Origin of the sequence: Pseudomonas allokribbensis (assembly GCF_014863605.1) — a bacterium.
Lineage (GTDB): Bacteria > Pseudomonadota > Gammaproteobacteria > Pseudomonadales > Pseudomonadaceae > Aquipseudomonas > Aquipseudomonas allokribbensis.
Window position 1 is genome coordinate 3,256,746 of record NZ_CP062252.1, and the last position, 230,686, is coordinate 3,487,431.

194 protein-coding genes, 1 tRNA gene and 5 pseudogenes (2 of these 200 only partly in view) are annotated in these 230,686 nt (G+C 58.3%); 89 read left to right on the forward strand and 111 right to left on the reverse strand.

The window, feature by feature from the left end; genetic code table 11:
- On the reverse strand, positions 1-244 hold the 5' end (the start) of the coding sequence (locus tag IF199_RS14805) for a MalY/PatB family protein (protein ID WP_192560883.1). 911 nt of this gene lie to the left of the window's left edge; the window shows 244 of its 1,155 coding nt (coding positions 1-244); its start codon is at positions 242-244; its stop codon lies off the left edge, out of view.
- A gap of 218 nt (positions 245-462) precedes the next feature.
- Here IF199_RS14805 and fdnG point away from each other — a divergent pair, with 218 nt between their 5' ends.
- From fdnG to IF199_RS14840, 7 genes are all read left to right on the forward strand, one after another.
- Entirely contained in the window at positions 463-3,528 is a 3,066-nt protein-coding gene (gene fdnG / locus IF199_RS14810) for a formate dehydrogenase-N subunit alpha (RefSeq protein WP_192560884.1), read from the forward strand.
- On the forward strand, positions 3,529-4,464 hold the full coding sequence (gene fdxH, locus IF199_RS14815; RefSeq protein WP_096820413.1) for a formate dehydrogenase subunit beta: 936 nt from the start codon (positions 3,529-3,531) through the stop codon (positions 4,462-4,464).
- On the forward strand, positions 4,461-5,114 hold the full coding sequence (locus tag IF199_RS14820; RefSeq protein ID WP_192560885.1) for a formate dehydrogenase subunit gamma: 654 nt from the start codon (positions 4,461-4,463) through the stop codon (positions 5,112-5,114). Before fdxH ends, IF199_RS14820 begins: the two co-directional genes overlap by 4 nt.
- A gap of 3 nt (positions 5,115-5,117) precedes the next feature.
- Positions 5,118-6,044 (forward strand): formate dehydrogenase accessory protein FdhE, encoded by a 927-nt coding sequence (gene fdhE / locus IF199_RS14825; protein ID WP_192560886.1) that lies wholly within the window; start codon positions 5,118-5,120, stop codon positions 6,042-6,044.
- A 48-nt stretch (positions 6,045-6,092) separates the two neighbouring features.
- Entirely contained in the window at positions 6,093-7,499 is a 1,407-nt protein-coding gene (selA, locus tag IF199_RS14830) for an L-seryl-tRNA(Sec) selenium transferase (RefSeq protein WP_192560887.1), read from the forward strand.
- The gene (selB, locus tag IF199_RS14835) at positions 7,496-9,415 is read left to right on the forward strand and encodes a selenocysteine-specific translation elongation factor (protein ID WP_192560953.1); all 1,920 of its coding nucleotides are present in this window, start codon (positions 7,496-7,498) and stop codon (positions 9,413-9,415) included. Before selA ends, selB begins: the two co-directional genes overlap by 4 nt.
- Before the next feature lie 6 nt (positions 9,416-9,421).
- Positions 9,422-9,517: transfer RNA gene (locus IF199_RS14840), tRNA-Sec, on the forward strand.
- Positions 9,518-9,528: 11 nt separating this feature from the next.
- On the opposite strand, the gene IF199_RS14845 is transcribed toward IF199_RS14840, so the two are convergent.
- Entirely contained in the window at positions 9,529-10,824 is a 1,296-nt protein-coding gene (locus tag IF199_RS14845; RefSeq protein ID WP_192560888.1) for an OprD family porin, read from the reverse strand.
- Between the two features lie 163 nt (positions 10,825-10,987).
- On the opposite strand from IF199_RS14845, the gene IF199_RS14850 reads away from it, so the two are divergent.
- Entirely contained in the window at positions 10,988-12,598 is a 1,611-nt protein-coding gene (locus IF199_RS14850) for a mechanosensitive ion channel family protein (protein WP_102619863.1), read from the forward strand.
- A 5-nt stretch (positions 12,599-12,603) separates the two neighbouring features.
- Here the strand turns inward: IF199_RS14850 and IF199_RS14855 are convergent, their stop codons facing one another.
- Positions 12,604-13,938 (reverse strand): ATP-binding protein, encoded by a 1,335-nt coding sequence (locus IF199_RS14855; protein WP_096820420.1) that lies wholly within the window; start codon positions 13,936-13,938, stop codon positions 12,604-12,606.
- Positions 13,935-14,660 (reverse strand): response regulator, encoded by a 726-nt coding sequence (locus IF199_RS14860; protein WP_102619865.1) that lies wholly within the window; start codon positions 14,658-14,660, stop codon positions 13,935-13,937. Before IF199_RS14860 ends, IF199_RS14855 begins: the two co-directional genes overlap by 4 nt.
- 146 nt (positions 14,661-14,806) lie before the next feature.
- Here IF199_RS14860 and IF199_RS14865 point away from each other — a divergent pair, with 146 nt between their 5' ends.
- Both IF199_RS14865 and IF199_RS14870 read left to right on the forward strand, forming a co-directional pair.
- Positions 14,807-15,133, forward strand: coding sequence for a hypothetical protein (locus IF199_RS14865; RefSeq protein ID WP_096820422.1), 327 nt, complete (start codon positions 14,807-14,809; stop codon positions 15,131-15,133).
- Positions 15,133-15,813, forward strand: coding sequence for a DUF3313 domain-containing protein (locus tag IF199_RS14870; protein WP_192560889.1), 681 nt, complete (start codon positions 15,133-15,135; stop codon positions 15,811-15,813). The genes IF199_RS14865 and IF199_RS14870 overlap by 1 nt, the downstream gene beginning before the upstream one ends.
- Positions 15,814-15,824: 11 nt before the next feature.
- Here the strand turns inward: IF199_RS14870 and IF199_RS14875 are convergent, their stop codons facing one another.
- From IF199_RS14875 to IF199_RS14885, 3 genes are all read right to left on the reverse strand, one after another.
- Positions 15,825-17,111 (reverse strand): carbohydrate porin, encoded by a 1,287-nt coding sequence (locus tag IF199_RS14875; protein WP_192560890.1) that lies wholly within the window; start codon positions 17,109-17,111, stop codon positions 15,825-15,827.
- A gap of 84 nt (positions 17,112-17,195) precedes the next feature.
- Positions 17,196-19,601 (reverse strand): glucose/quinate/shikimate family membrane-bound PQQ-dependent dehydrogenase, encoded by a 2,406-nt coding sequence (locus tag IF199_RS14880; protein WP_192560891.1) that lies wholly within the window; start codon positions 19,599-19,601, stop codon positions 17,196-17,198.
- Positions 19,602-19,872: 271 nt separating this feature from the next.
- Positions 19,873-21,006: an aminotransferase class V-fold PLP-dependent enzyme gene (locus IF199_RS14885; RefSeq protein ID WP_192560892.1), complete on the reverse strand. Its 1,134-nt coding sequence runs from the start codon at positions 21,004-21,006 to the stop codon at positions 19,873-19,875.
- Positions 21,007-21,154: 148 nt separating this feature from the next.
- Between IF199_RS14885 and IF199_RS14890 the strand changes: the two genes are divergently transcribed.
- Positions 21,155-21,766 carry a dTMP kinase gene (locus IF199_RS14890; RefSeq protein WP_192560893.1) on the forward strand — a complete coding sequence of 204 codons (612 nt, stop codon included), beginning with the start codon at positions 21,155-21,157 and terminating at the stop codon, positions 21,764-21,766.
- Here IF199_RS14890 and IF199_RS14895 read toward each other — a convergent pair.
- The gene (locus tag IF199_RS14895) at positions 21,759-22,340 is read right to left on the reverse strand and encodes a TetR/AcrR family transcriptional regulator (protein ID WP_192560894.1); all 582 of its coding nucleotides are present in this window, start codon (positions 22,338-22,340) and stop codon (positions 21,759-21,761) included. The two genes, IF199_RS14890 and IF199_RS14895, sit on opposite strands and share 8 nt — an antisense overlap.
- A 118-nt stretch (positions 22,341-22,458) precedes the next feature.
- Between IF199_RS14895 and IF199_RS14900 the strand changes: the two genes are divergently transcribed.
- Genes IF199_RS14900 through IF199_RS14910 form a run of 3 tightly spaced genes read left to right on the forward strand, consistent with a single transcriptional unit; the run spans position 22,459 to position 28,183 of the window.
- Positions 22,459-23,616: a MexC family multidrug efflux RND transporter periplasmic adaptor subunit gene (locus tag IF199_RS14900; RefSeq protein WP_192560895.1), complete on the forward strand. Its 1,158-nt coding sequence runs from the start codon at positions 22,459-22,461 to the stop codon at positions 23,614-23,616.
- Positions 23,617-23,643: 27 nt separating this feature from the next.
- Positions 23,644-26,775, forward strand: a complete 3,132-nt coding sequence (locus IF199_RS14905; RefSeq protein ID WP_192560896.1) for an efflux RND transporter permease subunit — start codon at positions 23,644-23,646, stop codon at positions 26,773-26,775.
- Positions 26,776-26,779: 4 nt separating this feature from the next.
- Positions 26,780-28,183, forward strand: coding sequence for an efflux transporter outer membrane subunit (locus tag IF199_RS14910; protein WP_192557896.1), 1,404 nt, complete (start codon positions 26,780-26,782; stop codon positions 28,181-28,183).
- An 84-nt stretch (positions 28,184-28,267) separates the two neighbouring features.
- Here IF199_RS14910 and IF199_RS14915 read toward each other — a convergent pair whose 3' ends face one another.
- Positions 28,268-28,834 (reverse strand): TetR/AcrR family transcriptional regulator, encoded by a 567-nt coding sequence (locus tag IF199_RS14915; RefSeq protein ID WP_096820432.1) that lies wholly within the window; start codon positions 28,832-28,834, stop codon positions 28,268-28,270.
- Positions 28,835-29,370: 536 nt separating this feature from the next.
- Between IF199_RS14915 and ectB the strand changes: the two genes are divergently transcribed.
- From ectB to IF199_RS14950, 7 genes are all read left to right on the forward strand, one after another.
- On the forward strand, positions 29,371-30,624 hold the full coding sequence (gene ectB, locus IF199_RS14920) for a diaminobutyrate--2-oxoglutarate transaminase (protein WP_208491910.1): 1,254 nt from the start codon (positions 29,371-29,373) through the stop codon (positions 30,622-30,624).
- On the forward strand, positions 30,621-31,088 hold the full coding sequence (locus tag IF199_RS14925; RefSeq protein ID WP_192557898.1) for a GNAT family N-acetyltransferase: 468 nt from the start codon (positions 30,621-30,623) through the stop codon (positions 31,086-31,088). The genes ectB and IF199_RS14925 overlap by 4 nt, the downstream gene beginning before the upstream one ends.
- A gap of 10 nt (positions 31,089-31,098) precedes the next feature.
- Positions 31,099-32,403 carry a SidA/IucD/PvdA family monooxygenase gene (locus tag IF199_RS14930; RefSeq protein WP_096820435.1) on the forward strand — a complete coding sequence of 435 codons (1,305 nt, stop codon included), beginning with the start codon at positions 31,099-31,101 and terminating at the stop codon, positions 32,401-32,403.
- Positions 32,403-33,077 (forward strand): LysE family translocator, encoded by a 675-nt coding sequence (locus tag IF199_RS14935; protein ID WP_244142385.1) that lies wholly within the window; start codon positions 32,403-32,405, stop codon positions 33,075-33,077. Before IF199_RS14930 ends, IF199_RS14935 begins: the two co-directional genes overlap by 1 nt.
- A gap of 9 nt (positions 33,078-33,086) precedes the next feature.
- A complete protein-coding gene (locus IF199_RS14940) occupies positions 33,087-33,389 on the forward strand; it encodes a hypothetical protein (protein ID WP_102619877.1) in 303 nt (100 codons plus the stop codon).
- A gap of 274 nt (positions 33,390-33,663) precedes the next feature.
- Positions 33,664-35,157, forward strand: coding sequence for a tyrosinase family protein (locus tag IF199_RS14945; protein ID WP_192557899.1), 1,494 nt, complete (start codon positions 33,664-33,666; stop codon positions 35,155-35,157).
- 2 nt (positions 35,158-35,159) lie between these two features.
- On the forward strand, positions 35,160-35,966 hold the full coding sequence (locus IF199_RS14950; RefSeq protein WP_192557900.1) for a copper chaperone: 807 nt from the start codon (positions 35,160-35,162) through the stop codon (positions 35,964-35,966).
- On the opposite strand, the gene IF199_RS30385 is transcribed toward IF199_RS14950, so the two are convergent.
- On the reverse strand, positions 35,917-36,396 hold the full coding sequence (locus IF199_RS30385; protein ID WP_244142386.1) for a hypothetical protein: 480 nt from the start codon (positions 36,394-36,396) through the stop codon (positions 35,917-35,919). The genes IF199_RS14950 and IF199_RS30385 overlap by 50 nt on opposite strands.
- A 1,262-nt stretch (positions 36,397-37,658) precedes the next feature.
- On the opposite strand from IF199_RS30385, the pseudogene IF199_RS14960 reads away from it, so the two are divergent.
- Both IF199_RS14960 and IF199_RS14965 read left to right on the forward strand, forming a co-directional pair.
- A pseudogene (locus IF199_RS14960) lies at positions 37,659-37,949 on the forward strand (site-specific integrase); the annotation flags it as partial.
- Positions 37,950-38,180: 231 nt separating this feature from the next.
- Positions 38,181-38,363, forward strand: coding sequence for a carbon storage regulator (locus IF199_RS14965; RefSeq protein WP_192557901.1), 183 nt, complete (start codon positions 38,181-38,183; stop codon positions 38,361-38,363).
- 193 nt (positions 38,364-38,556) lie between these two features.
- Here IF199_RS14965 and IF199_RS30595 read toward each other — a convergent pair whose 3' ends face one another.
- The 9 genes from IF199_RS30595 to IF199_RS15010 form a co-directional block, all read right to left on the reverse strand.
- Positions 38,557-39,051: a DUF3757 domain-containing protein gene (locus IF199_RS30595; RefSeq protein WP_425220321.1), complete on the reverse strand. Its 495-nt coding sequence runs from the start codon at positions 39,049-39,051 to the stop codon at positions 38,557-38,559.
- Between the two features lie 260 nt (positions 39,052-39,311).
- Entirely contained in the window at positions 39,312-39,956 is a 645-nt protein-coding gene (locus IF199_RS14975) for a hypothetical protein (RefSeq protein WP_208491895.1), read from the reverse strand.
- A gap of 38 nt (positions 39,957-39,994) precedes the next feature.
- Entirely contained in the window at positions 39,995-40,540 is a 546-nt protein-coding gene (locus IF199_RS14980) for a hypothetical protein (RefSeq protein WP_192557904.1), read from the reverse strand.
- A gap of 13 nt (positions 40,541-40,553) precedes the next feature.
- Positions 40,554-41,579, reverse strand: a complete 1,026-nt coding sequence (locus IF199_RS14985; RefSeq protein WP_192557905.1) for a hypothetical protein — start codon at positions 41,577-41,579, stop codon at positions 40,554-40,556.
- Positions 41,580-41,686: 107 nt separating this feature from the next.
- A complete protein-coding gene (locus tag IF199_RS14990) occupies positions 41,687-42,169 on the reverse strand; it encodes a hypothetical protein (RefSeq protein ID WP_192557906.1) in 483 nt (160 codons plus the stop codon).
- Complete coding sequence (locus tag IF199_RS14995) at positions 42,169-42,837, reverse strand: pilus assembly protein (protein WP_192557907.1); 669 nt, start codon at positions 42,835-42,837, stop codon at positions 42,169-42,171. The genes IF199_RS14990 and IF199_RS14995 overlap by 1 nt, the downstream gene beginning before the upstream one ends.
- Positions 42,838-42,862: 25 nt before the next feature.
- Complete coding sequence (locus IF199_RS15000) at positions 42,863-45,124, reverse strand: TcfC E-set like domain-containing protein (protein WP_192557908.1); 2,262 nt, start codon at positions 45,122-45,124, stop codon at positions 42,863-42,865.
- Between the two features lie 82 nt (positions 45,125-45,206).
- Entirely contained in the window at positions 45,207-45,740 is a 534-nt protein-coding gene (locus tag IF199_RS15005) for a CS1 type fimbrial major subunit (RefSeq protein ID WP_192557909.1), read from the reverse strand.
- 518 nt (positions 45,741-46,258) lie between these two features.
- The gene (locus tag IF199_RS15010; RefSeq protein ID WP_192557910.1) at positions 46,259-49,558 is read right to left on the reverse strand and encodes a hybrid sensor histidine kinase/response regulator; all 3,300 of its coding nucleotides are present in this window, start codon (positions 49,556-49,558) and stop codon (positions 46,259-46,261) included.
- A 280-nt stretch (positions 49,559-49,838) separates the two neighbouring features.
- Between IF199_RS15010 and IF199_RS15015 the strand changes: the two genes are divergently transcribed.
- Together IF199_RS15015 and IF199_RS15020 are read left to right on the forward strand one after the other, a co-directional pair.
- The gene (locus tag IF199_RS15015; RefSeq protein ID WP_192557911.1) at positions 49,839-51,047 is read left to right on the forward strand and encodes an EAL domain-containing response regulator; all 1,209 of its coding nucleotides are present in this window, start codon (positions 49,839-49,841) and stop codon (positions 51,045-51,047) included.
- Positions 51,048-51,265: 218 nt separating this feature from the next.
- On the forward strand, positions 51,266-54,931 hold the full coding sequence (locus tag IF199_RS15020; RefSeq protein WP_192557912.1) for a transporter substrate-binding domain-containing protein: 3,666 nt from the start codon (positions 51,266-51,268) through the stop codon (positions 54,929-54,931).
- Here IF199_RS15020 and IF199_RS15025 read toward each other — a convergent pair.
- The 5 genes from IF199_RS15025 to IF199_RS15045 form a co-directional block, all read right to left on the reverse strand.
- On the reverse strand, positions 54,915-55,343 hold the full coding sequence (locus IF199_RS15025) for a hypothetical protein (protein ID WP_192557913.1): 429 nt from the start codon (positions 55,341-55,343) through the stop codon (positions 54,915-54,917). The genes IF199_RS15020 and IF199_RS15025 overlap by 17 nt on opposite strands.
- A gap of 157 nt (positions 55,344-55,500) precedes the next feature.
- Positions 55,501-56,130, reverse strand: coding sequence for a response regulator transcription factor (locus tag IF199_RS15030; RefSeq protein ID WP_192557914.1), 630 nt, complete (start codon positions 56,128-56,130; stop codon positions 55,501-55,503).
- 341 nt (positions 56,131-56,471) lie between these two features.
- The gene (locus IF199_RS15035; RefSeq protein ID WP_192557915.1) at positions 56,472-58,319 is read right to left on the reverse strand and encodes a GldG family protein; all 1,848 of its coding nucleotides are present in this window, start codon (positions 58,317-58,319) and stop codon (positions 56,472-56,474) included.
- Between the two features lie 10 nt (positions 58,320-58,329).
- Positions 58,330-59,064 carry an ABC transporter permease subunit gene (locus tag IF199_RS15040; RefSeq protein WP_192557916.1) on the reverse strand — a complete coding sequence of 245 codons (735 nt, stop codon included), beginning with the start codon at positions 59,062-59,064 and terminating at the stop codon, positions 58,330-58,332.
- On the reverse strand, positions 59,061-59,984 hold the full coding sequence (locus IF199_RS15045; RefSeq protein ID WP_192557917.1) for an ABC transporter ATP-binding protein: 924 nt from the start codon (positions 59,982-59,984) through the stop codon (positions 59,061-59,063). The genes IF199_RS15040 and IF199_RS15045 overlap by 4 nt, the downstream gene beginning before the upstream one ends.
- A 311-nt stretch (positions 59,985-60,295) precedes the next feature.
- Between IF199_RS15045 and IF199_RS15050 the strand changes: the two genes are divergently transcribed.
- Positions 60,296-61,207 (forward strand): hypothetical protein, encoded by a 912-nt coding sequence (locus IF199_RS15050; RefSeq protein WP_192557918.1) that lies wholly within the window; start codon positions 60,296-60,298, stop codon positions 61,205-61,207.
- A 209-nt stretch (positions 61,208-61,416) separates the two neighbouring features.
- Here the strand turns inward: IF199_RS15050 and IF199_RS15055 are convergent, their stop codons facing one another.
- Complete coding sequence (locus IF199_RS15055) at positions 61,417-62,430, reverse strand: DNA-binding protein (RefSeq protein ID WP_192557919.1); 1,014 nt, start codon at positions 62,428-62,430, stop codon at positions 61,417-61,419.
- Between the two features lie 36 nt (positions 62,431-62,466).
- Here IF199_RS15055 and IF199_RS15060 point away from each other — a divergent pair.
- The 3 genes and pseudogenes from IF199_RS15060 to IF199_RS15070 form a co-directional block, all read left to right on the forward strand.
- Positions 62,467-62,887: pseudogene (locus IF199_RS15060) on the forward strand (chromate resistance protein ChrB domain-containing protein); the annotation flags it as partial.
- Entirely contained in the window at positions 62,880-64,238 is a 1,359-nt protein-coding gene (gene chrA / locus IF199_RS15065; protein WP_192560954.1) for a chromate efflux transporter, read from the forward strand. The pseudogene IF199_RS15060 and the gene chrA, both read left to right, overlap by 8 nt.
- Before the next feature lie 327 nt (positions 64,239-64,565).
- Complete coding sequence (locus IF199_RS15070; protein WP_192557920.1) at positions 64,566-65,780, forward strand: aldose 1-epimerase family protein; 1,215 nt, start codon at positions 64,566-64,568, stop codon at positions 65,778-65,780.
- Between the two features lie 137 nt (positions 65,781-65,917).
- Here the strand turns inward: IF199_RS15070 and IF199_RS15075 are convergent.
- The 3 genes and pseudogenes from IF199_RS15075 to IF199_RS15085 form a co-directional block, all read right to left on the reverse strand.
- A pseudogene (locus IF199_RS15075) lies at positions 65,918-66,368 on the reverse strand (EamA family transporter); the annotation flags it as partial.
- Positions 66,369-66,438: 70 nt separating this feature from the next.
- Positions 66,439-69,534, reverse strand: a complete 3,096-nt coding sequence (locus IF199_RS15080) for an efflux RND transporter permease subunit (RefSeq protein WP_192557921.1) — start codon at positions 69,532-69,534, stop codon at positions 66,439-66,441.
- Positions 69,531-70,652: an efflux RND transporter periplasmic adaptor subunit gene (locus IF199_RS15085; RefSeq protein WP_192557922.1), complete on the reverse strand. Its 1,122-nt coding sequence runs from the start codon at positions 70,650-70,652 to the stop codon at positions 69,531-69,533. The genes IF199_RS15080 and IF199_RS15085 overlap by 4 nt, the downstream gene beginning before the upstream one ends.
- Positions 70,653-70,862: 210 nt before the next feature.
- Between IF199_RS15085 and IF199_RS15090 the strand changes: the two genes are divergently transcribed.
- Complete coding sequence (locus IF199_RS15090; RefSeq protein ID WP_192557923.1) at positions 70,863-72,323, forward strand: efflux transporter outer membrane subunit; 1,461 nt, start codon at positions 70,863-70,865, stop codon at positions 72,321-72,323.
- A gap of 88 nt (positions 72,324-72,411) precedes the next feature.
- Here the strand turns inward: IF199_RS15090 and IF199_RS15095 are convergent, their stop codons facing one another.
- From IF199_RS15095 to IF199_RS15105, 3 genes are all read right to left on the reverse strand, one after another.
- Positions 72,412-73,683: an OmpP1/FadL family transporter gene (locus tag IF199_RS15095; protein ID WP_192557924.1), complete on the reverse strand. Its 1,272-nt coding sequence runs from the start codon at positions 73,681-73,683 to the stop codon at positions 72,412-72,414.
- A 198-nt stretch (positions 73,684-73,881) separates the two neighbouring features.
- The gene (locus IF199_RS15100) at positions 73,882-74,502 is read right to left on the reverse strand and encodes a TetR/AcrR family transcriptional regulator (RefSeq protein ID WP_192557925.1); all 621 of its coding nucleotides are present in this window, start codon (positions 74,500-74,502) and stop codon (positions 73,882-73,884) included.
- A gap of 126 nt (positions 74,503-74,628) precedes the next feature.
- Positions 74,629-75,225: a TetR/AcrR family transcriptional regulator gene (locus tag IF199_RS15105; protein WP_192557926.1), complete on the reverse strand. Its 597-nt coding sequence runs from the start codon at positions 75,223-75,225 to the stop codon at positions 74,629-74,631.
- Positions 75,226-75,374: 149 nt separating this feature from the next.
- Between IF199_RS15105 and IF199_RS15110 the strand changes: the two genes are divergently transcribed.
- From IF199_RS15110 to IF199_RS15125, 4 genes are all read left to right on the forward strand, one after another.
- Entirely contained in the window at positions 75,375-76,454 is a 1,080-nt protein-coding gene (locus tag IF199_RS15110) for an alkene reductase (RefSeq protein ID WP_192557927.1), read from the forward strand.
- A 60-nt stretch (positions 76,455-76,514) separates the two neighbouring features.
- On the forward strand, positions 76,515-77,303 hold the full coding sequence (locus tag IF199_RS15115; RefSeq protein WP_192557928.1) for an SDR family NAD(P)-dependent oxidoreductase: 789 nt from the start codon (positions 76,515-76,517) through the stop codon (positions 77,301-77,303).
- 82 nt (positions 77,304-77,385) lie between these two features.
- Positions 77,386-78,255: an alpha/beta fold hydrolase gene (locus IF199_RS15120; RefSeq protein ID WP_096820463.1), complete on the forward strand. Its 870-nt coding sequence runs from the start codon at positions 77,386-77,388 to the stop codon at positions 78,253-78,255.
- 68 nt (positions 78,256-78,323) lie between these two features.
- Positions 78,324-79,322, forward strand: coding sequence for an NADP-dependent oxidoreductase (locus IF199_RS15125; RefSeq protein ID WP_192557929.1), 999 nt, complete (start codon positions 78,324-78,326; stop codon positions 79,320-79,322).
- Positions 79,323-79,521: 199 nt separating this feature from the next.
- On the opposite strand, the gene IF199_RS15130 is transcribed toward IF199_RS15125, so the two are convergent.
- Positions 79,522-80,730 carry an MFS transporter gene (locus IF199_RS15130; protein WP_192557930.1) on the reverse strand — a complete coding sequence of 403 codons (1,209 nt, stop codon included), beginning with the start codon at positions 80,728-80,730 and terminating at the stop codon, positions 79,522-79,524.
- Between the two features lie 230 nt (positions 80,731-80,960).
- Here IF199_RS15130 and IF199_RS15135 point away from each other — a divergent pair, with 230 nt between their 5' ends.
- The 5 genes from IF199_RS15135 to IF199_RS15155 all read left to right on the forward strand — a co-directional run bounded on the left by IF199_RS15135 (position 80,961) and on the right by IF199_RS15155 (position 87,079).
- Positions 80,961-81,893 carry an AraC family transcriptional regulator gene (locus IF199_RS15135; RefSeq protein ID WP_192557931.1) on the forward strand — a complete coding sequence of 311 codons (933 nt, stop codon included), beginning with the start codon at positions 80,961-80,963 and terminating at the stop codon, positions 81,891-81,893.
- Positions 81,894-81,970: 77 nt separating this feature from the next.
- Positions 81,971-82,426 carry a (2Fe-2S)-binding protein gene (locus IF199_RS15140; RefSeq protein ID WP_192557932.1) on the forward strand — a complete coding sequence of 152 codons (456 nt, stop codon included), beginning with the start codon at positions 81,971-81,973 and terminating at the stop codon, positions 82,424-82,426.
- A complete protein-coding gene (locus tag IF199_RS15145; RefSeq protein WP_192557933.1) occupies positions 82,426-84,675 on the forward strand; it encodes a xanthine dehydrogenase family protein molybdopterin-binding subunit in 2,250 nt (749 codons plus the stop codon). Before IF199_RS15140 ends, IF199_RS15145 begins: the two co-directional genes overlap by 1 nt.
- A 17-nt stretch (positions 84,676-84,692) precedes the next feature.
- Positions 84,693-86,045 carry a c-type cytochrome gene (locus tag IF199_RS15150; protein ID WP_192557934.1) on the forward strand — a complete coding sequence of 451 codons (1,353 nt, stop codon included), beginning with the start codon at positions 84,693-84,695 and terminating at the stop codon, positions 86,043-86,045.
- Between the two features lie 11 nt (positions 86,046-86,056).
- A complete protein-coding gene (locus IF199_RS15155) occupies positions 86,057-87,079 on the forward strand; it encodes an XdhC family protein (protein WP_192557935.1) in 1,023 nt (340 codons plus the stop codon).
- Between the two features lie 766 nt (positions 87,080-87,845).
- On the opposite strand, the gene IF199_RS15160 is transcribed toward IF199_RS15155, so the two are convergent.
- The 7 genes from IF199_RS15160 to IF199_RS15190 form a co-directional block, all read right to left on the reverse strand.
- Positions 87,846-88,967, reverse strand: a complete 1,122-nt coding sequence (locus IF199_RS15160) for a hypothetical protein (protein WP_192557936.1) — start codon at positions 88,965-88,967, stop codon at positions 87,846-87,848.
- A 941-nt stretch (positions 88,968-89,908) separates the two neighbouring features.
- Complete coding sequence (locus IF199_RS15165) at positions 89,909-91,357, reverse strand: catalase (protein WP_192557937.1); 1,449 nt, start codon at positions 91,355-91,357, stop codon at positions 89,909-89,911.
- Positions 91,358-91,553: 196 nt separating this feature from the next.
- Complete coding sequence (locus tag IF199_RS15170; RefSeq protein WP_192560955.1) at positions 91,554-93,206, reverse strand: acyl-CoA synthetase; 1,653 nt, start codon at positions 93,204-93,206, stop codon at positions 91,554-91,556.
- A 153-nt stretch (positions 93,207-93,359) separates the two neighbouring features.
- Positions 93,360-94,127 (reverse strand): SDR family NAD(P)-dependent oxidoreductase, encoded by a 768-nt coding sequence (locus tag IF199_RS15175; RefSeq protein WP_192557938.1) that lies wholly within the window; start codon positions 94,125-94,127, stop codon positions 93,360-93,362.
- Positions 94,124-95,299, reverse strand: a complete 1,176-nt coding sequence (locus tag IF199_RS15180; protein WP_192557939.1) for an acyl-CoA dehydrogenase family protein — start codon at positions 95,297-95,299, stop codon at positions 94,124-94,126. The genes IF199_RS15175 and IF199_RS15180 overlap by 4 nt, the downstream gene beginning before the upstream one ends.
- Positions 95,300-95,353: 54 nt before the next feature.
- Positions 95,354-95,710: a DUF6285 domain-containing protein gene (locus tag IF199_RS15185; protein WP_192557940.1), complete on the reverse strand. Its 357-nt coding sequence runs from the start codon at positions 95,708-95,710 to the stop codon at positions 95,354-95,356.
- A complete protein-coding gene (locus IF199_RS15190; protein ID WP_192557941.1) occupies positions 95,707-96,765 on the reverse strand; it encodes a phosphotransferase family protein in 1,059 nt (352 codons plus the stop codon). Before IF199_RS15190 ends, IF199_RS15185 begins: the two co-directional genes overlap by 4 nt.
- 200 nt (positions 96,766-96,965) lie before the next feature.
- Between IF199_RS15190 and prpR the strand changes: the two genes are divergently transcribed.
- Positions 96,966-98,924 carry a propionate catabolism operon regulatory protein PrpR gene (gene prpR / locus IF199_RS15195; RefSeq protein WP_192557942.1) on the forward strand — a complete coding sequence of 653 codons (1,959 nt, stop codon included), beginning with the start codon at positions 96,966-96,968 and terminating at the stop codon, positions 98,922-98,924.
- 69 nt (positions 98,925-98,993) lie between these two features.
- On the opposite strand, the gene IF199_RS15200 is transcribed toward prpR, so the two are convergent.
- Positions 98,994-99,425, reverse strand: a complete 432-nt coding sequence (locus IF199_RS15200) for a MerR family transcriptional regulator (protein WP_192557943.1) — start codon at positions 99,423-99,425, stop codon at positions 98,994-98,996.
- A 298-nt stretch (positions 99,426-99,723) separates the two neighbouring features.
- Here IF199_RS15200 and IF199_RS15205 point away from each other — a divergent pair, with 298 nt between their 5' ends.
- Entirely contained in the window at positions 99,724-100,656 is a 933-nt protein-coding gene (locus tag IF199_RS15205) for an NAD-dependent epimerase/dehydratase family protein (protein WP_192557944.1), read from the forward strand.
- 786 nt (positions 100,657-101,442) lie between these two features.
- Positions 101,443-102,273 (forward strand): alpha/beta fold hydrolase, encoded by an 831-nt coding sequence (locus IF199_RS15210; RefSeq protein WP_192560956.1) that lies wholly within the window; start codon positions 101,443-101,445, stop codon positions 102,271-102,273.
- 125 nt (positions 102,274-102,398) lie between these two features.
- Here IF199_RS15210 and IF199_RS15215 read toward each other — a convergent pair whose 3' ends face one another.
- Positions 102,399-103,328: a LysR family transcriptional regulator gene (locus IF199_RS15215; protein ID WP_192557945.1), complete on the reverse strand. Its 930-nt coding sequence runs from the start codon at positions 103,326-103,328 to the stop codon at positions 102,399-102,401.
- Between the two features lie 79 nt (positions 103,329-103,407).
- On the opposite strand from IF199_RS15215, the gene IF199_RS15220 reads away from it, so the two are divergent.
- Genes IF199_RS15220 through IF199_RS15230 form a run of 3 tightly spaced genes read left to right on the forward strand, consistent with a single transcriptional unit; the run spans position 103,408 to position 106,534 of the window.
- Positions 103,408-104,646: an acyl-CoA dehydrogenase family protein gene (locus IF199_RS15220; protein WP_192557946.1), complete on the forward strand. Its 1,239-nt coding sequence runs from the start codon at positions 103,408-103,410 to the stop codon at positions 104,644-104,646.
- A gap of 43 nt (positions 104,647-104,689) precedes the next feature.
- Positions 104,690-105,754, forward strand: coding sequence for a phosphotransferase family protein (locus IF199_RS15225; RefSeq protein WP_192557947.1), 1,065 nt, complete (start codon positions 104,690-104,692; stop codon positions 105,752-105,754).
- A gap of 27 nt (positions 105,755-105,781) precedes the next feature.
- A complete protein-coding gene (locus tag IF199_RS15230; protein WP_244142387.1) occupies positions 105,782-106,534 on the forward strand; it encodes an SDR family oxidoreductase in 753 nt (250 codons plus the stop codon).
- Between the two features lie 258 nt (positions 106,535-106,792).
- Here the strand turns inward: IF199_RS15230 and IF199_RS15235 are convergent, their stop codons facing one another.
- The 3 genes from IF199_RS15235 to IF199_RS15245 form a co-directional block, all read right to left on the reverse strand.
- Positions 106,793-108,229, reverse strand: a complete 1,437-nt coding sequence (locus IF199_RS15235) for a coniferyl aldehyde dehydrogenase (protein WP_192557949.1) — start codon at positions 108,227-108,229, stop codon at positions 106,793-106,795.
- Positions 108,226-109,482, reverse strand: a complete 1,257-nt coding sequence (locus tag IF199_RS15240) for an NADH:flavin oxidoreductase/NADH oxidase family protein (RefSeq protein WP_192557950.1) — start codon at positions 109,480-109,482, stop codon at positions 108,226-108,228. The genes IF199_RS15235 and IF199_RS15240 overlap by 4 nt, the downstream gene beginning before the upstream one ends.
- Positions 109,483-109,556: 74 nt before the next feature.
- Positions 109,557-110,636, reverse strand: a complete 1,080-nt coding sequence (locus IF199_RS15245; protein ID WP_192557951.1) for a saccharopine dehydrogenase family protein — start codon at positions 110,634-110,636, stop codon at positions 109,557-109,559.
- A 195-nt stretch (positions 110,637-110,831) separates the two neighbouring features.
- On the opposite strand from IF199_RS15245, the gene IF199_RS15250 reads away from it, so the two are divergent.
- Both IF199_RS15250 and IF199_RS15255 read left to right on the forward strand, forming a co-directional pair.
- On the forward strand, positions 110,832-111,638 hold the full coding sequence (locus IF199_RS15250; RefSeq protein WP_192557952.1) for a type 1 glutamine amidotransferase domain-containing protein: 807 nt from the start codon (positions 110,832-110,834) through the stop codon (positions 111,636-111,638).
- Positions 111,639-111,753: 115 nt separating this feature from the next.
- Positions 111,754-112,680 carry an acetoacetate decarboxylase (ADC) gene (locus IF199_RS15255; RefSeq protein ID WP_166217627.1) on the forward strand — a complete coding sequence of 309 codons (927 nt, stop codon included), beginning with the start codon at positions 111,754-111,756 and terminating at the stop codon, positions 112,678-112,680.
- A 15-nt stretch (positions 112,681-112,695) separates the two neighbouring features.
- Here the strand turns inward: IF199_RS15255 and IF199_RS15260 are convergent, their stop codons facing one another.
- A complete protein-coding gene (locus tag IF199_RS15260) occupies positions 112,696-113,175 on the reverse strand; it encodes a MerR family transcriptional regulator (protein ID WP_192557953.1) in 480 nt (159 codons plus the stop codon).
- A 62-nt stretch (positions 113,176-113,237) separates the two neighbouring features.
- Between IF199_RS15260 and IF199_RS30390 the strand changes: the two are divergent.
- Positions 113,238-113,626, forward strand: a pseudogene (locus IF199_RS30390) (alpha/beta fold hydrolase); the annotation flags it as partial.
- Positions 113,627-113,814: 188 nt separating this feature from the next.
- Here IF199_RS30390 and IF199_RS15265 read toward each other — a convergent pair.
- Positions 113,815-114,804 (reverse strand): GlxA family transcriptional regulator, encoded by a 990-nt coding sequence (locus tag IF199_RS15265; RefSeq protein ID WP_192557954.1) that lies wholly within the window; start codon positions 114,802-114,804, stop codon positions 113,815-113,817.
- 478 nt (positions 114,805-115,282) lie between these two features.
- On the opposite strand from IF199_RS15265, the gene IF199_RS15270 reads away from it, so the two are divergent.
- Both IF199_RS15270 and IF199_RS15275 read left to right on the forward strand, forming a co-directional pair.
- Positions 115,283-116,113, forward strand: a complete 831-nt coding sequence (locus tag IF199_RS15270; RefSeq protein WP_192557955.1) for an alpha/beta fold hydrolase — start codon at positions 115,283-115,285, stop codon at positions 116,111-116,113.
- Between the two features lie 284 nt (positions 116,114-116,397).
- The gene (locus IF199_RS15275) at positions 116,398-116,895 is read left to right on the forward strand and encodes an HIT family protein (RefSeq protein ID WP_192557956.1); all 498 of its coding nucleotides are present in this window, start codon (positions 116,398-116,400) and stop codon (positions 116,893-116,895) included.
- Positions 116,896-117,010: 115 nt separating this feature from the next.
- Here the strand turns inward: IF199_RS15275 and IF199_RS15280 are convergent, their stop codons facing one another.
- Positions 117,011-117,412: a GFA family protein gene (locus IF199_RS15280; protein ID WP_192557957.1), complete on the reverse strand. Its 402-nt coding sequence runs from the start codon at positions 117,410-117,412 to the stop codon at positions 117,011-117,013.
- A 131-nt stretch (positions 117,413-117,543) separates the two neighbouring features.
- On the opposite strand from IF199_RS15280, the gene IF199_RS15285 reads away from it, so the two are divergent.
- A complete protein-coding gene (locus tag IF199_RS15285) occupies positions 117,544-118,164 on the forward strand; it encodes a tyrosine-type recombinase/integrase (protein WP_192557958.1) in 621 nt (206 codons plus the stop codon).
- Positions 118,165-118,601: 437 nt separating this feature from the next.
- Here the strand turns inward: IF199_RS15285 and IF199_RS15290 are convergent, their stop codons facing one another.
- Both IF199_RS15290 and IF199_RS15295 read right to left on the reverse strand, forming a co-directional pair.
- Complete coding sequence (locus IF199_RS15290) at positions 118,602-119,789, reverse strand: S8/S53 family peptidase (RefSeq protein WP_192557959.1); 1,188 nt, start codon at positions 119,787-119,789, stop codon at positions 118,602-118,604.
- Complete coding sequence (locus IF199_RS15295; protein WP_192557960.1) at positions 119,782-120,252, reverse strand: CU044_2847 family protein; 471 nt, start codon at positions 120,250-120,252, stop codon at positions 119,782-119,784. Before IF199_RS15295 ends, IF199_RS15290 begins: the two co-directional genes overlap by 8 nt.
- A 433-nt stretch (positions 120,253-120,685) precedes the next feature.
- Here IF199_RS15295 and IF199_RS15300 point away from each other — a divergent pair, with 433 nt between their 5' ends.
- Positions 120,686-120,904, forward strand: coding sequence for a hypothetical protein (locus IF199_RS15300; protein WP_192557961.1), 219 nt, complete (start codon positions 120,686-120,688; stop codon positions 120,902-120,904).
- A gap of 167 nt (positions 120,905-121,071) precedes the next feature.
- On the opposite strand, the gene IF199_RS15305 is transcribed toward IF199_RS15300, so the two are convergent.
- From IF199_RS15305 to IF199_RS15325, 4 genes are all read right to left on the reverse strand, one after another.
- Entirely contained in the window at positions 121,072-121,494 is a 423-nt protein-coding gene (locus IF199_RS15305) for a type II toxin-antitoxin system HicB family antitoxin (protein ID WP_192557962.1), read from the reverse strand.
- Between the two features lie 474 nt (positions 121,495-121,968).
- On the reverse strand, positions 121,969-122,442 hold the full coding sequence (locus IF199_RS15315; RefSeq protein ID WP_244142388.1) for a hypothetical protein: 474 nt from the start codon (positions 122,440-122,442) through the stop codon (positions 121,969-121,971).
- 377 nt (positions 122,443-122,819) lie between these two features.
- Positions 122,820-123,053 carry a hypothetical protein gene (locus IF199_RS15320; protein WP_192557963.1) on the reverse strand — a complete coding sequence of 78 codons (234 nt, stop codon included), beginning with the start codon at positions 123,051-123,053 and terminating at the stop codon, positions 122,820-122,822.
- A gap of 6 nt (positions 123,054-123,059) precedes the next feature.
- Positions 123,060-123,773 (reverse strand): winged helix-turn-helix domain-containing protein, encoded by a 714-nt coding sequence (locus IF199_RS15325; protein ID WP_192557964.1) that lies wholly within the window; start codon positions 123,771-123,773, stop codon positions 123,060-123,062.
- Between the two features lie 220 nt (positions 123,774-123,993).
- On the opposite strand from IF199_RS15325, the gene IF199_RS15330 reads away from it, so the two are divergent.
- From IF199_RS15330 to IF199_RS15350, 5 genes are all read left to right on the forward strand, one after another.
- Complete coding sequence (locus tag IF199_RS15330; protein ID WP_192557965.1) at positions 123,994-124,827, forward strand: phytanoyl-CoA dioxygenase family protein; 834 nt, start codon at positions 123,994-123,996, stop codon at positions 124,825-124,827.
- 13 nt (positions 124,828-124,840) lie between these two features.
- Complete coding sequence (locus IF199_RS15335) at positions 124,841-125,257, forward strand: RidA family protein (RefSeq protein ID WP_192557966.1); 417 nt, start codon at positions 124,841-124,843, stop codon at positions 125,255-125,257.
- 90 nt (positions 125,258-125,347) lie between these two features.
- Positions 125,348-126,010: a TetR/AcrR family transcriptional regulator gene (locus tag IF199_RS15340; protein WP_011334150.1), complete on the forward strand. Its 663-nt coding sequence runs from the start codon at positions 125,348-125,350 to the stop codon at positions 126,008-126,010.
- A 181-nt stretch (positions 126,011-126,191) separates the two neighbouring features.
- Positions 126,192-127,676: a flavin monoamine oxidase family protein gene (locus IF199_RS15345; RefSeq protein WP_192557967.1), complete on the forward strand. Its 1,485-nt coding sequence runs from the start codon at positions 126,192-126,194 to the stop codon at positions 127,674-127,676.
- Positions 127,676-128,332 (forward strand): c-type cytochrome, encoded by a 657-nt coding sequence (locus tag IF199_RS15350; protein WP_192557968.1) that lies wholly within the window; start codon positions 127,676-127,678, stop codon positions 128,330-128,332. The genes IF199_RS15345 and IF199_RS15350 overlap by 1 nt, the downstream gene beginning before the upstream one ends.
- A gap of 90 nt (positions 128,333-128,422) precedes the next feature.
- Here IF199_RS15350 and IF199_RS15355 read toward each other — a convergent pair whose 3' ends face one another.
- The 12 genes from IF199_RS15355 to IF199_RS15410 all read right to left on the reverse strand — a co-directional run bounded on the left by IF199_RS15355 (position 128,423) and on the right by IF199_RS15410 (position 144,832).
- Positions 128,423-129,085, reverse strand: coding sequence for a hypothetical protein (locus tag IF199_RS15355; protein ID WP_103385267.1), 663 nt, complete (start codon positions 129,083-129,085; stop codon positions 128,423-128,425).
- Between the two features lie 39 nt (positions 129,086-129,124).
- The gene (locus IF199_RS15360) at positions 129,125-129,781 is read right to left on the reverse strand and encodes a c-type cytochrome (protein WP_192557969.1); all 657 of its coding nucleotides are present in this window, start codon (positions 129,779-129,781) and stop codon (positions 129,125-129,127) included.
- A gap of 9 nt (positions 129,782-129,790) precedes the next feature.
- Positions 129,791-131,263: a flavin monoamine oxidase family protein gene (locus IF199_RS15365; RefSeq protein WP_192557970.1), complete on the reverse strand. Its 1,473-nt coding sequence runs from the start codon at positions 131,261-131,263 to the stop codon at positions 129,791-129,793.
- Between the two features lie 191 nt (positions 131,264-131,454).
- A complete protein-coding gene (locus IF199_RS15370) occupies positions 131,455-132,822 on the reverse strand; it encodes an NAD(P)/FAD-dependent oxidoreductase (RefSeq protein ID WP_192557971.1) in 1,368 nt (455 codons plus the stop codon).
- An 11-nt stretch (positions 132,823-132,833) separates the two neighbouring features.
- A complete protein-coding gene (locus IF199_RS15375; protein ID WP_192557972.1) occupies positions 132,834-134,072 on the reverse strand; it encodes a thiolase family protein in 1,239 nt (412 codons plus the stop codon).
- Between the two features lie 13 nt (positions 134,073-134,085).
- The gene (locus IF199_RS15380) at positions 134,086-135,645 is read right to left on the reverse strand and encodes an AMP-binding protein (protein WP_192557973.1); all 1,560 of its coding nucleotides are present in this window, start codon (positions 135,643-135,645) and stop codon (positions 134,086-134,088) included.
- A 10-nt stretch (positions 135,646-135,655) separates the two neighbouring features.
- Positions 135,656-136,789, reverse strand: a complete 1,134-nt coding sequence (locus IF199_RS15385) for a saccharopine dehydrogenase family protein (protein ID WP_192557974.1) — start codon at positions 136,787-136,789, stop codon at positions 135,656-135,658.
- A 56-nt stretch (positions 136,790-136,845) separates the two neighbouring features.
- Positions 136,846-138,129 carry an acyl-CoA dehydrogenase family protein gene (locus IF199_RS15390; protein ID WP_192557975.1) on the reverse strand — a complete coding sequence of 428 codons (1,284 nt, stop codon included), beginning with the start codon at positions 138,127-138,129 and terminating at the stop codon, positions 136,846-136,848.
- A gap of 244 nt (positions 138,130-138,373) precedes the next feature.
- On the reverse strand, positions 138,374-139,318 hold the full coding sequence (locus IF199_RS15395) for a WD40/YVTN/BNR-like repeat-containing protein (RefSeq protein ID WP_192557976.1): 945 nt from the start codon (positions 139,316-139,318) through the stop codon (positions 138,374-138,376).
- Positions 139,319-139,328: 10 nt separating this feature from the next.
- Entirely contained in the window at positions 139,329-141,713 is a 2,385-nt protein-coding gene (locus IF199_RS15400; protein WP_244142482.1) for an efflux RND transporter permease subunit, read from the reverse strand.
- A 26-nt stretch (positions 141,714-141,739) separates the two neighbouring features.
- Positions 141,740-143,386, reverse strand: a complete 1,647-nt coding sequence (locus tag IF199_RS15405; RefSeq protein WP_341807528.1) for a DUF1302 domain-containing protein — start codon at positions 143,384-143,386, stop codon at positions 141,740-141,742.
- Between the two features lie 21 nt (positions 143,387-143,407).
- Positions 143,408-144,832 carry a DUF1329 domain-containing protein gene (locus IF199_RS15410; RefSeq protein WP_192557979.1) on the reverse strand — a complete coding sequence of 475 codons (1,425 nt, stop codon included), beginning with the start codon at positions 144,830-144,832 and terminating at the stop codon, positions 143,408-143,410.
- A 403-nt stretch (positions 144,833-145,235) separates the two neighbouring features.
- On the opposite strand from IF199_RS15410, the gene IF199_RS15415 reads away from it, so the two are divergent.
- Positions 145,236-145,817, forward strand: coding sequence for a TetR/AcrR family transcriptional regulator (locus tag IF199_RS15415; protein WP_011334165.1), 582 nt, complete (start codon positions 145,236-145,238; stop codon positions 145,815-145,817).
- Positions 145,818-145,822: 5 nt separating this feature from the next.
- On the opposite strand, the gene IF199_RS15420 is transcribed toward IF199_RS15415, so the two are convergent.
- Both IF199_RS15420 and IF199_RS15425 read right to left on the reverse strand, forming a co-directional pair.
- The gene (locus IF199_RS15420; RefSeq protein WP_192557980.1) at positions 145,823-146,605 is read right to left on the reverse strand and encodes an SDR family NAD(P)-dependent oxidoreductase; all 783 of its coding nucleotides are present in this window, start codon (positions 146,603-146,605) and stop codon (positions 145,823-145,825) included.
- A 130-nt stretch (positions 146,606-146,735) separates the two neighbouring features.
- On the reverse strand, positions 146,736-148,847 hold the full coding sequence (locus tag IF199_RS15425; protein WP_192557981.1) for a 3-hydroxyacyl-CoA dehydrogenase NAD-binding domain-containing protein: 2,112 nt from the start codon (positions 148,845-148,847) through the stop codon (positions 146,736-146,738).
- Between the two features lie 531 nt (positions 148,848-149,378).
- Here IF199_RS15425 and IF199_RS15430 point away from each other — a divergent pair.
- Positions 149,379-149,942, forward strand: a complete 564-nt coding sequence (locus tag IF199_RS15430; RefSeq protein WP_011334168.1) for a TetR/AcrR family transcriptional regulator — start codon at positions 149,379-149,381, stop codon at positions 149,940-149,942.
- 95 nt (positions 149,943-150,037) lie between these two features.
- Here the strand turns inward: IF199_RS15430 and IF199_RS15435 are convergent, their stop codons facing one another.
- Genes IF199_RS15435 through IF199_RS15445 form a run of 3 tightly spaced genes read right to left on the reverse strand, consistent with a single transcriptional unit; the run spans position 150,038 to position 155,767 of the window.
- A complete protein-coding gene (locus IF199_RS15435; protein WP_192557982.1) occupies positions 150,038-151,447 on the reverse strand; it encodes an efflux transporter outer membrane subunit in 1,410 nt (469 codons plus the stop codon).
- A 3-nt stretch (positions 151,448-151,450) separates the two neighbouring features.
- The gene (locus IF199_RS15440; RefSeq protein WP_192557983.1) at positions 151,451-154,582 is read right to left on the reverse strand and encodes an efflux RND transporter permease subunit; all 3,132 of its coding nucleotides are present in this window, start codon (positions 154,580-154,582) and stop codon (positions 151,451-151,453) included.
- Positions 154,583-154,609: 27 nt separating this feature from the next.
- Entirely contained in the window at positions 154,610-155,767 is a 1,158-nt protein-coding gene (locus IF199_RS15445) for a MexC family multidrug efflux RND transporter periplasmic adaptor subunit (protein ID WP_192557984.1), read from the reverse strand.
- Between the two features lie 119 nt (positions 155,768-155,886).
- Here IF199_RS15445 and IF199_RS15450 point away from each other — a divergent pair, with 119 nt between their 5' ends.
- From IF199_RS15450 to IF199_RS15465, 4 genes are all read left to right on the forward strand, one after another.
- Positions 155,887-156,498, forward strand: a complete 612-nt coding sequence (locus tag IF199_RS15450; RefSeq protein WP_192557985.1) for a TetR/AcrR family transcriptional regulator — start codon at positions 155,887-155,889, stop codon at positions 156,496-156,498.
- Positions 156,499-156,721: 223 nt separating this feature from the next.
- Positions 156,722-157,801 carry an AraC-like transcriptional regulator QhpR gene (gene qhpR, locus IF199_RS15455; RefSeq protein ID WP_244142389.1) on the forward strand — a complete coding sequence of 360 codons (1,080 nt, stop codon included), beginning with the start codon at positions 156,722-156,724 and terminating at the stop codon, positions 157,799-157,801.
- A 5-nt stretch (positions 157,802-157,806) separates the two neighbouring features.
- Positions 157,807-158,859, forward strand: coding sequence for an AraC family transcriptional regulator (locus IF199_RS15460; RefSeq protein WP_192557986.1), 1,053 nt, complete (start codon positions 157,807-157,809; stop codon positions 158,857-158,859).
- 675 nt (positions 158,860-159,534) lie between these two features.
- The gene (locus tag IF199_RS15465) at positions 159,535-159,912 is read left to right on the forward strand and encodes a Ypar14, super integron cassette (protein WP_192557987.1); all 378 of its coding nucleotides are present in this window, start codon (positions 159,535-159,537) and stop codon (positions 159,910-159,912) included.
- Positions 159,913-160,013: 101 nt separating this feature from the next.
- Here IF199_RS15465 and IF199_RS15470 read toward each other — a convergent pair whose 3' ends face one another.
- A complete protein-coding gene (locus IF199_RS15470) occupies positions 160,014-160,889 on the reverse strand; it encodes a DNA-binding protein (protein ID WP_192557988.1) in 876 nt (291 codons plus the stop codon).
- Positions 160,890-160,967: 78 nt separating this feature from the next.
- On the opposite strand from IF199_RS15470, the gene IF199_RS15475 reads away from it, so the two are divergent.
- Positions 160,968-162,074, forward strand: a complete 1,107-nt coding sequence (locus tag IF199_RS15475; protein WP_192557989.1) for a tyrosine-type recombinase/integrase — start codon at positions 160,968-160,970, stop codon at positions 162,072-162,074.
- Positions 162,075-162,205: 131 nt separating this feature from the next.
- Here IF199_RS15475 and IF199_RS15480 read toward each other — a convergent pair whose 3' ends face one another.
- Positions 162,206-162,493, reverse strand: a complete 288-nt coding sequence (locus IF199_RS15480; RefSeq protein ID WP_192557990.1) for a helix-turn-helix domain-containing protein — start codon at positions 162,491-162,493, stop codon at positions 162,206-162,208.
- 240 nt (positions 162,494-162,733) lie between these two features.
- Between IF199_RS15480 and IF199_RS15485 the strand changes: the two genes are divergently transcribed.
- Positions 162,734-163,021 (forward strand): hypothetical protein, encoded by a 288-nt coding sequence (locus IF199_RS15485; RefSeq protein ID WP_192557991.1) that lies wholly within the window; start codon positions 162,734-162,736, stop codon positions 163,019-163,021.
- Positions 163,022-164,303: 1,282 nt separating this feature from the next.
- Here IF199_RS15485 and IF199_RS30395 read toward each other — a convergent pair.
- The 12 genes and pseudogenes from IF199_RS30395 to panB form a co-directional block, all read right to left on the reverse strand.
- On the reverse strand, positions 164,304-164,897 hold the full coding sequence (locus IF199_RS30395) for a hypothetical protein (protein ID WP_244142390.1): 594 nt from the start codon (positions 164,895-164,897) through the stop codon (positions 164,304-164,306).
- Between the two features lie 150 nt (positions 164,898-165,047).
- A pseudogene (locus tag IF199_RS30600) lies at positions 165,048-165,437 on the reverse strand (TniQ family protein); the annotation flags it as partial.
- A gap of 31 nt (positions 165,438-165,468) precedes the next feature.
- Entirely contained in the window at positions 165,469-166,323 is an 855-nt protein-coding gene (locus IF199_RS15495; RefSeq protein ID WP_192557993.1) for a TniB family NTP-binding protein, read from the reverse strand.
- Position 166,324: 1 nt separating this feature from the next.
- Positions 166,325-168,157, reverse strand: a complete 1,833-nt coding sequence (locus tag IF199_RS15500; protein WP_192557994.1) for a Mu transposase C-terminal domain-containing protein — start codon at positions 168,155-168,157, stop codon at positions 166,325-166,327.
- 235 nt (positions 168,158-168,392) lie between these two features.
- A complete protein-coding gene (locus IF199_RS15505) occupies positions 168,393-168,908 on the reverse strand; it encodes a cupin domain-containing protein (RefSeq protein ID WP_192557995.1) in 516 nt (171 codons plus the stop codon).
- Between the two features lie 131 nt (positions 168,909-169,039).
- A complete protein-coding gene (locus IF199_RS15510; protein WP_192557996.1) occupies positions 169,040-170,650 on the reverse strand; it encodes a gamma-glutamyltransferase family protein in 1,611 nt (536 codons plus the stop codon).
- Positions 170,651-170,675: 25 nt separating this feature from the next.
- Positions 170,676-171,767, reverse strand: a complete 1,092-nt coding sequence (locus IF199_RS15515; RefSeq protein WP_192557997.1) for a polyamine ABC transporter substrate-binding protein — start codon at positions 171,765-171,767, stop codon at positions 170,676-170,678.
- 20 nt (positions 171,768-171,787) lie between these two features.
- Positions 171,788-172,567, reverse strand: a complete 780-nt coding sequence (locus IF199_RS15520) for an amino acid ABC transporter ATP-binding protein (protein ID WP_192557998.1) — start codon at positions 172,565-172,567, stop codon at positions 171,788-171,790.
- Between the two features lie 2 nt (positions 172,568-172,569).
- Entirely contained in the window at positions 172,570-173,346 is a 777-nt protein-coding gene (locus IF199_RS15525) for an amino acid ABC transporter permease (protein ID WP_192557999.1), read from the reverse strand.
- Between the two features lie 11 nt (positions 173,347-173,357).
- A complete protein-coding gene (locus IF199_RS15530; protein WP_192558000.1) occupies positions 173,358-174,164 on the reverse strand; it encodes an ABC transporter substrate-binding protein in 807 nt (268 codons plus the stop codon).
- 79 nt (positions 174,165-174,243) lie between these two features.
- Positions 174,244-174,912 (reverse strand): GntR family transcriptional regulator, encoded by a 669-nt coding sequence (locus tag IF199_RS15535; protein WP_096821385.1) that lies wholly within the window; start codon positions 174,910-174,912, stop codon positions 174,244-174,246.
- Between the two features lie 302 nt (positions 174,913-175,214).
- Entirely contained in the window at positions 175,215-176,039 is an 825-nt protein-coding gene (gene panB, locus IF199_RS15540) for a 3-methyl-2-oxobutanoate hydroxymethyltransferase (RefSeq protein ID WP_192558001.1), read from the reverse strand.
- Positions 176,040-176,253: 214 nt separating this feature from the next.
- Here panB and IF199_RS15545 point away from each other — a divergent pair, with 214 nt between their 5' ends.
- Positions 176,254-177,147 carry a LysR family transcriptional regulator gene (locus tag IF199_RS15545; protein ID WP_192558002.1) on the forward strand — a complete coding sequence of 298 codons (894 nt, stop codon included), beginning with the start codon at positions 176,254-176,256 and terminating at the stop codon, positions 177,145-177,147.
- A 9-nt stretch (positions 177,148-177,156) separates the two neighbouring features.
- On the opposite strand, the gene IF199_RS15550 is transcribed toward IF199_RS15545, so the two are convergent.
- From IF199_RS15550 to IF199_RS15605, 12 genes are all read right to left on the reverse strand, one after another.
- Entirely contained in the window at positions 177,157-178,032 is an 876-nt protein-coding gene (locus tag IF199_RS15550) for an SDR family oxidoreductase (RefSeq protein WP_192558003.1), read from the reverse strand.
- Between the two features lie 25 nt (positions 178,033-178,057).
- Positions 178,058-179,206, reverse strand: coding sequence for an acetyl-CoA C-acetyltransferase (locus IF199_RS15555; protein WP_096821392.1), 1,149 nt, complete (start codon positions 179,204-179,206; stop codon positions 178,058-178,060).
- A gap of 24 nt (positions 179,207-179,230) precedes the next feature.
- Entirely contained in the window at positions 179,231-180,286 is a 1,056-nt protein-coding gene (locus IF199_RS15560; RefSeq protein WP_192558004.1) for an acyl-CoA dehydrogenase family protein, read from the reverse strand.
- Between the two features lie 10 nt (positions 180,287-180,296).
- The gene (locus tag IF199_RS15565) at positions 180,297-181,463 is read right to left on the reverse strand and encodes an acyl-CoA dehydrogenase family protein (RefSeq protein WP_192558005.1); all 1,167 of its coding nucleotides are present in this window, start codon (positions 181,461-181,463) and stop codon (positions 180,297-180,299) included.
- A 10-nt stretch (positions 181,464-181,473) separates the two neighbouring features.
- Positions 181,474-182,229, reverse strand: coding sequence for an enoyl-CoA hydratase family protein (locus IF199_RS15570; RefSeq protein ID WP_096821395.1), 756 nt, complete (start codon positions 182,227-182,229; stop codon positions 181,474-181,476).
- Positions 182,230-182,240: 11 nt separating this feature from the next.
- Positions 182,241-183,308, reverse strand: a complete 1,068-nt coding sequence (locus tag IF199_RS15575; protein WP_192558006.1) for an NAD(P)H-dependent flavin oxidoreductase — start codon at positions 183,306-183,308, stop codon at positions 182,241-182,243.
- A 2-nt stretch (positions 183,309-183,310) separates the two neighbouring features.
- Positions 183,311-184,183 carry an enoyl-CoA hydratase gene (locus IF199_RS15580; RefSeq protein ID WP_192558007.1) on the reverse strand — a complete coding sequence of 291 codons (873 nt, stop codon included), beginning with the start codon at positions 184,181-184,183 and terminating at the stop codon, positions 183,311-183,313.
- Positions 184,184-184,207: 24 nt separating this feature from the next.
- On the reverse strand, positions 184,208-185,002 hold the full coding sequence (locus tag IF199_RS15585; protein ID WP_192558008.1) for a CoA-transferase subunit beta: 795 nt from the start codon (positions 185,000-185,002) through the stop codon (positions 184,208-184,210).
- A gap of 12 nt (positions 185,003-185,014) precedes the next feature.
- Positions 185,015-185,896, reverse strand: a complete 882-nt coding sequence (locus tag IF199_RS15590; RefSeq protein WP_192558009.1) for a CoA transferase subunit A — start codon at positions 185,894-185,896, stop codon at positions 185,015-185,017.
- Between the two features lie 11 nt (positions 185,897-185,907).
- Complete coding sequence (locus tag IF199_RS15595; protein ID WP_192558010.1) at positions 185,908-186,804, reverse strand: VOC family protein; 897 nt, start codon at positions 186,802-186,804, stop codon at positions 185,908-185,910.
- 346 nt (positions 186,805-187,150) lie between these two features.
- Complete coding sequence (locus IF199_RS15600) at positions 187,151-188,281, reverse strand: LLM class flavin-dependent oxidoreductase (RefSeq protein ID WP_192558011.1); 1,131 nt, start codon at positions 188,279-188,281, stop codon at positions 187,151-187,153.
- Positions 188,282-188,405: 124 nt separating this feature from the next.
- Positions 188,406-189,590 (reverse strand): acyl-CoA dehydrogenase family protein, encoded by a 1,185-nt coding sequence (locus tag IF199_RS15605; RefSeq protein WP_192558012.1) that lies wholly within the window; start codon positions 189,588-189,590, stop codon positions 188,406-188,408.
- Between the two features lie 257 nt (positions 189,591-189,847).
- Between IF199_RS15605 and IF199_RS15610 the strand changes: the two genes are divergently transcribed.
- The 6 genes from IF199_RS15610 to IF199_RS15635 all read left to right on the forward strand — a co-directional run bounded on the left by IF199_RS15610 (position 189,848) and on the right by IF199_RS15635 (position 196,382).
- Positions 189,848-190,363: a flavin reductase family protein gene (locus IF199_RS15610; protein WP_192558013.1), complete on the forward strand. Its 516-nt coding sequence runs from the start codon at positions 189,848-189,850 to the stop codon at positions 190,361-190,363.
- 9 nt (positions 190,364-190,372) lie between these two features.
- Entirely contained in the window at positions 190,373-192,052 is a 1,680-nt protein-coding gene (locus IF199_RS15615) for an FAD-binding protein (protein ID WP_192558014.1), read from the forward strand.
- Complete coding sequence (locus IF199_RS15620) at positions 192,040-192,795, forward strand: glucose 1-dehydrogenase (protein ID WP_085709911.1); 756 nt, start codon at positions 192,040-192,042, stop codon at positions 192,793-192,795. Before IF199_RS15615 ends, IF199_RS15620 begins: the two co-directional genes overlap by 13 nt.
- A 13-nt stretch (positions 192,796-192,808) precedes the next feature.
- Positions 192,809-193,894, forward strand: coding sequence for a ferredoxin--NADP reductase (locus tag IF199_RS15625; protein ID WP_192558015.1), 1,086 nt, complete (start codon positions 192,809-192,811; stop codon positions 193,892-193,894).
- Positions 193,895-193,994: 100 nt separating this feature from the next.
- Complete coding sequence (locus tag IF199_RS15630; protein WP_096821405.1) at positions 193,995-194,741, forward strand: SDR family NAD(P)-dependent oxidoreductase; 747 nt, start codon at positions 193,995-193,997, stop codon at positions 194,739-194,741.
- Between the two features lie 69 nt (positions 194,742-194,810).
- A complete protein-coding gene (locus IF199_RS15635; protein WP_192558016.1) occupies positions 194,811-196,382 on the forward strand; it encodes a FadD3 family acyl-CoA ligase in 1,572 nt (523 codons plus the stop codon).
- A gap of 39 nt (positions 196,383-196,421) precedes the next feature.
- On the opposite strand, the gene IF199_RS15640 is transcribed toward IF199_RS15635, so the two are convergent.
- Both IF199_RS15640 and IF199_RS15645 read right to left on the reverse strand, forming a co-directional pair.
- A complete protein-coding gene (locus tag IF199_RS15640; RefSeq protein ID WP_192558017.1) occupies positions 196,422-197,291 on the reverse strand; it encodes an SDR family NAD(P)-dependent oxidoreductase in 870 nt (289 codons plus the stop codon).
- On the reverse strand, positions 197,288-199,033 hold the full coding sequence (locus IF199_RS15645; RefSeq protein ID WP_192558018.1) for an FAD-dependent oxidoreductase: 1,746 nt from the start codon (positions 199,031-199,033) through the stop codon (positions 197,288-197,290). Before IF199_RS15645 ends, IF199_RS15640 begins: the two co-directional genes overlap by 4 nt.
- A 261-nt stretch (positions 199,034-199,294) precedes the next feature.
- Here IF199_RS15645 and IF199_RS15650 point away from each other — a divergent pair, with 261 nt between their 5' ends.
- From IF199_RS15650 to surE, 3 genes are all read left to right on the forward strand, one after another.
- Positions 199,295-200,872 carry a DUF1302 domain-containing protein gene (locus IF199_RS15650; RefSeq protein ID WP_192558019.1) on the forward strand — a complete coding sequence of 526 codons (1,578 nt, stop codon included), beginning with the start codon at positions 199,295-199,297 and terminating at the stop codon, positions 200,870-200,872.
- A 23-nt stretch (positions 200,873-200,895) separates the two neighbouring features.
- A complete protein-coding gene (locus IF199_RS15655) occupies positions 200,896-202,275 on the forward strand; it encodes a DUF1329 domain-containing protein (protein WP_192558020.1) in 1,380 nt (459 codons plus the stop codon).
- Between the two features lie 76 nt (positions 202,276-202,351).
- On the forward strand, positions 202,352-203,302 hold the full coding sequence (surE, locus tag IF199_RS15660) for a 5'/3'-nucleotidase SurE (RefSeq protein WP_192558021.1): 951 nt from the start codon (positions 202,352-202,354) through the stop codon (positions 203,300-203,302).
- A 47-nt stretch (positions 203,303-203,349) separates the two neighbouring features.
- Here the strand turns inward: surE and IF199_RS15665 are convergent, their stop codons facing one another.
- The 3 genes from IF199_RS15665 to IF199_RS15675 are packed head-to-tail and all read right to left on the reverse strand — an operon-like array spanning position 203,350 to position 206,211.
- Positions 203,350-204,462: a 3,4-dihydroxy-2-butanone-4-phosphate synthase gene (locus IF199_RS15665; RefSeq protein ID WP_192558022.1), complete on the reverse strand. Its 1,113-nt coding sequence runs from the start codon at positions 204,460-204,462 to the stop codon at positions 203,350-203,352.
- Positions 204,459-205,385, reverse strand: coding sequence for an alpha/beta hydrolase (locus IF199_RS15670; protein ID WP_192558023.1), 927 nt, complete (start codon positions 205,383-205,385; stop codon positions 204,459-204,461). Before IF199_RS15670 ends, IF199_RS15665 begins: the two co-directional genes overlap by 4 nt.
- Positions 205,372-206,211 carry an SDR family NAD(P)-dependent oxidoreductase gene (locus IF199_RS15675; RefSeq protein ID WP_192558024.1) on the reverse strand — a complete coding sequence of 280 codons (840 nt, stop codon included), beginning with the start codon at positions 206,209-206,211 and terminating at the stop codon, positions 205,372-205,374. Before IF199_RS15675 ends, IF199_RS15670 begins: the two co-directional genes overlap by 14 nt.
- 143 nt (positions 206,212-206,354) lie before the next feature.
- Here IF199_RS15675 and IF199_RS15680 point away from each other — a divergent pair, with 143 nt between their 5' ends.
- The 3 genes from IF199_RS15680 (at position 206,355) to IF199_RS15690 (ending at position 208,958) form a co-directional block, all read left to right on the forward strand.
- Positions 206,355-207,398 carry a 3-ketosteroid-9-alpha-monooxygenase, oxygenase component gene (locus IF199_RS15680; RefSeq protein ID WP_192558025.1) on the forward strand — a complete coding sequence of 348 codons (1,044 nt, stop codon included), beginning with the start codon at positions 206,355-206,357 and terminating at the stop codon, positions 207,396-207,398.
- A gap of 132 nt (positions 207,399-207,530) precedes the next feature.
- On the forward strand, positions 207,531-208,661 hold the full coding sequence (locus tag IF199_RS15685; protein WP_192558026.1) for a helix-turn-helix transcriptional regulator: 1,131 nt from the start codon (positions 207,531-207,533) through the stop codon (positions 208,659-208,661).
- A 129-nt stretch (positions 208,662-208,790) separates the two neighbouring features.
- Positions 208,791-208,958, forward strand: a complete 168-nt coding sequence (locus tag IF199_RS15690; protein ID WP_176504869.1) for a hypothetical protein — start codon at positions 208,791-208,793, stop codon at positions 208,956-208,958.
- 65 nt (positions 208,959-209,023) lie between these two features.
- Here the strand turns inward: IF199_RS15690 and dmpG are convergent, their stop codons facing one another.
- From dmpG to IF199_RS15710, 4 genes are read right to left on the reverse strand one after another with little or no spacing between them, the layout of a single operon-like run.
- Positions 209,024-210,058, reverse strand: a complete 1,035-nt coding sequence (gene dmpG, locus IF199_RS15695) for a 4-hydroxy-2-oxovalerate aldolase (RefSeq protein WP_192558027.1) — start codon at positions 210,056-210,058, stop codon at positions 209,024-209,026.
- 13 nt (positions 210,059-210,071) lie between these two features.
- Complete coding sequence (locus IF199_RS15700; protein WP_114883154.1) at positions 210,072-210,980, reverse strand: acetaldehyde dehydrogenase (acetylating); 909 nt, start codon at positions 210,978-210,980, stop codon at positions 210,072-210,074.
- Positions 210,981-210,998: 18 nt separating this feature from the next.
- The gene (locus IF199_RS15705) at positions 210,999-211,790 is read right to left on the reverse strand and encodes a fumarylacetoacetate hydrolase family protein (RefSeq protein WP_192558028.1); all 792 of its coding nucleotides are present in this window, start codon (positions 211,788-211,790) and stop codon (positions 210,999-211,001) included.
- Entirely contained in the window at positions 211,787-212,629 is an 843-nt protein-coding gene (locus tag IF199_RS15710) for an alpha/beta fold hydrolase (protein WP_192558029.1), read from the reverse strand. Before IF199_RS15710 ends, IF199_RS15705 begins: the two co-directional genes overlap by 4 nt.
- A 162-nt stretch (positions 212,630-212,791) precedes the next feature.
- Here IF199_RS15710 and IF199_RS15715 point away from each other — a divergent pair, with 162 nt between their 5' ends.
- Positions 212,792-213,565, forward strand: a complete 774-nt coding sequence (locus tag IF199_RS15715) for an SDR family oxidoreductase (protein WP_192558030.1) — start codon at positions 212,792-212,794, stop codon at positions 213,563-213,565.
- Positions 213,566-213,589: 24 nt separating this feature from the next.
- Positions 213,590-214,045, forward strand: a complete 456-nt coding sequence (locus IF199_RS15720) for an SRPBCC family protein (RefSeq protein ID WP_192558031.1) — start codon at positions 213,590-213,592, stop codon at positions 214,043-214,045.
- A 42-nt stretch (positions 214,046-214,087) separates the two neighbouring features.
- Here IF199_RS15720 and IF199_RS15725 read toward each other — a convergent pair whose 3' ends face one another.
- From IF199_RS15725 to IF199_RS15750, 6 genes are read right to left on the reverse strand one after another with little or no spacing between them, the layout of a single operon-like run.
- Positions 214,088-214,471 carry a steroid Delta-isomerase gene (locus IF199_RS15725; protein WP_192558032.1) on the reverse strand — a complete coding sequence of 128 codons (384 nt, stop codon included), beginning with the start codon at positions 214,469-214,471 and terminating at the stop codon, positions 214,088-214,090.
- Positions 214,472-215,674: an acetyl-CoA C-acyltransferase gene (locus tag IF199_RS15730; RefSeq protein WP_192558033.1), complete on the reverse strand. Its 1,203-nt coding sequence runs from the start codon at positions 215,672-215,674 to the stop codon at positions 214,472-214,474.
- Entirely contained in the window at positions 215,671-216,159 is a 489-nt protein-coding gene (locus IF199_RS15735; RefSeq protein ID WP_192558034.1) for a MaoC family dehydratase, read from the reverse strand. The genes IF199_RS15730 and IF199_RS15735 overlap by 4 nt, the downstream gene beginning before the upstream one ends.
- 1 nt (position 216,160) lies before the next feature.
- On the reverse strand, positions 216,161-216,943 hold the full coding sequence (locus tag IF199_RS15740; protein ID WP_192558035.1) for an SDR family oxidoreductase: 783 nt from the start codon (positions 216,941-216,943) through the stop codon (positions 216,161-216,163).
- 13 nt (positions 216,944-216,956) lie between these two features.
- Complete coding sequence (locus IF199_RS15745) at positions 216,957-218,150, reverse strand: acyl-CoA dehydrogenase family protein (RefSeq protein WP_192558036.1); 1,194 nt, start codon at positions 218,148-218,150, stop codon at positions 216,957-216,959.
- Positions 218,147-219,319, reverse strand: a complete 1,173-nt coding sequence (locus tag IF199_RS15750; protein ID WP_192558037.1) for an acyl-CoA dehydrogenase family protein — start codon at positions 219,317-219,319, stop codon at positions 218,147-218,149. The genes IF199_RS15745 and IF199_RS15750 overlap by 4 nt, the downstream gene beginning before the upstream one ends.
- Positions 219,320-219,955: 636 nt before the next feature.
- Between IF199_RS15750 and IF199_RS15755 the strand changes: the two genes are divergently transcribed.
- From IF199_RS15755 to IF199_RS15795, 9 genes are all read left to right on the forward strand, one after another.
- A complete protein-coding gene (locus IF199_RS15755; RefSeq protein ID WP_192558038.1) occupies positions 219,956-221,830 on the forward strand; it encodes a 3-dehydroquinate synthase in 1,875 nt (624 codons plus the stop codon).
- Positions 221,827-222,717 (forward strand): UbiA family prenyltransferase, encoded by an 891-nt coding sequence (locus tag IF199_RS15760; protein ID WP_192558039.1) that lies wholly within the window; start codon positions 221,827-221,829, stop codon positions 222,715-222,717. Before IF199_RS15755 ends, IF199_RS15760 begins: the two co-directional genes overlap by 4 nt.
- The gene (locus tag IF199_RS15765; RefSeq protein ID WP_192558040.1) at positions 222,714-223,469 is read left to right on the forward strand and encodes an EboA domain-containing protein; all 756 of its coding nucleotides are present in this window, start codon (positions 222,714-222,716) and stop codon (positions 223,467-223,469) included. The genes IF199_RS15760 and IF199_RS15765 overlap by 4 nt, the downstream gene beginning before the upstream one ends.
- A 36-nt stretch (positions 223,470-223,505) precedes the next feature.
- The gene (locus IF199_RS15770; RefSeq protein WP_096821431.1) at positions 223,506-224,390 is read left to right on the forward strand and encodes a TatD family hydrolase; all 885 of its coding nucleotides are present in this window, start codon (positions 223,506-223,508) and stop codon (positions 224,388-224,390) included.
- Positions 224,387-225,619, forward strand: a complete 1,233-nt coding sequence (eboE, locus tag IF199_RS15775; protein WP_192558041.1) for a metabolite traffic protein EboE — start codon at positions 224,387-224,389, stop codon at positions 225,617-225,619. Before IF199_RS15770 ends, eboE begins: the two co-directional genes overlap by 4 nt.
- Positions 225,609-227,054, forward strand: a complete 1,446-nt coding sequence (locus IF199_RS15780) for an alkaline phosphatase family protein (protein WP_192558042.1) — start codon at positions 225,609-225,611, stop codon at positions 227,052-227,054. Before eboE ends, IF199_RS15780 begins: the two co-directional genes overlap by 11 nt.
- A complete protein-coding gene (locus IF199_RS15785; protein ID WP_192558043.1) occupies positions 227,033-228,175 on the forward strand; it encodes a hypothetical protein in 1,143 nt (380 codons plus the stop codon). Before IF199_RS15780 ends, IF199_RS15785 begins: the two co-directional genes overlap by 22 nt.
- Positions 228,176-228,185: 10 nt before the next feature.
- Positions 228,186-230,555, forward strand: coding sequence for a hypothetical protein (locus tag IF199_RS15790; protein ID WP_192558044.1), 2,370 nt, complete (start codon positions 228,186-228,188; stop codon positions 230,553-230,555).
- 76 nt (positions 230,556-230,631) lie between these two features.
- Positions 230,632-230,686 carry the 5' portion of a hypothetical protein gene (locus IF199_RS15795; RefSeq protein WP_096821436.1) on the forward strand. It continues 866 nt past the right edge of the window, so the window shows 55 of its 921 coding nt (coding positions 1-55); its start codon is at positions 230,632-230,634; the stop codon falls past the right edge of the window.

Consider the following 230,686-nt stretch of genomic DNA (forward strand, 5'->3'; position numbering starts at 1 on the left):
GTTTCACGCGCCAGGCGAATTTGTCCCACAGGTCGGCGACGATGGCTTCGCGCAGGTTGTCCTGGGCCACGCTGTAACCCACCAACGGGTGCAGCAGACGCTGTTGCAGCGCCTCGATGACTACCGGGGGGGCCGCGAAATCCATGTCAGCGACCCACATCGGCAACACGTCGGCCGCATAGCGGCTCCATTTGGTGCTGCCGGTGTTGTGGCGGTCGAATACCTGATCAAAATCGAAAGTCATGCGCGGTCTCTGAAGGCGGAGATGGGTCGTGCCCGGGATGATAAACCTCCATCCCCTGTAGGCGCGAACTTGTGACCGATGAATGGCCGACGGTCGGTTTTCACACTGGGCAAGCGCACGTTGTCTAGAGTGAAAGGATCGGCATTTGTCTGCCGCAACCGTGTTTGTCCAGAAAAACCCGGCTCAAGTACCGGGTTCCACCTGATCAGGAGTGCACGATGGATCTCAGCCGTCGTCAGTTCTTCAAGGTCGCCGGTATCGGCCTTGCAGGCTCTAGCCTGGGCGCGTTGGGCATGGCCCCGACGCTGGCCTTCGCCGAGCAGGTGCGCCACTTCAAGCTTGCCCACACCCATGAAACCCGCAACACCTGCCCGTATTGCTCGGTCGGTTGCGGCTTGATCATGTACAGCCAGGGCGATACGGCGAAGAACGTTGCGCAAAACATCATCCATATCGAGGGCGACGCCGACCACCCGGTCAACCGCGGCACGCTGTGCCCGAAAGGCGCGGGTCTTCTGGACTTCATTCACAGCCCCGGCCGCTTGCAGTACCCGCAGGTGCGCAAGCCCGGCAGCAGCGAATGGACCCGGATCACCTGGGACGAAGCGCTCGACCGCGTCGCCGACCTGATGAAGGCCGACCGCGACGCCAATTTCGTCGAGAAGAACGCCCAGGGGCAAACGGTGAACCGCTGGCTGACCACCGGGTTCCTCGCGGCCTCGGCGGCGTCCAACGAAGCGGGCTACATCACCCACAAGGTGGTTCGCAGTCTCGGCATGCTGGGGTTCGATAACCAGGCGCGTGTCTGACACGGCCCGACGGTGGCAAGTCTTGCCCCGACGTACGGCCGTGGAGCCATGACCAACACCTGGACCGATATCGCCAACGCGAATCTGATCCTGGTGATGGGCGGCAACTCCGCTGAAGCGCATCCGTGCGGCTTCAAATGGGTGACCGAAGCCAAGGCGCACAACGCCGCGCGGCTGATTGTGGTCGACCCCAGGTTTACCCGAACCGCCTCCGTGGCCGATTACTACGCGCCGATTCGCACCGGCAGCGACATCGCGTTCATGGGCGGGCTGATCAATTACCTGCTGACCGAGGACAAAATCCAGCACGAATACGTGCGCAATTACACCGACGTGTCGTTCATCGTCAAAGCCGGGTTCGGTTTCGAGGACGGACTGTTCACCGGTTACGACGCAGCCAAACGCACCTACACCGACAAATCCTCCTGGGGCTACGAACTGGGCGAGGACGGCTTTGCCAAAGTCGACCCGACCCTGCAGGACCCGCGTTGCGTCTATCAGTTGATGAAGCAGCATTACAGCCGCTACAACATCGACCTGGCGAGCCAGATCTGCGGCATGCCGGTCGATGCGATGCAGAAAATCTGGGAGGAAATCGCCACTTGCTCGACGCCGGGCAAGACCATGACCATTCTCTACGCGCTGGGCTGGACCCAGCACTCGATCGGCTCGCAGATCATCCGCAGTGCGGCGATGGTGCAACTGTTGCTGGGCAACGTCGGCATGCCGGGTGGCGGGGTCAACGCCTTGCGCGGGCACTCGAACATTCAGGGTCTGACGGACCTCGGGTTGCTTTCCAACTCGTTGCCGGGTTACCTGACGCTGCCGACCGACGCCGAACAGGACTACACCGCCTACATCAAAAAACGCACGCAATTGCCGTTGCGGCCGGGGCAGTTGTCCTACTGGCAGAACTACAGCAAGTTCCACGTCAGCCTGATGAAAGCCTGGTACGGCGCCAATGCCACGGCCGAAAACCAGTGGGCCTACGACTACCTGCCGAAACTCGACATTCCCAACTACGACATCCTCAAGGTGTTCGACCTGATGGGGCAGGGCAAGGTCAACGGCTACATGTGCCAGGGCTTCAACCCGATTGCCGCACTGCCGGACAAGAACCGGGTGATGGCGGCGCTGGCCAAACTGAAATGGTTGGTGGTGATGGATCCGCTGGCCACCGAAACCTCGCAATTCTGGGAAAACGTCGGGCCGTACAACGATGTGAAGAGCGCCGATATCCAGACCGAAGTCATTCGCCTGCCGACCACCTGCTTTGCCGAAGAGGACGGCTCGCTGGTCAACAGCAGCCGCTGGTTGCAATGGCACTGGAAAGGCGCCGACGGCCCGGGCGAGGCGCGTACCGACGTGCGGATCATGACAGAGCTGTTCATGCGCCTGCGTCAGCGTTATCAGACCGAGGGCGGGGCCTATCCCGATCCGATCCTCAAACTGTCCTGGCCGTACAAGATTCCGGAAGAACCGTCGCCGGAAGAAATCGCCAAGGAGGTCAACGGCTACGCCACCACCGATTTCACCGACGCCACGGGCGCGGTGATCAAGGGCAACTCGCAACTGGCGGCGTTCGCCCAGCTCAAGGATGACGGCAGCACGGCGTCCGGTTGCTGGATCTTCTGCGGCAGCTGGACCGAGGCCGGTAACCAGATGGCCCGGCGCGACAATTCCGACCCTTACGGCATGCATCAGCACCAGGGCTGGGCGTGGGCCTGGCCGGCGAACCGGCGGATTCTCTACAACCGCGCCTCGGCGGATGTCTCGGGCAAACCGTGGGATCCGAAAAAACGTCTCGTGTGGTGGAACGGCAAGGCCTGGGGCGGCACCGACGTGCCGGACTACAAGGCCGACGTGCCGCCGGAAGCCGGGATGAACCCGTTCATCATGAACCCCGAAGGCGTGGCGCGGTTCTTCGCCGTCGACAAGATGAACGAAGGGCCATTCCCCGAGCACTACGAGCCGTTCGAAACGCCGATCGGCATCAACCCGCTGCACCCCGAAAACAAGAAAGCCACCAGCAACCCGGCGGCGCGGATCTTCGATTCGGTGTGGGACAGCCTCGGCGTGGCCAAGGATTACCCGTACGCCGCCACCAGTTATCGACTGACCGAGCATTTCCACTTCTGGAGCAAACACTGTCGGCTCAATGCGATCGCCCAACCGGAGCAGTTCGTGGAAATCGGCGAAGTGCTGGCGAAAGAGAAGGGCATCGCTGCCGGTGATCGGGTGCGGGTCAGCTGCAAGCGCGGGTTCATCGAAGCGGTGGCAGTGGTGACCAAAAGGATTCGGCCGTTGCAGGTCAACGGCCAGGTCGTGCATCAGATCGGCATTCCGCTGCACTGGGGTTTCACCGGCCTGACGCGTCACGGTTACCTGACCAACACCCTGGTGCCGTTCCTCGGCGATGGCAATACCCAGACCCCGGAATCCAAGTCATTCCTGGTCAACGTGGAGAAACTATAAATGGCCAGCCAAGACATCATTGCCCGCTCGGCCACCACGACCCCGGCACCCTCGGTGCGCAATCAGGAGGAAGTCGCCAAGCTGATCGACACCACCAAATGCATCGGCTGCAAGGCCTGTCAGGTCGCGTGCTCGGAATGGAACGAGCTGCGCGACGAGGTCGGCCACAACCACGGCACCTACGACAACCCGCAGGATCTGAGCGCCGAATCGTGGACGCTGATGCGTTTTACCGAGCACGAAACCGACGCTGGCAACCTCGAATGGCTGATCCGCAAGGACGGCTGCATGCACTGCGCCGAGCCTGGTTGTCTGGCGGCATGCCCGAGCCCGGGGGCGATCATCAAGCACGCCAACGGCATCGTCGACTTCGATCAGGATCACTGCATCGGTTGCGGTTATTGCATCACCGGTTGCCCGTTCAACATTCCGCGTATTTCTCAGAAAGATCACAAGGCCTACAAATGCACGCTGTGTTCGGACCGCGTGGCCGTTGGGCTGGAGCCGGCCTGCGTGAAAACCTGCCCGACCGGGGCGATTGTCTTCGGCTCCAAAGAGGACATGAAGACCCACGCCGCCGAACGCATCGTCGACCTCAAGAGCCGTGGTTTCGACAATGCGGGCCTGTATGACCCGGCAGGCGTCGGCGGCACGCATGTCATGTACGTGCTTCATCATGCCGACACGCCGAAGATCTACGCCGGGCTGCCGGAGAATCCGGCGATCAGTCCTTTGGTAGGGTTGTGGAAAGGCATCAGCAAACCCCTGGGCCTGCTGGCCATGGGTGCGGCGGTGCTGGCCGGGTTCTTCCATTACGTGCGGATCGGCCCGAACCGCACCGAAGAGGATGATCACCCGGAACCGCCCGACACCTCGGTACACGTGGTCGACCCGGCGGTGCACACCTTCGATCCACGCGGGGAGGACCGGCCATGAGCAACAAGACGATCCTGCGCTACACCGCCAACCAGCGCACCAACCACTGGCTGGTGGCGATTCTGTTCTTCATGGCCGGGCTTTCGGGGCTGGCGCTGTTTCATCCGTCGATGTTCTGGTTGACCAACCTGTTCGGCGGCGGGCCGTGGACGCGGGTTCTGCACCCGTTCATGGGTGTGCTGATGTTCGTGCTGTTCCTTGGCCTGGTGTTTCGCTTCTGGCGTTCGAACTTCTTCATCGACAACGACTGGAAGTGGCTGCGGCGCATCGACCGGGTGCTGATCAATGACGAAGAGACTGTGCCGCCGGTGGGCAAATACAACGCCGGGCAGAAGATGCTGTTCTGGACTTTACTGCTGTGCATGCTCGGGCTGTTGTTCACGGGGCTGGTGATCTGGCGCGCGTACTTCAGTCATTACTTCGGCATCACCACGATTCGCTGGGCGATGTTGCTGCATGCACTGGCGGGGTTTGTGCTGATCCTGAGCATCATCGTGCACATCTATGCCGGCATCTGGATCAAAGGCTCGGTGGACGCGATGCTGCATGGTTGGGTCAGTCGCGCCTGGGCCAAGAAACATCACGCACTCTGGTATCGCGACGTGGTTTCCAAGGAAACACCGGAGCGACCGGTCACCAAAAAGGGCTGACATTTGCCAACCATTCTTGAACCCGGGGAAATCGAAGCGGCGGCCAGTGCGCCGCCGTTTCTGTATTTGCCGCCGCACAATCTTTTCCTGCTGCGCGCCGAACGTCTGGAACGCTTGGCGGACGGCCATCCGCTGGCCGACTACCTGCGCCTGATCGCCGGATTGTGTCGCGTGCAGCAGCAGATCCTCGACGATCCGCCCTCGACCGGGCCGATCGATGAGCAACGGATCGAAGTCTGCCGGCAACACGGCATGCCGCCGTTCGCCGCCGACACCTTGATCCGCGAGGACGCGTGGCAGGCGTACCTCGACGCCTTGCTGCAACGCTACAACGCGCCGGAGCAAACCGCCGTGACCGAAGCGCTGACGACACTGCGGGTTGCCAGCGCCGGTCAGTTGCGGGCCTGGGCCGTGGCGCTGGTCAGCGGTCAGTATTCGCTGGTGCCGGCGGCGCTGGTGCCATTTCTCGGCGCGGCGTTGCAAACGGCCTGGAGCCATTGGCTGCTGAGTGCGCCGAATCTGCAACTGGCGCCTGGCAACAGCCTCAGCCAATGCCCGGCCTGTGGTTCGCCGGCCATGGCCGGGGTGATCCGCCATCGCGGCAAACACAATGGCTTGCGCTATCTGGTGTGTTCGCTGTGCGCCTGTGAATGGCATGTAGTGCGGGTCAAATGCGTGTATTGCGAACAGAGCAAAGGGCTTGAGTACCTGAGCCTTGAGGATGATCGTCACGCTGCCAATCAGGCGCCGTTGCGGGCGGAGGTCTGCCCGAGTTGCAACAGCTACCTGAAATTGCTGTACCTGGAAAACGATGCGGACGCTGAAGCGCTGTCGGCGGATTTGAGCAGTCTGTTGCTGGACATGCGTCTGGCCCAGGACGGTTATCAGCGATTGGCGCCGAATCTGTTGCTGGCGCCCGGAGACGAATGAACCGAGCGTCTACACTCTGGCGCAACGGCTTTTTATCCGGAGCGCCTGATGCCTGCCAGTGTTGCCCAGCGTTTGCCATCCATCGACAGTCTGTTGCGTCATATCGCCTTGCAGCCATTGGCCGAACGCCACGGGCGTGAGGCGCTGCTGGCGGCTTTACGCCGGTTGCTGGACGATTTGCGCGAAACGGTGGTGGCGGGGCAGTTGTCCGCCGTTGAAATCAGCCCCGAAGCGCTGGCCGGCAGGGTCGCTGAACGCCTGTCGATACAGCAGCGCAGTCAGGTGCGGCGGGTGTTCAACCTGACCGGTACGGTTTTGCACACCAACCTTGGCCGCGCGCTGCTGCCGGAAGAAGCCATCGAAGCCGTGCAACTGGCGGCGCGTTATCCGTTGAACCTGGAGTTCGACCTGACCAGCGGCAAGCGTGGCGACCGCGACGATCTGATCGAAGGCCTGATCCGCGAATTGACCGGCGCTGAAGCCGTCACCGTGGTCAACAACAATGCTGCGGCGGTGCTGCTGACGCTCAATAGCCTCGGCGCACGCAAGGAAGGCATCATCTCTCGCGGTGAGCTGATCGAAATCGGCGGCGCCTTTCGTATCCCCGACATCATGGCCCGCGCCGGTGTGCGCCTGCATGAGGTCGGCACCACCAATCGCACCCACGCCCGGGATTACGAAGCGGCGATCAGCCCGCGCAGCGGCTTGATCATGCGCGTGCATGCGAGCAACTACAGCATCGAGGGTTTTACCGCCCGCGTCCCCACATCCGAACTGGCCGAACTGGCCCATCGTCATGGCTTGCCACTGCTTGAAGACCTCGGCAGCGGTAGTCTGCTGGACTTGACCCGCTGGGGGTTGCCGGCGGAACCGACGGTGCGTCAGGCGCTGCTCGATGGCGCGGATATCGTCACCTTCAGTGGCGACAAACTGCTCGGCGGGCCGCAGGCGGGCGTGATTGTCGGGCGCAAGGAACTGATCGCGAAAATCAAGAAGAACCCGCTGAAACGCGCCTTGCGGGTCGACAAGATGACACTGGCGGCGCTGGAAGCGGTGCTCGGGCTCTATCGTGATCCGGATCGCCTGGCTGAGCGTTTGCCGACCTTGCGCCTGCTGACCCGCCCGCAAGATGAAATCCTGGCTCAGGCCGAACGCCTGCAACCGGTATTGACCGGCATTCTCGGTGAAGGCTGGACCGTCACTGCCGTGGCGGCGCTGGGCATGATCGGCAGCGGCAGCCAACCGGTGGCGCGTTTGCCGAGTGCCGCGTTGTGTGTGCGGCCGCAGGTTTCGAAACGCCTGCGTGGGCGCTCTCTGTTGAATCTGCAGACCGCGTTGCGCGAGTTGCCGATACCGGTGCTGGGTCGGATCGACGATGACGCGCTGTGGCTGGATCTGCGGCAACTCGACGACGAGCCGGCGTGGCTGGCGCAGCTCGGGCCGTTGCAGACATGATCGTCGGCACCGCCGGGCACATCGACCACGGCAAGACCTCGCTGCTTCAGGCGCTGACCGGTCAATCCGGCGACCGCCGCCCGCAGGAGCGCGAGCGGGGCATGACCATCGACCTGGGTTATCTCTACGCCGAGCTGGCGCCCGGAGCGGGGCTGACCGGGTTCATCGATGTGCCGGGGCACGAGAAATTCACTCACAACATGCTCGCCGGCGCCCAAGGCATTGATCTGGTGTTGCTGGTGGTGGCGGCGGATGACGGCGTGATGCCGCAGACCCGCGAGCATCTGGCGATTGTCGAGTTGCTGGGGATTCCCCGGGCGCTGGTGGCGATCACCAAGGTTGATCGGGTCGAGGCGGGCAGGGTGGTGGAGGTTCGCCAACAAATCGAAGCCCTGTTGGCGCCCGGTCCGTTTGCCGGGGCGCCGATGCTGGCGGTTTCAAGTGTGACGGAAGAGGGTGTCGATGCCCTGCGGCAGGCTTTGTTGCAGGTGCAAAGTGAAGTGTTGAAACGTAGTCGCGAGGGTGGATTTCGTCTGGCCATCGACCGGGCATTCAGCGTGGCCGGTGCCGGGATTGTCGTGACGGGCACGGCGCTGTCGGGAATGGTTGCCGTGGGCGACAAACTGATCCTCGGGCCGCAGGGCAAAACGGTACGGGTGAGGGGGCTGCATGCCCAGAATCAACCCGCAGAACTGGCGTTTGCCGGCCAACGTGTGGCCCTGAACATCAGCGGTGATCGCCTGGAGCTCGGGCACATCCATCGCGGGCAATGGCTGCTCGCCGAAGCACTGTTCGCACCGACTCAACGCCTGGATATCGACTTCCAGTTGCTGCCCGATGAGACGCGCACCTTCGAACACTTCCAGCCCGTGCACCTGCACCTCGGCACGCAAGACGTGATTGCCCGTGTGGCGCTCTTGGAAGGCCCACGACTGCTTCCGGGCGAGCGCATGTTTGCGCAATTGCTGACCAATACCCCGGTGCATGGCGTGAAAGGCGATCGACTGATCCTGCGCGACCCGAGTGCCCAGCGCACGCTTGGCGGCGGTCAGTTGCTCGACCCGTTCGCCCCGGCCCGGCAACGGCGCAGCCCCGGGCGTCTGGCGCAATTGCGGGCGCTGGCGATCAGCAGTGATCTTGAACAAGCGTTGCCGACGTTGCTGGAATACAGCGAAAGCGGCATTGATCCGCAGCGTCTGGAGCGTCAGTTCAACCGTCCGCGTGAAGGCTGGGCGCTGCCGGACAACGTCCGCCTGATCGAAACCCGTCAGGGGCAGAGGCTGTTCAATGCCCAGCGCTGGGGCATTCTGAAGTTCACGCTACTGGAGCAACTGGCGCGTTTCCATGAACTGGAACCCGACCAGATGGGCCCCGACCGTGATCGTTTGCGGCGCTTCAGCGGACTGAACATCGAACATTCGACCTTCATCAGCCTGCTGGAGGAACTGCGCAGCGCCGGCTCGCTTACCGCCAGCGGCCCGTGGTTGCACTTGCCGGATCATCAGGTGCGCCTGAATGCCGACGACGAAACCCTGTGGCAGGCCTTGCAGCCGTTGTTCGAACAGGCCGGCTTCGACCCGCCATGGATACGCGACGTGGCCAAAGCCGTGGGCCAGGACGACGCCACCGTCCGGCTGTTGCTGCGCAAACTGGCGCGGCTGGGCGTGATGCATCAGGTGGTGCGGGACCTGTTCTTCACCGACATCACCCTGCGGCAAATGGCGGCCGTGCTGTTGCGCCTGGGCGAAGAAAATCCGCCGATTCAAGTCACGGCGTTCCGCGATGCGCTAGGCTTGGGACGCAAACGCAGTATCCAGATCCTCGAATACTTCGACCGCCTCGGCCTGACCCGGCGTCTCGGCGAGGGCCGGCAGATCCGCTTCGACAATGCGCTGGCCAACCCCGGCGCCGACTGAGTTCAAGGAAGGCAATCGCGCCCGGTGGCGCGGCCGGGCTTCAAACCCGGTTGGGGACGGCATCCGTTCCCGGGCAGGTTCGACTCCGGCTGCCTTCCGCCACTTTTCTGTCTTCAGAACCCCAACGGGTACTGAATCACCACGTAGATCCGGTCAATATCATCCCCCGCCTGAGCGCTGTTGGCCCGGTGCGAGACGTGGGACAGCTGCACGGAAAGATCCTTGGCAGCGCCGGACTGGACGATGTAGCGCAGGTCGATGTCACGCTCCCAGTGCTTGCCGCCGTCGCCTTGTTGCGGCTGGAACTGTCCGCTGTCTGCGTCGAACGGGTTGTAGGCGCCGCCCTTGGGCGCGTGAGTGCCGTCGATGTGGCTGCCGGAGACGTAGCGGGTCATGAAGTTCAGGCCGGGAATGCCGAATGCACCGAGATCGAGGTCGTAGCGGGCTTGCCATGAGCGCTCGTGGGCGCCGTTGAAGTCGGCGTATTTGATCGAGTTGGCCAGGTAGATCGAGTCCCCACCGACGAAATCGAATGGTGTGTCACCGTTGATGCGTTGCCAGCCGAGCATCACCGCGTGGGCGCCAAAGGTGTATTTGCCCGAGAGGCTGAACGCGGTGTTGTCGATTTCGCCGGCCAGGGCCTGCCCGGTATCGCGGGTGTGGTAGACGTTGGCGTCGATCAATACGCCGGACTGTTTGAAATGCAGGTTGGCGTAGTACTGGTGCCAGGTTTCGCTGAGGTCAGACGCGTACAGAGCGCCGCCTACCGGGCTTTCACTGAACAGGTCTGCGCCGATGAAGCTGATCCCGCCGGCCTTCGTATTGGCGCCATAACCCTGGAAATCGCCTTGGCCCGATGAACTGTCCTGATTCTTGAACGCCGTGAAATGCCCGGCCACCAGATTCACATTGTCGATTTCGCGGCTGTTGAGTAGAAAACCGGTGGCGTATTCCGGTTGCAGACGTTTGTCCGAGGTGTCGAACACGGGCGTCTCTACCGTCATTTCGCCGAAGGCGAGGGTGGTTTTCGAGGCTTTCAACTTGAGGGCGCCGCCAGCGCTGGAGTAGTCGCTCTCGCTACGACCGTCGCTGTCCACGGGTAACAGCCCGGTGCCGGAATGTCCTCGGCCGCCATCCAGTTTCAGCCCATAAAAGGCATGGGCATCGAGACCGAACCCGATCGTTCCGTCGGTGAAACCGGATGCGAAAGTGCCGATAAACCCCTGAGCCCATTCCTGTTTGTAGTTCTTCCCGGTGGGAGAGGGCGAACGGTAGTCGTTGCTCAGGAAGAAGTTGCGGCTGAGCACTTCACCTTTGGCGTCATCCAGAAAACCACTGGCGCAGGCTGAGTTGGCCAGACCGCCAAACAGCAGGGCCAGCGTGATACGCGATGGCGGAAAACCTTTCATGTGTCAGTGACCGGCGTTGATGAAATGTCGCCGGATAATCGTGCGGTCTGCTTCCGGAAGATTGAGCGGGTGTGCTGAGTTGCCTATCTGACAACCCTTGATCGCTGAACTACGCTGCGTTCTGTATTCCCGCACTCATAACTGTGGCGTAAGGAACTGACACATGCGGAGCCGGTTGCCTGCGTTGTTGATGGTTGTTTTCAGCGTGTTCTGCTCGACACTTCTGTGGGCTGAAGACAGCGCAAAACCTGCCGACGAGCCCGTCGAGTTGAAGGTAGCCAACCGCAGCATCATGGTGTTTCGCGCCACGCTGCTCGGGGAGGCGCCGGCATCTCGGGTCAAACGGGCCAAAGCGGTCATCGCCGAAGCCCTGGATGAGTCGGATGACCGTACCGTCACTGTTGACCCGATGCAGGACAACTACCTGGTGCTGCTGGGCAACAAACGGGCCTTTATCGTCTCGCCCAAGGATGTCGACAGCCTCGACTATCCCTCCGTGCAGATGGCGGCGCAGGGTGCGGCGGAAAAGTTGCGTCAGGTCGTAGCGGAAACGCAGGAAGCCAGGAGCCTGCATCGGATGCTACGTGCGCTCGGCGCTGCGGCGCTCGCCACCGGCATTTATTTCGTGCTGCTGTGGGGCATTGCCTGGTTGCAGCGTCGATGGCTGAAGAGATTGCCCGAGCTGATGCGTCGGCATACCCAGGCGCTGAAGGTCGGACGAATTCCGGTAGTGGATGCCAATTACCTGTATCCACTGGTCATTCGCGTGTTCTGGCTGCTGCGCTGGTTCGTCATTCTGCTGTTGACGTATGAATGGCTGGGTTTTGTCCTGTCGCGGTTTCCGTACACCCGCCCTTGGGGTGAGAGCCTCAACAACTACCTGATCGAGGTTGCCAGCTATCTCTTGCAGGCCATCGTGGGCGCCATCCCCGGGCTGGGCGTGGCGCTGGCGATTTTCTTCATTGCCCGAGGCGCCACGGCGTTCAGCCGTCGGGTGCTGCGGCGCATGGCAACCCCGGGAACGTTCAACTGGCTGAACGAGGAAACCCTGCAACCCACCCAGCGCCTGACGTCTCTGGCGATCTGGCTGTTTGCGCTGGCGATGGCCTATCCGTATTTGCCCGGTGCCGGCACTGACGCCTTCAAGGGGTTGTCGGTGCTGATCGGCCTGATGATTTCGCTGGGTGCCACCAGTGTGGTCGGGCAGGCGGCGGCCGGGCTGATCCTGACGTACACCCGAACCTTGCGCCCAGGTGAATTCGTGAAAATCGGTGAACATGAAGGCACGGTGACGGAGCTCGGCATGTTCACCACCAGCATCCGCACCGGGTTGGGAGAGGTGCTGACGCTGCCCAATTCGATGATCACCGGCACGGTCACCAAGAACTACTCACGCACGGTGCAAGGCCCCGGCTATGTGGTCGACACGGTGGTGACCATCGGCTACGACACACCGTGGCGCCAGGTGGAAGCGATGTTGCTGGAGGCGGCCCGACGAACGCCCGGCGTGCTGGAGATTCCGCCAGCGCAAGTGTTCCAGACTGCGTTGTCCGATTTCTATCCCGAGTACCGTCTGGTGGCGCAGGCCATTCCCAGTCAGCCTCGGCCCCGTGCCGTGTTGCTGAGCATGCTGCACGCCAATATTCAGGATGTGTTCAACGAATACGGCGTGCAGATCATGTCTCCGCACTATCTGGGTGACCCCGAAGAAGAAAAACGCGTGCCGAAGGAAAAATGGTTTCCGGCCCCGGCACAAGCGCCAACGGATACGTGACAGCCTCAATCGACAACAGGCAATTCAACCCTCGCCACCAGTCCCGAGCCTCGGCGATTGCTCAAGGTCAGTTCTCCGCCCTGTTCACGAACAATCGCCCGGGCCGCCGAGAGGCCGAGCCCGACACCGCCGGTTTCACGGTTGCGCGAGGTTTCGAGGCGAAAGAATGGATCGAACACCCGTTGCAGCGACTCTTCGGGAATGCCCGGCCCTTCATCGCAGACTTCGATGCAGATCGAGCGAGCATTGCGACTCAGTGCTATACGGGGACGTTCGCCGTATTTAACGGCGTTTTCCAACAGGTTGACGATCACCCGTTTGATGCCCAGTGGCCGACCGTCATAGACCAAGTGGGCCGGGCCACTGAAGTCGATTTGCAGGTTCTGGTCGCGGTAATCGTCAAGGACGGTTTGCAGCAGCTCCGACAGATCGAACGCAGTAGGTTGTTCCAGCTGTGTGCCTTCGCGGAAAAACGCCAGGGCGGCGTTGATCATCGATTGCATTTCTTCAATGTCGCGAATCAGTTTCTGCTGATGATCGAGGTCTTCCATGAACTCGCTGCGCAGACGCATCCGGGTCAACGGTGCGCGCAAGTCATGGGAGATGGAGGCGAGCATGTGGGTGCGTTCGCCAATGAAATGCTGGATCTGCGCCTGCATGGTGTTGAAGGCGATGATGGCCTGGCGGATTTCGTGGGGCCCTTCGATCTCGATGGGCGGTGCGTTCAAATCACCGCCAAAACGCCTTGCGGCGCCGGCAAAACGTTGCAGCGGATTGGCCAGTTGGCGGGTGGCAATCCAGGCCACCAGCAACGTCGCGACGAGTCCCAGAGCAATGATCACCGCGATCCGGGCATCCAGGCTCAGTCCCCAGCTTCGTTCCGGTGGCGTGAATGTCAGCCAGCTGCCATCGGCCAAAGGTACGAGGGCGACGTAATGCGCCTGCGCACTGCCTGGCGGCCAGTCGTCGGGGTTGAATACTTCGATTTCCCGGTCATCACCGAGCAATTGTCGCAGCGCAGGAACCTTGCCGGTCTCGACCGGTTCGCCGTCCCCGGGCAGATTGAACTGGCTGCGTTGCGCATTCCATAACACTTCGAGCGTCGAACTGCTGGCCGCGCTCGCCAGTTGCGGGCGCAATTGGGCGGGTGCCGCCTCGATCACGCGGGTGCTCGCGGCAATCCGCTCCAGCAATCCGGTTCGTTCGATGGGAGGACGAGCCCAGATACCCGCGACCTGAACAAACAGCGCATTGAGAATCAGCGAGGCGATCATCGCCGCAACGATGGTCAGGGCAATCCGGCGACTGAGGGTGTCGCGCCGCAAGAGTCGGCCGATCATGAACGGCTGACCTTGGCCGTGAACATATAGCCGCCATTGCGCACAGTGCGGATCAGGTCCGGGCGTTTGCTGTCCGGTTCGATCTTGCGCCGCAGTCGGCTGACCTGCACATCGATGCTGCGGTCAAAGGCTTCGTGTCCCTGGCCATGGGTCAGGTCGATCAGTTGCTCGCGGGTCAGGATGCGCTGGGGATGCTCGAGAAAGACCAGCAGCAGATCAAACTCACCGCCGGACATCGGGATCATCACCCCCTCGGGTGAGCGCAGTTCACGGCAGGTGATGTCCAGGTGCCAACCGGCGAAGGTCATGACCGGTCGCGCCGGTTCGCTGGTGCGCTGGCCTTGTTCGCCGGCGCGCCGTTGCAATGCGCGCACCCGGGCCAGCAACTCCTGGGGCGCGAAGGGCTTGGTCAGGTAATCGTCGGCACCCAGCTCCAGGCCGACGATCCGGTCGCTCAGTTCGGCCATGGCCGTGAGCATGATGATCGGGATCCCCATCTGCGCGCGGATTTTCTGGCACAGGCTCAAGCCACCTTCACCCGGCAGCATCAGGTCAAGAATGATCGTGTCCGGCCGCGCCTGTTCGATGGCGGCCCACATGGCCTGGCCATCGGGTGCCACGTCGACGTCGTAGGCGTGCTGAACGAAGAACTTCTTCAGCAGGGACAGAATTTCCACGTCGTCATCGACGATCAGCAGTCTGCTCACGTTTGCAGGATCCATGAATCAAAAGAGGGCATCTAAAACCATTTCGAAGGCGGGGTCATATATTTCAATCGAGCAACATTCCTTCGGTGCGGACATCAGCCAGACATCCTCGGGCAAAAAACCTCGGGCACTCTGCCGGCATTCCATCCAAGGGGGCTCATATGAAGGATATGAAAAGCGCTTATTCCACTCAGGGGCATGGCGCGGTGCGTCCACTGATCCTGACCCAGCGCACCAATACCGGCGCTCTCAATGCGCCGATCTTTTTCCAGGAAACCTGTCTGGGGATCGCCCAGGACCAGAGCCAGCTCGTCATGCGCCGCTACTTCGAGCGCTTCAGCCCGGCCGACAGCCATTGGGTGGAATACATCCACTCCATTCCCACCGCCGAATTCATTCACTGGATCATGACCCACGGCCAGTTGCGCATCGAGTGTTCTGAAAATACCCCGTTCAGCCAGATTCAGGCCGCAGGGGAAACGCATTGATGAGAAACCATCACTCACTGGCGCTGTTGCTCGCAGCCAGCCTGAGCCTCTCGGCCTGCAGCAATAAAAAGGTCGCGCCTGACATGTATTCCGGGTTTCTGAACGACTACAGCACGCTGAAGGAGCAGCAGACACCCTCGGGGCAGACGATATTGAGTTGGGTCAGCCCGGCGTTGGCGAGTGGTCGCTACACACGGGTCTATCTGGCGCCAAGCCAGTTTTATCCGAAGGTTGAGCCGACTGGCCGGATTCCGCAAAGCACCCTGTCGGGTGTGACCGGCTACTACGACGCGGCCCTGAGGCAAGAACTGGGAAAAGTGCTGCCATTGGCTTCGAAGCCCGGCCCGAATACGTTGGTTGTGAGGCCAGCTATCACGCAGGTCGCCACCAGTACCCAAGGCCTGCGGTTTTATGAATGGCTGCCCGTCACCCTGGTCGCGGCCGGCGTCAGTACGGCTGCCGGCATTCGTGATCAGGACAGTGAAATCGCCACTGAAGTGTCCCTCGAGGATGGTTCGACCGGCGAGGTCGTGGCGAAGGTCGTTCGCAAGGGCACAGGCGTTCCACTGGAAAACGACAAGCAGGTGATGACGGCCGATAACGTCAAGGGTGTGCTCGATGGTTGGGCCACGGACTTGAGTCAGTCTTATGTCGTGGCCCGCAAAGCATCATTACGCTGACAGCGCTGAGGTCAGAGACTTGCTTTCACCTGCAGTCCGAACACCAGTGCATTGTCGATGTCCTGCCCGGAAAACGCGCCCGGCTCGATGATGTACTGCACGTTCGGTCGCAGGGTCAGCCATGGGGTGGCCTGGTAGCCGTAACCGAGTTCGATCAGTTGCTCGGCGCTGTCCAGGTTGGACAGCGGCGTGCCGTTGGCCAGCGCGGCGTCTTGTTGCACGTCGCGGCTGCGCGGGTTCTGCACGGCGCGACCGTAACCCAGGGCGACAGTGTCACGCGGGCGGCCTTCGAACGGCTTGTACAGAACCACACCAGTGCCGTACCACTTGCTGAACGGTGAGGCTGCTTCACTGGCGGCCGAGTATTGACCGAAGGCGTGGAGGCTGCGGCCCTCGGACGATTGCGAACTCCACACCGCCTGATCGATCAGCAGGTAATGACCGCCGCGACCGGACACTTCCTTGTCGCTGCCGATGCGTTTCACGTCGGAGCTGTCGTAGTAGTAGCCGAGTTTGTATTCACCAGGCAGGGTGCCTGCGTGTTTGTAGACCAGTTCGACAGGTACCACAGTACCGGTGGTGTGTTTCGGCCCCAGGTGCCAGGCGCGGCTGGAGTTGCCGTTGCTTTCGGGGTCGACGTTGAACGCGGCGACGCGCAGTTGCCATTCCGGCGACAGGTCGTATTTGACCCGCACACCGAGGTGGGCGTTGGGGTAGTTGGTCCAGCCGCTGCCACCGGACATGTTCAGCGGGTGCCCGCAGAAACCGGCGTTCATGAAGTTGCAGAGGATGCCGCTGTCGAGGCCGCCGAGGTCGTTGCCCATGGCCATGTAGCCGAGTTTGACGTTCAGTGCCGGGGTGAACAGCGTGCGCTCGTAACTCAGTTCGGTCAGACGCGTGTAGAGGCCGCCGTAGTTTTCCTGGATGGGCAGACGGTTGCCGACCAGATCCTCCGAGGCGCTGTTGCCGCGACGGTCGTTGATGGTCAACTGGACCTTGCCCGCGTTGTCCACACCATAGATTTTGCTCAGGTCGAACTGTGCGCCGAGCTTGATGTTCTGCGAGTAACGGGCGGAACGGTGCAGGCCGCCGTCGGCGTTGTAGGCGGTTTCGCCAGTGTAATCACCGGTGAACTTGATGCCGTCTTCGTCGAGCTGGTGGCGCAGACCGCCCCAGTCGCCGGTCAGGGTATTGCGGGTGAACACGTTTGAATCGGTGTCGGCGAAGGCGGGCAGGGCGGTGCTGCAGGCAAGAGCGAGCAGTACGCCAGTGTGGGAAAAGCGAACAACGAATGACATTGCTGAAATCCAGAGCCAAGGACATGAAACGACGCGACACCCGAAGGTGTCGCGCACAAGTGAAGTGAAGGAGGGCACAGCGGTTTACGGCAGGGCGTAAGCCATTACGTAGTCACCGCGATCGGTCGATTGACGAGCGCCACCAGCGGTGATGACCACGTATTGCTTGCCGGTTTTCGGCGACACATACGTCATCGGGCCGCCCTGACTGCCGACCGGCAGACGTGCTTTCCAGATTTCTTCACCGTTGCCGCTGTTGAAGGCGCGCAGGTAGAAATCCTGGGTGCCAGCGATGAAGATCAGGCCACCTTGAGTCGACAGGGTGCCGCCCAGGGTTGGCAGACCGATCTTGATCGGCATATGCATGCGGATGCCCAGGGGACCGGTGTCTTCAACGGTGCCGACCGGAACCTGCCAGGCGACTTTTTGGGTCTTCATGTCGATCGCAGTCAGCGTGCCGAACGGCGGCGCCTGGCACGGAATACCAGCCACCGACAGGAAGCGGTTCTTGTTCACCGCGTAAGGCGTGCCTTTCAGTGGAACGGCGCCCATGCCGGTGTTCAGCGCTTCGCCACCGGAGGTTGCCTTGCCTGTGTTCTGCGAAGGGATCATCTGAATCCACAGACCCAGACGCATGTCGTTGACGAAGATGAAACCGTGCACCGGGTCAGTGGAAATGCTGCCCCAGTTCATGCCGCCCAGCGAACCCGGGAAGCTCAGGGACTTGTCAGTGCCCGGCGCGGTGTACAGACCGTCGTAACGCATCGACTTGAAGTCGATCCGGCACAGCAACTGGTCGTATGGCGTGGCGCCCCACATGTCCGATTCGGTCAGGTGCTGGGCACCGATCTGCGGCATGCCCACCGATTTTGGCTGGGTTGGCGAGTAAGGTTCGTTCGGAATGTTCGAAGCCTTGACTGGTACTTCTTTTACTTCGGTCAGTGGTTTGCCGGTGGCGCGATCCAGCACGTAGATCTGCCCGGCCTTGGTGCCGATCACCAGCGCCGGCACGGTTTTGCCGTCCTTGGTGAAGTCGATCAGGCTTGGTTGCATCGGCAGGTCGAAGTCCCACAGATCGTTGTGCACGGTCTGGTAGACCCACTTTTCTTCGCCGCTGTTGGCGTCCAGCGCCAGGATCGATGCGCCGTAGGTGTGGTCGAGTTTGCTGCGTTCCACGCCGTAGATGTCGGTGGAAGAGCTGCCCATCGGCAGGAAGACAGTGTTGGTTGCCGGGTCATAGGACATTGGCGCCCAGCTGTTCGGCGTGCTGCGAACATAGGTTTTGCCATCGGCCGGCGCCTTTTTATCCTGCGGGTTACCCGGGTCGAACGCCCAGCGCATGGCGCCGGTGATCACATCGAAACCACGGATCACGCCGCCTGGCATGTCGGTCTGCACATTGTCGGCCACGCGACCGCCAACGACGACGGTGGTGCCGGCCATCAGTGGCGCGGAGGAGAGTTGATAGTAGCTGTCCGGAACATCACCCAGACCGGCCTTCAGATCAACCTGGCCGTTGTTGCCGAAACCCTGGCAGAACTCGCCGGTGTCGGCATCGACAGCGATCAGACGTGCGTCGATGGTGTTGGTCAGCAGACGGCGTGTGCAGTTGGCGGCGGGAGCGGCCGGGGTATCGGTCACAGGCGAGCTGGCTGGTTTGGCGACAGCGGCGCTCGCATCGAAATACGCCATGCCACGGCAGCGCTGCCAGACTTTCGACTGGGCGTTGATGGCGTTTTTCCAGAGTTCCTTACCGGTGTCGGCATCCAGTGCGATCAGGCTGTTGTGCGGGGTGCAGATGAACACCTTGTTGCCGATCTGCAGCGGGGTGAGCTGGTCTTCAGCGCCATTGCCGTCACTCTCGGCGATGTCGCCGGTGTGGTAGGTCCAGGCGACTTTCAACTTGTCGACGTTGGTGCGGTTGATCTGGTCCAGCGCAGCGAAGCGGCTACCACCTTCGGTATTACCGTAGTGCGCCCAGTCTTTCTGCGCCTTTTCCGGTTCGACCGGAGTGAGGCCCGGGCCGGTGCCGGTAGGGGCGACCGTCGGGTGCGCCACGAACATGTTGCCGGCCGCTACGGCCAGGCCGACCGCCAGAACAGCGGCAACGCCGTACGCGCCACGTCCCGGAACGCCACCATTGGCGCGTTTGAGCATCGGGTAGACCAGCGCGACCGCCAGGCCCACGGCGCTGAACATGAACAGACGAGAGAACACCGGCCAGAACACCAGGCCTGCGTCGCTCACGGCCCAGATTGCCGTTCCCAGCAGAAACGCGGCGAAAAGCCACGCACCGGCAGGCTTGCGACGTGCGATCAGCAGGCCGGAAATGGCCATGACCAAACCACCCACCAGGAAGTACCAGGAGCCTCCCAGGCTGACCAATTTCACACCGCCAGCGGCCAGTGCCAGGCCGAGCAGGGCGATGATCACGCCCAACCCCACCAGAATGAATGTTGATATGCCCGAGAGGCGTTGACTCTGCTTCACGTTGAATGTCCCGTTGAAATGAGACGTGCAGTATATAGATAGGTAACTACCTAGTTAAATCACTAATTCAGAATGAAGAGTGATTTGGCGCTCAATGGCGTTTCGGAAAGACGCCGGGCGCGTCCACGCGGATCTTCAGTGGTTATTGGAACGCCAGGAAAGTCGGATTTTTGCCAGCGGATATGGAATTTTTGACAGGTTGATCACGGCTTGGTGGTTCCCGCCGAACAGAATCGGCGGGAACAGTATTTGCTGCGGGCGAGATAAGGGCTTAGCTAACCATCACCTCATCCAGTGCCTGCTCGAGGGTGCTGACCGTCCGCTCGATGTTGTGCAGTTTTTCGAGTCCGAACAGACCGATACGGAAGGTCTGGAAGTCGGCCGGTTCGTCGCATTGCAACGGCACCCCGGCGGCGATCTGCAGGCCGTGGTTGGCAAATTTCTTACCGTTTTTGATATCGGGATCATCGGTGTAGCTCACCACGACGCCTGGGGCCTGAAAGCCGACTGCGGCCACGCTTTTGAAGCCTTTGCCGGTCAACATTGCGCGCACCCGATCGCCCAGAACCTGCTGGTCGTCGCGGACCCTTTCGAAACCGTAGGCTTGCGTCTCTTTCATTACGTCGTTGAACCGCGCGAGAGAATCGCTGGGCATGGTCGCGTGGTAGGCATGTCCGCCCTGTTCGTAGGCCTGCATAATTTGCAGCCACTTTTTCAGGTCGCAGGCGAAGCTGCTGCTTTGCGTTTGCTCGATGCGCTCGAGGGCCAAAGAACTGAACATCACCAGAGCGCAGCAAGGGGAGGCGCTCCAGCCTTTTTGCGGTGCGCTGATCAGCAGGTCGACGGCGCATTTGTGCATATCAACCCAAAGCGTGCCGGAAGCGATGCAGTCCAGGACGAACAGGCCACCCACTGCATGCACGGCGTCGCCGACGGCCCGCAGGTACTCGTCGGGCAGGATAATCCCTGATGAAGTTTCAACGTGGGGGGCGAAGACAATCTGCGGCTTCTGCGCCGCAATGGCTGCCAGCACTTCGTCCAGAGGGGGCGGGGCGTAGGCCGCCTGGCGACCCGTTTCGACCGGTCGGGCTTTCAGTACCGTAGTGGCCGCCGGGATGTTGCCCGTCTCAAGGATCTGGCTCCAGCGATAACTGAACCAGCCGTTGCGTATCACCAGACATTGCTGGCCGGTGGCGAACTGTCGCGCCACCGCTTCCATGCCGAATGTGCCGCTGCCCGGAACCACCGCAACCGCCTCGGCGTTGTAGACCTGTTTCAGGGTCTGGGAAATGTTCCTCATCACTGCTTGAAAGGACTGTGACATGTGGTTGAGCGAGCGGTCGGTGTAGACCACCGAGTACTCGACAAGCCCTTCAGGATCGATTCCGGGGTATAGCTGTGACATGGGGTGACTCCTTAAGTGATTCCCTGGCAGTCAAAAGGTCTGGCGAACATCATCGGGAAGCAAGTTTAGGCAAAGGGCAGGGATGAGCTGATTGAATTGCAGAAATGAGGATAGAGTGGTCATCAATGCCTCAATCGTTGTGTGAAAAATGAATCGTCCGCTGTTTATTTCTCTGGATGGGCCAAAAGGAACCGGCAAAACCACATTACTGGAAGCCGTTACGGCAGTACTGAGGGCCGACAACAAGAAAGTCATCCGACTTTGCGAGAGAAAAAGCGATCCCTACCGGGGTGCCACCATGGCCCTCGTTAACGAACTTGCCAGAAATCATTCCTGGGATCTGGAGTGGGCTGTGTGTCAGCGCTTTGCGGATAGCCGTAGCTGGATCTCCCGGCACGTGCTGACTGAACAGCCGGTGGGCAGCATTATCTTGATCGATCGCTGGTATCCGTCTGACGCCGCGTTTCGCCAAACCGTCCCGTTTGCAGAGATTCTCCAGTTGAACATCGAACGAAACGTGCAGGTGCCTGACCTGCATGTCGGCGTCGTCACCGCGCCGGATATTTCATGGGCCAGGGCAAAGGCACGATCCAGAGGACTGGGCGGAACTGTGATCCAGAAGCACGCTGAGCATGTCGCGTGTACAGAGACGTTCGAGCAAGCGGCTGCCGATCATGGCTGGGCTTTGTGCCGTAATGAAGGAACGATCGAAGACGCTACGATGCAGGTGGTTTCCGAGATTTATAAATTGATTAGCTGATCAAGAAAGGCGCAGGTAGACGAGCAGCCAACACCCCATTCAGAAACATCCGCTCAAGCGTCCGCGCCGAATCCGCATGAGCCGCGCGCCCGCGCAGTTCGGCATCCACCAGCCCGTAAACCAGCGATATGAACAGCTCGGTAAAGATCGCTGCGGTGATATCGATGCGAAACAACCCTGCCTGCTGGCCTCGCAAAAAGAACCCGTCCAGCGCCTCCAGATAAAACAGCCAGCGTCTGCCCCCCTGTTCCAGGTCGAGGAAGTCGGGGCGATATTGCGCCATCAGAAAGGCCAGCAACTCGCGGTGGGCGAGGTGTTCACGAATCAATCGGCGCAGCGCCTCCAGCGGTTCCAGGTGCCGCAGGCCGGCGTTGTCGATGATCAGCTTTAACGTGCCCTCGGCGTGCTCCTCCAGTTTGGCGGTCAGGTTTTCCCGTGTTCCGCAGTAGCGGTGCAGGGTGGCCTTGCTCACGCCAGCCAGTTGCGCCAGTTCCTTCATCGTCGCCCGCGGCCGGTTGGCCACGGCCAGGGTCAGCGACTTGAGCATCTGCTCATCATGGGAAATCGAGTTCATCAGAGGCCTTGAGCGGTGTTCATATAAGATTCACAAAATACTCACATGAGACATTATTGACTCATTAAGATTTGAAACGCAGCATTCGCGCCAAATTCGATCAAGCCTTGGGTGAGTTATGGGCAATTTGCGTGCGGTAGGGATGGCGGGATCGCTGGCAGTCGCCATTGCGTTGGCCGGGTGTGGACCGGCGAGTGAACAAGCCGCGGTGGTGGAAGTGGCGCGCCCGGTAGAAGTGGTGGCCGTGAAGACCGAGCCTTTGGCGCTGACGTCGGAGCTGCCGGGCAGGGTGGAGCCGATGCGCGTTGCGGAAGTGCGCGCTCGGGTGCCGGGCATCGTGATGCAGAAGCGTTTTGAAGAGGGCGCTGATGTCAAAGCCGGGGATCTGTTGTTCCAGATCGATCCGGCACCGCTCAAAGCAGCGCTGTCCCGGGCCGAAGGTGAGCTGGCTCGCGCTCAGTCTGTTGCGCTTGAGGCGCAGGCGCGGGTCAAGCGCTATGAACCGTTGGTGAAGATCGAGGCGGTCAGCCAACAGGATTTTGACAGCGCCATGGCTGACCTGCGCAGCGCTCAGGCAGCCACCCGTTCGGCCCAGGCCGATCTGCAAAGCGCCCGGTTGAACCTCGGTTATGCCTCGGTGACTGCGCCGATTTCCGGTCGTGTCGGCCGTGCACTGGTCACGGAAGGGGCCTTGGTCGGGCAGGGGGACGCGACGTTGATGGCGCGGATTCAGCAACTGGATCCGGTGTATGTCGACTTTACTCAGTCGGCCGCCGATGCACTGCGTCTGCGCGAGTCGCTCAAGGACGGAAAACTCTCCGCCGACGACAACAAGGCACTGTCGATTCGCGTCGATGGCACCCAATACGAGCGTCAGGGTGCGCTGATGTTTACCGATGTCGCCGTGGATCGCGGCACGGGGCAGGTGTCGTTGCGCGGCAAGTTCGCCAATACCGACGGCGTGCTGTTGCCGGGCATGTATGTCCGTGTGCGTACGCCACAGGGCACTGACAGCCAGGCCATTCTCGTACCGCAACGCTCTGTGCAACGGGGCAGCGATGGTTCTGCTCAGGTGATGGTAGTCGGCGCAGACGAGCGGGTCGAAGCGCGCAGTGTGGTCACCGGTGCCATGCAGGGATCGCGCTGGCAGATCAGTGAAGGCTTGAAGGCCGGCGATCAAGTGATCGTTGGTGGCCTTGCCGGTCTGCAACCGGGGGCCAAGGTCGTACCGGGTCAGTCTCAGGCCGTGGCTCAGTCGTCTGAGTCGAAACAGTAAGGGCGCCGTCGCCGCGAGGATTTCCTGATGTCCAAGTTTTTCATCAAACGCCCGAACTTTGCCTGGGTGGTGGCGTTGTTCATCTCTCTGGCCGGCCTGCTGGTCATTCCGATGCTGCCGGTGGCGCAGTATCCCGACGTTGCGCCGCCGCAGATCAAGGTGACGGCGACCTATCCCGGCGCCTCGGCGAAAGTGCTGGTGGACTCGGTCACCAGCGTGATTGAAGAGTCGCTCAACGGTGCCAAGAACCTGCTGTATTTCGAGTCGACCAACAACTCCAACGGCATCGCCGAAATTGCGGTGACGTTCCAGCCAGGTACTGACCCGCAGCTTGCCCAGGTCGACGTGCAGAACCGCCTGAAAAAGGCTGAGTCGCGCATGCCGCAAGCGGTACTCACCCAAGGCCTGGAGGTGGAGCAGGCCAGTGCCGGTTTCCTGCTGATCTATGCGCTCAACTATAAGGAAGGTTCCCAGCACACCGAGACGACTGCGCTGGGCGACTACGCCGCGCGCAACATCAACAACGAACTACGTCGGGTGCCAGGCGTCGGCAAGCTGCAATTCTTCTCCTCTGAAGCCGCGATGCGCATCTGGCTCGACCCGCAGAAACTGGTGGGTTATGGGCTGTCCATCGACGACGTGAGCACCGCGATTCGCGGGCAAAACGTGCAGGTGCCGGCCGGCAGTTTCGGCAGCACGCCAACCAGCAGCCAACAGGAACTGACCGCCACGCTGGCAGTGAAAGGCACTCTGGACAATCCGCAAGAATTCGCACGCATCGTTCTGCGCGCCAACGAGGACGGCTCGACGGTCAAACTGGGCGACGTCGCCCGAGTGGAGATCGGTCAGGAGAGTTACAACTTCAACTCGCGTCTGAACGGCAAACCCGCCGTGGCAGCGGCGATCCAGTTGTCGCCCGGCGCCAACGCAATCCAGACCGCAACGGCCGTAAAAGAACGCCTGGCCGAACTGTCGACGTACTTCCCGGACGACGTGGAATATTCCGTTCCCTACGACACGTCGCGTTTCGTAGATGTCGCCATCGAGAAGGTGATTCACACCCTGATCGAGGCGATGGTGCTGGTATTCCTGGTGATGTTCCTGTTCCTGCAGAACATCCGCTACACCTTGATTCCGTCGATTGTGGTGCCGGTGTGTCTGCTCGGCACACTGGTGATGATGTACCTGCTGGGCTTCTCGGTGAACATGATGACCATGTTCGGCATGGTGCTTGCCATCGGCATTCTGGTGGACGACGCCATCGTGGTGGTGGAGAACGTCGAGCGGATCATGGCGGAAGAAGGGTTGTCGCCGGTCGACGCCACGATCAAGGCCATGGGGCAGGTATCGGGTGCGATCATCGGTATCACCCTGGTGCTGTCGGCGGTGTTCATGCCGCTGGCGTTCATGTCCGGTTCGGTGGGGGTGATCTATCAGCAATTCTCGGTCTCGCTGGCGGTGTCGATCCTGTTCTCGGGTTTCCTCGCGCTGACGTTCACACCAGCACTGTGCGCCACTTTGCTCAAGCCGATTCCGCAAGGACACCATGAAAAGCGCGGTTTTTTTGGCGCCTTCAACCGTGGCTTTGCCCGACTCACTGAGCGTTACTCGATCCTGAACAGCGGGCTGGTCGCGCGTGCCGGTCGCATGATGTTGGTGTACGTCGGCATTATCGCGATGCTCGGCTACTTCTACCTGCGCTTGCCGGAATCGTTTGTGCCCGTGGAAGACCAGGGCTACATGATCGTCGACGTTCAGTTGCCGCCGGGCGCGACCCGGACTCGCACCGAAGCGACCGGCGAACAACTGGAACGCTATCTCGCGTCTCGTGATGCGGTGCAGTCGATGTTCCTGGTCTCGGGTTTCAGCTTCTCCGGGATGGGTGATAACGCGGCACTGGCGTTCCCGGTGTTCAAGGACTGGTCGCAGCGTGGCGAAGATCAATCGGCGATGGCCGAGGTCATGGCGCTGAACGAGCAGTTTGCCGTGACCAACGACGGCGCCGTGATGGCGGTGCCGCCGCCACCGATTGACGGTTTGGGCAACTCCGGTGGTTTTGCGCTGCGCCTGCAGGATCGTGCCGGCCTGGGTCGTGAAGCCTTGCTCGCCGCCCGTGATCAGGTGCTCGGTCAGGCCAATGGCAACCCGAAAATCCTCTACGCCATGATGGAAGGCCTGGCCGAGTCGCCGCAATTGCGGGTGGTGATCGACCGTGACAAGGCCCGCACGCTGGGCGTGAGTTTCGAGTCGATCAGCAGTGCGTTGTCCGCCGCGTTCGGTTCCGAAGTGATCAACGACTTCACCAACGCTGGCCGTCAGCAGCGTGTGGTGGTGCAGGCCGAGCAGGGCGATCGGATGACCCCGGAAAGCGTACTCAAGCTGTACGTGCACAACAGCGCGGGCGATCTGGTGCCGCTCAGCGCCTTCGTCACCACTCACTGGGAGGAAGGTCCGGTGCAAGTGGTGCGTTACAACGGTTACCCATCGATCCGCATCGTCGGTGACGCCGGACCGGGCTATAGCACCGGTGAAGCCATGGCGGAAATGGAACGAATCGCTGCGCAATTGCCGGCAGGTTTCAGCTACGAATGGACGGGGCTGTCGTATCAGGAAAAGGTCTCCAGCGGTCAGGCGACGCAATTGTTCGCGCTGGCGATCCTGGTGGTGTTCCTGTTGCTGGTGGCGCTCTACGAGAGCTGGGCGATTCCGTTGACGGTCATGCTGATCGTGCCGATCGGCGCCATCGGTGCGGTACTGGCGGTGATGGTCGCCGGCATGCCTAACGACGTGTATTTCAAGGTGGGCCTGATCACCATCATCGGTCTGGCGGCGAAGAACGCGATCCTCATCGTCGAGTTTGCCAAGGAGCTGTGGGAGAAGGGCTACAGCCTGCGAGACGCCGCCATCGAAGCCGCGCGCCTGCGTTTCCGGCCGATTGTCATGACTTCCATGGCGTTCATCCTCGGTGTGGTGCCGCTGGCATTGGCCACCGGGGCAGGGGCGGCGAGTCAGCGTGCAATCGGTACCGGTGTGATCGGCGGGATGCTCAGCGCGACGTTGCTGGGTGTGCTGTTCGTACCGATCTGTTTTGTCTGGGTGCTGTCGCGGTTGCGCAGTAAACCCGCACCTATCGAACAACCCGCTTTGGCTCAGGAGTGATTCCATGCGTATTTCAGCATTCTCTACGCTGGTGATCGCCATGCTGCTGGGCGGTTGCTCGCTGGCACCGACTTATGAGCGTCCTGTTGCGCCGGTTGCGGAGCACTGGGCGGGGGAGTCGACCAAGCAGGGCAGTCCGATTAACCAACTAGCTTGGCAGACGTTTATCGTCGATCCCGAACTGCGTCGCCTGGTGGTGATCGCGCTGGACAACAACCGCTCTTTACGCCAGACACTTCTGGATATCGAACAAGCGCGGGCGCAATACCGTATCCAGCGGGCGGACCGGGTGCCGGGCCTGAATGCCGGTGCATCCGGCAATCGTCAGCGCCTGCCGGCGGATCTGGCCAGCAATGGCCAGGCGGGGGTCGTCAGCAGCTATCAGGTCGGCGTGTCGCTGCCGGAATACGAGCTGGATCTGTTCGGCCGGGTGAAGAGCCTCACTGACTCTGCATTGCAAGAGTATCTGGCGACTGAAGAGACGGCCCGCGCCGCGCAGATCGCCCTGATTGCCGAAGTCAGTCAGGCTTATCTGATTCACGATGGCGCCCAGCGTCGCCTGGATCTGACTCAGCAAACGCTGATCAGCCGCGAGTACTCGTTCGCGCTGATCAGCCAGCGCCGATCAAACGGTACGGCGACTGCGCTGGACTATCAGGAAGCATTGGGGCTGGTGGAACAATCGCGCGCCGAACAGGAAAGCAATCTGCGGCAGAAACAGCAGGCTTTTAACGCGCTGGTGTTGTTGCTCGGCACCAAGGATGCAGCGAAAGCAATTCCTGAACGGCTGTCGACGGAGCCGATGCTGGTTCAGGACATTGCGCCTGACACCACCTCGACGTTGATCGAGCGCCGACCGGACATTCTCGCCGCCGAGCATCGATTGCAGGCGCGCAATGCCGACATCGGCGCTGCACGGGCGGCGTTCTTTCCGCGCATCAGCCTGACCGGCAGCTTCGGCACATCCAGTGCGCAAATGTCCGGTTTGTTTGACGGTGGTTCGCGGTCCTGGAGTTTTGTGCCGAACCTGTCGCTGCCGTTGTTCGATGCCGGGCGCAACAGTGCTGGCCTGAGCCTGGCCGAAGCCCGTAAGGACTCGGCGGTGGCGGCTTATGAGGGCACGATTCAGACGGCGTTTCGCGAGGTCGCCGATGCACTGGCCGCCACCGACACCTTGCGCCGGGAAGAGGCGGCCCGACGCGCGCTGGCCGACACCAGCAGCGAAACGCTGAAACTGGCCAAGGCGCGTTATGAAGGCGGCATCGACAGTCACCTGCGTTACCTCGATGCCCAGCGCACCCGCTTCGTCAACGAAACGGCATTTATCGAGGTCAGCACCCAGCGGCAGATTGCCCTGGTCGATCTGTTCCGCTCGCTGGGCGGAGGCTGGTCGCCAGAAAAGTCCTGACAACAGCTCCTTTGGGTTGGCACGTCCAGCCATTCAGCCCCGTGAACCGAGAGGTCACGGGGCTTTTTTTTGCTTGGTGGAACGTTACTGAGGACGGGCGGGATTGGCAGCGCCATGCAGGAACATCTGTTCCACGACGTTGGCTGAGTTGGCACTGGCGGCACGCCCACGGCGTTCGGCATCGACCATGGCGAAAATCATGGTCAGGAACAGCTCGGTGAAGACCGCGGCAGTGATATCGATACGGAACGCACCCAATTGCTGGCCGCGCAGAAAGAATGCATCGAGGGCATCGAGATAGAACTGCCAGCGTTTGCCTTCATCGGTGTTCGCGAAGGTGTCGGGGCGATACTGAAAGAGCAGGAAAACCAGCATTTCACGATGTGCCAGATGCTCATTGACCAAACCGCGCAGGGCTTGCACCGGATCGCCATTCAACAGGTCGGTCGAGGTGGTGATCTGGTTGAGAACCGTCTCACCATGGCTTTCCATCATCAGCACCAGATTGTCACGGGTGCCGCAAAAGCGGTGCAGCGTCGCCTTGCTTACGCCAGCGGCTTCAGCCAGCTCCTTGAGCGTCGCGCGGGGGCGATCAACGATGGCCAAAGCCAGCGCCTTGATGAGTCGTTCGTCTTGGGGAGTCAGGGACATCAGTCAATCTCGGATCGAATTTCAATGTCGGGAATTGTGCAGGAAAAGCTCTTTACTGCAACGAAAACCAAAAAAATCGAGAAATTTACTTCATCTGAGACAATTTTCACTCAACGCCCACGGCCCGCCGCGCAACGCTCTTGCCTCCCGCCAATCCCAAGCCTGAAACGGGCGACGGGCGATTCTGTCGACCAAAAACGCCTCGTCACGGTTACTGATTTGTATGTTTGGGCATTTCACAGAACCAGTAATAAGCATATGAATTTATAGTTGGTCGCTTGTTCACGAATTACTGATAGTTTAATAAGCGAAAGACGTCATTGTTCCTGCTGGCCAACAGAGCGGGTCATGTTTCAACGGATGAAAGTTGTACACGGACTTCACGGATGATAGACCTCTCAGCATTCGCTACATGGCCACTGGGAAATCGCTATGCCTGTTGGAAGTCCATTCAATTGGATTGATAAACGGTACCTGACATGACGGCTACGCTGAACTACTCACTTCCCCACCTTGCACCTGCCACGCCACAGTCCCTGGATATATTTGAGCTTAAAGAGTCTAACGTTCGTTCTTACTGTCGTGACTTCACTGCCACCTTTCACACCGCTGAAGGGTCGACCTTGACCAGTGAACAAGGTCAGGTGTTCATTGACTTTTTCAGCGGCGCGGGGGCTCTGAACTACGGGCATAACAACCCGGTTTTGAAAGCTGCGCTGCTCGACTATATCGAGAGCAATGGCATTACCCACGGCCTGGATTTCAAAACCACGGCCAAGAAGAACTTCCTGACGGCGTTCGATGAGCAGATCCTGGCCCGTCGCAACTTGCGCTACAAAGTACAGTTTCCCGGCCCTACCGGTACCAATGCGGTGGAGGCCGCCATCAAACTGGCCCGCAAGTACACCGGCCGCCAGAATATCGTGGCATTCACCAATGCGTTCCACGGCATGTCCCTGGGCAGCCTCGCCTTGACCAGTAACCCGCGTAAGCGAGCAGGGGCCGGGGTCACCTTGAACAACGTGACGTTCATGCCGTATGACCAGTATTTTGGCGACGACCTGGACACCTCGTTGTACCTGTCCAAGATGTTGCGCAGCGGTAGCGGCATCGATAAGCCAGCGGCCATCGTACTCGAGACAGTGCAGGGTGAGGGCGGTGTGAACAGCGCTTCGGCCGCCTGGGTACAAGCGGTGCAACGTATCGCCCATGACAATGACATTCTGTTGATCATCGACGATATACAGGCAGGCTGCGGCCGCACAGGGGACTTCTTCAGCTTTGAGGCCCTGGGTGTCACCCCGGATATCGTGACCTTGTCCAAATCCATCAGCGGCTATGGCTTGCCCATGTCCCTTGTTTTATTGGCGCCCCATCTGGATGTATGGGAGCCGGGGGAACACAACGGCACGTTTCGCGGCAACAACCTGGCATTTGTCACGGGCAAGGCGGTTATCGATCACTATTGGAGCGATAACCGCTTTACCCAGGAGCTCAGCGCCAAGGCAGACCTCCTGCATCAAGGGTTGCTGGCGTTATCCCGGGACTTTGCGAGCAAGGCGCCTAATCGCCTCAAAGGGCGCGGGTTCTTCCGGGGCATTGAGTTCAAGGACAAGTCCCTGGCGCAGAGAGTTGCGGCACAGGCTTACGCGGGCGGGCTGATCATTGAAACTTCAGGCATCGACAACCAGGTGCTCAAGTTCCTGCCGGCACTGACAATATCCCCCGCGCAGATCACTCAGGGTTTGCACATACTGGAGCAAGCCTTTGCCGAGGTGACCGCATCATGAGTGATCAAATCATTACTCGGCATGCGTCCCTCGACGACGCTGCGGCGATTGCGCCATTGCTGGACAAATACCGCCAGTTCTATGGTGAAGTCTCCGATCTGGTCCGCTCACTGGAGTTTATTAAACAGCGCTTTTTTCTGGGCGAAACAATTTTTGTTGTTGCTGAGGTCAATAACGAAGTCATTGGATTCACCCAACTATTCCCCAGTTTCTCAAGTGTCACACTGGAGCGCCTCTGGATACTCAATGACTTATATGTCGAATCGTCAAAGCGCAAGAAGGGAGTAGGGCTGGCGTTATTGAATGCAGCAAAAACATTTGCGCAGACAACAGGCGCCAAACAACTATTTATCGAAGGCGCAGACGATAATCCACGAGCACGAAACCTATACACTCGATTTGGCTTTATCGAAAACACCGCATATCACTATTACCATCTTCCATTAAAGCAAATCCAGGGATAGGAGCTTTTCCATGTCAAATACTGTCTTCGATATTGTGGGAATTGGCTTCGGCCCCTCCAACCTTGCGTTGGCAATCGGCCTCGAAGAGTCAGCATCAGCGCTGACTTATCGCTTCCTGGATGCCAAGCAGACGCCAGACTGGCAGGATGAAATGCTGCTCAGCGGATCGGATATCCAGAACAACCCTTTACGGGATCTGGTTACGCCACGCAATCCACGCAGCCGCTATGGTTTCGTCAATTACCTGAAAGAAACCGGTCGCCTGTTCGACTACCTCAACTTGCCGCTGACGTATCCGTTACGCCGGGAATATGCCGAGTACATCAAATGGGTAGCCAGCCATTTTCTCGGCGATGTCGAATCTTCGGCGTTCGTCCAGCAGGTTGAACCGCTTCTGTTCAAGGGAGAGCAGGTGTGGAAGGTCACCTATAACGATCAACGAGTCGTTTATGGGCGCAGCCTGGTGCTGGGCACCGGGCGTACGGCGAATATCCCGGCAGTATTCGAAGGTCTGACCGGGCCCCGTGTGTTCCACCTCAATCACTATCTGGAGCACATCAACAAGCTGCCACCGAGTGTGCAGCGTATCGGCGTGGTGGGTTCCAGCCAGAGCGCGGTGGAGATCGTCCTCGATCTGACTGCCAGGTTCCCGGACAAAGAGGTTTATTCGTTACATCGAAGCTTCAGCTTTCGACTCAAGGACACCAGCCCATTCAGTGACAAGGTGTACTTCCCGGAATTCATCGACTACTACTTTGACCTTCCGCCAGAGGCCAAATCGCGGCTGGACAAGCAATTGCGGGGCACCAATTACAGCTCTGCCGATGAAGATGTCATCAACGCGCTGTACGTACGCATCCATGAAGAAAAACTGCAGGGCAAGCAGCGCATCAAGATCCTCAATAACATCGCCATCGAGCAGGCGCACATCGATACATCGGGCCAGGTACAACTGGCACTCAGGGAGGTCAATCAGCTGACGCATTCAACCCTCGCTCTGGATGCGTTGGTGCTCGCCACGGGCTTCAAGGATATTGCGGCCAAGGAAAACGGTGAGCTGTACCCCCCGTTGCTCGCGCCTCATCATCGCCAGTTTCGCGCCGATGCCCACGGGGCCCTGGTGGTCAATCGCGATTACAGCCTGACGCCTCTGGATGACTTGCCCGCGGTGTTTCTCAATGGGTTATGCGAAAGCTCCCACGGCTTGGGCGATGCGGGCTCGTTCAGCCTGATTTCCTTGCGGGTGGAACACATTCTTTCCGCCCTGGAGAATAAATTGGCTCAGATCGAGGCCCCGGTACAAGCATTGGCTTGATGCCAACCGGCAGCAGTCTGGAAAGACTGCTGCTCAAACAAGGAGGTTTTATGTTCACAGCGGCGTTGATTTACATACTGGCGGTAATAAGCCCCGGGCCGAACTTCATCATTGTCAGTCGATTCTCTTCACTGGGCTCGGTTTCCACTGGACTTGGCGCGACCTTGGGCATCTGCACTGTAGGGGTGTTCTTCTCGACCATTTCCCTCTTGGGACTGGCAGCATTGCTGCATGAGTACCCGGCCTTTTCCAAAGTGGCCACCTTGTGTGGTTCGACGTACCTGCTCTACATCGCCTACAGCATCATCAAAAGTGTGCTGGCAAAAAATACTGGCACCACCGAAAGCGCCGCTGTTGGCGTCACCAGCTTCAGTAAGGCTTATCGGGTAGGAGTCATCACCAACATCAGCAACATGAAGACGATCGCCTTCATGATCAGCATCTACGCCGGCTTCCTGTCCTCGCCACGCACCGACATCGAAAAGGTGCTGGTGGTCGTGTTGTGCTCAACCCTCGAAGTCATCTGGTATTCCCTGGTGTCGTTGCTCTTCGGCCAGGGCCCGATAAAGGCGCTGTTTCTCAAATACACCCGGCAGATTGACATAGGCCTGGCCGTGTTTCTGGTGGCGTTCTCTCTCAATAACGCAATTCCAGTATTGATTGCCAGTCGATGAGGTCGGGTCATGGAGTGGAACGATATGCTCAAGGATGTAAGCGTGCGCTTCAAATATCGCAGTTGGTTGCTGATCGATTTGCCGTGTGATGGCTTGCCACTGAACCGTCGGATGCGAAACCTGACAAGTGATTATGTCCCGGTCACTTTGATCCTCGACTGCGACCTTGAGGACGTCTTTTCCATCGTGGATGCCTTGGGCCCCGGGATCAGCTATGCAGCCTCGTTACAAACGGCCAGGCGATATGTTCAAGCTGTTGTGGCTGAATTACCGGCGGCAGGAGCTTTTCAGGACTTCAAATGGGCGTGTTGATGTGCCACCTACAAAAAGGTCTCGGGCAATACGCGAGGAGGAGGGGGCCAACAACCAAAGGTCTGCTCTTTAGCTTTAGTGTGAACGCAGGCAAAAAGTACGAGCCTCTAAAGCTGATCTATAGTCTTGGAACGCAGTGAGCTGGAAGAACCGCGGTCCGGTAAAAACACTCGATGACAGGGAGGTCCGATCAGTGACTTTTATACGACGCAATGTCTGGAGCCTGCAACAACCGTGGGCTCCAGAACTACTGTGGTATGCCCGCGGAGTCAAAGTGCTGAAGTCGCGCCCGTTTGATGACATCACCAGTTGGAAATACCTGGCGGCGATTCATGGCATTGAAGAGGTGGTCTGGCGCCAGTTCGGGTGGTTGGCACCGGATGAGCATGAACCGGACACGTCGGAATACCTCGATCAGGATCGGAATCAGTGCCAGCACCATAATTGGTATTTCTTTCCGTGGCACCGGGGTTATCTGTCGGCTTACGAATCGATTGTGCGAGCCGCGATACACACGTTGCCGGATGCACCGGACGACTGGGCATTGCCCTATTGGAATTACAACGACACGGCGGTCGCCAATCCGCGACTGCTGCCGCAAGCCTTCGCGACGAATTCCTGGCCCGATGGTGGCGACAACCCACTGTTTGAGCCTCGGCGTTTTGGCCGTGGGGATGGCGTGGTGGTCATCCGAAAGGAGGATGTCGATCTGAAGGCAGCCTTGAGCGATCCCGATTTCGAAGGAGTTCGAAATGGCTCTCCCGGGTTCGGCGGTGTGCGTACACCGTTCCAGCACAACGCAGAGCGCCCGAATGAAGGCTTGCTTGAACAGGGGCCACATGATCCGGTGCATGGTCTTGTTGGCGGTTACCTCACCGGAACGGACCCCCGGGACTGGCATAACCTGGGCTTGATGTCCATGCCGATAACAGCCGGGCTCGATCCGATTTTCTGGCTGCATCACGCCAACATTGATCGGCTATGGGAGGTGTGGCTCAACCGAAATTCGAACTTCAGGAACCCGGTGCTCAAGTCATGGCTCGATGGGCCGAGCGGCAAGCGGCGCTTTGTGATGCCACAAGCGGATGGCAGTCGAAAGGAATTTGCCCCAAAAGATATGCTGGACACGAAGGCGCCCGGGCTCAACTATTTGTATGAGGACATTTCCGATCCGCTGAGTGGTCAGCAGCGCCTGAACCTTCGGTTGGTATTGTTGAAAACGCTCATGGACGTCCCCGGCATCACTGACGGTCTGGAGGTCGAAACCATGCCCAAAAAGCCCACGGTTGAACTGCTCGGTGCAAACAGCAAGGCGATTACCCTGGGGAGCGATCCCTCGGCCACCGTTGTGAGGACCGATAAACCCACCGTCCGCAAGCTCACCGACAGCTTCAAACTGTCCACGTTCGCGCTGCGCGCGAGCCCGGAACCTGATCGCGTATTTCTCAATCTGGAGAACATCACGGGGGAAAACGACGCGGCCATTTTCGATGTATATGTCGGTTTGGCCGAAGGCGCCGTTGCCGCTGATCACCCGGAGAACCGAGCAGGCGTTGTGTCGTTGTTCGGTATCAGCGAGTCGACCAACATTGCCAAGCCCCATGGCGGATCGGGCCTGAGCAAGGTGATCGAGATCACCGATACGATTGACCGGCTTCATCTGACAGGCGAGGCCAATCTGAATGCCTTGCCGGTATTGATCGTGCCGGTCAATGACGCGCGCGGGATATCGATCAAACGGGTCAGCATCTATCGTCAGTCGACCTGACGATGTCCGTGTCGGCACGGCTTCGAGAAGCAGGCCTTGACCCGCTTGCTTGCACGTTATGGAGTATCAGCCTCGTCGCATTCAGCGTCATTGCCCTCAGTGACAACGTCCACGCCGAACTGATGCTTCTGTGCCGTTCCAATCCCGGCCCGGTGTTCGCCGAGAGCCTGAGCTATCTGCATTTTTATTACTCAACCCTGGACCTCGCCGCGTTTGCGGCTGGCGTGACCTTGATGTTGGTGGCGATGATGACGCCCGCCTTGGCGGGGCCTGCGCTGCACCTGTGGTTTCGCTCGCTGTCGCGCCATCGCTGGCGAGCCATCGTGCTGTTCCTGCTGGGCTATTTGTGTGTGTGGCTGGCGGCCTGTGCGTTGCTTTTTGTCATCGCACTGCTGCTGGTTTCGCTCACGGATTCAGAGCTTGCGGCCGGGGTCATGGCGGTGGTTGGGTGGCTTATCTGGCAATTGAGTGTCATGCGTTCACGCTGTCTTGCGCGTTGCCATCAACAGCCCAGGCTCTCCGTTTTTGGCATGGCTGCGCTGGTCGATCCGTTGTGCTTTGGCGTAACACACGGGTTCTGGTGCGTCACGACGTGCTGGGCGCTGATGTTGATTCCGCTTTGCCTGCCTTACGCCCATTTGCCGGTCATGCTGGGCGGTGCCGTTCTGATCGCCTATGAGCGCGCAAGTGCTAACGGTCCAGCGTTTTCTCAGGTGACGGGCGCAATCCGTCGCGGTCTTGCGCCTCGTTGGAAGACCATCAGGCAGCGGCTGGCGGCTGCACCTGCAAATTCCCGTCCACATCCTTGACCAGTCCGCTGGCCAAAAACAGCGGCACCAGGCGCTTGTGCAGTTCGGGGGTGACAAACTCCTTGACGGTCGCCAGCGCCAGAGTCCCGTAAACCTCCAGTTCCGCTTTGGTATACGACAGCCAGGCCTTCTGATGTTGGCGTGGTCTTCTCGGCCGTGGCCGGTCGTGATCAGGTTCTGCGCGAAGACGCGCAATGGTATGTGAGAGATGATCGGGCAGGGCAGCAATACCGGGCTCGGGTAGTGGTGGATGCCACCGGTCGCAGGGCGATTCGGTACTCGCTTTCGATCCGCTTTCGTCGCAGGGGTTATTCCATGAGTTGGCCTCAGCAGAAAGAGCGGCCACAGCGATTGCCCATGAGCTTGAAGGCGATCTGAATGTCTCACGCTGAAGTTTCGTGAACGCATCACTTTTTTTGTCAGGAGCCACATAAGGCGGGCCTGGTAAAGTTCCTCCCAGACATATCATTTAACATAATATACATTACACGTAACAAGATGTTACGAGATCGGCCCGGTTGCACACCCGATTTCAATCTCCTGTGAGCACCATCAAAAAACCGGATTTTCCACGACTAAAAAATGGAACCCCTGAAAAACAACACTTTAGCCCCTCTTTTCACAGTGACATCGCATTTTCTATCTTTTTTCCCTTTTGACATTTCAAAACCGAATATTGGTGGGCATTTTTCGCAACGGCTCTGGCACGGGACTTATCACAGAAAACATTTGAAAGCCGGAATCAAAAACGTTTGATATTTGAAAACTGGAATTGTGAGCGGAACATTTAAAAAACGGAATGTTTGTACGCACGTTGCAATGGAAGCGTCATCGCTGTCCATGTGAAAACACACGGAGCTAATTTACAGACTGCAAAAATTCTTCTCCGAGTTCAAATTTTACTTCCAGCCCTCGCTGCGCATAAATTTCTGCCATTCGCGAGCCTGACGATGCGAACCCGCTGCAGTCATACGGTCAGGTCAGTAGCATACTGTGCGTCACAGATGCGCCTGCAAACACGGCGCTGTGCGAAATCTGCAGTGTTCAGTTTGAAACTGGTGCCCCGATTTCAAGGTTTGCCACACGTGGAACTACCGACGCCCGCTGATCATGTTGTGTTCACAGAATGCTTTGCTGTGTGAAATCTACCGCGCTCAACTTGGGCTCGGACACCTATTTCTCTAGAGCCTGCTCGATAACGAAAGCCCACGCTGAATATTACGCTTTGGGCGTAAGGACTATTGCTCTATCTAGCACCTCGATAGTCAGTTCGTCCCCCCAAGCTTAAGCCTAATGTAACAAGCAGTTCCGGTGGTAAATCGACGATGACGTCGCCAGTTCCATCTGCGGTATCTTGGCATCTGACAGTCCAATGCTTGGGCTCGCTCATAGTCGGTTGACTCCTATCCAACATTAGAGAGTTCACTATGCTCATGCGTTGTGCTGGGTGGACGGATATTTTGAAAGCACCGCTGGAGTAAGGCCTGCCAACGATTATTCATGCATAGATCACTCTGCGACTAATACCAGTCATGACATTGCGATTTATTTTGTAATTAATACATGCATTCTAAATAGCAAAAAATTATAGCTCAACTAAACATCTATTTAGTTGAGTTAACAGTCGGCCTGTTTTGACGCCCTCCTTCCAAATCCTATTTTGCAATATCCGATAACTGTCAGACCCGGATATTGTACCTCCGTGTATCTGATTTGATTGGCCGCGACAATTGGCGGCCAACCATGGGGGATTTGCGGCGGGATACAACGGGCAACTGGTGGTTCCACGTCGTCGGTAAAGGCAACAAAGCTGCCAAGATCAGCGTGAGAGACGAGTACGTCGAGCGCTATCTCGTGAGGTATCGCCATTTCCTACAGATCTCCCCCCTGCCCTCACCGCAGGAAAAAACGCCGCTGATTGCCACACACAAAGGTCGTGGTGGGCTGTCGGATCGGCATGTGGGGCTAGGAATGCCAAAGGTAGAACTCCTTGGCGATGTTCATTTCGTCGCTAGATTCAAACTCTACTATCAGGGCGACCAGGCTCCTCCCTCTCGGGGAGTTAGAAATAAAAAGTCTGCTGAACAGCAAGGCCGGGAACAAATCAGATAGATCAGAAGAAAATTGAGATCACTCCTAGATCTTTGGCGTTGAACGTATGTGGAGAATTAGCTCTCACACTCAAACCAGCTCCCCAAGCCAAGGAGAGACACCATGCTGAAGTTCACCCAGAAAGCCGGTAAAACCATACGCATTGACGACGAAATTAAAATCACGGTGCTTGAGGCTATTGGCAAACAGGTGACTCTAGGGATCGAGGCTCCGAATCACGTCAAAATCTATCGAGCGGAGCTCTATCTGCAAAATGCGGACAAGCAAGGCAATAACCCCAAGTGAGCGAAATAACCGTTACTAACGTCGGTCCTGACCGCGACAAACTTAGCTCAATGGTAATGCAGATCCGCGAAGTGATAAGGGGACCACCGCACTGAGGTGGTCCAGCAGCAAATCGACGTATTCCAGAAGGCCCAAACCCGCCAAGCTCGTGTGATCGCAGCTCTCTCATGGATGCGTAAATGTAAACGCTACATCACCTCAAGAAAAAACTGCATGCAGCTGTAATCTTATCAGTGCACTCGAGGATCGCGGGCGATGAAAAACCCCGGGATTCTCTCCATGACAATGACCGTCCAACCCACATGACCTGCTTGTAATTTTCACCTAGATCAAGTCGCATATTCAGATATCTACCACCCGATGTAGCGTAGATGCAACTGCTTAAAAAGCCACTGCTATCGACGCCTTCGTGAGTCAACACAAATAATCCCTTCTTGAAATTCGTAACGCTTTCCATCGCGCCGTCAACTAATACACCCACCCACTCAGCGCCGTCACTTTTAGCGGGTGACGTGAAAATCCCCACCCTGTTCTTGATGTCTCGTGGTGAAGGGCATGACTCTTGGCTTCCCGGCCAGGCTGGAATATCGAAATATTTACTATCAGGTGCAGCAGCATGCGCAAATACAAATAATTGTGAACACAGTAAACCCCAACGTATCAATCTAATCACCTCTACTTTCCTCATAAATGTTAGAAGCGGGTTATATATCAGCTGGAATGAACTCAGTATCCGAGATAACTCTTAAGTTGCTCGATATTTATCCTAAAATTAACGCGCCAATTCCTACGAAGATAAGCCGTCTAAAGGTGACTGCCCTGATGTATCTCTGGCATGCCTGGATACTCGTAAACCAAGGAGCCGCTGAGCCTTGCTAGCGGCTTCCACAACACATGATGCGTTGGCTCGTTCAGACTGCAAGACTGTTCATCACATCGGAAACTTACTTAGCAGGAAGACTGACCAGGAATTGAAATCGACTTTCCTTTCAACAGCTTCGGCTCCCCTGGGTAAACATTGAAGGGATCCACTGTAGAGCCATCCACCTTGACTCCCTTTACGGCGTACCGCACATTTCCGCTGGCAGTCAGGCGAGCTCCTGAGCCTTCGCAAGTTACAGCCAATTGGGATTTTTCGGCGCCCGGTAGTTGGCGGACCAGCCCGCTGAAGCTGAGGTTGATCAACACGTTGCCGGACGTCGCCCGATGCTCCGTTTCCTTCAGGCTGATGACGGGCGTAACGTCCAGACGGTAGACCTGCTCCCGCTCAACTTTTTCGAGCGGCTTCAGGGTAATGGTCTTGCTTTGTCCGGGAGCCAACGTGATACGGAAAGGAAAAGCGTAAAGAGCTGGTTTGCTCACCAGCGTAATAGGCTCCAGCTTTTCACTAGCCACCTCCACCCCGGGGTTGAGCAGGCGCGACAGGTTGATGGAGACGTACTCTGGACGCTCCCCTTTATTAATGATTCGGACAGTAGTCGGTTTATCGTGGACGACGATTTCCTTTGGTGAAATGTCGATCAGCGCAAAAGCCGGCGCAGGAATGGCCACGCAGGCCAGTAGAAGCAAAGCGGAATAAGCGGATAGGCGCATGTTCATTCCTCCTGAAAGGGTATTTGAATGGGCATCACTCAGGGCATTTTCACCACCGGTTCGAAGGTCAGCGACAGGACGCCGCTGTAGATTCCCGTGGTGTCCTTGAAGTTGCCTTCGGGAGGATAGGCCGATATCGCCAGCCCGTAGTAACCCACAGAGTCATCTCCTTCCGAGGGCGGTGCCGGATTTTTAAACTCAGTGCCCTGACCGACTAAAAGAGGCTTCAGGTCCCCACCCTCCACCCCGAGTCGGACTGTCGGCGTGCGGAACACCAGTGTCGGGTTTGCCTGGTTGCGTATCTGCAAGGGTTCGTCCAGCCGCACCTGGAACAGACCACTGCTCGATACCACCCGCAGCCGTGCGCCCACCTCGTAAGGGGTATCCCAACCGCCGAGCTGCTGCATTTCCAGCCCCTGTTCGAACCAGCCACCTTTATCGTCGGTCACAAACAGGTTGTTGGGGCGAATGACATGAGCCGTCACCTTGCTGCTGGTCTTGCCTTTGAGTATCACTGTAGCCGGCGCCAACGACGGTAATATTCCCAGTGCCAGGAACAGGTACATGAAGGTGAGTCTTTTCATTTAGCCGAGCCTCCTAAGACTTCGTAATGACAGTGAAAGTCAGCACGTCGCTGTAGTCGCCTGCTTTCACTGTCTTGCCCACTTCGGTCGTGAAGGTGGGCACAAAACAGGTACGGCCACTCGTATCCAAGGTCATTGCGTTACTGTTACCGGGTAGCTGAATACGCGTACTACCGCTGTCCAGCATCAGGCTGTAGGGCACCACCTGGGAGCTCTCCGATAGGTGCTGGAGTCTATAGCGGTTATTCACCACTCCATTGGCACTGCTGGCGCCGATGATAAATTTTTGCCCTTGCCCCACTGCTGGATTGTAGCTAAAGCAAAGCGTCTGATCCGTACGGCTCAACTGGGTATCAGATACACCTCGCTGTAAATCACCTAAATTCCAATCTGGTGCAGACACGCTGATACTGATATCGGGTGGCGGAGGCATTCCAGGTTCGACAACTACTTGGCAAGTACCATCATTAGCTCCATACCTGGATATATAGGCAACACCTTTGATTTCTGCAACATCAGGGCCATTGGTAAAGTTTCCTGCTCGGATAGCGACCGCAGGCCAATCAGAAATCAAGTCATTGCGAACAGTGGCTGTGACCGACGCAGAAAATGCGTTGCTACTGATCCAGTCTGCAGAAGAACGCCCAAAAAAAATAAAATAATCATTACCTACAAATGTATCTGTATGCCTAACCCCATTAATGCTAACGTTGGTTGCTGGCGTTGAAGTACTTCTCAGCTTACCATTCTTGTCATAGGAATAAACCAATATCCCCCTGGAGCGGAACGTTAAACCTCCCGTATGCCCATAAGAAGGCTTATAATCAATCACTGTAAATACACTACTGGTTCCATTTCCATTGTCACGATAATAACAACCTGAGTAGGAGTTGCTGAGATTGCTCAGCACTAAGTCATATGAATTTGCATTTCCTTGGCCCGGGAGCATGAAAACAACCACACCCGCCAGCAGCTTAACCCCCGAAAAAGCTCTTATTAAAAACTCAAAAAATCTAACAACCCCACAAAATAAAAACATATAACCTCACATTTCTTTCGTGTCCTTTATCTCATACCCTAAAAGCGAGACATATTTAACAAAAAAAATTAAACAGCACGTAGCAGCAGGGAGTGGGGTGGGGACATTTAGTTATGAAACTCAACCTCTGAATCACCATGGCTGACCTGATAAATCACCACACCATAACCAACGCTGACGATCAGGGGCGCGGATAGAGCCTCTGTCTCGATATGCAAACGCTCCCTTGGACGAAAAGTCACCCGCCATACCAGGGTTCGACCAGGCACCTCTATTTCTTTGAGCACCATGCGCTGTTTCTGCCCTGGTGCCAGCACCAACCGATCAGGTGTTACCAACAAACCCGGTCGCTCTACCTCCCGGATTGGCACCAGTCGTTCGGGAGTCTGCGCCGGGTTGAGCAGGAGCTCCTGTTCAACCTTCAGATACAGTGGCGTATCTCCGGTATTTTCGACATACAGAGAGTGTGCCGGCTTACCGGGCTCCAGCTTCAGTTCAGTACGCGAGAGCTTGAGTACACCCGCCGCCATGCCCTGCGTGGCGAAAAAGGCCAGCAATAGCCCCAACAAAGATCCGGTCGTGCGTTTCATCAGGGGCAATCCAGGGTCCGGGCCTGGTCCTTGTCGCGCAGGCTCAAAGTCTTTCCGGCGAAGTGCTGAGAGATACCGGGGAACAAGGCCACGGTCTCTCCGGTTTTCCCGACGTCCGACAGCACATGGCGCACGTTACCGGTGTTGGTCAAGGTGATTCCACCAGCGTTACAGCCATGGCTCCAGCCGCTGCGCTGCTTGTCCGGGGCCGGCATATGTCGGACCAACACGCCGTAGCCGATAGCCACCGACATCGGTGCGGTGATCTTGTCCTTGGGTGCATCGTTCACCTTCAGCGACCTGACCGGCACGATATACAGGCGGTACAGCTCTTCAGCCTCCGGTTCGAACAGCGACTTGAGGCCGACCTTACGGCTCTGACCCGGCCCCAGTGTCAGTCTTTCCGGGCTGGCCAGCATGCCGGGGCGTTCTAGTTGACCCAAAGCTACCTTCGTTTCCGGTGTCAAGCCCGGATTCATAACCTTCTGCAGGGATATGGAGAGATACAGCGGTGCGTCTCCCATGTTTTTCACGGTGACGTTCTGCTCATGGTTGTTGAAAACCCGTGTGGTAGCAGGCATCACCATCAGCTCGCCCTCGGCCTGTGCCGGCCCGCAGGCCAGGAGCAGCAAGCCGAGCAGCATTGGCAGGGAAGTTCGCAATTTCATGGTTCGTTCCTATTCGGATGATCGATTACAGGCAGTGGTAATAGCTGCCGGTGGCGCTTCTCAGGTCACAGCTGTAGCGGCGCCCCATTTGATCAACGGTGATCTGAGCAAGCACTGCCTTGCTGAATATCGAGAACAGACCGTTGGGATGGGCGATGTCGCCGGTTTCCAGAATCGTTCCACCAATCGGACGGCCACTGGCATCCACCAAAAAGCCGCTGTAAATCATGTTGATGTCGACCTTGGCCTCTGCTGCATACACTTGGCCAGGATGAGCGCGGACGATGTTCGCCGGCACCTCGATATTCATGTCCATGTCTTCACTGCTGCTCAGTACCCTTGCAAAGCTAACGTCGCTGTAGCTGTTGAGCGGGACCGCGTAGGTACTGTTACCCGCCACTGGATTTCCCTCGACGTTGAAGCCGTATTTGGTCCCCGGAATATCCGGTGTTTTGAGCAGCATGGCGCTGCCGCTATTACTGTAACGACCCAGAGCGATCCCGTCGGAGCTGGCAGCCAGCATGCCGCGGTAGTTCATGTCGAGGTTACTGGCGGTGTCGCTATGACCCAGATTGAGGGACGTGTCTCCTCGCGTGCCGGAGCGGCTGCCGTAGAGGTTGACGTTGTTACGCTGGTCGATACGGCTGACCGTCACCCCGCTTGTCGTGGTACCGAAACTGTCCTGGAAATCCTTGCGGTAATCGCCGCTCAATTGGGATTGCCCACGGTTGTGCGCTGCGCTGAAGCTTGCCTGAGCATTATCCAGCATCCAGCTCATGTTGAAATACACGCCGTAGTCACCCTTGGCCTGTGTATAGCCGTCTTTCTGAATACCGACCGAGAACGTCGACCACAATCCGTTGGGGCGATAGTTCCAGCGTACTTCGGCTTGTTGCGATTCTCCTCGGTTGTACTTCTGGTAGTTGTAAGCCAGGGTGGTACCTGCCACGTTCCGGCTATAGGAAACACTGCTACTAGGAGTCCCCCAATAGAAGCGGGACACGTTGTTGTTCTGGTAGCGACTCAGCATGAGGCTACCCAGCTTGTCGTCGGACATTGACAGGTTTAGGTAACCGCCAGTCGTGCGTTCGCCGCTCAACAGACCCAGCGTCGGGGTGACATCGATGCTCCCGAGTTTGCTCGGACGCGTGACGTTAACCTCGCTCGCCCAACTGCCCTGACCACCACTGACAGCCGATGCATTCAAATAGAATTGACGCATATTGCGGCTCATCGAGCCCTGGAGCAGTTGGCCTCCTCCTTCTTCCATCTCTTTACCGGCAGTCACACTCCATGCATTGCCGCTACCGGAACCGAAGTTAACGTTGTTGATTTCACGGTTCTCCTGGTTCACCAGGTTACCGTTGCGGTCGACGAGACGGACCTCGACCGGGTAATAGCCGCCGGGCAGGTCAACGAAACTGATCTCGTTGCGGCCCAGGGACGCCGGGCGCTTGAGGATCAGACGACCGTTGCGATAGAACTCATAATTGCCTTCGGACGTGGAATACAGAATAAGAGAACCCGCATTGCGGCTCGCATTCAGATGGGCCTGGCTGCCGAGGGTGACAAATTGGTCGAAACTGGGTGAAAGCAGTGTGCTGACCGAGCCTGAGGCGTAGTCGATACTGTTCTGCTTGCCCGTCCGCAAATAGGTACTCGCGAAGTTTTTCTGAAGGTAATAGGACGACACCCCCTGACTGCGACTAGTGTTATCGCGCGTTTGGGTACGGCTGGCATGCCAGTTCATGTAACCAAAACTACGCGAAGGCATACCCAGCCAGGTATTACCGGCCAGGTTCATGGCGCGGTAGCTTTCGGAAGAAGCGCGCAGGTCCACTGTCTGATTGTTGACCAGCCCCCACGTGGTGGTGGGCTCCAGATAGTCATTATTCGAGTCGCGGATAACGAGCGAGCGTCGTAACTTATCAATAGTAACGTAGTACTCCCCCAGCTTCAGATCACATCCATTGTGGCAGCGCTTGTAGTCAACTTTTGAAAATAGGTCACGGATAATATCTATATCCTGCCGGGACACTCCGTTCTCTTCATATCCGACGGCATCAAATACCAGCGTACCGTCCTCTGGAGAGTAGCTGGTAAAACCGGGCAGCGTCCTTCCATTAAAGGTAGCCATGTATTTTGCACTATTATCCATTTCGGCTGCGCTAAAGCCTTCTGGCACACCGTAAGATACTTTGACTTTCGCTTCCGCCTGAAATGAAACAGTAAGAAAAGCAACTAACCAAAGCTTATTTAGTCGAAACGGGGGCCGATAAGCGAACATGCTATTTTTCTTTCAGAGAGAAAACCTTTGAGAGGAAGCCTCGAACGAGTCGAGGCTCCACCGTACAGAGTTGATTACAAAATTACGGTTTCGCAGCCGCGACGGGCTCGAACAGCATCACCAGATCACCGCTGTAACTACCGTTGGTGCTCAGAGCGCCGACCATGGTTGGAGCATCGACGCTGATTTTCAGATCATGAACTTCGTCGTAGCCATCGCCGGTGCTGACTACCTGAGTAATCTTCTGAGCAGTATCGAAAGAGAGTGCCTTTTCACCTTGGGCGCTACCCAGGGATACCTTGGCATTGACCATCTCGTAGCTGCCATTAGACATTTTCAGTGGCTGAGCCAGAGAGGCGTTGAAATCCGCGTTCTTGGTCCAGATACGAACCGGCAAGGTCTTGGTGAATTGCTTCTGCTTGTAGTCATCCGCGTCCAGTTCCTCGGTGCCGTACCAGGTCGAGCCATCCGGCTTGGAAATGAAGATGGCATCGTTGATCTGGGCCGTCAGGGTGATCTTCTTGGAAACAGTATCGGCAGGCAATGGTGCGGCAACGACCGTACCGGCAAGTACACTACCCATTCCCAGGGCTAGAATCAGTTGGCTGATTTTCATTTATTTAACTCTATCTATCTGTGTGTTGCTGCTTCCCATAAAGAAGCAGGATGTTTTAGCGTGGGCTCTTGTTTTCCACGGAAGAGATTAAAACCCATATCTCCAGTACGAAAAATCAGCCCTATCTCATCAACACATCAGATAAATCCTACAAATAATAGGTATGAATCCTACAGCCAATTGATCTGGCCTCGTTACCCCCCTTTCATCTTTGTAGCTTTATAAATCCATGTAAGGAATGAGGCTACTTGATCTACCGTTTGTTTGAGTACTGCGGCAGTTAGCCATTTTTATTCGATAGCATCGGACCGTTTTATTGATCAGGATCAACTTTGGCCGCCGCCCCTCAACAGCATGTCAGGGGAAGCGCCCGCAGCACCATTGATCGGTCGTGACTTCCGTAATTAACTTTCGCTACACATCCCAATAGGACAAATGGCCTGTCATGCGAATGCGTGACAGGCCATTTTCGGTTGTATCCAGAAAGTCCATCTACTCGAGTCGAGTATCAGAGTGTTCTACTCCGGTCGCCGGAGGGGCTCCCCGACGTGTGCGACAGGTTGATTTGTATCCGTAAGTCGGTCCGTGATTTTTTGGAGACGCTCTATCAGATATTCCACATCAGGAGTTGATGAGACGCTCGCCCCCTCCTCTTTCAAAGCAGTTTCTATCTCGCGACTGGCTGCTACTAGGCTGGGCACTCTGGCAACAGATAATGCCCCGCGAATACGATGCAGCAGACGTATGATTTCCTCACTATCCTTACGGCCCATGGCCACGCGCATGGCATCGAGATCTTCTTCCATTGCGCTGACAAACAGAGTGCGAATGCGCTCCGGTAACAAGAGAAGGTTTTCTGCGTCGGGATGTGAACTGGCTGGACTCCTTGATTCGCCCCTGACCGTTTTTCCTTCGGTTACCTTCCTCAAACAGGTAAACAGGGCATGCAGACTGATGGGCTTCGTCAGCCAGGCATTCATTCCCGCTGCGATACAGCGATCACCCTCTTCCCGTAACGCATTGGCGGACACAGCGACAATCGGCACCGTACGGTTGTTCAGTCTCAACCGCTCGGCAAATTCGTAGCCGTCCATTACCGGCATGTTGACGTCCGTCAGCACCACATCGAACTCGGCATCTTCCAGGTATTCCAGAGCTTGCTGCCCGTTGCCGACCACTGTAACCGAACAGCCGAGCTGTTCCAGTTGCTCGGTGAGCAATGCCTGATTGACCGGATGATCTTCCGCCAGCAAGACCTTCAAGCCGAGTGTTCCCTCCGGGCGGTCCGAATCCGAAGCGATGGCCAATGTCACCGGCCAACCCAGCGCCAGCATCACGGCATGGGTCACACCCAGACGGCTATGCACATTGACCCGCCAACTGTGCTCACTCAGCAGCGGTTGAACACTGGCATCATGCCCGGCCACGATCCGGGGGCCCTGCCAATCCACCGGGGGCAGCGACTCTGGCAATAACTCCAGCAGCAATGCGGTCCGGTCCGGCGGCTCTTGTGTCTGTTCGTCCCAAGCTACGACGTTGCCCACCGACATCTCGAGCCACTGGCAAATATCGCTGGTGAACTCGGGCGCCGGAGAACGGACATGGATTTTTGCATTCCCGGCCTGGACGACCTCTGGAAGCTGGACATTGCTTTGTACTTCCTGCAGTTCCACTTCAAAACTGAAACTGCTGCCCAAACCCGGCGCACTGACCACTTCCAGAGTTCCCTGCATCATCTGGCTGAGTTGGAAACAAATGGACAAGCCCAACCCGGCACCGCTCGAAGCATGCGGTTGGTTACTGGCTTGAAAGAACGGCTCGAACAGATTGACTTGCTGCTCTTTGGAAATCCCCACGCCCGTATCGATGATCTGCCATTGAAGGCGTACGCGCCCTTCCTCGCGCCCGAGCACGTTCAAGTGAAGCGTTACCCTGCCAGTCTGGGTGAACTTGATGGCGTTGCTCAGCAGGTTGTTGATGATCTGACGAACCCGCATGCCGTCGCCCAGAACAACCCCGGGCAGATCCGTGTCAACGCAACTGTACAAGATCAGTCCCTTGCCATCGGCGATAGCCGAATAGTTGCGCAGCGCCTCCTCCACCACCTCCAGCGGCGCAAAGTGCCCAGGGTCCAGCGACATTTCTCCGGCTTCGATCTTCGAGAGATCAAGGATGTCGCTGATCAGTTGCAGCAGAATGCTGGACGAGCCCTTGATCGTTCGCAGGTAGCCTTCCTGTTGCTGACTAAGGTGCGTCAGCCCCAGCAACTCCAGAGTTCCGACGACTCCATACAACGGGGTTCTGATTTCATGGCTCATGGTGGCCAGAAAGCGGCTTTTTTCCGCGTTGGCGGCGTGTGCTTTATTTCGGGAAACCACCAGCTCGGACTCGGCCTCTTTATGGGCCGTTATATCAATGAACGCACACAGCAACGCGGGCTCACCTTGATAGGTCGTTGGTGCAAACCGCGCATGTAAACAGAGCGAACCGATCATGGCGCAAGCTTCACCATAGACCGGGCTGCCGTCCTCGAACATGTGCCAGTCACGCGTCAGCTGCACCAGATCGTCCTGCTCGCCAAGCCACTGCAAAGCCAAAGAGTTTTGCATGACCACTTGCCGGCCGCTTTCCTTGATCACGCACAGTGCCACAGGTGTTGCCTGGATGATGCCCTGGCTGAACTCATTACGACTGACCAGAGAACCGTAATACTGATCGGCAGGCTTGACGATGTTTTGCCGTTGCCAGCGCAGCAGCAACCAGCCCAATCCCACGCAGGTGATGAGCAGTAGCGCCACGTTGAGCAACTGCCATTTGGCGTCCTGGAAAAGTTGCTGATAGCCCACGTGGTACAGGGCGTGCCAGCTGTTCTCGGAACCGGAACTTCGCTTGATCAACAGCCCCTTCCAAGTGAGATAGATGCCGTCTTCATAGTCAGACTTCGAGCTGCCGGAGCCGAGCAAAACCACCCCGTCTGGAGAGATCAGATCCAGTGAATCAAAAATCGGGGTTTGCAGCAGTGGGCTGTAATCATAGACGCTGTTGAACTCGAAAAGCGTGGCAGCAACTACCCGGGGAGACGCGCCATTCATAACCCAGGAATCATCGGGCACCCTATCCGAGACGTAGGCAAGCATTTCCTGATTATGCCTTCCCAGAAACGCTTCACCCGGACGCCAATACACTCGATGGGCGTCGGGGTCCGGTGGATTGTCCTGCACGGCATGACTGACCCTTTCAACAACACGTAGAAGGCCGTTACGGGCCGTTTCGCCGCGTCCAGCCCGACGCTCGATGGCAGGGATAGCCATTCCAAGCTTACTGTTGAGGTCCAGCAAGAACATCTGTGGCGCTGAATAAGGTGAGTCGTTCCAGAATCCATTGTGAAAGTTCGACAGCATCATGCCCAATGCCAACTTCCGGGATGTGACCAAGTGATGGGCATCTTCTGATACAGAATCGGGCAGCACCAAAGAAAACGCTGGCACGCGGCGCGCTCCTCCGGCCACTTCATAAAGCGCCAGATGACTTGACTCCACTTTGGTGATGGTTGACGTCATCGCCTCCACAACCGGCGGGTAGGACGCGGAGGTCGACCGGATGACTTGCAGTAGGAAAAGCTCGTGCTCGTGGATCGCCTCGATCATTCTGAAATAATGGTAATAAACCTTTATCCGTTGTGTTTCCAGCACTTTGTAGATGGCCCAATAACTGGCACCAAAAAAGAAAATCGTCAGAAGAAATGAAGACAACAAAATAAAGTTAAAGCGCAGCGAAGACCTGGACAATTTGCGCAGATTGGAACGAATGGATTTCATGGACAGCCCAATTCAAATTATCAGTTTCACCCTGTCGACGATTAAGCAACCGGGCTCGCCACGCGGCTGTCTGCCGCCAGGCGCATGCTGTGTTTCTCCCCGTCAACCCGGCTGTCGCCATATAGCCTGAAACAAACCCAGTGTAAGCAGATTAACGGGTTTTGCGATAAATCCTAAGTATCGACAGGATAAATCCTAGAGTTCACATGGAAAGCGCTGATCGTCACCCAGGCGATTTTCCTTCAAGGTAGGTCCATCGCTTACTTCCGGTTGACCCGTTATGCAGCCCATCAGCTTTCTTGTACTCGACGCACAGCACTGTGAACGGCAGCGTATCGTCGCGCTTTTACAACCGCTCGAACCGGGGCCAGTACATCAAGCCTCGACCGGCCAGGAAGCGCTCGAAGGATTGCATCGCTGCGGCGGAGTCGATATCGCGATTTGTAATCTGCGCACGGCCGGCAGGGATGGCTTGACCTTCCTGCGCGAGGTCAGCAAAGCCCGCTTGGCCCGAGCCATTCTGATCACAGGTCAAATGGACGCCTCACTGCGCAGCGCGGCCCACTCCATGATCACTTGCCTTGGCATGCAAGTGCTCGGGAATCTGGGGCAAACCAACGATGTCGAGCAGATACAGATAGTCCTTGATGCTTATCGTGCTGGCAGCGACAAGCCCCTGACACCTGAGTTGAATGCTCCGCCTTCCATTGCGGAAATTCAACGGGCGTTCGATGACGATGAATTCGAGCCCTACTATCAACCCAAAATTACGCTGAACGGCGGCGAGCTCAAAGGCGCGGAAGTCCTTGCACGCTGGAACCATCCGCGGCTGGGAATTCTGTCACCCGCCTACTTTCTGTCGACCCTCGAAGCCCATCACCTCATTGACAAACTGTTCGCCCGGCTGCTGGAAAAAGGACTGATGCTACAAAAAACCTTGTCGCCATTCCTCCCGCCCGTTGAGTTAGCGTTCAATGTGCACGCCACGCAGCTGGGTTCCACAACCTTTGTCGATCAGGTTGAAAAAGCCTTGAGTGAACTTGGGTTACCCGCCCACGGATTACTCTTCGAGATCACCGAAACAGGTTTGGTCAATGCTACGGCCAATAGCCTGGAAAACCTGATACGCCTGCGATTGATGGGATGCGGCTTGGCAATGGACGACTTCGGCAGTGGTTATTCATCACTGCAACGACTGTGCGACCTTCCGTTCAGTCAACTCAAACTGGACGGTTCCTTTGTGCGCGAGCTTGAGTCGCGCCCTGATCACCGCGCCGTCATCAAAAGCGCGGTCAGGCTGGCCGATGCCCTGGGTCTGTCACTCGTGGTCGAAGGCGTGGAGACGTCGAAACAACAGGATCAATTGCGCCGGATGGGCTGTTCCATTGGTCAAGGTTATGGATTGGCACGACCGATGCCCGGAGCGCATTTTTACCAATATTGCCTGGACGCTGAACGCAGCATGCGTGATTACCTGTTTACGACCTGACCGCCACTCCCTCAAATCACCTGCCACGTATCTCATCTGAAGCCCTTCAGGTCAGGCTCGTTCGACTTTTAATCAGCTATTTGCAACCTGTGTGCTCGTTACCTTAAGGCCACGTTGTTTATCCATAGACGGCGTCGTGCCAACACGCTGTGAACATTCTCGTGACAGCAAGCCCTCAAGGAGGGTGACGGGCTCCTGACCTCACTCTGGTAACTCCCATGTTCAAACCCGGCTCATTGCTCCGCCCTTCCTTCGTGCTACGCGCCCTGCTCCTGTTGCTGCCCACTATTTCTGCCTGGGGCGCGACCAAGACACCTGAGCACCTCCGTTTGCTGAGCCAGCTCTCTTCAGAGCATCAGGACATACAACTTTCCGAAGAGGACTGGGCCTGGCTGAGGCACAAGCGCAAGCTGACGCTTGGGGTCGCTCTACCAAGTTTCCCGCCACTGGATATCGTGTATCGCGACGGTGATTATGAGGGCATCAGCGCTGACGTGGCTGTTTTGCTCAGCCAACAACTGGGCATCGAAATCAGCGTTCTCAATCTGACGAATCGGGCCGAGGCGCTCGAAGCGCTGCGACTCGGAAAAATCGATCTGCTCAGCGGCGCCAACAACTTTGAACTTGACGCCTACTCCGTGGTGTTGAGTCGCCCGTATGCGGAAGACTCTCCTGCCATTTTCCGTCGCCAGGGCGACAGTCGCTTGCTTCCCAAAAATCTGAGCGGAACGACGATCGCCATGGCCGAAGATTATCGGTCCCTCAAGGAGGTGCGGAACCTGTTTCCGCAAGCTCGACTGCTGCGATTCAAGTCACAGACCGAAGCCATGGCGGCGCTGGCCTTTGAGCAGGTCGACGTTTATCTGGGTGACTCGCTCTCGGCCTACTACATGATTAACCAGAGCTTTTTCAATTATGTGAAGTTCGATCGACCAGTGGATATGAACTCCAATGGTTTCAGCTTCGCCGTGAAGCAGGACAATACGCGTCTGCTGCAAATCCTGAATAACAGCATTGATGCGCTGGGCCAGGCAAAGCTCTCCCACATCATCAAACGCTGGGCTGGCGGTGGCTTTGTCCTGTCCGGTGACAAAGTGACCTTGAGTGCCCAGGAGCAGCGATGGATAGCGGAGCATCCGGTGGTCCGGATGGTCGTCAACGATGACCTGGCCCCCGCCGCCTTTTTTGACGCCAACGGCAATTTCAACGGCATTGTCGCTGATTTGTTCGACATCATTTCGTTGCGTACCGGGTTGCAGTTCGAGGTTGAGCGCACTGGCAGCTTCAACAATCTTCAACAAGCTCTGAAAGCTGGAGACGCCGACCTGGCGATGTTGATACCTACACCGGAAAGGGAAACCTTTTTGCGCTTCACCCACTCCTTTGCCAGCAGTTCATTTGCCGTGGTTACCTCCAGGGCGAACAAGACATTCAACGGACTTCAAAGCCTGCAAGGCAAGCGTCTGGCCATCGCCAAGGGCCAGGCTGTCATTGCACAGATTCGCAGCGAGCATTCCGACATCCGCCTTGTTACACCGGCAACCACGCTGGACTCGCTCGGCATGGTGGCCGAAGGCAAGGCCGATGCAGCCATGATGTCGCTCTCCTCCGCGCGCTATTACACCAGTCGACTCTACGACAATACCTTGCAGATCGCAGGAATCACGAGCGGTAACGAAGCCACCAACAACTTTGCCATGCGCCGCAGCGATACCGAATTGCAGTCGATTTTGAACAAGGTGATTCTGAGTATCCCGCCCGACGACATGAACTCGATCACCAATCGCTGGCGCGCCAATACCGCCATGAGTGGCCAGACCTGGCGAGATTATCGCCAGGTGATTGGAGAAATCATCGCGGTGGCGTTAACAGTGGTCGCGATGATTCTGCTCAAGGTTTTTTTCCTGCGTCGGGAGATCAAAAAACGTGTGGCCGCCGAACAGGCATTGAATGATCAATTGCAGTTTCTGCAAACACTCAGCGACGCCATGCCGCAACCGGTTTACGTGCGTGATCAGCAAGGTCGTATGCTTTCCTGCACGCGAAGTTATGAACAAGCCCTTGGCCTTTCCTTGAACGACATACTCGGAAAAACCGCCATGGAAATGCCCATCGACTGCTTCGAAACCGTCTCGGACTTCCATCGGAACTACCTGCTCGCCATGGAAAGCGGCGATACGATCCGGCAATGCTGCGAGATCACCCTGGGTGACAGAACTATCTGGATTGACCACTGGATCCAGCCATTCCGCGATTCGGGCGGCACCATCAAGGGCGTTATCTGCGGCTGGCTTGACACGACAGAGCAGCACTCGCTGATTGAGGAACTGCGCTCAGCAAAAGTTCAGGCCGATGATGCCAGTCGTGCCAAAACCACCTTCCTGGCCACGATGAGCCATGAAATCCGTACCCCGATGAGCGCTGTCATCGGGACCCTCGAACTGACGTTGAAGCGCGCGGACCAGGGTGTACTCGATCGTGCCGGTATCGAAACTGCCCATACGGCTGCGAACAGCCTGCTGGAGCTGATTGGCGACATTCTCGATATCGTGCGTATCGAGTCCGGTCGCCTCAGCCTTGCGCCCAAGCGCAGCAATCCTCGGCAACTGGTGGAGTCGGTGTTCCGGATTTTCGATGGACCGGCCAGGCACAAGGGCCTGGAGCTGATTCTGGACGTTGACCCTAACATCAACAGTGATGTGCTCATCGATCCACTGCGTTTCAAGCAAGTGCTGTCCAATCTGGTCAGCAACGCCATCAAGTTCACGCGCGAAGGTTTCGTAAAAATCACCGTAGGCGGCGAGTTGGTTGAACCGTTCAGCCTTGCTCTTACGTTGCAGGTCGAGGACAGCGGAATCGGTATCTCGCTGGAAGATCAACTTCGGTTGTTCCGTCCATTTGCGCAGGTGAACCAGGACCCGATGAACGCACGAGGCGGCACTGGGCTGGGGCTGGTCATCAGCCGTTCGCTGTGCGAAATGATGGGCGGCACGCTGCACATGACCAGTACGCCAGGCAGCGGCACACAGTTCGAGGTGAGTCTCACACTGACACGACTCGACGCGGCACCGCCACTTGTCCCCTCGCCCCCGTCGATCAATGTGCCAGCGCGTCATGGTCCGAGGCGGATACTGGTCGTCGATGATCATGTCATGAACCGCCAGTTGCTCCTTCAGCAACTCCTGTTCCTCGGCTATGAAGCGGTAGGTGCCGAGAACGGCGAGACCGCCCTGGCGGCATGGCGTGATCTTCGCTGCGATCTGATCATCACCGACTGCCATATGCCGGTCATGACGGGGGCACAGCTGACCATGGTGGTGCGCGAGGAAGAGCGGCTGTTGGGCCTCACTCCGACAGTGATCCTGGGTTTGACCGCCGATGCCCGGCAAGTGGACATCGAGCGTTACCTCTCGATCGGCATGGATGACTGTCTGATCAAACCGATGAGCCTGGATGAGCTGGAGGCGCACCTGTCCTCGTTCACGTTCAGCCACGTGCCAACGCAAAAACACGACGCTGCCAAACCTCAACGGCTGGCGAATACCGAAGACAATCAGCACCGTAACGGCATCGACGCCTTGAGTCGACTGGCCGGAGGTAATGCTTCACTGGTTCAGGAACTGGTGCGCGAATTGCTGAGCAATAATCGACAGGACCTGGGAACGCTTCATCTGCTATTGCAAAAACGAGACATCCAGGCACTTTGCGAATTGTCACATCGGATCAGGGGGGCCGCTAGCGTCGTAAAGGCCGAGCGGTTAATCGCCCGTTGTCGGGAAATGGAAAAGGCCTGCTCCAGCGACCTGGCGGGGCTTGGGGAAAAAGCTGCCCAGGTAGAGCAGGCCATGATTGAACTGGAGCGCAGCTTCAGCCTGATCGACTGAGGGATGGCTGGCGACCGGCACCCCACTTTTCCAGAAGGCCGTGCAAGGTCTTGCTGTCCATCGGTGGATTGGCGACATCGAGCAGCGCAATGCCCTTCTCCACTCCCCAGGCCAACAATCGACGACGGGGCGCAGGATGGATATGAGTCAACACAATGATCTGCCGGGCCAACCGTCGCTCAGCCAGACGTGGCAACACATCGCTCAGAGACTCCTCGACACCCGAATGGTCGTACAGCAGCAGATCGTAGCGATCATCTGATGGCGGACGCTGCATGAGGGTTGCCCAGATAGAGCACGGCGTTACGTTGTAGATTCCAAGGGCATTCAGCGAAGCCCAGTACTGCAACAGCAGTCCCGGGGATTGGCTATACAAGATGAATTTTGGATGGACGGTTTCGTTGATCAACATCAGGCCGAGCCATGGATAAGTGAATACCTGATGTTATCCAAATGCCGCCAGGCCGAATGTCAGCAGAATATTCGCCCCCCTAAGGATTGATCGACAAATCACGCGGAATTATCTGATCGCTTGCCGATCGGGGAAGCGCGGTCGAATCGAGCCCTGATCACGCAACGCCGTTGCGCTTGGCCAACTCGACCAGCGCCACCAGGTTGGGTGCGTTGAGTTTTCTCTGCAAACGAACTTTATAAGTGCTCACAGTCTTGTGGCTGATGATCAGGGTCTCGGCGATTTCCTGATTGCCAAGCCCTTGGGCAAGGAGCTTCAACACGGTAATTTCACGGTCGGAAAGCTGTGCAATGAGGGTACCTTCCTGGTTTGCCGCCTGGACGTTTTCCCGCAGCATGAAAATGGTGTCCTCCGGGAAATAAGAGTACCCCGACAACACCGCCTTGACCGCCCCCACCAGCTCATCCAGGTTATCGTCCTTGCAGATGAATCCGGCCGCTCCAGCCTGCAGGCAGCGCATGGCGAAATTACGCGAGTCGCCCGAAGTCAGGATCAGGACTTTCACCGCCAGACCGATGGATTTGAGGTGAGAAATCACCGCGAAACCATCCATATTGGGAATACTGAGATCGAGGATGATCAGATCGGGCAGAAGCTTGCGCACGATCTCCAATGCATCCGAGCCGTTATCTACTTCGGCCATGATCGTATGACCTTCTTTCTCCAGCATCATCTTCACCGCCAAACGGATCAGAGGATGATCATCAACGATCACTATGCTTCCCATGTGCAGTTTTCCCTAAAAAATCGATGTCTGTTGTCTGCAAATGTCGAAGGCGTAGTCCAAAATCCAGGCACCTCCAGCGCAGAGAATACTTCCCTACACTTGCGCGACCACACAAGACTATAAGGGGCCGACGAATCGTCGCCCAGAAAAATAAGCTGGGTGCGTATCGTAGCCATGTTTAATCGGCGGATAGATTAACTTCTGCACTTGATTTCTGGGGAACGGAGAAAATCTTACCCAAATAGCGACTGGGCAAAAACTGCACGTTTCGACATACCCTCTCAGATAATACGAGCCCGCTCATCAGATAAATCCTACAAACGCTAGCTCAGTCCAAAACGCTAGCGACGCAGGCTCGTCACCCGGCGAATATGCCGAATGCTCCATACCACCAGCATGCACACGGTCAGCAGAAGCGGAACCAGGGCAATATTGACGACCTTCAACAGCCTCCCCAACGCATCGATATCAACGTTTAATTGATACTGCACCTCACGCAGTTGCTGACGTATGCGCATTTTTTCCTGCATGAACTGACGGACCGTCGACTGCTGCTCAGCATCAAGCGCCTGGGTTTTGTCTGCTCTTTGCTCCTGCAACTGCGCCAACGTGCGCTCGGTCTCATCGAGGCGCATCTGAAGGGCCGACTGCTTTTTTCTGAAACTCGCTTCGGCCTTGCGTTGCATAAGCTCCACCACAACAAAGGGACGGTTGTAGCGGCCACGGGAGCGAAGGCTATTGAGGGCATCAGACCCGCTCAGGCTATCCAGTGCATTGAGCACAAAGTTTGCGTTATCCGTCCAGGGATGCCGCACGGCGCTGCCGTTGGAGTCTTGAGTTTGCAGCCACATCCGGTCACTCAACAGGTCGGTATCGGCCACTGCAATCACGTTGATCTGCTGCGCCTGCTTGAGGCCGTTTCGATGTCCTTCGATGCCATCGGCAAATGCCGACGTCGCAGGCCCTTGAATTCGCGCCGCCGTGACGTAGCGCTGACTATGAGGCGCAAGCTCCTGCATCAGCCGATCGAGGTCGACGGTCTTTTCGAAGCGATTGACCTCCAATGGCATCGCGTAATTCGAGCTGTGCATCAGCGGAGTAAATCGCGTGGTAGCACCGTCTACCGGCTCGATTATTCCGGCGGTGGTCAGGCTGATGCTTTCCAATCCAGACGTGCTCGGGTCTTCCTGACTCAGCGCTGCCTGCGGTAGTTCGAGGGTGAAAGGTCGGGGAATCGGGCGCCCTCCTTCCCCTGAACTATCGAACAGCGCATAGGAGCCGTCCGCCAGCAGCTTGCCCGGCTGCATCTGCACACCCCAGGCGTTGAACAACGGGGCTAGGTCCGACGACTTGTCCTTGCTGGGAATCCCAAAGTGCTCCTCGCCGGGATCCTGTTCGCTCAGCGGGTCGACAAAGGCCAATAGCTTGCCGCCACGCAACACGAATTGATCGATGGCGTACAGCGTCGACTGCGTCAATTTCTTCGGATGCACGAGCATCAGCACTGTGACCTCAGGCGGTATCTCCTTAGTTTCGGCCGACAGCTCCCGAAGTTCGAATTCCCGCCGAATTTCCTGGGCCAGCACCCAGGGTTCGATTTTGCGTTGCATGCTCGTATTGAAACCACCATTGATCGGCAAGGTGGAGAGGAGCCCCACCACCGGCCGCTGTGGCTGGAGCAGTGTTTGTATCAGTCGGCTGATCTCGTACTCAAGCCGCTCTTCCTGCTCTGGGGGAAAGAACGGGATCACTTGGGCGTTATTCTGTGAATCGGTCCCCACCAGACCGAAATAAACCGGCGCCACACCCTGCCTCAGAGGCACTGCCTGAAGACCGAATCCGTTCGCCCGGTCCTCTTCATCGGAAAACGGCTGTGGGTCAATGATGTGCAGACGAAGCTTGCCTCCGGCCTCACGCTCGTAGACCTTGAGTAGCTCTTCGACACGCAAGGCGTAGCCTCGCAGTGGCACCAGTTCCTTTGAGCCACTGTCCGAATAAAAAAAGTGCAGGTCTATGGGCTTCTCAAGATTGGCAAGAATCTGGCGGGTGCCCGGGCTTATCGAGTAAAGCTTGTGCTCGGTAAGATCCAGGCGAACATCCGTGAGCCACTTGCCGACCCCCACGTTGAACGCCAGAAAAAGCAAAGCAATCAGCAACAGGCCGACACCGGAATACATCACACGCTTCATGAGTTCTTCCTTATTCGGCTTTCTTCAGATTGACAGCCACGACGGTGGCCGCCAGCGAAGCCACGATCACACTGACAAAATAGAGCGGATCGCGCAGATCGATCACGCCGTTGCTGATCGCATCGAAATGGGTGAGGAAACTCAGCGAGACCAGCAGATCCAGCAGCCATTGCGGTGCCCACGGATTAAGCGCATCCAGCACCGGAGGAAAACCGCAGGCGACAAACACAAAGCACACCACCAAGGCAAGAATCAATGCGATGACCTGGCTCTTGGCCAAAGCCGACATGCAGGAACCAATCGCCAGATAAGCCCCGGCGAGTAACCAGCTACCCAGATAGGCGGTGAGAATCGCGCCGTTGTCCGGGTCCCCGAGATAATTCACGGTGATCACCATGGGCAACGTCAGGACCAGGCTGATACCGGCCACAACCCATGCCGCGAGAAACTTGCCGACAACCGCATCGAAACAGGAAACCGGCAGGGTCATCAGCAACTCTATGCTGCCGGACTTGCGCTCCTCGGCCCACAGGCGCATGGCCAACGCCGGAATCAGGATCAGGTAAAGCCAGGGATGAACGCCGAAGAAAGGCGCCAGATCCGCCTGGTTGCGTTCATAAAAACCGCCCAGGTAAAACGTGAGGACGCCGGACAGGACCAAAAATATTTCGATGAATACGTAGGCCAGCGGCGACGTAAAGTAGCTGGCCAACTCACGCTTGAAAATCACCGGCAACTGCTTCATGCCGTTTCTCCTCGAGTCAAACGCTGGAAGACCTCATCGAGACGCCCCTGCTCCAGATCCAGCCTGTTCAACCGCCATCCCCGAGCAGCCACCAGCGCATTGACCTGAGGAAAAATGACCGCACCCGGCCGGGCCAGCAGCGTGAGGCTCTGCTCTTCCTTGTTCTCTTCGACCCCGGCAACGCCTGGTAGCACTGCCAGGGCCAGTAAATCCAGTGGCTCGTCAGCCTGAAGAGTGACGGCCTGGTGATAACGAGAGCGACTTTGTAATTCGGCAGGCGGGCCATCTGCCAAGACCCGGCCATTACTGATGATCAAGGCACGCTTACACATAGCCGAGACTTCTTCGAGGATATGCGTGGAGATAATGACCGTCTTGTCCTGCCCCAGCCCCTGGATCAGCTCGCGAACCTGGTGTTTCTGGTTCGGGTCGAGCCCGTCGGTGGGTTCATCGAGAATCAACACCTTGGGGTCATGCAGGATCGCTTGAGCCAGTCCGACCCGACGAGTGAACCCCTTGGACAGTGTTTCAATGGGTTGTCCGCAAACGCCCCCCAACTCCAGCAGATTTATCGCCCGGTCTACGCGCTCGCGCCTCTCTGCTCCACGGTAACCGCGGATGCTGGCAATGAACTCGAGAAAGCTCTGGACCTGCATGTCGTCGTAACAAGGGGTGCCTTCCGGCAAATACCCCATTTGGCGTTGAGCCAAAAGCCTCTGCTTGCGAATATCGAATCCAAGAATGCTCGCTGTACCGGAGGTCGGCGCAAGGAAGCCTGTCAGCATTTTCATGGTGGTGGACTTTCCAGCACCGTTTGGCCCCAAAACGCCCAGAATTTCTCCGGGCCCGATATGAAGAGACAGATCGTCTACGGCTATATGTCCGGAGAAATGCTTGGTGAGTTTGGATATTTCGATCATAGCTTCCGAATTCAACAAAAAAAGGCCGTGATCCTTGAGTCACGAACATCAACTCATATATCGACGGCCGAAACGAATGTTAATGCCCGAGAACGCCTCGACAGCAAACTGCAATCACGCCACGAACCATTCTGAATAAGCCGCAGACAATAAACATTACGACTGACCGTTGCCGGACGGATCAGCCGTGATCAGATAATTCTGACTAAATTTACGATTTATCGGCATCAACGCCAGCAATGGCTTAAAGCCTTACAAGGTCAATTCTTCGTATTCTTGCATGCATATTATTTTAACTTCGTGGTGCCCACATGCTGGTACGAACCCTTTCCATCCAACACGATGAGCAGAACGTCTTGACCGCGGCGCTGCTATTCGGTTTTGCGATTCCGGAACTAAACCAGAACTTCCTCGCCTACAGCCTGAACGAAGACGTTGATGGCAATGCCTCCCGGGTTTATCTCGTCTCGTTGCATAAAGAGGTCGATGGTTACAGCCTGCACACCCTGACTTCTGCGGCAGACGGTCAGGAGGCGCAGAAGGTGTTCGAGCAGATTCTGCAGGAAGCCGTCACGGGAAATACTGGCGCGGCCAATGCCTCCTCCTTCTACCCCCTGGACTTGAGTGAGCAGACAGTGACCTCAACCGTGATGAAAGAGCATTGCACCCTGAACGTCGCAAAAGACTGGATCATTAAATACTTCAATTTCCAGCCATCAGCTTCCTTGGGGCCCGCCCTTGAAATAGGTGCACCCGTTTCACCTTGCGCAGATGCCACGTCATCTGACCCGGCGTCTTTCGATCAGGAGACTGAAACCCAAGTTTCAAGCGATGAGGCGTCAGTATTTCAGGACCTTGACGCCGAGCACTTTCTGACTGAAGTACAGACGGCACTTGATGAGTTTTCTGAACTGGCAGAACAATTGACGCTTCAAAAAAACCAACATCAAACTCAACAAGAAACTCTGGCCTCCAGAGAATTACAACTGCGAGAGAGAGAACTTCTTTTTAATCAGAAAAAAGAGCTATTACTGCAAGAGTTGCAGAATCATGACGAACAGAAACTACTACAAGACAAACGACAGTCCGAACTGGATCTTCGTGAAAAAGCATTGCAGCGCAAGGCGATGGAGTTATCGATTAAACTGAAAAAGCTGGAGGATGCGAAGAACAAACTCAACATGATTCTCAAGACGCTGCAACTTGGTTCTAGCAGAACCTAGATTCTCTCTATACCTAAATCGCAAGCGCTGCATAACACTTCCCCATCTCCGCGCGCGGGGTCCTGCTACTGTCAGGCATCTACGGACCTGGCCGCCCTAGGTCCGCGAGCAGGTGAGCGGGCTTCACCATCCAAATAGATCGCACGCCGCCTGGCCACGTCAAAGGAGGCGTGGACGATGTAGGCGGCGTTGGCTGCCGGCCCGCGACTTCAGCGGGTTTTGGGCGACGTCTTGACTGAACGGCGTGAGCTCTTCTCGCCGAGAGAGCTGTGGCACGCCGCCAGCTGTTCGCTCAAGACCTCCGCACGCGCCAGTGCCGCGGCAGCTTGCTCGCGGGTGCTGGCCAGCTCAGCCTCAACCCGCTGCAGGGTATGTTGGAGGTCGTCACATTGTTCGCTTGCCGCCAGGCACGCCTGGCGGGCCTGCTCCAACTGCTCACGCCAGGCCTGACCCTGTGCCTCGGCGGTGGCGCGCTGCTCGCGCACGTCAGCCAGTTCGGTCTGGCCTGAGAGTAGCGTTTGCTGCATCGCCTGAAGCCGGCTACCGGCGTCCTTGAACTGGGCTGCCAGGCCTTTGCTCTCCTCCCGAGCCCGATCGATCTCGCGGTACGCCCGGTCCTCGACGTCGCGGGTGTAGCGCTGCTGCTCCTCGCGCGCCTGCTCGGCCTGCTGGCGACTGTCCTGCAACTGCTGGCGGACTTCGATCTGTTGCGTGCGTGCGTCGTCGCGCTGTCCCAGCAGTTCTTCCCGTTGCTGGCGCAGGTCATCGATTTGCGCTAGGCGCTGGGTCAGCAGTTGTTCCAGGTCGGCCAGGCGGGTTTCCGCGCCCTGCCGTGCGGTCTGCGCTTCGGCGGTCTGCTGGCGAGCTTGGGCGACTTCTAGGCGGGCTCGGGCCTCCAGCGCGGCCAACTGTTCGCGCTCTTCCGTCAGCACCTGGCGCTGGTCAGCCAGTGACTGCTCGACCACACCCTGGGCCAGGATAGTCGCCTGCTGCCAAATGGCTATAAAGGCCTGCGCGACTTCCGCCGGCAGCCCGGGCAGCCGGGTCTCGCCGCGCAAGCGCCCGGCCAACTGTTCCCACCACTGATCGAGCAAGCCACCGACCCGCGCCGGGCTGCCGCGCCCCAGCTCCAGACGTACGCGCTCGACCGTCGGCCGTTCGCCGCGAGCCAAGACCGTATCCGCGGCGGCAAACACCTCATTTTCCGGCACCCCTACCGCCATGGCCCACCTCCGGTTAAATTAGGTCTGATAATGATAGATTACCGGGGACGTGTCTGGGCAACCCGCAAACGCCCGTGGGTTGATCGCCTGGCTTATCCGTCGTTTCATTGACCCTGACGCCCGGTTCCTCTGGCTGAACACGCCGCAGGATTGTCCGGCCGATGCCTTGGGGTTCGATTTTGATAACGCGGCTTTCAGCCATGTCGGCAACCGAGTGAGCTTTGAAGTTTTGCAAGCCAGTTTTGCACTCCAGGACTCCGGCTTGAACCGCATTGCGACGCTGGTGCACTACCTCGATGTCGGTGGCGTTCAACCTGAAGAGGCTGCTGGCGTCGAGCGCGTGCTCACGGGGCTGCGCGAAACCATCCTCCATGACGACCACCTTCTGGCTGCTGCGAGTGCCGTCTTCGACGGTTTGCTCGCCGGGTTTGTGAACGATGACCAATCCAATGAGTAAAGTTATGGCACCCACGATTGAAAACGAATTGCCGAGACCGCAAACCGTCAGTCTGCGTGAGGCGTTCTGGTTTTGGCTGAAGCTCGGCTTTATCAGCTTCGGTGGGCCAGCCGGGCAAATTTCGATCATGCACCAGGAGTTGGTAGAGCGGCGGCGCTGGATCTCCGAACGCCGCTTCCTACATGCGCTCAACTACTGCATGCTGCTGCCCGGGCCTGAAGCCCAGCAGTTGGCGACCTACATCGGCTGGCTGATGCATCGAACTTGGGGGGGCGTGATCGCGGGGGCACTGTTCGTGCTGCCTTCCTTGTTCATTCTGATCGCCCTGTCCTGGATGTATATCGCATTCGGCGAAGTGCCCGTGGTGGCCGGGCTCTTCTACGGGATCAAGCCCGCCGTGACGGCTATTGTGGTGCAAGCGGCCCATCGGATCGGATCTCGGGCGCTGAAAAATAACTGGCTGTGGGCGATAGCGGCGGCGTCATTCACTGCGATTTTCGCGTTCAACGTTCCGTTCCCCTTGATCGTGCTGGGCGCGGCATTGATCGGTTATGCCGGCGGTCGCCTGGCACCCGAGAAATTCAGGACCGGAGGCCATCGCGCCGACAAGAAATCCTTTGGCCCGGCTCTGATCGACGACGACACCCCTCCCCCGGAACACGCCCGTTTCAGCTGGATGAAACTGACAGCGCTGGCACTCATCGGCGTCGGGTTGTGGGTACTACCGATGGGCGTGTTGACCGCCGTTTTTGGCTGGGAAGGCACCTTCACCCAAATGGGCTGGTTTTTTACCAAGGCGGCGTTGCTGACCTTTGGTGGAGCCTATGCGGTATTACCCTATGTGTATCAGGGCGCGGTCGGTCACTATGGCTGGCTGACACCCACACAGATGATCGACGGCCTGGCGCTGGGGGAAACCACGCCCGGGCCGTTGATCATGGTGGTGGCCTTCGTGGGGTTTGTCGGGGCCTATGTCTCACAGGTATTCGGGGCCGATCAGGTCATCCTGGCCGGGGCTGTGGCCGCCACCGTAGTGACATGGTTCACATTCCTCCCCTCGTTCCTGTTCATCCTCGCAGGCGGCCCATTGGTGGAGTCGACCCACAATGAACTCAAGTTCACTGCGCCACTGACGGCCATTACCGCTGCCGTGGTTGGCGTGATCCTAAACCTGGCTTGCTTCTTTGGTTATCACGTCCTTTGGCCAAAAGGCTTCAGCGCCAATCTCGACTGGCCTTCGGCGCTGATCGCGATATCCGCCGCCATTGCCTTGTTTCGCTTCAAGCGGAGCGTTATCCAGGTGTTGCTGGGCTGCGCGCTCGTGGGCCTGGCGGTGCATCTGCTGCGCTAGTGCTCTTTGACAGAGGAAGCAGCGATCAGCATGTCGATGCCATGCCCGCAAAGTGTTTTCAGCTACGACTCTCTTGGTCACGCGATTGCCAAATTTGCCTGAGCCCACTTTTCGGCGGTCGTGACCTGAATCGATTGCTGCGCGTTGAGGGTACCTGTTCCAAAGAACCAGTGAAGCTTGCGGCGGATTTGCGGCATCGCATCGACTCAATATTACGGTTAAATCCAAGTCTTTCTTGGTATTACCAGTGTTGTGTCACTTATCAAGCTTGCTGAAACGTTTCATCGCGTTTATATAAATGGCACAACTTCAAGAAAGGCTGCTGCCATGAACCCTCTCAAACTCTTTGTTGCCCTCAGCGCACTGTCCGCTGCCTCCCACGCCATGGCCTGGGATTATGTTCTGCTCGATACCGACAAAGCCGCTCAGAACTGGCAGATCACCAGCCAGCAACTCGACGTGAAAACCGACAAGCCCTTCAGCGTCAGCCTGCGCACCTTGCATGGCGGTCGGCAGGAGGGCGTCAGCATTGTCGACATCGATAACGGCGCGATGAAACTCTCGGTGGTGCCGACGCGGGGAATGAACGTCTTGCAGGCCTCGGTCGGCAATGTGCGTATGGGCTGGGATTCTCCGGTCAAGGAAGTGGTCAATCCGTCCTTCATCGAACTCAATGGCCGCGGTGGTCTGGGCTGGCTGGAGGGTTTCAATGAACTGGTGACCCGCTGCGGATACGAATGGGTCGGCCACCCCGGCGTCGACAACGGCGAACTGCTGACCTTGCACGGCCGGGCCGCCAACATTCCGGCGAACAAAGTCACTCTGCACATTGATGAAACGCCACCGTACGCCATCACCCTGCGCGGTGAACTGAAAGAGCAGGCGTTCAAGAAAGTCGACTTCTCCGTCGCCACCGAACTGTTCACTGAACCCGGTAGCGTAGTGTTCGCCCTTAACGACACCCTGACCAACAACGGTGACTATCCGAAGGAATACCAGGCGCTGTACCACAGCAACTTCAGCAGCCCGTTCCTGGAGCAAGGCGCTCGTTTTGCCGCGCCGGTGAAACAGGTGTCGCCGTTCAACGACAAAGCCAAGGGCGATTTGGCTGAATGGCAAACCTACCGCGCACCGACCAAGGACTACGACGAAACGGTTTACAACGTCGTGCCATATGCCGATGCCAAGGGCGATACGTTGACCGTGTTGCACAACAAGGCCGGCAGCCTTGGCGTTTCGGTCGGCTTCAATACTCAAACACTGCCCGTGTTTTCCCTGTGGAAAAACACCGATACCCAAGGCCAGGGTTATGTCACGGGGCTAGAGCCGGGGACAAGTTTTTCCTACAACCGCCGTTATCAACGGCCACTGAACCTGGTACCCACCATCGGGCCGAAGGAGCACAAGCAGTTCCGCATCAGCTACAGCTTGTTGGTGGATAAGATGGCTGTGGATAAGGCCTTGAAGCAGGTAAGCGAGATTCAGGGTGGGCGGGAGACTGAAGTGCGGCAGACACCGTTGGTTGATCTGACCAAGGGGTGACGCTGACTAGAGCATTGTCGGCCGATATTGCAGCGCCTCGAACAATTCGTCGACTAGCTCAAGGTTCGCCAGCGCGTGACCTTGAGCAGTCGATGGGCTGCTCGCGACGATAGAGTTAATCAGGGTTCGAAAATAACTCACTCGGTCGACGTGATAGATACTTTGCTGCCCAAACGGATCAGTTCCTTGGAAAAACACAGGCCGACGATGATCAGTGCCGCTCCCGCGTAGAGGCTTTCGCGCGGTACTTCATTGAGCGCCACAAATGCCAGCAGCGCGGCAAACAGTGGTCCGGTCGGCTTCAGCGCTTGCACTTGGGATGGCTTGAGATACTCGATGGCTTTGGTGGTGCTGAATTAGTTCAGGATTGTCGGCAGCGCAGCGATCGCCAGCGGCGACAGCACTCCTATCACGAAACCATCGGCCGCTGCCGGCAACAGTAAGTACAGGCTGCCAAAGAGCAACAATTGACGGATGAAGTGCAGCCCCCCGCCCCCCCATACGCTTCATGGCAACCGAAAAGGCTCCATAGCTGGAACCGGCCAAGGAGGCGAGCGCAGCACCTTGCAGGGTAAAGCGCTGCTGCACTCCGCAGCATGCAGGGTTCACGTGAGGGGGGGCAAAGAGGCCCGACAGAGCGGGCCTCGATTTTAAGCTTTTATACCTGTGCCGGTTTGACTGTTTCAGTTTGCCCCTTATCGTCAGGACGGATCTTGAACCAGATCGAATACATCGCAGGCAGGAACACCAGCGTCATGATGGTGCCGACGAGCGTGCCGCCGATAAGGGTATAGGCCAGCGTTCCCCAGAACACCGAGTGCGTCAGGGGAATAAACGCCAGGATCGCCGCCAAGGCCGTCAACAGCACTGGTCGCGCACGTTGTACCGTGGCTTCGACGACAGCGTGAAACGGGTCCAGCCCTTCTTGCGCATTGTGATGAATCTGCCCGATCAGAATCAGCGTATTGCGCATCAGGATCCCCGACAGTGCAATCAACCCGACCAGCGCATTGATGCCAAACGGCTGATTGAAGATGAGCAGTGTCGGCACCACACCAATCAACCCTAACGGCGAGGTGAAAAACACCATGATCATCGCCGAGATCGAACGCACCTGCACAATAATGATGACCAAAGTCATGGCGATCATGATCGGCAGCAACGGCAGAATCGCCTTGCCGGCCTTGCCGGACTCTTCGATCGCACCCGCCTGCTCGATCCGGTAACCGGCAGGCAGTTTTTCGATGATCGGCTGCAGTTGCTTCAGCAGCGCACTGGAAACATCCGGCGGTTGCAAGTCTTCGGCAATGTCGCCGCGCACGGTGATGGTCGGGGTGCGATCACGTCGGCGAAGAATCGGATCCTCCATGCGCACATCGACCTCGCCTATCTGCGACAACGGGATTCGCTGTCCCGACGCACCGACTAACGTGAAGCCTGCAATTTGCTGCGGATCGAGCCGGATGTCGCCCGCTGCACGCCCCATGACCTGCACTGAACGAATATCCTCACGCACCGCCGTGATCGGCGCTCCGCTCAACAAGAACTGCAATTGCTGTGCAACCGCAGCCGATGTCAGCCCCACTGCCTGCAGACGGTCCTGATCCAGGTTGAAATGCAACGACGGCGTCAGCGGCCCCCAATCAGTGTTCACGGTTCTCATCATCGGGCTGTCCTGCATCACGCCCCGCACCTGCTCGGCGATCACGCGCAACTTCGCCGGATCGGGCCCCATCACCCGGTAGGCCACCGGAAATGGCGAATAGGGACCAAACACGATTTGCGACGCCCTGAGGCGCGCTTCCGGGGCGAGCCCTTGAGCGACTGCTTCGCGAAAACGCAATTTGAGGGTTTCCCGTGCTTCCTGACTGTCGGTCAGCACCACGATCTTGGCGAACGACGGATCGGGCAGTTCCGGCGCCATCGCCAGGAAGAAACGCGGCGCACCCTGACCGATATAGGCCGTGACGATTTTTGCCTCGTTTTGCTGTTGCAGCCAGGCCTCGACCTTGGCAGCCGTGGCACTGGTCTGCCCGATGGAGGTGCCGTAGGGCATCTGCACCTCGATCATGACCTCGGGACGGTCAGAGGTCGGGAAGAACTGTTTTTTCACCAGCCCCATGCCCGCAGCCTCCACGAAGAACAGCGCGATCACCGTGCCCGCGACCAGCCATTTGCGCGCAATGACCCGAGTCAGAACCCGACGGAAGCGGTTGTATCGCGGCGTGTTGTAGATCGCCGCGTGTCCACCCTCCACTGCCTTGATGTCCGGCAACAGTTTCACGCCCAGATAAGGGGTGAACGCCACCGCAACGACCCAGGATGCAATAAGAGCGATGCCCACGATCCAGAACATGTTGCTGGTGTACTCGCCAGCCGTGGACTGAGCGAATCCGTTAGGCAGAAAACCGATCGCCGTCACCAGGGTTCCAGACAGCATCGGCGCCGCCGTGTGACTCCAGGCATAGGCAGACGCCTTGATGCGATCGTAGCCCTCCTCCATTTTCACCACCATCATTTCAATCGCAATGATGGCGTCGTCGACCAGCAGCCCGAGTGCCAGGATCAATGACCCGAGCGTGATACGGTCGAAATTCTTGCCGGTGGCCGCCATCACCACAAACACGATCGCCAGGGTCAAAGGTACGGCGGCGGCAACCACCACACCGACACGCCAGCCCATGCTCAGAAAGCAGACGAGCATGACCACCAGCAGCGCGACAAAGAACTTGACCATGAACTCGCCGACGGCCGAGTCAATATTCACTGCCTGGTCGGTGACCTTGGAGAGGCTCATACCCAGCGGCATTTCCTCATTGATCCGGACGGTCTCGGCATCCAGCGCCTTGCCGAGATCAAGACCGTTCCAACCCTCACGCATCACCACACCAAGCAACAGCGCATCTTCGCCGTTATTGCGCACCAGAAAAGTGGCCGGATCTTCGTAACCGCGTTCGACGGTCGCCACATCAGACAGCTTGAGTGTCCGCCCCTGTACGACCACAGGGGTGTCACGAATTTTCTGCAGCTTGTCGAGCGCACCATCTAGACGCAGAAAAACCTGTGGCCCGCGGGTTTCGACTGATCCGGCCGGGGTCAGTATGTTCTGGCTGTTCAGCGCGGCGAAGATATCCTGCGGTGACAAGCCCAAGGTCGCCAACCGGTCATGGGAGAACGAAACAAATATCCGTTCGGCTTGCTCGCCGATGATGTTGACCTTCTTTACCCCCGGCACATGCAACAGGCGCTGGCGCATGGACTCCGCATCGCGGACCAGCAGGCGCTGCGGCTCGCCTTTGGCTTTCAGGGCGAACAGTGCAAAGGTCACGTCCGAATACTCGTCGTTGACCATCGGTCCGATGACGCCCGCCGGTAACTTGATAGCTTCATCGTCGAGTTTTTTACGCGCCTGATAGAACTCTTCCTGCACTTGCGAAGGGGGCGTGCTATCGAGTAACGAGACCATCGTGAAAGCGAGCCCTGGCCGCGTATAGGTTTCCGAGCGGTCGTACCATTTGAGTTCTTGCAGGCGTTTTTCCAGTGGCTCCGCGACCTGATCCTGCATTTCTTGTGCGGTCGCCCCTGGCCACGCCGTGATCACGGTCAACTGCTTGACCGTAAAAGGAGGATCTTCGGCACGCCCCAACTGGAAGAACGCCAGGATGCCGGCAACGACGATCAGAAAAATCAGAAAGACCGTAATCGCCCGCTCGCGAACGGCGATGGAGGAAATGTTGAATTTTCCTTCGCTCATGGACGACTCCCGGCAACCGTCGCTTCATTCGGCGCAGGGATTCTCACAGGCTCACCCTCGCGTAACAGATGAGCGCCCAGCGCAACGATTTGCTCGCCGACGCCGACGCCGACGCCGAGGTCGCCGGCCACACGCGCAGAATCATCGCTCAACCCCAGCACTTGAACCGGTCGCCAAGTCACGGTTGGCGGCGTGCCGACGATGACCCACACGCCAGGACCTTTACCTGCGTCGTAAAGCGCGGCGATGGGCACTTGCAATGACGCGGCAGGTGTCGAGCCCTCGGCAATTCTGAGAGTGACAGTCGAACCTATCGGCGCATTGGCCAGCGCTCCTTCCAGTACATAACGCGCCTCGAACGTACGCGTCGTGCGGTCTGCCGAGTCCGAAAGCAACCTCAGTTTCGCGCTGACAACACCCGAGGCGTCGCCATAGAGCGTGGCTTGGGCGGTGGATCCTGCCGCGGGACGCAACGTTTCGGGCAAGTGCACGATGGCCTCGCGCTGCCCTGCCCGCGCCAGTCGAACCACCGGTTGACCGGGGCTGACGACCTGTCCGGGTTCGGCGAGTGTTTCCACCACGACGCCGTCGGCATCGGCGACCAGCACCGCATAACCAGAAGCGTTGCGGGCAACGTCCGCTTGCGCTTCAGCGGCGCTGAGCTGTGCCTTGGCAGTATCTGCGGCGGCTTTGATCTGATCGTAGGCCGATGCGGAAATGGCGCCGGCGCTGACCAGGGTGCGATAGCGGGCTTCGTCATCGGCTGTCTGCCGGGCACGGGCCCGGGCGGCGCTGACCGACTCCTGCTGTGCGCGCGCCTGCAGCCCCAGGTCGATGGGGTCAAGTCGCATCAGCGGCTGACCGCGCTTGACGGTCTGGCCCGTGTCAACCAGACGTTCGAGAACCTTGCCCGATACGCGAAAACCCAGGTCGGTCTGAATGCGCGCGGTCACAACCCCCGTAAAGGATCGAGAACCGTCAGCCGCCGCTTGAACCGCGGAGGCCCGAACCAAAGGCGCCTGCATGCGGGGGTCGGTTACGGGGGAAGAGTCACCGCACGCCACCAGAGCGAGTGGCAACAGGCATGCGGCAATGGGGAACGATCGGAGCCGGCGCATAGGTTCTCTTACTAAATAGGATGATCATCATATTCTCATCCTTGTGACCGATATCGTCAACAGTCACAGCGTTGAAATATTTGAAGCTTCACGGATTCAGCTAAATACTCAAGCATTCATTGAAAACGGTACACCTTAACAATCCTCGCTAATTGACAGTTAGTGACCAAACAATATTATGGTCACCAACCAATCTACCCAGGAACTCCAATGCCTCCCCTCCGCCCGATTGCTCTTTTGCTTACCGCCGGCCTGATGGCAGGTTGTGCGGTGGGTCCTGATTACCAACGTCCGGACGCCCCGCTTTCCGACCATTACCTCGGCCAGTCCGCTGTCGAACCTCGGTCCGAATCGACACCGGACAATCTTGTCGCCTGGTGGGAAAACTTTAATGATCCGTTGCTGACCGACCTCATAAGCCAGGCGCTGCGGCAGAATCTGGACCTGGCGCAGGCGTCGGCGCGAGTCACCCAGGCAAGGACCGGCCTGGGTGCCGCAAACGCAGCACTGCTGCCCTCCGCGAACATCAATGCACAGGCTGCGCGCGCTTATCAGTCTGTCGAAACGCCACTGGGCCAGGTATTGAATTCAACACCGGGCTATGACCGTTACGGCAATGCCTACGAGGTCAACCTCGAGGCAAGCTGGGAAGTCGATATATTTGGCGGACTGCGCCGCGGACGTGAGGCGGCACTGGCTGAGTACCAGGCCTCAGCTGCGGGTTTCACCGCTACACGCCTGGCAATCGCCGCGCAAACGGCCGATATCTACATCACCCTGCGCGGATTACAGGCACGGCTGGACATTGCCAACCAGCAAGTCGACACCCGGCGGGCGTTGCTGGAGAAGGTCCGATTGCTTTACAGCAAAGGCCTGGCCGCGGAGTACCAGGTGCGCCAGGCCGAGGGTGAGTTGTCGCAAGTCCAGGCGACCGTTCCGGTACTGCAAAGCGGTCTGGAGGCGGCCATGAATGCGATGGATGTGCTGCTCGGCACGCCACCGGGCACTCACCGCACGCAACTGGCACGTGAGGGCGAAATTCCCAATGTGCCGTCGTTGACTGCACTGGGCACACCGGCAGATCTGCTGCGGCGCAGACCGGACCTGATCGTGGCTGAACGCCGTCTTGCGGCCTCCAGCGCGCGTATCGGTGAAGCGATTGCCGAGTACTACCCGAAATTTTCTCTCAGCGCCTTGCTGGGCAGCGCGACAGCCGTATCCGGCGGCAATCTTTTCACCAGCGGCGCGAGCCAGTCGAGCGGTGTCCTGGGTTTGCGCTGGCGGCTTTTCGATTTCGGACGCATCAACGCTCAGATCGATCAAGCCAAGGGACAGGAAGCTGAAGCATTGGCTGCGTATCGCCAGTCGGTACTGCGCGCCACCGAAGATGTAGAGAACGCGCTGTCCTCGCTGGTAAATCGGCAAACTCAGACCACCACCCTTACCGGCGGCGAAGAGGCGCTGACTCAAGCTCGCAAGTCCTCGTTCACTGCCTATGAAAAAGGCACGGCCAGCCTGATCGATGTCCTCCACGCCGACGAAACATTGCTGCAGGCCTCCGACGCCAGAGCGCAGGCGCGGACCGAATCTGTTCGTGCTGCGGTGGCGGTATTCAAGTCGCTCGGTGGAGGATGGCAACCCGTTGAGCCGGGGGCTGTTGCGGCGCGCTGAGCAGCACCCCAGATCGTTTTCAGACAAGATTATTGAGAGTCGGGAGGCACGCGTACTCCCGCCCCCCATGTGGCTCAAAAGAGTTCAACTAGAAACGGTAACTGACAGAAGTACCGAACCCGCTCGCACTGTTCTTGTACTTGGCACTGTACGCCCCCCGGGTTGCCGAGGTGTCGTTGATCTGTACGCTCTCCTCCCAAAGATAGGAATACGCGAGATCGATCGTGACATTGTCCACGGGCGTCCAGCCTGCACCGAAGCTAACAACCTTACGGTCGCCGGTAGGAATCCGGGGCCCGCGATTGGTATTGTTGGTCGGTGACTGATCAACCGAAAACCCGCCACGCAGCACCCATTGCTTATTCAATTGATAGGCCGCACCGATCGCGTGAGCCCAGGTGTCATGCCAGTTCTGCTCTTCGCTGATTGTCCCCAGTTGGCCGCTCAGCAACGGCGGCAAGCCGCTGTTCTCAATCGTCAGCTCCTTGAAGCGGCTCCAGCGCGTCCAGGTACTGCCCACATAAAGCGTCCAGTCGTTGTTGAATTGATGCGTCAGCGAAAAATCCACCGACTCCGGCGTGTCCACATCCAGCGAAGCGTCGTAGCTACGGCCGCTGACGCCCAGCACGCTGAAGATGCCATCCGTGACCTTGGTTTTGGCGTCCAGGTGGTAACTGACTTTGGAGTGATAGGTCAGGCCCAGACGGGTCTGATCGGTAGCCTGCACCAGCACGCCGGCGTTGAAACCCAGTGCGGTGTCATCGCCGGTGCTTTTGAGCTTGCCGTCATTACGCCCCGGGCTGAGTGGATTGGGCACCATCCCCGATATTTCTCCGCCGATACGGTTGATGGTCGGCCCGAATCCGATCGAGACTTTTTCGTTAAAGGCGTAGCTGATCGTCGGCTGGAAGCTCAGCGTGGTGACTTCACTCTTGTTGGCGTAATAACGACCGGCAAAACCACTGCCGTAGTCGGTGATCAACCCGAAAGGCACATAGAACCCGACACCGAATGCCCAATGCTCATCAATCGGTTTGACGTAATACCCCATCGGCACGGTGGTCGTGGGCACCATGTCGCCGTCTTCCTTCCCCCCAAACGTACTGTGTGTCTGGCTGATGTCCGATTTGGCGAACAGCGTCGCCGCCCCCACGCTCACCTGCTCTCGTTTAAGCCGCGCCATGCCTGCCGGGTTGCCGTAGATCGTACTGGCGTCTTCCGCCGATGAAGACCTCCCGGCAAAACCGGAGCCCATCCCGCTGATGCTTTGTTCGTTGAGTGCAAAACCACCGGCCAACACATTGGAGGACACCAGCGCGACGGCCAGGCCGACGGGATTCTTGAGCATTATTTTTTTCATTATCTGGACTCTATGGGATCACTGAAAAACAACATCGAAAACGACAGTGAAGCCATATTATCCAAGTGACCATATCAGTCAATGGTCACGAACGGCGAAATTGAATGCACTACCGGCACTCAAGTGCCGGGAATGGAAGCGTTGAGAGGGGGAGATCGCGTTGACTCAAATCAGCAGAATAATTTGATCAGCGCTGGGTCAAGGCATGAGGCTGCGCAAGATGAGGTTCGAGGTGAGCGTGGGCGCGATCTCGACGTAATCGAGGTTGTACTGCAGAAGCAATGGGTTGACGAATGGTCGCAGCGTGAGATGGATCGCTTCCACCGTCTCGTCCAGCGGCGTCTTGCGTTCAAACTCGCCAACCTCTCGCCCCTCTCGCACTATTTGCGCCAGGAAACGTTTGATCTGTGCGTCATAAGCCTGCGTGCTGGGCCAGCTTTCCGAGGCCGCGAACGCTGCAATGTCATAGAGTTTCCGGTCGTTGAAGAACAGATTCACACCGGTAGCCATCACCGTTTTGACCAAACGTCGAAAGCGCTCCGTCGGCGTCAGACCTTCTACATTGATAGCCTGCTCCACCGCCCGGACGATTTCTGCCAGGCAGTTTGCGCAGATAGCCTCACCGATCGCCTGCTTGGAATCAAAAAACTTGTAGATGTAAGCCTTGGAAAAACCGATGGCTTTCGCCAGGTCGGAAACCGTTGTTTTGCCGTAGCCGTATTGACTGAAGTGTTCATTGGCTGCCGCGACAATCTGATCACGAATGTCGTGATCGACTGGGCCACGTGGGCCGGGCGAGGATATTGATGGCTGATTCATGTGAGTAGCTTACTCACCCTGTCGAGGACTTACAAATCGTGACCAATAGAAAATATAGTCACGAATCGAACATTCGCAAACCCTGACTGATCGGATGGAAACGGGTAACCGCCGAAAGCCGTCCTTCTACAGCGTTTCCACGCTGTCGACGGGCAACACCGGTAATGAAGCAAGCATTTCAGCGCGGCATGCCTCAAGGATTTCATCCGCCAATGCGGAATCATCCGGACAGGCGCGTGACAAGACAATTGCGCCGACCGCACGCGACAGCAAGTCGATCATTTTCTTTCTCCCCTCACCCTCCGCGGCATCCGGCCCTGTCGGATATTTTTCCCCGAGGGTTTGCAGGGTGTGTTCAATGCCTTCGGCAAACGTCGCTTTCACATCGTCCGTCTGACGCGCCGCGTCGCCACACAGTGCGGCCATAGTGCAACCGCTGCCGCGTCCGTCACGATGTTCTCTATTCACATAGACGTTGATGAATCCGGGAACATCGAGCGCCTGGGCGCCGGTCAACGATTTGCCAAGACTGCAGGCCGAGGCTTCGACCATCAGGTCGGCCTTCGAACCGAAATGCTTGTAGAAGCCTCCATGGGTGAAACCGGCAGCCGCCATGAGATCTGCCACACCGACGCCGTCAAAACCGCGCTCACGGAACAGCTCTGAGGCCGTTTCAACGATGTGCTCTCGATTGGCCTGCGCCTTGGCCTTGGTCACTCTCACTTGCAGTACCTCGTGTTTACCGGGAGATCATGCGCCCAATCATACATAGATGTTGGTCATAATCAAAACCGTTGACAGTTTAGATTTCGATCATCATCCTAATTGAACGCACCACCGATCTCCATCAACGGGCACGGAAGAAACTCCAGATGACCAACCAGAACCTGTTCACCTCTTACACCCTTGGTAGCCTCGCGCTGTCGAACCGCGTCGTTCTCGCACCGCTGACACGCAACCGCGCAGGCCAGGGCTTTGTGCCCAGTGAATTCGCGGCCGCCTATTACAGCCAACGCGCCAGCGCCGGCTTGCTGATCAGCGAAGCTACACAGGTTTCTCGACAGGGTCAGGGTTATCAGGACACCCCCGGCATCTATACGCAGGCGCAGATCGATGGCTGGCGCACAGTCACCGACGCCGTTCACGCCAAGGGCGGAAAAATCTTCCTGCAACTGTGGCATGTCGGACGCGTCTCACACGTTGATCTGCAAGAAAACGGCGCCGCCCCCGTGGCCCCTTCTGCACTGCGTGCCGCTACCAAAGTGTTCGTCAACAACCGCTTTGAAGACGTCTCCGAACCCCGCGCCCTGGAAACCAGCGAACTGCCGGGGATCGTCTCCGATTTCCGCCAGGCTGCGGCTAACGCGGTCGATGCCGGGTTCGATGGCGTGGAGATTCACGGTGCAAACGGCTACTTGCTGGATCAGTTCCTCAAGGACAGCGCCAATCTGCGAACCGATGCTTACGGCGGTTCGATTGAAAATCGTGCGCGTCTGTTGCTCGAAGTGACGGCGGCTGTCGTCAATGAGATCGGCGCGGATCGCACCGGTGTGCGCCTGTCTCCCGTGTCCCCGGCCAACGGCGTCTCCAGCAGCGATCCGCAGGCGCAATTCGATTACGTCGTCGAGCAACTCGACGCCCTCCGTGTGGTTTACCTGCACGTGGTCGAAGGCGCGACCGGCGGCCCGCGCGACGTGGCCCCTTTCGATTTCGGCGCCCTGCGCCAGCGTTTCAAAAACACCTATATCGCCAACAACGGCTATGACCTCGACCTGGCGACTGCGAGTCTCGCCGAAGACCAGGCCGATCTGATCGCCTTCGGTCGCCCGTTCATTGCCAACCCGGATCTGGTGGAGCGCCTCAAACAGGGGGCGCCGCTGTCCGCGTTCAATCCCGCCACCCTGTATGGCGGCGGCGCGGCGGGCTACATCGACTACCCGACGCTGGCTTAAACGAGCGCCAGCGCAAGCTGAGCGCGTTCTGTTTCTCACCTCCTGAAAGAGAGATACCCCATGAGCACTCGCCCTACTGTTCTCATCACCGGCGCCTCCACCGGCATTGGCGCCGTGTACGCCGAACGCTTCGCCAAACGTGGCCACGATCTGGTTCTGGTCGCCCGCGACAAGGCTCGCCTGGACACACTTGCAGCGCGATTGCGCAGCGAGCACGACGTCGCCGTCGATGTCATCCCGGCAGACCTGACCCAACTCAGCGATCTCACCACCGTTGAAAGCCGCCTGCGCGACGACGCCCGCATCGGCATTCTCGTCAATAACGCCGGCGCCGCGCTGTCCGGCCACTTCGTCGACCAAAGCACCGACAGCGTTGCGCAACTGGTTGCCCTCAACACCACGGCATTGGTGCGGCTCGCCAGCGCCATCGCCCCACGCCTGGCCAAGGCCGGCGATGGTGCGATCATCAACATCGGTTCGGTGGTGGGTCTGGCGCCGGAGTTCGGCATGACGGTCTACGGTGCGACCAAGGCCTTTGTGCTGTTCCTGTCCCAGGGCCTGAGCCTGGAGCTTTCGCCTCAGGGCGTCTACGTGCAGGCCGTGTTGCCCGCCGCCACCCGCACGGAAATCTGGGATCGCTCCGGCGTCGACATCAATACGCTGAGCGAAATCATGGAAGTGGGTGACCTGGTGGATGCCGCTCTGGTCGGCTTCGATCGTCGCGAACCTGTGACCATCCCGCCGCTGCACGAAGCTGAGCGCTGGGATGACCTGCAGGGCGCACGCCAGGGCCTGCTGGGGCAAATCCGCCAGTCTGCGGTCGCCCAACGCTACCAGACGCCACAGTGATTTTTTGCTAGCGAGCATTCGCGGCAGATTCGATGCAGGCACATGGCATTGCATCGAATCCTGCCCGCTGGCCGGAGTGACTATGAGTTCAATGCAGACAAATTCCCGCTCGGGTTCGCCGACGTTATTCATCGACGCGGCGAACCAGTCGATCACGGTCAACGGCATTCCCTTCGCCTACCGCGACACTGGGCCCGCAACCGGCATGCCCCTGGTACTGTTCAACCATTGGGGCGCAGTGCTGGACAACTTCGACCCCGCGATCATCGATGGCCTGGCGCAAACCAGACGCGTCATCACCACCGACTATCGCGGCATCGGCAACTCGGGTGGAACCGCGCCACTGACGGTGGGCGAAATGGCCGACGATGCCATCCAGCTGATCAGGGCGCTGGGGCTGAAAACCGTGGATGTGCTCGGTTTCTCCCTCGGAGGTTTCGTCGCTCAGGACATTGCCCTCAAGGCGCCTGACTTGGTACGCCGGTTGATTCTGACCGGTACTGGACCGGCGGGCGGCACCGGCATCGACAAGGTCGGCACAGTGTCATGGCCATTGATCCTCAAAGGTTTGCTGACCCTGCGCGATCCCAAGTTCTACCTTTTCTTCACCTCGTCGGCCAATGGGCGACGGTCTGCCTCGCAGTATTTAAGACGCCTCAAGGCACGCAAGAAAAATCGCGACAAGGGCCCGACGCCCCGCGCTTTCCTGCGGCAATTGAAAGCCATCACGGCGTGGGGCAGACAACCGCGACAAGCGCTTGGACGCTTGCGCACGCCGACGCTGGTCGTCAACGGCGACAACGACATCATGGTGCCCAGCGTTAACTCGTTTGAACTGGCCAGGCTTATCCCCAACGCACAGTTGGTGATTTATGAGGATGCCGGGCACGGTGGGATTTTCCAGCATCACGCCGACTTTGTGACCAAGGCGCAGGCGTTTCTCGATGCTTGACCACGTCACGCAGCAACACCGCAACCCCACCGACTACCCTCCGTATAACCAGCAAGAGCCGCACAACGATGAAAGCATTTCTGATTGATGGCTATGGCAAGAACCCCGGACGCATTGGCGAAGCGCCCGCCCCTGCAGTCGGTGCCCACGACGTCTTGATCGAGGGCCATGCGAGCAGTGTCAACGTGCTGGATTCGAAGATCAGCAAAGGCGACTTCAAGCTGATTCTGCCCTATGCCTTTCCGTTGATATTGGGCAATGACCTGGCGGGGGTTGTGGTTGAAGTCGGCCCGGAGGTGACACGCTTCAAACCGGGAGACGAGGTATACGCTCGCCCGCCCGAAGCGCGGATCGGGACGTTCGCCCAATTGATCGCCGTGAACGAAAACGCGGTCGCCCTGAAACCCGCCAATACCGACATGGCACAAGCCGCATCCCTGCCCTTGGTTGCACTGACCGCCTGGCAAGTACTGGTTGAAACCGCCCGGCTGCAAAAGGGCCAGAAAGTGCTGATTCACGCGGGTTCCGGCGGCGTCGGCACAATTGCGATTCAGCTTGCCAAACACCTCGGTGCGTTTGTCGCCACAACTACCAGCACCGCCAATGTCGAATGGGTCAAGGCGCTGGGGGCCGATCTAGTCATCGACTATAAACAGCAGAACTTCGAAAATGTGCTGCGTCACTACGACGTGGTGCTGAACAGCCTTGGCGCCGACGTGCTGGAGAAATCACTCGCGGTCCTGAAACCCGGTGGTCAACTCATTTCCATCTCGGGCCCACCCACTGTGCAGTTCGCGAGGGAGCAAGGATTGTCCTGGCCATTGCAGCAAGTCATGCGACTGCTGAGCCTTGGCATTCGTCGCAAAGCGCGCAAGCAGGATGTCAGCTACGCGTTCGTGTTCATGCGGGCCAATGGCGCTCAACTGCAACAAATCACCGCGCTCGTGGAGGACGGGATCATCAAACCAGTGGTTGATCGTTCCTTCCCCTTTGAATCAACGGCTGAAGCATTGAAGTACGTTGAGCAGGGACGCGCCAAGGGCAAGGTCGTTGTTTCGCTCAAATGACCACGCCGCCTACTCATGAGTCGACCATAGAAACTGCACAGCTTTTACTGCTTGAGCGCTCATCATCCGAAGTGATTTCGCCAGAGGTGCAGGAACAGCAAGCGCCGCAACCGGATGTTGCGCGGGTTGAACCGCCCGTTATCGTTTGGCGCAGTTTGATGCTTGAGCCATAAGGCGAAACCGGTTGCAGGTGATCTCGTCAGGCTGTCGCGTTCGGCTCGACAAGATGAACTTCCGTGGCATTGCGTCCGGCCAGCCAGGCCAGCACAGATGCGGCGACCAGGACAGCGGCGCTAAGCTCGAAGATGGCTTTGTAGCCGCTCAAATCAAAGGCCAGACCGCCAATGATTGCGCCGCCGGCGATCGCTAGTTGGACGATGGCCACCAGCAAGCCGCCTCCGGCTTCCGCATCATCCGGGAGCGTCTGCGCCATCCATGTCCACCAGCCGACCGGCGCGGCCGTGGCGACCAGCCCCCAGATTCCGAGCAACACGGCGGTCAGCACCGGTGATTTGCCGAAGCTGACCAACGCCAGCGCGATCACCGCCATGATCAGTGGAATGGCGGTCAGCGTGCGGTAGAGGCCGCGACCGATAAACCGTTCGATCAGAAAGGTGCCGATAAAACCTGCCACTCCAAGCCCCAGCAGCATGAAGGACAAGGTTGAGACACTGACGCCGGTCACGCCCTCAAGAAATGGCCGCAGGTAGGTGAACAGCATGAACTGGCCCATGAAAAACACGCTGACGGCGACCATGCCCAAGGCCACTGGCAACTGTTTCATTAGTCGCAGAACGTTGCCGCTACCGGCCTGGCGCTCGGCCTTGAAGGACGGCAGGCTGATCAGCAGCCACACGGCGGCCAGCACTGCGACTGGAACCACACAGAAGAACGCGCCACGCCAGCCGATCAGCGAACCAAGAAAACTGCCCGCCGGAGCGGCGATGACCGTGGCCAGCGCGTTACCGCCATTGACGATGGCCAGCGCTCGCGAAACCTGTTCAGGCTGCACCAGACGCATTGCAGTCGCCGCCGACAATGACCAGAAACCACCAATCGCTATCCCGATCAACGCACGTCCAAACATGAATGACGGGTAGCCCGGCGCGACCGCGACGACCGTACCGGAGACGATCATCAACAAGGTCAGGCCCAGCAGCAGCTTCTTGCGTTCGACGCGAGCGGCGACCGAGGCAATCAGCAGGCTGGTGATCAAGGCAAAGGCACCGGACACGGAAATCCCCTGCCCGGCCTGGCCTTCGGTGATATGCAGGTCGGCTGCAATCGGCGTCAGCAGGCTGACCGGCATGAACTCTGAAGCGACCAGAGCGAATGCGGCCAACGACATGGCCAGCACAGCGCTCCAGCCGCCTGTTCTTTTAGAAGGATCTGTAGAAGGAAACGTCATGGAAACTACCTGTGGTGCGAAAAACCTGTGGATGTGATGCGCAGGGGGCAAGCAGCTTAAAGCTGATTCGGGCGCTGCCCCTGTAACAGATAGACACATTCTCCCGGTCAATCCGGCCCTTCCCTAGCGCATTCCTCTTGAATGCTTGCCTGATCCTCTGGCGATGCAGGGTGATGGATAGGAAACGTCTCGCGCGCGGATTAGAGTTCGGTCAACAGGAGTCACCCGACATGATCCCTACCCCTCTGCCTCAGGAATCGCCTTTGGCGTTGCACATCGACCCGCACGTGAGCACACCGGGAGACTTCGCCACGGCCATACCCGGGCTGTCGCTGTTTCGTCGCGACCAGCCGGCGCCGCCCGTGGTGTGCATGATCGAACCCAGCCTGATTCTCGTGGGTCGCGGCGAAAAGCGCTTGTGGGTCGGTGGTGAGGGCTACAGCTACGACCCTTCACGGTTTCTGGTGACGTCGCTGGACCTGCCCGCCAACTCCGAAGTGATGCTCGCCAGTCCCGAACGGCCCTGTGTCGGCCTCGTGCTGAAACTGGATGTCAGCATGCTCGCCGAGGTCATCACCAAGAGCGGCTTACCGGCGAAGCGCCAGCCATCGACGGGCACGGGCGCCGCGATTGGCAGCCTGTCGTCCGCGCTGGAGGGCGCACTTGATCGCCTGCTGGCGTTGCTCGATGAGCCCGAGGCGATTCCGGTGCTGGCGCCGCTGATTCTGCGTGAAATCCACTATCGGCTGCTGCATACCGATCAAGGCGCACGGCTGCGGCAGATCACGGCCGTCGATGGTCAGGGTTATCGCATCGCCAAGGCGATTGACTGGCTCAAGGTCAATTACACCGATGCCCTGCGCATCGACGATCTGGCCGCGCAGGTGCAGATGAGCGCGCCGACCTTTCACCATCATTTCCGCCAGCTCACCGGCATGAGTCCGCTGCAATACCAGAAATGGCTGCGGCTCAACGAAGCGCGGCGGCTGATGCTGGTCGAACGCCTCGACGTGTCGCGGGCGGCGTTTGCGGTCGGTTATGAAAGCCCTTCGCAGTTCAGCCGCGAATATGGCCGGCTGTTCGACACCGCGCCGAGTCGTGACATTGCCCTGTTGCGCGGGCAGCCATTCGAGGCAGAAGCGCTCGGCACAGTAGCGAATTGAACGAAAAACGCTGATGCGCCTCGCCGCGTGTCACCGCTCATAACAATGCACGTCAACCGATGATCAGCGGGTGAACCATGGAACTACGAATCAACCAGAAGACCTATCAGGTCGATGCCGACGCCGACACGCCCTTGCTGTGGGTGATCCGCGATGATCTTGGCATGACCGGCACCAAGTACGGCTGCGGACTGGCGCAATGCGGCGCCTGCTCGGTGCTGGTGGACGGCAACGTCGTGCGTTCGTGCGTCACGCCGGTCGCGGGTGTGGTCGGCCGCGAGGTCACGACCATTGAGGCCATCGAAAGCGATGAAGTGGGCAAACGAGTGGTCTCGACCTGGGTCGATTTGCAGGTCGCTCAGTGCGGCTATTGCCAGTCCGGGCAGGTGATGGCCGCTACCGCGCTGCTCAAGCAAAACCCCAAGCCCAGTGATACGCAAATCGAGGCGGCGATGGTCAATCTGTGCCGCTGCGGAACGTACAACGCCATTCATGCCGCCGTGCATGAGCTGGCCGGCAAGGGAGACGCGTGATGAACGTTCGCATCGAACCTTCACAGCAAGCCTCAGTACTGGATCTGCACGAACCGATCAATGTTTCGCGCAGACGTTTCCTGACCGGTACCGCCGTCGGCGCGCTGGTCCTCGGCTTCGGTCTGCCGCTCGGTGCGACGCGCGTGCAGGCTGCCGTTGCGACGACGGCCGAGCGCGGCACGCAAGTGCCGGCGTTTCTCGAAATCCGCCCGGACAACCGCGTGCGTCTGCTCTGCCCGTTTATGGAGGGCGGACAAGGCACGTTCACGGCGATGGCGCAGATTGTCGGTGAGGAACTGGATGCCGACCCGGCATCTTTCCTGGTCGAAGCCGCGCCGCCCGGCGAAGCTTATGTGGTGTTGGAAAACGGCATGCGCATCACCGGCGGTAGCATGTCGGTGCGCATGAGTTACCCGGTGATGCGCCGCCTCGGCGCCCTCGCCCGTGCCATGTTGTTGCAGGCGGGCGCGCAGCAACTGGGCGTGCCAGTAAGTGAATTGACCACCGAGCCTGGCAAAGTCGTGCACGCCAAGTCGGGCCGCTCGCTGGCCTACGGTGAACTGGCCGAGCGTGCGATGGATCTGCCGGTTCCTGATCCGGCCTCTGTGAAGCTGCGTGATCCGAGCCAGTTCCGCTGGATCGGCAAACCGGTGAAGCGCCTCGATGCCTACGACAAGTCCACGGGCAAGGCGCTGTACAGCATCGATCTGAAGGTTGACGATATGCTCCATGCCGCCGTTCAACATGCCCCGCGCCTGGGGATGACGGTCGGCAACCTGCGCAACGAAGAGCAGGTCAAGGCAATGAAAGGCGTGCATTCCGTGCATCGTCTGCCGGGTGCTGTGGCGGTGGTCGCCGAGCGCTGGTGGCACGCCAAACGTGCCGTCGAGGCGATCCAGGTTGACTGGCAAGAACCAACGGCCGACAGCAAAGTGCGGCCGATGCCCGCCGACTTTTCCAGCGATGCCTGGTTCAAGCGCCTCGCTGAGGACAAAAGCCCCGCCAAAGATGATGAACATGAAGGCGACGTGGCTGGAATTCTCAAGGCGACCAAGACCCGGATCGACGCCACTTACCACAACCAATACCTGAACCACGGCCAACTAGAGCCTCCGTCGGCATTGGCCCGATTCAATCCGGACGGTTCGCTGGAAGTCTGGCTGCCGAATCAGGCGCCGGACATGTTCCGTGCCGACATCGCCAAACGCACGGGCCTCGATCTTTCGCGCATCACCTTGCACTCACCGCTGCTTGGAGGGTTCTTCGGCCGGCATTTTCTCTACGACTCGGCCAGCCCCTACCCTCAGGCGATCACGCTGGCGAAAACGGTGGGCCGTCCGGTCAAGCTGATCTGGAGTCGCGAAGAAGAGTTCCTTCGTGACGTGCTCCGCCCGGTTGCCGCCATGAATTTCCGCGCGGCACTGGATAACGACGGCTGGCCGCTGGCAATCGAAGCGATCAGTGCCACCGAAGGTCCGACCGAAGCCCTCGCCGGCAAACAAGGTGAAAAGCTCGACCCGACTGCGCTTGAAGGCTTGTCGGGCAAGTCCTACGCGATCCCCAACAAGCGCATCGCGCAGATCTACGTCAAAGGCCCGGCAATGCTCGGTTACTGGCGTTCGGTGGGTAATTCCCTCAACGACTTCTTCTATGAATCGTTCCTTGATGAGCTGGCCGACAAGGGCGGCAAAGACCCTTTCGAGCTGCGCCTGCATTTGCTGCGTGAGAACAAACGGCTGACCACGTTGTTGCAAGCAGTGGGTGAATTGTCGGGCGGCTGGAAGCGCGGTCCGTTTACGGCCGAGGATGGCAGCCGACGTGCGCGCGGCGTGGCCATGGCTTCGCCGTTCGGTACGGAGACTGCGGTGATCGCCGAGGTGTCCATCGAAAACGGCCAGGTCAAGGTGCACGACATCTGGCAGGCGATTGACCCCGGCAGCATCGTCAATCCGGCGATTGTCGAGGCTCAGGTGAACGGCGCCGTGGCGTTGGGACTGTCGCAAACGCTGGTGGAGGAAGCCGTGTGGGTGGATGGCAAACCCCGGGCGCGCAACTACGACTTGTATCCGATCCTGCCGCCTGCGCGGATGGCACGGGTTCATGTGCGTGTGGTCGAGAGCGGGGAAAAAATGGGTGGAATCGGTGAACCGCCATTGCCTGCGGTCGCGCCCGCTGTCGCTAACGCGGTGGCAGCGCTAACCGGTCAGCGGGTGCGCAGCCTGCCCCTGAGCCGACACTCCTTCACCTGATCAGCGCCGGAGCATTCATGAATAACAGCCGATTCGCAAGAACCGCTGGCTGGCTGGCCGTGCCGTGTCTGGTCGCGGCAGGCCTGCTGGCCTGGTATGTCACCCGCGAGCCCGTCTCGCGCCTGGAAAACCACCAGATCGCCGTGGCCGACATCGACCCGGCATTGGTCGCTCGGGGCGAATACGTCGCCAGGTTGAGTGATTGCGTGGCCTGTCACAGCGTGCCGGATGGCGCGCCGTTCGCCGGTGGGCTGGAAATGGCCACACCGCTGGGCGCGATCCATGCGACCAATATCACCCCGGACACGGAAACCGGCATCGGCCACTACAGCTTGGCGGACTTCGACCGAGCCTTGCGCCACGGCGTAGCTCCCGACAGTCGCCGGTTATACCCGGCGATGCCCTACCCGTCCTATGCCAAGCTCAGTGACGATGACGTGCGTGCGCTATACGCGTTCTTCATGAAAGGCGTGGCGCCGGTCAAACAGGCGAACATCCCGAGTTCGATTCCGTTCCCGCTGAACCTGCGTTGGCCGATTGCACTGTGGAATGGCGTGTTTGTCGACACCGAACCTTACGTGACAAAACCGTCGCAGGATGAACGATGGAACCGCGGCGCTTATCTCGTGCAGGGCGTCGGGCACTGTGGCAGTTGCCACACGCCGCGCAGCCTGGCGTTCAACGAGAAGGCACTGGATGAGTCCGGCAAGCCATACCTGGCCGGCGCCCTGCTCGATGGCTGGTACGCACCGAGCCTGCGTGATGATCACAACACCGGGCTGGGCCGTTGGAGCGAGCAAGAGATCGTGCAGTTCCTCAAGACCGGTCGCAACCAGCACGCGGTGGTCTACGGCTCGATGACCGAGGCGTTCAACAACTCCACGCAGTTCATGAGCGATGACGATCTGACCGCGATTGCCCACTATCTGAAGTCGCTTCCCGGGGATCGCGAACGAGATGGCGCGCCGTGGCAGTACCAAGCGGTTTCGGCAGCGCAACGTCTGGACTCGCCCGGTGCTCATACCTACGTGACACGCTGTGCGTCTTGCCACGGTCTGGACGGCAAGGGTCAATCGCAATGGATGCCGCCGCTGGCCGGCGCGACGTCTGCACTGGCCAAGGAAAGCGCCTCGACGATCAACATCACCCTCAATGGCGCGCAACGTGTGGTGGCGGCCGGCGTGCCGGATGCCTATCGCATGCCGGCCTTCCGTGAGCAGCTGTCGGATGAGCAGATCGCCGAAGTACTGACCTTCATGCGCAGCACCTGGGGCAATCAGGGCGGTGCTGTTGATGCACAGACGGTTGGCAAACTGCGTGAGCACACCGATCCGGCCAGTAGCAGCCCGATCATTCTGCAGATGCGTTAGAGGAAAACCTGATGGAGAGCATCGACTTGCTGGTACTGCGCACAGCGCGGGACTGGCTTGCCGCCGGTGAGCGTGTGTTGCTCGCCACGGTGGCGCGCACCTGGGGTTCATCACCACGGCCAACGGGTTCGATGATGGCTTTGCGTGACGATGGTCGCGTGGTGGGCAGCGTGTCCGGTGGCTGCATCGAAGACGATTTGATCCATCGCTATACCACGGCCCATGGCGGCAGCGCTTTTAGCGACAGCGCGCCGCAAGTGGTGCGCTATGGCGTCAGCGCCAATGAGGCGCATCGCTTCGGCCTGCCCTGCGGTGGCACGCTTGAACTGATTCTGGAGTTCAACCCGGCGTGGCAGTCACTCGACTCGTTGCTAGTGCAACTGGACGCCGGGCAACTGGTCCGTCGTCGCCTGAAGTTGGAGTCCGGTAAGGTCATGCTCGAACCAACCGCGACGCCGGAACAATTCAGCTTCGATGGCACGCAGATGCTGAACACCTTGGGACCGGGCTACCGGATGCTGATGATCGGTGCCGGCGCGCTGGCTGAGTATCTGGCCACCATGGCGCTGTTCAACGGTTTCAAGGTGGCGGTGTGCGATCCGCGTCCCGAGTACATCGAGACCTGGGCGGTGGAAGGCGTGGAGCGGATTGTCGGCATGCCGGACGACGTGGTCCGCGACTTCGCGGTCGATCTACGCACCTGCATTGTCGCCTTGAGTCATGACCCCAAACTTGACGATCTGGCCCTGCTCGAAGCACTCCACAGCCCGGCGTTTTACATCGGCGCCATAGGCTCTCGACACAACAGCCAGCTGCGCCGCGAACGCCTGATCGAACATTTTGGTGAGACCGAAGCGTCGCTTGAGCGACTGCACGGACCGATCGGCCTCTACATCGGTAGCAAGACGCCTGCGGAAATCGCCGTAAGCGTGATGGCCGAGATCCTTGCAGCCAAGAATGGTGCGAGCCTGCCGAGTGGACTCAGCGTCGCCCAAGCGAAACATTCCATTGAGTCTGTGGCCTCATGTTCGTAGAGCTACGTTTGGTTGCCAATGACCGGCGCACATTCTCAGCAATCCTGGGGCGCAAAACCATAGTCGTCACTGGTAGCTTGAGCTGCTTTGTTGACCGCAATACGACGGTGTGGTCCTGACTCGCCTCAGCGGGGAAATGGTCTGCTGCGAATAGAACAGACTGAAGAACCAGCAGGAATGCTCTCCGTATCTCATAGTGCTGCTTTGCTAGATCGAGAATTTCGACAAAACCCTGGTCTCTCCAGCTACCCTGGACACATAAACGGCGCAAGGTGTCGCTGCGCCACGGCGGCAGAAGACAGTACTCCTCGTATAGAACCATTCCTTACATCTCTATGTACGTGAGGTCGTGAGGATAGTGCACCAATCGCTACTTGCAGGCCGACAACCTCCGAGTCTCGATGACGAAGCCCGCGCTACTCCGTCGCACACACACTAAGAATCAGCTGCTCTCGGTGAGTAGGTTGAGCAAGTGCGAGATACCAAGAATCCAATTGGCGAACACGGCGGGCTCTCTCAGGCAGCCCCGAAACTGAACTACGGGAAGAACTCCTATTGGCCAATAACGGTCGTTCGTGAGTGGCAGCTATCGGCCAGAAGCGGACAGTAATCCCAACAATCCCCATCTCGCTGACCTACGTTTCGCTAATTGTGTACTTCCCCACAATACCAATCTTTTACCTCGGCAGCCTGGATACGCACTCTCCGAGATGAGACTGGCCGGAGATTTATAAGGATCGACTCTAAAAAATCTTCGCGCAAAAAATCAACTAATTTGAATAACCTTTATTTCTATATCACCATCATACCCCCAAAAAAATGAAATTTCACGGGATGCTCGCTCTTTTACTTCGAGCGAACGGGCAATCTCCAAAAACTCCAGTCTGCTTGATGATATCTCAACTACAGGGTTGCGAGACTCAACAGAGATGTTTATTCGCAACTTCGAAGGTATAGAAGGCAGAGCCTTGCGGCGCGCACAGTCCCAAACATAGCTTTCCAGTGCGGCATTAAATTCTTGCGAGTGAACTGCCAGTTTGCGGTAATCGAACATGGACTCATGTCGAAATTCATTTTCTTTTTTAACAAAAAACTCAACATTTAGCTCATGAAGCCTTGTGAGGCGCGACACATCTTCCTCGAACTTCTTTTTTGTAAGATAAATGATCCTAGAGTCGTGATCGATATTGTCTATTTTGTAACTGGCCATGGACACTTGCTCTGAGATTTCGACCGCATCGACCTCTGTGCCATCGTTAAAATCAAAGGCTACAAAATCGCCTTCAGTCAAAGATATCAAGTTAAACTGCTTAATTTCACGAACATCTCCGTGGTGCTGATTCGATATTTCGTATGCCTGAGCTTTGATCAGCTGCATGGTTGCGCTATGCATGTCGCTATCATGAAGTTTCCCTTTCTCCAGCAGCGGGATTTGCTGATGTGCAAATACGTCATATTGGGGCGCTCCAAACCAACTCGATAGCCCGTTATTTGCCATGAAATCACAGAATATTCTCTGAGAACCCCAACCATCAAGAGCAAGAGCATAATTTACTGGGGGGTACTTTGAAGAGATCATGGCTGGAAATAAATTTATCTGGTTTCCATGTTTTGGAAAAGACCTGCGCAAGAATCCCCAGGCGGAAGATTTCGATTTTTTGCAGCTTATTAAAAGAACCGTCTTTACTTTGAATCTATCGACGCTCTTTGTCTTGAAAGCCACGATATCCATTTCCCGAGGCTTCTTATCATCTGAGTCGATATAGTAATAATTGGTCTTTACAATCCAACCCTCCCTTCGTAAAAGCGAAGACGCCCAGTGCTCAAGTGGGAATCCTGACTCTTTGATTTGATCTGCAAATTTATTAAGCTGTTCATTTGATAACATGCCCAATCCTTCGTGGTCAATTTCCGAGAGTTAATTGTATTCCATTAGCGTAAAAAATAAAAACACCACATGCCTCGCCGATGCAAAACGACCCGCTTACGACATAGCCACGTCGACAAGATCCTCTGCAATCCGAAAAGTGCAGATAAATATGATCTTTAGAAATCCCCATTGCTAACTTCTAGTATCATGATGTCAAAACGAGAACCCTCATAGAGCGAAGCAGTTCGATGCTGGAGGCGGTGGCGGGAGCCGCTAAAGAGGATAGTTTTACATTCCGGGCTGACAGCTCGCTTCTGGCCGGGATCGGATGGAGCCGGTCGGCACCACGCCTATGTAAAGGCCTCCTGACTCGACACAGGCCATCTGGTGCGACCTGAGGTTACGGCTATCGTTAATAAACTTAGTCGTTGGGATGGGAGGCCCGTGGACAAAAGAGCCGACGGCACCGCCTGACCTACCGAGACTCATTAAGGATGTTCTGGCGGAGCTGGGATATGACGCGGACGCCGCAGCAGTGGTCGAGCTAGTTCGCCGCCCGTGTGTCGGACTGCCGATTGAGGACGAGTTCTCAGTGGTGTGCGCCTGGCTCGGAAGTGCAAACAACCGTCCCCTTCTGGCCGAAAGCCGCCCCTCAAAAGCGGTCGCTTTTCGCCAATCTGGTCTGGCTGATAATCAGGCCCGTGCCATCATTCGACCAAATTTTATATAGCCAAATCACCTCTTAGGCAGAACCTTATCCAAGCCCGCTTTTTTTAAGATCGCTTTGGCAATTCGGTATGGTTTCTGTCTTTTACGAGAGCGCCAAGCTTTCAACCTAGACCAAACTAGATATCAGTTCCTTCTTGAGGCAAGCCTAATCGAAACCGCGTGTACACCAACAAAATCTGTGATCTTAAAAAAACCGCCCAAATAAGGGCGGTTTCGCTATTCCTTCGATTTTACTCAGGTTGCACACCCAAGGCCCTTGTTACACCTTCTCCATAAGCTGGATCAGCCCTGTAGAAATGCTGCAACTGACGTTCGATCACATCCGAACTAACACCGGCCATTGCACCGGCAATGTTGTTGATCAGCAGGGTTTTCTGCTCATCGCTCATCAAGCGAAATAGCGCACCGGCGTGGCTGTAGTAGTCGGTGTCTTCGCGGTGATCGTAGCGATCAGCTGCACCGCTCAAGGCCAGTGCGGGCTCGGCGTAGTGCGGCGCTTGTTTCGGCGACTCTACGTAGCTGTTCGGCTCGTAGTTCGGCGCCGCCCCACCGTTGCTGCCAAAAGTCATCGAACCATCACGCTGGTAGGTGTTGACCGGGCTGCGCGGGGCATTCACCGGCAGTTGTTGGTGGTTGGTGCCGACACGGTAGCGATGTGCATCGGCGTAGGCAAATACACGACCTTGCAGCATGCGATCCGGCGAAAGACCAACCCCTGGGACCATGTTGCTTGGGCCGAATGCAGCTTGCTCGACTTCAGCGAAGTAGTTCAATGGGTTGCGATTCAACTCCAGTTCACCGACCTCGATCAACGGGAACTCCTTTTGCGACCAAGTCTTGGTCACGTCGAACGGGTTGTCGTAATGCGCTGCGGCTTGAGCTTCGGTCATTATCTGAATGCATACGCGCCATTTCGGAAAATCGCCGCGCTCGATGGCCTCGAACAGATCACGCTGCGAGTAATCCGGATCGGTACCCGCCAGGCGGGCTGCCTCAGCCGGCGCAAGGTTTTTGATCCCTTGCTTGGTCTTGTAGTGCCACTTCACCCAGTGACGCTCGCCTTGAGCGTTGATCAGGCTGTACGTGTGACTACCGAAACCGTGCATGTGGCGATAGCCATCCGGAATTCCGCGATCGGAAAACAGAATAGTCACCTGATGCAGCGCCTCCGGCGAGTGCGACCAGAAGTCCCACATCATCTGCGCACTTTTCAGGTTGCTTTGCGGCAGGCGTTTCTGGGTATGGATAAAGTCCGGGAACTTCAGAGGATCACGAATGAAGAACACGGGTGTGTTGTTGCCAACGATGTCCCAGTTGCCTTCTTCGGTATAGAACTTCAGGGCAAAACCACGAGGGTCGCGCTCGGTGTCAGCCGAACCACGCTCACCGCCGACCGTGGAGAATCGCAAGAACGTAGGAGTCTGCTTGCCTACGGCAGAGAACAGCTTGGCGCTGGTGTACTGAGTGATATCGCGTGTCACGGTGAAAGTACCGTAGGCACCCGAACCCTTGGCGTGAACGCGACGCTCAGGAATGTTTTCGCGGTTGAAGTGGGCGAGCTTCTCGATCAGATGAAAGTCATCGAGCAACAACGGGCCGCGCGGCCCGGCGGAGCGGGAGTTCTGATTGTCAGCGATGGGTGCACCGCTGGCAGTCGTAAGCGTCTTGTTTTGGCTCATGCTCAATCTTCCTCTATTAGTCATCCAGTTAAGCGATTCGAACTCAACCTCTGTAAACCGCCCACTCATTACTCGTTAGCCGTTTTCAATGATTGGCCCAACAGGCAGTCCATTGGTCACGCTAACTCATGGCTAGCCGCATTCACTCTAAGATTTAACTCGGCTTTAAGGTCAAGCTCTTATTGCTGCTTCAGTGTTAGATTTTGGTGTGTGCCTCCAGCGGGCGTCTGGCCCATTCACGCAGAACGAACTTCTGAATCTTACCCGTCGCGGTTTTCGGCAGTTCCATCAGCGATACATGCCGTGGCGCCTTAAAATGGGCCAGACGCTCGCGGCACCAGAGGATCAGGTCGTCGCCGCTGGTGTTCGTCAATGCGTCCGCACGCAGAGTGACGAAGGCATGCGGAGTCTCTCCCCATTGGGAGTCAGGACGGGCCACCACCGCGGCTTCGATGACACCAGGGTACTGATAGAGCACCTCCTCGATTTCCAGGGAGCTGATGTTTTCCCCACCGGAGATGATGATGTCCTTGGAGCGGTCCTTGATCTCCACGTATCCATCCGGGTGGAGCACCGCCAGGTCGCCAGTGTGCAGCCAGCCATCGGCGAAGGCCGCGCGGGTTTCTTCGGGGTTATTCAGATAGCCTTTCATCACCGTGTTGCCGCGCACTACCAGTTCACCGAGCGAAACCCCGTCAGCAGGTACCGGCTGACCGGTGTCGATGTCCAGTACCGTGGCCTCCTCCAGCATAGGGTGGGCTACACCCTGCCGGCTCATGAACTGCGCACGAGCCTCCAGCGGTAGCTCATCGAGGCCTGGTTGCCATAGGCAGAGGGTGCTTGGGCCGTAACTTTCGGTCATGCCATAGGCATGGGTAATGCTGAACCCTCGTGCCTCCATCGCAGCGATCACCGCACTGGGTGGAGCGGCGCCACCGGTGATGACCGCCACCGGCTGCTTGGTACGTCGCTCACAGGGCTCTTCGGCATGGATGAGCATCGACAACACTACCGGCGCCGCACTCATGTGGGTGACCTCGTGTTCGGCAATGGTTGCATGGATCAGATCTGCCTGTACTTTGCGCAGACAAATGTGGGTGCCACCGGAAAGGGTCACCGCCCAGGTATGGCTCCATCCGTTGCAATGGAACATCGGCAGCGTCCACAGATACACGCTGCGCGAGCTGAGCTGAAAGACCAGTGCGCCAGCACAGGCGTTCAGGTAGGCGCCCCGGTGATGCAAAATCACACCCTTGGGATCGCCAGTGGTTCCGGAGGTGTAATTGATAGCGATCGATTGCCATTCATTTTTTGGCAAAGACAACGATCGCATTGGGTCGCCCTGATCGAGGAAGGCCTCATAGTCCAGCTCGCCAATCAGTTCTGCGTCACCGACTTGCACATCATCGATATCGATCACCAGCGGGCGCGTTTCCAACGCAGCAAGCGCCTGACGCACAATGGCACTGAACTCGCGATCGCAGATCAACACCTTGGCGGCCGAATGGCGCAAGATGAATGCAATGGTCTTGGCCTCCAGGCGAATATTGATGCTGACCAATACCGCGCCGGCACCGGGTATGCCGTAATGCGCTTCGAGTAGTTCGGGCACGTTCGGTGCGAGCACTGCCACGCGGTCGCCCGGCTGCACGCCGACGCGCTCCAGTGCACTGGCCAGGCGCCGGGCTCGCTGGTGCAGCTGCCTATAGGTGTAACGGCGCGCGCCGTGGACCACTGCATCGCGGTCCGGGTAGATGTGAGCGGCGCGTTTGAGGAAGGAAAGCGGAGACAGTGGCACGTAATTGGCCTGGTTTGGCGCCAACTCTGCCTCAAATGTCGAAGGCATCATGACTGCCACCCCGCTGCTCCATGAAGACGTGTGAAGCGAGTGGCGGGCATGGCACTGGAACGTAAGTACATACAATCCTCCTGACGGTTTTCGGTCTGTTGTTCTTATTCGCGGAGCCCTGCTCCGACTGTTCGAAACGTGCGCAACAAAGGCTTACAGGCCGCTACACAGATGCCCTCCATCAACCACTATTTCCGCTCCGCTCATTGCCTTCCCGGCATCGGAAGCAAGCAGCAACAAGGCGCCATCGAGATCCGCCGGCTGGCTGAAACGGCGCCCGGGAATTCGCGCACGGAGCTTTTCCCCAGCGTCACTACGCAGGAATGATTCATTGAGTTCGGTAATCACGTAGCCGGGAGCGAGGGCATTGACGCGAATGCCGTGACGCGCAAGCTCCAGCGCCATGGCACAGGTCAATTGGCCCAGTCCGGCCTTCGCCGCCACGTAGGGACTGACCGCACCTGCTACGCGACTGGCAAGGATTGAGGTGACGTTGATGAGGCTGCCGCTACGTCCTGCGGCCACCATCCGCCGTGCGGTTTCCTGGGCGACGATCCAGGCCCCCTTCAGATTGGTGTCAAGGATGCGGTCCCAACCTTCGTCGTCGTAGTCCAGCACATTCTGGCTGTCGCTAACCCCAGCGTTGTTGACCAGGATATCCAACGGACCGGCCTCGTCTAGGCAGCGACATACATCGTTGCGACGGGTCACATCCATTGCGAATGCCCTGGCACGGCCGCCAGCACTTTCGATTTCTTCGACCAACTCACGTAACGGCTCGATACGCCGCGCGGCGACAGCGACCTCTGCCCCAGCCGCCGCCAAGGTGAGAGCGAAATGCCGGCCAAGTCCGCTGGACGCACCAGTGACCAGAGCGCGACGACCGTCGAGCTCGAACAACCTGGCAATCGATGGTTTCATCCGTACGCTCCTACACGGCGATCGAGAATCTTTTTCGCCAAGCTCATTCGATGGACCTCGCTCGGGCCGTCGTAGATGCGAAAAGGACGGATATCACGGAAAATGCGCTCGACGACGGTTTCTCCGGTAACTCCACGGCCACCGAGAACTTGCACGCAGCGATCAACTACCCGCCACAGCGCCTCCGCACTGATTACCTTCGCCATGCTTGAATCAACGTTCGCTCGCTGCCCCTGATCGAGCACCCAGGCGCAATGCCAGACCGCCAGGCGTACTACATGCAGATCCATCAGGTTGTCAGCCAGCATGAAGCCAACCCCCTGATGCTCGCCCAGCGGCTTGCCAAAAGAGTCACGCGTACGCGCATAGTCACAAGCGATGTCATGCGCGCGCCGGGCAGCCCCCAGCCAGCGCATGCAGTGGGTCAGACGAGCCGGCGCTAAGCGCACCTGGGCGTAGCGGAAACCCTTGCCTATCTCGCCCAGCACGTCGCTGGCGGGAATTCGTAGGTTGTCGAAGCGCAGTTGCCCGTGACCACCGGTGAAACATCTGTCCAGGGAGTCCAGCTGGCGTTCGTGGGTGATACCGTCGCGTCGCATGTCGGTCAGGAACATGGTCGCCGTGCCGTCCTCCATGCGCGCCATGACGATGCCGAAGTCGGCGCCTTCGGCCCCGGTGATCAGCCACTTGCGGCCGTTGATCAGATAGTCGTCACCATCGCGCGTGGCGGTGGTGCACAGCATCGACGGATCCGAGCCGGAACCGGGCGCCGGTTCGGTCATGGCGAAGCACGAGCGGGCCCGGCCCTGGACCAACGGGCGCAACCAGCGGTCCTTCTGTGCCTCGGTGGCAACCACATCCATCAGGTGAATGTTGCCTTCATCAGGGGCGTGGATATTCAGCGCCACTGGACCCAGCGGTGAATAGCCGGCCTCTTCGAAGACGATCGCCTTGGCCACGTGACTCAAGCCCATACCGCCCATTTCAGGGCTGGCGTGGGGTGTCAGCAAGCCAGCGGCGCGAGCCCGAGCCAGCAGGTCCTGACGCAGGGCATCGCTGGGACCATGGTTATCCTGGCGCGGGTCGTTTTCGAAGGGAATCACCTGTTCGGCGATGAAGTCACGAGTTCTGGCCTGCAATGCCAGCAGGTCGTCCGGGAGAGTAAAGTTCATGGTTGTCCTTTTGCGTGTTTGTCAGTCTTGGGAAATGGCGGTGGCCAACCGAGCTCAGGGAATGGCTTTGGGATTGCTGATCGCCAGACGGGCGAGCGTCACCTGGCGAAGAGTCTCGACCAGGGTGCGACGAGCCTGCGGGGTGTCATGGCGGCCCTGGCGGATTGCCCGGGCCAGGTGACGTCGCGTGGCGGACAGCGTCGTCGTCGGCTCGTCGACCAGAGCCGTCAATCGTGCTTGCTCCTGGTCTCCTACCTCGCCCTGCAGATGGCTTTCGCGGGCGGCAATAGCCATGGCGTTAGCGATCATCAGTGCCTGATAGCGCAGCTCGCCAGGCAGTGAAGGCAGGATCTGCTCCTGCAGCGTCAGGCGGGCAATGTCGAGCAGTTGCTGGGCATTCGGTTGGGTCATGGTGCGACGGCTCCGGTCATATGCAGGATGTCGAGTTCGAGCTCCGGCAGCAGGCGCGCGGTCAGAGCAAGTTCGAGGGAAGGTTCTTCGCCGGATAGGTGACGCTGCCCTTGCTGCAGGGCGATCACCGCCCAGCGCAAGGTGGCCATGACCTGCCAGTAGTGCAGTTGGTTGCGCTCGATGCACAAGGTGGACACCTCATGGTAGCCGCGCAGGAAGTCCTCAAGCAGGCCAATGCCTCCGGCTTCCAGATCCGGGCGGATGAACCGCCAGCACCGGGCTGTAAACCAGCCCAGGTCCTCGTACGGGTCACCCCAACCGCTGAACTCCCAGTCGAGTACTGCTTCTAACCCCTGTTCACTGGCCAGGTAGTTACCGGTGCGGTAGTCGCGGTGCAGCAGGCACAGGACATGTCTGCGCGGAGCATGCAGTTCACACCAACGCAGCCCCCACTCCAAGGCCGGATAGGCCTCGTCGAGGGTGTCGAGATAGCGACGGTAGTCGTTGATTGTTGCAAGGGCGGGAGGAGCGTCAGCCACTGGCAGGAACTCCAGCGCCGCGTTCGGTGGACGCACCCGGTGCAGGCGCGCCAGGTTGGCACCCAGCTGTGCCGCCAGGATGGCTCCGCCCTGTGGACCGGCCTGGGCACTTAACAGGCGCCCGGCCGCGATGCCCGATACGTACTCCATAAGGAAGAACACTCTCCCTTGCACCCGCATATCGCGGCACAGCCAAAGCGGTCGAGGTACTTTCACCCCAGCCTGGTGAACTACCTGGAGCACGGCGAACTCCTGCTCGCGATCGAGGCTGGCCGGCAGCGCGGACAATGCATCACTGCGCAGTACCCAGCTCCGGCTACCAGCCCAAGGGCCGCCCTCGATCAGAAGGTCCAGCCGCCAGTTTTCCTGGATTGCGCCCCCGCTTAGGCGCTTGCGGGCGGTGATGAACACCCGCTCGGCGTGAGCGTGTTCACAGATGAAATCGACCAACCGTTGGTCATTGGCACTGACCACGATCGGGTCGCTGGCCACCGGTATCAAAGAGGAACTGCTCATGGGTCAATAGGCCCTGCCTTCGCTGTTGAGTTGCAAGAGGGCTAGAGCAAGGGCTGGGCCAACTGTCCATCATCCGGTTGCAAGGTCCGTCAGCCTTGGTCTACGACATTTTCCACGGTGCCCAGTGGCGCAGTCTTCATTTCACTTCTGCAATGCTTTCATTCACCATTGCAACATTTCAACTCTGAACAGAGCTCGTCATGCACTCCCCCGTCTCCCAGGTTGTGGTGCTCATCAGCCACTTGCAACGTCCCCGGCAACGCAGCCGCCTAGCCCAAGTAGTTGCTGGGCTCACGGCGGATTATCCCGACACCTCTATCGAAATTCTCGACACCTCGGTGGCCGAAGCGTTGCAGACCGCTCGCGACCTGGAGCAGCGTGGCAAGGTCGACGTGTTCGTCTGTGCCGGAGCCACCGCTGCCTACCTGCGCAAGCACCTGGCCCGGCCGGTGCTTGCGATGCGGGTCGGCGGCGGAGACCTGATGCGCGCCCTGGGCCAGGCTCGGGAGCATGGCACGCACGTGGCCTTGCTCAGTTACAGTCACATCAACCTTGAGTTGCAGGCTTCGGCCGCGCTGTTCACCGTGCAGGTGCACCAAGCCGCCTACACCTCGCTGGAAGGAGCCCGCCAGGCTGTCGAGCAGGTCGCCAGACTGGACTGTCGTAGCATCATCGGTTCGTCGACGGTGGTGGAACTGGCGGAACAGGCTGGGCTGTGTGGCGTGCTGTCACTGAGTGAAGATACAGTGCGCAAGGCTCTCGAGGAGGCACTGAGCGTCCTTGACAGTCAGCGCATTGAAATCGCCAAACGCCGTCATCTAGATGCCGTACTGCAACATATTCCTACCGGCGTAGCCGCGGTCGACAACCGGGGCATTGTGCAATCGCTGAACCCAGCGTTGGCGCAATTGCTGTCGCTACCTGTCAGCGCGGCACTAGGGCGTCCCTTACAAGCCCTCTGCCCTGAGCTGGACCTGCCACAGGCCCTGCGCGACGGCACGAGAGAGGAAAACCGGGTGATTCGCCTAGGTTCCCAGTCAGTGGTCAGCAACTTGCTGCCGATCTTGGAAAACGGTGAACGCACCGGGCTAGTACTGACTTGCCAGGACACCACGGCGGTACAACGTGCGGATCAACGCATCCGCGTCAGTAGACGCCCCGGTGCCTTTACAGCGCGTTACCAGCTCGCACATCTGAGCGGCAACAGTAAGATCAATCGCGAAATGCTGGAACTGGCTGAGCGCTTCGCCACCAGCAATTCGACCATCCTGATCACGGGCGAAAGCGGCACTGGCAAGGAGCTTCTAGCCCAAGGTATTCACAATGAAAGCCCACGCCGCCAAGGCCCCTTCGTCGCAATTAACTGTGCGGCGTTTCCAGAAGCACTCCTAGAAAGCGAACTGTTCGGCTACGAGGAAGGTGCCTTCAGCGGCTCACGCAAAGGCGGCAAACCTGGCCTGTTCGAGGCAGCGCACCGCGGCACGCTGTTCCTCGACGAAATCGGGGACATGCCCGTATCACTACAGACCCGCCTGCTGCGAGTGCTGCAGGAGCGCGAAGTACTACGTCTAGGCAGCACAGAGCCGATTGCCATAGATGTCCGAATCATTGCTGCAACTCACCGGCACCTGAGCACGGCGATAGATGAAGGCACGTTCCGCACTGACCTCTATTACCGACTGAATATCCTCCGACTGCAAACCACGCCGCTGCGAGAGCGGCCCGAGGACATACCCCTGATCTGTCAGGGTATTAGCCAGCGCCTACTGGCACAGAACCAGCCACCGAACGCGGCGCAGGTAGTGACAGCGCTGCTGCCATACCTAGTGCGTCACACCTGGCCTGGCAATGTCCGGGAGCTGGAGAACGTAATTGAGCGCGCTATGCTTTCGGTGCGGGAGCTCTTGGATGGCAACGTAGTGAATGAAGAGTACTTAACTCGCGTGCTTCCAGAGCTGAGCGCAAAGCCCCCTCTTGCAAACACCCGAAAAGCGGCACGCCCTGAAACAGATATGCACTCCGTCGGCAAAGCCGCACAGCTACTTCATTTGCAGCGAACGCTAGAAAACTGTCAGGGCAATATGGACGAAGCCGCACGCAGTTTAGGCATCAGTCGAACCACCTTATGGCGACGGTTGCGCGATACTCGTCAAGTTTGATCGCCCCAGAATCACCAACGGCGTCGCCTTTCGGGAGCGACGCCTGTTTTGTATAGGTATACATGGCGTTTATTTGGCGCATTCCTTACCCAGCACCATTCCCTCACGTAGGCGATCAAGTACTTGCTGTGTATTTTCTATGCATGGCATTCCATCAGGTTTACTTTCAATACTTTCAACCACCATGAATAATTGTTTCTTATTACATGCCAGCCGTAACTCTAAAGCCTCGATCTCTTCAATCTTTCGTTTGAGACTAAGGAGTAGCTCATCGTGGAGCCAACCAGTCGAGTTGATTGGTAATAAACTTCGAATTTCTTCTAATGAAAAGCCTGCCGTTTGTGCCGTGGTAATCATCTCAAGTACCCAAACTATTTCGTCTGCGTAGTCACGGTACCCATTTGCCTTGCGATCGACCGACCGTATAAGACCACTTGCCTCGTAAAAACGAATACGCGAAGGGGCCAAGCCCGTAATCTTCGCAAGCTCTCCAATTCTCATACAACACCTTCGAAAATATGCTGACGGTAATTTTTACTATCCTTTAGGTGGAGGCCAGCCCAAGACTAACAAGTACCGACCTCCCCACTCCTTGCCTCTCACCCCCCCTAAATTTGCTGCGTCCCTCTTAAATGACGAGGTATATGCTTGACATTAAAGTCCCCTTTAATCCTAAAGTGGATGCGCGGTCACTACTGTGACGGATATGGCTGACTCTCACTTTTAAGTAGTGCGGTTAAGGAAGCCAGCCCAAATACAACGAGTCACTGACGCTCTACAAGCGTGTCAAGGAGATCAAATGCAAACCGTTTTAGGGGCAACCGGCCAGATTGCCATCGAACTGACGCGAGAGCTGGGTCGCACATTCACTCAGGATATTCGGCTCGTCAGTCGAAACCCTCACAAAATCAATGCTTTCGACAGTCTAGTATCAGCAAATTTGCTAGATGCTAGCCAAACAGCCAAGGCGGTCGAAGGTAGTAGTATTGTTTACTTCACAGCCGGCCTTCCTCCAGACACTCAGCTATGGGAGATTCAGTTCCCTGTGATGCTGAAAAATGCGCTCGACGCAGCTCGTGCGTCCAAGGCCAAGTTCGTCTATTTCGACAACACCTATATGTACCCTCAGGATGATCGCGTCTTGACTGAAGATGCGCCGTTCGAACCAGTGGGTCGCAAAGGCCAGGTACGAGCGAAGATGGCATCAATGGTGCTGCAAGAAATGCAGCGAGGCGACATCCCAGTTGTCATTGGCCGTGCCCCTGAATTCTATGGCCCAGACAAGACACAGAGCATCACCAACTCATTGGTCATCGACAAAATCAAAGCCGGCAAGCCCCCCCGCATCCCAGTCCGGGATGACACTCTGCGCACGCTGATCTGGACCCCCGATGCAAGCCGGTCGCTAGCCGTCCTTGGTAACTCGCCTGACACGTACGGACAAACCTGGCACCTTCCCTGCGATGACGACCGCCTGACCTATAAGCAATTTGTTGCTCTCGCATCCGAAATCGCTGGCATACAAGCCTCCTACAAGGTGCTAGGCAAATGGACATTGACAGCTGTAGGTCTGATATCTAAGCAGGTGCGCGAATTACACGAACTGCTGCCACGGTACGAGCATCACAACCTGTTCGACTCTTCGAAGTACAAACAGCGCTTCCCGGACTTCAAGCTCACGACATATCGCGAAGGGCTTACCGACCTTCTGGGCACGCGTAGCAGCCGCTAAGCTCTCCCTTACCCATATCTAGAATTACTGGTGCACATTTGACTTTGGCCGCTAGAGGCGTTTCAGCTCCACACACCGTAACCTTTAAGTAGGCTTGAATGTCAAGCATGAGAATGACCTCAACACTTTTCGACTCGACACAAAAGGGCATTCGAACGCCCTTTCGCTTTCCTCTAACAGACGCTTAGGGTGAGCATTTTTCAGCGCTGTGGAAGGCGTGCGGTGAAAAAGAGCAAATGTGGTTGAAGATTTCTTTTCTATTTTTTGGCGTACAGGAGGGCCGGCTTACTTTTCAAAGATCCACACGAGAGCCCGCTCCGAGGGGGTAACGTGAGCCAGATCGGGCTGAGGGCTTTCTAAATTGGTCAGCGGGCAGCATGGTTTATACCGAATATGTATTGACATTAAAGTTAACTTCAATACTAGGATTAAATCCGAACCAGTCCCTGATCCAGCCGCGTCTCGAAAATATCAGAGATTCGTTCGCAATCCTCCGGCTCACTTGCTGGCTCCATAAAGCAGGATGAGTCGGTGCCTCAAGCAAGCTCTCAGCAATAAGGATCCGTGGGAAACCGGGTCGCATTTGAAAAATGACGTAACTCTGTCAGCGAGAGGCCAACGATGAAGCAAGATTCCAAGTCGGTTTTTCAGCATGGCGAACATGTCGATGCCCTCCGTCGTAGCCTGATCATAGGCGGAGCGGTAGTGGCCGGAAGCTTGGCGCTTCCCGGCTGGGCATTCGGCGGCACTTCATCCACGAGTGAACACCACAAAGGAACTCTAAACATGGGCACTGTCACGACTAAAGACGGCGTTGAGATCTACTATAAAGACTGGGGTCCGCGCGACGCCAAGGTCATCCATTTCCATCATGGCTGGCCACTCAGTGCGGACGACTGGGATGCGCAAATGCTGTTCTTCGTTAACAAGGGATTTCGAGTAGTTGCGCATGATCGCCGAGGTCATGGCCGTTCCAGCCAGGTCTGGGATGGCCATGACATGGATCACTACGCAGACGATGTTGCTGCTGTAGTCGAGAAACTCGGCACACACGGTGCGATGCATGTCGGGCATTCCACGGGCGGCGGGCAAGTGGTGCGCTACATAGCAAGACATGGACAGGACAAGGTGTCAAAAGCTGTATTGATCAGTTCAGTGCCGCCGCTGATGGTCAAGACAGCTAGCAACCCAGGCGGTACTCCCAAAGACGTTTTTGATGGTTTCCAGGCCGCGCTCGCCGCTAACCGCGCACAGTTCTACTATGACGTTCCTGCGGGCCCCTTCTATGGCTACAACCGTCCAGGCGCCAAACCTTCGGAGGCGGTGATTTGGAACTGGTGGCGTCAGGGCATGATGGGATGCGCGAAGGCTCACTACGATGGCATTGTCGCGTTCTCACAAACCGACTTCACCGAGGATCTGAAAGGCATCTCTATTCCCGTCCTGGTGATCCATGGCGATGACGATCAGGTCGTGCCCTACGCGGACTCCGGCGTGCTCTCAGCCAAACTGGTCAAGAATGGTAAGCTCCACACCTACAAAGGGGCACCACATGGCATTCCGACTACCCACGCTGATCAAGTCAATGCCGACCTGCTGGCCTTCATAAACTCCTGACGGCAAAGAAGCCGGTTAACAATTATCGACCCGCGAGCTATGCGGGTCGATAACTGACCTGCCTGTCCAAAGTACAACATGGTCTGCCGTAGCTAACAATGAGGTGTAGCAGCTAGACGGTGCATCTAGATTTGCTCACCGACGGCACCGTCAATCCCCATCGTAAGAAGCAGATCGCGCAACCAAGTATTGGCTGGATCAGTTGATCGACTACTCAACCAATAAAGATTCAGCCTAATTTCTGGAAGCCAGAAAGGCACTTCCAGCAGGCAGTTCTCCAAATAGCTGTTGATCGAAAGTGCAAGGCTACGTGGCATCGTCAGAAGAAATTCGCTTTGAGTCACTAGCCGGAATGCGGCCTCATAACTCTGGCAGCGCATCATGACCTGCCGCTCGATCCCCTGCTGCGCAAGCGCGAAATCCTCTAAAACCATACCGGTACGTCTTGAAGAGACCGTGACATGCTTCGCCTCCACATAGGTAGAAGTATCCAATACAAAGGGACGCCGGCTCACCACCACCCAATCATCCTGGGCAAGCGGAGCATATGCCAACCCTTCCGCAGCAGGCTGTGCGACATCAATGGCGCAATCGATATGTCCCGCAGCTAAATCCGAGCGCAGCGTGGAGCGGTTGATTCTTACGCTATCAATTCTCACATCAGGCAGATGGTGGTTTATGAGAGTTTGCAGCCGCAGCAGCAACATCGGTTCCAATTCATCAGGCATGGCCAGCGTGATCCGATGGATATCGCGACGTGGGTTGAAGCTCTCACTGCGGGTGATGGCGCGCTCTAAATAGCTGAGTCCCTGCTGGATGTCTGGCCAGATGCGGTACGCCAGTGTAGTTGGAGCAACGCCTTGTGCCTCTCGATTGAACAAGGGGTCCCCCAAATGACCCCGCATGCGGCGTAAGGCATGGCTGACTGCGGACGGGCTAATACAGAGACGCTCGGCAGCCCGCGTCAAATTCCGCTCTTGATAGATCACAGAGAATATCTGCAAGAGGTTCAGATCCAGTCGGGCCAGAGCATAAGAGTTATGATTATTGTTCATAATATATGATGAATATTTATCGATTCGTTCATGGTACTGCAGCCTCTATCCTGATGACACCTAATTCAGGAGCCGTACTATGGACTTCGAGTTCAGCACGCGCGCGCAGGACTATCTCAAGCGCGTCAAAGCCTTCATTCGCAACGAAATCGAGCCTGTCGAACCTGCTTTTTGGACAGAGGTAATGACCTCCTGTCAAAGTCCTGATTGGAAGACGTGGACCGTGCCGGTCGTTCTTGACGAGCTCAAGCGTAAAGCCCGTGAAGAGGGGCTTTGGAATCTCTTCTTGCCGGATCCTGTGCTCGGTGCGGGTCTAGGTGTTCAGGAATATGCACCCATTGCAGAGGAGATGGGTCGCAGTCTCTTGGCAGCAACCGTGTTCAATTGCAATGCGCCTGACTCTGGCAACATGGAAGTACTGTGGCGCTATGGCTCTGAGGAGCAAAAGGAAAAATGGCTGAAGCCCCTCCTCGCTGGTGAAATTCGCTCTGTGTTTTGCATGACAGAGCCGGATGTGGCGTCTTCCGATGCCACGAATATGCAAGCCACTGCCATCATCGAGGGAAATGAGATCGTCCTTAATGGCGACAAATGGTGGTCCAGCGGAATCGGCGACCCTCACGCCAAGATCGCCATCTTCATGGCGCACACCCCGGACGGCTCTAAAGACCGTCACCATCAACACTCCATGGTCTTGGTTCCTTTGGATGCACCGGGTGTAACGATTGAACGGATGCTGCCGGTTTTTGGTGAATTCGACGCTCCTCACGGCCATGGTCAGGTCAGCTTCAAAAATGTCCGCGTTCCGATCAGTCACTTCATCAGCGGCCCAGGCATGGGGTTCGAAATTGCTCAAGGCCGCTTGGGACCAGGCCGTATCCATCACTGCATGCGCTGCATCGGTGCCGCAGAAAAAGCCTTGGATCTCACCATTCAGCGCGGAATGAGCCGCACGGCCTTTGGTAAGCCCATTCTCAATCTGGGCGGTAACCGTGAGCGCATTGCTGAGGCACGCATTGCCATTGACCAGGCACGCCTTCTCACACTGTACGCCGCTTGGAAGATGGACAAGGTTGGCGCCATGGGCGCCATGTCAGAAATATCGGCAATCAAAGTGGCAGCACCGAACATGTTGCAGCAGGTGGTCGATATGGCGATTCAACTGCATGGCGGCGCCGGACTCACACGCGATCTTCCTCTAACAGGGTTCTTTATCCAGGCGCGCAGCCTTCGTCTTGCCGATGGGCCGGATGAAGTTCACAAAGGCGTCATCACACGAATTGAACTCATGAAGCGCGGCTTCATGGATAAGAAGTGAGGCTCTCAATACATGACTGCCTCGTTGCTTCGGGAGTAGACACATGAGTGTGATCGATAAAGGCGGTGCCGTTCGGCGTGGTGAAGAGTTAGACATTGGAACCGTCGATCGCTGGTTGAAAGAAACCGTGCCGGATCTGCAGGGCATTCCAGAAGTCACCCAGTACTCTGGTGGTGCCTCTAACTGGACTTATCGGCTCTTGTACTCGAACAGAGACTTCATTTTGCGACGTCCGCCCGCAGGCACCAAGGCGGCATCCGCACACGACATGATGCGCGAATACAATATCCAGCGACTGCTGAAGGAAGCATTTCCGGTTGTCCCAACCATGGTTGCCGCCTGTCAGGATCCTTCCGTACTGGGCTGTGATTTCTACGTAATGGAACGTCTTGAAGGCATCATTCCGCGGGCCAACCTACCCCGAGAACTCAATCTGGATGTGCCGCATGTCCGCCAACTTTGCCTGAACATGCTCGACACGCTCGTCGCCCTCCATAAGGTTGACTACCAAGCAGCGGGGTTGGCGGGTATCGGTAAGGGGGCTGGCTATTGCGTACGCCAGGTAGAGGGCTGGGATGATCGTTATGAGAAGGCACGTACTTGGAATGTGCCGAGCTTTCGAAAAGTACGCCGTTGGCTCAAAGCTAATACTCCGGCCGATAGTCGGACCTGCGTCATCCACAATGACTGGCGGTTTGACAACCTTGTTCTCGCACCACAAGAGCCATCCAACATCATCGGTGTGTTGGACTGGGAGTTAGCCACGCTGGGTGACCCGCTAATGGATTTGGGTTGCATGCTTGCCTACTGGGTACAAGCGGACGACAACGCTCTAATGAGGGCGTCACGTAGGCAACCTACTCACCTACCCGGCATGCTGACGCGCCGAGACGTTGTGGACTATTACCTCATACGTTCGGGGCTTGCTTGTGAAAACTGGGCCTTCTATGAAGTCTTTGGGCTCTTCCGCCTAGCCTGCATCGCACAGCAGATCTACTACCGCTATCACCATGGACAAACCCGAAACCCCAATTTCAGGAACTACTGGGTATTGGTCAATTATTTTGACTGGCGTTGCCGCGGCATCATTCGCCGTGCAGGTTTTTGAGCCTCCACTTTTCAAGAGGTAATGACAATGAGTGCCAACGCCAAAAACGTCGTAATAACTGGTGCCAGCTCAGGTCTTGGAGCAGGGATGGCCAGGGGATTTGCCGAACTCGGATATAACCTTGCACTGTGTGCGAGACGCACCGATCGGCTTGAAACCCTCAAACAGGAGTTGATCTCCCGCTACGGCATCAGGGTCGAGATACTGTGCTTGGACGTGAATGAGCACGCAGAAGTGTTTTGTGTCTTTCGAGAGTTTCAGCGACTCTTTGGTCGAATTGATCGCATTATTGTGAATGCCGGCGTCGGTGAAGGTCGCCGCATTGGCTCCGGACATTTCGACATTAATCGTCGTACAGCCGAGACCAACTTCATCGCGGCGCTCGCCCAATGTGAGGCGGCCGTCGAAATTTTTCGAGAACAGAACTCTGGGCACCTGGTCACTATTTCCTCCATGAGTGCAGTCAGAGGCCTCCCCAAACATCTGACCGCCTATGCCGCCAGTAAGGCCGCTCTCGCTCATCTAAGCGAAGGCATTCGTGCGGAGCTGCTTTCAACACCTATTCGAGTCAGCACGATTTACCCTGGCTATATCCGCACAGAACTCAATGCTGGTGCCAAGAAACTTCCCTTTGAAGTCAGTGAAGAAACGGGATGCCGAGCCTTGGTAGCGGCTATTGAGCGGAGGCCAACGACGGCGTATGTCCCGGCATGGCCTTGGAGGCTTTTTGCGTTTTTTATGAGGGTCTTGCCACTGCGCTGGATCGTGAAGTTCAACTGACGTGTAGCTCGCTCAGTGACCGGCCTCTGCGAAGACCTATCACAACGCTTCTTCGCACGCGGTATAAAAAACTGCATTAGTTGCGACCAAATGCACTGCGTGCACTTGGTCTGCCACCTACCCTGACGATGTTACATACATTTCAAAGTGCTGGCTTGGCGATTGGTGAATCGCACCTGAGGATTGCATCGTTCATATTGACCTAAGCCTTACTTTCGAGGATGAGGACTAGGGTTTCCTTAGCAATTCGACATGGCGTTATAGCCGCCCCCGAAGCGTAAATGCGATAGCGAAATCAGCCAGCTTGCCAAAAGGTGCCCTAAGCAAGCTAGGTAGACTCCAGCGACCCTGGACGAATACTCCCTTGGCATGGCTCATGGAGCGAAAACCTTCGATGCCGTGGTAAGCCCCCATACCGCTCGGCCCTACGCCGCCGAAGGGTAGATCATCCACGGCAACGTGCAACAGAGTGTTGTTGATACCGACATTCCCGGATGTGGTGCGATTGAGCACGGCCTCGCCACCGGCATCCATATTGCCGAAATAGTAAAGCGCGAGTGGACGCGGCCTGGCGTTGATGTAATCGATTACTTCGTCGAGAGAGCGGTAGGTACGAACCGGCAGCAATGGGCCAAAGATCTCTTCCTGCATGACCAATGCATCATCGTCGGCTCCCACGATCAACACCGGAGCCATCGTCCGCGGTCGCTCTACCGCACGCTCTGGAGTCACTCCTACCTCGATCACGTCCGCTCCCTTGCTACGTGCGTCTTTGATGAGCGTATGCAACCGCACGTAATGCCTGTCGCTGATAATCGAGGTGTAATCGGGACTGGTTGGGCCTTGAGGATAAGAACGGGCAACAGCGTCGCGATACTGGGTGATGAACTCCCCAAGGTCTTCTTCATGGACTAGGGCGTAGTCCGGCGCAACGCAGGTCTGTCCAGCATTGGATAATTTGCCGAAGACGATGCTTTCCAATGTGCTGCGCCCTGCATGGCCTGGTGCTACAACCACGGGGCTCTTGCCGCCCAGTTCAAGGGTCAGCGGTACCAAATTATCACTGGCGGCACGCATTACCATTCGACCTACCTGAGTGCTGCCGGTGAACAGCAGATGATCGAATGGAAGGCTGCTGAAATAGGCACCTGTCTCAGGACCGCCGAGTACCACTGCTACCTCATCGGCAGAAAAACAGCTTGTCAGCATGCGCTGGATCAGTTCGCTAGTGCGCGGCGTAAGCTCGGATGGTTTGATCATCACCCGGTTGCCAGCCGCGAGGGCCGTCGCCAATGGAATGAAGGTTAGGGAGAACGGGTAGTTCCAAGGCGCCATGACTCCGATCACACCTTTCGGCTGGAACTCCACATAGGCGCGGCCGGCGCGATGAAACGCAGCGACGTGCCGACGTTCGGGCTTCATGAATTGGCGCAAGTGTCGAAGCAAGTAATCAATGGACTGCACCACTCCAATCAGCTCCATGATGTCAGTTTCATGCTTGGAGCGATTGCCGAAGTCAGTACTGATTGCATCCTCAACTTCAAGTTTGTAAGCGAGAACTACCGCGCGCAGTTTGACCAAGTTGGCCCTACGTCGTTTCAGGCTGGGTGGCCCGTCGTTAAGAAATGCCCTTCTTTGTTGGTCGAGCGTATTGGCGGCTTCAATAACTGGGGAGTGCTCTACAGCAATGTTCATTTTGCGTCTCCCAGGCCGTTGTAATGCGAAGACTTTTCTATCCAGCTACGATACTGACGAGTGCGAAAGACCATGGAGAGCTGTTGCAGGATCAGGGCACGCAACGGTGAAACGTTCGGATCGGGCTTTTTAGCCCGACTGAGTTTGCGTAGTTGAAACTTCACTACCGCCATGTTGGCCAAGGAAGCGATGGCTTTATTTTTCCAGGTAATCGGTGGCAATTGCGGGGCATTGTCTTTGCCCAGCAGCCAGTCACGAGGCAAGTGCGGATCGATGGCTAACGCTGTTCCGATGCCCACCATGTCCACGCCACTCCGCACGACGCCTTCGGCCACCGGGCGGCGACGTATACCACCGGTGACCATCACCGGCATTTTGGCGACCGTTTGGATATCACGTGCGAACTCGACGAAATAGGCTTCGCGAGCCAGTGTGCGGCCATCGCGCGCCTCACCTTGCATGGCGGGCGCTTCGTAACTACCGCCGGATAGTTCCACCAAATCCACACCGAGACCGTTCAGCAGCTCAACGACCTTTTTCGCATCATCGGCGGTGAACCCTCCCCGCTGGAAATCCGCGGAATTGAGCTTGACCGCTACTGCAAACTCCGCCGAAACCACAGCCCTGACCGCTTTGACGATTTCGAGCAACAGCCGTGCGCGATTTTCCAAAGAGCCGCCCCACTCGTCTGTCCTTTTATTGGTCAGTGGCGAAAGAAACTGGCTCAACAAATAGCCATGCGCGGCATGGACCTCCACGCCGGTGAACCCGGCTTGTTCACCGAGGCGCGCGGTATTCGCAAAGCGCTGGATGACCTCCTTAATCACGCCGGAGGTCATCGCGTGAGGCGTAGCGAAACGCTTGGACAGTTTGCCTAAATCCAGCGGCACGGCCGACGGCGCCCATGTTTTTTGCCCAAGATTGGACTGCATCTGCCGCCCTGGGTGATTGATCTGCAACCAGAACTGCGCACCGCCAGATCGACCAATACGCGCCCAACGCTTGAACTTGGTTAGTTGCTGATCGTCCTGCAAAACTACGCCACCCGGTCCAGTCATGGCGCGCCCGTCGACCATCACGTTACCGGTGATGATCAGGCCTGCACCACCATCGGCCCACGCTTGGTAGAGACGCATCAGTTCTTCGGAGGGTGCCTGATCGGCGTCCGCCATGTTCTCTTCCATGGCGGCTTTGGCGATTCGGTTCTTGATGGACGAACCGTTTGGAAGCATCAGGGTGTCGAACACATTCATGGGGCAGTCCTCAACTGGATATGAGGCCACCTTAAGATTAAAGTCAACTTCAAGGTCAACATCTTTTTTCCGAGTCAGTCGATGTTCATCGCGCCAGATCCTGGCAAATGCGTCACCAGTTCAGCGCCTAACAACAGTGCGGGTGTGTAAGCCCCGCCAGTCGGACGCATTTGCAACAGGTAATCAACCACCGCCAATGCAGCGTCGATCGTCAAGCTGTAGACGTTCGCGGTATGCAGACGCGCGGTTTTGCACTCACCACGGGCGTTGCGAGCCTCGCCCCAAACATAAGTGCCTTGATCTGCGCGTTTTTCCTGATCTGGGCCGACCACGGTTTTTCCAATTCGTGCTTTGAGCAGCCGCTGCACGAACGACAAACCCAACAACGGACGAATCCAATTAGCAAACCGGGCGCCGCGGATCATGCCAGCGGAGCCCGGGATGAAAACTTCGATGTTGGCAATACCGGTGGTGTGCCAAGCAGTCGAAACATCGCCCCATGGAATAGTCATTGCGAGTTTTTCTCCGGCACCAAAGTCGATGCGACGCACCCGGTAGGCCAGCGGCACCGAGGTGATTTTGCCGTCACGGCGAACCTTGCCACCCTGCGCCATACCTTCAATTGAAGTCTTGGCAGTACCGGGCGAAAAACTTGAGCGCGAATCAAAACCCAATGCCAGATGCGTGGCATCCGGCATCGCATTTTTCAATGCAGCGGCTACACAGTCCGTAGGGACCACATCGAAACCGACGCCTGGGCAAATGACCACGCTCGCCGCCCGCGCACGTTCATTCAGGGATTGAGCGTGTTCGAATACGGCAATCTCGCCGGTGATATCCAAATAATGTGCATTGGCACGCAAGCATGCTTCCATCATCGGAACGGCGGTCGCTGAGAACGGCCCTGCACAATGCAGAATTAAGCCGTGGCCTTTGATCTGGGCAAGTAAACGTACTTCGTCTTCGAGTCCAAACACCCGAGCTTCAAGACCCAACTCTCGAGCCAGGGCTTCAACTTTGTCCCGGCTGCGTCCCGCTAGCACAGGTTTAAGCCCACGTTTTACAGCATCACGAGCGATCAACTCGCCGGTGTAGCCGTTGGCTCCATAAATCATCCATTTCATCTGCGTATCAAAGTTGTCTTGCTGACTCATGCATGGCTCCTGAGTGGATTAGTGACGAGCGTTTTCGCCTTGCTCATTCAGCAGCAGACGCTAGCGTTAAAGTCAGGTTGAGGGTCAAGTTGAAGTGAGCAGCTATCGGTGGAAATTATTTGCAGCAGCAGGGGTTGACCTTAAAGCGAGGTTTAAGGTGAGCATGCACTGACCTGCTTGATTGATGGAACCCGGATGATGCTCAAGACCTTTGTTTCTTATGCGTTGGTACTGATAGGTAGCGCTTTCATGACATTTGCAAATGCTGACACCGCCCCTTCCACAATGACTGCCAAGAATCGCCAAATTCTGGTGATTCTGACCAACCACTCCAGCTATCCCTCACGAACCGATACCACGGGGTTGTGGCTGACTGAGCTGACGCATTTCACCGACGTAGTGGAGGCAGCTGGCTACAGCACAGTTTTTGCCAGCCCCAAAGGCGGTGCGGTACCACTGGACGAGCGAAGCCTTGGTTGGATGTATATGGATAAGGCCGCCCGTGAGCATTTGCAGTCCCCTGCCTTTCGCGCTCGCCTGCAAAACACGCTGCCGATCGCCGATGTCGATCCGTCCCAGTTTGGCGTCATCTACTTCACCGGGGGGCATGGAGTCATGTGGGACTTCCCCAATAATCCTGACCTGCGGCGTGTCGCCGAAACCATCTACAACCAGGGTGGCATCGTCTCCGCAGTCTGCCATGGCGTAGCGGGTCTGTTGGATCTGAAGGATGAACAAGGCCAATTGATCATCAAGGGTAAGAACATCACCGGTTTCTCTGATCGCGAAGAACTGCTCTCCGGCATGAAAAGCCAGGTGCCCTTCTTCCTTGAGGACAAGTTGGTGAGCCAGGGGGCACGGTACCGAAAAGGCTGGCTGCCATTCACATCATTTGCCATCACGGATGGAAGGCTTGTCACCGGCCAAAACCCTCAATCGCCCAAAGCCGTAGCTGAAGCCGTGATGGCGGTGCTCTCTGGCGACAACAACGTAGCTCGCTGAACCCTCAAGTAGTTCCCACCACCCGGAGAAAGACCGATTGAAACTTGCAAGCGCCGTAGCAACAGGATTGCTGTTCAGCTCAATTGCCAACCATGCGTTGGCGGGGACGCCTGAAATGCTCAGCCCGAATGAAAGCAACACAATCGATATCGCAGGCCATACAGTGCCAGTCGTCAAGGGCGGCCTGTATGACCGTTATCGCTCGAACCCGCCCTTGTCGGTGATTGCGGCAGAACTGCCAGGTGTTGATTTGAGCTGGTTCAAGGGGCTGGAAAAGCACAAGGTCGACATTGGCTTCGAGTCATACTCCCCGAACTTTTACTACCAGAACAGTCGGGTAACTGCTGTCTACACGGCCGACTTGGACGCACTTCGGGCATTGATGCCGCCAGAAGTATTGGCAACCGTACACCCCCTGCAGGTCTGGCCAGGCCGCGGTCTGATTGCGTTTACCGCGTACACCTATGAACATTGTGATAACGACGCCTATAACGAAGTTGCCGTGTCGATCATTACCAACAAGCCAGGCAAAGCCAACCTAGGTCCGTTCACTCTTATTGGCCAATCGATGTCTGGCGACTTCTGGGGCTATGTGCTCAAGCTGCCGGTCAATACCGAGCTTGCACGGGTGCGCGGTGTCGTCGGTTACAACCTGCCTAAATGGCTAACCGGTATTGATCGCAAAGAGGATGCCCAGTCTGTGGTCTATGACATCACCGACAGCCAGACCGGCAAAGTCGACGTGTCCTTCAAAGCGAAGAAACTCGACAACCTCTCTCGGGATGTCGATATCGTCACCAGCAGTTTCACCAATCTCGATCATCAGGGCCAATTGGCGTACGGGTATGCGGTTTCCCGCCAGCTCAGTCACGGTTCCAGCCGCGACGCTGACTCGGCTACCCTCACGCTAGGCGACGGCAGTCTGTCGAATTACCTCCGCGCCCTGAAGCTGGGGAAAATGATGAAGTACGAATACGTGCCAGAGTTCCAGAGTGCGCTCTATGCGCCCAAACCACTCGCCAGCCTGATTGGCGAGCGCTGAAGCCTTTTACGCCTGTCAGGCTCCGGAAACCTGGCGGGCGTGTTTTTTTGTAGAAGACGTTACCGCACGCCTATCTGAAGCTTTGCCAACCCCCTCTTCCCGCAGACGATTTATCAACATTTGCGCATTATCCCCACACGCCATGCCCTCGGGCTTTTCTTCGATGCCCTTGATGACGAGTAGAAGTTGAGCTTTGTTTTGCGCTAACCGTTCCTGCAGAACACTGATTTCCTCTACCTTTTGCTTGAGTCCAGCGAGCAACTCGTCGTGCCGCCAGACACCGGCATTCATCGGCATCAATTGCCGAATTTCTTCCAACGAGAAACCTGCCGCCTGTGCGCCGGTTATGAGTTCTAGAACCCATTCGGTATCAGGCGCGTAGTCCCGGTAGCCATTGGCCTTGCGCTCGACGGAACTAATCAAGCCACTGGACTCATAGAAACGGATGCGTGACGGTGCCAGTCCGCTGATTTTTGCCAGTTCGCCTATTCTCATACCTCACCCTGAAAAACCTATTGACCTTCAAGCTGACTTTAGACCTAAAGTCATCGGGCGGCCAAGCACAACTGAAAGCCAACCGCGCACAATTTTGCTATGCCGTTCCGCCACGGCCTTTCTAGGGCTATAACCGCACAGGTGCAAAACCATCTGAGGACATCGTCTGGACCTGTAGCGACAAGGTATATGGGTTATGCATAGGCTGACTATGACGTGATCGTGGCGTTTATTCAGACTGATTTCACCGAACAGTTGAAGAGAATCAAATCCGGTCCTGGTAGTGCATGGTGATGATGACCAGATCGCGCCCTATGAAAATGCTGGGGTACTGTCAACCAACCTTCTGCAAAACAGTACGTTGAAAAACTGCCCAGGCCTCCCTTATGGCAGGCCTACATCCAACGCCGATACGATTAACGCTGATCTGTTAGCGCTCATGCGAAGCTAAAAAATGGGGCGGGTAGAAATACCGCCCTTCTCTCTTCAATGCCACTAGATCGGCGTTCAGAAATAGCAAGTTCGCGCCGGTAAATGTAGCTCCTTTCAATTTCGGTCAAGAGAACAGAAAAGTCCGCGACAGCTGTTTCGTTGAAGATCAAAAGATGAAATCTATGACACCGAGACGAGCACGTTGGATTACCTGGCTCCTCGTTTGACTCGAAAATGCTCGCGATAATCAGTCGGGGTCATTCCTACGACAGAATGAAAGGCCTTTCGAAATGAGCTCGCGTCGTCGTAGCCCAATTCGGCTGCAATCTGTGTAATAGGTCTGTCTCCCAACTGAAGCGCGTCTCTTGCTTTGGTCATTCTTACTTGCCTTACATATTCGGCAGGGTTCAATCCCGTTGCCTTTTGAAATCGTCGAATAAAGGTCCTCTCCGTAAGATGAGAACGCTCTGACAAGCTTAATATGCTGTGATTTATCCCAGGGGCTGAAAGAATGTAGTGTTGGCTCAATAATATTTTTTCGTCATCGTGATCAAGCCTTGGAACAAAGCCTTGAAGTGGCCGCTGATCGTTACGTACACCTTCGCTTAGCATGAAACGTGACGTTGCAAGCATCACACTTGGCCCCATAATTCGATCAACGATTAACAGACCAAGATCATTCCAAGCAAGAATAGCACCGGAAGTAATTACATCGCCATCGTCAATCACAACATTATCAGTCACAACCTGCGCATCTGGACAAGTACGAGAAAGGAGTTCGGCAAATGCCCAGTGAGTTGTGATGCGTCGTCCTGAAAACAGACCGGTCTGGGCTAGTACAAACGCACCTGCACATACCGAACAGACAATTACGCCGCTCCTATGCAGGCCTTTTAACCATGCTGCTTCGTGTGGCATGGCAGGCATGCGATCTGGCATAGCAACGCTAGGAGGTGCGATCGCGAACGTCGGGCAATGCGTTTCTGCAGGATCACTATCCCAACAACACTCGATACTTCTCTGTAGAGGATCTAGTCGCCAGTGTGTTACTCGGATGCGCCTATGGCGATTCTCATGATGAGGATAGGTCGCCCACTCATTTGCGATTCTAAATAGATCGGTAAGACCGTAAACAGCGGCCATTTGGCACTCGGGGTAGAGTAACAGCGCAATCTCGATATTTTTTTCAGTCTTCATTATAACAATGGCATCCTCACGAATTTCACTAGTCTTATATCATTGCTGCCGCTTTGCAATCGGAAATAACCAGCTAAAGACATTAATAAATTTTGTCAGTTTTTGCGTGCAAAAATGTCAATTTTTACCCTTCTAAAGATTATTTTTGAGCATAGAATGGATGGAAGTCGATCATTTTCACTAAAGACTCGCACGGGATGAAGCCCTCTATTCTTTCCTGGGCGGTATGTTTTTTTGCACGTCCACATAAACGCTTTTTATAGCCATGTTGAATGATCGGCGATCACCGAACAATCAGAAATAAGTGATAGGTGAGACTATGAAATCGAGTAATAAATATAGCTCGGATATCGACGTACTCCGCCGTCGATTGCTCATCGGAGGAGCCATCGCAGCGGGCTACTATGCCCTCCCCGCAATAGCATCTTCCACTAACAACCTCCCGGTATCATCAAGCGAAATGCAAGGAGTACGAAATATGGCAACTGTGAAAACTAAAGATGGTGTCGAGATCTTTTATAAAGATTGGGGACCACGCGATGCTAAGGTCATTCATTTCCACCACGGCTGGCCTCTGAGCTCCGACGATTGGGATGCTCAAATGCTGTTTTTTGTGAATAAGGGATATCGCGTCATTGCGCATGATCGCAGGGGGCACGGTCGCTCCAGCCAAGTTTGGGACGGGCACGACATGAATCACTATGCCGATGACGTCGCGGCTGTTGTCGAAAAGCTCGGCACCCAAGGAGCAATGCACGTCGGCCACTCGACAGGCGGTGGAGAGGTGGTGCGTTACATTGCGCGACATGGCGAGCGTAATGTAAGCAAAGCCGTTTTGATTAGCGCTGTGCCGCCATTAATGGTTAAAACCGACAGCAATCCAGGTGGTACACCGAAATCCGTATTTGATGATTTCCAGGTACATGTTGCGGCTAACCGCGCACAGTTCTACCGCGACGTTCCTGCCGGCCCGTTCTACGGCTATAACCGACCCGGAGCTAAACCCTCAGAAGGTGTAATTCAGAACTGGTGGCGCCAAGGAATGATGGGGAGTGCAAAAGCGCAGTATGATGGCATCGTCGCATTTTCGCAGACTGACTTCACCGAAGATCTGGAGGGGATTACCATCCCGGTCTTGGTAATTCATGGTGACGATGATCAGGTTGTTCCCTATTCCGATTCCGGAGAGTTGTCGGCCAAACTCGTCAAAAACGGCAAGCTGATCACCTACAAGGGTGCCCCGCACGGGATTCCGACTACTCATGCCGATAAGGTAAACGCCGATCTGTTGGATTTTTTGAAAAGCTGACTCTAGAAGGATGTGAGCTAGGCAGCTCTTTATTCAATCGATAGTGTGCCCATCCCCCCTCACCTCAACGTGACGGGGGGATGTCTAATAATTAGCGAAAACAGTGCAACGCTTACCATATTCGGGCATCAGATCGTGGCCACAGTTTGTTAAAACTGCCAAGCACAATTATGGCGTGTTTGGGTATACGGTTGAGTTGAAATTGGTTGAATCCACAGCCACGAGCAGACATTCCGTATTGCTTCTAGTGATACCCTCAACCGGACTTCACTCAAGGCCAAAATATGGACATATCGCCTCGCTTCATCATTCATGAATCCCCCTATTGGGTGATTAACCACCGTATGGACAGTGCACTGCCTGGCTACGTGATGCTCAGCGCGAAGGAAATGACGAACTCGTTGGCGGCACTATCGACCGAAGCCTCGGCGGAGTTGGGAATATTGCAGGCGAGAATCCAGGAATACATCGAAGCGCATCTGCAACCGAAACGGCTTTACATCGGCCGTTTCGGTCATGATGCGGGTCACTCCATCCACTTTCATTTCATTCCGATTTACCACTGGGTAGAGGCATTGTTCTGGAGAGACGACAGGTACAGAGCGCTGCAGTCATTTGGCTCACTCGACAGTATCGTGCCCCAGACCGACGGCGCAGAACTAACGTTCTTTGTCTGGCGAGAATTTTGCGAGCGCCCTGATCCTCCTATGATAGAAGGGCCATCCGTTAATCACGTCATTGCGACTCTGCGTTGTGAATTCGGTTTTCAGAACGTGGTTTGAACCGTGAAGGTAACGTGTCGCGACTTGCAGCTTTGGATCGTAAGCAGCGATTCGCAAACATCAGTTCTTGGCCGATTGTTGCCTGTTGCGGAGGGCAGCATCCGACCCAAAGCCGTCAGCCGACCTGAGGGCATAAATTGGATGATTTGAACCAAGGGACTGCGGAGTCGACATGAACGTGTTTCTGTTTCTGAGGCAGAAAGGGCGCATCGAGCGTGCCCAACGCTATGGAGACCCAGTCAGCAAACTGACCTTCAGATCGTGACCAGAATAGAGTCGAACCGCACTCCATGCAGAACTCGCGTAATACCGTCTCTGACGAAGCATAGGTTTTGATGCTGGCGGAACCGCGCAATGTTCGAAGCGCGCTACGCGGAATGCTGCCGTAGGAGGCGAATGCTGCCCCGTGACCTTTGCGACACTGGCTGCAATGACAATGACTCACTGCTTTTGGTGAGACCAGTAGCTCGTAATGGACGGCTGAGCATAAGCAGCTCCCTTGATGCACCTGTGTCATACGCTGTTCCGGGCAAATAAAAATGCCAGCGTAACTGTCCTGGTGCTATCAGTCGACCGACTGCTTTTGGCCGGTTAGCGACCCTTCCTCTGGTCAGCCATCCTTGTCCTTCGACACGTGGAGGACTCGTCATGAACATCTTCGCTACCTGCAGCCGCCAGCCTTGGAACAAAGGAAAACTGGTCGGGCAGAAAGCTCCACTCAGACTGAGAGATATCTGGGCCATCCGGGTAAGGCTTCAAATTGCAGAACGAACCCGTGATCTTGCGCTCTTCGATCTGGCCATCGACAGCAAGCTTCGGGCCTGCGACTTAACCAAGCTTCGCGTGCGCGACGTCGCCCATGGCGAGCACGTATCACCACGCGCCATTGTGATGCAGCAGAAAACACTGCGGCCAGTGCAATTCGAGATCACCGAACAAACACGGTTTGCTATCGCGGCCTGGATACACCAGGCCCAACTCCGGAGCGAGGACTGCCTTTTTCCGAGCCAGCTGCATACCTCAGACCATCTATCAACACGTCAATACGCACGTATCGTCAAAGGCTGGGTGGAAGCAGTTGGCCTTGATCCAGCAATGTATGGCACTCACACAATGAGGCGTACGAAGGCATCGCTGATCTATCGCAGGACGAAGAATCTGCGAGCGGTTCAACTGCTGCTTGGCCATACGAAACTGGAGAGCACCGTTCGATATCTGGGAATTGAAGTCGACGACGCCCTAGAGATGGCGGAACAGACCGAGGTTTGAATATGCATAGCGACGGTTGAGCCCTGACCGTCGCTAACCGGCCATGAACGGTCTCTCGCAACCGATTTTCGAATGTCTGCTCACCACGTTCCAGGCGCCTTTGGAAGTCGCTCGAGCGCGTGACAACTTACTTTTGAAATGTCCACTCACGCCCGAGAGCTGGGTGCGTGTCCGCGGTTATGCGGCATTGTCCCCTTGCATTCAGATTTCGTTGGGGGGGCAGCATATTCCTGAAGATCCAGTCCTCCTTCCTGGCGAGAGCAATGCTCCCAGTGGCGCCAGCCAGCAACTAAACACTGGCGGCAAAATTGAACGAATAAAGTCGAGCAACTCAGGGGCTGCGATTAAGCGTAACTCGCAACGTAGGCCCTAGAAGCCAACATTTCCAAGCCGCGGAAGCACAGAGTTGTGCGTTCAACTTTTGGAGCGTGCCCTCCTTATTGTTCATCCTCCTCGACCTCCTCGATACGCAAGCGAAGGAAACGCCCCTGTCGCGCGGCTTCGATAACTTCGCGTGTAAATGGACCAATCGGTGGGGGAAACCGTTTTGTTAATAGCGACGCCGCAGAAATGAATGGAGCAGCAAATGATGTACCGTGCACACCATCAATAAATACACCCTGAGCTTCATGATCGCTGGGATCGTCGCCGCCGAAAGCGCCGACAGAACACAGGTCACCACGCGGACCTTCAGGAGCACTTGAGTACAATGTACGCTCACCTCGTCGGTTCTCCGCGAACGCAAAGAGGAGACTGTTTACGTCATCTGTAAGCCAGCGAGAATTGGGTGCTTGTCCCGTGTTCCCTGCTGCCATTACCGTAAGTGTGTTTGAAATGCTTTTCCCTCCAAGTCGAACGACGAGTGGTAGCAAACCAGATAAAAAAGTTGGCGCCGGCACACGTTGTTTGCAGTGTGGACACACGAACCAGTCATTCCTTAGGCATACACTTAGATTGACGACATCTGGCGTTTCACGGGCAATAATGTCTGCCAGCGCTTGCGCGACAGTAAGTGCAGTTAGTGAGCCTGGGGCAGATGGTAAACGGCCAATGCTGATGCTCACCTCGGGCGGTAAAATCTGATCAAGAATTGAGACAACGCGGGTGCCATGGCCCATTGGGTCAAAGGGCTCGACATCACGCGTCAGACGGCCGCCAGTCGTATAGTCGAAATAACGCAACTCACGGTGTGCAGAGAAGTCCGAGGCGAGTCCACTGTCCAGAACTGCAATGCGCAGTGACTTAGGCAGGTGCGCGGATCGAAGTAGCCGCCTCACGGCGGACGCTTCGCGTTCAGCATGGGGACTGAGCCGCAAAGTAGAGATTGGGAAGGGCTCCGACATGGCCAAAGGAAGAATGTGGTTAAGGTCAACAGCAGCCTCATTCTTTTCAATCGAACCAGACAACCGGGCGCTCAAACGGCTCATTGCGTATAGCTCCATCCCCGGATCTGTTTTCAGCACGACGTAGGCGAGTCGACGGAGTTCGCTATCGTTATTACTATCTACCCCTTCACCCACCAACGGTATTACTGGCCCCAGTTGACCTGGAAGACCGCCGCCTATCTCTGCGAGTATTTGCTTAGGGCCGATTGCAATCACTTGACCAGGCATGAAGTTACACATCGCTGCCCCCATCACTTGGCTTCCTTTTCCATACCAGCTTCACCGAAACGGTCGCAACCCCCTCCATCGAGACGATTACCCATTTGCCTTCAGCTTTAAGTGCTAAATCAAGTTTTAGCTCAACCTCATCTGCGGACGCCGATGTTTCAGCAAGCTTTTGGCGAAGTGGCGCTATTGCATCTGATAAAAGGACACCCAAAGCATCAAATGCCTCCTTGGCTTTCGCGCCAACTGCTCCCGCAGCGTCCGCAAACCCGGCATCCTGCGAAAACGAGATCTCTAATGAATTTTGCCCAGCCATATACTTTCTCCTTGAAAGCCTAGGAAATTGATTAGTTAACGTTAGCTTGTTTAGTGCCGATGGCCGGTGGCGCGGGAATATTTTCACCGATGTTTCGCGATTTTTGCCCAGATAAGATCTGGCGAGCATCGACAGACCATCAAAAACCGCATGAGGACTCATACAGAATTGCGCTTCGTAGCGTGGACAGAAGCGAACACGAATCTGCGAATCCAGTTACGTTCGACCAGGCGGACCGGAGCACAACGACCGCTCTAGACTAAGCTGGTGACATTCGCAGAATCTTACTGTAGGACAGGAACGGGTCGAAAGCGGTCACTCGCGAGAGTCCGCTATTGGCCGAAAGCGGTCACCCACGAACGGCTGTTCTTGGCGGGTAGCGGTCGCTTGCCAACGCCCGCTTCTGGCCGAACGCGGCCGCAGGCTGGCTCTGATGATGGATTGGATGCAGTAGCCCGCCTACCCCCAACTGATTGGCTAAAGCCTCAAATCATCTGCGCAGCGTAGCAATTTTTAAGTATGCGGTATCTAAGCCACTTTGCTGCGGCCGCATTGAGCTAGGCTTTGCGAACCCCTCATTGCTAGGATGGATCGCATGCCAACTAACTTAGCTTCTAATATTGCCACTGCTGACGCCCTGACATTGCTCCTGCACAACCAACACGCACTGGCGGCGGCAATCGAGGAGGTCACCGTTTGGCTTGCAGCCAACGGCGTGGCAGTGGTTGCAGATAACGCTGTCATGGCTATGGAAACCTTAGACACAAACGCAAAAGCAATCACAGATGCGATTATGCGGATACGGCAATCCTAAGATCGCCTTTGCAGACAGCAATAGCAAAGTTATCTGGTCCAATCATCCCAGGGAACGCCATAGCGAGTTCTACCCAACCCGGCCTTAGAGCATACACAAGGGCGTGGGTGATATCAGACCAACAGCAGACGTCAATGGTGCGCTTGGGGACATGGTGAATTCCGGCGTTAGGCTACTTCCAAGACCAGCGACAGACGCCGACCCAGCAATACAAGTGCACGCTCGATCTGCTCAATTTTCGAGGCGTGGATAAAGTCCACCAGACGGTCGACAACCTCCCGCGAACAGACCATTCGACGAGCAAGTTCGGCGCGGCTCACGCCTTGGTCACACATGGCATTCCATAGCAAGATCTTGGCCATAGTCAGCACCGGCAAGTGCAGCACCATTGCAGGGGCACTTGGCGCTGAGGGTGCTGGAATCTTGCGCCCCTGCTCTACGTACAACGACAGTGCAGACTCCAAACCATTTAGGGCTTCGGCGAATGCTTCGCACAGCGTACTGCCTTCGGCATTCATTTCCGGAATATCGGTGCATGACAACCATACACCGGTGGGCTCGGTATGCTGCACTAGCGAGTAGTGATACATAGCTTTACGCCTCTCTAAATTGGCAATCTTTCGTCGATCCTTCGTAGACTTCAACGTCGAGTTCCGACCGCTCGCTCACTGGCTTTGATCGACAGCGCAAACGCAATCTGTAGCACATCTGGAGCTGGTTGTGTGAAGGGTCATTTTCCCCGCTAACTCCCCTCGGCAATCATTCAATGCGATCTACTAATCAATGGACTATTCATACTCCGGGCCCGCAAGGTCGTCGCATCGCAGAATGCATGTACATGCGTGACAATAGCCTTGATCGAGCACGAGAGCTGCGGCCTCGCGTTTGAATTCAGCGGAAAAGGAACGACGTTGTTTGGTCATCAGACACCTCTCTCTGGCGAGCATTCTCGCCTAAATGGGTGTCCGGTTTCATTAGACCACTACAGTTTACACACTCCGGGCACGGCCGACGCCTCCTGCCCAAGTACGGTTATCACCTGGGTAAAGCAGTGCATAGGTACTTCAGGGAAGTTCAAAGCCTAATTCAGCCAGTGCTTGGCGCTCCTTCGGCTTCAGTTTTTTCACCGCCCAGATGAGCATGTGCCGGGGGCGGGAGCTTGCCACGTAGGCGAAGCGTGCGGCTTCAGATTTGCGATCAGAGAGCCAGTCGGCCCAATGGGCCTCGTGCTTGCCTCGGATTTTGGAGGATACAACTACGGTGACATCGTGCGTCTCGCCTTTGACTTGGTGAATAGTCTCGTAGCGTAATGTCTCCGGTGCTCCATCCTGGATCTCCTGGCTTAAAAGGCGCATGGACACCGGTTTGTTGCCCTCTCCACGCTGGGCGACGAGATTAAGCCCCCTCAACGCCTCCAGCTCCTTCCGTATTTCGTCGGGTACGAAGCCTTGATCTGGTAGCTGTCGGAGCCCGAGCTTTGCGGTACGAACCCATGCCGTCCATGTTTGGTTAGCGTCGCCGGCGCCATTGGCGACCAAGAACTGGAGGCTCTGGTGAAGGAATTTTCGCCAGCTCAATTTGATTAGGGCGCATATAGATGCCACGAGCAAAACCCGAGCCTCATTTTATAACGCTTGCTCGACTCTGGCAGTTTTCATCAGGGGATCGCTGTTGACCCGCGAGTTCGCTGAGCACCGGTGCTGCGGATGCCTGGGGTTGAGGCAGCCTGCTAGTCAGTGCACCACCAGCCAGAAACTGCCCAGCCCCCCTCAGCGTGACCCATCAGGCACATCCGCAAGTGTCATACGCGAGCCATAAAGCGCGGTTCCCTGCACTATGTGTTCGACCACCCACTGCCGGCGCTCAATCCGTTCGCGATCATGAACAGTTTTTGGTAAGCCTGGCCTGCTGCATTTTATTTATCCGGCTCTTCTATACCATGTGGCAATTTCCTGATCGTGCACAAGAAGGTCGCAGAATCATGCGCGCTCGTTGTGGTATTTGTTGACTGGTACGTGTCAGGCAGCACCGTCGTTGGCTGATCGACATCGACGATCTGTTTTCCCTGTGCCTGATGCCAGCCATAAACCGAATACAGCGACGCCGGAATCCAGACAAAAAACAGCAAAATCAGCACGTCCTTTTTCATACTTATCTATGCCTCCCAAGCAAACGGATTAAAAAGGTAGCCCCTGCCCCAGATCGTCTTGATGAGCTCTGGATTTCGAGGGTTGTCATTGAGCTTTCCGCGCAATTTACTGATGTGAACATCGACGCTGCGGTTGATCCCGTCGAAAGGAATACCGCGGATACGGTTGAGGATTTCGTCGCGAGAAAAAAGTGTGCCCGCCTTGCTGGCCAGCAAGGACAGTAGTTCGAACTCCATGGTTGTCAGATCGATTCTTTGATCGGCCAGGCTCACTACTCGGCCACTGCGATCGATCGACAACTGACCGAATTCAAGGATGTCGAGCGCTGTCGGTTGCTTCGTGGGGATATGGCGTCGCAGTAAAGCGCGCAAGCGAGCCAGGAATACCGATGGTTTGACAGGTTTGATTACATAGTCGTCGGCACCGGATTCCAGGCCGAGAACCTGATCCCTGTCATCTCCCTTGGCAGTCAAGATGATGATGGGGATATCGAAACCATCACGAATCCAACGGCACAGGTGCAGTCCGTTCTGATCTGGCAGCAGGAGCTCAAGTACGACGATTTGTGGCTTGAGTTCAGCGACGGCCGCCAATGCCTGGTCACCCCGTCGAACAACTTGCACCGCAAAACCATGGCGGGCCAGGAATTTAGTGATGAGTTTCGCCAGCCTCTGATCGTCCTCAACTAGCAGTGTTTTAACGAGACCTAGGTTTTCCATAAAAGCTCAGCATTAGGACCTTGATTAAGTGTGTGCAGCCTCAGACCCACGGTGCGGTTGAGCGACCGATCATCAGCGAGTGATCACCGGGGCCCCGCCGCAGAGCATCTGCATAGGCCTCCATTGATAATAACATTATTAAAATAACGACTGTTGTGTTTAATCTTATCGCCTGCTAGCATCGAAATCGCCAAGTGGCATTTTCGAGGAGAAAGCTCTCATGCAACTCTCTGTGCGAAAGGCGTTCCTGGAAGACGGGGCCGTCCTGATCAAAGGTTTTCTGAGCAAAGATCAATTGGCCGAGTGCCGTGCAGCCTACGACTGGGCTGTTGAGAATCATGGCCCTCATGCGACTCGAATGTTCGACGGAACGGAGCAGCAGTCGCACGTCGACAACGCCAATCCCGTTGCAAAGGCCCGTCTCGAAGAACTGGTGGCTTCCCTACCCTTTGGCGAGCTATTTGCCGAGCTCTGGAGTTCGGAGAATGTGTGGTACTTCGCCGAAGAAGTATTTCTCAAAGCAGGTGGACGCGGTTCTCGCACGCTTTGGCATCAGGACACGTCTTATCTGCCTTGGGCCGGAAACCACTGGGCGAATGCCTGGATCAGCTTTGAATCAGTGCCGAAGAAAAACGCTTTGGAAGTCGTTCGAGGTTCGCACAAAGGACCACGCTACGACGGCACCACGTTTCGCGATCCGAATGATCCGACTCAACCGCTGCATGGCGGCGATGCATTGCCACGCCTGCCGGACATCGAGGCTTTGCGGCAAAACGATCCTGAGGCATTCGAGATCATTTCGTGGGCCACCGAGCCTGGCGATATCCTCCTGCTGCATCCGGGTTCGCTGCATGGGGGCGCTCCGGTGGATGAAGCCTTCCCGGATCGTCACACCTTCGTTTTCCGTTTTTTTGGCGACGACGCCACCTTCCATCCTTTGCCAGAACACAGCGTCTCCGGTTATCCGCAGCAAGGCGTGCTGTTCACTGAAGAGCTGTCGACGCTGAAAGCGGGAGACGCCTTCCGCCACCCAACGTTCCGCCAATTAATATAAGAGGAGCACCGCCATGAGCACTCAAGACCTGCAGCGTCAGTCCTTCAACCCTGGTCACACCCAGGCGATCTACGACAACTTCCACTTTTCCCAGGCCACACGCGTCGGCAACATGATCTGGGTGTCCGGCCAGGTCGGTATCGACGAGGCCATGGTTCCAGCCGAGGGCATCCAGGCGCAATCCCATCTGGCGTTTCAGTCCTTGCGGACCATCCTCGAAGCTGCGGGCGCAAGCCTGGCAGATGTGGTCGAGCTGATGACGTTTCATACCGATCTGCAGGCCGAAGTGCACGCCTTTGGACAGGTAAAGGACGAATATTTCCCTGAACGTTATCCAGCCTGGACCGCTGTCGGCATTTCCCAACTGGCAATGCCGGGCTTGCGCGTGGAAGTCCGGGCCGTCGCGGTGATTGGCAGCGGTCGAATCTGAACGATTGCATGATCGCGACGTGCCAAGCCAAAATGGCGTTCGCAGCCACTGTCGACTCAACGCCTTCAACCAACGGAATCACTTTCTCTCATGCATGATGCTCAAGCGCCTTCCACGGATAGTCAGCACTCCATTGACAGTGATTCCGCGCCCGCTCCACGTCGCGGTCGTCCGGTAGGTAATCGTCTGGAAAAACGCGGTGAACTGTTGACCGCAGCCATCGAAGTCATTGCCCAGGAAGGTTATGCCGGGACGTCTCTGCGCAAGGTCGCCAGTCATGCCGGGTGCACCACGGGGGCCGTGACCTATTACTTTGCCAACAAAGAAGAAATGATCACGGCGGCGGCGCAGAGTCTGTTCGACGAGTTCGACCATTTGCTGGATGCCGGTCAGGAAAAAGTCGATGTCAGGGCAATGATCGAGCAGTGGTTGAACCTGACTCAAGCCAACGACTCAGCGCGCTGGCTGGCCTTGTTTCAGATGCTTGCCCACGCTCGGCACGAACCGGTATTTGCCGACGTGATCCAGAAACGTTATTCGCGCTTCCGCGAGGATCTCGCCAGCATTCTGCGCAAGGGACAAAGCCAAGGCATCATCCGCAAGGACATTGCTGCCGATCTGCTTGCCGATCAGCTCAGCGCGCTGAGTGACGGCTGGATGATGATGCTGCCAATCGAGCCAGAGCGATTTGAAGCCAAACGCAGCAAGGCCTTGATGGATGCGGTCATCACGCTGATCAGCCCCGCTCGCTAAACCCCGCCCTCCAGCATCAACAAGGTTCGCTTCATTTGCGCAGCGAACCCTGCTTGGTCGCGCCCGCGTTACGCTCATACCCACGGTTAACCGACATCGCGCCGATTTCACTTTGCTGAATTCCTGATCCGTCATATATTCACATAACATCTGTGATTATAAATAAAAAACGGAGGTGAAGATGAGTGCGGATCTCGATCAACTGTCGACGCAATCACGACAGCGACGGTTGTTATTGCAAGCGATCGGAGGCGCAGCCCTCGCCGGAGGGCTTGGTGTCACCGGGCGTGCGATGGCGCAAATCGAACCTGTAGATGCCTCGATACTGGATGTGGTGATCATTGGCGCAGGGCTTTCCGGGCTAACCTCCGCCAGAGACCTCCAGGCCGCTGGCTGCGAGTCGTTTGCCGTGCTTGAAGCCCGCGACCGCGTCGGTGGTCGCACGCTTAACCATGATCTGGGCAATGGCGTGATCTCCGAGGCCGGTGGCCAATGGATCGGCCCGGGGCAAACGTCGATCGCCGACCTGGCCAGACAGCTCGATGTCGCCACCTTCCCCACCTATTACAAGGGCAAGGCGGTGTATCTGATGGACGAGGTCAACATCCAGGAAGATCTCAGCGACGGGCCGAATTCCAATACAGAAGTCGTCGCAAAACTGAACAAGCTCGCCGAAGGCGTCCCCAGCAAAGCGCCGTGGAAAGCCAAGGACGCGGCTGAGCTGGACAAACTGTCGATCGGCCAGTGGCTGGCCGGTCAAGGCATCAGCAACGTCGACAAGATCGGCTTCAACATGTCCGTGAGCCTCACCTTCGGTACCACGCCGGCCGGCATGGGACTCCTGCATTACCTGGCGATGATCAACTCGTCGGACTGCCGCCTTGAAAAGCTCGAAGGGGTCCAGGGCGGTGCGCAGGAATCTCGCCTGGCTGGCGGCTCGCAAATTCTCAGTTTGAAGATGGCGCAGGCGCTGGGAGATAAAATCCGGTTGGCGTGCCCGGTGCGCAAGATTGTCGGTTGGGATCGTGATGTCGTCGAGTTGCACACCGATCAGGGCATCATCCGCACGCGGCAGGTAATTGCTGCGCTGAGCCCGGCGTTGTGCAATCAGATCCTCTTCGATCCGCCCCTGCCGTCCGGGCGTGCCGAACTGCAGCGGCATTGGCCGGCCCATGCACCGATGCGCAAGACCGTGCACGTCTATGAGCGCCCGTTCTGGCGCGACCAAGGCCTCAACGGGCAGATTGTGCCAGTGGAAGGTCCGCTGATCTGGGCCTTTGACAACTCCCCGGCGGACGGCAGCCTGGGTGTGCTCAGCGGCTTCGTCAGGATCGGCCAATTACCCCATGACCCGAAAACGGCGCAGGACATCCTGTCGGCGATTTACGCCAGCGCCATGGGCGAACAAGCCCTGCACCCGATTCAGTTTCATGATCTGGACTGGGGCAAGATCGACCCGTGGAGTTTGAGTTGTATTTCTCCCATGCCCCCCGGTTTCTGGACGCAATGGGGCGAGTACCTGACGCCGGCGGTCGGTCGCCTGATCTGGTCGGGTACCGAGACTGCGGAAATCTGGGCCGGGGCAATGGACGGTGCGGTCCGCGCTGGACACCGCGCGGCAATGGAAGCGCTGCAGGCGTTGCTTCAACCACGGAGGAACGCCTGATGAAGCGGACTATGGTGTTTGGAGTCATCACCGTGAGCGCGGCGTTGGCCGGATCAATAGCGATTTATGGTCCGGAACTGTGGGCGGGCTATCGTTTCATGCAGGCCGTGGATCAGCACGACGCTGCGTACCAGGCCAACGGCGGTGCGTGGCCACAGTTGCAGGACACCTGCGCGCTTTGCCATGGCGCCAGCGGTCAACCCCGCGACGCTCAATACGCAGCGCTTGCAGGGCAGCCTGCGGCATACATCGAAAACCAGTTGCGCGCGTTTGCCGAAGGGCGTCGCCACAGTGCCCAGATGCAGCCGCTGGCGGCCAATCTGACCGACGAGCAGATCAAGCGCCTGGCCAGTTATTTTGCCGAACAGCAACCAGGCGTGACTGAAGTCCCGGCCCGGGATGATGCGCTGGACCAGCGCGGTCAGCGTGTGGTCGCCGCCAATGGGTGTGCAGCCTGCCACGGTGAAAAACTCTCTGGCGGCCCCCAGGCTCCGCGTATCGCCGGACAAGGGCAGCTTTATCTGAGCGATCAACTGAGCGCTTTCAAACGTGGCCAACGCATCGATCCGACGCAGGCCATGAATGCCATGGCGGGCACCCTGTCAGATGAGGACATCAAGGCCGTGGCGCAGTATCTGGCCAAGCTGAACCCTTGATCCTGCCCGGGCAAGGATGCCCACCGCCCTACCCTGCATTACGCAAAAAAGCCGCCAAAACGGCGGCTTCGAGCACTTCAACTATCCTCCTCAGCGCGTTTGCAGAACTGCCATTGCACCCTTCGCGCGCTCCAGCGCGCAATACGCGTAATAGAGGTGCACCAGCAGATAAGCCCAGGTCGTCAGTGCTAGCACGTAGAAGTTAAGCAGCACATTGCTGTCGTCGCCGGGGATCTTGTAGAAATCGTAGATGCACGCAATGGTCAGTGAGGCTAGCATGCCAATCATCACACCGATCGCGTGTAGCGACTCTCCGACATTTGCAAGGCGTACTGCGAAATACACCAGGTAGACCGAAAACATCACCCACATCAGCACGTAGAAATACGGCAGGAGCGTGACCAGAACCTTGGTCGAGATCAACGCGAGTGTGCCCAGCAGAGCGCCGGCAAACATCATGAGCTCCTTGCCCATCGAGGGCTTGTAGGCATGCGTTACCGCCATCAGTCCGAGCACGGTAATCAGCGGAATCCCGAAGGCTCTGGAGAACGCGTCGCAGAAGTATGAAATCAGGTACGCATGCTCCGATCCTGTCAGGAAAAAGATCAGGAAGTTTGTCGCCGAAAAGGCAACCACAAACCACTCCAGAGCCAGTAGCAGGTTTCTCTTCTTCAGAAACCTGATGCCAAAGGTCAGACCATTGGCAAGCAGCAAGAAACAGGCAAGGCACAGCACAATATTTCTCGGTTCCATAACGATAGCCTCGGTACAGCTGACAGAAAATTTGATGGGTTAGCGGGATTGAGGAACCAGTGCAGCCAGGTAAGCAGCAATTGCCTGGCGCTCCTGCGCTGACAGCGCCGCTGCAATGGCTTGCATCGCGCCACTTGGCTCAGTGCGCTCGCTGCTGGCAAAAGCGTTGAGCTGGGCCAAAAGGTAGTCCTGGCCTTGTGCAGCCAGGCGCGGGAAGGTGTCGTGGCCCATCAGTTGGGCACCATGACAGGCGGTGCAACCTCGGGTTTGCACCAGCTGTTTACCCTTTTCCTTCAGCCCCTCGTCAGGGCTGACAGCCGCATGAGCAACGACCGATTGCCGGGCGTAGAACTTCGCCAGCAGATCAACTTCATCCGGGCTCAGGGTCATCGCCAGCGGCCCCATGTTGGGAGCGAGCCGTTGCCCACTTGCAAAGTTGCGCAACTGGGCAGACAGGTACGCGGCGGGTTGCCCGGCCAGGCTCGGATACATCGGGTTCAGCGAGTTACCGTGGCTGCCATGGCAACCGGTGCAGGCATCGGTCAGGTGTGGCCAGTTTCCGCGTTCGGCCTGATAGGCCTCCGTGGAGGTCGTGATGTAAGTCTGCAGCCGATACAGGTCGAGCAGATCACGCCCGAAAACCACCACCAGCACCGCAATAACCGCGATGACGCCAAGCGCTATGATTTTTTTCATTGCCGCCTCCTATGCCCGACGTAACGCGTTGAGCACCTGCAAGGCGCTATGGCGTCCGGCGCGCACGGCACCGTCCATGTAACCTGCCCAGATGTCAGCGGTTTCGGTGCCAGACCAGAACAGATTGCCGCACGGCGGACGCAGTGCCTCACCATGCGTCGACCAGAAACCGGGAGGAATCGGCGACACGCACGTGATGGTCCACGGGTCGAAATGCGCCCAGTCGTGATCGTGGTAGGAAACCGGCTCAAGCGCTGCGTCCCCCAGGGCGCGTGCATAGATTTCGGTCTGCACACGCTTCGCGGCTTCGGGGTCGGTGGGGCCTGCGGCATTCAGAATGAATGCATTGATCACGCCGATTTCGCCGTTTGGCGGCGAGTTGTCATAAGCCCAGATGACTGGCCCACCGACCTGAATGATGTGGCCGTTCAAGCCCTTGTCACGCCAGAAAGGCCGCGGGTAAACCATTGCGGTCTTGCGTGCCGGCGAGTGCGCTGGCCAGGCCCGCTGCAGGGCGGCGCGAGCTTCGGGCAGCGGTGGATCGAATTGCAGGCGTTGGCACAGCGCGGGATGAATCGCCATGATCACCCGGCGGGCGCGGATCTCGCCCTGATCCGTTTGCAGTCTGACGATGTCGCGGTTCCAGTCAGCAATTTTGCGCACTGGGCACGACAAGCGAACCTTGTCGCCCAGCAATTGCGCCATTTTGCTGCTGAGAACCTGTGAACCGCCGACGATCCGCGTGCCTTGCGCGCTGTCCTTGATCGAATCGAGCCGCATGTATTCGCTGCCGGCCGAATTGATCATCGACAGAAAATGCAAGAAGCCCATCTTCGCCGGCGTGACACCGCAGGTCAGGAGGAAGCTGGCATTCCACCCTGCGCGATCTTCCGGCTTGATGTTTTGCTGAGCGAGCCAGTCGCCCGCCGAGAGCTTGTCCAGTTCGGCCACCTTGGGGGATTTCCATGGCGCACCGCACGGCACATCACGCGACAGCTCGCTGAGTTTTGCCGAGACGCTTTCGTCGGTACCGAAGGTGCCTTTCAAATCGACAGCGACACGTCCATCGCCCCCGAGGATCACGGTTTCCCCGTCATAGAAACTGGGAAAGGTGCCGACCTCAAGCTCACGGGCAAGATCCGCTACGGCGGTTTGTCCTGGACCGATCCACTGACCTCCGGCTTCGGAGATGTAGCCGGAGCCCAAGTCATGATTGAGGGTGCGGCCGCCGACACGATCACGCGCTTCAAGCACCAGCAGCGACTCACAGCCTGCCAGATGCAGATCACGGGCGGCGGTCAAACCAGCCAGGCCGGCACCGATGATCACCACATCAAATACATCGTCCGAACTGTCTTTTTGCAGCGCATCGGCGGCATTGGCCAGACCAAGGTTCAAACCGATCGATCCCACGGCGGCGGTTGCACCGGCCAGTTTGAGTAATTGTCTTCGCTTCAGATCGGGAGGGGCGTCAGTACTCATGTTCGATGCCTCACATCACGTTATTGTTGGATTGAACGCCCGTGGCCGAGCGTGGGTGCGGCAGTAAAAAAGTGGTGACGAGAACGCAAACATTCCTTTGTCTTTCTGCAGGCGAACGCCTGCCGGACCCAGGACTCCAAGGTCAGCTTCACCACGGAAAATCAGCGTGTCGGTTCTATAAGCCTCAACTGTCAGGCATGAGGGCGCACAACTTTGCGGTTGGTGTATTCGTCCAGCAGATGTGCTCCCTCCAGCGCCACATTCACGGCGCACCACTGCAGCGGTTCGGGCAGGGTTTTCGGAGTTTTATGCCGCAGCGCGGCGAGCAGCGGATGCTCGATACCTCCGATCCTTTCTGCCAGCAGATGGCCGATCAGCGACTGCGAGGCGACACCGTGTCCGGAGCAACCCGCGGTGTAGAGAATGTTGTGGTGCGACCCGGTTTCGCCCACCACCGGCAACGCGTCGTAGGCCATGCTGACGTAACCACTCCAGCACGCTTGAATGCCGACACCGCGTAACGTCGGGAAACGCACGCCAAGGTTGTCTTGCAACGCGCGGTAGGTCACCTCATCGGGAATGTTCGGGGTTTTCGAGCCGTAGGCATAACCCAGTCGTTTGGTGGTCATCAGCAGCGTATTGCGTGCGGTCAGGCGATGGCTTTCCATCACCAGGTGCGGCGTGGTCAACCCTTCCCGCCCTGCCCAGCCCAGCGATGCCAACTGCTGTGGTGTCAATGGCTCGGTTTCGACCGCCGAAACCCGAAACGGTACGACTTTGTCGCGCAAAAGACCGAGCTGCGGCGTATAGGCATTGGTAGCCAGCACCACGATTGGCGCGCTCGCCCGACCGCGTGGCGTCCGGCAGGTGATCGTCGGCCCGTCGGAGTACGACTCAAGCGTGGTGTTTTCATACAGCCTCACACCCGCCTGGAGTGCAGCGCGGCGCAGGCCCATTACGTATTTGCCAGGGTCCAGGGTACCGCCGTGGCGTTGCAGACAGCCAAACAGAAAGGCCGGTGGAATCCCTCGCGCGCGCATTTGTGCCTGATCCAGAAACTCGGTTGGCGAACCCAATTCGTGGCCCACGGCCATGCTTTTACGCAGCCTTTTCTCCTGCGACGGATGGATCCCCGCCCTGATGATGCCCGAGGCGTTGTAGTCGCAGTCGATCCCCAGTTCGCGCAGTCGACCTTCGACGTAGGCGACCGCTTCGTCATAGAACCTGACGATATTTTGCGCTTTTTCCTTGCCGACACGTTTCAGGAACAACTCGAACTCAATGCCGATGCTCCCGCCCAGATAACCGGCATTCCGACCGCTGGCACCGAAACCGGCAAACTCCTGCTCGAGGATAATGACCTTCGCTCCCAGCGCCGTAAGCTCCAGGGCGGTGGACAGCCCGGCGAAACCGGCACCGATCACGATGACGTCCGCGCTTACATCGCCTTCGAGCTCTGGCTGCAGATCAACCGGACTTTCGACCCAGCCACCCAACCGACGGAAATGTCCGCCTGCAAAATGGCGTTCCAACTCTTGTGCTTGATAGGCCATGGACATGTGATGCGCTCCTATCGACTCAGGATGTGAATAGCGACCGCTGCTTCCTCGACACCTTGAAGACCGCCACCGTTTTCCTGGATGGCATGCCGCGCGCCGTGGACTTGACGCGACCCGGCCTCCCCGCGCAATTGGGTGACCAACTCGTACAACTGCCCGATCCCCGTCGCGCCAAGTGGATGACCTTTGGATTCCAGGCCACCGGAGGTATTGATCGGAAGACGGCCACCTAGAGTGAAATCGCCCCGTTCTGCACAAACCCCACCCTCTCCCAGCGGTGCAAGTCCGAGATTTTCCGACTGGATGATTTCCCCCATTGCCGAGGCGTCGTGTACCTCGGCCACGTGCATGTCCTGCGGGCCGAGGCCGGCGATTTCGTAGGCTTCACGCGCTGCCAACAGGCTGACGTGCTTGTGCGGCTCGTCGAGCCCGCGCAGGGTGAAGCTGCGGATCACGCTGGCGGCAATTCGCACACAACGTTTTGGATCGGCACCAATGCGTTTCAGTCCCGCCTCGGTGCAAAGGATCGCGGCGGCCGCACCGTCGGACAACGGCGCGCACATGGGCAATGTGATCGGATAGGTAATTGGAGGCGCCGCCAGAACTTCTTCGATGCTGAAGGTCTTGCGAAATTGCGAATAAGGATTGTGCACCGAGTGTTGATGGTTCTTGGCACACACCGCCGCAATCTGCCGCTGAGTGGTGCCATAGGTCTTCATATGCCAGCGACACATGGCAGCATAAATGGCCATGAATTTACTGTACGGACGATCGGATTCCGAGCCCGGCGGCACCACGATGCCCTCGCCCATTTTCACAAGCGTCGCGTAGTTCTCTTCGGCAGTGGAAACGTCCCAGCCGGTTTCGAACAGGGCCAGCGCCCGCGCCTTGTCCGGCACGTTCATTTTCTCCGCGCCCAACGCCAGGGCCACGTCGGTAGCCCCCGAGCGCAAGCTCTGCACTGCCAGATGAACCGCAGTACTGCCCGAGGCGCAGGCGTTTTCGACGTTGTACACCGGCACCCCTTCGAGGCCGATCTTGCTGCACAGCACCTGCCCGGGAATCGACAGTTGTCCTTGCAGATGACCGTTGGTGATGCCGGCGTAGAACACCGCACCGATATCAGCGCGCAAGGCGCCGGAGTCGGCGAGTGCGCCCTGCAAAGCTTCCAGCGCTAGATCCTGGAGACTGCGTTCCAGGTGGCGACCGAACTCGGTCATGGCAATGCCGGCGATGTAAATAGGTTCCATCAGGTCGTTCCCCTCAGATACGCCGGTCAACGTTTTGCCAGTAATGGGCACGCAGATCTTTCTTCAGCACCTTGCCGACCGGGCTGCGCGGCAATGCATCAATGAAATCCACGGTTTTCGGCGACTTGACCGAGCCGAGCCGGCTCTTGCACAGCTCGATCAACTCCTCGGCGGTGACGGTAAGCCCGGCGCTCAACTCGACCACAGCCTTCACGCCCTCGCCCCATTGCTCATCCGGCACACCGATGACCGCGCAGTCCTGCACCGCCGGATGACTCCACAGCACTTGCTCGACTTCGCTGGGATAAACGTTAAATCCGCCGGAGATGATCATGTCTTTCTTGCGGTCGGTAATGTGCAGGTAGCCGTGCGCATCCACGTGGCCGATGTCGCCGGTGTGCAGCCAGCCATCAATGATGGTTTCTGCAGTTTTCTGCGGGTCCTTGTAGTACCCCTTCATTACCAGGTCGCCGCGCACACAGATTTCGCCGGTTTGCCCCTGGCCGAGGATGTCCCCGGCGGCGCTGAGGATTTCCACGCGCACCAGCGGATTGGGCCGGCCCACCGAAGACAGACGCTCGTCCGATGCCAGGCGTCCACCGTGCAGATGCTCGGCGGGCGGCAGGTTGGAGATCGAGGCTGGGGCTTCAGTCTGGCCGTAACCACCGGCCATCACCGGGCCGAAGGTCTCGATGGCTTGCTTGAGTTTGTCCACCGACATCGGCGCCGCGCCGTACAGGAAATACTTCAGCGAACTGAAATCGACCTTCTGCGCCAGATCCGGCACGTCCAGCAGTCGATAAATCACGGTCGGCGGCAAAAAGGTTTCGGTGACCTTGTACTTCGGGATCATTGCCAGCATCAGCGCCGGATCCGGTTTGGTAATGATCACCACCGTGCCGCCCCGCGAGGTGCACGGCAGCGACAGCGTGCCAGCGGTGTGGGTCATCGGCGCCGCCGCCAGGTTGACTGGCGGATGGTCATCCCCGTAAGGGAAATTGATCATGAAGTGCGCGCAGAACGTCTGGATGCTGCGATGAGTGTTCATCACCCCCTTCGGCAGCCCGGTGGTGCCGCCGGTTGGCGAGAGTGCCACGACATCGTCCAGTTGATACTCGACCTCCGGTGCCGTGACCGGCTGACCATCGATCCAGGACTTGAGCGACGGTGCCCCCGGCAGGTGCTCGTCGATACAGATCCACAGACGAATTTTCGGCAGGCCAGGACGCAACGCGTCGATGATCGGCGCGAACTCTTTCTGGAAAAACAGCACTTCGCAGTCGAACGCGTCGAGCACGTGACGGTTCTCTTCGGCGCTGTTGCGTGCACCAACAGGAATCCAGCAAAGATTGGCGCGCCATAACCCCAAGGTGCAGGTCCACGCCACTGCATCATTGGCAGACCAGATGGCGCCCTTGGTGCCGCTGGGCAAACCGGCCGCCAACAGTGCGTTGGCGATCCGGCATGACAAGTTGCGGACTTCGGTAAAAGTGAACACCCGATCGTCCTGGATATACGCCGCGCCATGCGGATTGATCCGCCAGCCACGGTCAAAGAAATCAATAATCGCCATGTCAGTCACTTCACAGTTGAGTAACGGTTGCGCGGGCCAGACCACGTTGCTCGAGGAAGCCCAGCAGATAGCGATGACCGAAGGCTTTGGAGGCCGAAGCGAAACCTGTCTTGGCGGTGTCGTTATTCAACAGCTTGACCACGGCCGCAGCGTGCAAGGCGCCAGTGGCGATGTAAGGCGTGATGCCATGCACGGTTGCACGCACGGCCGTCAGTTGACCGCGACCGATAGCGAAGTCTACGGTGCGTTGCAAGGTGCTGCGTTCACGCGGTGGCATGCTTGGAGTGGTCGATTGAACGAGGCTCTGAATCACCGCGTCCTGCTGCGCCTTAGGCAAGTGCTTGTATTCCGCTTCCCACTTCTCACCCAGGCCGTGGACCATTTTCATTACCGGGTTGTCGTAGAAGCCGACACAGGACATGCAACTGCGGACACGGCCATCATCCTCAAAGAACACCGGTAATGAGGTGCCGCCCCAAGGCAGGCAAAACACCGCTTCCAGCAGATCGGGACAAACCACATTGAAGCTGGCGTTCGGTGCATAAGGCACGAGTTCCTTTTCCCACAGGTAGGCCCCGGGATAGCGGACGCCTTCGAAGATGGTCGCCGTTGAACCGACGGTCACCCCGGCGGCACCGGTCCGTGGGCCACGAGTCAGTGTGGCGGTTTCCAGCGAATCGACGCCCGGAGTTTCCAGGGCCAGCTCGGCGGCGATTTCGGCGTAGGTGTACATATATGCCAGCGATGGCGACAGCAGCAGACCCGCCTGGCGATACAGCTCGCCGAACTGATCGCGCAAGGCCCGAATGTGCGCCTGCTCTCCGGCCGGATCCAGATAATGGCAGCCAGCCTTCAAGGCCGCCTCAACGGCAGTCAGGCCAAAATTGATGAATGGGCCGACTGTGTTGCAAACCACGCGCGCGCCTTTGAATACCGAAACCAAAGCCTCGACCTCATGTGGGCACTCGATGATTTCGTAGGTCGCCGACTCCAGACCGACAACGCGTTGCGCCATCATTTCCTGAGCACGAGCAGCGTTGCGAGCTACGGCGGTGAACGGGATGTGCTGGTCAATCAACCAATCCATGATCAGCATGCCGGTGTAACCACTGGCGCCGTAGACAACTACTGGATATTTGGCCATCGGGATTTACCTCATTTGTTGTTTTTGGATGAGTGATGTCGGGTGAATCTGCAGAGTCAGTTGTTCGCCCAGCCTTCGGCATACAGCTGCTGGGCAAGCAGCCCCAGTCGCATGGTCAGGACCCGGTTTTCGCCGTCCTCGATCAATGACGACTGGGTGTCGCGCAGCAGTTTTTCGATCGGGTATTCGCGGGTGGTGCCATTGCCGCCAAACAGGCGGAAAGCCTCTTGCACAACAGCCATTGCCTCTTCGGTCACCGTGACCTTGGCGGAGGCTGTGGCGTACGGGTGGGTTTGCGGCGACAGGCGCGCGAAGCTCAACGAACGTCGGGCGACCGCACGCGCTGCCTCGACCCGACGCAACATTTCGCCGAGGCGCAGACGGGTCATCTGGTGATCGATCAACGGATGACCGCCCTGGCGGCGCTCATGGCAGTACTGCAGCGCCATCTCGAAGGCAGCACGTGCGACACCGGTGAACACCTGACTCATGTGGGTGCCGGCGAACGACCAGGAGGAGCTGACAGCACCGTAGTACTGGTCGCGCTCGGCAATAGCGAAACGACGTGGCACTCGTACACTGTCGAAGTAGATTTCGCCTTGGGGCAAGGAACGCTGCCCGATCTTGTCCAGGGACTTGCCTTTGGACACGCCTTTGAGGTCGAGGGGGATAATCAGCGCAATACCGTGCGGCCGGCCGTTCTCATCGTAGAAACCGTCGCCGTAATCAGCGCACATCAAGCCCAGTGCAACCTGTGCAATGGCCCCGTTGGAGACCCACGCGGAGCTTTGGCCATTGAGGATGACTTCATCGCCGACCACTTTAGCGGTCAGATTGCCGATATTGCCGAGCTTACCTGCCGGCCAGTCTCGCGCCATGTCGAAGATCTGGTTGTCGCTGCCACGGTCAGGTTGAGTGGCCATCCAGCAGCCGATCCGGCCTTGGCAGAGTTCGACCAACTCGGCATTGCCAGCGGCAATGGCCATTTGCAGAGGGAAGTCGGCGCAACCCAGCGAGACAGCCAGGCCTGCATCGCCCCAGCCGAGTTCTTCGCCTATCAGAGATTCGATCCGCACTGCCATTTCCGGCGGTAACTGCGCCAACAGTGCCGGGTCAAGACCGAGCTTGGCGAATTCGCCGAACAACGAATAGTAAGGCGAGCCCGGGGCAACGACTTCTTCCGGGGTCATCCGGTCCAGCTCTCGACCCAGCGGGCGTAACACCTCTTTGGCGAAGCGGTGGACGGAGGCCTGTATTGCAGCCTCCTCTTCTGTCAGCGGTGTTTCGAATCCGGAGAGTCCGGCGGCTGGCAGGGTAAGTGTCGACTTGAGCGAGATCATCAGAGTACCTCCATCGAAATCGCAGGTCGCTGCGCTTTGCAACGTTCTGCGTCTTGTTATTTGCAATCGACTCTAACAAGCAAAATTATTTAACGCAACACATGTTATGTTTATTGTTCGAAACGTGAATGGCAGCCTTCCAGGCACGGAAAATCCGGCCGAAAATCAGCAGGGTTCTAGATGTTTTTTCGCGCTGAAATGCCGGAGAACGGGCTGGCGCCTGTCTTCCGACACATCGATGGCATCAGCGTTGAGGGACGACGCCTCGCCGTGAAAACAGAATCGGTGAAGTGTCACCGCTGAGCAGGATCGCGGTGAGAGAAACACCGTCGCTGCTGGGTTGCTCGTGAAAACTGGTCCCACCGTCGTCACTGCGAACCATCAAACCGTCGAGTCCTACCGCAATCACTGCTCGCCCGGAAACATCGATGGCTGTGACTGAGCTCTTGCTTTGCAACGGTACGCGCTGCCAGTTCGAACCGTCTGCAGAGCTGTGCAACAAGGTGCCGCGTTGCCCGCCCACCAGCAGTGAACCGTCGCCAAGCACGGCCCCTGTCCACAACGTGCCGCTGTAGCCCGTATCCAGATAGCGCCAGTGTTTGCCCTGGTCATCGGAGCGCAATAACTGGCCGCGTTCCGCAGTTGCGTACAAATGCCCTGCTCCATCGGCAAACAGTCCCATCAGATTCAAGTCGGCACGACTCGCTCCGGGAGGTGCATCGATTTTTTGCTCGATCCAGGTCTTTCCGCCGTCATCGGTTGTCAGCACCAGCGACCACAGCCCTACCGCGACACCCTGGATCGGGTTGAAAAAGTGCACCGCAAACAATGGCCGATCTTCTGCACTGGACAAGCGTTGAACTTGCCAATTCTCACCTCCGTCCCTGGTGGCGAGAATTGCGCCCCAGTGGCCGACAGCCCAGCCCTGTCTGGCGTCGACGAAGGACACACCGGTCAAAGGCGTGGACACCGGTACGGATGTCGCTTGACGGAAATGCTGGCCTCGGTCGTCCGACAGCAGCACCACCCCGTGATCGCCGACGGCAACGGTTCGCTCCCCAGCCCAGGCAACACTCAACAGCGTGGCGGCACTGGCGTTGGCTGTTTTTGCTGCAGGTACGGTCGGCAAGGGCGAAGCCTGCGATAACGCCGATAACATTAGAACGAGTAACGCAATCAGATTTCGCATCGGGATCTCCTCAATGCACCAGTGAGCCAATCAGGCGCACTGGACGACGCCGTGGGAACATTCGTTCAAGCCACACGGCGAATGCAGGCAGAACTGTCATGGCCATGATCATGTTGACCAGGAACATGAAGGCCAGCAGCTTGCCCATGTCGGCCTGGAACTTAAGATCGGAAAACGCCCAGGTGGCGACGCCCACCGCCAAGGTGATGGCGGTAAAGATCGTAGCGACGCCGACCTCCAGCAACGCGTGCTCGACCGCTTTGGTAATTGGCTGCCCGAGAGCCTGGTGCAGTTGCAGGCGGTTGTAGATATAAAAGGCGTAATCCACGCCGATGCCGACGGCCAGCACCATGACTGGCAAGGTGGCGATGGTCAGGCCGATTTGCAGCTCTTTCATGAACCAGTAGCCGATGAACGTGCCCAGTGTCAGCGGTAGGCAGCAGACCAACACCGCGCGCCAGTCTCGATAGACGACAAACACCAACAGAGCGATCGCTGCGTAGACATAAAGCATCATGGGCAGCTCGCTGCGTTCCACCTCTTCGTTGATCGCCGCAATCACGCCAGCGTTACCGGAAGCCAAGCGCATGCTCACGCCCGGCTGAATGAACTGAGAACGGAATGCCTTGGCGGCGGAAATCACGCGGTGAATGGTCGTCGCTTTATGATCGGCGAGGAACAGATGCACCGCCGTCATGCTGCAATCGGGACGCATCATCCCTGGCACTCGAGCTACTTCGGCGGCCATCGACGAGTAGTTGGTCGGGTCGATGGGCACTGCGTTCATTTTCGGGTTGCCCTCGTTATAGCCCTCGTTAAACTGCCGCAGGCTGTTAGAGAACGAGGTGACCGACACCACACCTGGTACACCTTGCATAGCCCATACAAAGCGATCCTGATACTGACCAAGGGCAACGTCTTCACAAGCGTTTGCGCCGGCGTCAGTTTTGGCTTCGAAGACCACACTGAGCCAATCCAGCCCGATGTCGTAATTGCCGGCAATGGATACCGCATCACGATTGAAGCGCGCATCCTCGCGCAGTTCAGGCGCCCCGGCCTGCAGGGAGCCAACCACCCGATCGTGGCTTTGCCAGGCCGCGGTGACAAATATCAGCACGGCCATGCCCAGCACCCACCGTACGTTGTGCCATTCGGTCAATCGGGCGAAACCGCGTAACCAACGAGCCCGGCGCTGGCGAGAAATTTCCTCGGCAGCGGCGTAACCGGCATCTACCCGTAGCATTGACGCCACGATCGGCAGCATCACCAGGTTGGTGACGATCTTGAACGCCACCCCGAGCGAGGCGGTGATTGCCAGCTCCCGAACCATTGGAATCGGGATCAACAACAGCGTTACGAACGAAACAAATGCAGTGACTAACGCCAGCGTGCCGGGAATCAGCAAGCCGCTGAAACTGGCGCGTGCCGCTCCTTCCACCGACTTGCCGCAGGCGATCTCGCGAATGATGAAGTTGATTTGCTGTACGCCATGGGAGACCCCGATGGCAAACACCAGAAAAGGCACCAGCACTGCCAGCGGATCCAGTCCATAGCCGAGCAAACGCAAGGCGCCGAACTGCCAGATCAGTGACACCAGCGAGCAACCCACCGCCAGCAAGGTGAAACGAAGCGAATGGCAATACCAGTACACCGCAGCGGCCGTCAGCAACAATGCCAATAGGCAGAATTCCAGAACCGCCGAGGCACCTACCGCAATGTCACCGATCTGCTTGGCGAAACCGATGATTTGGATCTCGAAGTCCTTGTCCTCGAACTGATTGCGAATTTTCTCCTCAAGCACATGGTTGTAGGCCACATAGTCGAGGCGCTGGCCGTCAGCATCGAATTCGTTGAGATCGACAGTGATCATTGCGCTGCTTTGGTCGCGAGCGACCAGCGTTCCGATAAAGCCACCCTGCGCCGTCGAGTTGGCGATCATCGCAATGCTCGTTTCATCGAGACTTTCGGGCGTCACCGTACCCGGCACCAGCGGATCGGCACGAAAACCTTCTTCGGTGATTTCGTTGACGAACGCGTTGGGCGTCCACAACGAACGCACACTGCTGCGCGATACGTTCGGCAGGAAAATCAGCGCCTGAGTGACGTCATAAAGGCGCTTGAGCCCTACCTGGCTCCAGATCGTACCCTGACGAGCCTTGACCACCACGGTCAGCCGGTTCGCACCGAGCAAGTCGTTGCGATACGTCTCAAAGGTTGAGATGTACTCGTGGCCAATGGGTAGCTGCTTTTCAAATCCTGCTTCCATGCGTAACTGGACGGCAAACCAGGCCATGCCCGCTGTGAACACCGCCAAACTCAACAACGTCAGCAGGCGATGAGTGAACAACCACTGTTCGATGCGCGGCAATACACCGCGCACTTTGGTTTCCTTCATTTTCAGAGAACTATTCACGGCGTGCCTCATAGGGTTCGGGAGACCACAAGGCCGACGTAATCGCGATCACGCAGCAGTTGATCGTAAGGGGTCTTACCGCCCATGAACTTGGCGTAGTTGGCCGAGATCTGCCAGCTCGCAGGATTGCGCACGAAGTTGAGGTACAGGTTCATACTGCTGGCATCCTCGGTGAACGTCGCCGACAGGTTGGGTGTGCGTCCCTTGATAGATTGCGAATAGAACACCCCCGGCGTCACCTGCCAGCCAGGGATCAGCGTGTTGTCATACGTCAGGCTGAAATCGAGGCTGATTCCGGAAGAGGTTTTGTTGCCCTTGGCACTCGGCGGGATGGACGGATCCAGTTGCCAGGTATTGAGACCGGCGGCAATCGGTTCACCGGCGTACTCGTTATGCAGCCCCGGGTATTTCACGACCACGAGTTCGCTCAACAGCGTGCCGGTGCTGGCACCGGTGAGGTCGAGCAACGTCGGCGAGTTGGACGGGGTCATGCTGTAAATGCCGGTCAGGTGCCATTGCAGTTTCTTTTCATCCTTCCAGCATTTGCCACCGTTGCTGGCACAGGCGTCGATGACTGGATTAAGCGGCACCGCATCCTTTGGGCGATATGAAAGCTCTGTGCCCAATGCCCAGTCGCCGACCGGCATGTTGGCACTGATGCCGTACATCATGCGGTCCTCCGGATACTTCCAGGTTTGCGCCAAAGCGAAGGTTTCCGGATCCAGTACCTGCATGCTCAACGACGGCAGTTTGTCGTGATAACGCATCACGTACAGGCCGAGGTTAAGATCGGTGTTGTCAGGCTGCCAGCGCAGCGACACCCCCCATTGGCCTCCATTGCGTGCGTCCTTTTCGTCGTAACCGTAAGCTCCCCTGCCCTCGCCCAGTGCATGGGTGGTGGACCAATAACTGCCCACGGGAGGCAGTTCGCTTTTGTTCCAGTTGAACTGCCAGTACGCCTCGATGTTGACGCCGGCACCCAGTCCTGACGCAAGGCTCAACATCGGCGCTGGCAACAGGGCTTCCTTGAGCTGGGTGCCGGGACGCGACAACGCCATGACATCGTAGGCGTTGGTATTGTTGATGCCGCCGGCAGCGAACAGGCTCTCGCCCCAGTTGATGACCTGATTACCCAGACGAGCACGAACACGCTGTTCACCGACATCGAAACTCTTGCTCACCCACAGGTCCAGCAGGCGCGCTTTGAACTCCAGATCGTCCCGGGCGCTGCTGGTGAGGCCGTCGCTCCCGACACCGTCAGGCCGGTTGGCCGATAGCGCACCGCTGGTGTCGGTCGCGGCAAAGTCGCGGATCCAACTTCCGCGCGCCATGAACGTGTAGTCCTCGGGAAATTTAAGCACCAGTTCATGGGTGCCTTTTATGTAGTTGGTGAACAGATCCCCCCGGTCGTAGTTCAAGTCGCCCTGGTCACCAATATTGGCGCTGGGAGCCAGACAACCGCTGGGAGGATTGTGACCGCCTGGACTGCTGGTGATGAGATTGCATCCGCGAGATTCGGTCCGTAACCCCATGCCCACAGCGAGAGTGGAATCGAATGAGCCTCGGATGTTTTCGGTTTCAAAGGTGAACGCCATGGCAAATGGGGTTGCACACGCGATGACAAGACCTGAGGTTTTACTGATTATTTTTTTCATGTCTGTTCCCGAAAGCCGCTGTTAGCGTTCGCTGGTGGCGCGCAGATTGTCTGAGGTATAGAAGTCGCGTTTCAGACGAGGGTTGTTGGCGCTATCGGTGAGCCAGCGATGGTCGTTCTTGCCGGTACCAATGGAGGTCATGTCGTAGAGGTAGCGACCATCAACGAGGTTGTATTGCGCCTGGGCTTCCATATCGCAGGTGCCAGTCTCGTAGACCGGGATTGTGTAGCCTTCGCGGACTTTCCAGATTTGCCCTTGTTTGTCGTAGTCCACCGCCATCAGCGCGTTCCAGCTGTCCTCATCGATGTAAAACAGACGTTTCGGAGCCTGATGACGCATGCCCTGGCGAACGGTTGCTTCAACCACCCAGACGCGGTGCAACTCATAGCGACGCGACTCGGGGGCGATGAAGTCGCGCTTGGCCACATCCTCAATCTTCGCCGAGTTGTCGTAGGCGCCGAACGAGTTGTAGGGCACAAGCATTTCCTGCTTGCCGACCAGCTTCCAGTCGAAGCGATCCATCGGACCAAAGAACACGTTGGACTCATCAATGGTGTACTGATTGTCCAGACCGATTTGCGGTGCGTCGTAGGAGTACGCCGGCATGCGACGTACCCGGCGCTGGCCCGGGAAGTAATAGAACGTAGTGGCTTGCTCGCCAGCTTTGGTCGTCACCACGCCGGCCTGCCCGGTAAGGGCTGCGGGGTCGGAGTAGCTGAAGTAGGTCGCAACTTCGAGTCGATCGAATGAAGAAAACAACGCACTGCCCTTCACGCCCCATGGTGTGTACATGAACCAGTCAGTGGAGGTTCGCAGCCAGTCTTCACTCCCTTTTCGCGGCGAAATTCCGGAAACGGTTTTCGACATATCGAAGCCGACGCCGCGATAACGCATTTTCATGTTCCACATAACCTCGGCACCCGAGGTTGGAAACGGAAATGGGATACCGGGGACGTAAGCCTCCTGCAGTGCCAGACCTTCGCCGTCGAGTTTCGCGAAACCGACATTCTTCTTCGTGTTTTCCGCGACGAAATCCGGTACGCCACAGCTGCGCCGTGTCGGATACACATCCATCCGGTACCCCGGTATCTTCTTGAACATTTCCACTTGGCCAGGGGAAAGCTTGCCGGTGTACTTCGCGACGTTGCCTGAGTCGATACTGAACAGCGGTTTGTCATCCTTGAACTTCCACTGCTGACCTCGCACCTGGCCGTGGCTCCAACCGCCGCCTTGTGGTCCGGGTGGTGTCCAGGCAGGAATGACACCATCGGCGCTGGCCGCCGCCTCACCTCCCAGCGGGGTCAGTTTTGTGCCGAGCAATGCAGGATCCTTATCTGCCGCCTGCGCCGTGCAGATGAAGGTTGATGCGGCGACGGCCGCGATCAAACATCTGCGTACGACGCCTTTAGAAACATTGTTATTGGGGCGCTCAATCACTGTGTTCATTGGAGGATCCTCGTGGGTCTTGATCGGCACCGTGGCCACTTTGACGGCAGTAACACGTTGCCTGCGCTAACCTAATCAACTGACTTGATCAATTGACCAAGTCGCTTGATCAAAGCAAGGCTGGTGCCAATGTCTGAAGCGCGGGAAATAGTCACGTTTAATCAATCGATTACAGAGACGCGGGATAGATTCGAGCCACGAGAGTTTCGTTAAACATTTCCGAATGTTTCTTCGGTTCGCACCAAATCGGGAATTTGCGAAACAGTCGTTACCAATAATGGTGCGACAGTTTCAGACCACCGTTTCTTCCCTGACGCAAGGCGATTCGTTGCTGTAGCATCCGCAAGCGTCGACAGTGCCCTTACCGATAAAGGGCGCCAGGAATATTGGAGATTGCTGACCTATGGCCAGAATGGGCGCTGAATTACGCCGGCAGGATTTCGTCGAGGCAACGATCAAAGTGATTGCCGAGCACGGTGTCGCCAATGCAACGACCCGACGGATTGCGGCGGCGGCCGGTTGTCCGTTGGCATCGCTGCATTACGTGTTCCATACCAAGAACGACCTCTTCTATGCCGTCTATGAGTCGCTGTTTAACCTGCCTCATCAAGCGTTGGAACACGTCCCTGCCGGGACAACTGCCGCTGATACGACTGCCGAAGTCCTGCGACAGTTGATCACTTGGTTCATCGATCATCCGGACGCGGCCAAGGCGCAGAGTGAGTTGTTTTTTTGGGCACTGCGCAATGACCCCGAAATGGCAAGCAAGATTTACTCAGTAGCAATTGAAGCGACTGAGCAGGCACTGGAGCGAGCTGTAGGCGCAGAGCTGGGCGAAAAGTTTTTAAAGGCCGCAAGTCGGCTTCTGGTCCAATTGGTTGACGGGTTGACTATCGCGTGGTCCGCCCATGGAGACCTGCATAGATTGAGAGCCGAAACCGAGACGGCTTGCGCCGCACTGGCCCTGCTGGTGGCCAGTCACTGAGCCGATCACATGCTGCTGACCAGATGGCCTCCATCCACGGTCAGTACGCTGCCAGTCATGAATGCACCGGCGTCACTCGCTAACAGCAAAAAGGGACCGGCCAGTTCATGTAACTGACCCAGTCGACGCATGGGCACCCTATCGCGGATGTAGCTGTTGCCCTTGTCACCCTCAAAAAAAACTTCGTTCATTTCAGTCTTGAAATAACCTGGCGCGATGGCGTTGACCCTGATGTTGTACCGCGCCAGCTCCAGCGCCAGTGACTTGGTCAGCTGAACCACTCCGGCTTTTGCAGCGCAGTAATGGCTGTAACCGGTGCTAACGCGCAGTCCGAGTATCGAGGCCACGTTGACGATGCTGCCATTACGTCCGGCCTTTGCCAGCCTTTGTGCAGCAACCTGGGCGACACGCCAGACGCCATCCAGATTGGTTGAAAGCATCTCACGCCACTGCTCTTCACTGATTTCGAGTGGACGCTGGCCGCTACCGATACCTGCGTTGTTGAGTACCACGTCAACCACGCCAAAATGTGCTTCGGCCGCATCGAACGCCGCTTCGACACTGTCTCGGTCAGTCACATCAAGTTCGACGGACAGCGCTTGCCCGCAATCCCATTCAATGTCCTTTGCCACCTGTGCGAGTCTTTCGACGCGTCGTGCAGTCAGCACAACCCGGGCGCCGGCATGCCCAGCAACCCTTGCCAGGTGAGCTCCAATGCCGCTGGAGGCGCCGGTGATCAATACCGTTCGGCCGGCAAGCGAAAAATTCTGAATGAAATCTTGAGTCATCAACACACCTCGAAATGAATCGCGCTGGCGCGCTCTACGGGTAACAGGTCCCTTTCTCCGAAATCGGGCGAGCATGAGGCAGATGCGTGGTCGTCCTCATGACTCGCTCTCGTCCGGAGAAAGGGAATTTTCAGAATATTTCGATGCGAGATCTGCCGGCGGCTACCAGACGTTCCAGAAGCGCCGCTGGGCGAAACCACATCTCACCGTATTCGCCAAGCGCGCTGCGATAGTGATGGATGCGGCTGAGCACCGTTTCCAGGCCCAACTGCTCGGCGTAATGCATGGGGCCTCCGAGATGCGCGGGAAAGCCATAGCCGTTGATCCACACCAGATCGATGTCACTGGCACGCAGGGCAATACCTTCGTCCAGCAAGCGAATGCCTTCGTTGATCATTACAAACAGGCAGCGATCGTGAATTTCCAGATCTTCGATGTTGCGACGCGTAACGTTGTGTTCACGGGCAAGCTGCTCTGCCAGCATGATGACTTCCCGGTCCTCCCTTGGACTACGTCCCTCGTAGAGGTAAAAGCCACGTCCAGTCTTTTGCCCGTACCGCCCCAAGGCATACAGTTCCTCGGCGAGGCAGCAGTAGCTCTGGTCATGGGCAATGGCTTCACGATTGGCGTCGCGCATTAGAAAGCTCACATCGATACCTGCCAGATCCAGCATGCTGAATATGCCCATATTCAAATCCAGACTGGTCAGCACTGCATCAACCTGGACCGGCGTCGCCCCCTCCAGTACCAGACGGTGAGCTTCGCGGGCATAGGGTTCGAGCATGCGATTACCGATGGAGCCGGCGCTGTTACCGGAGATGACCGGAAGTTTGCCGATACGTCTGGCGATGTCCATGACAGCTGTTACGACGTCCGGCGCTGTAGTCTGACAAAGCACAATTTCCACCAATCGCATGACGTTGGCAGGACTAAAGAAATGCATGCCAATGACATCCTGCGGACGAGAGACCATCTTCGCGAGCGCATCGATATCCAGCGACGACGTATTGGTCGCAAGAATGGCACCTGGCTTACACACGCTCTCCAGAGCGAGGAACACCTGATGCTTGCTCTCCATCTTTTCGCATACCGCCTCAATGATCAGGTCGGCATCTGAAAGGTCTGCGTAGTCGAGCGTGCCAAACAGCAGTTCCATCCGCTGCTGCATTTGTACGGCACTGAGTTTTCCGCGCTTGACGCTGAGCTGATAGTTTTCACGAACACGTTTGAGACCGTGATCAAGCGTGCGCCCATCAAGATCCATCAGCGCAACGGGAATACCGACATCGGCAAAGCTCATCGCGATGCCTCCACCCAAGGTGCCTGCACCGATCACGGCAACCTTGTTGATCTTGCGCGACGGATCAGCCGTATCGATCCGGGGCGTTCGCCGCGCGTCTTGTTCTGCGAAGAAAACATGCCGCAATGCTTTCGACTGACGTGATGCTTCAGCCTGCTTGAACAGCGTCAATTCCCGCACCAGTCCCTCTTCCATCGGCAACAGGCAGGCGGCCTCCAGCGCAGAAAGCACCAGCCTGGGCGCCAGTCGACTTTTCCAGCGCGGCTCATGCTCCACGCGATAACGCGCCAGGAAATCATCGGGCAAGTCCTCGGCGGGGTTTGGCCATGCTTCGGCTGGCCGCGCAGGAGCACAACATTCGATCAGCTCATTGGCATAAGCACGCGCCTCTTCCAGCAACTGTTCGGTGCTGGAGGAGATACGGTCAAGAATGCCGAGCATTCGAGCGCGCTCGGCATCGATCTGCTCACCTGAAAGAATAAGGTTCAAAGCCGATTCGGCGCCTATCAGCCTGGGCAAGCGTTGCGTACCGCCGGCGCCAGGCATCAGACCAAGATTGATTTCCGACAACCCTAGCCGTGCATCTGGCGCACCAATCCGGTATCCGCAGGCCAGGGCCAGCTCTAGCCCTCCTCCTAACGCAAACGTCCCGATCGCCGCAATCAGTGGTTTATGAATCGCGCTCAAGCGAGTCAGGATGCCAGGCAAGTCAGGTTCAGCGAAGCACGCTTCGGTCCCGAATTCTTTAATGTCGGCACCTGCACTGAACAGTCCCTGCACCCCATAGAGAATGACGGCACCCACCGCTACGTCCGTAGCGGCACGCTCACAGGCACCAATGAGGGCTGCACGTAGGGTCTGGTCGAGTGCGTTGACCGGCGCACAGTTAAGACCGATCAGCGCCAGGCCATCTACGACGCGGTAATGGATCAGGTCACACATGGAGTGTCCCTTACTGACGTATTCAGGGTGTTGAGAGGGCGTGATTGAAGATCGAATATCAGCGGCGTTTTAAAATTTCCGGAAAACATCACCGATGCTGGCAACGGGATAGGCTGGCTGCGACTGTGCTGTCGGATTCCAGCTGACCGGGCTAAACACACCGTATGAGCCCACTGAGTAGAAGCTATGAATCGAGTAGATGGCGAGGGAGACGAGAGTCAGGGCCAGGCAGGAAAATAGAATCGGGCGCATCGCAAACCTCCGTCATCTGGCGGGAGCCAAATGCAGTGTCTTTTGTTATTGAGGGTTTCGATTCTGGATAACGAACGATGCAAAAGCTTGGCAGATCACGCCAGGTATTTTGCAGTTCATGACATGCAAATACCCCGAAATCCGTTCAGCTTTGTGAGTCGGGCGTTGAGCTTATTCCGTCTCAGATGAAGTAAGTTGCTCAAGTTCTGTGGTTTTCATTGCAGTAATGAGCTTTTCCTGCACAATTCCGAGGACTGAAATACGATTCGAGACCGACTGATGTCCCTGACTCCTCAAGATGAACGACTCATCAAGGCGCTTGCCCTGGCCATCGTTGATCGCCCCCGTGCGACGCTCAAGGAACTGGCTGAAGCGGCAGGCGTGAGCAAGGCTACGCTGCATCGCTTTTGCGGCACCCGCGACAACTTGGTGCAGATAATGGAAAGCCACGGTGAGACGGTGCTGAACCAGATCACCACCACAACCGACCTGCTGCACGGAGAGCCGGTGCAGGCACTGCGCAGTTTGATCAATGAGCATTTGGCTCATCGTGAAATGCTGGTTTTCCTGCTCTTTCAGTACCGCCCCGACACTTTTCCAGTCAACGGTGAGGGCGACCGTTGGCAATCTTATGCCGATGCCCTGGATGCTTTTTTTCTGCGCGGCCAGCAATTGGGCGCATTTCGCATCGATATCACGGCAGCCGTTTTCACAGAGTTGTTCCTGACCATGATCTTCGGAATGGTCGATGCCGAGCGCCGTGGGCGCGCGGCCAGCGCCAACTCGGCCAATGTGCTGGAACAGATGTTCCTGCACGGCGCCGCTAACGTAAAACCCCAATAATCCACACTCTGTCCTCCTGCAAAAAAGCCCCGTAACCTCTCGGTCTACGGGGCAAAAGGTTGGATGCGCCAACCCAAAGGAGCTCTTGCCAGGATTTATCTGACGTTTGTTTGTGATGACCATCCTCCGCCCAGCGAACGGAACAGATCGACCAAGGCAATCTGCCGCTGAGTGCTGACTTCGATAAACGCCGTTTCGTTGACGAAGCTGGTGCGCTGCGCATCGAGATAACGCAGGTGGCTGTCGATACCGCCTTCATAACGGGCCTTGGCCAGACTCAGGGTTTCAGTGCTGGTGTTGGCCAGTGCGCGGCGCGCGGCTTCCTCTCGGCGCAAGGTGTCGGTGGCGGCCAATGCATCGGCGACCTCGCGGAACGCCGTCTGAATCGTGCCTTCATAGGCCGCCACGGCTGAATCCTTACGAGCTTCGGCCAGACTCAGCCCGGCACTGTTGCGACCGGCATCGAATAACGGCAGCGAAAGGTTCGGCACAAAACTCCAGGACCGCGAGCCACCGTCGAACAAACCGGACATCTGCGCGCTGGATGTGCCGAAGCTCCCGGTCAGGCTGATGCGCGGAAAGAACGCCGCTCGCGCCGCGCCGATGTCGGCATTGCGCGCCTGCAATCGGTGCTCGGCGGCGAGGATGTCCGGTCGGCGCTCGATCAACGTGGAAGTGGTGTCAGGCGCAATGTCCTGAACCAGCATCGGCTCCGTCGACAGCCGTTCAGGAATCGACTTCGCCGCATCCTTGGTGCCGAGCAACAACACCAGCGCGTTGAAGGCCTGCTGTTTCTGCCGCAGATTGCTTTCCTGTTCGGCGCGCGATTGTTCCACCAGCCCAAGCGCTTCCTGATAGTCCAGCGCTGTGGCCGTACCGTTCGAGCGGCGCTGGCTGATCAGCGCGAACGAATACTCGCGGCTGATCAGGGTTTGTTGCGTCAGATCCAGACGACGCTGGGCGCCATCGTGAATCAGATACGCCTGGCTGACTTCGGCAATCAGGGCGATTTGCGCGGCGCGGGCCGCTTCTTCAGTCGCCAGATACTCCTGCAGCGCAGAGTCAGTGAGGCTCTTCACCCGGCCAAACAGATCCAGCTCGTATTCGGGCAGCGACAGGCCGACTTGATACTGGCTGGCCACCCCTGCCCGGCCGTCGCTGGCCAGGTCCGACGGCAAGCGCTGGCGATTGCCGGACGCGCTTGCATTCAGCCCGGGAACCCGATCGGCCCGCTGAATGCGGTACTGCGCCCGAGCCTGCTCGATGTCCAGAAGGGTCTGGCGCAATGAGCGATTGTTATCCAGCGCAACCTCCACCAGACGGCGCAGATCGGGATCGACGATGAACGCCTGCCACGCCAATTGGTTGATCGGAGCGCCTTGTTTCAGCGACTCGCCCGCCCAGTTGTCCGCGACCGGTGCAACGGGCCGCTCATAGGTCGGCGCCAACGAGCAACCGGCCAGCAGCATGGCGATCACCAGCGTAGAAAATCCTGAAATACGCATGTGTCACTCCTGAGTCAAAGCGGGTTGTTCAATGGGCGCAGGTTTACTGCGCAGCATCGACAGCACCCAGACAAAACAGATCGGTACAAACAACACCCCCAGCAGCGTCGCGCTGAGCATGCCGCCGATCACCCCGGTACCGATCGCCCGCTGACTTGCGGCCCCTGCCCCGGTCGCCAGTGCCAGCGGCACTACGCCGAGAATGAACGCCATAGACGTCATCACGATTGGCCGGAAGCGCAGCCGTGCGGCCTCGATCGCGGCGTCGCGCAGGCTGTAACCTTTCTCCCAAAGCTCCTTGGCGAACTCGACGATCAGAATCGCGTTTTTCGCCGCCAGACCGATGATGGTGATCAAACCGACCTTGAAGTACACGTCGTTGGGCATGCCGGCGACCATCACTGCCAGCACTGCACCGATGGCACCAATCGGCACGATCAGCATCACGGTCAGCGGAATCGCCCAGCTCTCGTACAGCGCCACCAGCAGCAGGAACACCACCAGAATGGCCAGCGCGAACAGCTGCGTGGCCTGACCGCTGGAGACCTTCTCCTGATAAGACAGACCGGTCCACTCGTAGCTGAAGCCGGCCGGCAATTGCGCAGCGATACGCTCCATTTCCGCCATGGCTTCACCGGTGCTGTAGCCCGGCCCCGCATCACCGACGATGCGCACCGACGGATAACCGTTGTAGCGCACCACCTGCACCGGACCTTCCTCCCAATGCGTGGTGACGAAGGCACTGAGCGGCACCAGATCGCCCGCGGTGTTGTGTACATAAAGCTTGAGCACGCTTTCCGGAGTCATCCGGTCGCCCTGCTCGGCCTGCACCACCACGCGCTGCTGGCGGCCGGCGTTGGTGAAGTCGTTGATCACCTCCGAGCCGAACGCGGCAGACAACGCACTGCTGATTGATTCAAAACTCACCCCCAGGGTGCGTGCCTTGTCACGGTCGATCACCACGCGCAATTGCGGCGACTCGGCCAGGCCTTCCATCATGGCGTAGAGGATTTTCGGGTTGCCGTTGGCCTGACCGAGCACCTGGTCACGGGCACCGAGCAAGGCTTCGCGGCCCAGACCGGCACGATCCTGCAGGCGCAAGGCGAAACCACCGGAGTTGCCCAGCCCGTCAATCGGCGGCGGTGGCACGGCCATCACCGCACCGTCGTTGGTCACGGCAAATTGCTCGTTCAGCGCATTGACTTCCGCCATGGCCGATTGATCTTCGCCACGCTCCGACCAGTCCTTGAACACCGGGAATGCCAGCGCTGCGTTATCGCCCATCCCGGAAAAGCTGAAGCCGGACACCAGGAACGTCGACTGAACCCCGTCGCGGGTAGCCAGGTAGCGCTCCAGTTGTTCGCCGGTCGCTTCGGTACGGGTGCGAGTCGCGCCCGGCGGCAACTGGACGTCGACGATCATGTAGCCCTGATCCTCCACCGGCACGAAGGATTCCGGCAAGCGCAGGTAGAAGAAGCCGAGCATGGCGATAATGCCCAAATACACCAACATCATCCGGCCGGCGCGCGCCACCAGCCCGTTGTTCAGCACCGAATAGCGATCGGTGAGCTTGGCGAAGCCACGGTTGAAAGCGCCGAAGAAGCCACGCTTTTCATGGTGCCCTTGTGGAATCGGCTTGAGCAGCGTGGCGCATAGCGCCGGGGTGAACGTCAGGGCAAGGAAACCGGAGAACAGAATCGACACCGCCAGCGATACCGAGAACTGCTGGTAGATCACACCGACCGAGCCGGACATGAACGCCAGCGGCATGAACACCGCCGATAACACCAGGGTGATACCGATGATCGCGCCCGATACCTGCCCCATGGCTTTCACCGTGGCATCGACCGGCGACAACCCCTCCTCGGCCATGATCCGCTCGACGTTCTCCACCACGACAATTGCGTCGTCCACCAGAATGCCGATGGCGAGTACCATGCCGAACATGGTCATCATGTTCACCGAAAAGCCCATCAGGTACATCATCATCAGCGTGCCCAACAGACACACTGGAACCACGATCGACGGAATCAGGGTGTAGCGGATGTTCTGCAGGAACAGGAACATCACCAGAAATACCAGGACCATCGCTTCGATCAGGGTATGAATCACCTTCTCGATCGCGACATCAACGAAACGCGAGGTGTCGTAAGGAACGGAATATTCCACGTCATCCGGGAAGTACGCCGACAGTTCGGCCAGGCGCTGCTTGACTGCGGTTGCGGTCTGGATTGCGTTGGCGCCGGGCGACAACTGGATCGCCGCTGCCACGGCAGGTCTGCCATTGAGACGCGAGTTGAAGTTGTAACTTTCCTGACCGATTTCCACGCGGGCGACGTCGCCCAGTTTGACCGTGGAACCGTCCTCGTTGGCACGCAGGACAATGCGTGAGAATTCTTCCGGATTGTCCAGCGTACCTTTCACCGCCAGGGTGGCGGTCAGTTCCTGCAGGCTGCTGGTCGGCGTACTACCGAAGCTGCCGGCCGGCACTTGTACGTTCTGGCCGCGGATGGCCGCGCTGACGTCGTCGATGGACAGCCCGTAGCCCACCAGTTTCTGCGGGTCGAGCCAGACGCGCATCGCCGCTTCGGAGGAGAAGAACTGCAGCTTGCCGACACCCGGAACCCGGCGCAGCTCGTTGTTGATATTGCGCGCGGCGTAGTCGCCCAGTGCGGTGGTGTCGCTGTGCTGGGTGCCCTCCTTATAGTTCAGCGCATAGATCAGCAAGAACCCGGCACTGGTCTGCTCCACTTCCAGACCTTGGGTGAGCACGGCTTGCGGCATCCGCGCTTCAGCTTTTTTCAGACGGTTTTGCACGTCAACCTGAGCGAGCTGCGGGTCGGTGCCCGGCTGGAACGTCACTGCGATCTCGGCGATACCGTTGGAGTTGTTGGTCGACTCGAAATACAGCAGATTCTTCGCACCGTTGAGCGACTCTTCGATCACACTGGTGACCGAGTCCACCAGCACCTTCGCGGAGGCGCCGGGATAGGTTGCTGTCACCTTGATCTGCGGCGGCGCGACGTTGGGGTATTGCGCCACCGGCAGCATCGGAATGACCAGCAGACCGGCCAGAGAGATGAACAATGCCACCACCCAGGCGAAGTTCGGGCGTTTGATGAAAAACTGAGACATCGGAATATCCTCGCGGCGATGGCGCCCTTACTGTTTCGACTCAGGCGTCAGCGCCTGGGCTTGAGGCTGAGCAGGCGCGACCTTGGCGCCTGCCTGCAGGCCACTCAGGCCGCTGACAATCACCTGATCGCCAGCCTTCAGGCCTTCACTGATCTGCCAGCGCGAACCCTGCATGGAACCAGTCACCACAGTGCGCGCTTCGGCGCGGCCGTCGGCGCCGACCACCATGACTTGCGCCCCGCCATCGCTGCCGCGCTGCACCGAGCGCTGTGGCACGAGAATGGCCTGATTGTCGGTGCCTTGAGGTGTGCGCACGCGCACGAACATGCCCGGCAGCAACACACCGTCACTGTTGGCGAACTTGCCACGCAACGACACCTGGCCGGTGCCACGGTCAACGGCGACATCGGTAAACATCAGGGCGCCCTGACGCTCGTAAGCAGTGCCGTCAACACGAATCGACAACGCCTTGTTGTCGTCGGCGGAGAGTTTGCCGCCCTTGAGCGATTCGCGCAGACGCAGCGCGTCAGCGGCCGATTGGGTGAAGTCGACATACACCGGATCCAGCTGCTGAATCCGCGCCATCAACGTTGCGTCACCCTGACCGACCAAGGCGCCTTCGGTGACCAGTGCGCGGCCAACACGCCCGGAAATCGGCGCGGTCACCGAGGCATAACCCAGGTTCAACCGGGCGCTTTGCAGATCAGCCTGGGCTGAACGCGTGGCCGCCTGAGCACTGCGCAGGTCAGCCATGGCGCTGTCGAAATCCTGTTGGCTGACCGCTTCGATTTTTACCAGCGGTTCATAGCGCTTGACCCGTGCCTGAGCCTCGAGCGCAACGGACTGAGCACGGGCCAGTTCACCTTCGGCCCTGGACAACGCCGCTTTGAGTGGCGCCGGATCAATCTGGAACAACAGATCTCCGGCTTTTACATCAGCGCCCTCTTCAAAACGCTTCTGCATCACGATGCCGGGCACCCGCGCACGCACTTCCGCAACGCGCATCGGTTCCACACGGCCCGGCAACTCTGACGTCAGTGCCAGTGGCTCAGTCTTCACTGCAAGCACCTCTACCGGACGCGCCACTTCAGCCATATCCGCCTGTTCATTCGCTGGTCCACACCCGGCCAGCGCAATGGCAACTGCCAACGACCCCGCCATCCCTACTGCACGCAAATTGCCCATATCTCACCCAAGGCTTGATTGAATTTGGTGCGAATGCTACTTTCAAAATCCTAATGAGTCAATAATGACTCATATGAGAATTTAGTGAATCCAGTATGAAGATCACTTGAGGCTTGGTGATGAACCCGATTTCCCATGAAGAACAACTGCTCAAATCATTGACTGTGGCAGTCGTCAATCGGCCGCGGGCAACAATGAAAGAGCTGGCGCAATTGGCAGGTGTAAGCAAGGCCACCCTGCACCGCTACTGCGGAACAAGGGAAAACCTGGGGCAGCGGCTGGAGGAGTACGTCGAAAGTACGCTGAATCTGGTAATCCGCAGCGCCGGATTGCAGCAACAACAGCCGCTGGACGCACTGCGTCGATTGATCCGCGAGCATCTCGCACATCGAGAACTGCTTGCCTTTCTGATGGCGCAATACCGCCCTGATTTCCTCGACTTCGAACGGAGTGATACACGCTGGCAGTTTTACTTGGAGGCGCTTGACGGATTTTTCCTCAGAGGCCAGCAAAAAGGGCTTTTTCGCATCGACATCACTGCAGCGGTTTTTACCGAACTGTTCATCACTCTGGTCTACGGGCTGGTGGACGCCGAACAACGCGGGCGTGCAGCCAACGCCGACTCGGCACGAACGCTTGAGCAGATGTTCCTGCATGGAGCGCTGTCGGGTGGAGAGTTACGCGAGCACACCTGCGAACAGGAAAGAACGCTTCAGTCCTCAGAAGTGTGAGAAGGCATCGCTGATACTGGCAACCGGAGGGTGATTGGAATGATGAACAACAGTGTGGCCAGCGAGCTGAGGCCGAAAATACAGAGCCCCCGAAATCAGCGCGAGCACCAGCAAAACGAACAGAAACCGACGCATCGAATACCTCCATCGTCCGGCCTTGGGCCGAACGCAGTTTTTTTGTTATTGGTGATTCGAGTCTGGTCCCGCGACAAGGGAGAAAGCTTTGCCGAACGCGCCAGAGTTTTTGCAAATCGTGCCAGTGCCTGTCGTTCCAAAGGCTTTTACCCAAATGGGGACTCAGATGATGTCCACTGTCCGTAGCACCGCTCTGCTGGGGTTCAAAGAGTTTGCTGTCAGTCAGGGAATCGATCCGGATTCGGCACTGGCTGAGATTGGTCTGCCCGGAGACCCACTGAATGCTCAATTCTCCGGCGCCCAGTTCAATGCCTTGGTCGAGTTGTGTGCGGTGCGTTCGAACAATCCTCTGTTCGGCTTACAGTTTGGCTTGCGCCAAGGCACGCAAAGTCTAGGCACCCTGGTGTACGCCATGCGCAGTACAGCGAATGTGGGTGAGGCGCTGAACCTGCTGATACGCTATTTCCATATCCATAGCGACGGCGCGTTAGTGCGTCTCGAATGCCAGACCGGCAGTGCTCTGCTTATCTACGACGTCATTGACGGAACGTTGGTATCGGTACGTCAGACGGTGGAGCTGGCGATGGGAATTGCCGTATGTTTGCTCCGCGAGCTGATGGGGCATGCCTGGAAACCTAGAGGTTTGACACTGCGTCATAGCGCTCCTGAAAACCGCATGGCCTATCGCGCTCTTCTGGGCACGCATCCGCGCTTTGACAGTACCGTCAATGCCTGGGTTTTTGATGAGTCACTGCTGGCGATACCGCTGGGTGCGGCGAATGCAAGGTGTCAACAGTTAGCCCAGCAGCACATCGATGAGCTCGCACGCATAACGCTCAAAGAATTGCCGTCCTACGTGCAAAAGCGGCTGCGTGATGAACTGGCCCATGGTCCAGTCACGCTTCGCGAAATGGCCGAGTACATGATGATCAGCCCGCGCACCTTGCAACGTTATCTATCGGCAGAAGGCACACGATTTCAGGAGCTGCTGGACGAAACGCGCCAGTCGATGGCCGTGCGCTACCTCTGCGACTCATCAATCAGCCTGACGCAGGTGGCAAGTCTGTTGGGTTACGCTGATCTGAGCACTTTTTCCCGAGCTTTCACTCGCTGGAATGGCGTAAGCCCACAAAAGTGGAAACAGCGCATGCAACACACCAAACGGTAAACGACATGGTTTCCAATCCGTTCATTCGTGCACTCAGCCTGACAGGATTTGAGCAATTTGCTCGGCGCCAGGGCCTGGACCCGAACCACATGTTGCGACAAACCTCTATACCTGTGGCATCGCTACAGCGCCCGGAAGATATCCTGTCCTTCCAGCACTATTGCGGCTTGCTGGAACTATGCCGCCAGCGTTCGAATAACCCGTTGTTCGGTCTGGAGTTCGGGCTCGATCAGGGTGTCGATGTCTTTGGCGATATTTTTTTCCTGATTCACAACGCCCGTACCATTGGCGAGGCCTTGCTCGAGCTGCGTGCCAACTTCGCGCTTTACAACGGCGCAGCGCAAATTGACCTGGAAGTTATTGATGGAGTCGCGCTGCTTGGTTACCGGACGGATGGGACGGCGATCGGCGGATTACCCCAGGCCGAAGAACTCGCGTGTGGTGTCGGTCTACAACTGATGCGAACCCTGGTCGGGAACCAATGGCAGCCCGCAGCGGTAATGCTACGGCATGTGCCGCTTGCCGATGAACGGGATTATCAGCAGGCGCTAGGTATCAAGCCGACCTTCTCTGCTGCACATACTGGACTTCTATTTGATGCGTGTGTCTTGGTGCAGCCGCTGGATTGCGCCAGTGAAGCCTTGCATCAACTCATAGCTGGACATCTGTCAGGCATTGAACGCTTGTCGACAGACGCGATGCCGGGCTACGTCAGGCAATTGCTACGCAATTTATTGCCCAGCGGGCGTGCGACCATCGACAGAGTGGCCAATTGCATGGCAATCAATCCGCGTACCTTGCAACGCCACCTGGCGCAAGAAAACACATCATTTCAGCAATTGTTGGATGAGACGCGCCAGCAGTTGGTACGCAACTATCTTCAGACACCGACAATCAGTCTTACGCAAGTGGCGCGTTTGCTTGGTTATGCCGATGTCAGTACTTTTTCGCGGGCTTTTCATCGCTGGTTTGGCGTGTCTGTGCTCGGGTGGTGTAGGCAATCCGGGGTGAGCAGACAGCCATTATTACTTCGGAATCGAGTGAGAGAGCGACCTTAAGGAGGTTCATTGGTACCTTCACTTGAACTTTTTGGGTTGAGATCAGCTTCTACAAAAAGCTTAGTTACCAATCGGTGGCAGACTTGTTGCCGTTCGTGACCCGCAGCAATCGGCCAATTGCTGTCAGCGGGAGCCATGCGGGCTTAGGATATGGGCTCTCCCCAAAGAGGGTCTTTCCCTTATGAGTGAATCTGTGCAGACAAACGTGACATGCGAAGATCCAGTTGATGGGAGCGGAGACGTCATTATCGATCTCCCTCCGGATGTACTTGCAGCAATGAACGTCGGTTTGGGTGATTCCTTGAGCATTAGAGTTGATCGACGGATCGGTAGTGCTAAAATCACTCCGCGGCACTGACAAGCAATCTTGAGGCCGTTGTCGACCGAGGCTGTTTGAAGACGGTTAAAGAGACTTCAAAACGGTGCATGCCTTTCACACAGTCTGGGCCGATAGCTGCCACTCAGGAGTGACCGCTTTCGGCCAGAAGCGGACATTCAGGAACGACTGCTTCCGACCCAGAGCGGACATTGCTTTGCGAAGCTGAGGAGTAGTATCACCCGAGCGTAAATGTCATGTGTCGCTGCGACTCCTTCTGTGGATGATCAGCAAGGAAAGAATGATTCACAAACGAATCATAGCTACGATGCATGGCGATATCTGGCAAAGGAGACGGTATGCCACAGCTCACATGGGATCCTTTTGATCTGGTCGCCGTACTCGGCGTCGTTCCTTCTCACGATGAATTTGATACGTCGCATCGGTATTTGATTGAACAAGGCTCCCTCAGGCTGGAACTGACAATCTGGCAATACGATTCTGATGTAGAAATTCAGATGTGGGAGACGTCATTACCCAAACCCATCATCAAGTACAAGTTGCTCGGATGCCCTGGTATCCGCGTTGTTGACGATAAGCGCGGCACATTTGTGGAGTTCGCCGCATCGAATACTTTCACCGGACGATATGACGGATATTCGGTAATTCCGTACGGCCTAAGGCTTTGGGTCGATCCACAGTTTTTTCTAGAGCCGTTTAGCTATGGGGTTGCTTAGGGTCAAGTGTGGTCAACCACGAATGCCCGCTTCTGGCCGTTAGCGGCCACTTGCGAACGTCCGTTTTTGGCCGATAGCAGCCATTGGTGGGACCAAGTGTATTAAGCCTTGGGGTCACGTAATGTGGGGCTTTTTCTGACTCTTGGCTTGCGTTTCGTCTCGGACAACTGGCGCATATGATTTAGCTGCTGCTCCAAGGTTTCAGCTCGAGCCACCTGCGCCGCGGCACGTTGCTGCGCCTGGCTGAGTTCGGTCTGGAGCGACTCCTGTCGTCGTAGCGATTGCTCTACTTGCCGCCCAGCATCTTTGAGTTGGACGGTCATGGCTTTGCTCTGCTCCCGCGCGTGGTCGACCTCGCGATGTGCACGATCTTCGACGCCGCGCACATAGGTCTCTTGCGCGACACGCTCCTGCTCGGCCTTGAGTCGCAACGCCTGCAGCTCCTGCTGCAATCCCTGGTTGTGCTGCTGGGCCTCGTGGCGCTCGTGCACCAGACTCTCCCGTTGCTGTTGCAGGTCATCGATCTGGGTCTGACGTTGGGACAGCAGCAGTTCCAGGTCAGCCAAACGCAGTTCGGCAGCCTGACGCCCCGCCGTCGCCTCTACCACCTGCTGGCGCGCCTTGGCCATGTCCTGACGCGCTTGATCTTCCGCCACCGCCATGCGTTCACGTTCGGTGTCCAGCACTTGGCGCTGCTCGGCCACACTCTGTTCGACGACACCCTGCGCCAAGTGGATCGCCTGTTGCCACACCGCGACAAAGGCCTGTGATACTTCGCCAGGAAGCGTCGGCAGGCGGGTCTCACCGTTCAGCCGCTCGGCCAGGCGTGCCCACCATTGATCGAGCAACCCACCCACGCGCGCTGGGCTGCCGCGGCCCAGCTCCAGGCGTACCCGCTCCACCGTCGGCCGTTCACCCCGGGCCAGCACCGCGTCCGCGGCGGCAAACACTTCATGTTCCGGTACTCCTACTGCCATGCCGCATCTCCGGGTATATTAGGTCTGATAATAGAATGTTATCCGACGTTATTTTTTAGATATTGGAATTATCATACGTTGAACGTATTAAATATTACAGATCAGTTGGCGCTGATCGACGAAACGCCGCTGGACCCACAATCCTTGGCGCTCCACGCCCAGGAAGCCGCGGCGGCGTTTATTGCCGCCGGCACCGCGGCGAATACTGTACGCAGTTACCGCAGCGCCCTCGCCTACTGGTCGGCCTGGCTGCAGCTGCGTTATGGGCAAGCGCTGGGCGATGCGCCGCTCCCCGTCCCCGTAGCCATACAGTTCGTCCTTGATCACCTGGCGCGACCGCTGGCCGACGGCGGCTGGGCCCACCTGCTGCCGCCGGGCATCGATGCCGTGCTGATCGCCGCCCGGGTCAAAACCAAACCAGGACCGCTGGCGTTCAATACGGTGAGCCATCGCCTAGCCGTGTTGGGCAAATGGCATCGAATCAATCAGTGGGACAGTCCGACCGAAGCGCCGGCGCTAAAGACCTTGCTGCGCGAGGCACGCAAGGCCCAAGCACGCCAGGGCGTGAACGTGCGCAAGAAAACCGCGATTGTGCTCGAACCCTTGCAGACACTGCTCGCCACTTGCGACGACGGCGTGCGCGGCATCCGTGACCGCGCCCTGCTCCTGCTGGCATGGAGCGGCGGCGGCCGGCGACGTTCAGAGGTGGTGGGACTGCAAGCGAGCGATGTACGCCAACTGGATGCCGATACTTGGCTGTACGCGCTAGGCGCGACCAAGACCGACACCGGCGGTGTGCGTCGTGAGAAACCGTTGCGCGGGCCGGCGGCCGCAGCGCTGGCCGCCTGGCTGACAGCCGCGCCCGCCGACTCTGGTCCATTGTTTCGCCGGCTGTATAAAGGTGGCAAGGTCGGGACGGCAGGCTTGTCGGCCGACCAGATTGCGCGCATCGTCCAGCGTCGGGCAAAGTTGGCAGGCCTGGAGGGCGATTGGGCGGCGCACAGTTTAAGGTCGGGGTTTGTCACCGAGGCCGGGCGTCAGGGCGTGCCGCTCGGCGAAGTGATGGTCATGACTGAACATCGCAGTGTTACCACGGTGATGGGTTACTTTCAGGCGGGCGCCCTGCTCGACAGTCGGGCCACTCAACTATTCCAGCCGACGCGAGTCGAAAGTGAGTCTGCGTAAAAACGAGGTGAGCAGCGCACCGGAATCGCTCCATCCCAAGTAGCCGTCTAAACTGCCGTCGGGGCACAAGGTCCTTATCCACATCACAAGATGCAAACTGCAATGATCACCAGACGCTCCCCCCTGCCACTTCATCCCTCAACATGCAGCAACGCTAGCTCGTCCCTCACACGGGAAAGCAACTCGTCGAGACTGAGCCCCTCATCACACAACAACTGAGCGTACGCCAGCAAAGTCAGCGGCTGAACGCCCATGACGGAGGCCAGCGCCTGCAGCTTCTCCAAAGTCGGACTTTTAAGTCCGCGTTCCAATGTGCTGAGGTATGTTCGGCTGCTTTTAGTCGAGAAGTCCTCCTGCGTCAGCGCCTTGCTTTTTCTCAGGCGCTGCAACGCCACCCCGAATGCTTGATTCAGCTCCATTTTGCACCGCTCGCAAAAGGAACTATAGGGCAATAACGAACACTTTAGAGCTACAATCTATAGTGTTCATTTGCCGAGAGTGGCGGGAAAATGTTTAGAACGAGTCGGAAAGCAAAAATACCAACGCCGGCGTTCCTCGGCGAAGATATACATCTATGGTCCTGCGTCGAGCATGGCCTGCATTTACCTTGGTTTTACGCTCGATCGGTTCACGAAGAAGACGGCCTGCAGATCAGTCATATGCTGATGCTGTCCAGCCTGGAGTTATTGAAAAGCGCGCTGACTCAGCGAAACCCTTCCGCATCGATTGACGAGATACAATTGGTCAGCCCGGGTTATTTCAACAAATCAGGGCGATGGCTCATGGAGCCTTTGTTGGAGCTTACCGAGGTGGTAGCGGGCCGCGGGCAGGCGATCTCCCATATCTTCAGAGTAATGGGAGATCGGCTCTATACGCAGGGGCATGCAGACGGCTCTGCAGAGCAAATCAGGCGTACAATCTACCTGGCGAAAACCCAGAACGCCTAACCCCCCCTCAACGGACTCGCTGATTACGAAAAGCGTTTGAGCCTGACGAGCAGGGGGAGCGAACAACGCTCCCATCGCCAAGACGTGCTATCTCAGTAAAAGATTCCTCTGTGCGCTGCCATTCACCATAAATACACGCTCGATGTGCATTCATACCGGCGCCAAGGATTGCGCGATGCTGTGCATTTATGCCTCTGCGAGCATGATGCGGTTCGGTTTTATTTTTATTAGTTAATACGGCTGTTTTACTTCATAGGCCACGTTTTCTAGCATCATCTTAATGAGTTAAGTGCGACTCCGTACACACGTAGATGCCGCAGCGTCAAGAAGCGCTGTCATAGGTGCGCCTATCCTAAATGGGTCGCCTGCAGAGTTCGTACGACATCGTACTCTATGCAAAATGGGGTAGCCCGGGGCGACAGAAATCACTGCAAAAGCACGAACTAGCAGGCCATACACTAGAGGCTTACGGACAACTCGGTGCTGTCGGTCTGGGATTTTCGGAAAAAGCGGAGAACTGCCGAAAAGCGGCGTCGCGTAGAGCGTGATCTGAACGCCGAGGAGCAATTTTTGGTCTTGCATGCGTAGCTTGAGAGACCTGCCAGTTTGGCCGATCAATGGGACGCTGTCATTGCAGTTTTGGGGGGCTGAGTGGAGATCGGGGTGAATTCAGATCATCCAGGAGGCGATAGCATTGATTGACATAGTGACTATGGATTTACTATTGTTTGTCTGCGCCTAGGCGTAGATCATAGGGTGGCTACAGGGGTCTTCGGATCGCACCCCGCTTCTGATGAAGGTCAGATGGCCCAGTGTCAGGTAACAGCGTCCTGCCCCGTCGAAAGCATGCAATTGACGGCTGAGAATCTCGCCTAGAGCGAGATTCGCCTTTTCTGGGCATTCACTTTTGCGGCTTCGGCCAAATCCGTGCCTTCTTGAGAGGGCCTAGACTCTTGGGCTTTATTTGCGTACCGACACGGCTAGACCGGGAGACCGCGAAGCAAAGCGCTGGCTTCGCTCGACGAGCATTCTAAGCACTTGGAGTGGGTTGCGCTGGACGATTGCGGTATTTGCTGGTTCAGCATATCGAATTAGTTCTACGCGATGATGGCTTTCGCGGCGATGAGGAGATCAGCCTCGAAGAAGCTATAAAGTGTGCGCCCTCTTATAGGGTGGGCGCCTATCAATGACGTACGCGCTTCGGATCATTTGTCCGTAAAGTGTATTGTAAAATAATTAAACTCTCACTCCTACACCTACGATTAAACACCCTCCACAAACGTTAGTAGCGCCATGTCTTTAAGGGAAATTGGCCTTTCCAAAACTTCACTTGGGCATCACTCAACACCTTACTCCGGTATGCCGCATACTCCAACCCGTTTAAAAACGGTGTTAATCGTTTCTGCAGATCGCCAGTCGCACAAGAAAAACAGCCAATCAAATCTAAATACTCCCCTTCAGAATGGAACCAAGGCGAACAATAACCGAGTTCCTCAATGCTTTTAGGCCATGTAAAACCGAAAGCACTCGCCGCATGATGTAATCGCAGTAAGTCTTTTTCCGAGAGCAATCGAAAAACGTACCCTACCATTAAAATAGCGATCATCCTATGGTACGGTGAGGCACTACCAGAGCCAAACTCCATACACTCTCGATAGTTTAAATTTTCATAAACTAGAGGCTCGCTACCTTCATTAAATAAACTTCTAGCCGCGCCCGGGCTTCGAAAGCGTGTTCGAGAAGATAAAAAAATCTGCATGAGAAATTTTAAAACGACAATCAGCTCGCCTGACAAAACAGGGTGTTTGTCTCCGGGCAGCAAACACCATTTTTTCCTCTCCAACTCTGATAGCCACGTTTGTATCTTGATTGCCATACTTAGATCGAGCACCCTGCTGGAAATGCCTCCCCATCGGTGCGAGTGTTCGACATACGGATGTTCTGGATCGTTCGGAGTCTCAGTAGCAAATGCATCCCAAGACTTATAAAACGATGGGATCTCATTCGTAATACTCAATACGGACCTGTGATGGGAGCAGATGGGGTTGCCAATATAACACCAAGACTTACGCCATACTGGCAAGCCATACAACTTGATATCTTCTCTGATACACTGAGTGCAAAAGCTAAATCGGTATTGCGGCAGGGAGAGGTGTGAAGACCTGGCTCCAAAAAAATCTGAGACTAACCGGCCGGGCAACTTTTGACCATTACACAACCCCTCAAAAGTCTTATTGTTAAAATTAAAATCCGGGTCAAAATCTGGATTTAGATAAGGCCAGCAACTAATCGCACTGGGGTAGATCTCCCCCATTTCGCAATTAAAGCTTTTAACATGTTTGTTATGAGCGGACCTGAACAACCAAGAAGTGAATGTCTCGTCGTGTATTGCTCTGGGCCAACCCCTTATCTTCATTTTCGCTCCCCTACTGCTAAAAACACTGTAATTACATTTTATACGCCCAAGGGTTGCTCATCGCCTCCTGCAGACAATCTATGGTTATTTGTTCCTCCCCAGAGACAAGGGCGACAATTGCGGCGTGCTTGATGAGTTTGACTACATTATCCATTACACCGTCCGAGTACATGAGTAAAAACTTTAGCAGATCCTCAGAGTAGAGAGAGGACGGTTTACGCAAAGGAAGATTTTCTTCATAAGCGGCTAGAAAAGCTCTGAAGTTTTCCGATTCGGTCCACTTGGGGAGATCATGAATATAATATCTGCGTAGGAGTTGCGCGTCATGCCGCAATGCGTTACGTGCCAGAGACGTTCCGAACCCGATAACAGACAAACAGTAAGGTTCTCCGGACAATCCCTTCAAGATAGATAAGGTCTTTGCCTGGTCGGTTCTGTTGGAGAGCAAGGCATCATGAAATTCATCGATCACGATCGCTCGTACGCACCTGATGGCAATAAATTCCGACAGCTCAGCAGGCAATGTAGGTTTTATTTTTACTCTGGTAGATCGTGCCGCCCCCATAGCCTCCAGAAATAGGTCTCTAAAATGCAGATTTCCTGGATTTTCATTAAGCGCCATAAAAACAACATGCTCATCCCATTTCCGGCTAAGGAATTTAAGCTGTTTCACGATACTTGTTTTACCACTCCCACCCTCTCCGCAAACAAGCATGCACGGCGCTTGAATCTGTGACGGGGATTGTATAATATTTTTTATCATTCGAAGCGCCAATAGAGATTGCGGACAGTCCACCCATATGTCCTGATGCACTATCTTAACGCGCTCCTTCACCGGCAACTCCAGCATATAACGTCTTGAATCTTTGACATGACTTTCACTCATCTCAAAAATCCTCACTTGGTAAGGGCGTCGGTTTGATTGAGTAGTCCACTGGATTTACAACTGCGCTTTTTTCGGTCAATGGGCGGTAGCTTAGAAGGCCGGAATCTCTCAAATGATTAGCATATTCTTTTTCCGCCTGTCTTTTTTTCTTCATTCTTTTTGTTTCTTTTTCGCTCTCACTCACCAGAAAGTCGTTATTTTTATATACCTCAAGAAGCGCTTCTGGAGAAACCCACTTAACACCTAAATTCCTTTTTTTACTTAATGAATACTCTTCAAGAGTCATATCTGAATTAGTGAGATCAGAAAAGCTCGCAGCAAGATATTCACCATTCAACCTCACCCAAACTTTACTTAAAGAAAGCGGGTCATATTTGATAATAGCTTTTTTCACACCAATAAAATCAATCAGTCCAGGCGACCAATAATGCTTGCCGCCAAATGCTATACCCTTGGGTGAAATGGCGCGAACATCCTCAGGCATAAAATCTAATCTAAAACTAAAGGAATCACGTAGAAGAGGGGGCTGGTTGACTGTCATATCTGCGCTTGTAAAACAACTTATCCACTTATCTCCCGGCGTACTATCGAGCCCACGATGATAGGATGCATGATAAATAGCAACTTGCCCAGTAAACCACTTTATAAACTCGCGCAGTGACAGTATTGATTTTTTCTCGCTGTCGTAACCTTTCCGTTGCTGGACATTTGAAAATGTCGTGCCTGATAAAAAGTGTACATGACTGGTCATCAAGGTGCCGATTAAGCGTTCAATATGACCACCATAGTGTTTTTTTCCAGGAGGTCTAAACTCAACCTTTATCCCATGTATTGCACAGGCTCTTTCAAGCTTATTTGATCTAAATTCCTTTGCATTATCCATGTGGAGAATTTTAGGCACCCCATAAAATGGATACAGCTCAGCCTCAGCACCGATATTTTTTAAATATTCACGCTTGGGAAATGCAGCATGAGTTATAGCGCAAGCGACATTAACAGCTGACGGTGCATTAAACCCTATGTAATAACCCAAAATAATTCTAGTGTGCACATCGATTGCAACTGTTAACCACGGCCTCCCTATCGGCTCGCGCGTTTCTTGGTCGCATAAAATAACATCTACAAGCGTATGATCTATTTGAACCAACTCTAATGGAAATTGAGTTTTCCGATGGCCTGGACGCGCCCCATACAACTGATCTGCAGCTTCAGCACCAAACCGCAAAGCATGAAGTTGTTTGGCATTTATGCTCTTAAATCTTGCTGTAACAGCTCCGATACTTGGAGCATGAAGACCCGCCTCTTGACAACGATTATTAATCTCTTGCCAAGCTTTCTTAAAAGTAAGTTTTTTGCCCGATCTTTTTTTCGATGCTGCATCCGCTATGAATTCTTCAACCTGCTCCTGCAGTTGCTTTTCTCCTAACTTTCTTCCTCTATTACGGCGAATCAACGAGACCATGCCAACTTCACTATCGTAAAGCTTAATTAGCTCAAAGAAACGAGATTTTTTTAAATTTATAGTTGCCAGCGCTTCACTAAGCGAGATCTCACGAGACAAGTATTTGCTTACTAATATAAACCGTTCTTCTGATATTTTAACTTCATTATCTGACGCCGCATTCTGTATGCAAACGAGTTCCTGAGTATAGACTTCTTTACCGTCAGCGCCGGTTTTTGGGAGAGGGTTTACTTGCTCGACAGGTATAACTAGCTGGAGCCTATCTTTTAATCGCAAAACCTGGATCATTGATTTCGGTAAGCACTGAAGGATTGTCGCGGGCTCCCCGGCGACTAAAACCACAACACCTGGATCTAATCTGACGATATTCACTCTGGGCACCTCCAATAAAGCGGAGTGGCAGTGAATTGAGAATATTTGAAAGGTGGCTATTTTCAAGCTACAGGCTTTTTTTTCCGTGTTTTTCTTGTTTATTTTATTTTTTTTTATAAAAATCAGTTAATTATGTGAGCTCCATTTTTTAGATGATTCCCACATCTCCACCATCGCTCCTCAAAGCACCTTGCCTTTGATGCCTGGCGATCGCTCTATTTGGAATGTGCTGCTCTCAATCCTCGTCACGAGTCAGCTTTTCAATCAGCGCTCGATGCTGCGGATACTGCGCCGTAAGCTTCCGCCGATTCCCCATTTCCATATCCGCGAAATCAAACCCTGGCGAAACCGCTTCGCTGATCAAGCCAAATCCATTCTCGCCATTCAACAGTCTGGAGGCTTTCCAGATTCCGCCCGGTACGTGCAATTGCAGATGTTGGCCTGCCAGAACGTCGCTGCCCATCACCAATGTCTGTAGCGAACCGTCAGGATGAATCAGGCTGTACTCGATGGCGTCGCCCAGATGGAAATAATGCAGGATGTCTGACTGGTTGAAATGAAACTGGCCCACGGGCGATTCTTCGGTCAACAGGTAATAAATGGACGTCATCAAATAACGTGAGCCGCCTTCGGTTTCGAGCATTTCTCGATGGTCGGCCTGAAATGTCCTGCGGAAATAGCCACCCTCAATATGAGATTCAAGTTTCAGGGCTGTAATGACGTCTTTTGCGCTCGCCTGGCGTTTCAACATAGCCTTCTCCATTGATTTCACAGTAGATTTTCGCATAGCTCAACTAAAGGCTCATTTAGTGTAGTTAACCTAATATGTCGACACATTCGAAGACGTTAGCCTCATTTAGCGTTTTCTTCGTTAGCTTGTGCTTACCAAACCGCAATATGCGAATCCGCCCTGGGCTCAGTCCCACCACAAAACACACCACTGACCGGATCACGAATAATAATCTGCCCTCTGCCGTAATCCGTAAGGTCAGAGGCGATCTGTACCTCATGTCCCCGTCGCGCCAGCGCATTGGCCAAATCCCTCGAAGCCCCCTGCTCGATCCCTACCTTCATCCCCCCCAGCCATTGCCAGCGTGGAGCGTCCAGCGCCGACTGCGGGTTCAATCCGAAATCCACCAAGTTCATGACCATCTGCACATGCCCCTGAGGCTGCATATAGCCGCCCATCACACCGAACGGCCCAAGCGCCTGGCCATCCTTGGTCAGGAAGCCCGGAATAATCGTATGGAACGTCTTCTTGCCCGGCGCCAGACAGTTGGCATGTTCCGGATCAAGGCTGAATTCTTGCCCTCTGTTCTGCAGCGCAATGCCGCTGTCAGGTAGCACCACACCCGAACCAAAGCCGTGGTAATTGCTCTGGATGAACGACACCATATTGCCTTGTCCATCGGCCGTGGCCAGATACACAGTACCGCTGGCATGAGGATCACCTGGCTTGGGTGGCTGAGCCTTCTCACCGATCTGCCCACGGCGCCGAGCGCTGTAGCCATCACTCAACAGATCGGCCACCGCCACGCGCATGTGCAATGGATCGGTGATGTAGTGCAAACCATCGCTGTACGCCAGTTTCATGGCCTCCAGCTGACGGTGCCAGGTCTGTTGGCTGTCACGATGATCAAAGTCGAAACCCTCGAGAATCTTCAGCGCCATCAACGCGACCAGGCCCTGGCCGCTTGGCGGGATTTCCCAGACATCCACACCGCGATAATTGACGTGGATCGGCTCCACCCATTGCGCACGGTAATGTTCCAGATCCGTAGCTCGCAGATACCCGCCGGTAGCCTGTGAATGCGCATCCAGGCGCTGCGCCAAAGCGCCGCGATACAAACTCTCACAGCGGCTCTGCGCCAATTCTTCAAGCGTCCGCGCTTGCGCTGGATTACGAAACAGCTCCCCTGCCCTCGGCGCCCTACCCTCAATCAGGAAAGTATCGAACCAGGCGTCCAGCACCGCATCGCGATGGGGACTGAACTCATCCAAAGCAACCTGCCATTGATGAGCAACCACTGGCGACAGCGGAAAACCATCCCGTGCCAGGCTGATGGCCGGCTGCAACAACTCAGCGAACGGCAGCACGCCAAAGCGTTGAGAAAGCTCGGCCCAGGCCGAAGGGCAACCGGGCACCGTCACCGGCGTCCAGCCATACAGCGGCATCTGTTCATGTCCGGCCGCCTTGACCGCTTCGATGCTCAAAGCAGCCGGTGCATGGCCGTTGGCGTTGAGCCCATGCAACTGATCCTTGAACCAGACCAGAGCAAAAGCATCGCCGCCAAGACCACAACCTGTAGGCTCGACTACGGTCAGCGCTGCCGCGGTAGCGATGGCGGCGTCGATCGCATTGCCACCCTTTTGCATCATCTCGATGCCGGCCTGAGCGGCTAAAGGCTGGGACGCCGCAACCATGCCACGACGGGCAAAAACACTTTGGCGTTGTGACGGATACGGATACTCGTGAGCAGAAAATTTCAGCATGGCAAAGACTCTTCAAAACAAGGATTCATTGGCCGGACTTGATCCGGTTCCATTCGCGGGTCATCAGGCGCTGGATGTTTTCCGGCAGATCGGCGGAGACAAAGGTGTGACTGATCACTTCGTCGCCCGGGTAAATCCCCGGGTTGCCGCTGACCTTGGGATCCATCAAGGGCGTGGCGTCCCTGTTCGGATTCGCGTACCCCACATAGTCACTGACCGACGCAATGACCTCGGGCCGCAGCAAGTAGTTGATCACGGCATGGGCGTTGGCCACGTTGCCGGCATCCTTGGGAATCGCCAGCATGTCGAACCACAGGTTCACGCCTTCCTTGGGAATCAGGTAGCGGATATCGATGTTTTTCCCGGCCTCGCGAGCCCGGGTCTGGGCCTGCATCACATCGCCGGAATAACCGATCGCCACGCAAATGTCGCCGTTGGCCAGGTCGGCGGTGTACTTCGATGAGTTGAAGTAAGTCACCGAGGGCCGCAAGGTCATCAGCAGTTTCGACGCCTGCTTGTAGTCGTCCGGTTTGACGCTGTTGGGGTCGAGCCCGAGATAAAGCATCGCTTGAGGAATGATCTTCACCGGCGCATCGAGAAAGGCCACGCCGCAGCTTTTAAGTCTGGAAAGATTTTGCGGATCGAACACCATCGACCAAGAGTCCAGCGGCACGTCCTTGCCCAGCACCGCGCGCACCTTCTCCTCGTTGTAGCCGATGCCCACGGTGCCCCACATATAAGGCACGGCATAGCGGTTGCCCGGATCGGCCGCTTCCAGACGCTGCATCAAACGCGGGTCGAGGTGCTTCCAGTTATCCAGCAACGCTCGTTGCAGCGGCTGATAGGCACCAGCCCGGATCTGTTTCGACAGGAACTGGCTGGACGGCACCACCACGTCATACCCCGAGTGTCCGGAAAGCAACTTGGCCTCGAGCATTTCATTGGTGTCGAAGATGTCGTACTGAACCTTGATGGCACTGTCTTTTTCGAAGTTCTTCAGGGTGTCGGGACCAATGTAGTCGGACCAGTTGTAGACCTTCACCACCGCGTCGGCAGCCTGAGTCATGGGCACCACGGCAGCGCAGCACAGGGCCGCAAACACGCTCGATAAACGCATCGTCATTATCCTTGTGAGTCTCACAGCACGCGGCTGAGAAAGGCTTGGGTACGGGGATGAGAGGGGCGACTGAATATCTGTTCCGGCGGTCCCTGTTCGATCAGTTCACCCTGATCGAGCACCACTACTCGGTCGGCGACCTCTCGGGCAAAACCCATTTCATGGGTGACCACCACCATCGTCATGCCCTCCTCCGCCAGTTCCTTCATCACCTGCAGAACCTCGCCGACGGTTTCCGGATCAAGGGCGCTGGTGGGTTCGTCGAACAGCATCGCCTGGGGTTTCATGGCCAGGGCCCGGGCAATCGCCACCCGTTGTTGTTGGCCACCGGAAAGCATCGAGGGGTAATGGTTGGCCTTCTCCGCCAGCCCGACACGTTTGAGCAGCGCCCGCGCTTGTTCCTCCGCTGCTTTGCGCGGCACACCCAACACCTGAATCGGTGCTTCGATGATGTTTTCCAGCGCGGTCATGTGCGGGAATAGATTGAAGCGCTGGAACACCATGCCGATGTCCCGCCGCTGACGGGCGATGTTGCGCTCCGAATCCCGCACCAGGCTTCCATCGGCCTTCGTGCGATAGCCCATGGACTGGCCGTTGACCCGAATTTGCCCGGACTGAATGTCTTCCAGCAAATTGATGCAGCGGATAAACGTGGTTTTACCGGACCCCGAGGCGCCGATCAGCACCACCACTTCACCGCGCCGGACTTGCAGGGAAATCCCTTTGAGAATTTCGAGGTTGCCGAACGACTTGTGAATGTTCAGCGCTTCGATGATCAGTTCGTCACTTTGGTGCGCCATGATTAACGTCCCCTCAGCAGTTTCAGCGTGCTGCGACCGAACATCCGATTGGATGCCGGCGGCGGCGACGAAGGTCGATCCGACTGGCCGAAACGCGTCTCCAGCCAGCGCTGGAAGAAACCCCACAACGTCGTGAGCAACAGGAAATAGATCGCCACCACGAGGTACAACTCGAACACTCGAAAGGTTGCCGAAGTCACCATCTGCGTGCTGAGCAGCAACTCCTGCACACCGATCACACTGACCAGCGTGGTGTTTTTAAGCATCACGTTGAACTCGTTACCCAGCGGCGGCACGATGACCCGAAACGCCTGTGGCAAGACGATACGGCGCATCAACTTGGCGAAGGTCATGCCCAGGGAGCGCCCCGCCTCGTACTGCCCCTTGTCGACGGCACCGATACCGGCGCGAATGATCTCGGCCATGTACGCGCCTTCGTTAAGGCCCAACGCAATGATCGCGGCCTGGATGTTGCCGGGGATCATCAGCCCGAACAGTTCAATGTCTTCAAAGCGGAAAATCCTGCCCGCCGCCAACGCCGTATAGAGGAAGACGATCTGCACCAGCAAGGGCGTCCCGCGCATCAGCCACACATAAAAACGCACCGGCAGATGCAGCAAAGGGTTCTTCGACAATCGCAGCAGCGCCGCCGCCAACCCCAGGACACAACCCAGCAACATGGCCAGCACACTGATCAGGCACGTCAGCCAGAGCCCGGTGAGGTAGACCCCGCTGGGCTGCAACAGGTACTGCCAGAACACATCCCAATTGAAGTTCATCAACGCTTACCTCAATCGAGAGTGTCGCTGGAGACGTGCCATTTACTCAGGAGCTGGTTGTAGCTGCCATCGCTGCGCATGTCGGTGATCACTTGCTGCACCGCGGCACTCAGTTGCGGATCGTCCTTGCGAATACCCAGACCGGTGAGGATCCGGCTGAAGGCTGGAACGCCTTCCTCGAACAGGTCCGGTGCCATGGCGGCGTAATACCCGGCGGTTTCCACCGTGGTGCCGTAAGCATCGACCTGACTGATGCGCAGCGCCTGGAATGCATCGGTGTCGGTGTTGTAGACCACCAGTTTCATCGGTGGCTTGCCGGCCTTGGCCAGGCTTTCATTCTCGGTATCGAGCAAGGTCTTGATGGTCGAACCGTTGAGCACCGCGATCTTGTGCGCGCTGAGATCAGCCAGCGTCTTGAGCCCCTTCGGGTTGCCCTTGGGCACCACCACCGCCTGGCTGGAATACATGTAGTTGACGATGTCGATCACCTCGCGGCGCTCGGGCTTGTCGAACAACTGGTCGACGATCATGTCGCATTGCTTGGCCAGCAAGGCCGGCAGCAATCCGGAAAACGGGATCACCCGCCACTCGACCTTCTTGTCCCCCAGGCGCCTGGCGACTTCCAGGCCCAGGTCGACGGTCAGGCCTTTTGGTTTTTGCGCTTCATCGAAGGACACCAGGGGCGGCGAGTCCATGCCCGAGCAATAGGTGAGTTTGTCGACCTTGAGCAAGCGCTCCGGCACAGTGGGTGCGGCAACCGCCCACTGCGTACAGAGCCCCAGGGAAATTGCAGCCAACAGCAGGCGAGACGTATGCATGACCAGACACTCCAGTTCGGTTAGTAACGGGGCAGTTCTCAAAGTCAAAACATCGGCGGGCTCGGTGCCCGCTCTGTGGTTATCGTTCCGATTGCAGAAACTTGATGAGCTCAGGGACCGTGCCTTCGATGTGCTCGCGCACCACGGCCTCTGCCTTCGCGGCATCACCGGCACGAATTGCGTCGAGGATCACCACGTGTTCCTGGCGTGCACTCAGTGGCTTTTCAACGTGCTGCAGCCAAAGACGCATGGGAGCTTCGATCAGCGAGTAGAGCGCGCTGATCTGTTTCACCAGACGAGGTCGTCCGCTGAGGCTGCACAGGTACTCATGGAACTTGCGGTGGCGACTGACCCAGGCCGCACTCTCGTCGCGGTAGTCATCCATTTCATCGAGCAGGCGTTCCAGGGCAGTCAACTGACGTTCACTGATCTTCGGCACCGCGACTCGAATCGCCAGTCCCTCAAGGGCGCTGCGCATCTCGAAGACTTCGTGCATTTCCTCGACATCCAGACCGCTGACAATCGCGCCGCGATTGGGCCTGAGCGTCACCAGCCCCTGGGCGTCTAGACGGCGAAAGGCTTCGCGCACGGGCATCCGGCTCATGCCGATTTCACTGGCAATGTCCTCGGCGATCAGCCGGTCACCTTTGCGATAACGACCGCCGCAGATGCCTTCCAGAAGAAAGTTGTAGGCCTCCTCCTCGGCAGTCATCGGTTGGCGCTGGTCGTAGGCGGGAGCGAATTGCATGGCGGCACCTTTTGTCTTTTTGTATCCAATTATCCACGGATACATAAAAGCAGAATGCATGCCAAAACCTGCATCTTCCCGCCAAGCGATTGATTCGAATGAATTAAAGGAAAATAGCAGCGCGCACAGCCATCAGATTTGCCGGTGCGACACTGGAGATTTGCTACCTAATGGCTCATTGCGAGACCCGGAAAGGTGCAGAACGGTAGCTGAGTAACACCTCTTGAAAACACGTCGGCCAGCCCCCCCCACTCGCCTGCCAACGCAGCAGGCGAGTGAAATGAGACATTGCGCAGTGCCAATCAGCGCTTCACGCCAAAGCAGTGCGAAAGCTCCGGGAAACTTCCCTCACGCACATCCGATGCGTACTGCCCCACCGCATCGCGGATCACCGCATGCACATCGGCATAACGTTTAGCGAAACGCGGTATGAACTCTCCCCCCAGCCCCAGGATATCTTCGATCACCAGCACCTGACCGTCGCATGCGGGCGAGGCGCCGATTCCGATGGTTGGCACGCGCAAGGCTTCGGTCAACTCGCGGGCCAGCGGCTCTGCTACGCCCTCCAGCACAATGCAAAACGCACCGGCCGCTTCCATCGCCAGGGCGGCCTCACGGATAGCGTCTGCCGATCGTTCGTCCATGCCCTGGGCCTTGAAGCCACCCATGGTGTTGACGAACTGGGGCATCAACCCGATATGCGCCATCACGGGAATGCCCCGCTCCACCAGAAACTGCACAGTGGGCGCCATGACCGCACTGCCTTCCAGCTTCACGGCAGCAATATTGGCCTCCATCATCAACCGCGCGGCACTGCGAAAAGCCTGAGCCGGTGACTCCTGATAAGAGGCGAATGGCAGATCAGCCACCACGCACGCGCGCTGTGTGGCACGCACCACCGCACGACTGTGCTGAATCGTCTGATCCAGTGTGAAATCCAGCGTGTTGGGCTGCCCGTAGGCAACCATCGCGGTCGAATCCCCCATCAGGATAACGTCGACAAATTCGTCAACGATCTCAGCAAGCGATCGATTGTGCGCGGTCAACGACACGATCTTGCGTTTGCCCTTGCAAGCCCTGATGTCGGGTACGGTCAGACGGCGGGTTTCATTGATTGCGGTACTCATGACGTGAGCTCCTCGCGAAAACAGCGTTAAAGGAAGAACCTCTTGAATCGACGCAGACGCCAAATACGATCTCCGAACAAGGCTGGCCTCCACTTCTGATTTAATGTTCCCCGTCCTTGTATCCGGACGTTTTTCGGGGGCGATGGTAGAAGCATTTCTCCAGCCGGAGTGAGCGAACAATTTTTCTGAACCGTATGCGGAAATGGAATACAAGATGGACCTGAAGAACCTGCGCTATTTCGTGGAAGTGACAGAGCATGGAAGTTTCTCGAAGGCATCCCGCACCCTTCACGTCACCCAGTCGGCACTGAGCAAAGCCGTTCAATTACTCGAAGAGGAACTGGGCGCGACGCTATTGGTTCGCAGCCGTCCGGGCGTGCCGTCACGCTTGACCCCGTCGGGCGAAGTGGTCTTCCACCACGCCAAGGGATTGCTGAGTCGCAGCAAGCAAATGCTGACGGACGTGAACTTGCTCAACAGCCTCGTCACCGGTGTCCTTCAGCTGGGGCTGCCTCCCTTGGGCAGTACCGATCAAGTAGCGGCCGTGTTGACCGAATTTCGGCGGCGCTTTCCCCAAGTGGAACTGCAATTGCGTGAGCAAGGAGGCCAGGCTCTGGAAGAGGCCGTTCGCAAGGGCGAGATAGAACTGGCGATCAGTCTGCGACCCGACGGAGACGACCTGGCCTGGCTGCCGATTTGTGAGGAACCACTGGTTGTCGTCCTGCCACCTCGCCACCCACTCGCCAACCGCCATCGACTGACACTGCCGGATTTGGCGCATCACCCATGGGTGCAGTTGCAGGGCGCCTCGATTCTCAATCACCGCATCAAGCTCTGCTGCCCTGCTGTGGACGTCAGTCGCCTACAGGCAGCCAAAAGCGACAACCTGGCTTTTTGCTTGTCATTGGTGGCCGCGAACGCAGGCCTGCTGGTATTGCCTCGACTATTGGCGCAACACCACATCCCGCCCGGTGTGGAAATCGTTCCGCTCGAATGCGCGGAACTGGAATGGCAACTCGTCGCCATCTGGCGCAAGAACGCACAGCTGTCGGTCGCGGCACAGCAATGGCTTGAATTGTTGGCCCCCACTGACTCACAGAAGTCGTAGCGTTTTTATTCAGCTGCCATATACCTTCGCGGCAGGCACCGCCCGATTCAGCAATTGCTCGACAGCCCCGCCGACCTCGTCTACCGCCCAACGACCACGCCTGTCCAGCTCAGGGCCTTTACGCCAGCCATCGGCAATCGACAGCTTGCCACCCTCCACTTCAAACATCTGCCCATTCACCGCTGCGGATTCCTGCGAACCGAGCCAAACCACCAGCGGCGCTACGTTCTCCGGCGCAAAGTAGTCAAATCCCTCCTCCGGTTTCTTCATGACGTCGGCAAACACTCCCTCGGTCATGCCGGTGCGCGCCGCCGGGGCCAGGGCGTTGACGGTAATGCCATAGCGCCCGAGTTCTGCCGCTTGCACCAGCGTCAACGCGGCAATCCCGGCCTTGGCCGCAGCGTAGTTGGACTGGCCGATAGAACCCTGCAAACCGGCACCGGAGCTGGTGTTGATGATCCGCGCACTCACGGGCTGGCCACCCTTTACCTGCTCACGCCAGTAACGCGCCGCGTGGCTTGAGATGCAAAAATGCCCTTTGAGGTGCACCGCCATCACCGCGTCCCAATCGGATTCGCTCAGGCTGGTGAACATACGATCACGACAGATGCCGGCGTTGTTGACCACCACATCCAGCCCACCAAAAGTCTCGATCGCCTGGCGCACGATCAGCGCCGCATCGTCATAGCGGGTGATGTCGTTGCTGTTGGCCACCGCCATGCCGCCCTGCGACTCGATGGCATCCACCACCGCCAGTGCGGCCTCGCGATTGATGTCGTTGACCACCACTTTCGCGCCCTCGGCAGCGAACGCCAGCGCATACGCCCTCCCCAGCCCTCCCCCGGCACCGGTGATGATCACGACGCGGTTTTTACAGATCTGCATGGTCCTGCTCCCGTCAAAACTTCATTCACAAACGTTCGATGATCGTCACGTTGGCCTGACCGCCGCCTTCGCACATGGTCTGCAAACCGAAGCGACCACCGCTGCGTTCCAGCTCATGCAACAGGCTGCACATCAAGCGAGTGCCGGTGGCGCCCAATGGATGGCCGAGGGCAATCGCGCCGCCGTTGACGTTGGTCTGTTCGTGGGGATAGCCGGTCTCTTTCAGCCAGGCCATGGCGACGGAGGCAAAGGCTTCGTTGATCTCGACTCGATCGATGTCCTCAAGCTTCATGCCCGCTCGCTTCAACGCATAAGCAGTGGCCGGAATCGGCGCCGTCAGCATCCAGATCGGGTCCTCGGCGCGTACGCTGAGGTGATGGATACGCGCGCGCGGTGTTAGCCCGTAGCGCTTGAGCGCCGCTTCGGAAACGATCAGCATCGCGCTCGCCGCATCACAGGTCTGGCTGGACACCGCAGCCGTCACCCGGTCGCAGCCAAACAGAAACTCCAGCTCGGCCATTTTCTCGAGGCTGGTGTGGCGCGGCGTTTCGTCGTGAACAACGTCGGCCAGGGGTACGATTTCCCGCAGGAATCGCCCCTGCTCGATGGCACGCAATGCCCGCTGATGAGACTCCAGTGAATACGCTTCCAACTGCTCGCGGGACAATCCCCACTTTTCGGCAATCATCTGCGCCGAACGAAATTGCGTCGGCGGTTGCCCGCCGTAGCGCCGTACCCAGCCTTCGGAGCCGCTGAACGGGTCACTGAAACCCAAAGGCTCAGCCGCGATCATGGCCGACGAAATCGGGATCTGCGTCATGGTCTGCACGCCGCCGGCGATAACCACGTCCTGGGTGCCGCTCATCACCGCTTGCGCGGCAAAGTGCACCGCTTGCTGCGACGAGCCACACTGGCGATCAATCGTGGTGCCGGGCACGGATTGCGACAGCCCGGCAGCCAGCCAACTGGTCCGCGCAATGTCCCCGGCCAGCGGGCCGATCGTATCGACGCAGCCAAAGATCACGTCGTCGTAATCCTCGTCGGGGATGTCGTTGCGTGCGACCAGTTCGCGCAAGACGTGAGCGCCCAGATCGGCCGCATGAATATGACTCAAACCACCCTTGCGCCGGCCCGTAGGCGTACGCAGGGCGTCGACAATATAAGCTTCAGGCATGATTTTTCTCGGTAAGTGGTGCCGTCAGAACGTCTGGCCGGCACCCAGTGCGCAACGACCGTTGAACAAGGCTGCGCGGATGCGTTCTTTGTGGAAACCGCGATCGCCCCAGACCTTGTCCAGCGCCCAGGCGCGTTTCATGAACAGGTGCAGATCGACTTCCCACGTGTAACCCATGGCGCCGTGGGCCTGAATGGTGTTTTTCGCCGCCAGCATGGCGGCTTCCGAGGTCGCCAGTTTGGCGTGGGAAACCAGCACCGAGCGGTTCGGCTGTTGCTCGGCGACGGCATAGGCAGCGCGATACAACGGCCCCTTGGCGAATTCAATCTGCACCGCGACATTCGCCATCAGATGCTTGACCGCCTGGAACGACCCCACCGGTTTGCCGAACTGTTTGCGTTCGAAGGTGTAGTCCACCGCAAGATCGACCATGCGTTTGGCCAGTCCCAACAGCTGTGCGGCACTGCCCAGCGCGCCGCGATCAACCGCCTCCGCCCACAGTCGCTGCCCCTGTTCTCCGGAGGCCACGCAGGTCGCAGGTGACGGAGTCCAAGAGACCTGAAATAACTGGCGAGCCGGGTCGACCGACACATTGCGGGTCAACTGCACCGCGCCCGGTTCGACCGCATGCACCTCATCGCCATGGGCCAGCAACAGCAGATCGGCGACATGGGCATCGCTGACCAGCGGGTTGCCCGGTTCGGCAACCGCCAGTCGTGCGCGGCCTTCTGCGATACGTCCGAGCCAGTCCTGTTTGAGTGCCGCGTGACGCTCATCAAGACCGGCGAGTAACGGCACACCCACCAACATCGTCTCCACCAACGGCTCGGGCAGTCCGGCATACCCGCATTCCTGGGCGAGCAGCACGAAGTCCAGCTCGTTCATGCCCATTCCGCCATTTGCTTCGGGAACGGTCAGTGCAGTCAGCCCCAGCTCGACCAATTGCGCCCACAGCTCATCGCTGCGCCCGCTCTCGGTCTGCCAGAGTTCGCGAATGCGTTCCGGTGTCACCTCGTTGATCAGAAAATGCCTGACGTTGTCCTGGAACAGCAGTTGGTCGCGGCTGAAATTAAAGTCCATGGTCTCTTCCTCAAGCACGCGGCATGCCGAGCATGCGTTCGGCAATGATGTTGCGCTGGATCTCGTTGGTGCCGGCGTAGATCGGCCCGGCCTGGGCAAACAGAAAACCTTCCAGCCAGTGGCCGACATCGCCCGCCGCCGGGGCTTCGGGCAACAGCTCGCCGCGCAGGCCGAGGATGCTCATGGCGGTGTCGTGCATGCGCTGATCGAGTTCCGACCAGAAGATTTTGTTGGTCGACGATTCCGGCCCGATCTTGCTGCCCTGTACCAGTTGCGACGCGGTGCGGTAGGTATTGAGGGTGTAGGCCTCGGCGTCCAGCCAGGCGCGCATCACCGCCTCGCCAATCGCCGGGTCGCGGTCGGCCTGCTCGCGATTGGCCTGATACAACTGCACCAGACGCCGGGCCGTTTCCTGAAAGCGTGCGGGCGAGCGCAGCAGCAAGCCGCGCTCGAAACCGGCGGTGGACATCGCCACATGCCAGCCCATGCCCTCGCCGCCCAGTGCGTTTTCCACCGGTACCTTGACGTCGTCGAAGAAGATTTCGGCGAACCCGGGCAAGCCGTTGAGCTGAGGAATCGGCCGCACCGTGATTCCCGGCGTGTCCAGCGGCAGAAGAATGAACGTCAGGCCCTGATGACGTTGCGAGTTCGGATCGGTGCGGAAAATGCCGAACACCCAATCGGCCCACACGGCGCGTGTTGACCAGGTCTTCTGGCCGTTGATGACGTAGTGATCGCCAACCCGTTCGGCCCGCGAGCGGATCGCCGCCATGTCGGAGCCCGCTCCCGGCTCGGACCAGGCCTGGGCCCAGATATCTTCACCAGTGGCCATGCGCGGCAGAAAACGCGCTTTCTGTGCGTCGCTGCCGTACTCCATCAGCGTCGGGCCGAGCAGGAAGATGCCGTTCTGGTTGACCCGTGCAGGCGCTTCGGCGCGGTAATACTCCTCCTCGAAAATCAACCACTCGATCAAGTCGCAACCGCGACCGCCCAACTCGACCGGCCAGGTGACCATGCCCCAGCGCCCGTCGTTGAGGCGGTTTTCCCAGGCCCGGTGTTGAGCAAAACCTTGTTCGGTGTCGAATGATTGCAGCGGCTCGCGAGGCACGTTGGCCGTCAGCCACGCCCGCGCTTCAGCGCGAAAGGCCTGTTGGGCCGGGGTATAGGTCAGATCCATGAGAGAGCCTTCAGCCGTTGAAGTGAGCATCACGTTTCTCGATGAACGAGTCGCGTGCTTCCTGTGAATCCAGTGAGCGATAGGCCTCAAGCGTGAAGCCCTGCTCCCAGCGATACTTGTCTTCCAGATTGCCGTCCTCGATGCCGTTCAGCGCTTCTTTGGCGAGGCTGATCATGGCCGGGCTCTTGGCGGCGATGGTGCGGGCGATCTGCAACGCGGCTTCGCGCAAGTCTTCGCGCTTGACCACGCGCTCCACCGCTCCGAGACGCCAGGCTTCCGCCGCATTGATGGCTTCGCCGGTGAAATACATGTGCCGAACCTTCTGCACCGGGAACAGGCGCTGCAAATGCGCACCACCACCCATGGCGCCGCGATCGACTTCGGGCACGCCGAAAGTGGCGCATTCGGAGGCCAGGACAATGTCGGCAGCACCGCAGAGACCGATGCCACCGCCAAGCACAAAGCCGTGCACCGCCACGATCACCGGTTTCGGGTTGCGGTGAATGGCCTTGAAGCTGTCGTAGTTGCCTTTGTTGACCGCCACGATCAGGTTGCCGTCGGCAGCCAGTTCCTTGATGTCGACCCCGGCGCAGAAGCCGCGACCTTCGGCGCGAATCACGATGACCCGCACGCGGTTGTCGCTTCCAAGCCCTTCGATTTCACGGGCGATTTCGGCCCAGGTACTGCAATTGAAGGCGTTGACCGGCGGCTGGTTGAACACCAGTTCGGCAATGCCGTTATCGATATTGACGCTGAATGGATGCATGTTTTTTCCTTTCACGACACGCGACGACAGAGTTCGTCCAGACGCAACTCGGCGTCACGAACGATCTGCTCGATCAATTGGGCACAGCTGGGCAGGCTGTCGATGGAGGCCGCGACCTGACCCGAAGGCAACACGCCTTCGGCCGGCAGCCCGTCGACCATGGCTTTCTGGATGACCATCGGCGCGTTGGCGGCCATGATGCTTTGCGCAGCGGTCAGGTCTCCGCTGCTGCGCATCTTCAATGCACTGGAAAGCAACTGACTCAAGCTCATGCTGCTAAGGCGGCGGTAAGCCAGACCGCTGCGCACCGCCAGCAACCAGCGTTTGAACACGCCGCTGGTTTCCAGTTGGTCGAGCAATTCGTTGCGGATCATGCGTTGCGGCATGCCGTCGATGGCGCGGCTGACGATGATCGCCGCCGGGTCTTTGATCGCCAGGTAACGCGCCAGGGTCTGCGCCGGCACCGGGCTTTCGGCACACATCAGAAACCGCGTGCCCATGGCGATGCCTTCGGCGCCGTAGGCCAGGGCCGACACCAGTCCTCTGCCGTCCTTGAATCCACCGGCCGCCACCACCGGGACCGACACTGCATTGACTACTTGATCGAGCAGCAACGCCGTCGGCACCGAGCCGGTATGCCCCCCGCCCTCGCCGCCCTGTACGGTGACGGCATCCGCGCCCATTTCCACGGCTTTCTGCGCGTGTTTCAAGGCGCCAACCGTGGGAATGCACACGACACCGGCATTCTTCAGGCGCTGGATCATCTGTTTGCCCGGGGAACGGCTGTAACTGACCGCTCGCACCTTATGGCGCAGCACCAACTCGACGATGTCGTCGGCGTTGGGCTGGTACATATGGAAATTGACCCCGAACGGCTGGTCCGTCAGGCGCCGGGTTTCGAGGATCGCGGCCTCCATGTGCTGCGGTTCGATGGTGGCGCCGGCCAGAAAACCGAAGGCGCCGGCATTGCTCGTGGCCGCGACCAGTTTCGGGTCAGCCACCCAGCCCATCGCGGTCTGGATGATCGGATAACGGCAACCGAGCAACTCGGTCAGCCGGGTATTCAATGAGATCGCCATGTTCACGCCCCACCCGTCGAGCGTTGCGAACTGGCCATGGCCTTGGCGTCGTAGCCGCCGAGCCGGTCGCCGGACACCAGTTCATTGTGGGCATGGGCGAAGTGGTGCAGGCCGAAGACCATGTCCATGGTCGCGCGCTTGCCCATCAAGTCTTCGGCGTTGTTGACCGCCTGCTTGCTCAATTGCAGGCCCAGGCGCGGCATCTGGGCGATGCGCCCGGCGATATCGAGGGTTTCCTGTTCCAGGGATTCGCGAGCCACCACCCGGTTGAGCATGCCCATCTGATAGGCGCGCGGCGCCGGCATGCGTTCGCCGAGGAACAGAAACTCCTTGGCGATGCGCGGGTTGAGTTCATGCGCATGGGCAAAATACTCGACCCCGGGAATGCCCATGCGCACCACCGGATCGGCAAAATACGCATCCTCGCTGGCGACAATCAGGTCGCAGACCCAGGCCAGCATCAACCCGCCGGCAATGCACGCGCCCTGCACCATGGCGATGGTCGGCTTGGGCATTTCGCGCCAGCGCCGGCACATGCCCAGATAGACTTCCTGCTCCCGGGCGTAAAGAAACTCGCCACCGGGCTTGTTGGTGTGGTCATACCAGAGGCTCGCGCGGTCGAACGTCTTATCGACGTCCCGCCCCGGCGTGCCGATGTCATGCCCGGCGGAAAAGTGCTTGCCGGCCCCGCGCAGCACGATGACTTTCACCTCGTCATCATCGCAGGCACGGCGAAACGCCGCGTCCAGCGCGTAGGTCATCTGCGAGTTCTGGGCATTGTGATACTCGGGGCGATTCATGGTGACCAGCGCCACCGCCCCGCGCACTTCGTAGAGCACCACGTCGGCGGCATTATTATCGTTATGTTCAGCCATCACTTTTCTCCGAAACGGTGCGACTCAGCGCTGGCCCGGCGGGTTGTCTTTGAGCTGGCTGGCGCGCAGGTTGTGCGGGTCCAGACGCTCGATCAGTTGCAACTGCGCGGCGGTGGGCGACGTTGTGGTCGGGCAATCCTGTGGCACATGCAGCTCGAATCCGGTGTTGTCCTGTACCTGTTCCACGGTCACGCCGGGGTGCAGCGAACGAATCCGCACCTGTCGTTGCGGGCCGAGAAAATCCAGCACGCACAGATCCGTGACGATCAGGCGGATATCGATTTCATCCAGCGACCAGCCCCAGGCCAGGCGCGCCGGGTTGTAGCCGACCGAGGCGACCATATCGACCTCGCCTTCGACGAACACCCGACGGTTATGGCTGGGCACGCAAAAGGAGTTGGCATGGCTGATCGAGTTGCCGGGAAAGCCCCGCACACCGAGCATTTGCGCCTTGGGTTTGGCGTAGTCACCGATGCAGGAAATGTTGGCCTGACCGAAGCGATCGATTTGCGTCGGGCCCACAAGCGCATGACGCTTGCCGCCCCAGACGTTGTCGAAAATCCGCGAGAAGCCCATCCAGCTGTCGCGCTTTGGTTCGTAGCCGTTGCGTGCACCGAGCGGCACCGGCTCGGCGACCATGTACGCCTCGGAGTCGGTCATCAGCAGCTGCGGGTTGCTGGTCAGCATGCTCAATGAAGCGGCCAGGCGCGGAATCACCCCGATCCCGGTGGCGAGTACCTCGCCGTCGTCGCGCCAGGCTTCGGAAGCCGCGCAGATCATCAACTCGGCGAGGCTGTAAGTCGTTGCAGAAGTCGTCATATCAAGGCTCGCTTAGTAGACCGGCAGAGGGAGCTGGCGGATGGCGTCCAGGCCGCCGACCTTGTCCAGATACTGTTCGTGGGTGCAGTCGACATAGTCGCGGACGTAGTCCTGCCAACCTTCGCCGGCCTGGGCCGAAGCGTTGTAGGCCTTGAAATGCGCCACATCGAAGCCATACAGCGGCGCGCAGGAAGACGGGTGCGCTCCGCCCGGCACGTGCGCCACGGCAGTGGTCAGGTTGCGTTCCCAGAACACTTGATGCGCCCGCGCCGGATCGGCATGGAAGTAGTCGCTGTCGACCAGTTCGTCGCACGTCACATAGCTGTGGGTCGCCGCCCGGACGAGCAAGTCGTCCATGTAGTGATCGGGGCCGCTGATCTGGCAGACACCGCGTACATCGGCGCGGTCGACGTGAATCAGCGCCGCATCGAGCTTGAGTGCCGGCATGGCGACCCATTGCTTGTTGTCGGCATAGGGCGAGTCGATCAACTTGATCTGCGGGTTGTGCCGCAGCACGTCGGTGCCCAGCCCCACGGCCGTGGGAATGAACGGCACTTTCATGGCGGCAGCACGCAGGCCGAGCAACAGCATGCCTTCGTCGATTTCCATCACTTGCAGCGCCGCGTCCTGACGCGCTTTGCGGAAGTACGGTTCGAGTGGAATGAAATCCAGCGACACAAAGGCAAACACCAGTTTGCGGACCTTGCCGGCCGCGCAGAGCATGCCGACATCCGCGCCGCCGTAGGCGACCACGGTCAGGTCCTTGAGGTCCGAGCGCAGGATCTCGCGCACCAGCGCCATGGGCTTGCGCCGGGGGCCCCAGCCACCGATGCCGATGGTCATGCCGTCACGCAGTTGGCCGACCATTTCGGCCGTGGTCATTCGCTTGTCCATCGTCATAGTCCTCATTGGCGACCGACACTGAAGTCATGGCCCCAGTGGCTGACCACGGTGCTTTCGAACGGGGTGTGCAGCTCCCAGTCGACCACCAGGCCATCGCAGCCGTACTCCAGGTCAAACCCGGACGGGGTCTTGATATAGAACGAGATCATCTGGTCGTTGGTGTGCTGGCCGAGGGTGGCGGACATCTTCACGCCGTTGGCCTGCACTCGGTCGAGGGCCCGGCCGACTTCATCCAGGGCGTTGACCTCGACCATCATGTGCACGCAGCCGTGGGGCATCGGGCACTCGAAAATCGCCAGTGAATGGTGGCGACCGTTATTGCAATGCAGGAAGTGAATGCGTTTTTGCGGTTCGGCCGGGTCCGGTGTGAAGCGGACTTTCATCAGGTCCGACAGGCCGAAACCGAGCACCTGCTCATAGAAATCCCGGCAACGATCGAAGCTCGGCGCCGGCAGTACTACATGGCCCATGCCCAGTTCGTTGGTGACGAAGCCCTTTACGCCGACCGGCGAAACGAAGCGCGCGAAGTCCTGCAACGGGCCCCAGAACAATTCGTGGCGGTTGCCATCCGGATCGCTGAAGTGCACCAGTTCCTGGACTTTGCGGTCCCGAGCCTGAGCCTCTGTGCCACGGGTGACTTGCACATCGGCGCGCTCCAGCTCGCTGACAGCCTGCTCGAGCGCCGCTTTGCCCGACACTTCCCAACCGCAGGCGCCGAAGCCGTTTTCGGTGCTTTTCTCCACCAGAATCCGGTGGTGGCGCTCGTCCATTTTCAGGTACAGGCGCTCATCGTCATCGCTGCCGGCGACCATCATGCCGAGCACCTGACTTGCGTACTGCCGCCACTGCGCCAGATCGCTGGATAACAGGGTGACGTAACCCAGACCACGGATATCCATGGATGCACTCCTCGTTGTTCTCAGGCCGAGCCGCCCGGCGGCGATTGCCGGGGAGACTGTATTGGGGCCTATTCAAACGGGTTCGCCAGGGGGAAACATCGTCCAATGGGACTAGCGCAGACCCGGAATACAGGCATAAAAAAACGGGCCTTGGGGACCCGTTGGAAATGGGGACTGGATTCCGTTCCAGACCTTGTGCGCGAGCAGTTGATGATCGTTCCCACGCTCCGCGTGGGAATGCCTCAATGGACGCTCTGCGTCCGCTGTTGAATGGGACGCGGAGCGTCCCGGGCTCCATTCCCACGCGGAGCGTGGGAACGATCAGGTGAGTGCAGTGTGGGAGCTATCACGCTGGTCCGGATTTGCGGAAATGCGGAATCACCTTCTCGCCAATATTCTTCAACGTCTCCATCTGCGCCCACTGCGGTACGGTGCCCATCTGGCAGATGAACAGGATTTCGTCGGCGCCGGCGTCGATCAGTCGCTGCACGTAGCCGATGCAATCCTCGACAGTGCCGTAGGCATGGTTGGGGTTCATCATGGCCATGGTCGGGTCGGAGAAATCGACGCTGACCTCTTCCGAGGCAAAACGCGACTTGATCACGCTCTGCCCGTTGCCATCGACGAAAGTGTCGTCCTTCCACTTTTCCGGGTCCGGACGCTCGCCGCCGCCGTACCAGTAACCCAGCGACTCCATGAAATAGCGCTGGCCACGGATGCCGATACGCCGCGCTTCTTCGTTGTTTTCCAGCACGATCGCCGGGCACAGCGCCGCGATATGACGGTTGGGACGGAAGCCCACCTGGTGTTTCACGTCACGGTTGTCCCAGGCCTGGTGATAGACCTCGACCTTCTTGGCGATTTCTTCCGGCCCGCCAAAACCCAGCACCAGCGCGCCCATGCCACGGCTGCCAGCCTTTTTCAGCGAGTCGGTGTTGGTGCAAGCCAGGTACATCGGCGGGTGCGGATCCTGGTAAGGCTTGGGATGGATCGGCCGTTTCGGAATCTGCACGAAGTCGCCCTGGTGCTCGATTTCGTCGAACACGAACATTTTCGGGATCAGGTACATCATCTCGTCGATCTGCGGCTGCAACGTCGTCAGGTCATAGCCGAAGGTGCCGGCCTCCTGCTGGGTGCCACCCTTGCCGACACCGAAATGCACCCGGCCCTTGGACAGCAGGTCGAGAGTAGCGATGCGTTCGGCGACTTTCACCGGGTGGTTCATCGCCGGTGGCAGGCAGACCACGCCGTGGCCGATGCCGATCCGCTCGGTCTTGCCGGCGACGAACGCCAGCATGGTTTCCGGCGCGGACATGTGCGAGTAGTTGCTCAGTGCCGTGTGCTCCACGCACCAGAACGTATCGAAGCCCAGTTTGTCGGCCAGCACGGCCTGTTCGACGGTGTCTTCGAAAATCTTGCGATCGCCTTCACGGCTGGAGTCCACCGTCTGGGCTTCGTAAATCAGGGAAAATTTCATGGTTGATCCTTGTACTTGTTGGATGCGCAGCCGGCGCCGGAGAACCACGCCTTCGCGCTAATGCTCGGGCATCCTCGAGGCGCTCGAATCCTGCAAACGGACTAGCCGATTCAGCGCAGTGCGGTCAGAGGAAAAAGTCGTTGCTGTCCTGGCCCATGCTCACGGCGCCGAGGTTCCAGGCGTACTTCGCCGGGCTGTTGGCGACGTGGGCGCGACCGGTGTGAATGTCGCGAAAGGCGCGGTTGATCGGGTGGCTGCGGAAGATCGTCGAGGCGCCGCTGTTGAACATCAGCTCGCCCACCGCTTTCGCGCATTTGTCGGCTACCCGTGCGGAGTCGTAACGCATCTTCACCCGCTCGGGCATGCTCAGCGGCTCGGCTTTTTGCGCCCGTTCCAGCATCAAGGCGAAGTTGCGATAGAGCACGGTCTTGCATTCGTCGACGCAGACCATGGCGTTGGCCAGCGCCGATTGCGCGGCCGGGTCCTGGACCATCTTGCGTCCGTCGTTGACCCCGACCCGTGCGCGGTTGTGTTCGACAAACTGATCCACCGCGCCTTGCAGCGCACCGATGGCCGCCGACGACACCGCCCGCACGAAAATCTGCCCGAACGGCAGGCGAAACAGCGGTGCGGTGTTCACCGCATTTCCGGGGCTGTTCTGCATGAAACCGTCGAACGCCCGATGGGTGCGGTACTCGGGGACGAAGGCGTTCTCGACCAGGATGTCGTGAGAGCCGGTGGCTTCGAGCCCCATGACATTCCAGTTATCGAGGATTTGGTAGTCACTGCGCGGCACCAGGAACGTCCGGTAATCCGGCGCACCACCGGCCTCTTCCGCCGGCACCAAGGCCCCGAGAAATGCCCATTCGCAATGCTTGCTGCCGGACGAAAAGCCCCAGCGCCCACTGAGCCTGAAACCGCCCTCCACCCGTTCGACCTTGCCCACCGGCATATAGGAAGAAGAGATCAGCACGCTGGAGTCGTCGCCCCAGACATCCTGCGCCGCACGGTCATCGAACAGCGCCATCTGCCAGTTATGAATCGCCACAACGCCAAGCACCCAGGCCGAAGACATGCAGCCCTCGGCGAGGGTCATCTGCACTTCGAAGAAGTCCTTGGGTTCCAGCTCGTAGCCTTCCCAGCGTGCCGGCTGCAGGATGCGAAAGAACCCCGCTTCCTGAAAATCCTTCAGGGTCTCTTCCGGCAACTGGCCGGTTTGCGCGGCGTCCAGGGCGCGCTCACGCAGAATCGGTACCAGCTCGCGGGCACGCTGGCTCAGACGCTGGCGAATCAGGTCTTGGTTGAGCATTTTTATTGTTCTCCATTGTTCACCCCGTCCGCCGGGGCGCGCGTGCAGCGAGGCACGTGCCGCACTTGCGGTGCCTGCCTCCTGTGCGGCATTCAAACAATGTGAAAAGTGCCGGGCATCCCTCAAACGGACCATGTCGGCGATGATCCGAAGCACGTACGCAGACCGCCCAAAGGCCTAGTCCCCTCGGACGATGCTGCGCAGGCACGCCAGCGCAAAAATCCATCGCACTCCAGTACAACCACAGGACGAGTGCGATGAACGACGTCAATCTGAAAGCCGACATGCTCCAGGCCATGCGCCGTCTGGCCAAGTCAGTCACCATCATCAGTACCAGCAACGGCTCCGAGCGTTTCGCCATGGCCGCCACAGCGGTCGATTCCCTCAGCACCGAGCCGCCATCGCTGCTGATCTGCGTGAACAAGACCGCCTCTTCCCACGCGGCACTGGCCACCGGCGCGGACTTCTGCGTGAACATCCTCGGCGTCGAACAACAAGGTCTGGCCCATCGCTGCAGCGGTTCGATCAAAGGCGAGGCGCGCTTCGACCAGGGCAACTGGCTGACCAGCCCCGGCGGCATTCCGTATCTGAGTGACGCTCAGTCGGCGATACTCTGCCGTCAGGACGGCCACTTCAGCTATGGCACCCACACCGTGTTCATCGGGCGCATCCTGCAAATCTACACCAGCGACACCATCACCCCGCTGGTCTACCTCGACGGCAGCTACACCACCACCGCCAACCCGGCATCTGCCTTTGCTGCTGCGGGCTGAGGCCGGGCCATGGACGCTCAACAACAGTTGTCGCCATTGCGTGTGAACAGCGCCGATCAGTTGGACTGGGACGATCGCTGTGATTTGCTGGTGGTCGGTTTTGGCGGTGCCGGAGCCTGCGCGGCGATTGAAGCGGCCAGTCGCGGCTTGTCGGTGTTGGCACTGGACCGGTTCGCAGGCGGTGGTGCCACGGCCATCAGCGGCGGCGTCGTGTACGCCGGTGGCGGCACGCCGTATCAGCGTCAGGCCGGCTACGAAGACAGCCGCGACGCGATGTTCAACTACTTGCGCCAGGAAGTCGGCGAGGCCGTGAGCCCGCAGACCCTGCGCGAATTCTGCGAAGGCAGTTGCGAGCAACTGGCCTGGCTCGAACGCCAGGGCGTGGCGTTCGAATCCAGCGTGCCGCCGCACAAGACGTCCTACCCGAGCGACCAGTTCTACCTTTACTACTCCGGCAACGAAGCCGTCCCCGCCTATGCCGCGATCGCCAAACCGGCACCGCGCGGCCATCGCACCAAAGGCCCCGGCCTGTCGGGCGCGAGCCTGTTCGCCCCGTTGAAAGCCAGCGCCTTGCGCCTTGGGGCACGCCTGCGCAGCCAATGCGAAGTCAGGCGTCTGGTGATCGATGCCAATGACCGCGTGGTGGGTGTCGAAGCCTGGCAGTTGCCGACCGGCAGTCGCGCAGCCCGGCAACATGCCCGGTTGTCACGCTGGGCCACCGCGATTCACATGTACGCACCGGCAGTGGCGGATCGGTTGCGCAATCGGTTGCGGCGCATTGAACTCGCCAGTGCCGAACGCCAGTTGATTCGCGCCGACCAAGCCGTGTTGCTGAGCAGCGGCGGTTTTATCTTCAACCGTGAATGGGTCGGTCAGCATGCGCCGCGTTATCTGCCCGGTTTGCCGCTGGGGACCACCGGTTGCAACGGCAGCGGCATTGCCCTGGGCCAGAGCGCCGGCGGTCGCGTGGCGCGTATGGACAAAGTCAGCGCCTGGCGTTTCATCAACCCGCCGCTGGCCTGGGCCCGAGGCCTGATCGTCAATGCCCGTGGCGAGCGTTACGCCAACGAAGAAATCTACGGCGCCACCCTCGGCCACTCGATGGTGGAAGAACAGGACGGCCGCGCCATCCTGATTCTCGACCGGGCATTGGTACGCGAAGCGCTGCGCCAGGTCGGCCCGGGTAAAGTCTGGGCCTTCCAGCGGTTGCCGGTGCTGCTCAATCTGCTGTTCAACGCCAAACGCAGTCGCAACCTTGCCGATCTGGCAAAGCGCTGCGGATTACCGCCCGAAAACCTGCAACGCGCCGTGAACACCTACAGCCGCGCCGCACGCGCAGACATCGTTGATCCGTTCGGCAAGTCGCACGCCATGCTCGCCGACATGGATCAGGGCCCGTGGTACGCCCTCGACCTGTCCTTCGCCAGCCGCCTCTTCCCCTGCCCCGTCATCACCCTCGGCGGGCTGAAGGTCTGCGAAACCAGCGGTCAGGTGCTGAACCACGCCGACCGGCCGATTGCCGGCCTGTACAGCGCCGGGCGCAACGCGGTCGGGGTCGCTTCGAATCTGTATGTCTCTGGCCTGTCCCTGGCCGATTGCATTTATTCCGGCCGCCGTGCCGCCGCCCATGTGGCCGAACAACTTGCTGCTCAAACCACACGCTCAGGAGAACAACAATGCAACGTGTAGAAGGCAAAGTCTGCATCATCACCGGCGCCGCCAGCGGCATCGGTCGCGAAGACGCCCTGCTGCTGGCCCGCGAAGGCGCCAAGGTGGTGCTGACCGATCTCAACGACAGCGCCGGCCGGGAAGTGGCCGCGCAAATCGGTAGCAACGCACTGTTCATCCGTCACGACATCGCCAGCGAAAGCGACTGGCAGAACGTGATCAAAACCACCCTGGAACACTTCGGCCGCCTCGACGTGCTGGTCAACAACGCTGCGATTCTGGCGTTGGGCAGCATCGAAGACACCACACTGGAGCTGTGGCAGAAGGTGCAGAAAATCAACGGCGACGGCTACTTCCTCGGCTGCAAGTACGCGATCCAGGCGATGAAGGAAACCGGCGGCGGTTCGATCATCAACATGTCGTCGGTGGCGGCGCTGGGCGCGATGCCGATGTTCTGTGCCTACTCGGCATCCAAAGGCGCGGTGGCGGCGATGACTCGCTCGATTGCCTTGCACTGCAAGCAACAGGGTTACCGCATTCGCTGCAACAGCGTGCATCCGGACGGGGTCAACACGCCGATGACCCAGGCCCTCACCGGTGGTGTAGCGATCAATCAGCAAGATCTCGACCAAGACCCGATGAACCGCATGTGCGCGCCGGCCGACATTGCCAATGTGGTGCTGTTCCTCGCCACCGACGAGTCGCGTTTCGTCAACGGAGCCGAGATCCGCGTCGACAACGCCCAACTGATCAGCGGGCTCTGAGGCCGAGGTGAACATGGGCACGCAACAACAGAACCTGACACCGGCCCAGGCCACAGCGGCCAGCTACGCCTTGCAAGTGTGCGCGGTGATCGACGAAACCGCCGATGCGCGCTCGCTGGTGCTGGACATACCGCCAGACCTGCGTGAGCGCTTTGGCTACAGACCGGGGCAGTTCCTGACGTTTCGCGTGCCCTGTGCCGGCAAGCTGCTGACCCGCTGCTATTCCATGGCCAGTTCGCCGTTGACCGATGAGCAACCCAAAGTCACGGTGAAACGGGTCGAGGGCGGCCGGGTGTCGAACCGGATGAACGAGGTACAGGTCGGTGACTGGCTGGACGTACTGCCGCCGGCCGGGCATTTTTGCCTTGATGAGCATCAACCGGATGACGACAAACCTCTGGTGCTGTTCGGCGGCGGGTCTGGCATCACCCCGGTGTTTTCCATTCTGAAATCGACGCTGCAACGCAGCCGGCGGCCGATCAAGTTGATCTACGCCAATCGCGATGAGGCATCGGTGATTTTCAAGGATGAGCTGCGGCAACTGGCGCAGTCCCATCCGGAACAACTGCAAGTGGTACACGCGCTCGACTCGGTGCAAGGCTTCCTGACCACCGCCCAAGTGCGCCATTTGCTGAAAGGTTCTGCCGGCGGCGATTACTTCATCTGCGGCCCGGGCCCGTTCATGGACACCGTCGAACGGACCTTGCTGGAACTCGGAGAAGCGGCTGAACGCATCCACGTCGAACGCTTCGTCTCCCCGCCCGATCCCGACGAACTGCTGGCTGAAGAAGCCGCCGCCCGGCAAGCCTCCCTTGGCTCGCGCTGCGAATCGCTGGTGGTCGTGCTTGACGGTCAACAGCACGAAATTGCCTGTCAGCCCGGCGACACCCTGCTGCAAAGCTGCAAGGCCGCCGGCCTCGACGTGCCTTCGTCTTGCGAAGAAGGTTTTTGCGGTGCCTGCATGTGCGTCGTCGAGGAAGGCGAAACGCACATGGCCCGCAACGACGTGCTCAGCCCCAGAGAACTGGCCGAAGGCTGGACCCTGGCCTGCCAAAGCCGCCCGAGCGGCGCACGAGTGCGCTTGAAGTTCCCGGATTGAGCGCCGGTCGAGAATAGTCTCAACGGACGATCTCCCGGGCGCGATCTGCAGTTAGACTCGGCCAGCCCATTGGCCCGAAAACAATAAAAGAGGTGCAGTTATGGCTCGTTTGCAAAACAAGGTCGCGGTGGTTACCGGCGGCGCATCGGGGATCGGTCTGGCCTGCGTGCGGCGCTTTGCCGCCGAAGGCGCGCAGGTTGTCGGCCTGGACATCGGCAATGCCCCGGAGGATTTTCCGGGCCTGTTCATGACGCTGGATGTGCGCGATGAAGCGCAGGTGCAACAGGTCATGCAGGAAGTCATCAACCACTTCGGTCACATCGACGTGCTGGTCAACGCGGCGGGTGTGGCCGACCAGGGCAGCGTCACCCAGACCAGCACCGCCAACTGGCAGCGGGTGCTGGACATCAACCTGACCGGCAGCATGCTCACCAGCAAGTACGCGCTGGCATCGATGGAACCCCGGCGCAGCGGTTCGATCATCAACATCGGCTCAATCTTCGGCCTCCAGGGTTGCGACGGCAACGTTGCGTACAACGTGTCCAAGGGCGGCATCAACCAACTGACGCGCTCGATGGCGATCGACTTCGGTTACGCCAATATTCGCGTCAACGGCTTGTGCCCCGGCCTGATCGAAACCCCGATGACCAGCATGGTCCGCGAGCACGAAGCCTTCCACGCCTTCTTCGCCTCGCAACACATGCTCAATCGCTCCGGGCAGCCGGAAGAAGTGGCCAACGTCGCCCTGTTCCTGGCCTCGGACGAAGCGTCCTTTGTCAGTGGCCAGATGATTGCCGTGGACGGCGGTTTCTCCGCCGGCCGCCGCTTCGCCCCGCCCGCCGTCTGATTTTCCTTGCCGGGCGCCTGCCCGGCACACCCCTTTCTTCCGCACCTGTCCTCTGGCCGAGGAGGCCCCATGCTGCCTGTCGAAAACGCACTGACCATCGTCCAACTGTTCGCCAACGCTGCCCGCAATTATGGCGACCGCCCGGCCATCGAGGATGACGGACGCTCGATCAGCTACCGGCAACTCGATCAACTGCGCGGCCAGGCTGCCCGGGCGCTATTGGCATTGAACGTCCAGCCTGGCGACCGCGTGGCGATCTGGGCACCGAATATCTGGGAATGGATTGTCGCCGCCGGTGCACTGCAAAGCGTCGGCGCCGCGCTGGTGCCGCTCAATACGCGCATGAAAGGCAGCGAGGCCGGTTTCATTCTCCGTCAGAGCGGTGCCTGCGTGCTGTTTGCCATCGGCGAGTTCCTTGGCGCTGACTACCCGCGCATGCTCGCCGCCGAAGACCTGCCGGCGCTGCGCCATATCGTCACTTTGCGCAGCAATGACTCAAGCGCGCTGAGCTGGGACGCGTTCCTGGCGCTGGCCAGCGACGTCTCACCCGAAACCCTGCAAACACACGAGCAGGCTCTCGGCCCGCAAGACCTCTCCGACCTGCTGTTCACCTCGGGCACCACCGGCAAACCGAAAGGCGTGATGAGCAGTCACGGGCAAACCCTGCGGGTGGTGCGCGACTGGAGTGAGGTGGTCGGTTTGCACGAGGGCGATCGCTACCTGATCGTCAATCCGTTCTTCCATTCGTTCGGTTACAAGGCCGGCTGGCTGGCGGCGCTGATGCGCGGCTGCACCATCGTGCCGCAGCAGGTCTTCGACGTGCAGGCCGTGCTCGAATGCGTGCAGCGCGAGCGAATTACCGTGCTGCCTGGCCCGCCGACCCTTTATCAATCCCTGCTCGCCCACCCGCAGCGCGAAGCGTTCGACCTGACGTCCCTGCGCATTGCGGTCACCGGGGCTGCGACGATTCCGGTGGAGATGATCCGCCGCATGCGCGATGAGCTGGGATTCGCCACCATTGTCACCGCGTATGGCCTGACCGAAACCTGCGGTTTTGCCACGATCTGTCGGCCGGGGGACTCACTGGAGTTGCTCGCGTCCACCAGCGGCCGGGCCATGCCGGGGGTGGAAGTGCGCTGCATTGGCGCCAACGGTCGCAGCCAGCCGGTGAACGTCCCCGGCGAAATCCAGGTACGTGGCTACAACCTGATGCAGGGTTATTTCAATGATCCGCAAGCCAGTCAGGAAGTCCTCGATGCCGACGGCTGGCTGCACACCGGTGATATCGGCGTGCTCGACGAACAGGGTTATCTGCGCATCACCGATCGCCTGAAGGACATGTTCATCACCGGCGGTTTCAACGTCTATCCGGCGGAAATCGAACACTGCCTGCTGGGTTATCCCGGCGTGGCGCAGGTGGCGGTGATCGGCATTCCGGATGAGCGTCTGGGCGAAGTGGCCATGGCCTTTCTGCTGCCGGCGCCGGGTGTCGAGATCGAGCAGGCCCGATTCCTCGCCTGGTGCCGTGAGCAGATGGCCAACTACAAGGTGCCGCGCCGGGTGCAGGTGCTGGAGAGCATGCCGCTGAACGCGGCGGGGAAAGTGACCAAGAATGTGTTGCGGGAGTGGGCGTTGAGCTGAGCTCTTTCCTCCAGTGGGAGCCCACTGGAGGAATGACCTTCAAATCACCCGGGCCGGATGCTGTTGGCGCGGGTCGCCAAGCAGGGCGCGATGAGATGGCGGCTGACGGCCGCCGTCTTCGCTGATGCCGTAACCGGCAGCGATTTCGGCAGTGATCAGCGTCTGCCCCGAGAGCGCCATCAACTGCGGATCATTGAGCAAGGCATGAATCACCCGACCATTGAATTGCGGGGTTTCGGCGTGCGCCAGAAAAGCCTTGTACTGCTCGCCATGCTGTTCGCCGGCAATCCGCGTGCGCTCGGTCAACTGCGGCCCGAGCCACAGCGATAACGCCGCCACGCCACGGCCCTCGAAATCGATGGCCATGTCCGCTGCCAGTTTGTCGCAACCAGCCTTTTGCGCACCGTACGCCGGGCCGTGCATGTAGCAGCCGCCGCCAAACGACGAAGTAAAGCAGATAAGTCCCTGCGCGCTGTTCAACAACAGTGGTGCGGCGTGGTAGCTGGCGATGTACGCCGAGCGCAGGCCGACGTCGAGGATGCGCACCAGGTCCAGCGGCTTTTCCCAGAATGGCCCCGGTTCGATCAACTGGTCATGAATGAACGCGGCATTGTTCACCAGTAGATCCAGTCTCCCGCACTCCCGTTCGACCTGGGCGAACAGCGCCGCCACCTGCCCATCGTCGGCATGATCACAGACCACCGCGACGCCCTCTCCGCCCGCCGCTGTAATTGCGGCGGCCGTGTCGTCCAGCGAGCTGTTCAAGGCCTGTCCATATAGATGCGCGCCTGCAGATTCCGGCGCACGCCCGGTGACGTAAACCCGCATGCCTGCCTCACCGAGTGCCAGGGCTATGCCCTGGCCGACGCCGCGACTGGCGCCGGTCACTACTGCCACTTGCCGATTCATTTGACGCTCCCGAACTGACTGATCACCGAGCCGCTTTTCTGGCTCTGACGATGGATGTGGTTGGCCGCCAGATAACCGAAGGTCATCGCCGGACCGATGGTGGAACCGGCCCCCGGGTAGGTGCGGCCCATCATCGACGCCGCGCTGTTGCCGATGGCGTACAGGCCCTTGATCGGTTTGCCGTCCTCGTGCAAGACCCGGGCGTGAACGTCGGTGAGCAAACCGCCCTTGGTGCCGATGTCGCCGGCATCAATGCGCACGGCGTAGAACGGCCCTTTGAACAACGGCGCCAGACACGGATTGGGCTGCACGTTCGGGTCACCGTAGTAGCGATCGAACAGCGATTCACCCTTGTGAAAGTCTTCGTCGTAGCCGCGCACCGCCATGCCGTTGAAGCGCTGCACCGTGCGCAGCAGCCCGGCCGCATCGACGCCGATGTTCTCCGCCAGGGCCTGCAGATCCGGTGCCTTGAAAAAGTAATCACGCAAGTGCTCGGGCAGTTGCCAGTCGCGCTGGGCATACCCTGGCAACAGCGCGCCGCAGGGGTATTTGCGGCGAAACTCGGCATCGAACACCATCCAGCACGGCACACTGACGGCGCCTTCGCGGTTGTTGGCGTACATCGCGTAAACGATGTCGGTGTACGGCGCGGCTTCGTTGACGAAACGTTCGCCCGCCGAGTTGACCAGTACGCAACCGGGCAACGTCCGCTCGACGAACATCGCCCGTTGTTTTTCCTCGCCGCGAACGTGGGTTGTCGGCGCCCACCAGCTGTGCTCCATCAGCGCCGTGCGTGCGCCGATGGCCTGGCCTGCACGAATGCCGTCGCCGGTATTGTGCGGCGGCGTGGCACTCCAGGTAGTCAGCGAGGGTTGCGGCAGATACTGGGTGCGCATCGTCTGATTCCATTCAAAACCACCAGCGGCGATGATCACGCCATAGCGCGCCTTGACGTTCAGACGTTGCCCCTCGCGGCAGACCCGCGCACCGCCGACCCGGTCGCCGACAATCAGCAGTTCTTCCAGTCCACAGTTGAGCCACAGCGATTTGCCGCGATCCAGTAAGGAACAGCGCAAGGACCCGATCAAGGCATTGCCCAACGTCAGGTAACGATCACGCTTCGACAGTCGCCGCCCCTCGCGGTCGCGCCAGTAACGCCACATGACCTTCAGCGTCAGGCGCAACCAGCCGGGGCCACGGCACAGCAGCACCTGCGCCTCTTTCATGGTCATCGCCATGCGTCCCATCATCAACGTGCCGGGGGATGGCGCACGCATGCGCAGAAACTCCTCACCCAGCTCGGCGGCGTCGAACGGTTGCGGGTCCATCGAGCGATAGCCGGGTTTGCCGCCTTCGACCTCCGGGTAGTAATCGGCGTAGCGCGCTTGTGCCTCGAAGCGCACACGGGTCTTTTGTTCGAGGTATTCGACCATCGCCTTGCCGTGCTCGACATAGGCTTCGATGCGCCCGTCGTCGATCTCGCCGTGGGTCACCGCGCGAATATAGGCAATCGCTTCGGCGGCGCTGTCGCTGCCGCCCAGAGCCTCGATCCGGTGATTGCCGGGGATCCAGATCCCGCCGCCGGACACCGCCGAGGTGCCGCCGTACTCGTTGCTCTTTTCGATCAGCAACACGTTCAGTCCCAGGTCGTGAGCGCGCAGCGCCGCGGTCATCCCGCCCGCTCCGGAACCCACCACCAGCACATCGCAGCACTCATCCCATTTGATCTCGGCAGCTTTCATGCGATCACCCTTGCTCAGCGCCCTCAAGGCAAAAACCGCCGGCCGGATCTTCGTCCGGCGCGGTCGGTCTCGGGATTGTTGGGCGCGTGTGCCGGGTGGTCATCGTCCGATGGGACTAAGGGTCACGCACCCCGCTCCCGTGCAAATCGCTTAGTCCGCTTGGACGATGTTGCGCCCGGTGCGTGACCGCATAGTCGCCCACGGCACCACTTCCCCCCTGAAATGCAGGTCGGGCAGGTCCGACCTGGGCATGAGGACGACATGATAAAAACAATAATCGCCCCACAATCGCTACACCCTCGCGTACAGCTGGCCGTGTTGTTGCTGGCCGGTGGACTGGGCAGCCAGGCCAGCGCGATGACCTTCCAGCCGAGCGAAGATCTGAGCGTCGACTGGGACACCACGCTGACCTACAGCCTCGCCTGGCGGACCGAGGCACGCGATCACAAACTGACGGCCAACGCCGACGCCAATGACGGCGACAATGCGTTTTCCAAAGGCAGCCTGATCAACAACCGCGCCGGTTTCCTCACCGAAGCCAACATCAAATGGCAGGACGATTACGGCGTGTTCGTACGAGCCACGGGCTTCTACGACAACGTCTACGATCAGGACAACGACAACAACACCGGCACCTCGAACTGTTTTGCCGGTGGTCATTGCAACCGGCCGGACCGTTTCTCCCAGGACACCATCGATCAGCACCGCAACGAACTGCGCATGCTCGATTACTACGCCTACGGCACCTGGGATCTGGGTGGGCACAACCTCAATGCGCGGCTGGGTAATCAGGTGGTCAGCTGGGGTGAAAGCCTGTTCTACCCCGGCATTTCGGCGGCGCAGAGCCCGGTGGACGCGACCAAGTCGACCACGCCGGGGGTCGAGGTCAAGGAAATCCTCCTGCCGGTCGGGCAACTGTTCACCCAGTTCAGCCTGACCGACAGCCTCGATATCCAGGCCTACTACCAATACAAATGGGAAAAGACCCAGTTGTTCGGGGTCGGCAGCTACTTCTCCACCACCGACTACATCGACGAGGGCGGCTACAACGACGCCAGCGGTTTCGTGACGCGTCTGGCCAACGACAAACCGAGCAATCAGGGCCAGTACGGTGTGGCCTTCACCTACGCCGCCGAGTCGCTGAACAACACCGAGTTCGGCATTTACTACTCGCGTTATCACGACAAGACGCCGTCGCTGGACTTCCAGTCCGAGCTGGGTCGCTACCGTGCGGTGTACTTCGACAACATCGACCTGTTCGGCGCCAGTTTCTCCACGGTGATCGGCGATGTCAGCTGGGCCGGTGAAGTCAGCTACCGCGACGGTGCGCCGGTGATGGTCAACAACGGCTTCTCCAGCGCGGTACGCGGCAAGACCATGCAAGCGCAGTCGTCGATGATCTACGTGCTCGGCCCGACCTCGTTCGCCGACAACACCACCCTGACCGGCGAAGTCGTCTACAACACCGTGATCAGCAACGACAAGTCAGCGCCGGTGACCCTGGCGCCGGGCTTCACGTTGCCGGGCACCGACAGTCTGGTCTACGACCGCGAAGCCTGGGGTTACACCGCGCAGGTCAGCTTCGATTACAACGACGTGTTCAGCGGCTGGGACATGTCAGTGCCGATCACCTACAGCACCGCTGCCCACGGCGACAGCTCGATTGTCGGCTCGATCAACCAGGGCGAAGGCGACGACCGCGCCAGCATCGGCAGCTCGTGGCGCTACCTGGGCAACTTCACCGTCGAAGCCCGTTACAACGCCTACCTGGGCAATGCCAACAACAGCCCGTTGGCCGACCGCGACAACGTCGCCCTCAACTTCAAATACCGGTTCTGATTCCCCTGTCGGAGGAGCACAGCATGTCTCGATTCACCCAAACGTTATTGAGCACGGCGCTGACTGTCGGCCTGTTCGGCAGTGGTCTGACCTACGCCAAGGTCAGCCCCGAAGAGGCCGCGCGACTGGGCCAGGACCTGACCCCGATGGGCGCCGAAAAGGCTGGCAACGCCGACGGCAGCATTCCGGCCTGGAGCGGCAAGTGGCGTGGTCTGCCACCGGGTCTGAAATTTGCGGGGCCCGGCACGCCGTACCCGGACCCGTACGCGGCGGAAAAACCGCTGTTCGTGATCGACTCGAAGAACATGGACAAGTACACCGATAACCTGTCCGACGGTGAGAAAGCGCTGCTCAAGCGCTACCCGGAAACATTCAAGATCCCGGTGTACCCGAGCCATCGCGACTTCCGCGCCGATCAGCGTCTGGAAGACCTGATCAAGAAAAACGCGGTGACCGCCGAACTCGACAACGACAACAACGACACCAAGAACGCCTGGGGCGCCTCGCCGTTTCCGATTCCGAAAAACGGCAGCGAGTTGATGTTCAACCACACCCTGCAAGGACGCGCCAACACCGAAGAGGCCAACTATGGCCAGGCGGTGGTGTACGCCAACAAGGAAAAAGTGCTCGAAGAGGTCAACTATAAGATCTTCTCGATCTGGTCCAGCCCGGACAAGAACCTCGACAGCGCCAACGGCATCCTGACCAACTTCCTGATCACCACCCTGGAACCGGTGCGCAAGAAAGGCGAGATCGTCGTCGGTCACGAGTTCATCAACCCGACAGCCTCGCCGCGTCAGGCCTGGCAGTACAGCCCCGGCCAGCGCCGCGTTCGTCGCGCCCCCACTGTCGGCTATGACTCGCCGACCGGCGCCGGCGGCTTCCGGGTGTACGACGAAGACCGCTTGTTCAACGGTGCGCCGGACCGCTACAACTGGACCATCGTCGGCAAAAAGGAACTCTACATTCCGTACCACAACTACAAGATCGACGACCCGAGCGTGACGGCCGACCAAATCCTGTCGACCACCGGCCACGTCGATCCGCAGTACATGCGCTACGAAAAACACCGAGTCTGGGTGTTGCAGGCAACGCTCAAGGAAGGCGCCCGCCACGTCTACGCCAAACGTGTGTTGTACCTCGACGAAGACACCTGGTCCGCGACCATGGCCGACAACTACGATGCCCGTGGCCAGTTGTGGCGTACCAACATGCAGACCTCGGTCTACGCCTACGACATCGAGCGCTACCACGCACGCCTCGGCATCTACCATGACCTGATCGCCGGCTCTTATCTGGTTGACCGTCTGCTGGTCGATCAAAAGCCTGCGAAGCTCAATGCCACCGCCTTCTCCGAAGACGAATTCACCCCTGGCAACCTGCGCAAACTCGGTACCCGCTGAACCCATGACGCCCTGACCGATTCATTCGGTCGGGGCGTTGTGCTTTTTTCAATCTGCACCTTTACGGAAACTGCCCATGAATAAGTTGCTCACTGCGGCCCTCGCCGTGGCCGGCCTCGGTTTGTCGACGCAGGCCAGCGCCCTGAACATTCTGCTGACCAACGACGATGGCTGCCGCGCCCCCGGCATCGATGCGATGTACCGCGCACTGACCGCCGCCGGGCACACCGTCACCCTGGTCGGCCCGTTGAACGACAGCAGCGGCATCAGCGCCGCCAGCGTCGTGGTGCCAGGCCAGGCCTTGGCGGTGACCGAGCTTGCGCCCGGCAGATTCTGCGTCGGCCCGCCCGAGGGCTACACCCCGCCGACCGGCAAGACCTCGGCCATCGGCACGCCGGTGGATGCGGTCAACGTGGGGCTGGATGTGCTGCTCAAGGACACGCCACCGGATCTGGTAGTGTCAGGCATCAACTTCGGTGAGAACGTCGGCCCGCTGACGCAGATGTCCGGGACGTTGAATGCGGCGGTTCGGGCCATGTTCAAAGGCGTTCCGGCCGTGGCGGTGTCGACGGCCATCGACATGGACCTGATCATGCGCGACCAGCAGGCCGGCTACCGCAAGACCCTGGGCGCCATGGACGACACCGCGAAGTTTGCAGTGAAAGTCATCGAACAGGCTCACCAGAGCTGCGCCAAACACCGCTGCAAACTGAATGTGCTCGGGTTGCCGGGCGTTAACGGGCTGAACCTCAACTACCCGGCGTTGCCTGCCAATCAAGTCAAAGGCGTGAGTTTTGCCCCGATCGGCAATTGGGACCGGGTGAACTTCACCTCACAGCGCGGTGCCGACGGCTCGGTTCACGTCAATCTGGTCGCACCGCCAAAACCTACGGCCACTCAGCAGCAGGCCGATGCGTATCAGCTGTGGCAGGGACATGCAGTGATTACGGTGATCGCCGGCAATATGAGCGCGCCGCCGGCGGTGCAGGATCAGGCGAAGAAAATGCTCAAAAGCGTCCAGCCTTGAAACGACACAACCCCTGCAGGTCATCACCCGCAGGGGTTGAACGGTTTTCAGACGGCGGATTGGAACGGGATGAATTCAGTGACTTCGAGATCGAACCCCGACACCGCTTTGTAGGGCACTGGAGAACTCATCAGGCGCATCTTGCGCACGTTCTGATCACGCAGTATCTGCGCGCCGATGCCCAACGTACGATGCGGAAAATGCGGCGGCCGCGACTTGCCACCGCTGCGCTGACGCAATTGCTCGAGCACACCTTCAGCGGTTTCTTTCTGCGCCAATAACACCAGCACACCGCATTCGGCCGCCGCGATGCACGCCAGCGAACGTTCAAGGGTCCATTGCTGCGGTCCGTTTTCGCTTTCGCAGCCCAGGGCATCGCGCAGGGTTTCGATGCCTTGCACCCGCACCAGCACCGGTTGAGTGCTGTCGATCCGGCCTTTGACCAGCGCCAGATGCAGCGCGCCTTGATAAGTGTCCTGATACGCCGTCACCTGGAACTCGCCGTGGCGGGTCAGCAAGGGATAGGCCTCACCGCGTTCGATCGTGCCTTCGTGAAGAATGCGGTAGTGAATCAGCTCGGCGATGCTGCCGATGCGCAGGCCATGGCGGCGGGCGAATTCGTGCAACTGCTCGCCACGGGCCAGTTCGCCGTCCTCGTCGAGAATGCCCACCAGTGTCGCCGCCGGTTGCAGGCCCGCGAGGCGGGTCAGGTCGCACGCCGCCTCGACATGCCCGGCCCGCTGCATGACGCCACCGGGCAAGGCCTGCACCGGAAAGATATGCCCCGGTTGCACCAGATCCGCCGGGCCACTGGCCGGGTCGACTGCCACCTGAATCGAGCGCGCCCGGTCGGCAGTACTGATCCCCGTGGATACACCGGTTGCGGCCTCGATCGAACGGGTAAACCCCACGCCATGCTGCGCCCGCGAATGGGGCACCATCAGGTCCAGCCCCAGCTCGCGGCAGCGCTGCTCGGTCAGTGCCAGGCAGATCAAGCCGCGCGCCTGTACTGCCATGAAGGTTACCGCCTCGGCCCCGACCCGTTCGGCGGCCATCAGCAGTGAGCCTTCAGCGTTGTTTTCGTCATCGGTGATGACCACCATCTGTCCCGCCGCGATGGCTTCGAGCAGTTGCGGCACACTGTCGAACGCCAGACTCATTGCAGCGCCTCGCGCAGGTCGGCGGCCGCTTCGGACAACACCTGGGCGGCACCTTCGACAAACGGCGCCATGCTGATGAAACCGTGAATCATCCCTTCACAGCGCTGCACGCGCACGGGAACTTCGGCTGCACGCAAGCGCTCGGCGAACGCCTCGCCTTCGTCACGCAGCGGATCGAATTCGGCGGTGATCAGGGTCGTCGGCGGCAAATGCGCCACGCTTCCGGCACGCAATGGCGAAGCCAGCGGATCATCACCCTGCCCGTCTTCCTGCAAATACTGCTGCCAGAACCAGTTCATCATGGCGCCGGTAAGGAAGAAACCATCGGCAAATTCCCGGTAGGAATGGCTGTCGCAACGGGCGTCGGTGACGGGATAGAACAGGCATTGATAGCGGATCTTCGGCCCCTGCCGTTGCACCGCCAACTGACTGACCGCCAATGCCAGATTGCCCCCGGCGCTGTCCCCCGCCACCGCGAGCCGGCTGCCATCGACGCCCAGTTGCGCCGCGTGTTCCACCAGCCAGCAGGTCGCCCGGTAGCAATCCAGCGGCGCCGCCGGGAACGGGTGTTCCGGCGCCAGGCGATAAGCCACCGACACCACCACGGCGTCGGTCAGGTGGGCCAGCGAGCGGCACAGGTTGTCGTGAGTGTCGAGGTTACCGACGACAAAACCGCCGCCATGGAAATACACCAGCAACGGCAGATTGCCCTCTTTCGACGGCCGATACAGACGCGCATCCAGTTCGCCAATCGCACCCTCGACCCGCAAGTTACGCACTTCGATCATCGGCACGCCCGGTATCGCCGGCTGCATGTTGTCGCAGAACTGCCGATAGTGCGCAGCATCGAGTTGACTGTAATCGGGTGCCGGCAGGTCGCTGAATTGCTGGAGTATCAGCGCGATCTGTTTATCGAGCGGCATGGGCATCTTCCTCTACATCGGACATTTTGAATTGTGGGTTGGACTCTTCCAGGATGCTCTGCACCCGTTGCTGCAGGGCCACTTTGAAGCCTTTGTGGGGAAAGACCCAGAAGCGCTTTTCGGCGATGGCGGCGAACACCTGTTCTGCGAGTACCGCAGGCGTCATGCCTTGACGGATGCTGCTGTCGAGCAATTGGCTGAAGGACGAACCGGCGCCGTCGACCACTTGGTTGGAGGCCATGATTTCACTGGCCACCGGCCCCGGACACACGACAGAAACCGACACAGGTGCACCGAGCAGGGTCAATTCGTAGTGCAGGGTTTCCGACAGCGCGACCACCGCCTGCTTGGTCACGTTGTAAGGCGCCATCAACGGGCTGCTGAGCAGACCGGCCAGTGACGCGGTGTTGATCACATGGGCCGCGCGGCCCTGACGTAAAAACAACGGCACGAAACAGCGAATGCCGTTGATGACCCCGCAAAGATTGACGTCGAGCATGCGCTGCCACTGCTGCGCGGTGATTTCCCAGCTGTGGCCGGTCTGCATCACCCCGGCATTGTTGAACAACAGATCGACCCCGCCAAACTGATCGAGGGCGACATCGCGCAAGCGCTCCACCTGTTCCAGATCGCCGACATCGGTGACACAGGCGACGGCCTGCGCTCCGCCGCTTCGCAGTTCAGCGCAGAGGTTCTCCAGCCGCGACGCATCGAGATCGGCCAGCACCAGGCGCATCCCCAACTTGGCCGCATGCTCGGCCAGCCCCCGGCCGATGCCACTGCCGGCACCGGTAATGACCGCGACCGGCCCTGATTGCTCATTCATTGTCTGCTCCTGACAAAAGTCCGATGGCGTCAGTAGAGCGGGCGCCAGTCGGCCGGCCATCGTCCATTCAGACGATGCCCGCTTCTACAGGGGCGGCAGAATCTCCAGCAAGCTCAAACCCGTGAACCTGGGAGAATAACAAGATGAGTACCCTGCACCGTATCGAAGCCAAACTGCTGGAAGACCGCTACGCACGCGGCTGGCACTGCCTGGGCCTGGCCGCCCGCTACCGCGACGGCAAGGCCCACCGTCTGGACGTGTTCGGCACCCGGTTGGTAGCGTTTCAGGGCGAGGACGGCGAGCTGCACATTCTCGACGGTTATTGCCCGCACATGGGCGCCGACCTCAGCACCGGTTGCATCGAAGGCAATTCGATTCGCTGCCCTTTCCACGCCTGGCGCTGGGGCGCCGACGGCGTTTGCGATGACATTCCCTACGCCAAGCGCATTCCGCCACGGGCCAAGCTCAAGAGCTGGCCGCTGATGGAGGAAAACCATCTGCTGTTCGTCTGGAACGACCCCGAAGGCAACCCGCCGCTGCCCGAGCAACGCATCCCGCGCATTGACGCCTGCTTCAGCGACGAATGGGCCGAGTGGGAGGTCGCTGAATTGCAGATCGACACCAACTGCCGCGAACTGATCGACAACGTCGCCGACATGGCGCACTTCGGCACGGTACACGGCGCTCCGGTCGAGGCCTTCAGCAACGTGTTCGAAGGCCATCTCGCCACGCAGATCATGAGCGCTCGCAGCGAGCGGCTGTCCGGCGACAGCGCGTTGAGCACCGTGGCCACCTATTACGGGCCGGCCTACCAGATCACCGAAATGACCGGTGCCATGAACGGTCAGCCGATCCACTCGATCCTGCTCAACTGCCATGTGCCGATCGACCTCGACAGCTTCACCCTGCGCTACGGCGTGCTGGTGAAAAAGATCCCGGGCTTGAGCGAAGAACAGAATCAGGCAATGGCCAAGGCCTATGTGCAACAGGCCCAGGAAGCCTTTTACGAAGACGTGTCGATCTGGCACAGCAAGACCCGCGTCGATAACCCGTTGCTCTGCGATGGCGATGGCCCGGTCTATCAATTGCGGCGCTGGTACGAGCAGTTCTACACCGACGTCGGTCTGCTTTCAGCGGATGTGCAGGACCAGAAAGAGTTCATCGTGCGGGCCCGCGAACAGGCCTGATCACGGGGCTGTCGCAATTTTGCGCCTGGCCGGCCGCCGCCGGTCAGGCCTCGTGCCCGGGCGTTGCAAGTGGTCGATACAGGCGCTTATTCTCGGGCACCGCAAACCACTAATAATAAGAACGGGTTTCCCATGCAGCAGAGCCTCAGCCTCGACACGTTCAGCGATCTCATCGGCAACCTGTATCAGGGGCCGCTGGAAACCATTCCCTGGGCGACCTTTCTCAACCAGCTCAACGTTTACCTGAAAAGCAAGTACGTGACCTTCATCCTGCGGCCGCCCAGCACCCATGTGGACGGACTGATGGTCAACACTACCGGCACCTCGACCGAAGCGGTCGCCTCGTACAACACGCACTTTTTCACCCTCGACCCCTTCGTCGGCCTGCCCAACCGCCAGGTGGTGACCCTCGCCGAATTCGTCTCCAGCGATGACTGGCAGAAATCCGAGTTCTACAAGAACTTCCTCGAAGCGGTGGACGTGTTCCATATCCTCGGCGCCGACATCAACACCTGCGACGGCGCCCAGTGCCGGATCCGCATCAGTCGCGGCCGGGATGACAAGCCTTTTGGCGATGAAGAGAAAACCCTGCTCGCGCATTTCATTCCGCACCTCGAGCGCTCGATCAAGGTTCACATGCAGCTCAACCGCATCGAGGTCGAACGCAACCTCTACGCCGGCGCGGTGAATCAGATGGCGGTCGGCACGATCATCCTCGACGAAGCCGGCAAAGTGCTGCAGACCAACCAGGTGGCCGACCGGTTGATCCAGGAAAGGGACGGCATCAAACTGGTCAACGATGGCCTGCAGGTCGGTACGGACCGCGACACGCAAGAGTTTCGCCGCTTGGTCAAACAGTCGCTGCTCTCGCAGAAAAGCAGCAACCCGTCGATGGTCGAGGCGCTGCGCGTGCAACGGCCGTCCGGGCGGGCTGACTTGGGCATCATCGTGCGCTCGGTGCCGCTGTCGGAGTGGAGCGAAGGCAAACAGTGCCCGACCGTGGTGATTTTCATCAGCGACCCGGAGCAACAGTCCACCGCGCCCCAGGAGATCGTCCGCGCCCTGTTTGACTTCACACCGGCCGAGACCCAACTGGCCATGTTGCTGGCCAACGGGCTGACCCTCGACGAAGCCTCGGAAGAACTGGGCATCAGCCGCAACACCGCGCGCGCCCACCTGCGCTCGACCTTCTCCAAGACCGGCGTAACCCGCCAGACCATGCTCGTGCGCCTGATCCTGCGCAGCGTGGCCACCCTCGGCTGACACCCATCCCGCGCCATCGTCCGCCCGGGCGATGGCTTATTTGCCTGACTAGTCCATTCAGACGAAGCCGAATATCTCGCGCCGCCCTACCTTGCCTCTACAACAATAAAAAACCGTATGAGGCCCGCGATGCGTAATTCCACCTGCGCCCTGCTCCTGATCGTCTGCGTCGGCAGTTCCGTCAGCCTGTGTCAGTTGTTCAGAAACGAAGCCTATCGACCGAGCACTGCGCTCCTCGGTTGTTCGAGCACGGCGGTCAACTGCTACCCGCCGCTGGTGCGCAATCTGCTCCCATAAATCTGCCCCCATAAAAAAACACCGGCCTGCAAGCAGCGCCGGTGTTTTTTGTTATCTGCCGAGGATCAGGTCGGCAGGAAGCCGCGCGCCCGGGACAGGGTCAGCGCCAGGTCTTCGATCATGTCTTCCTGACCGCCAACGGTGCCACGCCGCCCCAACTCCACCAGCAGTTCGCGGGCGGCGACCAGGTACTTTTTCTCCGCACGTTTGGCAAACAGCAGGAACGAGCTGTAAACCCCGGCGTATCCCAGCGTCAGGGCATCGCGGTCGAGGCGGATCGGCTGGTCCATCATCGGCACGATCAGGTCTTCGGCGACGTCCATGATCCCGTACAGATTGACGCCGCTTTCAACGCCCATCCGCTCCAGCACCGCAACGAACACTTCCAGCGGCGTGTTGCCCGCACCGGCCCCAAGACCCGCCGCCGAGCCGTCGATACGCGCAGCACCCGCTTCGATCGCGGCCAGGGAGTTGGCAATCGACATGCCCAGGTTGTGGTGGCCGTGAAAGCCCACTTCGGTCGCAGCGTTCAAGCCTGCGCGCAACACGCCGATTTTCTCGCTGACCTCGTCCGGGAGCATGTAGCCCGCCGAGTCGGTGCAGTAAATGCAGTTGGCGCCATAACTCTCCATCAACCGCGCCTGTTCCAGCAGTTTTTCTGCGCTGACCATGTGGGCCATCATCAGGAAACCGACGGTGTCGAGGCCCATTTTCGCGGACATGCCGATGTGCTGGCCGGAGACGTCGGCCTCGGTGCAGTGGGTGGCGACGCGGATGGTCGAAACCCCGTGCTCATGGGCCATGCGCAGATGATCGAGGGTACCGATGCCGGGCAACAACAGCGCCGAGACTTTCGCCTGGCGCAGGCGCGGAATCACCGCCGAAAAGTATTCCTCGTCGCTGTGGGCCGGCACTCCGTAGTTCAGCGACGCACCGCCCAGGCCGTCGCCATGGGTGATTTCGATCAGCGGCACGCCGGCCTCATCAAGGCCGGTGGCTACGGCGATCATCTGGTCCAGACTGATCTGATGCTGTTTGGCGTGCATGCCGTCGCGCAGGCTCATGTCGTGCAGACGAACGCGTTTACCTTGCAGATTCATGGTCATTCTCCACTTAACGGGCGGGCAGTTGCAGGGCGCCCTTGTGGGCTTCTTCGGCGAACATTTCGGCAGTGCGCAGGCCGGCGGCGGTCATGATGTCGAGGTTGCCGGCGGACTTGGGCAGGAAATCCCCGAGGCCTTCCACCTCGATGAAAATCGACACCTTGCGGCCATCGAACACCGGGCCGTTGATCAGCTTGTAACCGGGCACATAGCGCTGCACTTCCTCGACCATCTGCAGCACCGAGGCGCGAATCCGCTGCTGATCCGGCTCGTCGTCCGTCAGGCAGTGGATGGTGTCGCGCATCATCAGCGGCGGCTCGGCCGGGTTGATGACGATAATCGCCTTGCCGCGACGGGCGCCGCCGATCTTCTCGACCGCGCCGGCCGTGGTCCGGGTGAACTCGTCGATGTTCTGCCGGGTGCCCGGGCCGACCGAGCCAGACGACACGGTGGCGACAATCTCGCCGTAACTGACCGATTGCACCCGCGACACCGCCGCGACCATCGGGATGGTTGCCTGACCACCGCAGGTGACCATGTTGACGTTCATTGCCAGCGACGCCGCGTGTTCCTTGAGGTTGACCGGCGGCACGCAGAACGGGCCGATGGCCGCCGGCGTGAGGTCGATCATGATCACCCCGAGCTCGTTGAGCTTGCGGCTGTTCTGCTCGTGGACGTAGGCCGAGGTCGCATCGAAAGCGATACGAATATCATCGTCGAGCACATGGGGCAGCAGCCCGTCCACGCCGCCGGCGGTTGTTTTCACTCCCAGTTCACGGGCGCGCTTGAGGCCCTCGGACTCGGGGTCGACGCCGACCATCCACACGGGTTCGATCCATTCGGACCGACACATTTTCATCAGCAGGTCAGTGCCAATGTTTCCCGGGCCGATAATGGCCGCTCTGAGTTTCTTGTTCATCCGGTTAAACCCCACGGGTCAGGCGCAGAAAGACACCCGGGCAGAGCCCAGGCCATCGATGGTCAGAGAAAAGCGGTCGCCCGCACGGGCAGGCTCAAGCGGAACCAGAGAGCCTGAGAGAATGAGCTCCCCGGCCTTGAACGGAATGCCGAAGGCACCCAGGGTGTTGGCCAGCCACGCGACCGCCGTCAACGGGTTGCCCTGTACGGCCGAGCCCAGACCTTCGCTCAGCGGTTCGTCGTTCTTGAATACACGCATGTGCAGATTCGGCAGGTCCAGCGCACGAGGATCGGCTTGCACATCGCCGAGCACAAACACGCCGCACGAGGCGTTATCGGCGACGGTGTCCTGAATGCGGATACGCCAGTCGTGGATCCGCGAGTCGACGATCTCGAAGCACGGCGTGACGTATTCGGTCGCCGCCATCACGTCGGCTTCGGTCACGCCGGGGCCGATCAGGTCGTGCTTGAGCCTGAACGCGATCTCGCCCTCGGCACGGGGCTGGATCAGCCGGTTGGCCGACAGGGAGATCTGCGCGTCATTGGCAAACGACATCTGCCGGGTGATGAAACCGAAATCCGGCTGATGCACGTTGAGCATTCGCTGGACCGCTGCCGACGTCACGCCGATCTTCTTGCCGACGATTTGGTCACCGGCCGCGACCCGACGCTCGATGCAATAGAGCGAAACGTGGTAGGCGTCTTCGATACTGATCGACGGCCAGCGCTCGGTCAGCGGGGCCACGGTGTTGCCCTGCAACAGTGCCTGATACAACTCTTCGCCGAACTGGCGACGCAATGCCGCGCTCATCGCTGACCTTCCTGAAAGAAGAACAGGCATTCGCGATTGAACAGCTCGCGGTACTCGACCATCACCCAATGCCCGCACTCGCTGAGCAGCACAAACCGGATGTTCTGGCAGTGCTGCATCATCGTTTGCGCACCCGACACCGGGCAGAATTTATCGTCCATGCCCCAGAACCCAAGGATCGGGCACTGCAACTCCTTCAGGCGCTCGGTCATGTTCGGCACTTGCATGGTCGACAGCACGCAGACCGGTTGCTCGCGTACCACGGCGACCCGTTCATTGACGGTTTCGGCACTGATCAACGACTCATCGAACAATTGCAGGCTCAGCAAACGGCGCATGCCGTCCGCGTCGTGCAATTCGCCTCGGGCAAATGCCGCGCCCATTTTCTGGATGCCTTCCATCTGCAGGTAATACTGCTCCTTGTCCATCAGCCCGCCCGGCGCCATCAATACCAGTCGGCTGACCCGTTGCGGCTGGTCCAGGGCCAGTTTGATGGCGATGGCACCGCCCAATGAGTTGCCCACCAACACGCAGCGCTGGATATCCAGGGCATCGAGCAGACCGCTCAGGGCGGTGACGAAAAAGTCCAGGGTGTAGAGGGTGTCCGGCTTGTCGGACGCGCCATAACCCGGCAGGTCAGGCACGATGACGCGATAACCGGCAGTGACGAACAGCGGGTAGTTCTGTTTGAAATTGCTGTGGCCGCTGGCCCCGGGCCCGCTGCCGTGGATGAACACCACCGTCTCGCCGCTGCCGGCGCCCTGCCCGCCGATGTCCAAGTAATGCAGCCGCAACCCCTGCGGCAGCGTAACGAAGTGCCCTTGCGCCATTGCGCTCATAAGGTGTGCTCCCGGCTATTGTTGTAGCCGGATTATTTGCGCAGGCCGGGCCAGCAACATCGTCCGACAGGACTAGCCGCCCTAGTCTTTTCGGACGTTGGCCGCCGGGGGCCGCACACCTAGCATCGAGGGCGTTGATCTTTGACTGAACGAGGTTGTTCCATGCTGGATGCGCTGGATTTTCGCGGCAAAGTGGTGCTGGTCACCGGGGGCGGCAAAGGGGCTGGTCGGGGCATCAGCCAGCGTTTTCTCGACGGCGGCGCCGAAGTGGTGATCTGTGGTCGCGAGGCTCCGGAATCAATGCCTTCTGGCGCAGGACGCGAAGCGGTGTTCCTGCCGTGCGATCTGCGTGACGTCGAGCAGTCGGGTCGGCTGATCGAAACCATCGTCGAACGTTTTGGCCGGCTCGACGTGCTGATCAACAATGCCGGTGGCTCGCCCAATGCCGACGCCGCCAGCGCCTCGCCGCGCTTCAGCGAAGCGATCATTCGCCTGAACCTGTTGGCGCCGCTGAATCTCTCTCAGCAGGCCAATCGGGTGATGCAGGCGCAGGACGACGGCGGTGCAATCATCAATATCTGCAGCGTCAGCGCGGTTCGTCCGTCCCCGGGCACGGCAGCTTATGGTGCGGCCAAGGCCGGATTGTTGAACCTGACCCGCTCGCTGGCCGTGGAATGGGCGCCGAAAGTGCGGGTCAACGCGGTCACGGCCGGGCTGATCCTTACCGAACAGGCCGCCCTGCATTACGGTGATGACGCAGGTATTGCCCGTGTTGCCGCTACCATTCCGCTACAACGCCTGGCGGCGCCGGAAGACATCGGCGACACCTGCCTGTACCTCGCCTCCCCTCTGGCGCGCTATGTCAGCGGCGCGGACATCACTGTGCACGGAGGTGGCGAACGCCCGGCGTTTCTCGACGCTGCCCAGCCCCACTAAATCTTAAAAAGAAGGAAATCCAGCATGCCGGCGATTGCCTGCCACAGCGTTCTGCTCGAACTGACCCCGCCCGCCGCCTGGGCCAAACTGCGGGATCTGCGCCTTGCACCCCATTACGTGCCGGGGCTCACCGGCTGCCAGCTCCATCCCGGGCCGATCGAAGGGCTTGGCGCCACTCGCCGGGTGTTTCGCAAAGGCGGTCAATGGCTGGATGAAAGCGTTGTGCAATGGCAGGACGGGGTCGGTTTTGTCCTGGTGCTGCACAAGGCGAGCGCCGGCGCGCCCTTCCCGTTTCGCGAAGCCAGCTTCAGTTATGCCTTGCAGCGCGAGGGTGAATTCAGCCGCATGACTACCCAGATGCACTACAGCCTGCGCGGTGGCAGGCTGATGGAAAAACTGCTGGGCAAGGCGTTCGACAAGGTCGTGCGGCAGATTGCCGAGAATCTCAAGGTCTATTACGAAAACGGCATCGCGCAATGAATCAGGTTGCAGGCTGCGATACTTCGCAGCCTGCAACCCGAATCAGAACTGCGGGCCGATATTGGCTTCGCTCCAATAGGCTTTCATCGAGCGGATCTTGCCGTCGTCATCGAATTCCATCACGTCAATCACATGCAGCGAGCACGGTTGCCCCGCCCACTGCATGTCGACCCGGAACGGCATCGCCCCACAACCGTTCAACGTCGCACGCACCGGGCCGGTCAACGTGGCCGACACCTTGCTCGCGCCCAGGCCCTGGCGGTAGAAACGCTCGATATCCGCGAGGCCCTGAATGGGCGGCTGACCGACCGGGTCCTCAACCGTCGCATCCTCACCGTACAGCGCAAGAATCCCGTCGATGTCGCCGGCGTCCACCAATTCTACGTAGCGGGCCATGGTGGTTTGAATCTGCTGTGCACTGATCATTCAGACCACCTCGAACAGTGCTGCAGCGCCCATGCCGCCACCGATGCACATGCTCACCACGACGTAACGCAAACCACGGCGCTGACCTTCGATCAAGGCATGGCCGACCATCCGCGCCCCGGACATGCCGAACGGATGCCCCAGCGCAATCGCCCCGCCGTTGACGTTCAACCGCTCCTGGGGAATGCCCAGCGTGTCGCGGCAATACAGCACCTGACAGGCAAACGCTTCGTTCAGCTCCCACAGGCCGATGTGATCCATGGTCAGGCCCTGACGCTTGAGCAACTTCGGAATGGCGTAGATCGGGCCAATGCCCATTTCATCGGAGTTGCAACCCGCGACGGCCATCCCACGATAAATCCCCAAGGGCTCCAGCCCGCGTTTCTCGGCCAGTTTGGCGCTCATCAACACCGAGGCCGATGCGCCGTCGGACAGCTGCGAGGCGTTACCGGCGGTGATGAAACGGCCCTTCTCGGTCCATTCGCCGCCGGCCCAGACCGGTTCCAGTGCGGCGAGATTTTCGCGGGTGGTGTCGACGCGGTTGCACTCGTCGCGTTGCAGGCTGAGGGTTTCAAAGCGGGTTTCGCCCGTGGCCTTGTCAAAAATCGCCTTGCGGCTGGTCATTGGCGCCAGTTCCCGGTCGAACAACCCGGCACTCTGGGCCAGCGCGGTACGTACCTGACTCTGGTAGCTGTACTCGTCCTGTTCCTCGCGGCTGATGCCGTAGCGGGCGGCGACGATCTCGGCGGTTTCAATCATCGGAATGTAAGCGTGCGGATCGCGTTCGAGCACCGCCCCGGACTGGTTGCGATAGAGGTTCTTGTGCTTGTTCTGCACCAGCGAAATCGATTCCAGGCCACCGGCCACCGCGATGTCGATTTCGTCGCACATGATGCTTTTCGCAGCCATGGCGATGCTCATCAGCCCCGAGGAACATTGGCGTTCGACGGCCATGCCCGACACGGAAAACGGTAAACCGGCGGCAATCGCGCACTGTCGGCCGAGGTTATAGGACTGCGTGCCCTGCTGCGCCGCCGCGCCGATGATCACGTCGTCCACTTCACCGGGCTCGATGCCGGCCCGGCGCACGGCTTCGCGCACCACATGGCCGCCAAGCAGCGGCGCTTCGGTGTCGTTGAATGCACCGCGAAAGGCTTTGCCGATCGGGGTACGGGCGGTCGAAACGATGACGGCTTCTTTCATGCGGGACTCCTCGAAGGTGCTGCTGAATCTTGCGGGTAGTAGCGGCTGATGGTGTCGACCACGCAGCCGGGGCGTTCTTCGCCGTCGATCTCGACGCTGACGCGGATGGTCGCCTGGATGCCGCCCTTGACCTCGTCGACGGCCATCAACTGCGCACGACCGCGCACACGGGCACCCGCCGGCACCACCGTGGGGAAGCGCACGCGCTCGCAGCCATAGTTGACGCCCATGGCGATGCCGCGAACCTCGACGATCTGCGGCAGAAACAGGTTGACCAGCGACAGGCTCAGGTAACCGTGGGCGATGCAGCCGCCAAAGGGTCCGCTGGCAGCCTTGAGCGGATCGACGTGAATCCACTGATGATCGCCCGTGGCATCCGCGAACTGATTGATCCGGTCTTGCGCCAGCAACAGCCAGTCGCTGACGCCCAACTCTTCTCCCACTGCATCGCGCAGGGCGAAAGGCGTGTCGAAAATACGCGGCATGTCACGCCCTCTGGCTGGAGACCGACAACACTTCGCCGGTCATGTAGGAGCTGTAGTCGCTGGCCAGGAACATCATCACATTGGCCACTTCCCAGACTTCGGCGGCGCGGCCGAAGGCTTCGTTGGCCGCCAGTTGATCGAGTACGGCCTGCGGCGCGGATTTGCGCAGGAAATCGTGCAAGGCAATGCTCGGGCTCACCGCGTTGATGCGGATCCCGTAGTCGGCGGCCTCGACCGCTGCGCAGCGGGTCAACGCCATGACTCCGGCCTTGGCAGCGGCGTAGTGCGCCTGCTCTTTCTGCGCTCGCCAGCCGAGCACCGACGCGTTGTTGACGATGACCCCGGCGCGGCGCTCCATCATCTTCGGCAGCATGGCGCGGGTCATGCGCATGGTGCCGGTCAGCGTCACATCGAGGACTCGGCTCCACTGCTCATCGGTCATCTCCACCAGCAACGCCGAACCGCCGAGACCGGCGTTGTTGATCAGCACATCGACGCCTTCAAGGTCACGCTCGGCGCAGGCGATCAGCTGTTGCACCTGGGCTTCGTCGGCAACGTTGCAGACTTGCCCGAAAACTTGCTGCAGGCCGCTGGCTTCGCGGATTTTCAACACCGCTTCGGCCAGACGCCCTTCATGGATATCGCTGATCATCAAGGCGCGACAGCCCTCCTCGGCAGCCCGCAGTGCGGCGGAAAAACCGATACCGGCGCCGGCCGCTGCGGTGATCAGTACAGACTTGCCACGCAGCAGGCCGTGGCCTGCAACATAGTGAGGAACAGACATGGGAACTCCTTGATCACACAGAAAGGCGTGGCTCTTTGGGCATGCCCAGGGCACGCTCGGCGATGATGTTGCGCTGGATCTCGTTGCTGCCGCCGTAGAGGGTGTCGGCGCGGCTGAACAGGTAAAGCGATTGCAGACGCGTGAGCTGGTAAGGCGCGGCTTCGAGCAGTTCGGCGTCGGCGCCGAGGACGTCCATCGCCAGCTTGCCGAGGCTGGCGTGCCACGTGGACCAGAACAGCTTGTAGATGGTGGCTTCCTTGCGCAGCGAACCGTCCTGCGCCCCCGACAGCATGCGCAGCGAGTTGTAGCGCATGATCCGCAGACCGCTCCAGGCCTGGGCCAGACGCTGGCGCAGGACCGGATCGCGCGCGGCGCCATTGGCCCGGGCGATGCCGATGATCTCGTTCAACTCATTGTGAAACTGCATCTGCTGGCCGAGTGTCGACACCCCGCGCTCGAAACCGAGCAGCGCCATGGCGATCTTCCAGCCCTCGCCGGGCAGGCCGACGATATTCGCGGCCTCGGTGCGGGCGTCGTCGAAAAACACTTCATTGAATTCCGAGGTGCCGGTCAGTTGCTCGATCGGTCGTACCGTGATTTCGGCCTGCGCCATCGGCACCAGCAGGAACGACAGGCCGCGATGGCCGACACTGCCGGGCTCGGTGCGGGCCAGCACGAAGCACCAGTCCGATTCATGGGCCAGCGAAGTCCAGACTTTCTGCCCGTTGATGATCCAGCTGCCGCCGTCCTGATCCAGCGTGGCCCGGGTCTTGACGTTGGCGAGGTCCGACCCGGCGCCCGGTTCCGAATAACCCTGGCACCAGAACGCCGTGCCGCTGACGATGCCCGGCAAAAAGCGCTGTTGCTGTTCGGCGCTGCCGAAAGCGGCGATGGTCGGGCCGGCCAAGCCTTCGCCGATATGGCCCATGCGTCCCGGGCCGCCAGCGCGGGCGTACTCTTCGTGGAAAATCACTTGCTGGCTGATCGACAGGCCACGGCCACCGTGCTCCGGGGCCCAGCCCACGCAGGTCCAGCCGCCCTCGGCGAGTTTGCGTTCCCAGGCTTTGCGCTCCTCGGGGAACATGTGTTCATCGCCGGGGCCGCCACGAAAACGCAGGGCTTCGAACTCACCGCTGAGGTTGACGCGCAACCAGTCGGCCACTTCCTGTCGGAAGTGCTCATCGTGTTCGCTGAAACTGATTTTCATGGCTGCTCCCCCAGAATCGCCTCGGCGATACGCTCCAGATGCCAGGCCGGCAGCCCGAGAAAACTCTCGCTGGCGCGGGCGCGTTTGAAATAGAGGTGCACGTCGTATTCCCAGGTGAACCCGACCCCGCCGTGCAATTGAATGGCTTCCGAGGCGCAGTGAAAGAAGGTTTCCGAGCAATGGGCCTTGGCCAGTGCTGCCGCTGTCGGCAACTCGCCGGCCACCTGCGAATCGCCTTCGGGATCGAGCACTTCCTGGGCGACGCAGGCCGCGTAATAACTGGCCGAACGCGCACATTCCACTTGCAGCATCATGTCGGCGGCACGGTGTTTGAGCGCTTGGAAACTGGCGATCGGTCGGCCGAACTGCTGGCGCTCCTGCATGTAGGCAACGCTCAGATCCAGCACCTGTTGCGCGCCACCGGTCTGTTCGCAGGCCAGGGCGATGCAGGCCAGTTGCAGTGCGCGCTCAAGGTGCGGCCAGCCCTTGCCGAACTCGCCGAGCAGGCATTGAGCGTCGAGGTACACGCCGTTGAGTCGAATCCGTGCCTGACGGCGGGTCTGGTCCATGGTCGGCAACATCTGCCGTTCGATCCCGGGTTGATCGGCGTCTACGGCGAACAGGCTGATGCCTTCCTCGCCAACAGATCCGGGCAGCCGCGCAGCGATGATCAGCAGGTCAGCGCCATGCCCGTCGAGCACGTGATTGAAGGTGCCGTTGAGCACAAAACCGTCGCCCTCCTTCACTACCGTGGCCTGCACGTCTTCGGCGGCCCGGCCGTTGGCACTGCTGAACGCCAACGCTGCGGTGACGCGGCCATCGGCAATCAACGGCAGCCAGCGCTGCTTTTGTTGATCGTCAGCGGCCAGCATCAGCGCCGGAGTAGCCATGCAGGCAGTTGCAAAGAAAGGGGAACACAGCAAGCGCCGGCCCATCTGTTCCAGCAGAATCCCCAACTCAACAAAACCGAGCCCCAGACCGCCATAGGCTTCGGGAATATGAATCGCGGGCCAGTACATCTCGCTGCACAGACGCTGCCACAGCGCCTCGTCGAAACCCCGTTCACTGATCATCGCCGCGCGCACGGCGGCAGAATCCGAGACATCTGCCAGAAAACTTTCGGCCGATTCACGGATCATTTCCTGTTCGTCGCTGAATGCAAACTCCATCGCGGCGCCTTCTACTCGTCTGGCGGAGCACCCGTGAAGTGGTGCTCCTTTGAGTAGCAAGTCTGGTCCGGGCGGTGCGCGACAGAATCGTCAGGCTTGCCTAGTCCGAATGGAGGTTGTCGAAAGATTTGAACAAATCGGCTTTCATTCGGATCTTTCTTTCAGTGTGTACTTACAAGCTTAAAGATAACTAACCCAGCAAATCGCTCAACTATCGAGAACACTTATAGCCGGCCGCAATAACTCAAATAACAAAAAATAATGCCACATAGCCACCACCTAAGTAGCTTGCTAATCAAACCAGTTGAAACAGTTTCTCATTACGCTGAAAAAACAATATTTAAACTACATCAATTAAATTTCTCATCGCCTTGAATGGATTGGAGAACTTTTCGAATAACGGCTGACACCCTGCCACACGCCAACACCCACTAAACACCTCCTGAAAAAGCCTCTCTCTCAATCGACTTGCAAAACCACAACAACCGTCTAGGTTCATGAATATCTTCAAAGGCACGATCAACTGAACAATAAAAACAGCCTACCTGGCCGGAGATTTCATTCCCCTGAAATAATTCAGACTCTGCTTTAGTTGCTGAACGGAACTCAGTCATAACCATTCAAGAGGGATGCTTGATGAAGCACAGCCGTTGGTATCGTGCGCTCTCGAAAAAGGCGCCAGCCGAACATTTTTGGCTGTCACTGTTTTGCTTTGCGGGTCTTGTGATCGCCAGCTTCGTGTTGTTCGAACAGCAGATCCAGGACTTCCTCACTCATCTCGACCTGTACCTTCCGTCTTCCCCCACCCAGCAACTCAACCTGGCGCTTTTGCTGATCGCCCTGTTGGCGCTGGACGTTGTGCTGCCCGTGCCTTCCAGCGTGGTCGCGCTACTGGCCGTGGCCATGCTGGGCAGTGTCGGCGGTTATCTGGTGATTTTCATTGGCCTGTGTCTGGGTGCCGGGTTGGGTTATGCATTGGGGGCCGGTTATTTCCGTATGCTGTCCAGCCGCCTCGGTCTGCATCAGCGCAAGCCTGGGCAACTGGCGTATCGGCTGGGTACGCTGTCGTTGATCTGCCTGCGCGGCGTGCCGGTATTGGCTGAAACCTCTGTGGTGGCCGCCGGCATGCAACGCTATCCGCTACGGGCGTTTCTGCTGGTGACTACCCTGGCCAACGCCGGTCTGGCACTGGCCTACAGCGCCATCGGCACGTTCCTCGTCGAAGAGAACGCGCTGCTGGTGACCATCCTCGCCAGCATGGTGTTGCCGGGGCTTTTCATCGCCGGCTACAGCCTGTTCAAGACCTTGCGCAAACGCGGCGCCGAGCAAGCACTGCGCGGGCGTTTCGAGGTCAGTTACGACTACCCGGTGGTGTTCACCGATCACCTGTTCGATCCGCTCAACCCTTGTCTGCATCAACAACTCACCGCCCGGCAAAACGGCCGGGTGACGGTGATGGTGTTCGCCGATGAACAACTGCTGAAAAGCGCTCCGCAACTGCTGGAACAGATCGATAGTTACTTTGCCGCCCATGCCGCGGACCTGCATTTGCAGGCGCCGCCGATTGCCGTTCCAGCCGGTGAGCTGAGCAAGGATTCACAGGTGTTGCAACAGCTCTACACCGACATGCTGAAACATGGACTGGACCGGCATTGTTATGTCCTGGCCCTTGGCGGCGGTGCGGTACTGGATTCCGTGGGCTACGCCTGCGCCACCTTCCACCGTGGCATCCGGCTGATCCGCGTACCAAGCACCGTGCTGGCCCAGAACGACGCCGGCATCGGGGTGAAAAACGGCATCAATGCCTTCGGCCAGAAAAATCTGCTCGGGGCCTTCTACCCTGCCACGGCCGTGATCAATGACTTCCAGTTGCTGACCAGCCTGACCCGTCGCGACCAGATCGCCGGGCTGGCCGAGGCGGTGAAGGTCGCGCTGATCAAGGACCAGGCGTTCTTCGAATGGATGGAGCAACAGGCCGACGCCCTCGCCCGCTTCGATCACCCGGCCAGCCGTTATGCGATTCGCCGCTGCGCCGAACTGCACCTGGCGCACATCACCGGCGCCGGCGATCCCTTCGAGCGCGGCAACGGGCGGCCTCTGGATTACGGGCACTGGGCCGCGCACAAACTGGAAAACCTCAGCCATCACCGGTTGCGCCATGGCGAAGCGGTCGCGGTGGGCATGGCCCTCGACGGGCTCTACGCCAATGCCCTCGGGCTGTTGAGCGATGTCGACAGTGAGCGGGTGATGAGTCTGTTGACCAAACTCGGTTTCAACCTGTGCCCGCCGGAACTGACCCTCAAAGATGCGCAAGGTCGCTCACCGGTGTTGCTCGGGCTGGAGGAATTCCGCCAACACCTCGGCGGACAGCTCTCGATCCCGATGCTCAGCGGAATCGGCCAGTCGGTGGACCTGCATGAAATCGACGACGCGCAAATGGAACAGGCGCTGCAGAAGTTGTCCGCCCGCAACGCTCCGGCTCTCGACCTGAGCGAGGGCTTTGCGAAATGAGCCAGACCCCGCAAAGCCTCAAAACCTGGATGACGCTTGGCCGTGTCTCCAACCTGCCCACGGTGTGGACCAACACCCTGGCCGCCGCCCTGTTGGCCAGCAGCGCCGGTGCCCTGGCGCCGCCCTCGTGGCTGGTGTGGATTCTGCTGCTGTTCACCCTCTCGCTGCTGTATCTGGCCGGCATGTTGCTCAACGATCTGCTGGACGCCGACTGGGACCAGCAACACCACAATCCCCGGCCCATCACCCTGGGTCTGGTCAGCCGCCAGCAAGTGCGTCTCGCCACCGTGTTGTTGCTGACACTGGCGGCCGCCTCGGTGCTGGGCCTGAGCCAATTGATCGATCAGCCGCATTGGTTGCTGGCCAGCGTCACTCTGTTGGTGGGCTGCATCATCGGCTACAACGTGCTGCACAAAAAATACGCCCACAGCGTCTGGTTGATGGGCGCCTGCCGCTCGGCGCTGTACCTCACGGCGGCGGCCAGTCTGGCGGTGCCGCCGGAGCCGATCTGGCTCTGTGCGATCTTGCTGGGTGTCTACATCAGCGGGCTGACCTATCTGGCCCGCAATGAGCACAACAATGAGTTGCTCAGTCGCTTGCCCCTGATACTGATGCTGAGCCCGCTCGCGTTGGCGATCTACTCCGACAACCTGTGGTTCTGGCCGGTGCTGCTGCTCTGGCTCGGCTGGCTGGGCTGGCACTACTGGCGAAACTTGGCCAACCCGCAGCATCGAAAGGTCCGCGCTTTTATCGGCGCCGGCCTGGCAGCGCTGCCTCTGTTCGATGCGTTGGTGATGGCCGTGGCCAACCAGCCGTTGGGCAGCCTGCTGTGTGTCCTGGTGTTTTTCCTGCTCCCACACTTTCAGCGCTGGATCAAACCGACATGAACATGGACGTCACTGCGCCGCCAACGGCGGCCCTCGGCATGCGCCACGATTGCCTCGCCGAACACCTTCAGGTCTTGACCCGGCAACTCGATGACACCGAGCTGCACTGGTGGCGTCAGGCACAGGCGCAACTGGCCCGGCAGCCGGACGCCAATACTGCGGCGCTCTTGAGCGGCCAGTGCAAGCGTCATCTGCGTGACCGTGCACTGCCCGACAACCACTGGAGCCTGATCCAACTGGCTCGCGCGTTGTTGCTGGCGCAGGTCCTTGAACTGTCCTCTGAGGGCGGACAATTGTCCCTGCTGCGCCAGCTTTTTCTCTGGGGCGACGATCAGGAAAAGATCGCCACCCTCAAAGCCTTCGACTGGCTCGACAGCCACGGGGTGTGCGTCGAACTGGCGTTGCAGGCCGGACGTACCAGCAACAGCCAGGTGTTTGCCGCGCTCGCCCTCGACACGCCCTACCCGTCGCGTCACTACCCGGAACGGGCTTTCCACCAACTGGTGCTGAAGGCGCTGGGCATGGGGCTCGATGTCCGACGCCTGATCGGTCTGCCGCAGCGACGCAGCGTCACCCTCAATCAATTGGCCCTCGACCTGCTGGAAGAACAGCTCGCCGCTGATCGAACCGTGTCCGCCGGATTACCCCTGGCGATTGCCTTCGACCAGCTCAGCCAGGCGCAACACCAGCGACTGGCCGACCTGAACCAACAGCAACGCTTGCCGCCGGAATGGCGCAGCCATCTGAACTGATGCCCAACGATTCCTTTCCCTTGACGAGGATTCACCATGCCCAAGTACTTTGATCCGCATATTCATATGGTCAGCCGCACCACCGACGACTACCAGAACATGGCCGCGGCCGGCATCACCGGAGTGATCGAACCGGCCTTCTGGCAGGGCCAGGCCCGGACCAGTGTCGGCAGTTTCATCGATTACTTCGACACCCTGTTGGGCTGGGAGCGCTTTCGCGCCAGCATGTTCGGCATCCATCACTTCTGCACCATCGGCCTCAACCCCAAGGAGGCCAATGACTTGTCGGTGGCCAACGAGGTGCTGGAGATTCTGCCGCGGTATCTGGTGAAGGACGGCGTCGTCGCGGTCGGCGAAATCGGCTACGACGACATCACGCCCGAGGAAGACCGCTTTCTCGCCGCGCAACTGGAACTGGCCAGACAGTTCAACTTGCCGGTGCTGGTGCATACGCCGCACCGCGACAAGATCGGCGGCACCAAACGCACCCTGGCGGTGATTCGCGAAGTGGGGATCAATGAGAACCTGGTGATCATCGACCACCTCAACGAACTGACTCTGCCGCTGGTGCTGGACAGCGACTGCTGGCGCGGTCACTCGATCTACCCCAATACCAAAATGTCGGAACAGCGCATGGTCGCCCTGCTCCAGCAGTACGGCACCGAAAAAATGGTGGTCAACAGCGCCGCCGACTGGGGCATCAGCGACCCGCTCAAAGTGCCGAAAACCGGTCAGGCGATGTTGGCCGCCGGCTTCAGCGAGGCGCAGGTCGAGCAGGTACTGTTCCACAACCCGGTGGATTTTTTCGCCCAGAGCGGTCAACTGGACAAAACCCTGATCAGCACCCCGTTGCCCATCGATCAGCGCCGGCAGTGGCAGGAAAACTCCGCCCTGCGGGGCCAGGAACCGGTGATCAAATGAATGCCGGCATGGGCTGGACGCCCGGGCAGATCGGCTATTGCAGCAATGTGCACCCGACCCGCGATCTGGCCGGGTTGCAGTCTTCGATCGAGCAGCACTTTCAGGGCGTGCGGACCCTGCGCGGGCTGCCGGCGCAGGACAGCGGGCTGTGGATCAGTGCCCTCGCCGAGTCCAAGCTGCAACAGAAGTCGGCGCGTTCGGCGTTCCTCAGCCTGCTGCAACACAGCGGGCTACGGCTGACATCGCTGAACGGGTTTCCCTACGGTCAGTTTCATGACCGTGCAGTGAAAGCCGAGGTCTACCTGCCGAGCTGGGCCGAGCCGAAACGCCTGGCGTACAGCCTCAATCTGGCGCACATCCTCGCGCAGGCCTTGCCGCCGGATTGTCATCAGGGCGTGATTTCCAGCGTGCCGCTGGGCTATGCCGCCACCTGGAATCCGACGCTGCAACAACGGGCCGAGTATCAACTGCGCGAACTCACGGCTTCACTGGCCCAGCTGCATCGTGAAACCGGCAAGAAGATTGTGTTCTGTCTGGAAATGGAACCGGACTGCGTGCTGGAAACCACTGACCAGGCCATCGCCTTCTTCCGTCGCTGGCAAACCACGGACCCGAACCATGCCTATCTGGCGCTGTGTTTTGATGTCTGCCATCAGGCGGTGATGTTCGAAGACTGCTATCAGTCGCTGGAAAAGCTGCGTCAGGCTCGGGTGCCCATCGGCAAGATCCAGCTGTCCAACGCCTTGATCTGTCGTTTGCCTTGCAATGACGACAAGCGCCGCGAACAGGTCCTCAAGACCTTGAGCGACTTCTGCGAAACCACCTACCTGCATCAAGTGAAGGCGCGCGATGCACTGGGTCAGCTGCAGGCCTGGGCGGATCTGCCCGCGGCCCTCGTCGAATGCGCCAAACACCCGCAGCGATACCCCGAGCTGAGGATTCATTTCCATATCCCGTTGTTCAGCGAACAGCTGTTGTTGCCCGAACTGAGCGGCAGCCAGATCGCCCTGTCGCAGACCTTCGATTTTCTCGCCAGCCATGAGGATTTCAGGCCGGTGCTGGAAGTTGAGACCTACAGTTGGGGCGTCCTGCCCGCGCAACTGCGGCCGACGACAGAGTCCGCCCAGCTTCAAGGAATTGCCGCAGAGCTGAAATGGGTCGAGGACCAGTTGCGGCAACGGCAATTGCTGCAACCACAAGCGCAGGAGGCGTACGCCGATGCGCTCTGATCATGCACGTCAACCGCTGCTGCTGATCAATGTGGTCGGGCTGACGCCATCGCTGCTGGGTGACGCGACGCCGCACATCAATGCCCTGCTGAAAACCGCCAAAATGGCCAGCCTGCAACCGGTTTTTCCGGCCGTCACGTCGTCGGTGCAGGCTTCGATCCTTACCGGGCGTCCGCCGTCCGAACACGGCATCGTCGGCAATGGCTGGTATTTTCGCGATCAGGCCGAAGTGCGTTTCTGGCTGCAACCCAACGCGCTGATCCAGGGTGAAAAGGTCTGGAAGACGCTCAAGCGCGAGTTGCCAGGGTTTCGCTGCAGCCAGTTGTTCTGGTGGTTCAACATGTACGCGGACGTGGATGCCGCTATCACCCCGCGCCCTCACTACCCGGCCGATGGCCGCAAGATGTTCGGTCTGTATTCGTCACCGGCTTCGTTGCACGAGCGTATCGAGCAGCAGATTGGCGAGTTTCCCTTTCCGGGTTTCTGGGGGCCGGCGGCGGGCATTGCGTCGAGCCGCTGGATCGTCGATTGCGCCATCGCCGAATTTCAGATTGATCAGCCCGACCTGCAATTGATCTACCTGCCGCACCTCGATTACAGCCTTCAGCGTGTCGGGCCCGATCATCCGTCGATTGCCGACGAGGTTCGGGCCATCGACCAGGAAGTCGGTCGTCTACTGACCTTCGCCGAGGAACAGGGCGCGGCGGTGATGCTGCTGTCGGAATACGGGATCGAAGCGGTCAATCAATCGGTTTCGATCAACCGCCTGTTGCGCTCTGAAGGTTTGCTGGAGGTACGCCAGTCGCTGACCTGGGAATTGCTCGACCCCGGCGCCAGTGCGGCGTTTGCCGTGGCCGATCATCAGATCGCGCATGTCTACGTGAAACGGGCCCAGGATATTCCCCGGGTCAAAGCGCTGTTGCAACGCCACCCCGGCATCGAGCAGGTGCTGGACAAGGCCGAACAGCGGGCGTTTCAGCTGGATCACCCGCGCAGCGGCGAGCTGGTGGCCGTGGCCGCAGCGGGTTACTGGTTCGATTACTACTACTGGTTCGATGATCGCAAGGCGCCCGACTTTGCCCGCACCGTGGATATCCATCGCAAGCCGGGCTACGACCCGCTGGAACTGTTCATCGACCCGGCCATTCGTTTCCCGACATTGAGAGTCGCGCGGCGCCTGCTGCAGAAGAAACTCGGCTTTCGCTACTACATGGACCTGATTCCACTGGACACCGGACTGGTCCGTGGCAGTCACGGTCGCCTGCCCGAGCGCGAGGAAACCGGCCCGCTGCTCATCACCAATTGCGATCTGCCATTGCCGCAAACCCTGGCGGCAACGGCAGTGAAACAACTGCTCCTTCAGCATTTTCTGGGGCACTCATACACCCACTCGGCCAATGCCAAGGAGCTTCCATGCGGCGAGCCATTTCTATAACTGTTCTCAGTGCACTGGCCGGTTTGGCTCAGGCACAGGACACCACCTCTTTCGATTGCAGCCAGTTCCTGAAGTTTGGGAATGACATCCCCACGACCAAAGCAGCATTCGAAAAGAACCCCGAGACCATGGCCTGGAACTGGTTCGTCTGTCTGAACCAATTCAGCCCCACCCAGGCCAGCAACCGGGTGTGGGAAACCATGAAGCCTTCGGACCAGGTTTACCTGCCCGATGGCGCTGCGCCCGGCGCCTACGCCAGTCCCGTACCGCCTCCGACCGAGGTGATAACACAGGCCCGAACGCTGGGGATGGACCTGAACCGGACCTTCCACAACATCAATGCCACCCAACAGGTCGATGGTCTGGCGTTGCACATGGGCGGTGCCGTACCCGCGTCTCAGAAAGGCAACCCGGTGCGTTTTCAACTGCTGATGGGTCAGGACACCTTCGATTACATCGTGCAGCGTCAGGTCTACAACATGAACGGTCAGGCCGCGCTGCCGGATAACCTGGACTTCCCGGCCACCTCGTGGGAGTTGAAGGCGGCGTGGCTCTGGATCGGTTCGGACACGACCTATCGGCAAACCCTGGTCAACGACGGTTACTACATTGGCCAGGCCTACTTCCAGAAGGACGACGGCACCTATCAGGTCGGTTATGCGGCGTTGAGCGGGCTGCACGTGGTCAACAAACTGGATGACAACTGGGTCTGGACCACCTTCGAAAACATCAACAACAGCAAATACACCGTGACCAACGCGCCGACACCGACGCCGATGACCAACACCACCGGGCCGACCCCGGCCGCCAAACCGGTGAACGTCAGCTTCCAGGCCAGCAACCCGACGCTGTCGAAGTACGAACTGATCGGGGTCGAGTACCAGCCCGTCACCCAGGTGCTGGCCAACTCACAACTGGAGTCGGCGTTCCAGAACACCTCGTCCTGCCTGGCCTGCCATGGCACCGCCGCCTACTCGAACGACAAGGGCTACTTCAATTTCGCCCTCAAGCAAGGTGGCGGCATCGTCTACCCAACCACTCCGCTGCCGGCCTCCGACTTCGCAGGCTACAAAAAACTGGACTTTGTCTGGTCGCTGAAACGCGCCCAGTGGCAACGCTAAGGAGCATGACATGAGCGTATTGAACTTCCCCCGCATCTACCTCAACGGCCATATGTTCTGGAACCCGCCGACGGCCAACAACAACGATGTGCTGCCGCTCTATGACGCGGTGAAGATGGATATCAACTGGCCGTTTACCAGCTACTACGACATCTCGCAGGAGAACGCGCCCACCACCCTGATGCCCTGGATCATTTCACCCGTGCAGCAGAATGATCTGCCGCCCTATGTGCAGCAGGTTCCGACCAACGGAAGCCCAAACACCTTCCCGTTCATACCCGCCGAATGGGACCTGTTTGGCGACAACGCCTGCGGGACGGTGAGTTACCAGAGTACCCGCTCGACCATTATTGGCGGCGAGTTGCAGGCCAACACCTACATTGCTCAGGACGCGCTGGTCGGCAGGGACTTCCAGCTGCTCGGCAATCCCTTTGGCAGTCAGAGCCCGACGGCCGCCCGCTTCGTCGATATCAGCCCGTGGCAGAACACCTTCACGGCGCTGTACTTCGACAAGCTGCAGCTGGGGGATGCCACCTGTGGCCTGACCCTGAACCGTCAATACCGGATGCTCGACCGCTTCCTGACGTTCAATTGGGCCGGTGACTTTGGCGGTCTGGCGTATGTCACCACCACCTGGCAGACCTGTTTTCCCCGGGACAATCTGGAATGGGTCATCGGCGATTCCGTCCTGCTGAGCAATCTCCAGCAACAGATGGAGGCTCAAAACGCTCAGGGCCTGATGTTCAGGTTCGCCACGTACCTCACCTGTTACGACAGGAACGGTGTGTTCAACGACTTCCCGTACATCAACACCCGCAACAATGACCCATCGGCGCTGGCCCGTATGACAGCGATGTATCAAAAGGGGCTGGACAACGTTTCCGATATTTTCTTCAACCCCGCCTACAACCGTACCGTAGCGACCCTGGGTCTGTGGTTTGACCACGAATACCCCACGGCGCCCGCCGGCCCACGTCTGGTCACCGACCAGAAGATCATGGTCACTCGCCCCGGCATGTCTCAGCCGACAAGCACCAATCTGGGTGTGACATCGGCGCAGATCACCAACAACACGCTGTCGCTGGATCTGGCCAACACGTTTCCGTTCTATCCGCTGGACAAGAACGCCGATGTCCTGACTGCCGAGAAGTTCCAGGCCGGCGACTATAAGCTGGGCGTATCGCAGAACGGGAATTTCGTGCCGGTGGTCGACATTGGTTTCGATCAGTACCGACAGTCGGCATTCGACAAGCGCTCGGGCCTGCTGGATATCCCTCTCAACGCCACGCAAACGGCCACCTTGCAATCCGGTCCGCTGGAGTTGCAGCAACAGAACTCGACAGGATCCGTGAAGGCCGCCGTTCAGCAAGTCTGGACCGCCGAGGTGGTAGAAAGCGGCACCTTCGTCGACGTGAACGATCGCAAGACGCTGAACATCATGGTGCAGAAAAATGGTCAACCGGCCGCCAACACCACGCTCTGGGTGGTGGAATACGGCAACCCTTACAACGTGACCACCAGCGACTACTACCTGACGTTCAGAAACAACCCCGACTTCACGCTGTTCTACGACAACGCAGACCGCAACAAAAACACCGCCCACCTGCCACAGTTCAAGGGCGCGGCGCCTGTAGCGAACTACCTGGCCACCGGCAGCGGTCGTCGACTGGTCAATCTGGAAACCAAAGACAAACCGGTGGGCGTTCCGGTCAGTTATCAGTCATTCATGAATGGACCGAGCAAACCGATCACGGTCCCCCTGACCCCTTGCCTGGAATTCGACGCTGGCGTCTACGTCAGCGGAACGCTGGATAACGATCAGACGGTGGAATACTCCTACGTCGCCACCACCACCGACGCCAACGGCATCGCCCAAGTGAGTTTCAAGGCTCTGGCTCCGGGTTTCCCTACGCTGCGCTTCATCGTCAAGGAAGGCACCAGCGACCCGGTCATCCCGTTCAGCTTCGCGCTCAACAAGGCTCAGATCGACTTCCTCACCCCACTACGTGTCCTGCCTCTGGACATGCAGTTGCAACAGGACTTCGTCAATTACTGGAACGACATCTACAAGGACAAGAATGCGCCGGAAGCGATCTGGGATGACTTCATCTACCCAAGGGTACTCAAGACCTTCTACTACCTGTACCCGATCATGAACAAGTTCATGCCACTCAACTCCCGCACGCGGGTGGAAGGCGCTGTCGATCAGTTGATCCGGCTGATCAGCAAGGAGTACCAGGAAGAAAGCACCCTCGCGATGCCCATCACCCGCGACCTGTCGCAAAGCCGGCGCGCGGTGCTGGAGTTGTGGGCGCAGAAACTGGTCAAGCGCAACTTCCCGCCCATGCCACTCCATATGAGTGATTACGACAACCTCTGACCCACGCTGCTCAATCAGGAAAGATGAGCCACTGCGGGAGTTCGCTCCCGCCGTGCGCTTTGCCAAGGAGTGACCCATGAAAGTCAGCCTCTTGAATCGTCTGTTGCTGCTGATCCTGCTGTTCAGTCCGC

Bases quoted from the DNA above. Each gene is read 5' to 3' on its own strand.
- IF199_RS15030 (WP_192557914.1), bottom strand. From the start codon at position 56,130: ATGGGAAGCATAGTGATCGTTGATGATCATCCTCTGATCCGTTTGGCG.
- IF199_RS15000 (WP_192557908.1), bottom strand. From the start codon at position 45,124: ATGTTCGCTTATCGGCCCCCGTTTCGACTAAATAAGCTTTGGTTAGTT.
- IF199_RS15630 (WP_096821405.1), top strand. From the start codon at position 193,995: ATGGCTCGTTTGCAAAACAAGGTCGCGGTGGTTACCGGCGGCGCATCG.
- IF199_RS15110 (WP_192557927.1), top strand. From the start codon at position 75,375: ATGACCAACCAGAACCTGTTCACCTCTTACACCCTTGGTAGCCTCGCG.
- IF199_RS15300 (WP_192557961.1), top strand. From the start codon at position 120,686: ATGCCAACTAACTTAGCTTCTAATATTGCCACTGCTGACGCCCTGACA.
- IF199_RS15740 (WP_192558035.1), bottom strand. From the start codon at position 216,943: ATGTCTGTTCCTCACTATGTTGCAGGCCACGGCCTGCTGCGTGGCAAG.
- IF199_RS15120 (WP_096820463.1), top strand. From the start codon at position 77,386: ATGAGTTCAATGCAGACAAATTCCCGCTCGGGTTCGCCGACGTTATTC.
- IF199_RS15205 (WP_192557944.1), top strand. From the start codon at position 99,724: ATGCAAACCGTTTTAGGGGCAACCGGCCAGATTGCCATCGAACTGACG.
- IF199_RS15165 (WP_192557937.1), bottom strand. From the start codon at position 91,357: ATGAGCCAAAACAAGACGCTTACGACTGCCAGCGGTGCACCCATCGCT.
- IF199_RS15790 (WP_192558044.1), top strand. From the start codon at position 228,186: ATGAGCGTATTGAACTTCCCCCGCATCTACCTCAACGGCCATATGTTC.
- IF199_RS15420 (WP_192557980.1), bottom strand. From the start codon at position 146,605: ATGACTCAAGATTTCATTCAGAATTTTTCGCTTGCCGGCCGAACGGTA.
- IF199_RS15580 (WP_192558007.1), bottom strand. From the start codon at position 184,183: ATGGCTGAACATAACGATAATAATGCCGCCGACGTGGTGCTCTACGAA.
- IF199_RS15385 (WP_192557974.1), bottom strand. From the start codon at position 136,789: ATGGCCAAATATCCAGTAGTTGTCTACGGCGCCAGTGGTTACACCGGC.
- IF199_RS15170 (WP_192560955.1), bottom strand. From the start codon at position 93,206: ATGATGCCTTCGACATTTGAGGCAGAGTTGGCGCCAAACCAGGCCAAT.
- IF199_RS15595 (WP_192558010.1), bottom strand. From the start codon at position 186,804: ATGGATATCCGTGGTCTGGGTTACGTCACCCTGTTATCCAGCGATCTG.
- IF199_RS15290 (WP_192557959.1), bottom strand. From the start codon at position 119,789: ATGTGTAACTTCATGCCTGGTCAAGTGATTGCAATCGGCCCTAAGCAA.
- IF199_RS15005 (WP_192557909.1), bottom strand. From the start codon at position 45,740: ATGAAAATCAGCCAACTGATTCTAGCCCTGGGAATGGGTAGTGTACTT.
- IF199_RS15125 (WP_192557929.1), top strand. From the start codon at position 78,324: ATGAAAGCATTTCTGATTGATGGCTATGGCAAGAACCCCGGACGCATT.
- IF199_RS15250 (WP_192557952.1), top strand. From the start codon at position 110,832: ATGATGCTCAAGACCTTTGTTTCTTATGCGTTGGTACTGATAGGTAGC.
- IF199_RS15095 (WP_192557924.1), bottom strand. From the start codon at position 73,683: ATGAAAAAAATAATGCTCAAGAATCCCGTCGGCCTGGCCGTCGCGCTG.
- IF199_RS15025 (WP_192557913.1), bottom strand. From the start codon at position 55,343: ATGTTGATCAACGAAACCGTCCATCCAAAATTCATCTTGTATAGCCAA.
- IF199_RS15680 (WP_192558025.1), top strand. From the start codon at position 206,355: ATGAGTACCCTGCACCGTATCGAAGCCAAACTGCTGGAAGACCGCTAC.
- IF199_RS15360 (WP_192557969.1), bottom strand. From the start codon at position 129,781: ATGAAAAAAATCATAGCGCTTGGCGTCATCGCGGTTATTGCGGTGCTG.
- IF199_RS15155 (WP_192557935.1), top strand. From the start codon at position 86,057: ATGGAGAGCATCGACTTGCTGGTACTGCGCACAGCGCGGGACTGGCTT.
- IF199_RS15380 (WP_192557973.1), bottom strand. From the start codon at position 135,645: ATGGCGATTATTGATTTCTTTGACCGTGGCTGGCGGATCAATCCGCAT.
- IF199_RS15280 (WP_192557957.1), bottom strand. From the start codon at position 117,412: ATGACACAGGTGCATCAAGGGAGCTGCTTATGCTCAGCCGTCCATTAC.
- IF199_RS15130 (WP_192557930.1), bottom strand. From the start codon at position 80,730: ATGACGTTTCCTTCTACAGATCCTTCTAAAAGAACAGGCGGCTGGAGC.
- IF199_RS15055 (WP_192557919.1), bottom strand. From the start codon at position 62,430: ATGGCGGTAGGGGTGCCGGAAAATGAGGTGTTTGCCGCCGCGGATACG.
- panB (WP_192558001.1), bottom strand. From the start codon at position 176,039: ATGAGTACCGCAATCAATGAAACCCGCCGTCTGACCGTACCCGACATC.
- IF199_RS14990 (WP_192557906.1), bottom strand. From the start codon at position 42,169: ATGAAACGCACGACCGGATCTTTGTTGGGGCTATTGCTGGCCTTTTTC.
- IF199_RS15410 (WP_192557979.1), bottom strand. From the start codon at position 144,832: ATGAACACAGTGATTGAGCGCCCCAATAACAATGTTTCTAAAGGCGTC.
- IF199_RS15245 (WP_192557951.1), bottom strand. From the start codon at position 110,636: ATGAGTCAGCAAGACAACTTTGATACGCAGATGAAATGGATGATTTAT.
- IF199_RS15210 (WP_192560956.1), top strand. From the start codon at position 101,443: ATGGGCACTGTCACGACTAAAGACGGCGTTGAGATCTACTATAAAGAC.
- IF199_RS15675 (WP_192558024.1), bottom strand. From the start codon at position 206,211: ATGAATGAGCAATCAGGGCCGGTCGCGGTCATTACCGGTGCCGGCAGT.
- IF199_RS15780 (WP_192558042.1), top strand. From the start codon at position 225,609: ATGCGCTCTGATCATGCACGTCAACCGCTGCTGCTGATCAATGTGGTC.
- selB (WP_192560953.1), top strand. From the start codon at position 7,496: ATGATCGTCGGCACCGCCGGGCACATCGACCACGGCAAGACCTCGCTG.
- IF199_RS15555 (WP_096821392.1), bottom strand. From the start codon at position 179,206: ATGCCTGAAGCTTATATTGTCGACGCCCTGCGTACGCCTACGGGCCGG.
- IF199_RS15230 (WP_244142387.1), top strand. From the start codon at position 105,782: ATGAGTGCCAACGCCAAAAACGTCGTAATAACTGGTGCCAGCTCAGGT.
- IF199_RS14985 (WP_192557905.1), bottom strand. From the start codon at position 41,579: ATGTTTTTATTTTGTGGGGTTGTTAGATTTTTTGAGTTTTTAATAAGA.
- IF199_RS15445 (WP_192557984.1), bottom strand. From the start codon at position 155,767: ATGGGCAATTTGCGTGCAGTAGGGATGGCGGGGTCGTTGGCAGTTGCC.
- IF199_RS14890 (WP_192560893.1), top strand. From the start codon at position 21,155: ATGAATCGTCCGCTGTTTATTTCTCTGGATGGGCCAAAAGGAACCGGC.
- IF199_RS15730 (WP_192558033.1), bottom strand. From the start codon at position 215,674: ATGAAAGAAGCCGTCATCGTTTCGACCGCCCGTACCCCGATCGGCAAA.
- IF199_RS15650 (WP_192558019.1), top strand. From the start codon at position 199,295: ATGATAAAAACAATAATCGCCCCACAATCGCTACACCCTCGCGTACAG.
- IF199_RS15145 (WP_192557933.1), top strand. From the start codon at position 82,426: ATGAACGTTCGCATCGAACCTTCACAGCAAGCCTCAGTACTGGATCTG.
- IF199_RS15720 (WP_192558031.1), top strand. From the start codon at position 213,590: ATGCCGGCGATTGCCTGCCACAGCGTTCTGCTCGAACTGACCCCGCCC.
- IF199_RS15585 (WP_192558008.1), bottom strand. From the start codon at position 185,002: ATGACGACTTCTGCAACGACTTACAGCCTCGCCGAGTTGATGATCTGC.
- IF199_RS15175 (WP_192557938.1), bottom strand. From the start codon at position 94,127: ATGAAACCATCGATTGCCAGGTTGTTCGAGCTCGACGGTCGTCGCGCT.
- IF199_RS15275 (WP_192557956.1), top strand. From the start codon at position 116,398: ATGGACATATCGCCTCGCTTCATCATTCATGAATCCCCCTATTGGGTG.
- IF199_RS15640 (WP_192558017.1), bottom strand. From the start codon at position 197,291: ATGAATCGGCAAGTGGCAGTAGTGACCGGCGCCAGTCGCGGCGTCGGC.
- IF199_RS15220 (WP_192557946.1), top strand. From the start codon at position 103,408: ATGGACTTCGAGTTCAGCACGCGCGCGCAGGACTATCTCAAGCGCGTC.
- IF199_RS14875 (WP_192560890.1), bottom strand. From the start codon at position 17,111: ATGTCATTCGTTGTTCGCTTTTCCCACACTGGCGTACTGCTCGCTCTT.
- IF199_RS15235 (WP_192557949.1), bottom strand. From the start codon at position 108,229: ATGAACATTGCTGTAGAGCACTCCCCAGTTATTGAAGCCGCCAATACG.
- IF199_RS15215 (WP_192557945.1), bottom strand. From the start codon at position 103,328: ATGAACAATAATCATAACTCTTATGCTCTGGCCCGACTGGATCTGAAC.
- IF199_RS15430 (WP_011334168.1), top strand. From the start codon at position 149,379: ATGTCCCTGACTCCTCAAGATGAACGACTCATCAAGGCGCTTGCCCTG.
- IF199_RS14915 (WP_096820432.1), bottom strand. From the start codon at position 28,834: ATGTCCCTGACTCCCCAAGACGAACGACTCATCAAGGCGCTGGCTTTG.
- IF199_RS15700 (WP_114883154.1), bottom strand. From the start codon at position 210,980: ATGAACAAGAAACTCAGAGCGGCCATTATCGGCCCGGGAAACATTGGC.
- IF199_RS14855 (WP_096820420.1), bottom strand. From the start codon at position 13,938: ATGATCGGCCGACTCTTGCGGCGCGACACCCTCAGTCGCCGGATTGCC.
- IF199_RS14995 (WP_192557907.1), bottom strand. From the start codon at position 42,837: ATGAAATTGCGAACTTCCCTGCCAATGCTGCTCGGCTTGCTGCTCCTG.
- IF199_RS15450 (WP_192557985.1), top strand. From the start codon at position 155,887: ATGAACCCGATTTCCCATGAAGAACAACTGCTCAAATCATTGACTGTG.
- dmpG (WP_192558027.1), bottom strand. From the start codon at position 210,058: ATGAATCTGCAAGGTAAACGCGTTCGTCTGCACGACATGAGCCTGCGC.
- IF199_RS15365 (WP_192557970.1), bottom strand. From the start codon at position 131,263: ATGAGTACTGACGCCCCTCCCGATCTGAAGCGAAGACAATTACTCAAA.
- IF199_RS14850 (WP_102619863.1), top strand. From the start codon at position 10,988: ATGCGGAGCCGGTTGCCTGCGTTGTTGATGGTTGTTTTCAGCGTGTTC.
- IF199_RS15320 (WP_192557963.1), bottom strand. From the start codon at position 123,053: ATGAAAAAGGACGTGCTGATTTTGCTGTTTTTTGTCTGGATTCCGGCG.
- IF199_RS15470 (WP_192557988.1), bottom strand. From the start codon at position 160,889: ATGGCAGTAGGAGTACCGGAACATGAAGTGTTTGCCGCCGCGGACGCG.
- IF199_RS14885 (WP_192560892.1), bottom strand. From the start codon at position 21,006: ATGTCACAGCTATACCCCGGAATCGATCCTGAAGGGCTTGTCGAGTAC.
- IF199_RS15140 (WP_192557932.1), top strand. From the start codon at position 81,971: ATGGAACTACGAATCAACCAGAAGACCTATCAGGTCGATGCCGACGCC.
- IF199_RS15725 (WP_192558032.1), bottom strand. From the start codon at position 214,471: ATGATCAGTGCACAGCAGATTCAAACCACCATGGCCCGCTACGTAGAA.
- IF199_RS15495 (WP_192557993.1), bottom strand. From the start codon at position 166,323: ATGAGTGAAAGTCATGTCAAAGATTCAAGACGTTATATGCTGGAGTTG.
- IF199_RS15655 (WP_192558020.1), top strand. From the start codon at position 200,896: ATGTCTCGATTCACCCAAACGTTATTGAGCACGGCGCTGACTGTCGGC.
- eboE (WP_192558041.1), top strand. From the start codon at position 224,387: ATGAATGCCGGCATGGGCTGGACGCCCGGGCAGATCGGCTATTGCAGC.
- IF199_RS14870 (WP_192560889.1), top strand. From the start codon at position 15,133: ATGAGAAACCATCACTCACTGGCGCTGTTGCTCGCAGCCAGCCTGAGC.
- IF199_RS15340 (WP_011334150.1), top strand. From the start codon at position 125,348: ATGCATGATGCTCAAGCGCCTTCCACGGATAGTCAGCACTCCATTGAC.
- IF199_RS15285 (WP_192557958.1), top strand. From the start codon at position 117,544: ATGAACATCTTCGCTACCTGCAGCCGCCAGCCTTGGAACAAAGGAAAA.
- prpR (WP_192557942.1), top strand. From the start codon at position 96,966: ATGCACTCCCCCGTCTCCCAGGTTGTGGTGCTCATCAGCCACTTGCAA.
- IF199_RS14975 (WP_208491895.1), bottom strand. From the start codon at position 39,956: ATGCGCCTATCCGCTTATTCCGCTTTGCTTCTACTGGCCTGCGTGGCC.
- IF199_RS15035 (WP_192557915.1), bottom strand. From the start codon at position 58,319: ATGAAGCGTGTGATGTATTCCGGTGTCGGCCTGTTGCTGATTGCTTTG.
- IF199_RS15070 (WP_192557920.1), top strand. From the start codon at position 64,566: ATGAACCCTCTCAAACTCTTTGTTGCCCTCAGCGCACTGTCCGCTGCC.
- IF199_RS15545 (WP_192558002.1), top strand. From the start codon at position 176,254: ATGGACCTGAAGAACCTGCGCTATTTCGTGGAAGTGACAGAGCATGGA.
- IF199_RS14925 (WP_192557898.1), top strand. From the start codon at position 30,621: ATGAGTGATCAAATCATTACTCGGCATGCGTCCCTCGACGACGCTGCG.
- IF199_RS15745 (WP_192558036.1), bottom strand. From the start codon at position 218,150: ATGAAAATCAGTTTCAGCGAACACGATGAGCACTTCCGACAGGAAGTG.
- IF199_RS15760 (WP_192558039.1), top strand. From the start codon at position 221,827: ATGAGCCAGACCCCGCAAAGCCTCAAAACCTGGATGACGCTTGGCCGT.
- IF199_RS14905 (WP_192560896.1), top strand. From the start codon at position 23,644: ATGTCCAAGTTTTTCATCAAACGCCCGAACTTTGCCTGGGTGGTGGCG.
- IF199_RS15390 (WP_192557975.1), bottom strand. From the start codon at position 138,129: ATGATCTCGCTCAAGTCGACACTTACCCTGCCAGCCGCCGGACTCTCC.
- IF199_RS15715 (WP_192558030.1), top strand. From the start codon at position 212,792: ATGCTGGATGCGCTGGATTTTCGCGGCAAAGTGGTGCTGGTCACCGGG.
- IF199_RS14940 (WP_102619877.1), top strand. From the start codon at position 33,087: ATGGAGTGGAACGATATGCTCAAGGATGTAAGCGTGCGCTTCAAATAT.
- IF199_RS15225 (WP_192557947.1), top strand. From the start codon at position 104,690: ATGAGTGTGATCGATAAAGGCGGTGCCGTTCGGCGTGGTGAAGAGTTA.
- IF199_RS15735 (WP_192558034.1), bottom strand. From the start codon at position 216,159: ATGCCGCGTATTTTCGACACGCCTTTCGCCCTGCGCGATGCAGTGGGA.
- IF199_RS15770 (WP_096821431.1), top strand. From the start codon at position 223,506: ATGCCCAAGTACTTTGATCCGCATATTCATATGGTCAGCCGCACCACC.
- IF199_RS15635 (WP_192558016.1), top strand. From the start codon at position 194,811: ATGCTGCCTGTCGAAAACGCACTGACCATCGTCCAACTGTTCGCCAAC.
- IF199_RS14910 (WP_192557896.1), top strand. From the start codon at position 26,780: ATGCGTATTTCAGCATTCTCTACGCTGGTGATCGCCATGCTGCTGGGC.
- IF199_RS15355 (WP_103385267.1), bottom strand. From the start codon at position 129,085: ATGGAACCGAGAAATATTGTGCTGTGCCTTGCCTGTTTCTTGCTGCTT.
- IF199_RS15690 (WP_176504869.1), top strand. From the start codon at position 208,791: ATGCGTAATTCCACCTGCGCCCTGCTCCTGATCGTCTGCGTCGGCAGT.
- IF199_RS15085 (WP_192557922.1), bottom strand. From the start codon at position 70,652: ATGCGCCGGCTCCGATCGTTCCCCATTGCCGCATGCCTGTTGCCACTC.
- IF199_RS15295 (WP_192557960.1), bottom strand. From the start codon at position 120,252: ATGAGTCCTCATGCGGTTTTTGATGGTCTGTCGATGCTCGCCAGATCT.
- IF199_RS15395 (WP_192557976.1), bottom strand. From the start codon at position 139,318: ATGCGAAATCTGATTGCGTTACTCGTTCTAATGTTATCGGCGTTATCG.
- IF199_RS15620 (WP_085709911.1), top strand. From the start codon at position 192,040: ATGCAACGTGTAGAAGGCAAAGTCTGCATCATCACCGGCGCCGCCAGC.
- IF199_RS15020 (WP_192557912.1), top strand. From the start codon at position 51,266: ATGTTCAAACCCGGCTCATTGCTCCGCCCTTCCTTCGTGCTACGCGCC.
- IF199_RS15255 (WP_166217627.1), top strand. From the start codon at position 111,754: ATGCTCAGCCCGAATGAAAGCAACACAATCGATATCGCAGGCCATACA.
- IF199_RS15460 (WP_192557986.1), top strand. From the start codon at position 157,807: ATGGTTTCCAATCCGTTCATTCGTGCACTCAGCCTGACAGGATTTGAG.
- IF199_RS14900 (WP_192560895.1), top strand. From the start codon at position 22,459: ATGGGCAATTTGCGTGCGGTAGGGATGGCGGGATCGCTGGCAGTCGCC.
- IF199_RS15240 (WP_192557950.1), bottom strand. From the start codon at position 109,482: ATGAATGTGTTCGACACCCTGATGCTTCCAAACGGTTCGTCCATCAAG.
- IF199_RS15685 (WP_192558026.1), top strand. From the start codon at position 207,531: ATGCAGCAGAGCCTCAGCCTCGACACGTTCAGCGATCTCATCGGCAAC.
- IF199_RS14865 (WP_096820422.1), top strand. From the start codon at position 14,807: ATGAAGGATATGAAAAGCGCTTATTCCACTCAGGGGCATGGCGCGGTG.
- IF199_RS15520 (WP_192557998.1), bottom strand. From the start codon at position 172,567: ATGGCGCACCAAAGTGACGAACTGATCATCGAAGCGCTGAACATTCAC.
- IF199_RS15090 (WP_192557923.1), top strand. From the start codon at position 70,863: ATGCCTCCCCTCCGCCCGATTGCTCTTTTGCTTACCGCCGGCCTGATG.
- IF199_RS14820 (WP_192560885.1), top strand. From the start codon at position 4,461: ATGAGCAACAAGACGATCCTGCGCTACACCGCCAACCAGCGCACCAAC.
- IF199_RS15665 (WP_192558022.1), bottom strand. From the start codon at position 204,462: ATGAGTCTGGCGTTCGACAGTGTGCCGCAACTGCTCGAAGCCATCGCG.
- IF199_RS15550 (WP_192558003.1), bottom strand. From the start codon at position 178,032: ATGCAGATCTGTAAAAACCGCGTCGTGATCATCACCGGTGCCGGGGGA.
- IF199_RS14980 (WP_192557904.1), bottom strand. From the start codon at position 40,540: ATGAAAAGACTCACCTTCATGTACCTGTTCCTGGCACTGGGAATATTA.
- IF199_RS15260 (WP_192557953.1), bottom strand. From the start codon at position 113,175: ATGAGAATAGGCGAACTGGCAAAAATCAGCGGACTGGCACCGTCACGC.
- IF199_RS15050 (WP_192557918.1), top strand. From the start codon at position 60,296: ATGCTGGTACGAACCCTTTCCATCCAACACGATGAGCAGAACGTCTTG.
- IF199_RS14950 (WP_192557900.1), top strand. From the start codon at position 35,160: ATGTCCGTGTCGGCACGGCTTCGAGAAGCAGGCCTTGACCCGCTTGCT.
- IF199_RS15515 (WP_192557997.1), bottom strand. From the start codon at position 171,767: ATGCGTTTATCGAGCGTGTTTGCGGCCCTGTGCTGCGCTGCCGTGGTG.
- IF199_RS15485 (WP_192557991.1), top strand. From the start codon at position 162,734: ATGCTGATGCTGTCCAGCCTGGAGTTATTGAAAAGCGCGCTGACTCAG.
- IF199_RS15560 (WP_192558004.1), bottom strand. From the start codon at position 180,286: ATGGACTTTAATTTCAGCCGCGACCAACTGCTGTTCCAGGACAACGTC.
- IF199_RS14860 (WP_102619865.1), bottom strand. From the start codon at position 14,660: ATGGATCCTGCAAACGTGAGCAGACTGCTGATCGTCGATGACGACGTG.
- IF199_RS14935 (WP_244142385.1), top strand. From the start codon at position 32,403: ATGCCAACCGGCAGCAGTCTGGAAAGACTGCTGCTCAAACAAGGAGGT.
- surE (WP_192558021.1), top strand. From the start codon at position 202,352: ATGAATAAGTTGCTCACTGCGGCCCTCGCCGTGGCCGGCCTCGGTTTG.
- IF199_RS15100 (WP_192557925.1), bottom strand. From the start codon at position 74,502: ATGAATCAGCCATCAATATCCTCGCCCGGCCCACGTGGCCCAGTCGAT.
- IF199_RS15325 (WP_192557964.1), bottom strand. From the start codon at position 123,773: ATGGAAAACCTAGGTCTCGTTAAAACACTGCTAGTTGAGGACGATCAG.
- IF199_RS15605 (WP_192558012.1), bottom strand. From the start codon at position 189,590: ATGCTCAACCAAGACCTGATTCGCCAGCGTCTGAGCCAGCGTGCCCGC.
- IF199_RS15045 (WP_192557917.1), bottom strand. From the start codon at position 59,984: ATGATCGAAATATCCAAACTCACCAAGCATTTCTCCGGACATATAGCC.
- IF199_RS15015 (WP_192557911.1), top strand. From the start codon at position 49,839: ATGCAGCCCATCAGCTTTCTTGTACTCGACGCACAGCACTGTGAACGG.
- IF199_RS14930 (WP_096820435.1), top strand. From the start codon at position 31,099: ATGTCAAATACTGTCTTCGATATTGTGGGAATTGGCTTCGGCCCCTCC.
- IF199_RS15180 (WP_192557939.1), bottom strand. From the start codon at position 95,299: ATGAACTTTACTCTCCCGGACGACCTGCTGGCATTGCAGGCCAGAACT.
- IF199_RS15350 (WP_192557968.1), top strand. From the start codon at position 127,676: ATGAAGCGGACTATGGTGTTTGGAGTCATCACCGTGAGCGCGGCGTTG.
- IF199_RS15405 (WP_341807528.1), bottom strand. From the start codon at position 143,386: ATGAAAAAAATAATCAGTAAAACCTCAGGTCTTGTCATCGCGTGTGCA.
- IF199_RS15160 (WP_192557936.1), bottom strand. From the start codon at position 88,967: ATGTTATCAAATGAACAGCTTAATAAATTTGCAGATCAAATCAAAGAG.
- IF199_RS15425 (WP_192557981.1), bottom strand. From the start codon at position 148,847: ATGTGTGACCTGATCCATTACCGCGTCGTAGATGGCCTGGCGCTGATC.
- IF199_RS15190 (WP_192557941.1), bottom strand. From the start codon at position 96,765: ATGAGCAGTTCCTCTTTGATACCGGTGGCCAGCGACCCGATCGTGGTC.
- IF199_RS15535 (WP_096821385.1), bottom strand. From the start codon at position 174,912: ATGCAATTCGCTCCCGCCTACGACCAGCGCCAACCGATGACTGCCGAG.
- IF199_RS15755 (WP_192558038.1), top strand. From the start codon at position 219,956: ATGAAGCACAGCCGTTGGTATCGTGCGCTCTCGAAAAAGGCGCCAGCC.
- IF199_RS15400 (WP_244142482.1), bottom strand. From the start codon at position 141,713: ATGAAGGAAACCAAAGTGCGCGGTGTATTGCCGCGCATCGAACAGTGG.
- IF199_RS15375 (WP_192557972.1), bottom strand. From the start codon at position 134,072: ATGGAACCTATTTACATCGCCGGCATTGCCATGACCGAGTTCGGTCGC.
- selA (WP_192560887.1), top strand. From the start codon at position 6,093: ATGCCTGCCAGTGTTGCCCAGCGTTTGCCATCCATCGACAGTCTGTTG.
- IF199_RS15625 (WP_192558015.1), top strand. From the start codon at position 192,809: ATGGGCACGCAACAACAGAACCTGACACCGGCCCAGGCCACAGCGGCC.
- IF199_RS15525 (WP_192557999.1), bottom strand. From the start codon at position 173,346: ATGAACTTCAATTGGGATGTGTTCTGGCAGTACCTGTTGCAGCCCAGC.
- IF199_RS15440 (WP_192557983.1), bottom strand. From the start codon at position 154,582: ATGTCTCAGTTTTTCATCAAACGCCCGAACTTCGCCTGGGTGGTGGCA.
- IF199_RS15040 (WP_192557916.1), bottom strand. From the start codon at position 59,064: ATGAAGCAGTTGCCGGTGATTTTCAAGCGTGAGTTGGCCAGCTACTTT.
- IF199_RS30595 (WP_425220321.1), bottom strand. From the start codon at position 39,051: ATGAGGAAAGTAGAGGTGATTAGATTGATACGTTGGGGTTTACTGTGT.
- IF199_RS15370 (WP_192557971.1), bottom strand. From the start codon at position 132,822: ATGTCCATGGCCTATCAAGCACAAGAGTTGGAACGCCATTTTGCAGGC.
- IF199_RS15530 (WP_192558000.1), bottom strand. From the start codon at position 174,164: ATGCATACGTCTCGCCTGCTGTTGGCTGCAATTTCCCTGGGGCTCTGT.
- IF199_RS15480 (WP_192557990.1), bottom strand. From the start codon at position 162,493: ATGGAGCTGAATCAAGCATTCGGGGTGGCGTTGCAGCGCCTGAGAAAA.
- IF199_RS15565 (WP_192558005.1), bottom strand. From the start codon at position 181,463: ATGGATCTGACCTATACCCCGGCCCAACAGGCCTTTCGCGCTGAAGCG.
- IF199_RS15465 (WP_192557987.1), top strand. From the start codon at position 159,535: ATGCCACAGCTCACATGGGATCCTTTTGATCTGGTCGCCGTACTCGGC.
- IF199_RS15505 (WP_192557995.1), bottom strand. From the start codon at position 168,908: ATGTTGAAACGCCAGGCGAGCGCAAAAGACGTCATTACAGCCCTGAAA.
- IF199_RS15135 (WP_192557931.1), top strand. From the start codon at position 80,961: ATGATCCCTACCCCTCTGCCTCAGGAATCGCCTTTGGCGTTGCACATC.
- IF199_RS15705 (WP_192558028.1), bottom strand. From the start codon at position 211,790: ATGAGCGCGGCATTGCGTCGCCAGTTCGGCGAAGAGTTGTATCAGGCA.
- IF199_RS15590 (WP_192558009.1), bottom strand. From the start codon at position 185,896: ATGGACAAGCGAATGACCACGGCCGAAATGGTCGGCCAACTGCGTGAC.
- IF199_RS15510 (WP_192557996.1), bottom strand. From the start codon at position 170,650: ATGCTGAAATTTTCTGCTCACGAGTATCCGTATCCGTCACAACGCCAA.
- IF199_RS15765 (WP_192558040.1), top strand. From the start codon at position 222,714: ATGAACATGGACGTCACTGCGCCGCCAACGGCGGCCCTCGGCATGCGC.
- IF199_RS15710 (WP_192558029.1), bottom strand. From the start codon at position 212,629: ATGAGCGCAATGGCGCAAGGGCACTTCGTTACGCTGCCGCAGGGGTTG.
- IF199_RS15270 (WP_192557955.1), top strand. From the start codon at position 115,283: ATGGCAACTGTGAAAACTAAAGATGGTGTCGAGATCTTTTATAAAGAT.
- IF199_RS15345 (WP_192557967.1), top strand. From the start codon at position 126,192: ATGAGTGCGGATCTCGATCAACTGTCGACGCAATCACGACAGCGACGG.
- IF199_RS14895 (WP_192560894.1), bottom strand. From the start codon at position 22,340: ATGAACTCGATTTCCCATGATGAGCAGATGCTCAAGTCGCTGACCCTG.
- IF199_RS15265 (WP_192557954.1), bottom strand. From the start codon at position 114,804: ATGAAGACTGAAAAAAATATCGAGATTGCGCTGTTACTCTACCCCGAG.
- IF199_RS15670 (WP_192558023.1), bottom strand. From the start codon at position 205,385: ATGCCGCTCGATAAACAGATCGCGCTGATACTCCAGCAATTCAGCGAC.
- IF199_RS15610 (WP_192558013.1), top strand. From the start codon at position 189,848: ATGAACGACGTCAATCTGAAAGCCGACATGCTCCAGGCCATGCGCCGT.
- IF199_RS15600 (WP_192558011.1), bottom strand. From the start codon at position 188,281: ATGAAATTTTCCCTGATTTACGAAGCCCAGACGGTGGACTCCAGCCGT.
- IF199_RS15185 (WP_192557940.1), bottom strand. From the start codon at position 95,710: ATGACCCAACCGAATGCCCAGCAACTGCTCGACATTGCCCGCCTGACG.
- IF199_RS15150 (WP_192557934.1), top strand. From the start codon at position 84,693: ATGAATAACAGCCGATTCGCAAGAACCGCTGGCTGGCTGGCCGTGCCG.
- IF199_RS15115 (WP_192557928.1), top strand. From the start codon at position 76,515: ATGAGCACTCGCCCTACTGTTCTCATCACCGGCGCCTCCACCGGCATT.
- IF199_RS15785 (WP_192558043.1), top strand. From the start codon at position 227,033: ATGCGGCGAGCCATTTCTATAACTGTTCTCAGTGCACTGGCCGGTTTG.
- chrA (WP_192560954.1), top strand. From the start codon at position 62,880: ATGAGTAAAGTTATGGCACCCACGATTGAAAACGAATTGCCGAGACCG.
- IF199_RS14845 (WP_192560888.1), bottom strand. From the start codon at position 10,824: ATGAAAGGTTTTCCGCCATCGCGTATCACGCTGGCCCTGCTGTTTGGC.
- fdxH (WP_096820413.1), top strand. From the start codon at position 3,529: ATGGCCAGCCAAGACATCATTGCCCGCTCGGCCACCACGACCCCGGCA.
- IF199_RS15200 (WP_192557943.1), bottom strand. From the start codon at position 99,425: ATGAGAATTGGAGAGCTTGCGAAGATTACGGGCTTGGCCCCTTCGCGT.
- IF199_RS15645 (WP_192558018.1), bottom strand. From the start codon at position 199,033: ATGAAAGCTGCCGAGATCAAATGGGATGAGTGCTGCGATGTGCTGGTG.
- IF199_RS15435 (WP_192557982.1), bottom strand. From the start codon at position 151,447: ATGCGTATTTCAGGATTTTCTACGCTGGTGATCGCCATGCTGCTGGCC.
- IF199_RS15615 (WP_192558014.1), top strand. From the start codon at position 190,373: ATGGACGCTCAACAACAGTTGTCGCCATTGCGTGTGAACAGCGCCGAT.
- IF199_RS15570 (WP_096821395.1), bottom strand. From the start codon at position 182,229: ATGCATCCATTCAGCGTCAATATCGATAACGGCATTGCCGAACTGGTG.
- IF199_RS15335 (WP_192557966.1), top strand. From the start codon at position 124,841: ATGAGCACTCAAGACCTGCAGCGTCAGTCCTTCAACCCTGGTCACACC.
- IF199_RS30395 (WP_244142390.1), bottom strand. From the start codon at position 164,897: ATGGCAATCAAGATACAAACGTGGCTATCAGAGTTGGAGAGGAAAAAA.
- IF199_RS15415 (WP_011334165.1), top strand. From the start codon at position 145,236: ATGGCCAGAATGGGCGCTGAATTACGCCGGCAGGATTTCGTCGAGGCA.
- IF199_RS15750 (WP_192558037.1), bottom strand. From the start codon at position 219,319: ATGGAGTTTGCATTCAGCGACGAACAGGAAATGATCCGTGAATCGGCC.
- IF199_RS15330 (WP_192557965.1), top strand. From the start codon at position 123,994: ATGCAACTCTCTGTGCGAAAGGCGTTCCTGGAAGACGGGGCCGTCCTG.
- IF199_RS14965 (WP_192557901.1), top strand. From the start codon at position 38,181: ATGCTGAAGTTCACCCAGAAAGCCGGTAAAACCATACGCATTGACGAC.
- IF199_RS15010 (WP_192557910.1), bottom strand. From the start codon at position 49,558: ATGAAATCCATTCGTTCCAATCTGCGCAAATTGTCCAGGTCTTCGCTG.
- IF199_RS15305 (WP_192557962.1), bottom strand. From the start codon at position 121,494: ATGTATCACTACTCGCTAGTGCAGCATACCGAGCCCACCGGTGTATGG.
- IF199_RS15080 (WP_192557921.1), bottom strand. From the start codon at position 69,534: ATGAGCGAAGGAAAATTCAACATTTCCTCCATCGCCGTTCGCGAGCGG.
- IF199_RS15575 (WP_192558006.1), bottom strand. From the start codon at position 183,308: ATGGCGATCTCATTGAATACCCGGCTGACCGAGTTGCTCGGTTGCCGT.